The organism is Paraburkholderia phenazinium, assembly GCF_900142845.1.
Classification (GTDB): Bacteria; Pseudomonadota; Gammaproteobacteria; order Burkholderiales; family Burkholderiaceae; genus Paraburkholderia; species Paraburkholderia phenazinium_A.
In genome coordinates, this window is record NZ_FSRU01000002.1 from 970,067 (window position 1) to 1,200,752 (window position 230,686).

186 protein-coding genes and 1 pseudogene (2 of these 187 cut by a window edge) are annotated in these 230,686 nt (G+C 64.2%); 72 read left to right on the forward strand and 115 right to left on the reverse strand.

Annotated features, from left to right (window positions below; genetic code table 11):
* The 3 genes from BUS12_RS21505 to BUS12_RS21515 form a co-directional block, all read left to right on the forward strand.
* Positions 1 to 1,245, forward strand: the 3' portion of a protein-coding gene (locus tag BUS12_RS21505) for a TonB-dependent receptor (protein WP_074299129.1). It extends 1,065 nt beyond the left edge of the window; 1,245 of the gene's 2,310 nt are visible here — the last part of the coding sequence; its start codon lies beyond the left edge, outside the window; it ends in the stop codon at positions 1,243 to 1,245.
* Between the two features lie 70 nt (positions 1,246 to 1,315).
* Positions 1,316 to 1,975, forward strand: a complete 660-nt coding sequence (locus BUS12_RS21510) for an LLM class flavin-dependent oxidoreductase (protein ID WP_171991694.1) — start codon at positions 1,316 to 1,318, stop codon at positions 1,973 to 1,975.
* A complete protein-coding gene (locus BUS12_RS21515; protein ID WP_074299133.1) occupies positions 1,972 to 3,087 on the forward strand; it encodes an LLM class flavin-dependent oxidoreductase in 1,116 nt (371 codons plus the stop codon). The genes BUS12_RS21510 and BUS12_RS21515 overlap by 4 nt, the downstream gene beginning before the upstream one ends.
* A gap of 36 nt (positions 3,088 to 3,123) precedes the next feature.
* Here BUS12_RS21515 and BUS12_RS21520 read toward each other — a convergent pair whose 3' ends face one another.
* The 3 genes from BUS12_RS21520 to BUS12_RS21530 all read right to left on the reverse strand — a co-directional run bounded on the left by BUS12_RS21520 (position 3,124) and on the right by BUS12_RS21530 (position 6,453).
* On the reverse strand, positions 3,124 to 4,221 hold the full coding sequence (locus BUS12_RS21520) for a sigma-54 interaction domain-containing protein (protein ID WP_074299135.1): 1,098 nt from the start codon (positions 4,219 to 4,221) through the stop codon (positions 3,124 to 3,126).
* A 248-nt stretch (positions 4,222 to 4,469) separates the two neighbouring features.
* Complete coding sequence (locus BUS12_RS21525) at positions 4,470 to 5,738, reverse strand: ATP-binding protein (RefSeq protein WP_074299136.1); 1,269 nt, start codon at positions 5,736 to 5,738, stop codon at positions 4,470 to 4,472.
* Positions 5,722 to 6,453, reverse strand: coding sequence for a response regulator (locus tag BUS12_RS21530; protein WP_074299138.1), 732 nt, complete (start codon positions 6,451 to 6,453; stop codon positions 5,722 to 5,724). The genes BUS12_RS21525 and BUS12_RS21530 overlap by 17 nt, the downstream gene beginning before the upstream one ends.
* A 386-nt stretch (positions 6,454 to 6,839) precedes the next feature.
* Between BUS12_RS21530 and BUS12_RS21535 the strand changes: the two genes are divergently transcribed.
* Genes BUS12_RS21535 through BUS12_RS21545 form a run of 3 tightly spaced genes read left to right on the forward strand, consistent with a single transcriptional unit; the run spans position 6,840 to position 12,871 of the window.
* A complete protein-coding gene (locus BUS12_RS21535) occupies positions 6,840 to 8,387 on the forward strand; it encodes an efflux transporter outer membrane subunit (RefSeq protein ID WP_083640548.1) in 1,548 nt (515 codons plus the stop codon).
* Positions 8,384 to 9,601: an efflux RND transporter periplasmic adaptor subunit gene (locus tag BUS12_RS21540; protein ID WP_074299140.1), complete on the forward strand. Its 1,218-nt coding sequence runs from the start codon at positions 8,384 to 8,386 to the stop codon at positions 9,599 to 9,601. Before BUS12_RS21535 ends, BUS12_RS21540 begins: the two co-directional genes overlap by 4 nt.
* A 12-nt stretch (positions 9,602 to 9,613) precedes the next feature.
* Positions 9,614 to 12,871 carry an efflux RND transporter permease subunit gene (locus BUS12_RS21545; RefSeq protein WP_074299143.1) on the forward strand — a complete coding sequence of 1,086 codons (3,258 nt, stop codon included), beginning with the start codon at positions 9,614 to 9,616 and terminating at the stop codon, positions 12,869 to 12,871.
* A gap of 74 nt (positions 12,872 to 12,945) precedes the next feature.
* On the opposite strand, the gene BUS12_RS21550 is transcribed toward BUS12_RS21545, so the two are convergent.
* From BUS12_RS21550 to BUS12_RS21655, 22 genes are all read right to left on the reverse strand, one after another.
* Positions 12,946 to 13,188 carry a hypothetical protein gene (locus tag BUS12_RS21550; protein WP_074299146.1) on the reverse strand — a complete coding sequence of 81 codons (243 nt, stop codon included), beginning with the start codon at positions 13,186 to 13,188 and terminating at the stop codon, positions 12,946 to 12,948.
* A 2-nt stretch (positions 13,189 to 13,190) separates the two neighbouring features.
* A complete protein-coding gene (locus BUS12_RS21555; protein WP_074299148.1) occupies positions 13,191 to 14,417 on the reverse strand; it encodes an alkaline phosphatase family protein in 1,227 nt (408 codons plus the stop codon).
* Between the two features lie 51 nt (positions 14,418 to 14,468).
* Positions 14,469 to 14,954, reverse strand: coding sequence for a hypothetical protein (locus BUS12_RS21560; protein ID WP_143788421.1), 486 nt, complete (start codon positions 14,952 to 14,954; stop codon positions 14,469 to 14,471).
* 511 nt (positions 14,955 to 15,465) lie between these two features.
* Positions 15,466 to 16,719 carry an MFS transporter gene (locus tag BUS12_RS21565; protein WP_074299152.1) on the reverse strand — a complete coding sequence of 418 codons (1,254 nt, stop codon included), beginning with the start codon at positions 16,717 to 16,719 and terminating at the stop codon, positions 15,466 to 15,468.
* Between the two features lie 335 nt (positions 16,720 to 17,054).
* On the reverse strand, positions 17,055 to 17,780 hold the full coding sequence (locus BUS12_RS21570) for an alpha/beta fold hydrolase (protein ID WP_437123886.1): 726 nt from the start codon (positions 17,778 to 17,780) through the stop codon (positions 17,055 to 17,057).
* 242 nt (positions 17,781 to 18,022) lie between these two features.
* The gene (locus BUS12_RS21575; protein ID WP_074299154.1) at positions 18,023 to 18,376 is read right to left on the reverse strand and encodes a DUF4148 domain-containing protein; all 354 of its coding nucleotides are present in this window, start codon (positions 18,374 to 18,376) and stop codon (positions 18,023 to 18,025) included.
* 455 nt (positions 18,377 to 18,831) lie between these two features.
* Complete coding sequence (locus tag BUS12_RS21580; RefSeq protein WP_143788422.1) at positions 18,832 to 19,302, reverse strand: hypothetical protein; 471 nt, start codon at positions 19,300 to 19,302, stop codon at positions 18,832 to 18,834.
* 168 nt (positions 19,303 to 19,470) lie between these two features.
* On the reverse strand, positions 19,471 to 20,793 hold the full coding sequence (locus tag BUS12_RS21585) for an MFS transporter (protein ID WP_074299158.1): 1,323 nt from the start codon (positions 20,791 to 20,793) through the stop codon (positions 19,471 to 19,473).
* Between the two features lie 283 nt (positions 20,794 to 21,076).
* Positions 21,077 to 23,260 carry a catalase/peroxidase HPI gene (gene katG / locus BUS12_RS21590; RefSeq protein ID WP_074299159.1) on the reverse strand — a complete coding sequence of 728 codons (2,184 nt, stop codon included), beginning with the start codon at positions 23,258 to 23,260 and terminating at the stop codon, positions 21,077 to 21,079.
* Between the two features lie 255 nt (positions 23,261 to 23,515).
* On the reverse strand, positions 23,516 to 24,793 hold the full coding sequence (locus tag BUS12_RS21595) for a calcium-binding protein (protein ID WP_253190179.1): 1,278 nt from the start codon (positions 24,791 to 24,793) through the stop codon (positions 23,516 to 23,518).
* Positions 24,794 to 24,839: 46 nt separating this feature from the next.
* On the reverse strand, positions 24,840 to 26,018 hold the full coding sequence (locus tag BUS12_RS21600) for a glycosyltransferase (RefSeq protein ID WP_083640549.1): 1,179 nt from the start codon (positions 26,016 to 26,018) through the stop codon (positions 24,840 to 24,842).
* Positions 26,019 to 26,030: 12 nt separating this feature from the next.
* On the reverse strand, positions 26,031 to 27,320 hold the full coding sequence (locus tag BUS12_RS21605) for a glycosyltransferase family 4 protein (protein WP_083640550.1): 1,290 nt from the start codon (positions 27,318 to 27,320) through the stop codon (positions 26,031 to 26,033).
* The gene (locus BUS12_RS21610; RefSeq protein ID WP_253190180.1) at positions 27,317 to 28,657 is read right to left on the reverse strand and encodes a polysaccharide pyruvyl transferase family protein; all 1,341 of its coding nucleotides are present in this window, start codon (positions 28,655 to 28,657) and stop codon (positions 27,317 to 27,319) included. The genes BUS12_RS21605 and BUS12_RS21610 overlap by 4 nt, the downstream gene beginning before the upstream one ends.
* 54 nt (positions 28,658 to 28,711) lie before the next feature.
* On the reverse strand, positions 28,712 to 29,647 hold the full coding sequence (locus BUS12_RS21615) for a glycosyltransferase family 2 protein (protein ID WP_083640551.1): 936 nt from the start codon (positions 29,645 to 29,647) through the stop codon (positions 28,712 to 28,714).
* A gap of 78 nt (positions 29,648 to 29,725) precedes the next feature.
* Entirely contained in the window at positions 29,726 to 31,018 is a 1,293-nt protein-coding gene (locus tag BUS12_RS21620; RefSeq protein ID WP_074299165.1) for an oligosaccharide flippase family protein, read from the reverse strand.
* Entirely contained in the window at positions 31,006 to 32,961 is a 1,956-nt protein-coding gene (locus BUS12_RS21625) for an HAD family hydrolase (RefSeq protein ID WP_074299167.1), read from the reverse strand. Before BUS12_RS21625 ends, BUS12_RS21620 begins: the two co-directional genes overlap by 13 nt.
* Positions 32,958 to 34,376 (reverse strand): hypothetical protein, encoded by a 1,419-nt coding sequence (locus BUS12_RS21630; RefSeq protein ID WP_074299169.1) that lies wholly within the window; start codon positions 34,374 to 34,376, stop codon positions 32,958 to 32,960. Before BUS12_RS21630 ends, BUS12_RS21625 begins: the two co-directional genes overlap by 4 nt.
* Complete coding sequence (locus tag BUS12_RS21635) at positions 34,367 to 35,650, reverse strand: glycosyltransferase family 4 protein (protein ID WP_074299170.1); 1,284 nt, start codon at positions 35,648 to 35,650, stop codon at positions 34,367 to 34,369. The genes BUS12_RS21630 and BUS12_RS21635 overlap by 10 nt, the downstream gene beginning before the upstream one ends.
* On the reverse strand, positions 35,626 to 36,906 hold the full coding sequence (locus BUS12_RS21640) for a glycosyltransferase family 4 protein (RefSeq protein WP_083640553.1): 1,281 nt from the start codon (positions 36,904 to 36,906) through the stop codon (positions 35,626 to 35,628). Before BUS12_RS21640 ends, BUS12_RS21635 begins: the two co-directional genes overlap by 25 nt.
* A gap of 6 nt (positions 36,907 to 36,912) precedes the next feature.
* On the reverse strand, positions 36,913 to 39,129 hold the full coding sequence (locus BUS12_RS21645; protein WP_074299172.1) for a GNVR domain-containing protein: 2,217 nt from the start codon (positions 39,127 to 39,129) through the stop codon (positions 36,913 to 36,915).
* Positions 39,126 to 39,581 (reverse strand): arsenate reductase/protein-tyrosine-phosphatase family protein, encoded by a 456-nt coding sequence (locus BUS12_RS21650; RefSeq protein ID WP_253190181.1) that lies wholly within the window; start codon positions 39,579 to 39,581, stop codon positions 39,126 to 39,128. The genes BUS12_RS21645 and BUS12_RS21650 overlap by 4 nt, the downstream gene beginning before the upstream one ends.
* Positions 39,581 to 40,756: a polysaccharide biosynthesis/export family protein gene (locus BUS12_RS21655; RefSeq protein WP_253190182.1), complete on the reverse strand. Its 1,176-nt coding sequence runs from the start codon at positions 40,754 to 40,756 to the stop codon at positions 39,581 to 39,583. Before BUS12_RS21655 ends, BUS12_RS21650 begins: the two co-directional genes overlap by 1 nt.
* Positions 40,757 to 40,920: 164 nt before the next feature.
* Here BUS12_RS21655 and BUS12_RS21660 point away from each other — a divergent pair, with 164 nt between their 5' ends.
* Positions 40,921 to 41,307: a hypothetical protein gene (locus BUS12_RS21660; RefSeq protein WP_143788424.1), complete on the forward strand. Its 387-nt coding sequence runs from the start codon at positions 40,921 to 40,923 to the stop codon at positions 41,305 to 41,307.
* A 95-nt stretch (positions 41,308 to 41,402) separates the two neighbouring features.
* Here BUS12_RS21660 and BUS12_RS21665 read toward each other — a convergent pair whose 3' ends face one another.
* From BUS12_RS21665 to BUS12_RS21690, 6 genes are all read right to left on the reverse strand, one after another.
* Positions 41,403 to 42,482 carry a sugar transferase gene (locus BUS12_RS21665; protein ID WP_074299176.1) on the reverse strand — a complete coding sequence of 360 codons (1,080 nt, stop codon included), beginning with the start codon at positions 42,480 to 42,482 and terminating at the stop codon, positions 41,403 to 41,405.
* A 361-nt stretch (positions 42,483 to 42,843) separates the two neighbouring features.
* Positions 42,844 to 44,370, reverse strand: a complete 1,527-nt coding sequence (locus tag BUS12_RS21670) for a mannose-1-phosphate guanylyltransferase/mannose-6-phosphate isomerase (protein WP_074301627.1) — start codon at positions 44,368 to 44,370, stop codon at positions 42,844 to 42,846.
* Positions 44,371 to 44,755: 385 nt separating this feature from the next.
* Positions 44,756 to 45,481 (reverse strand): hypothetical protein, encoded by a 726-nt coding sequence (locus BUS12_RS21675; RefSeq protein WP_074299179.1) that lies wholly within the window; start codon positions 45,479 to 45,481, stop codon positions 44,756 to 44,758.
* A gap of 20 nt (positions 45,482 to 45,501) precedes the next feature.
* Positions 45,502 to 47,898 carry a YjbH domain-containing protein gene (locus BUS12_RS21680; protein WP_074299181.1) on the reverse strand — a complete coding sequence of 799 codons (2,397 nt, stop codon included), beginning with the start codon at positions 47,896 to 47,898 and terminating at the stop codon, positions 45,502 to 45,504.
* A gap of 292 nt (positions 47,899 to 48,190) precedes the next feature.
* A complete protein-coding gene (locus BUS12_RS21685; protein ID WP_171991695.1) occupies positions 48,191 to 48,961 on the reverse strand; it encodes an EAL domain-containing protein in 771 nt (256 codons plus the stop codon).
* A 293-nt stretch (positions 48,962 to 49,254) separates the two neighbouring features.
* A complete protein-coding gene (locus tag BUS12_RS21690; RefSeq protein WP_074299186.1) occupies positions 49,255 to 49,533 on the reverse strand; it encodes a transposase in 279 nt (92 codons plus the stop codon).
* 213 nt (positions 49,534 to 49,746) lie between these two features.
* Here BUS12_RS21690 and BUS12_RS21695 point away from each other — a divergent pair, with 213 nt between their 5' ends.
* Positions 49,747 to 50,064 (forward strand): hypothetical protein, encoded by a 318-nt coding sequence (locus tag BUS12_RS21695; protein WP_074299188.1) that lies wholly within the window; start codon positions 49,747 to 49,749, stop codon positions 50,062 to 50,064.
* A 98-nt stretch (positions 50,065 to 50,162) separates the two neighbouring features.
* On the opposite strand, the gene BUS12_RS21700 is transcribed toward BUS12_RS21695, so the two are convergent.
* From BUS12_RS21700 to BUS12_RS21710, 3 genes are all read right to left on the reverse strand, one after another.
* The gene (locus tag BUS12_RS21700; protein WP_074299189.1) at positions 50,163 to 51,197 is read right to left on the reverse strand and encodes an ABC transporter substrate-binding protein; all 1,035 of its coding nucleotides are present in this window, start codon (positions 51,195 to 51,197) and stop codon (positions 50,163 to 50,165) included.
* An 86-nt stretch (positions 51,198 to 51,283) separates the two neighbouring features.
* Positions 51,284 to 52,108, reverse strand: coding sequence for an ABC transporter ATP-binding protein (locus BUS12_RS21705; RefSeq protein WP_074299191.1), 825 nt, complete (start codon positions 52,106 to 52,108; stop codon positions 51,284 to 51,286).
* Complete coding sequence (locus BUS12_RS21710) at positions 52,102 to 53,100, reverse strand: ABC transporter permease (RefSeq protein WP_253190262.1); 999 nt, start codon at positions 53,098 to 53,100, stop codon at positions 52,102 to 52,104. Before BUS12_RS21710 ends, BUS12_RS21705 begins: the two co-directional genes overlap by 7 nt.
* A 319-nt stretch (positions 53,101 to 53,419) precedes the next feature.
* Between BUS12_RS21710 and BUS12_RS21715 the strand changes: the two genes are divergently transcribed.
* From BUS12_RS21715 to BUS12_RS38870, 8 genes are all read left to right on the forward strand, one after another.
* The gene (locus BUS12_RS21715; protein WP_074299193.1) at positions 53,420 to 54,190 is read left to right on the forward strand and encodes a GntR family transcriptional regulator; all 771 of its coding nucleotides are present in this window, start codon (positions 53,420 to 53,422) and stop codon (positions 54,188 to 54,190) included.
* Positions 54,187 to 55,926 carry a fumarate reductase/succinate dehydrogenase flavoprotein subunit gene (locus BUS12_RS21720; RefSeq protein WP_074299195.1) on the forward strand — a complete coding sequence of 580 codons (1,740 nt, stop codon included), beginning with the start codon at positions 54,187 to 54,189 and terminating at the stop codon, positions 55,924 to 55,926. The genes BUS12_RS21715 and BUS12_RS21720 overlap by 4 nt, the downstream gene beginning before the upstream one ends.
* 11 nt (positions 55,927 to 55,937) lie before the next feature.
* On the forward strand, positions 55,938 to 56,183 hold the full coding sequence (locus BUS12_RS21725) for a 4Fe-4S dicluster domain-containing protein (RefSeq protein WP_074299197.1): 246 nt from the start codon (positions 55,938 to 55,940) through the stop codon (positions 56,181 to 56,183).
* 146 nt (positions 56,184 to 56,329) lie between these two features.
* On the forward strand, positions 56,330 to 57,325 hold the full coding sequence (locus tag BUS12_RS21730) for a HEAT repeat domain-containing protein (RefSeq protein WP_074299199.1): 996 nt from the start codon (positions 56,330 to 56,332) through the stop codon (positions 57,323 to 57,325).
* Positions 57,322 to 57,606, forward strand: coding sequence for a gamma-butyrobetaine hydroxylase-like domain-containing protein (locus tag BUS12_RS21735; protein WP_074299201.1), 285 nt, complete (start codon positions 57,322 to 57,324; stop codon positions 57,604 to 57,606). Before BUS12_RS21730 ends, BUS12_RS21735 begins: the two co-directional genes overlap by 4 nt.
* Before the next feature lie 99 nt (positions 57,607 to 57,705).
* Positions 57,706 to 58,089 (forward strand): hypothetical protein, encoded by a 384-nt coding sequence (locus BUS12_RS21740; protein ID WP_253190183.1) that lies wholly within the window; start codon positions 57,706 to 57,708, stop codon positions 58,087 to 58,089.
* A 92-nt stretch (positions 58,090 to 58,181) separates the two neighbouring features.
* Positions 58,182 to 58,655, forward strand: coding sequence for a hypothetical protein (locus tag BUS12_RS38865; protein ID WP_074299205.1), 474 nt, complete (start codon positions 58,182 to 58,184; stop codon positions 58,653 to 58,655).
* Between the two features lie 146 nt (positions 58,656 to 58,801).
* Entirely contained in the window at positions 58,802 to 58,948 is a 147-nt protein-coding gene (locus tag BUS12_RS38870; protein ID WP_171991696.1) for a hypothetical protein, read from the forward strand.
* Positions 58,949 to 59,044: 96 nt separating this feature from the next.
* Here the strand turns inward: BUS12_RS38870 and BUS12_RS21750 are convergent, their stop codons facing one another.
* The 3 genes from BUS12_RS21750 to pgm all read right to left on the reverse strand — a co-directional run bounded on the left by BUS12_RS21750 (position 59,045) and on the right by pgm (position 69,904).
* A complete protein-coding gene (locus BUS12_RS21750; RefSeq protein ID WP_074299206.1) occupies positions 59,045 to 67,750 on the reverse strand; it encodes a glycoside hydrolase family 94 protein in 8,706 nt (2,901 codons plus the stop codon).
* Positions 67,751 to 67,841: 91 nt separating this feature from the next.
* Positions 67,842 to 68,012, reverse strand: coding sequence for a hypothetical protein (locus BUS12_RS38875; protein ID WP_171991697.1), 171 nt, complete (start codon positions 68,010 to 68,012; stop codon positions 67,842 to 67,844).
* 224 nt (positions 68,013 to 68,236) lie between these two features.
* A complete protein-coding gene (pgm, locus tag BUS12_RS21755; protein WP_074299208.1) occupies positions 68,237 to 69,904 on the reverse strand; it encodes a phosphoglucomutase (alpha-D-glucose-1,6-bisphosphate-dependent) in 1,668 nt (555 codons plus the stop codon).
* Positions 69,905 to 70,211: 307 nt separating this feature from the next.
* Between pgm and BUS12_RS21760 the strand changes: the two genes are divergently transcribed.
* From BUS12_RS21760 to BUS12_RS21775, 4 genes are all read left to right on the forward strand, one after another.
* Positions 70,212 to 71,192, forward strand: coding sequence for a LysR family transcriptional regulator (locus BUS12_RS21760; RefSeq protein ID WP_074299210.1), 981 nt, complete (start codon positions 70,212 to 70,214; stop codon positions 71,190 to 71,192).
* Positions 71,193 to 71,296: 104 nt separating this feature from the next.
* Positions 71,297 to 71,950, forward strand: a complete 654-nt coding sequence (locus BUS12_RS21765; RefSeq protein WP_074299212.1) for a DUF4286 family protein — start codon at positions 71,297 to 71,299, stop codon at positions 71,948 to 71,950.
* A 58-nt stretch (positions 71,951 to 72,008) separates the two neighbouring features.
* A complete protein-coding gene (locus BUS12_RS21770) occupies positions 72,009 to 73,316 on the forward strand; it encodes an MFS transporter (RefSeq protein WP_074299214.1) in 1,308 nt (435 codons plus the stop codon).
* 44 nt (positions 73,317 to 73,360) lie between these two features.
* Positions 73,361 to 74,518: a porin gene (locus BUS12_RS21775; protein ID WP_074299216.1), complete on the forward strand. Its 1,158-nt coding sequence runs from the start codon at positions 73,361 to 73,363 to the stop codon at positions 74,516 to 74,518.
* A 121-nt stretch (positions 74,519 to 74,639) separates the two neighbouring features.
* Here BUS12_RS21775 and BUS12_RS21780 read toward each other — a convergent pair whose 3' ends face one another.
* Positions 74,640 to 75,935: an MFS transporter gene (locus tag BUS12_RS21780; protein ID WP_074299218.1), complete on the reverse strand. Its 1,296-nt coding sequence runs from the start codon at positions 75,933 to 75,935 to the stop codon at positions 74,640 to 74,642.
* A 426-nt stretch (positions 75,936 to 76,361) separates the two neighbouring features.
* On the opposite strand from BUS12_RS21780, the gene BUS12_RS21785 reads away from it, so the two are divergent.
* The 4 genes from BUS12_RS21785 to BUS12_RS21795 all read left to right on the forward strand — a co-directional run bounded on the left by BUS12_RS21785 (position 76,362) and on the right by BUS12_RS21795 (position 79,576).
* Positions 76,362 to 76,616 carry a DUF4148 domain-containing protein gene (locus BUS12_RS21785; RefSeq protein WP_074299220.1) on the forward strand — a complete coding sequence of 85 codons (255 nt, stop codon included), beginning with the start codon at positions 76,362 to 76,364 and terminating at the stop codon, positions 76,614 to 76,616.
* A 91-nt stretch (positions 76,617 to 76,707) separates the two neighbouring features.
* On the forward strand, positions 76,708 to 76,866 hold the full coding sequence (locus BUS12_RS38880; RefSeq protein WP_171991698.1) for a hypothetical protein: 159 nt from the start codon (positions 76,708 to 76,710) through the stop codon (positions 76,864 to 76,866).
* Between the two features lie 167 nt (positions 76,867 to 77,033).
* On the forward strand, positions 77,034 to 78,071 hold the full coding sequence (locus BUS12_RS21790; protein ID WP_074299222.1) for a bifunctional nicotinamide-nucleotide adenylyltransferase/Nudix hydroxylase: 1,038 nt from the start codon (positions 77,034 to 77,036) through the stop codon (positions 78,069 to 78,071).
* A gap of 71 nt (positions 78,072 to 78,142) precedes the next feature.
* On the forward strand, positions 78,143 to 79,576 hold the full coding sequence (locus tag BUS12_RS21795; protein WP_074299224.1) for a nicotinate phosphoribosyltransferase: 1,434 nt from the start codon (positions 78,143 to 78,145) through the stop codon (positions 79,574 to 79,576).
* 92 nt (positions 79,577 to 79,668) lie between these two features.
* Here BUS12_RS21795 and BUS12_RS21800 read toward each other — a convergent pair whose 3' ends face one another.
* On the reverse strand, positions 79,669 to 81,600 hold the full coding sequence (locus BUS12_RS21800) for a S9 family peptidase (RefSeq protein WP_253190184.1): 1,932 nt from the start codon (positions 81,598 to 81,600) through the stop codon (positions 79,669 to 79,671).
* Positions 81,601 to 81,825: 225 nt separating this feature from the next.
* Between BUS12_RS21800 and BUS12_RS21805 the strand changes: the two genes are divergently transcribed.
* Together BUS12_RS21805 and BUS12_RS21810 are read left to right on the forward strand one after the other, a co-directional pair.
* Positions 81,826 to 83,052 (forward strand): hypothetical protein, encoded by a 1,227-nt coding sequence (locus tag BUS12_RS21805; RefSeq protein WP_074301630.1) that lies wholly within the window; start codon positions 81,826 to 81,828, stop codon positions 83,050 to 83,052.
* Between the two features lie 94 nt (positions 83,053 to 83,146).
* A complete protein-coding gene (locus BUS12_RS21810; RefSeq protein WP_083640557.1) occupies positions 83,147 to 85,081 on the forward strand; it encodes a tetratricopeptide repeat protein in 1,935 nt (644 codons plus the stop codon).
* Between the two features lie 91 nt (positions 85,082 to 85,172).
* Here the strand turns inward: BUS12_RS21810 and BUS12_RS21815 are convergent, their stop codons facing one another.
* From BUS12_RS21815 to nirB, 3 genes are all read right to left on the reverse strand, one after another.
* Positions 85,173 to 89,399: a bifunctional nitrate reductase/sulfite reductase flavoprotein subunit alpha gene (locus tag BUS12_RS21815; protein WP_074299227.1), complete on the reverse strand. Its 4,227-nt coding sequence runs from the start codon at positions 89,397 to 89,399 to the stop codon at positions 85,173 to 85,175.
* Positions 89,400 to 89,417: 18 nt separating this feature from the next.
* Positions 89,418 to 89,765: a nitrite reductase small subunit NirD gene (gene nirD / locus BUS12_RS21820; RefSeq protein WP_074299228.1), complete on the reverse strand. Its 348-nt coding sequence runs from the start codon at positions 89,763 to 89,765 to the stop codon at positions 89,418 to 89,420.
* Between the two features lie 70 nt (positions 89,766 to 89,835).
* Positions 89,836 to 92,379, reverse strand: a complete 2,544-nt coding sequence (gene nirB, locus BUS12_RS21825) for a nitrite reductase large subunit NirB (protein WP_074301631.1) — start codon at positions 92,377 to 92,379, stop codon at positions 89,836 to 89,838.
* A 641-nt stretch (positions 92,380 to 93,020) separates the two neighbouring features.
* On the opposite strand from nirB, the gene cobA reads away from it, so the two are divergent.
* Positions 93,021 to 93,812, forward strand: a complete 792-nt coding sequence (gene cobA, locus BUS12_RS21835; RefSeq protein ID WP_074299230.1) for a uroporphyrinogen-III C-methyltransferase — start codon at positions 93,021 to 93,023, stop codon at positions 93,810 to 93,812.
* A gap of 8 nt (positions 93,813 to 93,820) precedes the next feature.
* On the opposite strand, the gene BUS12_RS21840 is transcribed toward cobA, so the two are convergent.
* The 5 genes from BUS12_RS21840 to BUS12_RS21860 form a co-directional block, all read right to left on the reverse strand.
* On the reverse strand, positions 93,821 to 94,738 hold the full coding sequence (locus BUS12_RS21840; RefSeq protein ID WP_171991699.1) for an ABC transporter substrate-binding protein: 918 nt from the start codon (positions 94,736 to 94,738) through the stop codon (positions 93,821 to 93,823).
* Between the two features lie 50 nt (positions 94,739 to 94,788).
* A complete protein-coding gene (locus BUS12_RS21845) occupies positions 94,789 to 95,295 on the reverse strand; it encodes a flavin reductase family protein (RefSeq protein ID WP_143788427.1) in 507 nt (168 codons plus the stop codon).
* Positions 95,296 to 95,346: 51 nt separating this feature from the next.
* Positions 95,347 to 96,663, reverse strand: coding sequence for an LLM class flavin-dependent oxidoreductase (locus tag BUS12_RS21850; protein WP_074299232.1), 1,317 nt, complete (start codon positions 96,661 to 96,663; stop codon positions 95,347 to 95,349).
* Positions 96,664 to 96,715: 52 nt separating this feature from the next.
* The gene (locus BUS12_RS21855; protein WP_074301633.1) at positions 96,716 to 97,462 is read right to left on the reverse strand and encodes an amino acid ABC transporter ATP-binding protein; all 747 of its coding nucleotides are present in this window, start codon (positions 97,460 to 97,462) and stop codon (positions 96,716 to 96,718) included.
* A gap of 89 nt (positions 97,463 to 97,551) precedes the next feature.
* Positions 97,552 to 98,406: an amino acid ABC transporter permease gene (locus BUS12_RS21860; protein WP_253190185.1), complete on the reverse strand. Its 855-nt coding sequence runs from the start codon at positions 98,404 to 98,406 to the stop codon at positions 97,552 to 97,554.
* Positions 98,407 to 98,625: 219 nt separating this feature from the next.
* Here BUS12_RS21860 and BUS12_RS21865 point away from each other — a divergent pair, with 219 nt between their 5' ends.
* The gene (locus BUS12_RS21865; protein WP_074299234.1) at positions 98,626 to 99,534 is read left to right on the forward strand and encodes a LysR substrate-binding domain-containing protein; all 909 of its coding nucleotides are present in this window, start codon (positions 98,626 to 98,628) and stop codon (positions 99,532 to 99,534) included.
* A gap of 15 nt (positions 99,535 to 99,549) precedes the next feature.
* On the opposite strand, the gene BUS12_RS21870 is transcribed toward BUS12_RS21865, so the two are convergent.
* Both BUS12_RS21870 and BUS12_RS21875 read right to left on the reverse strand, forming a co-directional pair.
* Positions 99,550 to 100,950 (reverse strand): MFS transporter, encoded by a 1,401-nt coding sequence (locus BUS12_RS21870; protein ID WP_074299235.1) that lies wholly within the window; start codon positions 100,948 to 100,950, stop codon positions 99,550 to 99,552.
* 22 nt (positions 100,951 to 100,972) lie between these two features.
* Positions 100,973 to 101,698 (reverse strand): type IV pili methyl-accepting chemotaxis transducer N-terminal domain-containing protein, encoded by a 726-nt coding sequence (locus BUS12_RS21875; protein ID WP_074299236.1) that lies wholly within the window; start codon positions 101,696 to 101,698, stop codon positions 100,973 to 100,975.
* 625 nt (positions 101,699 to 102,323) lie between these two features.
* On the opposite strand from BUS12_RS21875, the gene BUS12_RS21880 reads away from it, so the two are divergent.
* From BUS12_RS21880 to BUS12_RS21910, 7 genes are all read left to right on the forward strand, one after another.
* Positions 102,324 to 103,796 carry an MDR family MFS transporter gene (locus tag BUS12_RS21880; RefSeq protein WP_074299237.1) on the forward strand — a complete coding sequence of 491 codons (1,473 nt, stop codon included), beginning with the start codon at positions 102,324 to 102,326 and terminating at the stop codon, positions 103,794 to 103,796.
* A gap of 470 nt (positions 103,797 to 104,266) precedes the next feature.
* A complete protein-coding gene (locus tag BUS12_RS21885; RefSeq protein WP_074299238.1) occupies positions 104,267 to 104,833 on the forward strand; it encodes an acyloxyacyl hydrolase in 567 nt (188 codons plus the stop codon).
* Between the two features lie 163 nt (positions 104,834 to 104,996).
* The gene (locus tag BUS12_RS21890; RefSeq protein ID WP_074299239.1) at positions 104,997 to 105,362 is read left to right on the forward strand and encodes a hypothetical protein; all 366 of its coding nucleotides are present in this window, start codon (positions 104,997 to 104,999) and stop codon (positions 105,360 to 105,362) included.
* Between the two features lie 174 nt (positions 105,363 to 105,536).
* Complete coding sequence (locus BUS12_RS21895) at positions 105,537 to 106,874, forward strand: TAXI family TRAP transporter solute-binding subunit (RefSeq protein ID WP_074299240.1); 1,338 nt, start codon at positions 105,537 to 105,539, stop codon at positions 106,872 to 106,874.
* A gap of 194 nt (positions 106,875 to 107,068) precedes the next feature.
* Positions 107,069 to 108,460 carry a cytochrome ubiquinol oxidase subunit I gene (locus BUS12_RS21900; protein WP_216352731.1) on the forward strand — a complete coding sequence of 464 codons (1,392 nt, stop codon included), beginning with the start codon at positions 107,069 to 107,071 and terminating at the stop codon, positions 108,458 to 108,460.
* 68 nt (positions 108,461 to 108,528) lie between these two features.
* Complete coding sequence (cydB, locus tag BUS12_RS21905) at positions 108,529 to 109,527, forward strand: cytochrome d ubiquinol oxidase subunit II (protein ID WP_074299241.1); 999 nt, start codon at positions 108,529 to 108,531, stop codon at positions 109,525 to 109,527.
* Between the two features lie 20 nt (positions 109,528 to 109,547).
* Positions 109,548 to 109,748 (forward strand): DUF2474 family protein, encoded by a 201-nt coding sequence (locus BUS12_RS21910; protein WP_074299243.1) that lies wholly within the window; start codon positions 109,548 to 109,550, stop codon positions 109,746 to 109,748.
* 37 nt (positions 109,749 to 109,785) lie between these two features.
* Here BUS12_RS21910 and BUS12_RS21915 read toward each other — a convergent pair whose 3' ends face one another.
* Genes BUS12_RS21915 through BUS12_RS21925 form a run of 3 tightly spaced genes read right to left on the reverse strand, consistent with a single transcriptional unit; the run spans position 109,786 to position 112,725 of the window.
* Entirely contained in the window at positions 109,786 to 111,141 is a 1,356-nt protein-coding gene (locus BUS12_RS21915) for a sensor histidine kinase (protein ID WP_074299245.1), read from the reverse strand.
* Between the two features lie 53 nt (positions 111,142 to 111,194).
* On the reverse strand, positions 111,195 to 111,896 hold the full coding sequence (locus BUS12_RS21920; RefSeq protein ID WP_074299248.1) for a response regulator transcription factor: 702 nt from the start codon (positions 111,894 to 111,896) through the stop codon (positions 111,195 to 111,197).
* Between the two features lie 10 nt (positions 111,897 to 111,906).
* Positions 111,907 to 112,725, reverse strand: a complete 819-nt coding sequence (locus BUS12_RS21925; RefSeq protein WP_074299250.1) for a MipA/OmpV family protein — start codon at positions 112,723 to 112,725, stop codon at positions 111,907 to 111,909.
* 196 nt (positions 112,726 to 112,921) lie between these two features.
* On the opposite strand from BUS12_RS21925, the gene BUS12_RS21930 reads away from it, so the two are divergent.
* From BUS12_RS21930 to BUS12_RS21970, 9 genes are all read left to right on the forward strand, one after another.
* Positions 112,922 to 113,266: a hypothetical protein gene (locus BUS12_RS21930; RefSeq protein WP_074299252.1), complete on the forward strand. Its 345-nt coding sequence runs from the start codon at positions 112,922 to 112,924 to the stop codon at positions 113,264 to 113,266.
* A 301-nt stretch (positions 113,267 to 113,567) separates the two neighbouring features.
* The gene (locus BUS12_RS21935; RefSeq protein WP_074299253.1) at positions 113,568 to 113,888 is read left to right on the forward strand and encodes a hypothetical protein; all 321 of its coding nucleotides are present in this window, start codon (positions 113,568 to 113,570) and stop codon (positions 113,886 to 113,888) included.
* Positions 113,889 to 114,111: 223 nt separating this feature from the next.
* A complete protein-coding gene (locus tag BUS12_RS21940; RefSeq protein ID WP_074301635.1) occupies positions 114,112 to 114,510 on the forward strand; it encodes a hypothetical protein in 399 nt (132 codons plus the stop codon).
* A 118-nt stretch (positions 114,511 to 114,628) separates the two neighbouring features.
* Positions 114,629 to 116,944: an outer membrane protein assembly factor BamA gene (gene bamA, locus BUS12_RS21945; RefSeq protein ID WP_083640561.1), complete on the forward strand. Its 2,316-nt coding sequence runs from the start codon at positions 114,629 to 114,631 to the stop codon at positions 116,942 to 116,944.
* Between the two features lie 229 nt (positions 116,945 to 117,173).
* Positions 117,174 to 117,896 (forward strand): response regulator, encoded by a 723-nt coding sequence (locus tag BUS12_RS21950; protein WP_074299255.1) that lies wholly within the window; start codon positions 117,174 to 117,176, stop codon positions 117,894 to 117,896.
* Positions 117,897 to 118,151: 255 nt separating this feature from the next.
* Positions 118,152 to 119,444: an efflux RND transporter periplasmic adaptor subunit gene (locus BUS12_RS21955; protein WP_074299257.1), complete on the forward strand. Its 1,293-nt coding sequence runs from the start codon at positions 118,152 to 118,154 to the stop codon at positions 119,442 to 119,444.
* Between the two features lie 18 nt (positions 119,445 to 119,462).
* Entirely contained in the window at positions 119,463 to 122,606 is a 3,144-nt protein-coding gene (locus BUS12_RS21960) for an efflux RND transporter permease subunit (protein ID WP_074299259.1), read from the forward strand.
* Positions 122,603 to 125,947, forward strand: coding sequence for an efflux RND transporter permease subunit (locus BUS12_RS21965; RefSeq protein WP_074299261.1), 3,345 nt, complete (start codon positions 122,603 to 122,605; stop codon positions 125,945 to 125,947). The genes BUS12_RS21960 and BUS12_RS21965 overlap by 4 nt, the downstream gene beginning before the upstream one ends.
* Positions 125,944 to 127,479 (forward strand): efflux transporter outer membrane subunit, encoded by a 1,536-nt coding sequence (locus BUS12_RS21970; RefSeq protein WP_074299264.1) that lies wholly within the window; start codon positions 125,944 to 125,946, stop codon positions 127,477 to 127,479. Before BUS12_RS21965 ends, BUS12_RS21970 begins: the two co-directional genes overlap by 4 nt.
* Before the next feature lie 53 nt (positions 127,480 to 127,532).
* Here BUS12_RS21970 and BUS12_RS21975 read toward each other — a convergent pair whose 3' ends face one another.
* Together BUS12_RS21975 and BUS12_RS21980 are read right to left on the reverse strand one after the other, a co-directional pair.
* Positions 127,533 to 128,684 carry a branched-chain amino acid ABC transporter substrate-binding protein gene (locus tag BUS12_RS21975; RefSeq protein ID WP_074299266.1) on the reverse strand — a complete coding sequence of 384 codons (1,152 nt, stop codon included), beginning with the start codon at positions 128,682 to 128,684 and terminating at the stop codon, positions 127,533 to 127,535.
* Between the two features lie 100 nt (positions 128,685 to 128,784).
* A complete protein-coding gene (locus BUS12_RS21980; protein WP_074299268.1) occupies positions 128,785 to 130,014 on the reverse strand; it encodes an NAD(P)/FAD-dependent oxidoreductase in 1,230 nt (409 codons plus the stop codon).
* 351 nt (positions 130,015 to 130,365) lie between these two features.
* Between BUS12_RS21980 and BUS12_RS21985 the strand changes: the two genes are divergently transcribed.
* On the forward strand, positions 130,366 to 131,769 hold the full coding sequence (locus tag BUS12_RS21985; protein WP_074299270.1) for an aminotransferase-like domain-containing protein: 1,404 nt from the start codon (positions 130,366 to 130,368) through the stop codon (positions 131,767 to 131,769).
* 225 nt (positions 131,770 to 131,994) lie between these two features.
* Here the strand turns inward: BUS12_RS21985 and BUS12_RS39675 are convergent, their stop codons facing one another.
* The 3 genes from BUS12_RS39675 to BUS12_RS22000 form a co-directional block, all read right to left on the reverse strand.
* On the reverse strand, positions 131,995 to 132,522 hold the full coding sequence (locus tag BUS12_RS39675) for a hypothetical protein (RefSeq protein ID WP_074299272.1): 528 nt from the start codon (positions 132,520 to 132,522) through the stop codon (positions 131,995 to 131,997).
* Positions 132,523 to 133,594: 1,072 nt separating this feature from the next.
* On the reverse strand, positions 133,595 to 134,668 hold the full coding sequence (locus BUS12_RS21995; RefSeq protein WP_074299274.1) for an alpha/beta hydrolase family protein: 1,074 nt from the start codon (positions 134,666 to 134,668) through the stop codon (positions 133,595 to 133,597).
* A gap of 195 nt (positions 134,669 to 134,863) precedes the next feature.
* On the reverse strand, positions 134,864 to 135,790 hold the full coding sequence (locus BUS12_RS22000) for a LysR substrate-binding domain-containing protein (protein WP_074301637.1): 927 nt from the start codon (positions 135,788 to 135,790) through the stop codon (positions 134,864 to 134,866).
* A gap of 117 nt (positions 135,791 to 135,907) precedes the next feature.
* Here BUS12_RS22000 and BUS12_RS22005 point away from each other — a divergent pair, with 117 nt between their 5' ends.
* The 3 genes from BUS12_RS22005 (at position 135,908) to BUS12_RS22015 (ending at position 139,662) form a co-directional block, all read left to right on the forward strand.
* Entirely contained in the window at positions 135,908 to 137,029 is a 1,122-nt protein-coding gene (locus BUS12_RS22005) for a tartrate dehydrogenase (protein WP_074299276.1), read from the forward strand.
* A 256-nt stretch (positions 137,030 to 137,285) separates the two neighbouring features.
* A complete protein-coding gene (locus BUS12_RS22010; protein WP_074299278.1) occupies positions 137,286 to 138,596 on the forward strand; it encodes an MFS transporter in 1,311 nt (436 codons plus the stop codon).
* 169 nt (positions 138,597 to 138,765) lie between these two features.
* On the forward strand, positions 138,766 to 139,662 hold the full coding sequence (locus tag BUS12_RS22015; protein ID WP_074301638.1) for a fructose bisphosphate aldolase: 897 nt from the start codon (positions 138,766 to 138,768) through the stop codon (positions 139,660 to 139,662).
* Here the strand turns inward: BUS12_RS22015 and BUS12_RS22020 are convergent.
* From BUS12_RS22020 to BUS12_RS22045, 6 genes are all read right to left on the reverse strand, one after another.
* Positions 139,652 to 140,695, reverse strand: a complete 1,044-nt coding sequence (locus BUS12_RS22020; protein WP_074299280.1) for a S1 family peptidase — start codon at positions 140,693 to 140,695, stop codon at positions 139,652 to 139,654. The genes BUS12_RS22015 and BUS12_RS22020 overlap by 11 nt on opposite strands.
* A gap of 321 nt (positions 140,696 to 141,016) precedes the next feature.
* The gene (locus tag BUS12_RS22025) at positions 141,017 to 142,384 is read right to left on the reverse strand and encodes a 2-hydroxycarboxylate transporter family protein (protein ID WP_074299282.1); all 1,368 of its coding nucleotides are present in this window, start codon (positions 142,382 to 142,384) and stop codon (positions 141,017 to 141,019) included.
* 44 nt (positions 142,385 to 142,428) lie between these two features.
* Positions 142,429 to 143,793: a short-chain fatty acid transporter gene (locus tag BUS12_RS22030; RefSeq protein ID WP_074299284.1), complete on the reverse strand. Its 1,365-nt coding sequence runs from the start codon at positions 143,791 to 143,793 to the stop codon at positions 142,429 to 142,431.
* A 141-nt stretch (positions 143,794 to 143,934) separates the two neighbouring features.
* Positions 143,935 to 144,726, reverse strand: coding sequence for an amidohydrolase family protein (locus BUS12_RS22035; RefSeq protein WP_253190265.1), 792 nt, complete (start codon positions 144,724 to 144,726; stop codon positions 143,935 to 143,937).
* 194 nt (positions 144,727 to 144,920) lie between these two features.
* Positions 144,921 to 146,126: a CaiB/BaiF CoA transferase family protein gene (locus tag BUS12_RS22040; RefSeq protein WP_074301640.1), complete on the reverse strand. Its 1,206-nt coding sequence runs from the start codon at positions 146,124 to 146,126 to the stop codon at positions 144,921 to 144,923.
* Between the two features lie 103 nt (positions 146,127 to 146,229).
* Positions 146,230 to 147,129, reverse strand: coding sequence for an HpcH/HpaI aldolase/citrate lyase family protein (locus tag BUS12_RS22045; RefSeq protein ID WP_074299286.1), 900 nt, complete (start codon positions 147,127 to 147,129; stop codon positions 146,230 to 146,232).
* A 103-nt stretch (positions 147,130 to 147,232) separates the two neighbouring features.
* Here BUS12_RS22045 and BUS12_RS22050 point away from each other — a divergent pair, with 103 nt between their 5' ends.
* A complete protein-coding gene (locus BUS12_RS22050; RefSeq protein ID WP_074299288.1) occupies positions 147,233 to 148,114 on the forward strand; it encodes a LysR family transcriptional regulator in 882 nt (293 codons plus the stop codon).
* Between the two features lie 80 nt (positions 148,115 to 148,194).
* Here the strand turns inward: BUS12_RS22050 and BUS12_RS22055 are convergent, their stop codons facing one another.
* From BUS12_RS22055 to BUS12_RS22065, 3 genes are all read right to left on the reverse strand, one after another.
* Positions 148,195 to 148,695 (reverse strand): P-loop nucleotide/nucleoside kinase family protein, encoded by a 501-nt coding sequence (locus tag BUS12_RS22055; RefSeq protein WP_074299290.1) that lies wholly within the window; start codon positions 148,693 to 148,695, stop codon positions 148,195 to 148,197.
* A gap of 90 nt (positions 148,696 to 148,785) precedes the next feature.
* On the reverse strand, positions 148,786 to 149,760 hold the full coding sequence (locus BUS12_RS22060) for a DnaJ C-terminal domain-containing protein (RefSeq protein WP_074299292.1): 975 nt from the start codon (positions 149,758 to 149,760) through the stop codon (positions 148,786 to 148,788).
* 70 nt (positions 149,761 to 149,830) lie between these two features.
* Complete coding sequence (locus BUS12_RS22065; RefSeq protein ID WP_253190186.1) at positions 149,831 to 150,829, reverse strand: zinc-binding dehydrogenase; 999 nt, start codon at positions 150,827 to 150,829, stop codon at positions 149,831 to 149,833.
* 125 nt (positions 150,830 to 150,954) lie between these two features.
* On the opposite strand from BUS12_RS22065, the gene BUS12_RS22070 reads away from it, so the two are divergent.
* Entirely contained in the window at positions 150,955 to 151,887 is a 933-nt protein-coding gene (locus tag BUS12_RS22070; RefSeq protein WP_074299296.1) for a LysR family transcriptional regulator, read from the forward strand.
* A gap of 20 nt (positions 151,888 to 151,907) precedes the next feature.
* Here the strand turns inward: BUS12_RS22070 and BUS12_RS22075 are convergent, their stop codons facing one another.
* Positions 151,908 to 152,588: an O-methyltransferase gene (locus BUS12_RS22075; RefSeq protein WP_074299298.1), complete on the reverse strand. Its 681-nt coding sequence runs from the start codon at positions 152,586 to 152,588 to the stop codon at positions 151,908 to 151,910.
* A 374-nt stretch (positions 152,589 to 152,962) separates the two neighbouring features.
* Between BUS12_RS22075 and BUS12_RS22080 the strand changes: the two genes are divergently transcribed.
* Positions 152,963 to 154,453: a S41 family peptidase gene (locus BUS12_RS22080; protein WP_074299300.1), complete on the forward strand. Its 1,491-nt coding sequence runs from the start codon at positions 152,963 to 152,965 to the stop codon at positions 154,451 to 154,453.
* 168 nt (positions 154,454 to 154,621) lie between these two features.
* Positions 154,622 to 155,368 (forward strand): glucose 1-dehydrogenase, encoded by a 747-nt coding sequence (locus tag BUS12_RS22085; RefSeq protein ID WP_074299302.1) that lies wholly within the window; start codon positions 154,622 to 154,624, stop codon positions 155,366 to 155,368.
* Between the two features lie 34 nt (positions 155,369 to 155,402).
* Here the strand turns inward: BUS12_RS22085 and BUS12_RS22090 are convergent, their stop codons facing one another.
* Positions 155,403 to 156,356, reverse strand: a complete 954-nt coding sequence (locus tag BUS12_RS22090) for an AraC family transcriptional regulator (protein WP_074299304.1) — start codon at positions 156,354 to 156,356, stop codon at positions 155,403 to 155,405.
* A 280-nt stretch (positions 156,357 to 156,636) separates the two neighbouring features.
* On the opposite strand from BUS12_RS22090, the gene BUS12_RS22095 reads away from it, so the two are divergent.
* From BUS12_RS22095 to BUS12_RS22130, 8 genes are all read left to right on the forward strand, one after another.
* A complete protein-coding gene (locus BUS12_RS22095; RefSeq protein WP_074301641.1) occupies positions 156,637 to 157,479 on the forward strand; it encodes an oxidoreductase in 843 nt (280 codons plus the stop codon).
* Positions 157,480 to 157,663: 184 nt separating this feature from the next.
* Positions 157,664 to 157,996 (forward strand): hypothetical protein, encoded by a 333-nt coding sequence (locus BUS12_RS22100; protein ID WP_074299306.1) that lies wholly within the window; start codon positions 157,664 to 157,666, stop codon positions 157,994 to 157,996.
* A 150-nt stretch (positions 157,997 to 158,146) separates the two neighbouring features.
* Positions 158,147 to 159,592, forward strand: coding sequence for an NAD-dependent succinate-semialdehyde dehydrogenase (locus BUS12_RS22105; protein ID WP_074299308.1), 1,446 nt, complete (start codon positions 158,147 to 158,149; stop codon positions 159,590 to 159,592).
* 619 nt (positions 159,593 to 160,211) lie between these two features.
* Positions 160,212 to 161,189 (forward strand): extracellular solute-binding protein, encoded by a 978-nt coding sequence (locus BUS12_RS22110; RefSeq protein WP_083640721.1) that lies wholly within the window; start codon positions 160,212 to 160,214, stop codon positions 161,187 to 161,189.
* Positions 161,186 to 163,048, forward strand: a complete 1,863-nt coding sequence (locus tag BUS12_RS22115) for a diguanylate cyclase domain-containing protein (protein ID WP_074299310.1) — start codon at positions 161,186 to 161,188, stop codon at positions 163,046 to 163,048. Before BUS12_RS22110 ends, BUS12_RS22115 begins: the two co-directional genes overlap by 4 nt.
* A 158-nt stretch (positions 163,049 to 163,206) precedes the next feature.
* Positions 163,207 to 163,659 carry a MarR family winged helix-turn-helix transcriptional regulator gene (locus BUS12_RS22120; protein WP_074299312.1) on the forward strand — a complete coding sequence of 151 codons (453 nt, stop codon included), beginning with the start codon at positions 163,207 to 163,209 and terminating at the stop codon, positions 163,657 to 163,659.
* 190 nt (positions 163,660 to 163,849) lie between these two features.
* A complete protein-coding gene (locus tag BUS12_RS22125; protein ID WP_074299314.1) occupies positions 163,850 to 164,413 on the forward strand; it encodes an isochorismatase family protein in 564 nt (187 codons plus the stop codon).
* A gap of 99 nt (positions 164,414 to 164,512) precedes the next feature.
* Positions 164,513 to 165,796, forward strand: a complete 1,284-nt coding sequence (locus BUS12_RS22130) for an MFS transporter (protein ID WP_074299316.1) — start codon at positions 164,513 to 164,515, stop codon at positions 165,794 to 165,796.
* A 21-nt stretch (positions 165,797 to 165,817) separates the two neighbouring features.
* Here the strand turns inward: BUS12_RS22130 and BUS12_RS22135 are convergent, their stop codons facing one another.
* Together BUS12_RS22135 and BUS12_RS22140 are read right to left on the reverse strand one after the other, a co-directional pair.
* Entirely contained in the window at positions 165,818 to 166,951 is a 1,134-nt protein-coding gene (locus BUS12_RS22135) for an acyltransferase family protein (protein ID WP_074299318.1), read from the reverse strand.
* Between the two features lie 202 nt (positions 166,952 to 167,153).
* Positions 167,154 to 168,059 carry a LysR family transcriptional regulator gene (locus tag BUS12_RS22140; RefSeq protein WP_074299320.1) on the reverse strand — a complete coding sequence of 302 codons (906 nt, stop codon included), beginning with the start codon at positions 168,057 to 168,059 and terminating at the stop codon, positions 167,154 to 167,156.
* A 463-nt stretch (positions 168,060 to 168,522) separates the two neighbouring features.
* Here BUS12_RS22140 and metG point away from each other — a divergent pair, with 463 nt between their 5' ends.
* Entirely contained in the window at positions 168,523 to 170,058 is a 1,536-nt protein-coding gene (gene metG, locus BUS12_RS22145; RefSeq protein WP_074299322.1) for a methionine--tRNA ligase, read from the forward strand.
* 138 nt (positions 170,059 to 170,196) lie between these two features.
* A complete protein-coding gene (locus BUS12_RS22150) occupies positions 170,197 to 170,532 on the forward strand; it encodes a thioredoxin family protein (protein WP_074299324.1) in 336 nt (111 codons plus the stop codon).
* A gap of 2 nt (positions 170,533 to 170,534) precedes the next feature.
* Here the strand turns inward: BUS12_RS22150 and BUS12_RS22155 are convergent, their stop codons facing one another.
* From BUS12_RS22155 to BUS12_RS39940, 10 genes and pseudogenes are all read right to left on the reverse strand, one after another.
* Positions 170,535 to 171,356 (reverse strand): formate/nitrite transporter family protein, encoded by an 822-nt coding sequence (locus BUS12_RS22155; protein WP_253190187.1) that lies wholly within the window; start codon positions 171,354 to 171,356, stop codon positions 170,535 to 170,537.
* Positions 171,357 to 171,656: 300 nt separating this feature from the next.
* Positions 171,657 to 172,238 (reverse strand): ATP phosphoribosyltransferase regulatory subunit, encoded by a 582-nt coding sequence (locus BUS12_RS22160; RefSeq protein ID WP_074299328.1) that lies wholly within the window; start codon positions 172,236 to 172,238, stop codon positions 171,657 to 171,659.
* A gap of 286 nt (positions 172,239 to 172,524) precedes the next feature.
* Complete coding sequence (locus BUS12_RS22165) at positions 172,525 to 173,547, reverse strand: VTT domain-containing protein (RefSeq protein ID WP_074301643.1); 1,023 nt, start codon at positions 173,545 to 173,547, stop codon at positions 172,525 to 172,527.
* 196 nt (positions 173,548 to 173,743) lie between these two features.
* Positions 173,744 to 175,564 (reverse strand): tetratricopeptide repeat protein, encoded by a 1,821-nt coding sequence (locus BUS12_RS22170; RefSeq protein ID WP_253190189.1) that lies wholly within the window; start codon positions 175,562 to 175,564, stop codon positions 173,744 to 173,746.
* Between the two features lie 25 nt (positions 175,565 to 175,589).
* Complete coding sequence (locus tag BUS12_RS22175) at positions 175,590 to 176,717, reverse strand: DUF2827 domain-containing protein (protein WP_074299331.1); 1,128 nt, start codon at positions 176,715 to 176,717, stop codon at positions 175,590 to 175,592.
* On the reverse strand, positions 176,714 to 177,151 hold the full coding sequence (locus tag BUS12_RS22180; protein ID WP_143788541.1) for a DUF4019 domain-containing protein: 438 nt from the start codon (positions 177,149 to 177,151) through the stop codon (positions 176,714 to 176,716). Before BUS12_RS22180 ends, BUS12_RS22175 begins: the two co-directional genes overlap by 4 nt.
* A gap of 190 nt (positions 177,152 to 177,341) precedes the next feature.
* Entirely contained in the window at positions 177,342 to 178,505 is a 1,164-nt protein-coding gene (locus BUS12_RS22185) for a DUF2827 domain-containing protein (protein ID WP_074299333.1), read from the reverse strand.
* Entirely contained in the window at positions 178,502 to 179,656 is a 1,155-nt protein-coding gene (locus tag BUS12_RS22190) for a DUF2827 domain-containing protein (protein WP_074299335.1), read from the reverse strand. The genes BUS12_RS22185 and BUS12_RS22190 overlap by 4 nt, the downstream gene beginning before the upstream one ends.
* Before the next feature lie 17 nt (positions 179,657 to 179,673).
* A complete protein-coding gene (locus tag BUS12_RS38315; protein ID WP_437123887.1) occupies positions 179,674 to 184,842 on the reverse strand; it encodes a YadA-like family protein in 5,169 nt (1,722 codons plus the stop codon).
* Between the two features lie 15 nt (positions 184,843 to 184,857).
* Positions 184,858 to 184,941: pseudogene (locus tag BUS12_RS39940) on the reverse strand (ESPR domain-containing protein); the annotation flags it as partial.
* A gap of 778 nt (positions 184,942 to 185,719) precedes the next feature.
* Between BUS12_RS39940 and BUS12_RS22260 the strand changes: the two are divergent.
* Positions 185,720 to 186,556 (forward strand): EAL domain-containing protein, encoded by an 837-nt coding sequence (locus BUS12_RS22260; RefSeq protein ID WP_074299337.1) that lies wholly within the window; start codon positions 185,720 to 185,722, stop codon positions 186,554 to 186,556.
* 48 nt (positions 186,557 to 186,604) lie between these two features.
* Here the strand turns inward: BUS12_RS22260 and BUS12_RS22265 are convergent, their stop codons facing one another.
* The 5 genes from BUS12_RS22265 to BUS12_RS38890 form a co-directional block, all read right to left on the reverse strand.
* Positions 186,605 to 187,915 (reverse strand): DUF3443 family protein, encoded by a 1,311-nt coding sequence (locus BUS12_RS22265; RefSeq protein WP_074299339.1) that lies wholly within the window; start codon positions 187,913 to 187,915, stop codon positions 186,605 to 186,607.
* A gap of 11 nt (positions 187,916 to 187,926) precedes the next feature.
* Positions 187,927 to 188,397, reverse strand: a complete 471-nt coding sequence (locus BUS12_RS22270; RefSeq protein ID WP_074299340.1) for a DUF2844 domain-containing protein — start codon at positions 188,395 to 188,397, stop codon at positions 187,927 to 187,929.
* A 207-nt stretch (positions 188,398 to 188,604) separates the two neighbouring features.
* Positions 188,605 to 188,922 (reverse strand): chaperone modulator CbpM, encoded by a 318-nt coding sequence (locus BUS12_RS22275; protein WP_074299342.1) that lies wholly within the window; start codon positions 188,920 to 188,922, stop codon positions 188,605 to 188,607.
* A 9-nt stretch (positions 188,923 to 188,931) separates the two neighbouring features.
* Positions 188,932 to 189,873 (reverse strand): DnaJ C-terminal domain-containing protein, encoded by a 942-nt coding sequence (locus BUS12_RS22280; protein WP_074299344.1) that lies wholly within the window; start codon positions 189,871 to 189,873, stop codon positions 188,932 to 188,934.
* 90 nt (positions 189,874 to 189,963) lie between these two features.
* Entirely contained in the window at positions 189,964 to 190,143 is a 180-nt protein-coding gene (locus BUS12_RS38890; RefSeq protein WP_074299345.1) for a hypothetical protein, read from the reverse strand.
* 44 nt (positions 190,144 to 190,187) lie between these two features.
* Between BUS12_RS38890 and BUS12_RS22290 the strand changes: the two genes are divergently transcribed.
* Positions 190,188 to 191,240, forward strand: coding sequence for a CHASE domain-containing protein (locus BUS12_RS22290; RefSeq protein ID WP_074299346.1), 1,053 nt, complete (start codon positions 190,188 to 190,190; stop codon positions 191,238 to 191,240).
* 98 nt (positions 191,241 to 191,338) lie between these two features.
* Here BUS12_RS22290 and BUS12_RS22295 read toward each other — a convergent pair whose 3' ends face one another.
* From BUS12_RS22295 to BUS12_RS22315, 5 genes are all read right to left on the reverse strand, one after another.
* On the reverse strand, positions 191,339 to 192,802 hold the full coding sequence (locus BUS12_RS22295; RefSeq protein ID WP_074299348.1) for an isoxanthopterin deaminase: 1,464 nt from the start codon (positions 192,800 to 192,802) through the stop codon (positions 191,339 to 191,341).
* A gap of 121 nt (positions 192,803 to 192,923) precedes the next feature.
* The gene (locus BUS12_RS22300) at positions 192,924 to 193,685 is read right to left on the reverse strand and encodes an ABC transporter permease (protein WP_074301646.1); all 762 of its coding nucleotides are present in this window, start codon (positions 193,683 to 193,685) and stop codon (positions 192,924 to 192,926) included.
* 86 nt (positions 193,686 to 193,771) lie between these two features.
* On the reverse strand, positions 193,772 to 194,635 hold the full coding sequence (locus BUS12_RS22305) for an ABC transporter ATP-binding protein (protein WP_083640569.1): 864 nt from the start codon (positions 194,633 to 194,635) through the stop codon (positions 193,772 to 193,774).
* 2 nt (positions 194,636 to 194,637) lie between these two features.
* A complete protein-coding gene (locus tag BUS12_RS22310) occupies positions 194,638 to 195,672 on the reverse strand; it encodes an aromatic ring-hydroxylating oxygenase subunit alpha (RefSeq protein ID WP_074299350.1) in 1,035 nt (344 codons plus the stop codon).
* A gap of 92 nt (positions 195,673 to 195,764) precedes the next feature.
* Entirely contained in the window at positions 195,765 to 196,787 is a 1,023-nt protein-coding gene (locus BUS12_RS22315; RefSeq protein ID WP_074299352.1) for an ABC transporter substrate-binding protein, read from the reverse strand.
* 591 nt (positions 196,788 to 197,378) lie between these two features.
* On the opposite strand from BUS12_RS22315, the gene BUS12_RS38895 reads away from it, so the two are divergent.
* A complete protein-coding gene (locus BUS12_RS38895; protein WP_171991702.1) occupies positions 197,379 to 197,549 on the forward strand; it encodes a hypothetical protein in 171 nt (56 codons plus the stop codon).
* Between the two features lie 113 nt (positions 197,550 to 197,662).
* Here BUS12_RS38895 and BUS12_RS22320 read toward each other — a convergent pair whose 3' ends face one another.
* The 4 genes from BUS12_RS22320 to BUS12_RS22335 all read right to left on the reverse strand — a co-directional run bounded on the left by BUS12_RS22320 (position 197,663) and on the right by BUS12_RS22335 (position 200,939).
* Positions 197,663 to 198,469 carry a DUF4410 domain-containing protein gene (locus tag BUS12_RS22320; RefSeq protein ID WP_074299355.1) on the reverse strand — a complete coding sequence of 269 codons (807 nt, stop codon included), beginning with the start codon at positions 198,467 to 198,469 and terminating at the stop codon, positions 197,663 to 197,665.
* Between the two features lie 104 nt (positions 198,470 to 198,573).
* A complete protein-coding gene (locus BUS12_RS22325; protein ID WP_074299357.1) occupies positions 198,574 to 199,302 on the reverse strand; it encodes an amino acid ABC transporter permease in 729 nt (242 codons plus the stop codon).
* A gap of 1 nt (position 199,303) precedes the next feature.
* The gene (locus tag BUS12_RS22330) at positions 199,304 to 200,029 is read right to left on the reverse strand and encodes an amino acid ABC transporter permease (protein ID WP_074299358.1); all 726 of its coding nucleotides are present in this window, start codon (positions 200,027 to 200,029) and stop codon (positions 199,304 to 199,306) included.
* 97 nt (positions 200,030 to 200,126) lie between these two features.
* On the reverse strand, positions 200,127 to 200,939 hold the full coding sequence (locus BUS12_RS22335; protein ID WP_074299360.1) for an ABC transporter substrate-binding protein: 813 nt from the start codon (positions 200,937 to 200,939) through the stop codon (positions 200,127 to 200,129).
* Between the two features lie 272 nt (positions 200,940 to 201,211).
* Between BUS12_RS22335 and BUS12_RS22340 the strand changes: the two genes are divergently transcribed.
* The 3 genes from BUS12_RS22340 to BUS12_RS22350 all read left to right on the forward strand — a co-directional run bounded on the left by BUS12_RS22340 (position 201,212) and on the right by BUS12_RS22350 (position 202,340).
* Positions 201,212 to 201,433 (forward strand): hypothetical protein, encoded by a 222-nt coding sequence (locus BUS12_RS22340; RefSeq protein WP_074299362.1) that lies wholly within the window; start codon positions 201,212 to 201,214, stop codon positions 201,431 to 201,433.
* Positions 201,434 to 201,660: 227 nt separating this feature from the next.
* Entirely contained in the window at positions 201,661 to 201,942 is a 282-nt protein-coding gene (locus tag BUS12_RS22345) for a hypothetical protein (RefSeq protein ID WP_074299364.1), read from the forward strand.
* A gap of 68 nt (positions 201,943 to 202,010) precedes the next feature.
* On the forward strand, positions 202,011 to 202,340 hold the full coding sequence (locus tag BUS12_RS22350; RefSeq protein WP_074299366.1) for a DUF4148 domain-containing protein: 330 nt from the start codon (positions 202,011 to 202,013) through the stop codon (positions 202,338 to 202,340).
* A 226-nt stretch (positions 202,341 to 202,566) separates the two neighbouring features.
* On the opposite strand, the gene BUS12_RS22355 is transcribed toward BUS12_RS22350, so the two are convergent.
* The 11 genes from BUS12_RS22355 to BUS12_RS22410 all read right to left on the reverse strand — a co-directional run bounded on the left by BUS12_RS22355 (position 202,567) and on the right by BUS12_RS22410 (position 218,683).
* Positions 202,567 to 204,288 (reverse strand): SpoVR family protein, encoded by a 1,722-nt coding sequence (locus BUS12_RS22355; RefSeq protein ID WP_074299368.1) that lies wholly within the window; start codon positions 204,286 to 204,288, stop codon positions 202,567 to 202,569.
* Positions 204,285 to 205,556: a YeaH/YhbH family protein gene (locus tag BUS12_RS22360; protein WP_074299370.1), complete on the reverse strand. Its 1,272-nt coding sequence runs from the start codon at positions 205,554 to 205,556 to the stop codon at positions 204,285 to 204,287. Before BUS12_RS22360 ends, BUS12_RS22355 begins: the two co-directional genes overlap by 4 nt.
* A gap of 179 nt (positions 205,557 to 205,735) precedes the next feature.
* The gene (locus BUS12_RS22365) at positions 205,736 to 207,658 is read right to left on the reverse strand and encodes a PrkA family serine protein kinase (protein WP_074299372.1); all 1,923 of its coding nucleotides are present in this window, start codon (positions 207,656 to 207,658) and stop codon (positions 205,736 to 205,738) included.
* 768 nt (positions 207,659 to 208,426) lie between these two features.
* Positions 208,427 to 209,188, reverse strand: coding sequence for a 2-keto-4-pentenoate hydratase (locus BUS12_RS22375; protein WP_074299374.1), 762 nt, complete (start codon positions 209,186 to 209,188; stop codon positions 208,427 to 208,429).
* A gap of 305 nt (positions 209,189 to 209,493) precedes the next feature.
* Complete coding sequence (locus BUS12_RS22380; RefSeq protein WP_074299376.1) at positions 209,494 to 211,308, reverse strand: methyl-accepting chemotaxis protein; 1,815 nt, start codon at positions 211,306 to 211,308, stop codon at positions 209,494 to 209,496.
* Positions 211,309 to 211,682: 374 nt separating this feature from the next.
* Positions 211,683 to 212,735, reverse strand: a complete 1,053-nt coding sequence (locus tag BUS12_RS22385; protein WP_074299378.1) for a LacI family DNA-binding transcriptional regulator — start codon at positions 212,733 to 212,735, stop codon at positions 211,683 to 211,685.
* 142 nt (positions 212,736 to 212,877) lie between these two features.
* The gene (locus BUS12_RS22390; RefSeq protein WP_074299380.1) at positions 212,878 to 213,936 is read right to left on the reverse strand and encodes an ABC transporter permease; all 1,059 of its coding nucleotides are present in this window, start codon (positions 213,934 to 213,936) and stop codon (positions 212,878 to 212,880) included.
* Complete coding sequence (locus tag BUS12_RS22395) at positions 213,933 to 215,528, reverse strand: sugar ABC transporter ATP-binding protein (protein ID WP_074299382.1); 1,596 nt, start codon at positions 215,526 to 215,528, stop codon at positions 213,933 to 213,935. The genes BUS12_RS22390 and BUS12_RS22395 overlap by 4 nt, the downstream gene beginning before the upstream one ends.
* 331 nt (positions 215,529 to 215,859) lie before the next feature.
* Positions 215,860 to 216,816: a sugar ABC transporter substrate-binding protein gene (locus BUS12_RS22400; RefSeq protein WP_074299384.1), complete on the reverse strand. Its 957-nt coding sequence runs from the start codon at positions 216,814 to 216,816 to the stop codon at positions 215,860 to 215,862.
* Positions 216,817 to 217,089: 273 nt separating this feature from the next.
* Positions 217,090 to 218,067: a magnesium/cobalt transporter CorA gene (corA, locus tag BUS12_RS22405; protein WP_074299385.1), complete on the reverse strand. Its 978-nt coding sequence runs from the start codon at positions 218,065 to 218,067 to the stop codon at positions 217,090 to 217,092.
* A gap of 175 nt (positions 218,068 to 218,242) precedes the next feature.
* Positions 218,243 to 218,683 carry a hypothetical protein gene (locus BUS12_RS22410; protein ID WP_074299387.1) on the reverse strand — a complete coding sequence of 147 codons (441 nt, stop codon included), beginning with the start codon at positions 218,681 to 218,683 and terminating at the stop codon, positions 218,243 to 218,245.
* A 269-nt stretch (positions 218,684 to 218,952) separates the two neighbouring features.
* On the opposite strand from BUS12_RS22410, the gene cydX reads away from it, so the two are divergent.
* Entirely contained in the window at positions 218,953 to 219,111 is a 159-nt protein-coding gene (gene cydX / locus BUS12_RS22415) for a cytochrome bd-I oxidase subunit CydX (protein WP_074299389.1), read from the forward strand.
* Entirely contained in the window at positions 219,108 to 219,689 is a 582-nt protein-coding gene (locus BUS12_RS22420; protein WP_074299391.1) for a P-loop nucleotide/nucleoside kinase family protein, read from the forward strand. The genes cydX and BUS12_RS22420 overlap by 4 nt, the downstream gene beginning before the upstream one ends.
* A 176-nt stretch (positions 219,690 to 219,865) precedes the next feature.
* Here the strand turns inward: BUS12_RS22420 and BUS12_RS22425 are convergent, their stop codons facing one another.
* The 3 genes from BUS12_RS22425 to BUS12_RS22435 form a co-directional block, all read right to left on the reverse strand.
* Positions 219,866 to 220,963: a saccharopine dehydrogenase family protein gene (locus BUS12_RS22425; protein WP_074299393.1), complete on the reverse strand. Its 1,098-nt coding sequence runs from the start codon at positions 220,961 to 220,963 to the stop codon at positions 219,866 to 219,868.
* Positions 220,964 to 221,220: 257 nt separating this feature from the next.
* Positions 221,221 to 221,685 carry an Lrp/AsnC family transcriptional regulator gene (locus tag BUS12_RS22430; protein WP_074299395.1) on the reverse strand — a complete coding sequence of 155 codons (465 nt, stop codon included), beginning with the start codon at positions 221,683 to 221,685 and terminating at the stop codon, positions 221,221 to 221,223.
* 51 nt (positions 221,686 to 221,736) lie between these two features.
* Positions 221,737 to 222,621 (reverse strand): LysR family transcriptional regulator, encoded by an 885-nt coding sequence (locus BUS12_RS22435; protein WP_074299397.1) that lies wholly within the window; start codon positions 222,619 to 222,621, stop codon positions 221,737 to 221,739.
* Positions 222,622 to 222,818: 197 nt separating this feature from the next.
* On the opposite strand from BUS12_RS22435, the gene BUS12_RS22440 reads away from it, so the two are divergent.
* Positions 222,819 to 223,277, forward strand: coding sequence for a Spy/CpxP family protein refolding chaperone (locus BUS12_RS22440; RefSeq protein WP_074299399.1), 459 nt, complete (start codon positions 222,819 to 222,821; stop codon positions 223,275 to 223,277).
* A gap of 136 nt (positions 223,278 to 223,413) precedes the next feature.
* Positions 223,414 to 223,851, forward strand: a complete 438-nt coding sequence (locus BUS12_RS22445; RefSeq protein WP_074299401.1) for a PGDYG domain-containing protein — start codon at positions 223,414 to 223,416, stop codon at positions 223,849 to 223,851.
* 68 nt (positions 223,852 to 223,919) lie between these two features.
* Here the strand turns inward: BUS12_RS22445 and BUS12_RS22450 are convergent, their stop codons facing one another.
* The 7 genes from BUS12_RS22450 to BUS12_RS22480 all read right to left on the reverse strand — a co-directional run.
* Positions 223,920 to 224,285: a DUF3022 domain-containing protein gene (locus BUS12_RS22450; RefSeq protein WP_074299403.1), complete on the reverse strand. Its 366-nt coding sequence runs from the start codon at positions 224,283 to 224,285 to the stop codon at positions 223,920 to 223,922.
* Between the two features lie 59 nt (positions 224,286 to 224,344).
* Positions 224,345 to 225,238, reverse strand: a complete 894-nt coding sequence (locus BUS12_RS22455) for a YhfC family intramembrane metalloprotease (RefSeq protein WP_074299405.1) — start codon at positions 225,236 to 225,238, stop codon at positions 224,345 to 224,347.
* Between the two features lie 60 nt (positions 225,239 to 225,298).
* Complete coding sequence (locus BUS12_RS22460) at positions 225,299 to 226,486, reverse strand: LacI family DNA-binding transcriptional regulator (protein ID WP_074299407.1); 1,188 nt, start codon at positions 226,484 to 226,486, stop codon at positions 225,299 to 225,301.
* 19 nt (positions 226,487 to 226,505) lie between these two features.
* On the reverse strand, positions 226,506 to 227,471 hold the full coding sequence (locus BUS12_RS22465) for a 2-hydroxyacid dehydrogenase (protein WP_074299409.1): 966 nt from the start codon (positions 227,469 to 227,471) through the stop codon (positions 226,506 to 226,508).
* Between the two features lie 4 nt (positions 227,472 to 227,475).
* Complete coding sequence (locus BUS12_RS22470) at positions 227,476 to 228,759, reverse strand: MFS transporter (protein ID WP_074299412.1); 1,284 nt, start codon at positions 228,757 to 228,759, stop codon at positions 227,476 to 227,478.
* 48 nt (positions 228,760 to 228,807) lie between these two features.
* Positions 228,808 to 229,836, reverse strand: a complete 1,029-nt coding sequence (locus tag BUS12_RS22475; protein WP_074299414.1) for a sugar kinase — start codon at positions 229,834 to 229,836, stop codon at positions 228,808 to 228,810.
* A 251-nt stretch (positions 229,837 to 230,087) separates the two neighbouring features.
* A protein-coding gene (locus tag BUS12_RS22480; RefSeq protein ID WP_074299417.1) for a sugar phosphate isomerase/epimerase family protein crosses the window boundary here: on the reverse strand, positions 230,088 to 230,686 show its 3' portion. The gene runs 172 nt beyond the window's last position; 599 of the gene's 771 nt are visible here — the last part of the coding sequence; its start codon lies off the right edge, out of view; its stop codon occupies positions 230,088 to 230,090.

The following is a 230,686-nucleotide window of genomic DNA, read 5'->3' on the forward strand; positions in this document are numbered from 1 at the left end:
TACAACTTCCTGCACCGCCGCGAATACGCCGACTGGGACGCTACAAGCTACAGCGCCTCGGACGAGTACTTCAACGACACGGTCAACGAATTTACCCAGGAATTCCGCGTGTCCTCCAACAATCCGCAATCTCGGCTGCACTGGGTAGCGGGAACGTTCTATTCTCACGACAGCCTCGACGAGAAGTTTTACTCGGACTTCACCGATCGCCTCGGCATCATGGCCTTGACCGCGTACGACCAGCAGGTCAACACACTCGGGGTCTACGGCCAGGCGACCTACGACATCACAAGCCGTCTGCACGGCATCTTCGGCTTGCGCCAGGAACACGAAACCCGCGACCTGACCAATTTCGAGTCCGGCTCGGTAACGGACTCGTCGTTCAGCCCGTTTTATAGCCCGAGCGCGCCGAACCAGTCGGTCACCTCGAACGGGACATCCGGCAAGATTGGCATCGAATACAACCTGCTGCCGAAGACCCTGCTTTACGCGACCATCAGCCGGGGCTACAAGTCCGGCGGCTTCACAGCGCACAACACGACGGATTCCGATGCGCTTGCGCCGTTCAAGCCGGAAACGCTGACCGCCTACGAGGCCGGCTTCAAAAGCGACCTGAACCGCAGCTTGCGCCTGAACACGTCGGTGTTCCACTATGATTACCGCGACCAGCAGGTGCTGTCGGCGGTGTACGACAGCAACTCGCAATCGCTGATCGGCACCTTCGTGAACGCACCCAAATCGGAGATCAACGGTTTCGAAAGCGAGCTCGAATGGGATCCGATTGCAGGACTCACGATCTCCCAATACGTAGGCTACAAGGAAGGTAAATACACTGCGCCGTTTGTCACGTACGATACGCAGGCATCGGCGGCGGCCGGTCATAATGTGTTTACCAATTACCAGGGAACGGCGCTGAGCTTTCCGCGCCTGAGCTACGGTGGTCAAGTGTCCTACAACTGGCGTACTGACGGGTACCGGTTCCGCGCGGAGACGAACTACAGCTTCCACGATACGTATTCGCAATTGCTGCTGCTCGGACCGGGTTACACCGTCGAGTCGTACTGGCTCGTCAATGCGAGCGTGTCCGTCACGCCACCGGGCGGACATTGGGACTTCACGTTCTGGGCGCGCAACCTGTTCAATCGTCAGTATGACTTGACGAAGAACTTCTTCCTGCCGGGCGATAGCGTGGCGGCGGTGGGTGAGCCGAGAACCATCGGCGTGCGTATTTCCTATAAGTTCTGACCCCGTGCTGGCGACGCATACTCCACCGCACCTCGTTCTGCGACTGGCTGCCACGAACGACGGCGCCACGTTGGCGCTATCCGACCGGATCGGGCTTGCGCGCGCCGCGCAAGCCGCGGGGGTCGACACGGTGCTGTTGCCCACCCAGCCGCAGGAGCCCGACCCGTGGATGCTGGCCGCGGCGCTCGCCGCCGAGATTCCCGATCTGCGCGTGATGGTTGGGCTGCGCGTAGGCTCGATGCTGCCCGTGGTGGCCGCCCATCTTGCGCAGAGTATGCAGTCGCTAAGCACGGGCCGCCTGATCCTGCAGATGGAACTCGATGAGCCCACCGATACCGGACGCGACTATCTGAACCATGCGCAGCGGCTCGAACGGTGTGTCGAGTTCCTGACTATCTTTCGGGCCTTACGCCAAGGCATGCCGCTGCAATATCGCGGCACCTTTTTCCAGGTCGAGAACGCGCAGCTTCCCGATCTGGCGGCGGCCATGCCTCCGGTCTACTGGTTGCCGCAGTCAGCGCACGAGTATGCGATAGCCGCCCGCCACTGCGATGGCCTGTTGTTTCGCTGCTTCCCGCCGGCCGCCGTTCGACATGACCTGGCCGATGCCTGGCGCCGCTTTGGCGCGGCCATGCCGAACCCGCGCGAATGCTTTTACGCTGTATCGGTCGAGGGTCCCGAGGCAAGTCCCGGGACGATGCCGAGCGGTGTCATCCGAGGTCAACCGTGACAGTCGAGTTCAACTGGTTTCTGCCCACCAACGGCGATGGCCCGCATCTCGCCAACAGCGGCCTGCCTCGTCCGGCCAACTTCATGCGGGACTATCGGCCGGCCACACCGGCCTACCTGCGGCGTGTCGCGCTGGCGGCCGAGGCGGCGGCGTTCGACGGCCTGCTGGTACCGACGGCTGCCGGCTTCGAGGATCCGTGGCTGGTCTCCGCGTTGCTGGCAGGGACAACCCAAAGGATCCGCTTCCTCGTGACGTTTCGTCCAGGGCTCGAGCAGCCGGTCCATGTGGCGCGCAAGGCGGCGACCCTGCAGCAGATGTGTCAGGGTCGTCTGCAACTGTTCGCCGTGACGGGATCGAGTGCTTACGAGCAACGTTCGGTCGGCGATTTTCTCGACCATGACGAGCGCTATCGCCGTACCGGCGAGTTCCTGCGCGTCATGAAGCGTTTGTGGCTCGGCCCGGGTCAGAGCTTTGCCGGACAACACTATACGTTGAGCCCGAATCACCCCGGCGTGCCGCTCGACACGCCGCCCTGGCTGCACGTCGGCGGCGCCTCGGCCCTGGCCGAGCAGGTCGCCTCGAGCCAGGCGGACTCTTACCTTTTATGGGGGGAGCCGCCGGACATGGTGCGCGAACGGATCAACCGGATCCGCGCACTAGCGGGCGTACTGGCGCGGCAGATTCGCTTTGGTCTGCGGGTTCACGTGATCGCGCGAGAGACCGAACGCGAAGCCTGGGCGCGCGCCGATCAACTGCTGGACGATATCTCCGAGCAGATGTTTGCCGATGCGCAGCGGCAACTCGCCTCCTACGAATCGGTGGGACAGCGGCGCCAGACCGAACTGAGTCACCGTGTCCTGTCGACGGAGCGGTCCATGCGGAGGCTGGAGGTCTATCCGAATCTTTGGGCTGGCGTGGGTCTGATCCGCGGCGGCGCGGCAACCGCGCTGGTGGGAAGTTACGATCAGGTCGCGGCCCGGCTTGACGAGTATCGCCGGCTTGGCATTCATACTTTCCTGCTGTCGTCGTATCCGAATCTCGAGGAGGCGAGCCGGGTTGGCGAGCATGTTTTGCCGCGGGCCCGGCAACTGGCCCGTGCGTCCCCCGCCTAGCGACAGGCAGCGCCACTTGAATCGGATCGCCGAAGACTATTCTTCGGCTTCGTCCAACGCGGATTCCGCGCGGCTTTCCTGCAGCAAACCATGTCGAACCAGCAAAGTGCGCACCGTATTACGGGTGACACCGAGGAGTTGGGCCGTTCGTACCTGACTGAAGCGGGAATAGGCATAAGCCTCGCACACCACCAGTTCTTCGATGTCGCGCAGCAGGTTCTCGCCAGGCGAACGGAACAGCCGAAGTACGCCGGCCTTGATTTCCGCTTGCGGCGGACCTTCACCGTGGCCGGCGGGCTTCGCATAGCCTGCCAGCGCTTCGGAGAACTGAAGATGCTCCGGACGGACCAGGTTACCGGTCGACACCAGCAAGGCCAAATGGATGACGTTTTCCAGTTCCCGGATATTGCCGGGCCACGGATACGCCTGCAGCGCCTGAACCGTCGCCTCGGACAACATGGGCTGCGGTCGCTTCAACTGGGTGCAATAGCGGGTGAGGAAGTATTCGGCGAGCAGCAGCAGGTCCTGCGGCCGCTCGCGCAACGGCGGCAGCCTCAACCGTACCAGGCTGATCCGGTAGAACAGGTCCATGCGGAAGTTGCCCGCCAGTACCGCGCGTTCGAGATCGACATTGGTTGCCGCGACCACACGAACATCGACAGGCCTGGCGCGGTTCGTCCCCACACGCGTCACTTCGCCCTCCTGCAGCACCCGCAACAGCTTGGCCTGCAGTTCCGGTGCGAGATCGCCTATTTCGTCGAGAAAGAGCGTGCCGCCGTTGGCCTCTTCGAAGTATCCGGTACGCCGGCTATGCGCCCCGGTAAACGCCCCCACCTCATGGCCGAACAGTTCGCTCTCCGCCAGTTGCGGATTGATGGCGCTGCAATTGATGGCGATGAACGCGCCGCTGCGGCCGCTGACATGATGAATGTGACGGGCCACCAGTTCCTTGCCCGTCCCGGTCTCGCCGAGAATCAGGACCGAAGCCGAACTGGGTCCCACCTGCTCGATGACGCGCAGAATTTCGACCGAGGCGGGATCGACGAAGACCAGGGCTTTGGCGCGGATGGAGATAGCGCTATTTTCGCTGTCCGGGAGCGATATCAGGCGAGGGGATTCGGGTGGACTGCCCATGATGGGAGGAGTTGAGTGGACGGGTAGTCGATATCGCGGACCGGAGCAGTGATGTTAATCAAACTGCATCTCCTTACGAAGAAAGAATTAATAACTTGCTTTCCCCTGAATCTGCGATAACCATTCCTGGCCCCGTGAATTACGGAGCGCCGCCCGGCACCAACCACCCCTTGGAAAACTTTCGACTATCGTCAACTTGCAACGCGCGTCAGGACGTCACGTTGCCGGATAAACGTAGGGATACCCGATCACCCCATCCGATCCGGAAAAACCAACGTCACCACCAACCCACCGTCCGCCGCATTGGCGACACCCAGCGTCCCGCCGTTGCGGCGTACCAGTCGTCGCACAATCGCGAGTCCCAGGCCGCAATGGGCGTCGCCGCCGCGAGCGGTGTCGAGACGCACGAACGGCTGCATGGCGTGGTCAAGCTGATCGTCGGGAATGCCGGGGCCGTGATCGCGCAGCGTCATCGTATAGAGGCCGTGCTGCACGACCGTGGTGATTTCGACAGGCGGCTCGCCATACGTCATGGCGTTTTCCAGCAGGTTGGCGAGAATGCGGTCGAGATCGACCAGCGGCAATCTGAACTGGCCGCCCGCGTGCAGATCGAGTTTCACCAGCGAGTCTTCTGCGTCCTCGTCACGGGGAACGCTGCCGTACTGACTCTGGCAAAAGGCATCGACAGACACAAGCGGCGAGCCGTCCGCACGGTCGCGCACGAAGTCGAGGAACTGCGTGACGATCCTGCCGAGCGATTCGACGTCGCCGAGAAAACCGATCCGTTCCGCGCCGTCCGGCAGCAGGTCTGCGCGCACCTGCATGCGCGTGAGCGGGGTGCGCAAATCGTGAGCGACGCCCGCCAGCATCATCGCCCTCTCCTGTTCGTATTCGCTGATTTCGCGAATCATCTCGTTGAAACGGGTGATGAGTTCCGCCACCTCGCGCGGGCCGCTCACTTTCACCACCGGCGTGCTGACGCCGATACGGAATTCGCGCGCCGCAGTGGCCAGCCTGCGCAGCGGCCGTTGCGCCTGCCATGCGCCGAGGAACGCCACCAGGATCGCCAGTGCAAGCATCAATCCCAACGCGGCATGCACGCGGCCTTTGGTCAGGGTGGCGTCCGGTATCCGCAGCCAGCGGGTGTCGCCGGCGTAACGGACCCAGACCGTGCCCGTATCCGCGGCCAGCACGACCTGACTGCCCGGCGGCAAATTCTTGCGCAGCGCGTTCTCGTAGAATCCGTGCGTGTCCCGCGGCGAAGGCGGCTCGTTACCGGGCGTCGCATCGTCCGCATCCAGATAGGTCGAGCCGAGCGTCGCCGCAATGTGCCGGGCCGCCTCGATACTGTCGCGCCGCGCCTCTTCGACCACCTGCACGCCGCGGGAGGCATGTTCAGCGTGTATCTCGTTGGCTTCGAAGCCGAGCACGACGAGCGACGCCATGTAGGCCAGCACCAGCAGGCTCGTCGTCATCAGCGCAGCGCGGCCGAAGATCGTGTTAAACGGGTTTTTCATCGTCGCTGTCGGTCGGCACGAACATATACCCCACGCCGCGTACCGTCTGGATCACGCAAGGTTGCGACGGATCCTCCTCCAGCAGTCTGCGCAGCCGCCACACCGAGAGGTCCATGCCGCGCTCGGTGATATCCACATCCGGGCCGTACAGCAAGTCGAGCAGCTTCGCGCGCGACAAGGTTTCCATCGGATGCGTGGCCAGCACTTCAAGCAGCGCGTAGTTCGTGCCGGTCAGCTTGATCCGCTTGTCGTCGCAGAACAGGGCCCGCGCCGCCGTATCCAGGCGGAACCTGCCGAAGCGGTACGTTGCGCGGCCGCTCGCAACCAGCGGCGCCCGGCTCGAATGGCGGCGCAGCACCGCCTTGATGCGCGCCAGCAATTCGAGCGGCGTAAACGGCTTGCCGAGATAGTCGTCGGCGCCGAACTCGAGACCGACCACCCGGTCCAGGTCTTCCGCGAGCGACGTCAGCATGATGACGGGAATCGCATCGCCCATCTCGCGCAATTGCCTGAGTGCGGTCAGTCCGTCGACGCCCGGCATCATCACATCCAGCACCACGATAGACGGCCGCTCCAGTGCCAGCCGGTTCGCCAGATTGGTGGCGTTATGCAGGACCGAAAACTCGATGCCGCGCTGCTGAAAGAACTTTCTGAGCAGGTCGCGCAGGCCGGCGTCGTCGTCTACCAGCAGAACCTGAATCGTTTCACCCTCCACGCACACGCTCCTTTCAGGCCTGTTTAACACCACGGCATGTCTTGCGACACACCGGCCGCCCATTCAATCACATGACCGGATCATAACTGGCCTCGCGAAAGCCGGCATTAGCGCGTTTTTCCGATTATTTCAAACTGAAATTTATCCAGCCGCGATTTCATTTAACGTGCTCGTGCGTTCGGTTCATCGGACAAGACGACCCGCTCACCCTGCCGTTGCGCTCGCCCGATGTCGAGCACGAAAGCCCTGCGGTGCTCATCCGTTTCCGGACGACATCGAAGTCTTGTATACGGCCAAACGGAGTTCACTTGAGCAACCTGTTTCCACCCGGTCGACTTGCGCGCTCTATTTCGAAGATAAGTAGTCCTATTCGCAAAGATCGCCTCTTGCGCCCGACCGTTTTATCGCCCGACACGCACCGCCGCAAGCCGGTGCGGTCATCAGGGCGCAGCCTGCGGCTCGGCTGCGCCCTCGTTGCCACGCTCTGCATCGCGGCCTGCGCCGTGGGTCCCGATTACCGCCGGCCCGCACTGGACCTTCCCGCCACCTTCAAGGAAGGAGCCGACTGGCAGCGCGCGCAGGCCGACCCGCAAGGTGCGATTTCGAGCACCTGGTGGCTCGACTATCGCGACGACACCCTGTCTCATCTGATCGAGCAGTCGCTCAAGGCGAATCAGTCGATCGCCGCCGCGGAAGCCGCCTACCGGCTCGCCAAGGCCACGGTCGACGCCAACACCGCGAGCCTCTTTCCGACCGTCGGCGCGGGCCTCTCCGGATCGCGCAGCGGCACCGGCGCCGGGGCCAGCACGACAGGCGCGGGCAGCGTGACCAACCTCGCCACCGCGGATCTCTCCGCGAGTTGGGAGCTCGACCTGTGGGGCGAAGTCCGGCGCGAGATCGAGTCGGCCAAAGCCAGCGCCGAGGCGAGCGACGCGCAGCTTGCCGGCGAACGCCTGTCGATCGCGGCGAGCGTCGCCTCCGACTACTTCGCGCTGCGCCAGGCCGATATCGACATCGATTCGCTCCAGCAGCAGCAACAGCTCGACGCCCGCATTCTGGAGATGACGCGGGCCGGTTTTCTGCAGGGCACTGCGTCGAACGACGACGTGCTCACGGCACAGGACACGCTGGAAGCCGTGATTGCCGACCTGCAAACCACCGAGACCTCGCGCGAGCAGGACGAGCATGCCATCGCCGTGCTGATCGGCACGCCGCCGGCCAGCTTCTCCCTGCCGCCGCAGCGCGACTATGCCTTCGCCACCCCCTCGGTGCCGCTCGGGTTTCCCTCCCAACTGCTCGAACGGCGCTACGACGTGGTCAACGCGGAACGCACGGCGGCGGCGGCCAACGCCAAGATCGGCGTCGCCAAGGCGGCCTTCTTCCCGACCCTGACGCTTTCCGCGGAAGGCGGCTTCGAGCACAACACGCTGGCGAACCTGTTCTCGCTGCCGAGCCGCTTCTGGACGCTCGGCCCGGATCTGGCCGCGACGATCTTCGATGGCGGCGCGCGCACGGCGGCGGTCCACGAGGCCGAAGCCACCTACGACGAAGAGGTTGCGACCTACCGCGCAACCGTGCTGACGGCGTTCCAGAACGTCGAGGACAGCCTGTCTTCGTACAACCATCTGCAGCAGCAGGAACAGGCGTTCGCCCACATCTACCAGCGCAACCGCCAGCTCTTCGCGAGCGAACAGGCCCAGTTGCAGGCCGGCACGGCCAGCGAGCAGAGCCTGCTCACCCAGCAGCTCACGCTGTTACAGGCCGAGCAGAACCTGAAGGACACGCAGGCTTCGCTCGCCGAAAGCAGCGTCACGCTGGTCAAGAATCTCGGCGGCGGCTGGCAGTGGGATGACGCAAAAGGCGCCGCGGTAAGCGCCAATACGTCCTCCCCACAGCAGCCGTTGGAACAAACATCAGGAGTCCTGTCGCAATGAAACATCACACGTTGTGCTTTGGCCTGTTCGCGCTGTCGGCACTCGCCGCGCTTTCCGCCTGCAGCGGTCACGGTCAGCCGCCGGCACCGCCGCCCGCCCAGGTCGGCGTCGTCACTGTCGAACCGCAAAGCATTGCGCTCACGCGCCCCCTGATCGGACGGCTCGCGCCCTACCTCAGCGCCAACGTCACCGCGCGCGTCTCCGGCGTCCTGCTCAGGCGGGTCTACACCGAAGGCAGCGAGGTCAAGCCCGGCCAGGTGCTGTTCGAAATCGACCCTGCCTACTATCAGGCCCAGCTCAACAACGACCTCGGCGTGCTCGGCGAAGACGAGGCTACCTGGTTGAACGACCGCGTCAACGCGGAGCGCTATCACAAGCTGTTGCCGGCCGGCTCCGTGTCGCAGCAGACCGTGGACAACGCCGACGCGACCGTGCGCACCGACGCAGCCAAGGTCAAGGCAGACCAGGCGCTGGTCGACAGCGCGCGGGTCAACCTCGGCTATACCAAAGTGACCTCGCCGATCGGCGGCGTCGCCAGCCAGCAGCAGGTGACCGTCGGCGCCGTGGTAGGCAGCAGCACGAGCGACGCCGGCTCCGGCGGCACCCTCCTCACGACCGTCAACCAGATCGATCCGCTCTACGTGAACTTCACCATCAGCGCGGCGGATCTGCTGACGTTGCGGGAAGCGAACCGCCGCGGCAATGTCGCGCTCGCCCAGCAGGATCAGACCACGGTGCAGATCGTCTTGCCGGATGGCACCCCGTACGATCAGTCAGGTGTACTGGATTTCTCCGACGTCACCGTCAACGCGACCACCGACGCCGTCAACCTGCGCGCGCGGGTGCCGAACGCCCAGCACATGTTGTTGCCCGGCATGTACGTGACGCTGAACGTCAACCTCGGCCAGCAGCACGATGTCTTCCTGGTGCCGCAAGAGGCGCTGCAACGCGACACGGTCGGCGCCTACGCAATGATCGTCGACGCCGGCGGCAAGGTGGCGCGCAAGGACGTCACCGCCACCGACAACGCCGGCACCGACTGGATCGTCACTAGCGGTCTCACGGCCGGCGAGCAGGTGATCGTCTCAGGCCTGCAAGGCGCACATGAGGGCGCCCAGGTCAAGGCAAGCCCGTGGCACGCCCCGGCAGCAGCCTCGCCGCAAGGCAGTTCTGCCCCTGCTGCAGGCGCGCAGAGCGCCGGCAACGCACAATAAGGAAGCCGCCCCATGCCCCGCTTTTTTATCGATCGCCCGGTTTTTGCCTGGGTGATCCCGATTCTGATCTGTATCCTCGGCGTGATTTCGATGCTCAATCTCGGCATCGATTCCTACCCGGACATCGCACCGCCTGAAGTCACCGTCACGGCAACCTACCCTGGCGCCAGCGCGGCGACCATGGAGTCGACCGTGACCCAGGTGATCGAGCAGCAGCTCACCGGCATCGACAACCTGCTGTACTTCAGCTCGGCGTCCAACTCCAACGGCACCGTCACCATCACGCTGAGCTTCGCGACCGGCACCAATCCGGATACGGCGGAAGTGCAGGTGCAGAACAAGGTCAGTCTGGCCCAGCCGCTGCTGCCGACCCAGGTCACCCAGCAGGGTGTCGTCGTCGCCAAGGCGAGTCCCGACATCCTGATGTTCGTGTCGCTGCAGTCGAACAATCCGGCCATCGACGCCTCGCGCCTGAGCGACATCATCGCTTCGCAGATCCAGCCGGTCATCGCGCGGGTCAATGGGGTGGGCAACACCTTCATGCTCGGCTCGGAATACGCCGTGCGGATCTGGCTGAATCCGGACAAGCTACAGGGCTACGGCCTGTCCACCACCCAGGTGCTCAACGCCGTCAGCGCGCAGAACGCGCAGTTCGCGACGGGTTCGCTCGGCGCCGATCCGGCCGTCAAGGGGCAAACGTTTACCGCGACCGTGTCCGGCGATACGCTGTTTTCCTCGCTCAAGCAGTTCCGCGACATCATCCTGCTGACCAATAGCAACGGCACCGTCGTCAGGCTGAGCGACGTTGCCCGCATCACCTTCGGCGCGCAAACCTACGGCTCGGCCTCGGTCTACAACGGCAAGGCCGCCGGCGGCATGGGCGTGTATCTGCTGCCCGGCGCCAACGCCCTCGCGGTCGCCAAGGCCGTGAAGGCCGAGATGGCTATTCTCGCCAAGGATCTGCCCGCCGGCGTCAAGTGGGATGTGCCTTACGACACGACGCCGTTCATTACCGCCTCGATCACCGACGTGGTCCGCACGCTGCTCGAGGCCATCGTGCTGGTCTTCGTGGTGATGCTGATTTTCCTGCAGAACCTGCGCGCCACGATCATTCCAACGCTCGTCATTCCCGTGGCGTTGCTGGGCACCTTTATCGGCCTCTCGCTGCTGCACTACACGCTCAATCAGCTCACGCTGTTCGGCATGGTGCTCGCCATCGGCATTGTGGTGGACGATGCGATCGTGGTGATCGAGAACGTCGAGCGCATCATGACGGAAGAGCGTCTCCCACCACGGGAGGCCACCCGCAAGGCAATGGGCCAGATTACCGGCGCGATCCTTGCGATCACCGTCGTGCTGGCTGCGGTGTTCGTGCCGTCGGCGTTGCAACCGGGCGCCACCGGCATCATCTATGCGCAGTTTGCCCTGACGATCGCCGTATCCATGATCGTTTCGGCTTTCCTTGCCATGTCGTTCACACCGGCACTGTGTGCGGCCATTCTCAGACCGACGCACGACGAGCATAAGAACGTAGTCTTCCGCTGGTTCGACAGCGGTCTCGAACGTATCAACCGGACCTACATTCGCCAGATCGGCGGTGCGGTGCGTCACGCGCCGCGCTGGATGATTGTCTTCGTGCTGCTGGCTATGCTGGCAGGTTTTCTGTACACGCGTCTGCCCACCAGCTTTGTCCCGGATGAGGACCAGGGTTTCATGCTCGCGCTCGTCAACCTGCCGACAGGCGCCACGATCCAGCGCACCGACCAGGCCATGGCCGAAGTCTCGGACAAGCTCAAGCATAGTCCCATCAGCAAAGACATTGCCGCCGTGTTCCAGATTGAAGGTTTCAGCTTCGTGGGCAATAGCGAAAACGTGGGCATGGCGTTCATCCAGTTGACCGACTGGGACAAGCGCCCGGAAACCGCGATGCAACTGATTCCGCAAGCCAACAGGATATTGCACGGGATTCCCGACGCGCAGGTCTTCGTCGTCAATCTCCCCACCATCCGCGGCCTGAGCCAGTTCGGCGGCATCGATATGTTCCTGCAGGCTCGCGCGGGCCAGTCGCGCGCGCAACTGGCGCAGGCTGAACATATTCTGCTGGGCAACGCCGCCAAAAACACGACGCTATACGGTATTCGTCCCAATTCGTTGCCCGATGCACCGCAACTGGAGATGTCCGTCGATCGCGTACACGCGCAGGCCATGGGGCTCTCGCTGACCGATGTCTACAACGCCATCCAGATGGAGCTGGCCCCGTACTATGTGAATCAGTTCACCTATGGGGGGCGTGTCAAGCGGGTGTATCTGCAGGCCGACGCGCCCTACCGGATGGGCGTGGATGCGTTCCAGCACATCTATACGCCGAGCGGAATCAGCAGCGCCTCGACCGGCGCGGCCAGCTCATACGCCGATACCACCAACACCAGCGGCTATCTGACCACCGTCAATCCCTCCGCGAGCAATACCTCGCTCAGTCCGTACAACATGGTCCCCCTGTCCAGCGTCGTGAAGACGCACTGGGATGTGGGTCCGGTCGCGTTGCCGCGCTATAACGGCTACTCCGCCATCGAGATCGTCGGCAACCCGGCGCCGGGCTATTCGACCGGCGAGGCCATGAAGACCCTGCAGCATATCGTCGACACCGCGCTGCCATCGGGTTTCGCCGCGGACTGGACAGGTCAGTCGTACCAGGAAATTCTGGCCGGCAATTCGGCGACGCTGCTGATGATCCTGTCGATCGTGGTGGTGTTCCTGTGTCTTGCCGCACTGTACGAGAGCTGGTCGATCCCGGTCGCCGTCCTGCTCGTGGTGCCCCTGGGCATGCTCGGCATGCTGGCGTTCTGCCTGATGCGCGGCATTCCTAACGACATTTACTTCAAGATCGGTCTCGTGACGGTGATCGGCCTTGCGGCGAAGAACGCGATCCTGATCGTGGAGTTCGCGGTGGAGGGACAGGCCAAGGGCATGACGCTCTACGACGCCGTGCTGAGCGCCGGCAAGCTGCGGCTGCGCCCGATCCTGATGACCTCGATGGCCTTCATTCTGGGTGTCTTCCCGCTGGTGATTTCGACCGGCGCAGGGGCTTCGTCGCGGCACGAAATCGGCACGGGCGTGATCGGCGGCATGCTGTTCGCGACCTTCCTCGGGCTGCTGCTGATCCCCGTGTTCTACGTGGTCGTGCGGCGCGTGCTCGGCGACAAGCTCGACGAGGTCTCGCACAAACTGCCGCATCACGGCGATGAAGGCGCCCACGACGCCGGCGCCTGATAGCCCTCCTGCTGGAGCACGTCGGCGAGCGGGCCGACGTGCTCCAGATCCTGCATCCCCATCCCGAACGACTGCTAGCGTCGCGCCCGTCTTTGCCGGTCACGCTCGGCCAGCAGTGGCGGCATCAGGTCCTCGATGTATTGCCGCGCTTCGCCGCGTGTCGTCACCCGCTGGAAACGCTGATGGGCCTGAGCGTGGCCATCCAGCTCGATATGGGCTTTTTTCAGCACGTGCAGGAAGGCCATCAGGCTGGTGCCGTCGCGCAAAGGCTCGTTGTCGCGGAGATGGCGGTTATCCGGTGGGATTTGTCGGGCCATGGTCAGAGGGTCTCCGGGCAGTCGACGCGGCAAGTCGTCGAAATCAGCGACAGCAGGTCCGTCGCATTGCGATCGCGTTCGGTCAGCGACGGGATGTCGAACAGGCGCTCGAGAGTCGCGAGCACGGAGCTATGGTCGTACACGGTATGGTCGATCACGCCTTGCCTGACCCACGGCGACACCACGATGGCCGGGACGCGCACGCCGTAGACATCGAACAGGAATCCATTCGCGTTCAGCGTCGCAGGCGCGTTGTCGTTCGGCCGCGCTGCTTCGCCGGGTTCGACGGAGTCGTAAAAGCCACCATGCTCGTCGTACAGGATCACGAGCAGGCTGCTCTGCCACAACGGCGAATTGCGGATCGCGTTGTAGACGCGAGCCACTAGCTGGTCGCCGGCCGCCAGACGGTCCATGGGATGCTGCGAGGTACCGCCCTCGTAGGTGCTCTGGACGATGTTCCCATAGGAAGGTTCGATGAAGGTGTAGCGGGCGGTGTAGCCGGCGTTGAGGTCGGCCCCGAAGTGCGACAGGCCGTCGACGTCGAAGAAACCAATGCCCTTGATAGACGCCACTTGCGGCACCCGTCCACACAGCAGGCCCGAGTCGTCCTGATAGAGACGGTAGTTGCCTTTGCCCAGTGCGTCGAAGATGGAACCGTTCGGGTAGGCGAAGCCACCCAAAGGCTCCCATGCCGCCATCTCCGCTGAGGTCGGCGAATGGTCCAGGCCGGCCGAGGACGCGCCGTGCAGGAAAAACCGGTTCGGCCAGGTCGGACCAGGCAGCGACGCACGCCAGCCGTCGCATAGCGCGAATTCAGTCGCCAACCGGTACATGGCAGGCGACTGCGCGGCGGTGTCGACGCCCTGCATGATCGCGCCCACGCTGGCCGCCGGCGGTGGCGCGCCTTCCGTGTGGCTCGTCGCGTAGTTCGAGGCGAAGCCGCCGTTCAGGACAGGCGGATACGCCGCGCCTTTGGTGAACGGCACGCCCGCGCCGCAAAGCTGTTCGAGTACGTCCGTGAACTCGTGTCCGGGGTCGGTGGGCATGGGGTCGGGCGCCCCGCCGCCGAACGCGTAGGTCGTGCCGTTATAGCTGTTGGTATTGCCGGAAGTCGCCGCGACGATACCCGGTATGCCCGACAGCGCAAACATATGATCGAACGACCGGTTCTCCAGCATCAGCACAAACACATGTTCAATGGGTGTTCCGCCCGGCGCGATTGCGTTCATGGAGTCTCGGATTGGTCAGAGTCGGTTGGTCGTATCGGTTGCTTCATCGCGTCATCCGCCTGCCGCTGCGGCGGCCTGAACGCCCGATGCGGGCATCACGCCAGGTACGAGGTTGACGGTCTGGGGCGAGGCACTGCTCACCGTCCCGTTGATGAAAATCTCCGCCTCGGCAAGCGCGCAATTCCCATGGAGCATTTGCACATTCAGCACTTCGCTTCCCACGTCGATGGCGGAGTCGTTGCCCGCATTCTTCAGGGCGGTGATATACGCGAGCATCGGTTGTGTGTACACCTTATCAAGTGCCGACTGCATGCTGCTGATCGACGCCTTGGCGTAGATATTGGCGTTGATGGCGGACTTGCTGCCGCTCACCACGGTCGCGCCGGCGGTCATGGCATGAATCGTCGTTATCGGGGTAAAGACCGTGCCTAGCGCGGTCAGGATGGTCGTCGCTATATCGCCCGAGGTATTCACCGTATTTTCGGTCAGTACCAGCTGATTGGCGAATTTCTGACACTTCATCATCGAATCGAGCACCACGCCTCGAATGAAATTCTTTCGGCAAGTACTCGCACCCGTATCCGTGCACACCTCCGCCGTCTGAAGGGCCGTCTGGTCTATCTTCAACGGCTCGGCGCTGACCAGATTCGAACTGGCCGCATTCAACCCGGACAGCAACGTTCCGCATCCGGACAGAAGCACGCACGCAACAACGGATATCCCCTTGTTTATCGTACTCATTGGCTAACCTCATCCTTATTGGCGAGTCGTTCTTAGATGCTTACGATTAGCAATACGATGGCGTTGATACGCTATTTTGCGAAGTCCCCGGCTCACACGCCGTTCAAAGTATGTGAGTTAGATCTTATAAAAGCACATGGCGCACGCTATTTCAAGAAGCAGTGGCGGCAAACCTGTTCACTCTCCGTGAGCAGGTTTGCCGCCGCATCAGTTGAATTAAGCAGTCCGAGACGATGCGGTGAGATTTCAGGGAGGGGGCATTGCCGGCACAGCGTGAAAACCGTCGGCGCAGCCTGTCGTTCGACGCTTAAAGCGCGACGCTGCTGCGGCCGACCACGCTCCGGTTGATATGGTTGTAGATCGCGCCGATCGCCATCAGCACACAGGTCCCGAGGAACACCGCGCGCATGCCGAAGTGTCCGCCAACAAAACCTCCCAGCAACGGGCCGAGCACCTGACCGGCGTACTGGGAGGAGGTGGAATAGCCGAGCATCTTCCCGGCGATGTGCTGCGGCACGCTGTGCCGGATGACACTGGCGACACACGGCAAGAGACCGCCCAGCGCCATGCCCATGAGAAATCTCAGCGCGACGAGTTGCCAGCCTGCCGTCACGAACGCTTGCGGAATCAGCAGCACGGCCGACGCCGCCAGACAGCCGACGATCACATTCCAATGACCGATCCGGTCGGCCAGCCGTCCGAGACGCGACGCCGAGAGGATGCTGCCGAGTGCCGCTGCGGACATGACGAGCCCCGCCACGAAGGTCACCTGGCGCACCTCGACAATCTGCGCGACGAACACGGTGATGATCGGTTCGATGGACATGTTCGCCACCATCAGCAGCGCGCCGGTGACGAGCATGGCGACGATCGGCCGTCGGTCCGGGATGGCTTGCCAATCGACGTGCTGCGCGTCGCGCTTCTTCACGACGCGGTGCGGATCTTCCTTGAGCAGGAACGCCGTGGCGAGAAACGCGATGAAAATGAATGCGCCGGCTGCGAAAAAAGTGGCCCGCACGCCGATGAGCGGCGGCAACGAACCGCCAATCAGAGGCCCCGCGAGATTGCCGGCCATGATCCCCGACGACAAAATGCCCAGCGCCCAACCGCAGCGCGCCTTCGGCGTCTGGGTGGCGACCAGCACGGTGGACCCCGACGCATAGCCGCCGAGCAGCCCCGCGAGCAGGCGCAATGCCACCAGTTGCCAGACGTTGTGCGCCATGCCGATCAGCGACATGGCGACGGCCATGCCAAGGCTGGCGCGAATCAGCATCAGCTTGCGGCCGTAACGGTCGCCGAGCTTGCCCCACAACGGCGCGGTGAACGCGGCGGAGAGAAAAGTCGCGCCGTACGCGACACCGGACCACTGCACGATCGCCGCGTGGCTCTTGACGCCCAGTTCTTCCACGTAGAGCGGCAGAAACGGCAGCAGCAAGGTCATCGCCACGATGGTGGTAAACGAGCCGAAGACGCAGACAAACAGGTTGCGCTTCCAATGAGTCGCGCCGTCTTGCGACGGCGGCGTGGAGGCTTGTGCGACGCTTTCTTGCGGGTTCGCCATGTTTCGATCCGGAGTAGACGGTGGCCGTGGATCAATGGACCTCTGGCGGCATTCACGGAGCGCGAGCCACTGCATGGTCCGGCGCAACGTTCGGTGTTGCCTCAGGTTGCTTCGGTTGTTTCCGTTGCGCTGGGACGGCCATGGGCGATGCTACGGGGTAGCACGCTCCGCATCCAGTCCAGCAGACATACTAGTATTAACGGTACTGGTCTGCTCAGGACTGCGTTCGAACCGCCCGCTCACTTCCGGCATGCCGATGCGTCGGCCCCCGGTTCCGGGCCGTCACACGAACGCGCCCTTCTCCACGGGCGCGCCCTTGACCACTCTTCGGCGTATTACTGTTGCGCGTGCTTCGCCGCGTCTTCGATCACTGCCGCCACTTCCTTCGGACGCGATTCGTAGACCGAGTGGCTCGCGCCGGCCAGCACCGTGGTGTGGCTATGCGCGCGCTGGTAGTAGAAGCGTTCGAGATCCGGGTTGATGATCTTGTCGTCCGCGGCCACGATGCCCCAGCTCGGCTTGGTGGTCCACGCCGCGACCGACATCGGTTGCGAGAAGACCTTCGCTGCCGTCAGGATCTGCGACTGCGCTTCGAACTGCGCTTGCTTGACCGGCAGATCGGCCGCGAAATCCTTCGGGAAGTCCGCCGGATTCAGATACGTGTAGCCGTCGTCGGTCTTCTTGATGGCGCCCGGCTGCTTCGAGGTGTAGCTCGGGTATTGCTTGCCCAGGTCCGACTCGTCTTCGCCGACAGCCGGCGCATGCGCCGCGACATACACCAGGCCGGCCACCTTCGGATCGACACCGGCTTCGGTGATGATCGAGCCGCCGTAGCTGTGCGCCACGAGAATGGCCGGGCCGTCCTGCAGGTCGATCACGCGTTTGGTGGCGGCGACGTCGTCGTCCAGCGAGGTCAGCGGTTCCTGCACCATGGTGACGTGGTAGCCGTCCTTGGTGAGGATGTCGTAGACCGGCTTCCAGCCCGCACCATCCACCCATGCGCCGTGTACCAGCACGATGTTTTTGATCGGGGCGGCAGCAGGCTGAGTGTCCTGCGCCATCGCACCAGTGGATGCGAACAGGCAAGCGGACAAGGAAAGAATCGATGCGGCGATAGGCGAGATCTTCACGGTGAAACTCCATCAAACGGGAAAGGGGGTGAAATTCAAAAAGTAGCTGGCTTGACCGGTAACCACACAGGATTGCGCGGCGCACTCGTCTATCAAGCCGTCTACCTCTGCAACAGGAACGATTGGGGGTCCCACACAAGACAACGCGTGGCGCAGACCCCCTCGTGCATCACTTAGCTACCGAAGAAGATGTTGCAGAAGCTGACCGGACCGACACAGCCGGCGCTGGTGCGCATCGCCGTATGCGATGCCGTGCCCGATGCCGAGCTACCGTTCGGGGCGACGCCGCCGACTGCCTGGCTGGTCAGTTGCGAATCGTCCTGCGCAGCGATCTTCGCTTCAGCGGCCTGGATGTCGGCCGGGTAGTTCAGGTCGTTAGCAGACGGGGTGTAGCCGGCCTGTTCGACACGAACCAGATCGGCACGCACTTCTGCACGCGTGAGAGGCGCATTCGACTGGGCGAAGCTGAGAACCGGAGCGCCAAGGGTGACAGCGGCGAGAGCGAGACCTGCGAGCATTTTCGACATGATTAAGATTCCTTAATAAAATTAAATCAACCTGACGGCGGAAACCGTCTTCTGGCTGGGGATAAACAGTCCGGTTCCGGCTTTTCACTGCGCGCCCCGTACTGCGTCTACATCAGGGCGAACACGAGGCCTTAGGGTTTATTCCAGGCTTTTTTCGAAACCGTCCAAAGTCTGGTGGTCACCTTGGGCAGCCCCTTGCTGGCTGGAGCCGGACCTCAATTTCTTGCGACAGACGAATATTCGCGCATCGGCGCCCTGCTCTCCAGCCGTTTGCGACGAGTCGGCGACAGGCGTCGCGAAATGCATGTGGGAAGGCGCGAAGCTCCGGGCGTGCCATGAAGACCGGCGGATGCGGATGGCGGAGCGTGAATTCGCAGTGGAAGACGGGCTTACCTATGACACCGATATAGGAACCATATCGGCGACGAGTGCGGCGAAGCACTTCGCCGCGGCGTTCAGTCGGACTTCACCATGACGAGCGCAAACAGATGCGAATAGCCCCAGGCGCGATCGCCGACATAACCCAGCACCTGGAGCGTCGCGCCGCCACGCATGGCACTGCCGAGCGCTTCGTCGATCCTGTACTGGTAGAGCGACGCGGTTTTCGCTTGCGCGTCGTAGTCGTACGGCCAGCGGGCGATCTCCTTGAGAACGGACGCGTCGCCCATCGCCTTGTACGGCAGCAGCACCGCCGAACTATTGAGCGTAATCACAGAGCCGAGCGCCGGCAGTCCGTATTCGCGCAGAAGCTTGCCCGTAGGGTCCACCTTGTAGCGAACCGAGTTGACCGTGACAAAGCCGGTGTCCTGCTGCAGGGCGATTTGACTGTCGGGAATGTAGAGGTAGCCGATGTTGCCGGCGCACCCGACCAGCCAGCATCGCTCCGCGTGAGCGGAGACCGGCAGGAAAAGGATGAGGACGCTCATCAGGACCAGGCGCGGCCAGTTGGGCAAAACGGATCTCCAGTGGAAAGGGGCAAGCAGAAGCATAAACGACGCGGAGGTCGTTGAGTGAATGCCGATGCCCGCTCGCGTTTGCCCGTGCCTGTGTCCGCCTTTGCCCGCTTTGCCCGCCTTTGCCTGTACTCGCCTGTGTCAGCCAGCCGGCGCCGCGGCATCCTCGCGGATCGGTTGACGGGCCATGAACCAGTAGAACAGCGCCGCGCATCCGGCGATGATGCCGCCCGAGATAAAGGCGAGCGCATAGGAACCCGTGCGGTCGACGATAAAGCCCGCCACGACGGGCGAAAATGCGCCGCCGAAATAGCCGCCGAAATTTTGTATCGCACTCACCGACGCCACCATCGACGACGGCGCGATATCCGCCGCCAGCGCCCACGCCGAGCCGACCACGGCGGCAATGAAGGCGAGGCCCACGGTGAACAGCACGAGCGTCACGCTGAGCGCCTGAGTGAACGGCAGCGCGATCGCGCACACCGCCGCGCCGGCCGCGCAGCACGCAATCAACAACCGCTTGGCGTCGATCGGCGAGGCAAGCTGGCGATCGACCATCTTCTTCGCCAGATAACCGACCGCGATTTCGCCGATCGCGCCGCCAGCCCAGGGAATGCCCGCCACCACGCCAAGCTGCGTGAACGAGATGTGAAAACGGTCGAGCAGATACAGCGGCAAGAACACGAGGAAGATATTCCACAGCCAGATCGTGCAGAAGTAGCCGAGAATCATGCCCCACACGCTGCGCCGGGTGAACAGCGAGCGCCAGCGCAGCGTCGAGGTGGTCAGCGAACGTTCGTGACCGCCGCCGCCCGCTTCGATATAGGCGAACTCTTCCTTCGAGAGGCGTTTGCTGTCCACCGGGTTGCGATACAGCAGCAGGAACAGCAAGGCAAACGCGATGCCGACCGCGCCCGTCACATGAAACAGCGAACGCCAGCCGAACGCGATCATCAGCGCGACGAGCATGGCGGGCGCGAGCGCCGGCCCCCACTTCGACGACGAATCCCATACGCCCGTCGCAAAGCCGCGTTCCTTGGCAGGGAACCATGCGGCGGTGATTTTCGCCGAGGTCGGCCAGCACGGCGCCTCGCCCACCGCGAGCAGGGCGCGCATCACCAGCAAGGCGGAGATCGAACCGACCACGCCGGTCAGCCACGTGGCGACGCTCCACCAGATCATGCCGAGCGCGTAGGCCCGCCTGGCGCCGAAACGGTCGATCACCCAGCCCGCCGGCAATTGCATCACGGCATAGGTCCACGCGAACACGCTGCCGAGCAGCCCGATCTGCGTGCGCGTCAGGCCGAGTTCGTGAATCATGCCGGGCGCGGCGATCGACAGGCTGGCGCGGTCCATGTAGTTGATGATGCCGCCCACCAGCAGCCAGAGCAGGACATGCCAGCGGTAATTGAAGCGGGCGGGCTGCGCCGCCGCAGCCGATGCGGCAAAGGTGTCTTTGTCCAACGTGTGTCTCCGTCCAGATGGCCTGTGGCGGCCATTCATCGGTGTCGTGGGTGTCGTGCATGCGGTTGCGTTGCGCGACACGCTGCTCTTCTGCAGGCACTGAACGACAAGTGTACGGATGGGGACGGCGCGGCTCCAATGTCGAAACCGCATGAGCCGATAGCGTTTGCGTTATCGGCTCATGCGGTCAGCAAAAACGCGCGAACGAAAAACGGCCGGTCTCACGACCGGCCGTTCGTCCGTTCTGCTGCAACCTCAAACCTTCAAGGTCCAGCGTCTGCGCTCAGGCAAGATCGAAGCGATCGAGATTCATCACCTTGACCCAGGCCGCGACGAAGTCATGCACAAACTTTTCCTGTGCATCCGCGCTGCCATAGACCTCGGCGAGCGCCCGCAGTTGCGAGTGCGAGCCGAAGATCAGATCGACACGCGTGCCGGTCCACTTCACTTTGCCGGTCGCGCGATCATGGCCTTCGAACACGTCCTTGGCCTCCGACACCGGCTTCCACTCCGTGCTCATGTCGAGCAGGTTGATGAAGAAGTCGTTGGTCAGCGCTTGCGGACGTTGAGTCAACACACCGTGCTGGCTCTGCCCATAGTTGGTATTGAGCACGCGCAGGCCGCCCACCAGCGCGGTCAGTTCCGGCCCGGTCAGCGTCAACAGTTGCGCCTTGTCCACCAGCAAGGCCTCGGCCGGCACGGCGAGCGGTCCCTTGAGGTAGTTGCGGAAGCCATCGGCGATCGGTTCGAGTACGGCGAAAGCGTCCACATCGGTTTGCGCCTGCGACGCATCCATGCGGCCCGGTGCGAACGGCACCGTGACGTTATGACCGGCGTTTTTCGCGGCCTGCTCGACACCCGCGCTGCCCGCCAGCACGATCAGATCGGCAAGCGAAATCTTCTTGCCGCCGGACTGCGCACCGTTGAATTCGCGCTGAATCCGTTCGAGCGTTTCCAGCACCGTCGCCAGTTGAGCCGGCTGGTTGACCTCCCAGTCCTTCTGCGGCGCGAGGCGAATGCGCGCACCGTCTGCGCCGCCACGCTTGTCCGAGCCACGGAAGGTGGAAGCCGACGCCCACGCCGTCGACACCAGTTGCGAGACCGACAGCCCCGACGCCAGAATCTTCGCCTTGAGCGCGGCAACGTCCTGCGCATCGACCAGCGCATGATCGACCGCGGGAATCGGGTCTTGCCAGATCAGTTCTTCGGCCGGCACTTCCGGGCCGAGATAGCGGGCGCGCGGACCCATGTCGCGGTGCGTCAATTTGAACCACGCCCGCGCAAACGCATCGGCGAACTGCTCCGGATGCTCGTAGAAGCGCCTTGAAATTTTCTCGTAAGCGGGATCGAAGCGTAGCGAGAGATCCGTTGTCAGCATGGAGGGCGCATGGCGCTTCGAGGCGTCGTGCGCATCCGGGATCGCCCCGGCCCCTGCCTCGCCCTTCGGCTTCCATTGATGCGCGCCGGCCGGGCTCTTCGTCAGCTCCCATTCGTAGCCGAACAGGTTCTTGAAGAACTCGCCGCCCCACTGCGTCGGCGTGCTGGTCCACGTGACTTCCAGGCCGCTGGAGATGGCGTCGCCGCCCGAGCCCGTGCCGAAGCTGCTCTTCCAGCCGAGGCCCTGCTGCTCGATGGGCGCCGCTTCCGGTTCCGGTCCCACGTGGGTCGCAGGACCGGCGCCATGGGTCTTGCCGAAGGTGTGACCACCCGCGATCAGCGCGACCGTCTCTTCGTCGTTCATGGCCATGCGCGCAAAGGTCTCGCGAATGTCCACGGCGGCGGCGAGCGGATCCGGGTTGCCGTTCGGGCCTTCCGGGTTGACGTAGATCAGGCCCATCTGCACGGCAGCGAGCGGGTTTTCGAGGTCGCGCACGCCTGAGTAGCGTTTGTCGCCGCCCAGCCACGTGGTTTCGGTGCCCCAGTAGACGTCTTCTTCCGGCTCCCAGACGTCCGGGCGGCCGCCGGCGAATCCAAAGGTCTTGAAGCCCATCGATTCCAGCGCGACGTTGCCGGTGAGAATGATCAGATCGGCCCACGAGATCTTGCGGCCGTACTTCTGCTTGACCGGCCAGATCAGCCGGCGGGCCTTGTCGAGGCTGACGTTGTCGGGCCAGCTATTGAGCGGCGCGAAACGCTGCTGGCCGGCACCGGCGCCGCCGCGGCCGTCGCCGGTGCGATACGTGCCGGCGCTGTGCCATGCCATACGGATAAAAAACGGCCCGTAGTGACCGAAGTCCGCCGGCCACCAGGGCTGCGAGTCGGTCATCACCGCCAGCAGGTCCTTCTTCACGGCGGCGAGGTCGAGACTGTTGAACTCTTCGGTGTAGTTAAAGCCCTCGCCCATCGGATCCGACAGCGACGAGTGCTGATGCAGGAGTTTCAGATTCAGTTGTTTAGGCCACCAGTCCCGGTTCGACGTACCGTCGCCGGAGGTGTGGTTGAACGGACATTTCGCTTCGGTCGACATGTGCTTCCTCCTGTGATCGTGAGCGCTCAGCTACCCGGCTGCGCCTCGACTTCGTGCAATGGGCTTCAATGGTAGTGTCTGGGAAGTTAAGGCGGAAATAGGTTTATTTGATGGCAAGGCAATAGAAAAACTAAAGCCGGCGTCGTTCGTGGGGCTCCGGTGGTTCCGGTTGTGCCGGTTGGCGACGCGAGGTGACAGCATATACCAACGGTCTTGCCGCTGTCTGACCGTGGGCAATGCGTAAAAGATCCGCAGCTAGTTCGGGAAGGTCACTTCCAGCAAGACGGGGTGATCGGGAACGTCAACCCGGAGCTGTTTCACGTTGCGCTCCGTTTGACAGGGCGCCGTGCCGCGCGTCGGGTCGTAGAGGTCCACGCGCGCAGCCATGCCGCCCAGATCGACACGAACCGGTGCGGACATCGAGAGCGCCGGTTTCCCGCTGGCCCGATCCCAAAACGGCACTTCGTTCCACAAGGCGAGGATGGATGTTCCGTCGGCCTTGCGCAGGTACACACTTCTGCCGGAGGGCGGCAGATCCGAAACGGTATAACGCCTGCCCTCCTCGTCCATCTGGTTCGAGGCGGTATCGCCGTTTGCCTTCAATATCGCCATGAGATTGTGCAGCGCGATTGCAGCCGGTTTCGCCCGGTTGTCGAACGTGAACAGACCGTAGTGCATACCCGCGTCGACCTGGCGCGGGTCCGCCTTTTCATCCAGAAGTTCGTAGAGGTAGGTTCTGGACACACCCGAGATGGCCGCGTCGAACAGGCCGTTCAGGATGCCCTTTGCCTGGCTATCCTCATCAACGCCAATCTGGTACCAGCCACTTTGCGGCAAGGTGAAATAGCCGAACTCGGTGATGACCAACGGCAGAGCAAATCCCTGAATGGCCCGGGTGCCCTTTTTTATCCATGAGTCGGCGTTGGCGGTGTAGCCGGGCTGCGCTCCGTTCTGCGGATACACATGCACATTGGCGTAGTCGGCCGAGCCGGTTCGGGTCGTGACCGACGCGAGGTCGTATCCGGTCAGGTCGTAGACGGCAACGCCGCTCAAGGCGGCATCGCCATGCACAAAGGCATAGATTGCCTTCTGCGCCGCCAGACCTGCCGCGTCTCCTTTAAGACCGTCATAGGCGATCGGCCAGTTATCGATTTCGTTATATCCCTCCACTGCGTCGACGCTGCCGGGCGACGCCGTCGCGACGGCCTTGATCTGCGCGAGCGAGCGGGCCGTCTCCTCCCGGACGATAAAATCGAACCGGATACCGGCGCTAGCCAGGTCGGCATACGCAGACAGGGGCGCCGCGCCTCCAGGCGCCGCATCCCGAACATGGCGCACGCCGAGCCAGACCAGATCGTCCTTCACGTTCTTCACATTGGCGTAGGCACCGTCCGTGTAATGGATGTGGGTGTTGACCGCAATGCCCTCTACGAATCTGTCCACACTCATGGTCTGATCCGCGGCTGCGGCCGATCCGCAAGCCATCGCGGCGACGCTCGACACGACACACGCAACCCGTGCAAGCTGATTCAACTCGACACCTCCGCGCCGTCAGCATCCGCTCGCTGTCTCGTCCGCATCACGCCGCTACGTTCAGTGCGAGCGGGTCGAGAGGAGGCGTCCTCAGGGCCTCGGCGAGGCGAGCCAATTGTCGCTCGGGACTGCTGGCCTCCCAGCCGGCCTTTGCGACCTCGGCGAGATGCGCCGGGTCCTCATAAAACCGGCGCATGGCAAGCGCTGCAGCACCCACATCGGGGTTCGCCCACGTCACCTCTCCGTAGACGCCACCTTCGTCGCGCATGGTGGCGAGCTCGTAGGGAATCAGGACGCTGTTCTCTTCGCTCATGAAATCGAGGTTGCCCGACCAGGCGGTAGCGAGCGTCGCCAGTCCGAACAGGCGGGCTTCCAGAAGCGGCAACCCAAACCCCTCGGCGCGGTGCAGCGAAACATACACGTGGGCGCCCGAAAACAACCGGTCGACGTCGGTTCGCGTCATCGTCTCCTGGATGACCCGGATCCGCGCGTCACCCTCCACTTCAGCGAGAAGCGCGTTCACTTCTTCGGACGACGGGTTGGCCTGAAGCTTGATCACAAGAGACACGTCGTCTTCAGTCGGGAAGGCATCAAGAAACGCAGCGACAACGGCTCGCGGATTTTTACGCGCAAGACTTGAGCGCGCATCGGCCATGGTCAGGAAGGTCAAAGGCTCTTCACCCTTGCGCCATCGCCGTGGGCTACGGTTCTTCAACAACACATGAGGCACGACACGAATCGGACAGGCATACAGCTTGGCCAGGCTCTGCGCCGAAAACCGGCTCGGCGTCCAGATCTCGTCCCAAAGGTCTTCGTATTTCGGCCAGTTCTCAGGCGGTTCAGCAAGTTCCCACGCGAAATAACCAATCAGCTTCCCGCTGCGCAGGAGGCGCCGCAGCGGCCACGCGAGCAGCAGGAACTGCGGTGCCGCACAATGGAACACGAACAGGCCGCCTTTCTTGCAGAAGATTCTTTTGAACGGATTTCGCATCGCCAACGTGACGTCGGGCTGCTCCACCTCGTATCCGAGTGTCTCCAGCGCCAGACCGTTGTAGAGGGCCCCGTTCGTCAGGCCATTCTTCAAGCCGTACCGGCAGACGATCTTGATGGATCCGGGCGACCGCTCATTCGACCGGTCGCCTTGTTCGCGGCGCATGGCTCGATAGGCGACTGTCGTGAACACCGCCAGGTACAAGCTTTTAGCCAGCCTGAAGATCCGCTCCATCGCGTGCTTCCCCTAAAGGGATTGAACGGGTTCACCGCTCACCCCAGCATCCATCGATTCACCCAGTTCCCTGCTGGGGTGACCACAGTCTGCAAAGACCGCGATCAGCCGCGTGGCCCACGCATCCGGCGAAAGCCCCACATGGCGCGTCGCGCTGTGCCCGGCCAGGCTCATCGCCCGCGTCGCATCGTCGTCCCGGGCGATACGGGCAATCGCGCCGGCAAACGCTATTTCGTCGGTCGGGTCGCATACCTCCCCCGCCCCGCTGCCGACGATATCCTCCGCCAGCAGCGCCGATCGGGAAGCGATCACCGGCAGGCCGCTCCACATCGCTTCCGCCGCCACCAGCCCGTATGGCTCGGGGTAGCGCGACGGCATCAACAGCGCCCGCGCGGACCGCACGCGCCGCGCGACCTCCTCCGGCGCGAGCCTGCCGCAGAACGTGACCTCCGGATAAGCGGCCCGCAGCGCCGGCATCATCGGGCCGTCGCCGATCACCACGAGCCGCGCGCGGGCCCGCCGCGCGGCGGCCGCGGCAAGGTCAGGACCCTTCTCGGGGGCGAGACGTCCGACGAAGACGAATTCGCCGTTGTGTTCCGCGGCGATACGCGTATCGCTCCAGGGTGTGACCGGATTCGGCACGGTCTGCAGGCAGGCTGCGGGAATGCCGCCGCGCTCGAGCGGTTCGCGCATCGCGGCATGCACCATCAGCACCCGCGGGCCGGCCGGATCGAAGCGCAGCGTCTGCGCTTGCACGGCCTGCCGCGCCATCCGCCACAGCTTGTGGACGTAATGCCGCTTGTCGCAATGCCGTGTCATGCACGAGACGCCAAGTGGCACACGCGTGCATACCGTGCCCGCCCGATAGTCGGCAAAGGCCCCGTTCGGGCAGACGAGGAAAAAATCGTGGGCGGTGATCACCGTCCGCTCGCGCACGCGGCTTAGCGCCGCGAACAGCGAAGGCGACAGGATCTGGCTCCAGCCATGCACGTGGTAGACGGTGCCGGGTGTGTCGTGTCGATCCATCCAGCCGTTTAGCATCCTCACGGTGCCCGTGTTGTACACCCCCTCACGCAGTGCGGCCGCTCCAGCCTGCAACAACCGCGCTCGCCCGAGCCCGGCAGTCGCAATGCCATGCGCCTCGAACTCGGGATTGGCGGCATCGTCACCGGCGATATACGTGACTTCGATGCCACGTTCCCGCATCAGACGCGCCTCGAGTAAGGCAAGCGCCGTCGCGCCGCCGTGCGCGATCGACGCGTCGTTGACGATCACGAGCCGCTCCGGCGGCGTCGCAGTCATGCGCGCACCTCCAGCGCGACCTGCGCGATCCGGTCCGTGCATCGCGCCGGCGCTACGGCCGTGGTGAGCGCGCTAGCCAGATCGGCGACATGCGCGCGCGCTTCGGCGAGCACGGTGCGATGCATGCTCGCATCGACGCCCTCGCCGAGCTGCTGGACGGCCAGAGCGACGACGGAATCGATCGGGTCGGCGCCCACCCGGCACAGACAATGCCGTCGCCCAACCTGGGTCAGAAACGTCTCGAGCTTGACGTCCCACGCGAAGCCGATCTGCGGGATGCCATACGAAAACGCCGCGATGTTCGCGTGCAGCCGGTGAGCCATCAGCAGATCGAACGACGAGATCAGTCGCGCGAGATCCGCCGGCGTTGCGGCGCGCGGCGCGAACGTGACCTGCTCCCGCCCTGCCGCCGCGGCAAGCGCGGGACGCAGTTCGGCGAGAAACGCTTCGTCCTCCGGACTGCCGTTCGCGAATACGACGAAGCGCCAGCCGCGCGCGCTGCCCGCCCGCACGAGCGCGCTGTACCACGCCGCCTGCGCGGCGGCGGAGACATGCGTGTTGCCGCCGTGGTACTTGAGGGCGATCGGATGCGTGATGCCGAGGCCAATGTACGTGCCCGTCCTATCGGGCGCGCGACTGCGCGCGACATGCCGCGACACCAGTTGACCGGGATCGTGCACGATCTGCGCCGGCGGGATCCCGGCGGGACTCAGCCGCTGCCGCCAGATCTCGGCCGAGCGCGGTTCGCGCACCGACGCATGGAACAGCGCCGGTCCGCCGAATGCACGTCGAAACAAGGCTTCTCCACGCAGCGTCCAGTTGTCGGATGCACCGACGCCAAATACCGCCGCCGGCAGCCCCAGACTGCGTACCTCCGCCATCACCGCATCGAGCTTGAGCGGAAAGTTGAGATCCGCGTCGCTTAGCAGGTTGCCCCCGCCGACGATCACCGCATCGACGCCGCGCAGCGCAGCGCGCCAGTGCGGGCGCAGATGCATGTGCAGTTTGGAGCCGAGCACGGATTGCGCGATCGCGTGACGCACGACACGCGGGCTGTGGTGCATCAGCGTCAGCACCGACTTGCGCGAGCGCGTACCCGGGTCATATTCCGTGCGGCCGGCAAGATCGATCACGCGAATCGCCAGCGCCGGCAACACGCTGGCCAGCTCCGCTTCGAGACATTCCGACAGAAGACCGTCACCGAGATTCGGACTGTATTTGACGTTGATGAGTGCGACGCTCGGCGCGTGCCGCTCGCGCGCCCGTGACGGCCAGTTGGGCACGCGCATTGTGTCGGGGACGAGCGGCGGCATGGCGCGGTGGTCCGTCGAATTCATCGTGTCCCCGTGGGATTCGCAGTCAGGTTAGCGGGTGTCATACGCGGGCGTGGCTCACAGCCGTGCCGCGCGTTCTGGTGTGCGGCGTCCACGCAGCACGTCGCCGAACGCGATCAGATTGCCGGCGAGCCGGCCGCGTCTGTCGATATACGTCTCCGGGGAGATCGACTTCGAGACGTTGGCGGCCACATTGCGCAGGATCTGCACGCACGCTTCGCCGCGCGACATCGTGCCTTTGCGCATCATGTAGACGGGATTCATCACTTGCGAATAGCCGAGACGGCGGCCCGGCACACGCGCGCGCTTCACGCCGAGATGGACACCGAGCGCGCTGCCCAGCTTCACGAGCCGGCCTCTCGCCTGCGCGACGCGCGCACCGAAGTCCCGATCCTCGAGCCAGCCGTACAGCACGAGCCGCTCGTCGAAGCGCAACCCCTCGACCGCCGACGCGCGAAACGCCATGTTGCAGCCGTAGGGACTGTAGCCGTCGTGGATCCAGCCGTGACGTCCCGGCTGCGCCGTGGCGAGCTCACGCCGCGCGTCGTCGACCGTAAGGCCGGGGCCGAGAATGCCGTCAGCGACGACATGGCCTGTGACACACGCGATCGCAGCATCGGCCTGGAAGGCATTGGCCGCCTCGCGCAGCCAGTCCGGGTGCGCAACGAAATCGTCATCGAAGAATGCGACGTAGTCGGTCTCTGCCGGCATCCGATCAAGAATCGCGTTGCGCTGACGCGTCAGGCCCGGTTTGACGTACACGATGCGCAGGTCGTCGGCCTCTTGCAGCGTGCCGATATCGTCGGGACTCGTGCAGGCAACGATGATCGACGTGGGCTGCAGTGTCTGCGCGCGCAGACACGCGACGATCGTCGCCACTTCAGCGGGCCGGCCGCGGGTGGCGATGCCTGCGCAGATGTGCGGCGCTTCGTTCGAGCCCGGGCGCCCGAAAGCGCCGTGAGTCGTATTGAAGATGGAATTGTCGTGATTCATGCTGGTTCCAGTCTAGGAAGAAAAACCGGCTTGGCCCTGCCCGACGCGCGATCCCCTACGGCATTCGCTCGCATGGGTTCAGCCCTCACCGAATTCATGAACAGGCACGCCCACCGGCTCGACACTGAACAGCTCGCTCAGCAGGTTCGAACGATGCATGCCCGCCACCAATACCGTCAGCATCGTCAGTTCGCCGACCAGTCGGGCTGTCGCCATTCCCATTGCCCCCCAATGGGTCGCAAGCGGCACAGCGACGGCAATGTTCACGACTGCACTGACAACGCCGGCACGCGCAAGCAGCCGTTCGAGCTTGCGCGGAATGAGGAAGTACATGCCCAGCACTTGCGTGCAGACGCTGACCGGGAACACAAAGACCATGAGCTTGAGTACCCCTGCCGTCTGCTGGAAACCGTGCCCGAACACCAGCGGTATAAACCAGTCGGCAAACGTCAGCGTCAGCAGGGTTGCGCACACGGCCCCGGCAAAAAACCAGGCGAATATCTGACGCGTAAGTCTGTTCGCCCGCGAAGGATCGGTCACGACCAGATGCGTCACGCGCGGTACGAGGATTTGAGCGGCCGGCGCCATCAGGCTTAGTCCGGCGGCGATCAGGCGCTCTGCCACGCCGAATGCACTTACCTCGGATTCGCGCGCCAGCATCGATAGAATATATGTGGACGCGCCAATCAGAAGCACAGACGTTCCGCCATATATAAAGATTGTTGTGGATTTCCGGATTAAATTTATCGCATCTTTAAGTCTGGAAAACAGATGCGAAAATTCCTTTCGCACTAGCCAGTAAGCAATGATCAACTGAGTGGCACACGAGATCAGCAACAAGGGGAATACATATGCCAGATCCGATGGTCGGTGCACAAAACCGAAAATTAACGCCAGCGAGGTTGAAAAGCCGGCCACCTCGATGAGTACACTTGTCCTTGCTCGACCAGTGCTCGTGAAGTACCAGCCCAGATTGAATGCTGCGAGCAGTCCCAGGAAAACCACCACACAGCCGACAGCCGGCCGATGCAGGAAAACAAGCGAGAAATGAATCGCGATTAGGCCCACAATCAAACCGGGCAAGCTGAGCACCAGCCTCGCGGTCAGATGATCGCTCAATATGGACGCACGCGTACGCGCATCTCGCGCCTGGACCGCATCGCGAGCGCCCACCGTCGAAAATCCGAAGTTGACAAACAGCCAAATCGAATTTGACAGGGACATCCCCGCGAGGACCACACCATAGCCTCCGGCCCCGAGTACTCTTCCATAGTACGGCAGCAGCAGTAACGGATATAAGTAGCGAAATGCGTACGCGACATATACCGCCATCAACTCTGCCCGCGGAAAGATTGACTTTACTTGATCCATGGTCGCACCGAGTAGCCGAGCTTGATTGCAAATTGCACAAATTGCCCACCCTGCGGAAACGCCTTTACAGCGGCGCCGCTCGGCCAAAGCGATCTGCGTACGGCTACAAGCCGCGCGCCCGGGCGGCCTTGTTCGCAGTCTGGATGGGTAATCGACAACGTTGCTTCACGGCCAAAGTCGATCGACCGGTTTCGCATTCCGAGCCTATTCACGGTGTCGATGTCCGGAAACATGACGACCTGCTCCAGCAAGCGGGCCGAGAGCTGGAATTGCGACACGCTTGAAGCTGAACTGTTCTCGGTCGAGATATTGCGGATATACGCTTTAACCTCCGCAAATTGCTCATGCGGCATCGCTTCGACACGGTTTCGCCATCCCTCCGTCTCCAGATTCGACACAATGCTTCCGCCATCGCCTCGACTGAATCGGCGCACACTCTGCAGATCCGGTTCAACGATGCTTTCGACCAGATGCCAGAATGCGAGAATGGATGAGATTGAGTCACCCGGTCTGTAGCCGTTTCGCTCCGTCAAGAGTCCGGTCACACGGGAAAAATGCTGACGGCCAAGGCCTTTGTAGTCGCTACGCGCTAACAGCACGCAATGAGCGTCGCTCGCCAGACCGCTTTGCTCAAGCAGCTTGTAGGTGCTTCCGTATAGTCCGGTATCGCACAGCACGACGCTCTTTCCGTCGGCGAGCGTGCGCCACATTTCTCTAAACAGCGCAGCCTGTTCGGAAATCGAATCCCAGAGGTCCGGCTCGGCACCGTTGCGCAGCGCATGAATAAGCTCCCTCAGGCTGGTGTAGTGTCCGCTGGGTGCCTGATCCGTTGCGCTCAAGGCTTGGGCAACCGCTTTCACAGCACGGCTTCCGAATTCGTATTCCAGTTCTGCGACAACATCTTCACCGCCAAATACCAACGCATCGCGCGCAGCGATCAGCCGCGAGACCATCAAGGGCGCAAGAGTAATGTTTTCGCTAACCGGAAACTGGCTTGCGAACTCCCGGTACAAGCGCTCCAGCCCAAGCCCTCCACGCGCGCAGAACAGTGCAACGATCGGCCCCTCAACCAACGCGGCATGTTTTAGATAAACATGTAGTCTTCGGCAATATTCCGCAAAAATCGGACCGAGCACCTGGCTTCCCAGCGCGGTACCGGCCTTAAGCTGGGCCGGTACATTGCGACGAACGCGTTGGCTACGAGACGCGTGCCAACCCGAAAACGCGCGCGCAATCGCCGCGTCCGCTCGCCGGATGACCACGTGCGCAGTCTGGCGGGGACGGTGCACTGCTGTCAGCCCACAACGGCGAGGCATGGTGCAATCGGCAAGCAGATCGTCGCCCAGATGAACAATCCTGGCCGCTGGAACGCCTGCTGCACTTGCTACCGAAGCGAAGATCGTTCCGTCACGCTTGGTTAGCTGCATGTCGGCACTGGTATGGATGTCGTCCAGATGAGGAATGTCAGGACACACATCCGATATGAGTCGGCTCAATTCATGTTGACCCAGTGTCGTATCGCTGACGACACGAACCGGTATGCCACGCTCGACGACCTGCCTGAGCGTGCGAATCAGCGAGCGGTTCGGAAAGAGCGACGCGCGTTCGACGGCCATTTCACAGGCAATCCAATCCGGCACGAAGACCTCATCAATGCCGATGTGTTGCAACAGCGTCGCGGCGATGTCCGTGAGGCGCACCTCTCCCCGTGCAGCGACATCACGAGCGCGAAACGCAAGCCGTTCCACCTCCCGCCGGCGCTTCGCCACGTCACGGGGATCAATATGGCTTGTCACGTCGCCGAGTCGGCTACAAAACAAACGCGCAATCCTCAGCAGGCGCCGATCGAGTGACAGTGGCTTTCGAAGCAGCAACGTGTCGAATGCGTCAATCGACAGGAGCAGGCATTCTCTTTTCTCAAGAAGGGAGAGTAATCGGTTCACCGGAATACCCCTCCAGACGGTCGGACCGTGCTCCGCAATTGCCGATCGGGTCGTACTACGCTCGTGCTCAACAAACTGAAGGTCGCGGCGGAAAACATATAAAAACAAGGCCCCAAATCAAATACGGTCCCCGAAATTGCCGAGCCGATTAACGCAGCCATCATCGCCTGAGCGGTGGCATGTCCCACGATCCGGTTCTCCATCACTAACGCCCGCATGCGCGGCTGCCGGATCGATCGCCAGACGAATGCTCCGAACAACACGAAACCAGGCATGCCCAGGTTGCCAATCGTCACGGCGATGAAGCTCGAGGCCCGCGCGCTGCCGAGTCCCGCGCCTAGTCCGAAGGTGTCGACAAAGTTCACCAGCGACTGCATGTTCCACGCGCTCCGCTCGACGCCCGAATCGCTGTCCATCTTGTTCGTCAGGGTATGGTCGACGACATCGGCTACCGTGGCGACGATGGGCGAATCGATCGCAACCAGCACGCCGGCGGCGAGCACCACCAGAACGCACCCTATCGCGATCACCTGGAGTTTTCTTGCCCGACTCGCGCGCGTGATGGCCCCGGTACGGCTCGACATAAACGCGATCAGATACATGGCGAGGCCAACGTACCCGGTACTCGACGTCGACAGCAGGATGAAGCCGGCCGTCAGCAAGGAGAGCAATCCGCACAGCGTGCGGCGGTACCCGAGCAGCCAGAGATTGGCGGTGAACGCAAACAACGGCAACGAAAATCCGGCGAACGCGGACGACTCGGAGAAGGTGCCGCTGATCCGTCGCACACTGCCAATCGAGGCATCGTCGATGATCGAGTACTGCGCCGTCTTGATCGCATCCAGCAGATCCACGCCCGCCGCTCCGCCGAGCAGGTCGACGGCCCCTGCCGCGACGTTCAGCACCGACAGAAACAGAAACGCATCGGCGATCGTGTGGCTCGCGCCGCGGCGGCGCATCGTCATCGATACGGCGATGTACAGGAAACACTCTCCCACCAGATAAACGGCTTGGCTGAGATTGCCGGATACCGGACCGAGCGGCTGCAACGCGAGTTGCGCGGTACTGGTATCGGTACGATCGATGGCGTAAACGAAGGTCGAATCCGATAGAACACGCGGGAACACCACCGCAGATACGCACCCGTAGCCGACCAGCAGCAGCAGCCAGAATCCAGGCGAGCCGATGCTGATGCTGGCCCAGATGGCGCGTGAATCCTCGCGCAGCAGGGTTCGCAGAATGAAAAACAGCATGAACAGGCTCGCCGGTAACACGCCGATACCACCGAACGCCACCGCCTCCGTCGCGCCGAACAGCGTGCTTGCCACCATCACGTAGACAGCCCACTGATACGGCAGCAGGAGCGCCAGCACCCCGAGCCCGATCACGATGCCGCCCGCCAGGCTCAGATCCATGACGTCTCGCTCCGCTCGGCGATGCCCGCAGCAGCAGTGCTACCCGCCGCCGCTCGCGATACCGCTTTCGACATGCGCTGCCCAACTGCCTGCGCGACGATCTCCAGCAGTTCGTCGCGAAAGCGTTCGGCGGTGAAGCGCATGGCGTTCGCCCGGCAGGCGAGCGGATCGAATGCGCCCATCGCCTCGAAACGCTCTACCGCCTCGATGACGTCCGGGACCGACTGCCGCGCGAAGAACAGGCCGGTGCGGGTGAGCACGTCGTCGGACGCGATCACCGTCTCGAGCGAGCCGCCACGACCGTACGCGATAACCGGCGTCCCGCATGCCTGCGCCTCGACCGGTGCAATGCCGAAGTCCTCTTCGGCGGCGAACACGAAGGCCTTGGCACGCCGCATGAAATCGATGAGTTCGCGATCCGACTGATAGCCGAGCAGCGTGACGTTAGGCGTCGCGGCGGCCTTCGCCCGCGCGAAGTCCGGTCCGTCGCCAATCACGACGAGCCTGCGCTCCGGCATGTTCGCGAACGCCTCGACAATCAACGGCACGCGCTTGTACGGCACCATCCGCGACGCCGTCAGGTAGAAATCTTCCTTCTGCGTGCACAGCGCGAAACTCTCGATATCGACGGGCGGATAAACGACGCTGGCATCGCAGCCGTACGCTTTACGGATGCGTCGCGCGATGAAGCTGGAATTCGCAATGAACGCATCGACCCCGTGCGCGGTGCGCTGGTCCCAGATCCGGATGTAATGCAAGATCAGACGCGCTATCGCGCCTTTGACGCCCGACGTCAACCTGGATTCGCTCAGGTAGCGGTGCTGCAGATCCCACGCGTAACGGATCGGCGAATGCACGTAGCTAATATGCACCTGGTCGGGTCCGGTGAGGATGCCTTTGGCGACCGCGTGGCTCGACGAAATCACCAGATCGTAGCCGGACATGTCGAGTTGCTCGATCGCGAGCGGCATCAAAGGCAGGTAGCTACGGTAGGCGGTTCGCGCGCGCGGCAGCCGCTGGATGAACGAGGTCGTCGCGCGCTTGCCGAGCAGCTTGACGCGCTCTTCGTCCGGCAGGAAATCGACCACCGCGAAGAGGTCGGCGTCCGGCCATATCTGCAGGATCTGCGCGAGCACCTTCTCGGAGCCGGCGTAGGTGGTCAGCCATTCGTGCACCACGGCTACGCGGCCAAAGTCATGGCGACGATTGCCGGGTGACGGCGAGGCGGTGCGCGAACGCACCGGGTGTTCTAGATCGACGGGCGTGCGGTCCATGGAGAGATCTCGTGCAGGAGTTGTTCGGCGGTCGCCAACCACGTCAATTGCCCGGCCCGCGCGAGGCCACGTTCCCGCAGACTCGCGCGCAGCGTGCCATTGCCGGTCACGCGGCCGATCGCGCTGGCCAGCCCCGCCGGGTCGTCGGGAGAAATGTAGATCGCGGCGTCGCCGCATGCCTCGCGCACGGACGGCAAGTCCGCTGCAATCACGGGACAGCCGAGCGTCATGGCCTCCACCGGCGGCAGGCCGAAGCCCTCGTAGCGTGACGGATGCACGAAGCACACGGCATGGCGAAACAGCGCCTTGAGCTCGCCGTCCGAGACGAAGCCGATATGCCTGATGCTGGCCGGCAACGGTGTGGCGTTCGACGCGTACACGGCCGGGTCGGTGCCGCCCGCAACCACGACGTCGAACTTCGCGTCCGGCATCAGGCGCAGCGCCTCGACCACGAGGCCAAAGTTCTTGTGGCGCGTCAGGCTGCTCACAGCGAGTACGAACGGTCGCTGTCCAAGACCATGCTTGCGCAGGACACCGGCGTCCTCGTCGGGTCGCAGCATGTGTTCGCCGCTCTCCGACACGACGCCGATCTTCTCGGCGGGTATGCGGTAAATGTCGCGCAATTCGCGGCTCGAAAACTGCGAGACCGTCACGATGCGCCGGCAGGACCAGCCGATCATGGGCGCCATCAGGCGGTACCACGTGCGAAACGTCCGGCTGTAGCTGTCCGGCACGCGCATCGGCGCCGCGTCGTGCAGCACGACCACCTGGTGGCGCAGAAACAGCGGCGCCGTGTTGCACAGGTTCAGCAGCAAGGCGCCCTGCGCCGCGCGCGGCAAGTGCAACTGCTCCCAGAGCTGACCCTGAGCGCCGGGCACCACCCGCATGCCGATGTGCGCGAACGGCTTCGACACCGGCCTCTCGCTTTCCGGCAACAGGATCTCGACAGCCAGTGCGGACGCGGCCGGATGTCGAACGCCCAGCAACACGTCGAGACTGCGTACCACTTCGAACGCGAAGCGGTCGACGCCCGTGGCCGGCCGCAACAGGAAGCGTCCGTTGATGGCAATTCGCGTCGCCGCCGGCGGCGTCCTCAACGCGTCTTTGCGGGCTGCCCACCACGCCGGTCCCTCCCACGCGCGGCGCGCGGAGACGCGGCGAGCCGCACCGTCCTCCGGCGCGAGCGCGGAAGCGATCGCCTCCGGCAGATTGCGTTCGTGATTGAGCGGGCCATTCACGGTCGTCGACGTTTTCATGACGTCTCAGTCCTGCGCGTAGGGTTCGTAGTTGTAGCTCGAGTACCGATATCGCCCGTAGCCGTAACCATACCGTCCCGGTCGCAGCCGCAGACCGTTGAAGATGACGCCGCGAATCTCCACCCCGATCTGCGAAAGCCGGCGCGCGGACTCGCGGATTTCGCCGATACCCGTCACGCCTTGTCGTGCCACGAGGAACATCGTGCCTGCCAGACGCGCCAGTTCGGTGGTCTCGGCAACCGGCAGGATCGGTGGGGCATCGCACAGCACAACTTCGTAGCCTGCCGCCAGACGCGTGAACAACACATGCAGATTGGCGTGCGACAGCACCTCGCTCGGATTCGGCACATAGCTGCCCCGCGAGATGAAATCGACCCCTGGCAATACATTCGTCTGCACCACCTCGTCGGCGCGATGCGTGCCAAGGACGAGCTCCGACAAACCCGGTCCGCGTTCGACGCCGATGTGGCGATGCAGGAACCCCTTGCGCAGGTCGGCATCCACCAGCAGCACCCGCTTGCCCGAAGCGCCGACCACGGCCGCCAGATTGAGCGAGATGAACGACTTGCCGATGCCGGGTGTCGGTCCGGTAATTAGCACGAGGCGGTTGCGCGCTTCGTGCATCGTGAATTCGAGCGCGGTGCGGAAGCTGCGCAGGCTTTCAATAGCCGGATCGGCATTCGCCGAGCCGGCGAGCACCAGACCTTTTGCGGGCGACGCCCGGCGCGTGCGCGTCAGCAGTTCCTCGTGGCGGCTGTGCGGCACGGTTGCGTAGACGGACAGGCCGGTCAGCCGCTCGATCTCGTGCGGATCGTCGATGGCGTCGAAAAGCTTGCGGCGCGTCAGCGCAACACTCACGCCAATGAAGAGCCCCATGAGCAGCGCGCCCGCAATGACGAGCGGCCGTTTCGGTCTGATCGGATCCTCCGGCACCGCGGCCGTGTCGACCAGCCGCACATTGCCGACCTTGCCCGCCTTGACGAGCCGCAACTGCTCCTGCGTATTGAGCAGGCTCGTGTACAGGTCCGTGTTGACCTGCACATCGCGCTGCAGGCGCAACACGTCCTGCTCCAGAGGCGGCAAGGCGCGCGTCTCGCCGGCAATCCGCTCGATTTCCGCTTGAGCCGTCTGCAGTTGGGAGTCGACCGCGAGTACCGCCGGATGCTCCGAGGTATAGCGCGCCAGCAGATCCTCGCGCTTCTGCTCGAGATCCGCGCGCCGGGATTGCGCCTCCACCGAACGCTGCAGCAAGGATGTCGCCTCCTCACTCAGGTCGACCGTGCCGTGGCTTGCGCGATACGTGTTGAAACGGCTCTCCGATGTCTCCAGTTGCGTCTTCAGTTCCGGCAGTTGCGCTTCGAGGAAGTGGATGGAATGCTCCGCCTCCGCCGACTTGCGCTGCACGTTCTGCCGCACATACTCCGCGCCGATCGCGTTGAGGATGTCGCTTGTCCGTCGGGGATCCGTACCGTCGAGCGTCGCACCGATCACATCGGATTGCTTGCCCTTTTCCGCAATCGTCAGGTCCTCTTGCAGTTTCTCGATCGTCGCGAGGCGCGACGACCTGCGCAGCTCGAAGGTGGCGCCTGGGTTGCCCTGGATGTCTTCCACCAGTAATTGAAGCGGGCCGGACGACGTCGTGGCACGCAAGGTTTGCCCGACTTCGCCGCGCAGCCTGATATCGTCGTAGACGAGCTCGTAGTCGCGCCCCGTACCCTTCTTCAGGATGAATTTGCGGCCGTAGAGATTCGACGGCACATCGAACACCGGCACGTCGATATGCTCCCGGCCCCATACGAACCCACCGGGCAACGGCGTCGACAAACCGTCCGAATGATTCCCTACCCAGCGCCCGATCAGCGGAACGTAACGCGGCGACGCGTGAATGAACAGCGCGAGGTTATCCACGGCCCGGCTGACCACCGTGCGCGAGCGAAGCACTTCAATTTCAGCGGACGCAGCAGTCTTGACATCGAACATGGATCCCGCGTCGCCGAACAGGTTCTTCGTCGAACTCGGATTTTCCTCGACCTGGATCAGGATGTCGGCCCGGTACACCGGTTCCGCGAGCACGGCGTACGCAACGCCGATCAGCAGCACGCATCCCGTCACCACGGCAATCAGCTTGCGGCTGTCGTACAGCGCGTCCAGATATTTGCCGAGATGTTCCGGCGGCCGCTCGTCGGCGTCCACGTAATCGATCGGTCCATTGAACTGGTTCATGCGCAGACTCCTAACTTCGCTTCGGCATCGATACGGGACAGATGCCATGACCAGCGCTCGACCCCTTCGCTGATGCTGCGGTGCGTGACCCGATAGGCCTCGGCCCCCTTCCTGTACGGATCGCCGATGTCGGACTCCTTGAGCAGACGGAACACCCGCCCGCGCGCCGCGGGATGGCGGTGCTCGATCACCCGCTTTTGACGCTCGCTCATCACGAGCACCGGCCAGGACGCTTCGATCATCCACGAGAAAAGCGGCTGCGAGCGGTGCTCGCCGAGATGGAGTCCTTCGGACTCCAGTAACTCGACTACGCGAGGGTCCGCACGCATGCCGTGTACGGCGTCGATCCCCGCGGACAGCACCCGTGCCTCGGGAAGCGCCTGCTTGAACAGCGCCTCGGCCATCGGGCTGCGGCACACGTTCGCAGTACAAATCACCAGAATGGTATTCATCAGTAAGCTATGCTCCGGCCGGTAGCCAGGGTCTGGGCGCTCGGCAAGAACATGCCGACCACCCGGCTCCAGCGAACAAGGGATGAGGCGTCGACGAACACCACATCGTTCGCCTGTAATTCGAAGTTATTCGCCAGCGCCATGGCCGCCGGCGAGGTGGCATCCAGATGAAACACGGTTGGCTTGCCCGCTTTCGGGCTGCGCACGACGTACACCTGGCTCGCATCGCCCGAGTAGGGGCTGATGCCGCCGGCGTCGCCCAGCGCCTCGTTGAGCGTGAGGCGGCCGTTGTTCAACGTGAGCGTCGAGGTATGCCCCACTTCGCCGAGTACGAATACCTTGCTGTCGTTCTGGGAGAAGACCCGCACCAGATCGCCGTCGCGCAGGATGATGTTGTCGGGATTGATGCCCTGCTCGATCATGCTCGCGAGGTTGACCACGACCGTCTTGTCGCCGCGCGTCACGGCCACGACGGAGCGATCGCCTTGCGGCGTGAAGCCGCCCGCACGGTTGATCGCCTCGGGCAAGCTCATGGGGAGGTCGTTCATGACCTGCAATCCCGGGACCCGAATCTCGCCGTCCAGGTAGATGCGCTTGCTGCGGTAGGCCTGAATGCGCAGCGTCACTTGCGGATTGCGGATGTATCGTCCGAGCTGCTTCGCCAGCAGGTCGCGCGCCTCCATTTCCGTCAGGCCGCTGAGTTTGAGCGCGCCGACATACGCGAATTGCACAAAGCCGCTCGAATCGATCGTGTAGCCCGACACCACCGCGTTGGAGCCGGATGTGTCGATCCCCGTGGGCGTGCTGACCGTAGGCATATTGAGTTCCGGGTGGTCCCAGACGATGATGCTCAGCACGTCACCGGGGCCAAGGGCATACGGACCCGGCTTGGCAAACAGGTCCTGCACATCCTTCGGAATGCCTGGCACCGCCGCGGCCTGTTCGTCCGCAATCAGGTTGCTGTTGATTTCCACCATCGCGCCGGCTGGCGGTGCGTCGCTCGCGGCCGTCGTATCGGCGCTCGCACCGGTGGTGGCGGAGGTTCTGCCGGACGTGCCGTGAGCCAGCGCCGCCGCGGCCTGCCCATCGCCGCCCGCTGCCCTGAAGGTCATGCCGGGCGCGAACGTGCAGCCGGACAACAGCGCGGCGAGTAGCACGAAAGCTGAAAATCGCATCTTTCGCAATTCGGATTGTTTACGTAACATCGCTTCTGGCCCATTAGTATCAGTGGCGGGACATCAACAGGCACTGCCGACCCCGCCTTTTTAAACGCTCTTCCGGTCACCACACTTCCGTTGGCTTGCCGGCCGCTCCGTACTCCAAACTTCTTCGCCTCGACATGAGAAGACTTGCTCGCCTCACCGCCGTCCTGGCTTCGTTCACGGCTTTCACTGCCACTGCACAATCCCCGCAATCCGGCGCCGCTCATCCGGACGCGGCCAGTCATACCGAGGCACGCTCCCAGATCGAAGCCATGACGCCACATCCCGCTTCAGGCGCGGATCACGCCGCTGCCGCTTCGGGCGTCGCCGCCAAACCACGCGATCCGTATGCGGTCAGTTCAGGTAAGCCACTCACCAACCGCCAGAAGCTCGCCCGCTTCCGCAACACACACACCGACAGCACCGCAGCAAAGAACAGCGACGATCCCTACCAATACAACGGGTGGGACAGCAAGGCGATCTACACCAGCCCTGCCTCGCCCGATTCGACCACCGCTCACTAACCGCTCACTAACCGGTCGATCGGCAGCGCCGCTTGCCGGTCGAACCGTTAGCGCCCGAATGGACGCGGGTATCGGCTCACACCGGCGTCAATGGTTCAGTAAGCCCCTTCACGCCGCATCACGACGCCAACCGTCTTCACCAGAATCGCCACATCCTGCGAGAGCGACCAGCGCTGCACATACGACACGTCGAGCGACACACGCTTTGCGTAGTCCACATCGTTGCGTCCGCTCACCTGCCATAAACCCGTGATGCCCGGCTTCGCCATCAGGTAATAGCGAACGTCGTGGCCGTAGCGCTCCAGTTCCTGCTCCACGACTGGACGCGGGCCGACGAGGCTCATTTCGCCGCGCAGGACGTTCCAGAGCTGCGGCAGTTCGTCGAGACTCGTGCGCCGCAAAAAGCGGCCGATCGCGGTCACGCGGATGTCGTTTCTCAGCTTGAAGTCTTGCGCCCACTCGGCGCGGGCCTCCGGGTCGTTGGCGAGCAATTCCTTCAGGACGACGTCCGCATTCACCACCATCGTTCTGAATTTCAAACAGCGGAATTTGCGCCCGTGCCGACCGATGCGCTCATGCCCGAAGGTGATCGGACCGCCGTCGCGCCGCACCTGCAAGGCAACGACCGCAAACAGCGGCGACAACGCCAGCAGCAGCGACACGGCGCAGAGCACGTCGAAACCGCGCTTCACCGCGCGTCGAACCGAACCCGCGGCGGTCGAATCGTCGGCGAGCGATGCGGTGTGCGCGCCGATGCCCTGCAACGCGGCACGGTGCGCGCGCTTGCCGATACGCCAGAACAAGGTAAGTACCGCGAGGGCGAGCGTGCGGGCGATCAGCAGGCCGAGTCCGCTGGTAATGGTCCAGTAAAGGAACCACAGGCGCGAGACGAGATGCGCACGATGCAGGACATACAGCAGCACGAAACCGCAGGCCTGAACCAGCAGCCACGCGAGAATCGTCCGGCTCATCATGTTCAGAAGCGACTGCGTGCGCGGCGGCCGATAGGTACCGCAGGCGGGAAATACCGATAAGGCCAGCGCGACGGCGAACGCCACGAGCGAGCCGTCGAAGCCCAGCAGCCTCCCAGTGTTTGCATCGTTGAGATGAAGCGCCCCCAAGGCGCCCAACACAATAAGCACGCCGTCCAGTACGCGTGTGATGATCCCCGACATTTTTTCTACCCCCGGTCCGCAACTCAATCCGATTGACTACTCAATGAGTAGTCCTTATCTGGTCATGCATTGTTTTGATCAGTCGTTTTATTCTTCAGCTATGCGGCCGCTGCTTTAACGATCAAGCGTCGCCAGCGCGGCGTTTTCATTGTCTTCAAAGCCCATCTGAGCGTGCCGTTCCGCACGGTTGCGCGTTACGTAACACGCATGACGCGTCACGTTCCACCGCATCGTCCACTACGCCTGGAAGAACCACTGGGAACACCCTCTGGCGTGGGCTTCAGCGCTATCTTGCGTGTTGCTGCAACGGTGTGCCGCCAGGTCCACCGCACTATTAAGCAAAGAACAAGCCAGCGGGATGCTATGAACGGCCGTAGTGATCTTCGAAACGTTGGATGTCGTCTTCGCCCAGATAGGAACCCGACTGAATTTCGATCAGCTCGAGCGACAGCTTCCCCGGGTTGACCAGTCGATGCCTGACGCCAAGCGGGATGTAGGTGGATTCGTTCTCGCTCAACAGGAACGTCTCTTCACCGCGCGTGACGAGCGCTGTCCCGCGCACGACGATCCAGTGTTCCGCGCGGTGATGATGCATTTGCAGGGACAGCGAGGCGCCTGGACGAACGACGATCCGTTTGACCTGATAGCGCTCGCCGTTATCCACCGACTCATACGTGCCCCACGGCCGATGGACCTTGCGATGCGTGTCGGCCTCCGGACATTGCTTCGCCTTCAGTTGCGCAACGAGACCCTTGACGTGCTGCACGGCGTCTCTCGCCACCACCAGCACAGCGTCCGCGGTTTCGACCACCACCAGATCGCGCGTCCCCACACAGGCCACGAGCCGCCCTTCGGCATGAACGAACGTCGATGCCGCGCGCTCCATCACCACCTGACCACGGGTCCCGTTGCCGGCTGCGTCTTTGGGCAGCGCATTCGCCACCGCATCCCACGAGCCGACATCGGACCAGCCGGCATCGAGCGGAATCACAACGGTGGGCACATCGTTCTTCAGATTGCCGATCTTTTCCATGACGGCGTAGTCAATCGAATCGGCCGGCGAGGCGGCGAAGGCAAGCGGGTCGAGCCGGCAAAACTCGCCATCCATGGTCAGGCCTTCGACTGCCTGCGTGCACGCAGCGAAGATGGCAGGCTGGAGTTCACCGATCGCAGCGAGCCAGGTGGTTGCCCGGACAACATAGATGCCGCTGTTCCACCAATGCGTGCCGCTCGCCACATAGCGTTGCGCCAGTTCGATGCCCGGCTTTTCGACAAAGCCGCCGAGCCTGAAACCACCGAACGCGCTCATGGGCTCGCCGATCTTCAGGTAGCCGTAAGCGGTCTCGGCATGCGTCGGCACTACGCCCAGCGTCGCGATGCTGCCTTGCGCCGCATAGTGGGTCGCCGCGCTTAGCGCACGACGAAACGCGGCTGCGTCGCCCACGGCGTGATCGGCCGGCATCACCACCATGATCGAATCGCGCCCCTCGTGCCTGAGCATGAGCGCTGCTGCCGTCAGCGCCGCAGCGGTATCGCGGCGCGCCGGTTCAAGGACGATTTGCGCCGCCACGCCCACATCGCGCAACTGATGGGCGGTGATGAAACGCTGCGCTTCTCCGCATACCACCAGCATGCGCTTCGCAGCCGGAAAACCGGTGTCGAGCCCCTCGATGTGGGAGACCGTTTGTTGCAGAAGGGACTCGGTCTTTAGCAGTCCGATTAACTGCTTCGGGTACTGTTCACGGGACAACGGCCACAGGCGGGTACCCGATCCGCCGGCAAGGATCACGGCACAGACGTCGGTGTCGAGTTCAGTGGATGCGGGCTGTCCATCGTCTACCGCCGGAGCGTATGCCGTCGCTTCGGCGCTACTCCATGGCGCATCCATGACGTCGCCGTCAATCACGCTTTGGTCTTTGAGATCCATGATCACGCTTCCCCGTGTTTATAGTGCTTCCCGTCTGCGCAACGTCATTGCACATCCCGTGCCAATCGGGCCCTCGACGCGGAGCTTTTTCGCGGCGCAACAAAAAAGCCTTTCCAAACAAGTATTTCCGCTTTTCCAGGGACCTCTCGGCACGCGCAAATGACTGCGGGTCAAGCCTCGGGAAGCCAGGATGTTACGTAGCGTGGCCTATGGTGTTACGCACAATAGGAACACCGAAAACACGCTCGCCGCAGGCGCCGCACATCGCGTACAGGCGAGTGAACGCCTGGCCGCGGCACGACGCCCGCCATTCCCCTAAAGACCGGCCCGCGTTGCCCGAATGAGGCTAGGTGCCGCTCGTCCCGCCGGTACCGCCAGTCGCGGCCCCTGTTCCGCTGGATCCGCTGCTCGATGGATTGCCCACTGCAGCCCCCGCGGCAATGGCAGCGTTAACCAGCGCCGTCGACGGCTGACCATTGCTGCCGATCGCCCCTGCTGCCAGCAGCGCGTCCAGATCCGCATCCGCGCCAGGCTGTCCTGGCGTAAACGAAGTCGTCAGAAACGCGTTCGTCGAAAGCGTCACGCCGTACATGCTCTGCAGCAGCTTCGCGACACCGTTCTCGGCGTTGGCGATCAGCGTGCTGTTGGTCACCGCGTTCTGGTACGTCGCGTTCGTGGCAATGCCGGCGATCAGGCCGTCCACCGTGGTGCCCAGTTCGCCGGCCAGATAGCTCAACAGCAACTGCGTCAGCGGCGTCACATTGAACGTTCCCGAACCGGAGGCAAACGAATTGATGGTGATCGAGCCGTTCGTGGCAGTGATCGAACACGGGCCGTCAAACTTGAACGAGGCCGTATACGCGCCGTTGGCATTGGCCGTGGTGCTGCCCGAGCCGTTCTTGCAAGTCAGCTGGATGGACGCATTGGCCAGTGCGGCGCCGACCGCCGCGGTGCCGCTAACGGTACCCGTCGCCAACCCGCCACCGCCGCCACACGCCATCAGCGCACTGGTTGCGAGCGCAACGGATCCCAGCTGCAAGCTGCGCAGCGAGGCTGTATTAAGAAGCTTCATCGATTTTCTCCTGGAGGACGTCACTGACAATTGACAGGCGGATGTGCCTGTCCCTCGCTTACACCTTGTGAACGGGTATCGCAGGCAGCCGGCTCGCGCGCCGCGGATATCGTCGGATCGAGCGTCTGCGCATGGGGTTGTGGCTGTGGCAGCGGCGCTTCATCGTCAGGCCGCGCGTAACGCACATAGGCGTCGCGCATCCTGTAGAGCTGCGTGGCGAAGTACTCCGCGCTAAAGCGGCCCTCGTTCAGGACATTTTCTTGCGTGCTATACGGGAAATCGACGTTCTCCGCCGCGACGGTATTCAGATAGTTCCGCGAATTGACACGCGTGCGGAAGTCGAGCGCAAACTGCCCCGTTCCATCCAGCTGGGTGATGCCCGGCTTCATGCCCTGGCGCGGCGTAAGCGGGAAGCTGATGGCCGCGCCGACGAAGCTGCCTTCGCCGCTATGCTCGGCCGACACGCTCACCGACACGTCGTCGAACCAGCGCGTCAGCGTGATCAACGGTCCCTTGTCGCCGTCGACATACCGCGCGACGCCCGCCTCGACCCACATATTCCAGGCAGGCTGAACCCACCGGTACGTCAGCACCGCATTCTTCTCGTTCGGCAACGCCTCGTGGCCCGGCTCCTGATGCAGATAGGCGAGCTGCAAGCGCACCAGGTCAGGCCGTCCGGGGACGAAGACGGTGGTCTCGTTCTCGATGCCGAGGTAGTCGTAATCGAATTTCCCCACCGCCGCGACGTTGAACACTTGCGGCATGATCCAGAAGCTCTGGGCCAGCGCTGCGCTCGACAAGCCGCCGCGCAGGCGGTATTCGCTAAAGACGCGGCCGTCGTCCATGTTCTTCGTGTTGTAGACCGGTGCGATATAACTGCCGTACAGTTCCGCGCCGCGCCAAAGCGGTACGAAGCCTTCGATGGCTGCGCCGAGCGAAAAGTCGAAATTGCCGTACTCGGTGCCGTACAGGTAGCTTGTCACCGGCTTGATCTGGATGCGCGAGAGGCCATGGCTTCGCTCATCGCCGTACCAGGCGATCGAATCGGCGTCGTAGGTGGGACGTAAGTGCATCGTCAACGATCCGCCGGCAAGGCCGGAGGCACCACCCGCCATGAATTGCGCGTACGCTTCGCGATCGACGCTGACTTCCGCAATCGGCAGGTCCGCCTTCTTGATCACCGCGCGAATCCGCTCGATGCCGTGCGGCGCGTTGACGCTTGCGACGCCCAGCACAATGCCGAGCGCGTCCGCTTCGTTCTGGTTATAGCGGTGGTTTTCGTATTCGACGATCAGATCGCGCCCGCTGACGCCGACCCGAACACGCTCGAGTCCAGCACCCACCAGTTGGTGCGCAATGCTCTCCAGCGCGGACGTATCCAGCGCTTGCGGTACGGCCGGCGCAGCCGCGCCCGGCACCGCGGGCGGCGCCTCGCTGACCACCACCGAGGCGTAAGACTGCAGCGCGGGCACATAGGTAATCGCTGCGCCTGCGAGGCCCTTGCCGTCGGCAACGTCGACGGCGTCCGTGCTCGTCATGTAGACCGGCGGCAGGTTGCGCAGCGCGATGGCGTGCACGTCGCTCCCATCGCTTGCAGTCGCCGCCGCACCGCTTGAATTGTCCTTGCACAGCGGGTCCGCACAACGCTGCGGACTGAACCGCTTGCCCAACGGAATCTGCACGCCAATCGAAACGGACGCACGCGGCGACACGCCGTCCGTCTTCCGCACCGATCCCATCAAGGTACCCACGAAGCTCGCGTCGGCGAGCCAACTGATTGCCGGGGACTGGTAGCGAACGCCCGCATAAGGCGTCTTCGCATCGTCTTCGGCCAGCAGCGACAGCCCCGTATTCCAGAGGGCCAACTGCGCGCCGCCAAACACCCCGTCCAGGCGATCGCCTTGCCCGTACCCCACCGTCAGTGTGGCCGGCCCGAATGCCTGCGATACCACGCCGTACTTCGAACGAAAGAAATGCGACTGCCCGCCCACGTCCGTCACGCCGAAGGCAATATCCGGCTGGTACTGGAAAAACTGCGGCACCTCGACTTTGACGTCGGCCATCAGGTGACGAAAGATGAAGTGATCGGCGCCGGTAAACGGCGCCGGCACATTGCCCGGGTAATTCGCGAGGCCGCCCGACACCTCCACATAGGGAAACAGGCCAAACGCCCCCCAGTAGATCTGCGAGCCCGTTGCCTCTTTCCCATAGCGGGGATCGAGGTAGTCGTTGTACTGCACTTCCCCGACACCGGACGGCAACGTGAAGCCGTACGGAATGACCAGACCGCCAGCCTGACCGAGTGCGTTGAGGGCCGGGTCCACTGCGTGTGCCGAGGCGGAGAAGACTAAGGCCACGCCTAGCGCAATCGCCCCGGGTGATAACTGTGGTTGTTGTGCAGGCAGTTTTCTGAGCATTTTTCTAATGTCGAGTGCGTCGTGGCACGTTGCCGTAGGACAATCGTTCGTAGTCCTTCTTTTTATAACCCATGGTGCAGCGCGCCATTTTCAAAGCAGCAAGTGTGCCAGGCACCTCGCTTCTGCACAAAGCGAGTTCCGCGCTTCAAAAGGCCTTTTAAAACGACGCACGCCACCCACACACGTCTACCGTGTGGCCGAACCACGCCTGATCACGCGAAAATTGCACTGCCCCGTTACGTAACGCCGTCCGTAACAGATAGAGACGGGAACGACTCTCGACGCGGTGGCGTCACCCCAGTAAGCCACCTAACGTCCGCACCGCCCGCGAATAGAAACTCCCCTGCGCCAGCACCCCGTGCCACTGCCGCAGCCACTGCGCCTGCTCCCCGGTCTCGACTCCGCTCACCACCACCCTCACATCCAATGCCTCAAACAACGCCAGCAAGCCTTCGACAACCTTGCACGAACGCGGATCGCCGGGTACGGCCGCCAACAGTTCGCGCGCCAGCTTGACCGTGTCGATATGAAGCGTCCCCAGGCCGGCGAGCGAGGCCTGTCCCGCGCCGAACTCGCCATACGACATCCCCACGCCCAGATCCCTGAGACCCTCGGTGAGCGAGCGAACCGACAGCACGCGCGCCGCATCCTCGCTTTCAGGTAGCTCCAGCTCGAGCAGATTCGGTGCAACGCCATAAGACTGCGCGATCTCCCGGACGTCCCGCGCGAAACCCTCGGACATCGCCACAGAGGGACACACGCCGATCGACACAGGGCACGGCTCCAGTCCTTGCCCAAGGCACACACTCAACTCGTGACACGCGCGCTCAACCACGAAGACACTCATGTGATACGCCACCTCGGACTGCTCGAGTTGCGGCATAAAAACGCCGGGCAGCAACAGCCCATACTGCGGATGCATCCAGCGCACCTGCGCTTCGGCCCGCGACAAGCGTCCCGTGCCGACCTGATAGACACCCTGGAACATCACATGAAACTCGCCTGCGTGCAGCCCTTGAGAGATGCGATCGCCCAGACCGTCGCCTATGTGTCCATCGGTCATCTGACTCTTCTGCTCACCTAAGACTGCGATTGCAAAGACGCCATTGCGCTGACGCTCCGGCTGGTTCCAGATCTGATTAGCCTGCATGGGTCTGCCTTCTCACAATGCCAAACAGACGTCTGAAAGCGAATTGCGTGCCAGTGTGTCGGGCGGCCGGATCACAGGGTTCGTCGATCGCCCAAAGCCTTTTCCGAACAGGGGCTTAGCGTTCTCGCAGGGGCATGACCGGGGACGGGTCGAGCGCGTCGAAGGACGCGCCAGAGGGCGCTGTTACGTCGCGCACGTTACGTGCGTTACGCTCGCCCGTCGCCGCACTGGCGGGTGCCGAGAAGCTCGATCGCCCGCTCTAGTGCGCCCGAACGGCGCCACGCGATGTAGCGGGCGTAGCAGGTCTGCTGCGGCGGGAAACTGGCGGGAAGACGGTGCCATTTTTCGCCGCTCTGCTGGATCCAGAGAATGGCATCGAGAATCTCGCGCGGCGCGCGGCGAGGTCTCCCACGCGGTGACTGAGGCTCGCGAAACAGATGCTCGACGTGCATCCATGCGTCATCGGACAAGGGAATTTTGATCACGGGATTCGGCGAATGAAATAGATGGTGCAGACTCAATGCGCCCCTATAAATATCGCACCCGGATTTCTAAAGCCAGCGAAATAGAAAGTTGAAAAGACCCGCGGGACGCGAGCTGTCCCGATCGCGGCGCGGACGGCCGGCGCAAACCCGATAGTCACGGATTCCGCTCGCAATGGGAATACACTTGGGATACGACAAGCAAGGAGCAGCATCATGGTCGACGCTACCCCCCAGAACACGTTTCGTGGACTCCCCTTGACGCCTGAGCAGGACGCCGAAGTCAGGCACTATATCAAGCAGAAAAAACAGCATGGCGCGCCGTGGGACACACCGGAGTTATCAGCCATGCTAAGAGACATGCTGGAGCCGCCGGGTAACGACGAAGAGGAATCGGGTTCCGTCGCCGACGAAACGGAAGCGGCCACCGAACGCGCGGCCGCTTCGATCGACGAAGCCATGGAACCCATTGAGGCGAGCGAAGAACGAACCGCCGCAATGGAAGCCGAAGCGATGAAAGGCCCCAGACGCTAACTGTTACGCAGTACCCACGCCGGGCGGTGCGGGCCCATGACTGCACGGGCGGTGACGGCCGAACCGGTCGCCGCCCGCCTGCCGCAGCCCAAACCCGCCTAAACCAGCACGTCCGCAAACACCCGGTTCGCGAAGTGGGTCGAATCCGTGCTGTTGTTCAACACGCCCACGGTTTTCAGATCATCCGCATAGAGCGCGATTTCCTTCTTGAACGCATCGCCCACCGGATGATGGTGATCCGTGTGGCTCTTCAGCATCGCCGTCAGTTGCGCGACATCCGCCTGCGGCGCGTGCTCGGCAAAAATCGCCGCCGCATCGGCCGGATGATTGGCGGTCCACTCGGTGGCGTCGAGCAAGGCCTGGGTCAGGGCCTGCGCCGTCGCGCGATCCTTGCGCACCAGCGTCCCTCGTACGCCGAGCACGCAGCACACGCGGTTCTGGTATTCGCCGCACAGGTTGTTCGATACCTCTACCAGGTGATCCGATTCGCGGATGCTCCAGATGATCGGGTCGCCATCCGCAATCGCCTGCACCTCGCCCTTCTTCAGCGCTTCGCCGAGCAGGTTCGCCGGATACTGACGCCATTGCACCTGGCTGTCCGGATCGATACCCAGCTTCTTGAGCGTGATCGCAAAGAAGTTCTTGGTGGGGCTGGCCATATCGCTGACGCCGATCGTGTGTCCCTTGAGACCCGGCAAGTCGACGATCCCCGACGTGCGCGTGGCGAGCAGGCGCATGCAGCCGCCGTGGATGCCCGCGGTCAGCTTCACGTCGAAGCCCTGCTCCAGCGGCTTGATCCAGCGCAGCGCCATGCCGACGCCCGCGTCCGACTTGCCGGTCGCGATGGCTTCGAGCAACTGGTCGGTCGAGCCGGCGAAGTTGATCAACTCCACCTCCAGGCCGCGCTGCTTGAAAAAGCCCTGCTTGACCGCCACCGGTACCGGCGCGGTACAGATCGCGCCCGCATTCCACGAAAGCTTGAGCGGCGTGAGCGGGCCGTCCGCGAAGGCGAGCGAGCTGGACAGGCCAAGCGATGCGCCGCCCAGCGCCGCCGCGCCCGCGCTCCAGGCGGTCTTGCGCAACCAGGCGCGGCGCGACAGGCTGGCGGGAGAAGTGTCGTCGAAGGATGTCATGGTGTGCGGTTTCCTCAAGTCGTTATTGGTTTTGTACTGCGTGGTCAGGCAGCCCGGATGGCGGCAGTCGAATCAAGCGTTAGGCGTCAAGCCTCGAGCCCGAGTTGCGCGAGCACCTCGCGGCGCAACGCGACCAGCTTCGGATCGTCCCGATGCCGTGGATACGGCGCGTCGTTATGCACCTCGGCGACGATCCGCGCAGGACGCTCGCTGAACACAATCACGCGATTCGCGAGAAACAGGGCCTCCTCCACGTCGTGCGTGACGAGCAGGACCGAAAACCGCGCGTCTTGCCACAGGCGCACGAGTTCGCCCTGCATGCGGATGCGCGTGAGCGAATCCAGCTTGCCGAACGGTTCGTCCAGCACCAGCAAGGCGGGATCGTTGACGAGCGCGCGCGCCAGCGCAACGCGCTGCGCCATGCCGCCGGACAACTGATGCGGGAAGGCGTCGGCAAACTCGCTCAGGCCCACCAGTTGCAGGGCGGCGTCGATACGTCGAGTGGTGCTGTCGGGTTCCGCCCTCGTCCACCAGTGACGCTTATGACGCTGCGCCTGCGGGCCGAGCCCAACGTTGGCGCGCACCGTGCGCCATGGAAACAGCGTCGGGTCCTGGAACACCACCACGCGCGACGGGTCAGGCCCAGCGATCGCGGCGCCGTCTGCTTGCACGCTGCCCTGTACGGGCGCATCGAGGCCCGCGACGAGTCGCAGCAAGGTCGACTTGCCGCAGCCGCTCGGTCCCAGCAGGGCGACGAACTCGCCCGGCTCGACCGTGAAATCGACGTCCTGCAGCACCGGCAACGCCGCGCCCTGAAAGCTGAATTGATGACTGACGTTACGCACGTCGATGCGCGCGCCGCCTCGTGGCGTAGACGCCGAGGCGGCGCTCACTGCAGGTACGACTACCATTTGAGCAATCCTTTCTGCCACGCGAGCAAGCGGTCACGGAAGCGGAACAGCAGCGTAATCAGGCCCGAGCACATCAATGCCATGACCAGCAGCGCCGCATACATGTTCGAATACGCGGCCCAACCCTGGGCCCATTGCAGATACCAGCCGAGCCCCGCCTTCACGCCCATCATCTCCGCCACGATCAGGACCGAGAACGACACGCCGAGTCCCATGAACAGGCCCACAAACACCGACGGCAGCGCAGCCGGTATCGCGACTCGCAGGATCAGGAAGCTCGGCCGTGCGCCGAGCGTGCGGGCGATGTCGTAGTAGGCGGCATTCACGCCGGCAACGCCGGACCACGTCAGCACCGCCACCGGGAATGCCGTCGCCAGCGCGATCAGGAACACGCTCGCGCTGAAGCTGGAGGGAAAGAAAAAGAATGCGAGCGGCAACCATGCGGTAGGCGGCAGCGGCCCAAGCAGCCGCAGCACCGGATGCAGCCAGTAACTGACCGCGCGCGACCAGCCGATGCTCACGCCGATCACGAAGCCCGTCACGGCGCCCAGAATGTAGCCATACGCCAGCAGGCCCAGCGAATGCACGACGCTCGAGCCGAGACGCGGAAAGTCCTCGACGTATACGGCGATCAGCGCCTGGGGTGGCGCGAAGAACGGCCGCGGCAACCATTCGAGCTTGGCAGTCAGCGCCTCCCACACCGTCACGCCGAGCGCCAGCGCGAGCAGCCACGGCATCGCGCCGAGCCAGCGGTCGATGCGCGACGGCGTGGCCGTGTCGCTCGTGCGCTGCTTGCGCCAGCCGGCAATGCCGAGCAACGCGGCAAGCGCCGCCAGCGCGAGCTTGAGTGCGACGAGCTCGTTCGTATACGGCCAGTCGTCGAGATTGGGCCACCACTGCGTGAGCGCCGCGCCGCCCAGCCATGCCGACGCGGCAAGGCCGGCGATCACAACCCGTCGCGACACGGGACGCCGCGGCGTGGATCGGCCCACTCGCGCACTGCTCGAGGGGATCGTTTCAGATTGGGTAGACACGGTGGTAGCTCGCTCCGTCAGGCCGGCACACGTCCTCGCGGACAGATTCAACGCAGAGCGTAACGGTCCGAAACAAGCTTGAGAATTATTCGATTTGTATATGGTTATTCGAATCCGACATTTATGGTTTGCATGTTCGCTCGGGCGTCCATTCAAGCGCTATCGCAGACATTCCGCGCTTATCAGCAAAACCATCAATAGATATCGCAAATGCTTCGTTTGACGCCACCGGGCCGCTGACTACACTGCGTTTCCATCTTGTCATAACAAGTTGCTCATGCCCCAAACCAATCTCGTGCCGCTCTCAACGCAGCCGCTGTACGCGCAGATCAAGGACACGCTGCGCGGCCGGATTCTCGACGGCACCTACGCGCCGCACAGCCAGATGCCCTCGGAACACGAACTGTGCGCCCTGTTCGGCGTGAGCCGCATCACCGTGCGTCAGGCGCTCGGCGATCTCCAGAAAGAGGGGCTGCTGTTCAAGCTGCACGGCAAGGGCACCTTCGTCTCCAAACCGAAGGCCTTTCAGAACGTCACCTCGCTGCAGGGTTTCGGCGAAGCCATGTCGTCGATGGGCTACGAAATCGTCAACCAGTTGCGCAGTTTCCGGATCGTCGAGGCGAGCCGCCATGTCGCCGCCAAACTCAACTTGCCTGAAGGCGCGCCGGTGGCCGAAATCCATCGGGTGCGGCTGCTCAATCGCGAGGCCGTTTCGCTCGAAATCACCTGGCTGCCCGAAGTGTTCGGCAAACGCCTCGGCAATGCGGACCTCGCCACGCGCGACATCTTTCTGATCCTGGAGAACGACTGCGGCGTGTCGCTCGGCCATGCCGACGTCGCCATCGACGCCATTCTCGCCGACGACGAGATCGCAGCGGCCCTGCCGGTGCAGGAAGGCAGCCCGGTGCTGCGCATCGAGCGTCTCACGCACGATACGGCGGGCGCCCCCATCGATTACGAATATCTCTACTTCCGCGGCGACGCGTTCCAATACCGGCTGCGCACCGATCGTCGCAAGCCGCGCCGCAACGCGAGGAAAGCATCATGAATACGCATGTTCTGGAATACGACATTGTGGTGGTGGGCGGCGGCACGGCCGGACCGATGGCGGCCATCAAGGCGAAGGAACGCAATCCCGAGCTGAAGGTACTGGTGCTGGAAAAGGCCAACGTCAAGCGCAGCGGCGCGATTTCGATGGGCATGGATGGACTGAACAACGCGGTGATTCCGGGCCATGCGACGCCCGAACAGTACACGCGCGAAATCACCATCGCCAACGACGGCATCGTCGATCAGGAAGCCGTCTACGCCTACGCGAAGCACAGCTTCACGACGATCGAGCAGCTCGACCGCTGGGGCGTGAAGTTCGAGAAGGACGGCACCGGCGACTATGCGGTCAAGAAAGTGCATCACATGGGCTCTTACGTGCTGCCGATGCCCGAGGGTCACGACATCAAGAAGGTGCTGTACCGCCAGTTGAAGCGCGCGCGCATTGCGCTGACCAACCGCATTGTCGCCACGCGCCTGTTGACGGATGCGCAAGGGCGCGTCTGCGGCGTGCTCGGTTTCGACTGCCGCACGGCGGATTTCTACGTGGTGCGCGCCAAAGCGGTGATTCTCTGCTGTGGCGCGGCGGGACGCCTCGGCCTGCCCTCGTCGGGCTATCTGATGGGCACCTACGAAAACCCCACCAATGCCGGCGACGGCTACGCCATGGCCTATCACGCGGGCGCCGCGCTCGCGAACCTCGAGTGCTTCCAGATCAACCCGCTGATCAAGGACTACAACGGACCCGCCTGCGCCTACGTCACCGGACCGCTGGGCGGTTTTACGGCCAACGGCAAAGGCGAACGCTTCATCGAATGCGATTACTGGAGCGGTCAGATGATGTGGGAGTTCTATCAGGAACTGCAAAGCGGCAATGGCCCGGTGTTCCTGAAGCTCGACCATCTCGCCGAGGAAACGATCCAGACCATCGAGCAGATCCTGCACACCAACGAACGGCCGAGCCGCGGCCGCTTTCATGCGGGGCGCGGCACCGATTACCGTCAGCAGATGGTAGAAATGCATATCTCGGAGATCGGCTTTTGCAGCGGGCACAGCGCCTCCGGCGTCTATGTCAACGCGCGCGCCGAAACCACGGTGCCGGGACTGTACGCAGCGGGCGACATGGCGGCGGTACCGCATAACTACATGCTGGGCGCCTTCACCTATGGCTGGTTCGCCGGCCAGAATGCCGCGGACTATGTGGCCGGTCGCGAGCATGCGCCGGTGGACGAACAGCAGGTGGCCGCCGAACGTGCGCGCGTCTATGCGCCGCTCGAACGCGAGCATGGACACGCGCCTTCGCAGGTCGAATACAAGCTGCGGCGCATGGTGAACGACTATCTGCAGCCGCCCAAGGTGACGCGCAAGATGGAGATCGGCCTGCAACGCTTTGCAGAGATCGCCGAGGACATCGACTCGATCCGCGCGCTCAATCCGCATGAGCTGATGCGCGCGGCCGAAGTGCGCGCGATCCGCGATTGCGCGGAAATGGCGGCACGCGCCTCGCTGTTTCGCACCGAAAGCCGCTGGGGGCTGTATCACCATCGCGTCGACTATCCGCAGCGCGACGACGCGCAGTGGTTCTGCCACACGCATCTGCGCAAGGACGAGCATGGCCGCATGACGAGCGAGAAGCGCGCCGTCGAGCCTTATGTCGTGCCGCTTGCCGATGATGAACGCAGCGCTTACCAGAAACTCCGCATCCGCGAGTCCGCCGCGCTCGCCGCCACGACCTGACAGAGACCGCCATGTCCTATACCCCGCACGACATTCTTCAGCGCAGCAGCGCCCCGGTGACGATCGACGAAGACCTTTGCATCGCCGACAAGGGCTGCACGGTTTGCGTCGACGTCTGCCCGCTCGACCTGCTCGCCATCGATCTGAGCAAGGGCAAAGCCTATATGCAGTTCGACGAATGCTGGTACTGCATGCCCTGCGAGCGCGATTGCCCAACCGGCGCAGTCAAGGTGGAGATTCCTTACCTGCTGCGCTAGGCCAGGCGCGTTGTCATGCGGCGGCTTGCGTGCTTGCGTGCTTGCCTCGGAATCCTAATCGAACCCCGGCATGGCGAGCGCACCGCCGACGGGCTTATATATAGCCCCGACGCCCAGATCAACTCCTCTGTCCGATTCCCTAACTCATGACCGTGCCGTCCATCACCGCTCTTCACCTCGACGCACTTGACCCGGAGAGTGCCGCGCTACTCGCGCGTCTTGCCGATGACGACGCCGCCGTGCGCCGCATCGCGCTACTCGACATCGCGGATCTCGAAGACATCGAACTGGTCCCCGCGCTGGTTAGCGCCTTGCGTAACGATCCCGCACCGGAAGTGCGGCTCGAAGCAGCGCGCGTGTTGGCGTCGTGGGAACAGGAAGAAACTGTCGAAGCCCTGTGCAGTGCGTTGCTCGATACGGACGAAGCAGTGCGTGCCGCCGCTGCGCAAAGTCTCACCGAATTGAAGGATCCTGCATCGGGCGTAGTACTAAGAGGCTGGGTCGAACACCCCGAGCCATTCGTGCGGGCCGCGGCCCTGCGAGGGCTGCGTGAACTGCGCTTTGGCGCGGCCTTCGACCCGGCTCTGCACGCGCTCGCGGATGTCACCTCCGCCGTCCGGCTGGAAGCAGTCGGCGTGCTCGGCTGGTTGAAGGACTCAAACGCCTTGACGCCGCTCGCCGCTCTCGCCACCCACGATGCCGACACGGACGTGCGCCGCGCCGCCGTCGGCGCACTGGGCTTTGCGCCCGCCACGGATGCCGTGGTCACCGCCGCGCTACTCGACGCATTGCGCGACACCGCCTGGCAGGTCCGCGAAGAAGCTGCCACGACACTTGGCAAGCTGCGCGCATCCACCGCTCGCGATCCGCTGATCGCAGCGCTCGGCGACGACTACTGGCAGGTCCGCCTGCGTGCGGTGCGCGCGCTCGGCCAGACCGGCGACGTCAGCGCCGCGCCTGCGGTCGCCGCCCTGCTCACGCACACGGTCAGCAACCTGCGCAAGGAAGCCGCGCTGGCGCTCGGCGAACTGCGCGATCCGCAGACGCTGCCCGCGCTGCGCGAGGCCCTGCAGGATCGCGACCCCGATGTGCGCAAGGCCGTCCGGATCGCCTTGCAGCAGATCGAAGGCGCAGCCGCATGAACGCGCCGCAGCAGATCGCCACGGACGCCGTCGCGCGTACGCTGACGCTGCAATGGTCCGATGGCCGACAGCAGCAGATCGCGCATGCTCAGTTGCGGCGCGCCTGTGCGTGTGCCGAATGCCGCCGCGTCCGGCTCGACGGCGGCACGGTGCAGGCGTCGCCCGACCTGACCCTGACGGACGTGCAGCCGATGGGTTATGGCGTGCAGCTCGTCTTCAGCGACGGCCACGCGCGCGGCATCTATCCGTGGCGCTATCTTGCGGAGCTTGCCGGGACGTAAGCGGCATCGGGCAAGGGTTTTGCAGGCGTTCGAAGCGAACAGTCGCCAACGGCCCCGTTTAGTGTTACTTTCAAGCAAGCGTCACCGCCTTGCGTGGGCTTGATTGCTCCCCCGCGGCCCAACCCACCCTGGAGCACCCTGATGAGCAAGAAACCGTACGCTGAAGATGCCGGCGACTCGAATGAAACAACCGAAGCCACCCTGCTGGCCTTGACCACGCAAATTGGCCTGTTCGTCGTCGCGAGAACGCTCGACAGCCGCTGTGCAGCGAAACTCATCAAACGCCTGAAAAAAGAAGCGGAAGCGGTTTCGGAAAGCGGCAATGCGACGAAACCCGAGCGCAAAGCCCTGGAGAAAGCGTTCGAAACGGTCGACGCCGCCCTGCGCGACCACGATGCGGGATTGCTGGTCACCGCCAACGCCGCGCTGCGCGCGACCGACGACAGCGCCAAGGAATCGAAGGCTCAACGCAGCACCCAGTAGAGCGCGCGATTGCGAATGCCTCCGGCCGCGAACGGTGCAGGTGCGCTCCGCTCACTCATCAGCAATGATCAGACAAGCGCACAGGAGCATCCATGAACACCAAGCACAGCAAAAAGGAACATCTGGAAGCGGCCGCATCGCATCACGAGCAGGCGGGACGATTGCACCGCGAAGCGTCGCGGCATTTCGAGGACGGTAAAGACTTCGCCCACGCCGCCCATCAGGCGATGCTGGCGCACGGTCACACCTTGCATGCCATCGACCGCGCCAACGAGGCGCTCAAACATCACGCGGGCGCACCGCTTGCCGTGCCGACAGCGGACGGCCCTGCCGACAGCCACGCCGGCGCCGCCCAGCATCACGCCATCGCAGCCGAGTTGCATGAGCAGGCCGCCCGGCATCTGCGTAACGCCGTCAAGCACTTCGATGAAGACCGCGGTGCGGTCGCTCACGACACCCAACTGGCGCTCTCGCTTGCGTTACGCGGCCTGTTTCACGGCAACGAGGCCGCGAAGCAGCATGTCGCGGCGTTACGCGATAAAGATCCTGCGAAGAACACCACGTAACCTCAGGCTACGGCACCGGTAAACGGCCTGCTTGCCGGTACGCAACCGTACCGACTTCCCGCGGCGCTGCGAGCACCCTTTGGAAGAGCGGCTCTGGTCACTTCAAGCCCGAGCGCGTCTCTTCTGCAAAAGAAAGGGGAACTCACATGAAAGACCATCCACGGGTATGGATCCTGATCGCGCTGTCGCTGATCGTCAGCCTGAGCGCGTGCATTCTGGTCCCGGTCGGCGACGGCGATCATCATGGCGGCGATTATCACGGCGACTATCACGCCGATCATGGCCAGTACTGATCACGAGCATCCACCTCGCACCTCGCGCCAGGTTTTGGAGCGAGCGACGCCAGACGGAATGGGCGTCGCTCGCTCCCTCGCTCATGCCATGAAACGCTAGCCGCCCGGCTGCCCGAGCGTCACCGTGACGCTGTGATGCGCGCCGTCGTCCACCAGTTGCACCGAGTGCTCCCCAGCATCAAGCGCTCTACCGTCCACGATCATCTCGCTCACACCCCGACCTGCTCCATGCGGATTGTTCACGACGATGTCGTAGCGTGAAGCCCCATGGCGGAATACGGCGCTAAAGCCGGGCCAGGCACGCGGCACACAGGGGTCGATCGACAGTGCATTGCCGTGCTTGCGCATGCCGAGCACACCTTCGATTCCGGCGCGATACATCCATCCCGCCGAACCCGTATACCAGGTCCACCCGCCGCGTCCGACGTGCGGCGCGACCGAGTACACGTCGGCAGCGACCACATAAGGTTCGACCTTGTAGCGGTTCGCCCCGCTGCGCGTGCGGCTGCGATTGACCGGATTGAGCATCGCAAACAGTTCGGCGGCGCGATCGCCATCGCCCATTTGCGCCAGCGCCAGCACCGACCACATGGCGGCATGCGTGTACTGGCCGCCATTCTCGCGAATGCCCGGCGGATAACCCTTGATGTACCCCGGATCGAGCGGCGAGCGATCGAACGGCGGCGTGAACAGCAACGCGAGGCCGTCGTCGCGGCGAATCAGCCGGGTATCGAGCGCAGCCATCGCCTGTGCGGCCCGTGCAGTATTCGCCACGCCCGACAACACGCTCCACGACTGGGCAATCGCGTCGATTTTGCATTCCTCGCTCAAGGCGGATCCGAGCGGCGTGCCGTCGTCGAAATAGGCGCGCCGGTACCATTCGCCGTCCCATCCCGCCGTTTCGAGTGCTGTGCGCAGCGCCTCGGCACGCAGCAGCCAGCGTTCGGCCCTCGCGCCGTCGCCACGCGCTCGCGCGAGCGGCGCCCATGCCGCCAGCGTGGCGCACAGCAACCAGCCGAGCCAGACGCTCTCGCCACGGCCCGCCTCGCCCACCCGGTTCATGCCGTCGTTCCAGTCGCCCGTGCCCATCAACGGCAGGCCGCGCTCGCCGAATAGCGCAAGGCTTTGCTCAAGCGCACGCACGCCATGCTCGAAGAGCGACGCGCTGCTCTCTGAAACGGCCGGCACGAAGTAGGCATCATGCTCGCCGTCGCTCAGCGGACGGCCGTCGAGAAACGGCACGTCGACGTCCAGAATCGCCGCGTCGCCGCTCGCATCCACATAGTGCGCCACCGTATAGGCCAGCCACGCGCGGTCGTCGGAAATGTGGGTGCGCACGCCCGCGCCGCCTTGCGGCAGCCACCAGTGCTGCACGTCGCCCTCCGGAAACTGCCGGGCGGCCGCCCGCAACAGATGCTCGCGTGTCAGTTCGGGACGCGCCACGACGAGCGCCATGCCGTCCTGCAACTGATCGCGGAACCCGTACGCGCCGCTGGCCTGATAAAAGCCCGCACGCGCCCAGATCCGGCACACGAGCGTCTGGTACAACAACCAGCGGTTGAGCATCAGGTCCATGGTCCGATCGGGCGTCACGACCTGGACCGCGCCGAGCGTGTCGTCCCAGAACGCCGTCACCGCCGCGAGTACCGCGTCGAGGTCGGCGTCGCGATAGCGCTCGACCAACTGCCGGGCGGCCTCGGTCGAGGCCGCTTCGCCCAGCACGAACACCACTTCGGCGATGCCGCCCGGTTCCAGTTCGAGCGTGGTCTGCAAGGCCGCGCACGGATCGAGTCCCGCTCCGACCTTGCCTGACAATGGCGCGTCGTCATCGGCGGCGGCCAGTCCGGCGGGATAGTGCAAGCTGCCGTTACGGCCGATGAACTCGCACCGGTCCGCGCTCCAGGTGGTCTGCTTGCCGCCCAGGTCCGCAAAGGCCACGCGCCCTCGATACGCTTCGGCCCAGCCGTTGCGGACGAACATGGCCCGCGTCTGCACGTCGATTTCGCTGATGGTGTAAGGCGCTGCCGTACTGCGCGACGCCCCCAGCGCCCATTCGACGTACGCCGTCACCGAAAGCCGGCGCGTGCGTCCGGACAGATTGCGCAGCGTCAGACGCGAAATCTTCAGCGGGTCGTCGAGCGGCACGAATTGCAGCAGGTCGAGCGCGATGTCTTCCGCGGTGTGCGTGAAGCGGCTGTACCCCTGGCCGTGACGCGCGATGTAGGGCGCGGCACCCGGAGCGTTGTCGCGCACAGGGTTGGCCTGCGGTCCCCACAGCGCGCCCGTATCGTCGTCGCGCACGTAAAACGCCTCGGCTGGTGGATCGCCGACCGGATCGTTCGACCATGGTGTCAATTGATGCTCGCGGCTGTTCGACGCCCACGTGTAGCCGCTGCCCTCGGCCGACACCAGGAAGCCGCAAACCGGATTGGCGATCACGTTGACCCACGGCATCGGCGTGCATTGGCCGGCCGCGAGAATGGTGACGTATTCGCGGCCGTCGTCCGCAAAGCCGCCCAGACCGTTGAAGCACTCCAGCCCAGCACCGGGCGCTGCGGTTTTCACGGCAGCGGGCAGCGGCAGCGCGCTCAGCAAACGCCGCGCGCGCGGCTGGCCAGGCGGCGGCGTGCTGACGAGGCGCCGCAACTGATCCAGCAGGCGCCCGTTGCGCGCGGCCAGCACGGCACGCGCTGCAACCGGAAACAGCGCCCGCGCGTCGGCGGACATGAGGTCGGCGCGCAGCACAAAAATGCTGCCGCGCGCGGCGCCGCCCGCCTGCTGGGACGGTTGCGCCTCGCCGGAACGCACGAGCGTTTCGAGCGCAGCCTGCAAATCCTGCACATACGACGCGGCGCGTTCGTTGATGATGACGAGATCCACCGCCAGCCGCTTCATATGCCAGTACTCGTGCGCATGCACCAGTTGCCGCACCAGCGCCATGTGTTCGATATCGTCGATGCGCACCAGCAGGATCGGCAGATCGCCCGACACACCATGCGCCCAGAGCGGCGCGGCGCCCACGCCGCCCGCTGCCGCCACCGCGGCGACACCCCGCTGCAGCGCGAGCGAACCCGGCCGCAACGACGGGTCGCTGTACAGCATGTGACTGGCCATGCGCTGGAACAGTCCTGCCTCATCGGCACTCACACCGTTGTGGCGCAACTGCACCTGCGCCTGGGTCCATGCGAGCATCGCCGCGCGCGCAAACGAAGCGCCGTCGCGATGCTTGTCCACCAGATCCAGCAGTTGTGCGCGCGAATCGGCGACGATGGTCCAGAAGGCCACTCGTGCCGTCGCGCCCGGTTCGATACGCAACCGCTGGCGCATCGCGAAAGCCGCGTCGAGCACGACCCCTGCCGAGTTGCCGAGCGCGCGCTCATCCGCGAGACCTAGCGGCGAACGCACGCTACGGCCACGGCCGATAAACCGCGCGCGGTCCGTTTCCACTTCGAGCGCGCCGACGGTCTTGCCCTCGATCACCGCCAGATGCGCAGCCCACACCTCGGGTTCGTCCGGCGCGCGGCGGCGCCGGGTCGCGAGGATCACCCCGCTCTGTGCCAGATACTCCGTCTCGACGAAGAGTTTGGAGAAAGCCGGATGCGCCTGATCGGCGGCGGGCGGCGCCAGCACGATCTCCGCATAGGAGGTGAACTCGATCACCCGAGCCCGTGGCCCCGAATTGGCCACCGAGACCCGTCGCACTTCGGCATCGTCTTCGGCGGACACCACCACGTCGAGCAAGGTGGTCAGCGTGCCGTCGCGCCGCACGAACTCGGCGCGATCCTCGGTGAAGATCACCTCGTAGCTGTCGGGCACCACGCCCGTCGGTTGCCACGCGGCTGACCAGAACTCGCCGCTTTCGACGTCGCGCAGATACAGGTAGCTGCCCCAGTCGTCGCAGGTCGCATCCTCGCGCCAGCGGGTTACCGCCAGATCGCCACGGCGGCTGTAACCGGAGCCGGCCGAGGTGATCATCACCGCGTAACGGCCGTTGCAGAGCAGATGGGTGGCAGGCGACGGCTCGCTGGCCGAGGTCAGGCGCCGCGCCGCCGCCGGCTCGACGCCGCGCAGCGGTCCGGTCGTGCGGTTCTCGTCGACCCGCAGATGGGCGACCGCCACCCTGCCCGGCATGCGCTCCTGCAACAACAGTTCGGTGGCCTGAATGGCCGGCTCGGCATGGAAGAATTCGCGGATGCAACCGCCCAGCAGCGCGTTGGCGATCGAGACAATCGTCATGCCCTGATGATGCGCCATGAACGCTCGCACCACCGCCACCGTCTGCCCCTCGGGCACCCGGGAGGGCGTGTAATCGAGCGCCTCGTAAAAGCCGAAACGTCCGCAGGCGCCTGCCGCGCAGAGACGCTTCAGGTTATCGGTGGCTGCAGCGGGATCCACCATCGCGGCCAATGCGGTCGCATAGGGGGCAATCACCGCATCGTGACCAAGGCCGCGCTTCAGGCCGAGATCGGGAATGCCGAAGCTCGAGTATTGATAGGTAAACTCAAGATCGCGTGCGTTATAGGCCGACTCCGAGATGCCCCACGGCAAGCCGAGCGCGCGACCGTAACCCATCTGCCTGTGCACCACGAGCCTGTTGGTTCGCGCAATCAGGCTGCTGGCCGGCGCACGCATCACCAGCGACGGCATCAGGTATTCGAACATCGAACCGGACCACGAAATCAGCGCGGCGCCGCCAGGCACCGGCGTCGCAATACGGCCGAGGCGGAACCAGTGACGCGCGGGGATATCGCCCTTGGCGATCGCTACGAAGCTGGCGAGCCTTGCCTCCGAGGCCAGCAGGTCGTAGCTGCTCGGATCGAGCCGGCCATCGGCGACCGCGTAGCCAATCGAAAGCAGATTGCGCACGGGGTCCAGCAGAAAGCCGAATTCCATCGCATTGGCCATCGTCAACGCCGTATCGGCCAGGACCGTCAGCCGCTCGCGCAAGCTCGCAGGATGGTTCGCAGCGTTCGCGTCCTGTCCGCATTGTTCCTTGCTGTGGCTGTGGATTGCCTGCTCCAGCGCGTCGACCCAGAACCGCACGTCGTCGGCGGAAGGGTTCTGATCCGGGCGGACTTCATCGACGAGTGCACGCGCAATATCAGCCACCGTGGCGGCAAGCAGCGTGATGGCCGGCCATGCCGGTGTAACGACGACGCCTTGCGCGCCGAAACCGCCTGCCGCCGGCGCGACTGCTGCTGCCGCAATCACATGCGGTTCGTCGGCAGGCACATCGACAAGCGCGGCCCGCAGTGCCGCCACAGCCTGATCGAACTCGTCGTGCAACGCGAGGCGCGTGCGATCGACGTGACCCTGGCTCTCGCGCAGCGCGTCGCACAACAAACCCAGGTTGTCGCGGATGCCCGCCAACGCCACGTTGCAACGGCTTTGCGCGGACTGTGCCGCCCATGCGCGGCAGGCGTTACCCAGCGCAATCAGATGACCGGCGAGATTGCCGCTATCGACGGACGACACGTACTTCGGCTCCAGCGGCCGCAAATCCTGGGTGTCGTACCAGTTATAGAAATGGCCGCGAAAGCGTGCGAGGCGCTGCATCGCGGCGAGCGTCGTCTCCAGCCGCGCCACGCTGTCCAGCGTGCTGGCCCAGCCGAATTCGCGCGCGCTGACGGTGGCGAGCAGATAGAGCCCGAGGTTGGTCGGCGAGGTCCGATGCGCGACGACCGGGCGCGGATCCTCCTGGAAATTGTCCGGCGGCAGCATCTGGTCGGCAGGCGTGACGAAGGTCTCGAAGAAGCGCCACGTGCGACGGGCATGGTGTCGCAGTTGCTGGGCGTTCTCAGGGCTGACGACCAGATCGCCGGCCGCCCGCGGTGCGCGACTCGACCAGTAAGCGAGCGCGGGCGAGGCGAGCCAGCCGGCCACGAACGGCACCCCAAGCCACGCGCCGTGATGGCCGAAGCGCCACGCCACCACCGCGCTGGTTGCCGCGCCGAGCAGCGCAAGCGCCACGCCGGCGCGCATGCGCACGAAAGTCGCAGCCAGCGTCAGCCGTTCGCGGGCACCGGCTTCGGCGGCCGTCGTCCATTCGAGCAGATGGCGGTGACTGACCACCACACGAAACAGCGTGCAGGCGATCGCATCGCTCATCGACCAGGTTTCTTCGGCGAGAAAGGCAATCGACATGCCGCATTTGCCGAGCGCGAGCCACAGGTCGTCCAGCCAGACGCGCAAGCGGCTGCTCAAGGTCATCTTCACGTGAGGGCGCTGCCAGCGCGGGATCAGCGCGCTGAGGGTCGGCAGCAGCACCGGCAGCACGATCGTCGCCATCACGAAGATCGTCCACAGCAGCGCGACCGAAAACGGCAAGGTCCAGCCCACCAGCAACGCGACGAATGCAGCGGGCGCAGTGAGCGTGCGACGCAGGTTGTCCAGCATTTTCCAGCGGGCGGTGGCATGCAGCGTCAGGTCGGCGCGCCGGTGCAGCGTCATGAGCCACGGCAGCAATTGCCAGTCGCCGCGCGCCCAGCGATGCTGGCGCGCCGTGGAAACGTCGTAACGGGCTGGAAACGCTTCGACCACTTCGATGTCCGAAGCAAGTCCGGCCCGCGCAAAAATCCCTTCGAAGAGATCGTGGCTCAACAGGGTGTTGTCGGGCACCCGGCCCGCCAACGCGGTCTCGAAGGCATCCACGTCGTAGATGCCCTTGCCGGCGTACGAGCCCTCGTCGAAGAGATCCTGATAGACGTCCGATACCGCGGCCACATACGGATCGATGCCGCTCGGGCTCGACGAGATACGCTGAAACAGCGAGCCCTCCGCGCCCACCGGCAACGACGGCGTCACGCGCGGTTGCAACACCCCATAGCCCTCGACGATCCGCTGGCTCACCGGATCGAACACCGCGCGATTGAGCGGATGCGCCATCTTGCCGATCAGACGGCGCACGGTGTCGCGCGGCAGGCGGGTGTCGGCGTCGAGCGTGATGACGTAGCGCACCTGCGACGGCACCGCGAGCGGCACACCGTCGCTGGCCACGAACGAGGTATCCAGCGCACCGCGCAGCAAGCGGTTCAACTCGTGCAGTTTGCCGCGCTTGCGCTCCCAGCCCATCCACTGCGCCTCTTCGTCGTTCCACGTGCGGCGCCGGTGCAGCAGGAGGAAGCGCTCGCCGTCCGCTGCGCCCGGGTAGAGACGGTTCAGCCGGGCAATGCCCTGGGTCGCGGCCTCCAGCAGACCGCTGTCGCCCTCGGTTTGAGCCGTGGGGGAATCCGTCCAGTCGGATAGCAGCACGTAGTAAAGCTCGCCTCCGGGGCTCGCCAGATGATGAATCTCCAGCCGCTCGATCTGCGCGGCCAGCGCGGCCGTCGTGGTCAGCATCGTGGGCACGGCGACCACCGTGCGCAAGGTGGAGGGAATCCCGTTGCGCAGTGCGAGACCCGGCAGCACGATGGCGCCGACATCCCGCATCACACCGCGATTGACCACCGCCACCGCCAGGTCCAGCGCGGGCAGCACGCCTGCGAGGCCCAGCCAGATCAACCACCGTGTGTGAGGCGCGAGACCGCTCGCGAGGACCAGCACGCCTGCCAGCAGCAGCGCCGCCAGCAACACGATGCGGCCGACGTATCCGCCCAGGCCGGCGCGGCGCGTAATCCGATGCAGCCACTCGGCAGCCGGCGGACGATAGCCGAGCGCCGCCTCAAGTGCCGGGCGGCCGCCCGCCAGCAGGTGATAGCCGGGGTCGCCTGCGCGCCGCTGCCCGGCTCCGGCGGCGGAGACCGCGCGGCGCGCGATCTCCGTCTCGCTCACCGACGAACCGCGCGCCAGGGCTTCGATCGCCCCGCGATACAGATTGCGCGTGGAGAAGTCCATCTCGACGAAACCGCTGTGCGTGCGCAGGATCTCGTCGACGGGGCTGATCCGTTCGAACAGTTCGGTCCAGTCGACGTCGGAGATCAGCCGCATGCTGGTGATCACGTTGCGCACGGTCAAGCTCGCGGCGCCCTGCTGCTGATGCACCGCCGCGACGATGCGGTCCGCCGTGGTGTCCTGGGCGGCGAGCCGCTCGTGCAGCCAATTGACCGCCGGCGTGACATCCGGGTCCTGGTCGTGCAGCCGCTGCAGCAGTTGCACCGCGAACGTGTCGCGCAAGGCGGAACGCCCATAGCGCGCAACCAGCGCAGCCACCGCCTCGGGCGTATGCTCGCCGACGCCGAGCAGGCGGTCGGCCATTGCGTCGGCGTCCAGACGCGCGGTTCTGCCGGCGGTGATCTGATCCGCGAGACGGCGCAGATTTTCGATCAGCACAATGCGCAGCGTGATCGCCACCGCCCAGAGTTCGCCGATCGTCAGCGGCTGCACGGTCTGATAGTCGCGTACGAAGCGGCACAGCAGGTCGGGATCGAAGCGGCTATCCGTATGTGCGACGAACGCCCAGGCCAAACCGAACACGCGCGGATAACCGGCGAACGGACCGCTGCTGAGTTTGGGTAGCTGACGGTAGTAGCTGCGCGGCAGGTCGTCGCGAATCTGCCGAACCTGCTCTTCGACCAGATAGTAGTTGTCGAGCAGCCATTCGGCCGCCGGCGTGATCGCTTCATCGTGAGCGGCCGCGGCGACGGTTGCCTGGTACGCCAGCAACAGGTGCTGTGCGTTGTCTTTCAGACGCGTCGCAAGCGCGGGGCGGGCCGAGGCGCGTTTCGAGACAAGCTGGGCTCGGGCAAGGCTGTGCGCATGCTGCGCCAGTCGTTCCTCGCCAAAAAGTTCCTCGCGGACCGGCTCGGTGCTGTTCCATGGCGAAGGCGAGTTGCCTCCGCGCAGAACACGCGAGAATAAAATCATTGAAATACCTTCCTGCCAGGGACAGCGTGATCGTCGACGCTCGCCAGATGGCTGCGCCGAGGCCAGCGGAAAGCGTCCCTTTTACAGCTCTTTACTTCGCGGCCTTCGCTACGCGCGGGGCCGGCTGATAGCGCCACTTGCTCGCCGCCGGATCGATACGTGCGGCGTCCTGCTGGCGTTGCTCGGCCCGTGCGGCATCGGCGAGGCCGAATTCGGCGCGCCTATCGCGGGTGGGGTTATTGGCATCGGGTAGGAATGGCATAAAACCTTCTGTTTTCTGTGATCATGTGGACCAGACGGTTCGCTCAGTCGGCATCGGAACGCTCAGGATTGCCAGGCGCCGACGCGCAGCCGCAGCGCAACGTCATCCGCATAGGATGACCTGCGCTCCGGCGCGAGTCTGTACGGTGCAGGACTTTTCGGGTTGAAAGCGCCGCCGGAAGAAGGCGTGGCGCTGTGCGACGTCCAGATGCGGCGGGCTTTGGGCTAAGCGCCGCCGGGCGTTGTCCCCTGTTGCGCCAGCGTGCTGTCCACCATCGCCTGGGCCTCCTCAACGATGCGGGTCAGGTGGTCCTCGCCGAGAAAACTCTCCGCATAGATCTTGTAGATGTCCTCGGTCCCCGACGGGCGCGCGGCGAACCAGCCGCTCTTCGTGATCACCTTGATGCCGCCGATGGCCGCCCCATTGCCCGGCGCGCGGTCGAGCACCTGCTCGATCTTCTCGCCGGCCAGTTCGGTGTGCGGAAACTGCGCGGGCGACAGCTTGCCCAGTTGCGCCCGCTGCGCCGCCGTGGCGGCGGCCTGCACGCGGCGCTCGGCCGGCTCGCCGAGGCGCTGGGTCAGGTCGCGATAGATTTCGGCGGGGTCGCGGCCGATACGTGTGGTGATCTCCGCCGACAGCAAGGCCGGCACGATGCCATCCTTGTCGGTGGTCCACGCCGTGCCGTCGAGGCGCAGACAGCTCGCTCCCGCGCTCTCCTCGCCGCCGAAGCCCAATGACCCGTCGACGAGGCCGTCGACGAACCACTTGAAGCCGACCGGCACCTCGTAAAGCGTGCGGCCCAGCTTGCCGGCCACCCGATCGATCATCTGGCTGCTGACAATGGTCTTGCCCACCGCCGCGTGAGCGGACCAGTTCGGCCGATGCGCGAACAGATAATCGACCAGCACGCTGAGGTAATGATTGGGCGGCAACAGGCCCGCCGCGCGCGTGACGATGCCGTGGCGGTCGTGATCGGTATCGCAGGCGAAGGCCACGTCGAAGTGATCCCTCTGCGCGAGCAGCGGCTGCATCGCATAAGGCGAGGACGGGTCCATGCGGATCCGCCCGTCCCAATCGAGGCTCATGAAGCGGAAGGTGGGATCGACCTCATCGTTAATGACGCTCAGGTTCAGCCCGTAGCGCTCCGCAATAGGCCCCCAGTAGTGCACGCCCGCGCCGCCGAGCGGATCGACACCGAGGCGGATCGGCGCACCGCGTATCACGTCCATGTCGATCACGTTGGCGAGGTCGTCGACATACGCGTTGAGGTAGTCGTGCCGATGCGTGCTCGACGAGGCCAGCGCGCGCGCCAGCGAAACGCGCAGCAGGCCGTCGAGCCCGCTCTCGAGCAAGGCATTGGCAGACTTCTCGATCCAGCCGGTGACGCTGCCGTCGGCGGGCCCGCCGTTGGGTGGGTTGTACTTGAAGCCGCCGCTTTCGGGCGGGTTGTGCGACGGCGTCACCACGATGCCGTCGGCGAGGCCGGTGGTGCGGCCGCGGTTATACACGAGGATCGCGCGCGACACCGCCGGCGTGGGCGTGTACTCGCCGTCCGCCGCGATCATCACATCGACGCCGTTGGCGGCCAGCACTTCGAGTGCGCTGGCGTTGGCGGGTTCCGAGAGCGCGTGCGTGTCGATGCCGAGAAAGAGCGGCCCATCGATACCCTGCTGCTTTCGATAGTGACAAATGGCCTGGGTGATGGCGAGCACATGCCATTCGTTGAAGCTGCGCTCGAACGGCGAGCCACGGTGCCCCGAGGTGCCGAAAGCGACCCGTTCCGCGGCAATCGCCGGGTCCGGCGTGTCCGAGTAGTACGCCGAAATGAGGCGGGGGACATTGACCAGCATGCGGTGCGACGGGAGCTTGCCGGCGAGAGGACTGATGTTCATGGATGTCCCTCCAGTTGTGCTTCGCAAAACGTTTAAACGCGTGGAGACCGCTGCGGACAAAGCGGGCGGCGATCGTTCGGCGATCGTTCATTTCACCGCTTGTCTGAGCGCCCGGAGCGTCTGGATTACGCCAGCATACTCCCGTCTTCAGGCAGCCAGCGTCTGCCGTGAATCGCTTCGCCCGCAATGTGCCTTCATGGGCGGGCGCCCTCGCCGCTCGCCCCGCTTCATTTTTGCTCCCCGCCCGGAAACCTCTACCATAAGCGCCTTCTGCGCCGCTTAACGTTGCTCGAACGGGCCTCTCATCATGAACATCCGCTTCCTCGAAACCTTCGTCTGGCTCGCCAAGCTGCAAAATTTCCGCCTCACTGCCGAACAGTTGCATACCACGCAAGCCGCTGTCTCGAGCCGGATCGCGTCGCTCGAAGAGAGCTTCGGCATCCGGCTGTTCGAGCGCAACTCGCGTTCGGCAACGCTCACACCGGCCGGCCGCAAGATGCTCGCGTACGCGGAGCGTATCGTGCGCCTCGGTGAAGAGATGCGCCGCGAAGTCGACGATGCGGATGCGGACTCGGGCCTGATTCGCATTGGCGTGATCGAGTCGATCGTGCATAGCTGGTTTCCCGCGCTGATGGCGCTCGTGCGGGAACGCTATCCGCGGCTCGAAATCGAGGTGACGGGCGACACCACCATCCACCTCGCGCATCTGCTGCGCACCGACGCCGTCGAGCTGATCCTGCAGACCGACATACTGAGCGGCCCCGATTTCACCAACCTGCCGCTCGCCGAGTTTCCGGTGCGCTGGGTAGCGAGTCCCACGCTCGGTCTGGCCGGCAGGAAACTCGATCTGGCGCAGCTCGCGGAATTCCCGATCGTCAGTTTCTCGCGTCACTCCGGTCCGCACGCGACGCTCGAACAATTGTTAAGCACGGCTGTCGAACGGCCCGCCCGAATCAACTGCATCACCTCGGTCGCGGCGATGATCCGGCTCGTCGCCGACGGCTTCGGCGTGGCCGCGCTGCCGCCGGCGGTCGTGCAGCGCGAACTGCGCGAAGGGGTGCTCGAGGTACTCGACGTCAGCTCGGAATTTCCCGCCATGCCGCTCGTTGCCGTACACCGCGCGCAAAGCCATCCGCTCGCCGCGCGCATCGCGGAACTGGCCCGCCAGGCCGCCGGCGAATTCGATCGCACGCTGGCAAGCGAACCGCCGCGCCGCCCGGCGCGCGTCACGCGGACCGCCACGCCTGCCCGCAGCGGCAAGCAACCGGCCGCGAAACGCGGCTCATAAGAAAACCTTTTCACTGGGAATTTATTTTCTTGTTGGACCGCAATGGCTGACGGTCGCGACACTGTGCCCTGACGAATCTCTTTCACTTTCGCAGGGACCGACTGATGAGCATGACCCCGCCGCGCGGCCAGCTTTGCATCTGGACTGACACCGACCCCACTCCGGCTCTGGAAGCCGATTTCAACGCCTGGTACGACCGCGAACACATGCAGGAGCGTGTCGCGATTCCCGGGTTTCGCTACGCGCGCCGGTTCAAGTCCAATGACGGCGGCCCGCGCCGCTATCTCGCGCTGTACGTGACCGACACCCTCGAAGTGTTCCGCAGCGCCGCTTACCGGCAGGCGTTCACGGTGCAGACGCAGTGGTCGCTGGACAACTTCGCGCGCATGGTGGACACGCAGCGGCGCGTCGGCGAACTCACGCTCGAGACCGGCGACGGCGAAGGCGCTCACCTTGCGCTCGTCGTGCTGCCGCCTGAGCGCGTCGACGCCGCGTCGTTGCGGCCGCAGCTCGAAACGGGCGTGACCATTCCCGGCATTCACGGGGCGCGGCTCTTCTGCACGACGCCCGCACTTTCGGTTCCGCTCAACACGTCACCGGATCCCGCCACCGCACTGCCCGCCGCCGACGCGCTGATCCTCGTCGAGGGCAGCAACGCGGCCGCCACGCGCGCGCTCGCCGAAGAGCTGGCCGCTGAGGCAGGCGTGTCGCGTAGCGACGTGCGCACCTTCGATCTGCTCTGGCGCATCGCTGCCTGACGCAGCCGGCGCACCCGCGCATCCGACCGGCTTCCTTCCGCCTACGCACGAGGTTTCCATGAACACGCTTGCCCAGCACTCCCCGCTCGATCACCCGCAACCACGACGTGGCCGGCTCGCGGCCGCCAGCATGGTCGGCACCTCGCTCGAATGGTACGACTTCACCGTCTACAACACGCTCGCCGCGCTGGTGTTCAACCGCTTGTTCTTCCCCTCGGTCGATCCGCTCGCGGGGACCATTCTCGCGCTGTCCACTTACGCCGTCGGCTATGTGTCGCGGCCGCTCGGCGGCTTCGTGTTCGGCAACCTCGGCGACCGGATCGGCCGGCGCGCGGTGCTGATGCTCACCCTGCTCCTGATGGGCGTGACCACCGCGTTGATGGGCGTGCTGCCCACCTACGCGTCGGCGGGTATCGCAAGCCCACTGCTGCTGGTCGCGCTGCGTTTCGTGCAAGGCATTGCACTGGGCGGCGAATGGGCCGGCGCGGTGCTGCTCTCCGTCGAACACGGCGATCAGAAGCGGCGCGGCTTCAATGCCTCGTGGACCCAGGTGGGGCCCTCGCTCGGCACGTTGCTCGGCACCGGCTTTATCGCGTTGATCACGCTCGCGCTATCGTCCGACGACTTTCTCGCCTGGGGATGGCGCGTGCCGTTCATCGCCAGCGTGCTGCTGGTCGGCTTCGGCTTGTGGGTCCGGCGAGGCGTCGAAGAAACGCCGCAGTTCGAACAATTGAGCCAGGCCCACGCAACGGCCAAGGTGCCGGTTGCCGAAGTGCTGACGCAACACTGGCGCCGCCTGCTGGTAGCCGGCGGCTCGCGGATCGGCTCGGACGTGCTGTATGCGCTGCTCGTGGTCTTCACGCTCACCTATGTGACGACCGTGCTGCACCTGTCCCGCACGACGGCGCTCACCGCGGTGCTCATCGGCACCGCCTGCAATGCGGCCACTGTGCCGTTGTTCGGCGCGCTATCGGATCGCTTCGGCCGGCGGCCCGTCTATCTGGCCGGCACACTCGCGGCGATCGTCTGGGCCTTTACCTTCTTTGTGCTGCTCGACAGCGCCCAGCCGTTGCTGATCGTGCTCGCGGTGGTGGTTGGCCTCGTGATTCATGCCGCCATGTATGGACCCCAGGCCGCTTTCGTCACCGAACAGTTTCCGACCCGCGTGCGCTATGCCGGCTCGTCGCTCGCCTATACGCTGGCGGGCATCCTCGGCGGCGGCTTCGCGCCGCTCATCATCGTGAGTCTCTACAAGTACTGGGGCAATACGGTCGCGGTGTCGCTGTATGTCTCGATCGCCCTGGTGGTCACCGGCATTTCGCTCATCGTCGCGCGTGAAACAGCGCGGCGGCCGCTCGAAGGCTGAGCGGCCTTTACACCCACTCGCTCAACTCTCCCTCTCTTATTACAATGAAAAAACTCATCGCCTCGTTCGCGGTGGTGCCGGCCCTGTCCGCCGGCGTCGCCCATGCCCAAAGCAGCGTAACGTTGTACGGCGTGATCGACACCGCGCTGGTGTACGCCAACAACAGCGGCGGCAAAAGCCTCTATGAAATGAACAGCAGCAATGTACTGGGCAATCGCTGGGGGCTGCGCGGCAGCGAAGATCTTGGCTCGGGCCTCAAGGCGGTATTCCTGCTGGAAAATGGCTTCGCTTCGAACACGGGGCGCTTTCAGCAAGGCGGCGATGAATTCGGCCGCCAGGCCTATGTCGGGCTGTCGTCCGACCGCGCGGGTACCGTGACGCTGGGTCGCCAGTACGACGCCGTTGTCGATTATGTGTTGCCGTATATCGCCGGCGCGCAATGGGCCACTTACCTGGGCGGCCATCCGGGCGATCTGGACAACACCAACAACGACTACCGTTCGAACAACTCGATCAAGTACACCAGCCCGAACTACTCAGGTTTCCGGTTTGGCGGCCTGTACAGTTTCGGCGGCGTGGCGGGGCAATTCAGCGAAAACCAGATCTGGTCGCTGGGTGCGGGTTATGTGCGCGGCCCCTTGAGCCTGGGTGCGGCCTACGTGAACATCAAGAATCCTAACTTCTCGTACTTCGGCAATAACTCGACGTCCAGTTCGACGGGCAACAACATGACCGGCAGCCTTGTTTACTCGGGCTACGCGTCGGCGGGATCGGAGCAGATCTTCTCCGCGGGCGGCAACTACACGCTGGGCGCGGCCACGGTCGGCCTCGTCTATAGCAACACGCAGTTCAGGCAACTGGGCGCCGACGCCAGCCTGAACCCGGAAGGCTATAGCGGCTCGGAGAAATTCCATAACGCCGAGGTGAACTTCAAGTATCAGTTGAACCCGTTCGTCCTGCTTGGTGCGTCCTATGACTACACCAAGGGCTACGGCGTCAACAGCGTCACGTATCAGCAGGGCGATCTTGGCGCAACCTACATTCTTTCGAAGCGCACCCAGCTTTACGTCGTGGAGATCTATCAGCGCGCATCGGGAACCGACTCGTCCGGCAAGGCAGCCGTGGCCAATATCAACGGCTTGAGCGCGTCGTCGACGCCTAACCAGCTCGCGACCCTGGTGGGGATCACTCATCGCTTCTGAAGCGTTCTGAAGCGACAAGGCGTGCAAGGCGTGCGATAGAGCGAAGGCCTCGCTTCGCTCTATCGGGCCGCGAGTCGCGGCGTGATGCGCATGGGCGGAGCGGCGAACGTTTCTCCGCCTGCTACGCCCGCGCCGCGCGTACCAACTGCGCGTTCGCGCGACGCTCGGCCAACGCCGGGCGCACCAGACTCCAGATCAACGCGGCGCCAATCAGATCGCCCAAACCGAGCGCAACAAAGAACGGCGCATAACCGATCGTCGCCACCAGCGCGCCCATCACGAGCGTGAAGCCCAGGTTGCCGATCCCCGCGGAGAGCGCCGCGAAGCCCGTGACCGTGGCCACTTCATGACGCGGGAACAGGTCGGCCGACATCGAAATCACCGTCACGGACAGCGTCTGGTGCGCAAAGCCGCCGAGGCACAGCAGGAAGATCGCCATACCCGGCGACTTCACATAGCCGACGCCGGCCATCGCCGTCATCAGCAACGCCGCGCCCGTGACGACGACCCGCTTGCCATTGACAATCGACAGGTTGAAGCGCCTGTTCAGCAGGAACGATACCGAACCGCCCATCAGGCAGCCGATATCCGCCGCGACGAACGGCAACCACGCCGTCATCGCAATCGCCTTCAGATCGAAACCGCGCGCCTGATGCAGATACAGCGGCATCCAGAACACCAGCGTGCCCCACACCGGATCGGCGAAGAAACGCGGCAGCGCGATGCCCCAGAAGTTGCGCGAGCCGAAGATCTCGCGCAGGTTCGGCTTCGAACCGTCCTCGGCGAGACCGAGCGCCTTGCCGTCGACGATATGCGCGGCTTCCCGTTCGCTCAGCGCAGGGTGTGCACTGGGGTGACGATAGAAGGCGATCCACAACACCGCCCATACGAAGCCGATACCACCGGCGATCACGAACGCGGTCTGCCAGTTGTAGCGCAGGATCGACCATGCGATCAGCGGCGGCGCGGCGATGGCGCCGACCGACGTGCCGATATTGAACACGCCCGCCGCAATCGCGCGTTCGCGCAGCGGAAACCAGAACGCCGCGAGACGCATGCCGGCCGGAATGAACGAGGCCTCGACGAGTCCGAGCATGCCGCGCAGCACGAACAGGCCCACCCAGCCGGTGGCGAAGCCGTGCGCCATGCAGATCGCCGACCATGCGAGACCGCACAGCAGGAAGCCGAAGCGCAGGCCGATGCGGTCCATCAGGTAGCCCGTGAGCGGACCGCCCAACGGATACATGACCAGAAACGCGCCGGTGATCCAGCCGTATTGCGCGGTGGAGATGTGCAGGCTCTGCATGACCGTCGGCGCGGCGACGCTCAACGAACTGCGCGCCAGATAGTTCATGACCGTGCCGAGCGACAGCAACGCGATCATCCACCAGCGCAGCCCTCTTACCTTGATTCCCATGATGATGTCTCTCTCCGATCCGGATGTTGTTCCAGCCGCTCCGTATAAGCCGATACCGCTGCCGCCTCGGCAGACATCGTATGTCTTGAAGATCGCTGGATCAAGAAAGAGATCACGGGTGTTTACCCGCGGAGAGGCCACAACCACTGTCATACCGAAGATTCCCAGGTTTGTCGCACCTGCGCGATTCCGAATCACCTTGCATAAGACCCGCCATGTTGTACGACAACTAGTAACATCTACCGTGTCAATCCACGCCCGGCGGCTTCGGCCCTGCCCCCGTCGCACGCCTCGATCCGCTTTAAATATCTCTTCACTTTCATGAACCCGTTGCGATAGGCCTCGCGTCATATCCTGCATCTCAGCGGACAACTCACGGCACTGCGCCGGTTGTCTCTCAGGCCTCACTCGCACGGAGATGAATCGATGAAACGCATGACCCTTGCCGCCCTTGCCGGAATCCTGGTAACCAGCGCGGCCTTTGCCCAGACCCAACCCGGCAGCAACGACGCCACGACCAACGCGCAGCAGCAGCCGCAGCAGCAACAAGGCCAATGGGTACCCCCGGATGGTCAACCCATTGCGGGCAAGACGCGCGCCGAGGTGTACCAGGACCTGGTGCACGCCGAACAGGACGGCCAGCTCGCGTACCTGAACAGCACCTTGTACGCGCATCACTGAGTTGATTTAACCCTTCGTGCGATCGCGCGCCGCCCTGCTTTCAAGCGGCGCGCCGCTTCGCTCTCCCGTCTCTGTCGAACTACCGAACATCATGAAACTGCGGACTTTCTACTTGCGCATCGTGAAACTCGCCGTATGCGTCGCCGCGGGTGCGACGCTGTGCGGGTGCGCCTCATTGCATGGCACCCCTAACGGTCCTGGCGACTGCGTCGGTCCGCCGGATTACTGCACGCCGTTCTTCGGCTCGTAGGCGAGCGTCGATGCGCGACGCGTCGCGGGCCCGGATGCGTCGCGCATGACTGCCGCCTTTTTGCAGCCCATACTTCAAAAACGTTTGACGACGAAATAGATTCGGACGTAGCATTTCGTCATGGCCAAGGGACAGACCCAGCGCCGCCAATCTCTTGAGGGATTCTCATGAGCACGTTGTCCAGGCGCTTCGATGCGCTCATTTTCATTGGTCGTTTTCAGCCCCTGCATCGCGGTCACCTGGAACTGCTGCGGCGCGCGTTGAGTCTCGCGACCGAAGTCTGCATTCTGATTGGCTCAACCGACCGGCCTCGCACCGTCAAAGACCCGTTCTCGTTCGACGAACGGCGTCAGATGATCAGCTCGGTGCTGGCGGACGACGAGCGCGAGCGCGTTGCCATCGCCCCCCTGCAGGACTCCACGTATAACGACAGCGACTGGGTTCGCTGGGTCCAGGGCGCGGTCGCAGCGGAACTCGGCGACACGGCCGGCAAAAAGATCGGCCTGATCGGCCATGCGAAAGACAGCTCGTCGTATTACCTGCGCATGTTCCCGCAGTGGGAGCTGGTCGAGGTGGACGCCAACGAAGACATTTCCGCCACCGAGATCCGCGACCAGTTCTTTGCCGAACGCAGCAACAGCTTCGTGTCGTGGGCCGTGCCCGCGCCGGTGTTCGACTGGCTCGAGCAGTTCCGCACACGGCCCGAATTCCTGCAACTGAAATCCGAAGCGGAGTTCATTGCGGGCTACAAGAAAGCCTGGGCGGCCGCCCCCTACCCGGTCACCTTCGTCACGGTCGACGCGCTCGTCGTGCATTCCGGCCACATTCTGCTGGTGCGCCGCCGCAGCGAACCGGGGCGTGGCCTGTGGGCCTTGCCCGGCGGCTTCGTCGAGCAGGACGAGCGGCTCGAAGCGGCCTGCCTGCGCGAGTTGCGCGAGGAAACCGGCCTCAAGCTGCCCGAGCCGGTCATGCGCGGCTCGCTGAAAGACCGCCAGGTGTTCGACCACCCGCAGCGTTCGGCGCGCGGCCGCACCATCACGCATGCCTTCCTGTTTCATTTCCCGGTTGGCGACCTGCCCCGCGTGAAAGGCAGCGACGACGCCGACAAGGCGCGCTGGGTGCCCCTGAACGTATTCGCGCAGATGCGCACGGTGATGTTCGAAGACCACTTCGATATCGCCTACCACTTCCTCGGCAAACTTTGATTCAGCGTTGATTCGTCCCACCCGCCGGGATAGACCCGGCGGCATCTCCACGGCATAGAGGAGCTCTAGCCATGCAAGCCACCCCGCGCAGTTTCGCCGCCATCCTGTCCAATCCGATCCTCAACACGGACTCGTACAAGGCCTCGCACTACCTGCAATATCCGCCGCAAGCGTCCGCGATGTTTTCGTACATCGAATCGCGCGGCGGCCGCTATGAACGCACGCTGTTCTTCGGCCTGCAGATGCTGCTCAAGGAATATCTGTGCCGCCCGATTACCGGCGCGATGATCGACGAGGCCAAGGCCTTCTTCGCCGCGCACGGCGAGCCGTTCAACGAGGCCGGCTGGCGCTACATCGTGAATCAGTACGACGGCTACCTGCCGGTGCGGATTCGCGCCGTGGCGGAAGGCTCGGTGGTGCCGGCGCATAACGTGCTCGTCACCGTGGAGTGTGAGGATCCCGAAGTATTCTGGCTCGCCTCGTATCTCGAGACCATGTTGCTGCGCATCTGGTACCCCGTCACCGTGGCGACCCAAAGCTGGCACCTGCGCCAGACCCTCCGTCACTATCTGCAGAAGACCAGCGACGACCTGACGCAACTGCCGTTCAAGCTGCACGACTTCGGCGCACGCGGCGTGTCGAGCGCGGAGTCGGCGGCAATCGGCGGGGCGGCGCACCTGGTCAGCTTCATGGGTTCGGATACGGTGCTCGGCGTGGTGGCGGCCAACCAGTTCTATAACGAGCCGATGGCGGCTTTCTCGGTGCCGGCCGCCGAGCACAGCACGATCACGGCCTGGGGCCGCGACGGCGAAGCGGATGCCTATCGCAACATGCTGCGGCAGTTCGGCAAGGAAGGCGCGATCGTCTCGGTGGTCTCCGATTCCTACGACCTGTTCGCGGCCCTCGACGTGTGGGGCACGCAACTGAAGCAGGCGGTGATCGACTCGGGCGCCATGCTCGTGATCCGGCCGGATTCGGGCGACCCGCTCACCATCGTGCTGCAAACGCTGCGCGCGCTGGACGAATCGTTCGGCTCGACGGTCAACAGCAAGGGGCGTCGCGTGCTCAATTACGTGCGCGTGATTCAGGGCGACGGCGTCAACGCCGAATCGATCGAAGCGATTCTCGCCGCGCTCGACGACGCCGGCTATGCCGCCGACAATCTCGTGTTCGGCATGGGCGGCGCCCTGCTGCAACAGGTCAATCGCGACACGCAGCGCTTCGCCATGAAGTGCTCGGCCATCCGGATTGGCGCGACGTGGCAAGGCGTGTGCAAGGACCCGGTGACGGACGCCGGCAAGCGCTCGAAGAAAGGACGCCTCACCTTGCTGCGCAACCGCCGCACCGGCGAATACCGCACCGTCGAGTTGCCGCTGGCGTGGGACGATCATCGCGTCGAAGGCGAATGGGACGAGGCGCTCACCACGGTTTTCGAATCGGGCAAGCTGCGGGTCGACGACAGCTTCGCGACGATCCGGCTGCGCGCCCATGCGGACGAAGTCTGACCAACCGGGAGCGGCAACGCAGCTTGCGGCGCTCACCACCTCGCTAAAGTGAGCGCCGCGCGACAAGCTGAGGGTAACGGCACGCAGACGCCCTAGTCTGCGCGCCGCGCCGGCAACTGCAATAGCTGCGCGCCCTCCAGGATCTCGGCGGTCGAGCCGTTCCATTCGGCTTCGCGCATCGGCTCGGCCCGGCCGCCCAGATGCCGTTCGAGAAACGCCTCGGTGATCGCATTGAACGAGATGTTGTTCTCCGGCCGCGCGAAACCATGCCCTTCGTCCGGGAACAGAACGTAGGTCACGGGGATGCCGTTGGCCTTCATCGCGTCCGCCATCTGATCGCTCTCCGCACGCTTCACGCGCGGATCGTTGGCGCCTTGACCGATCAGGAGCGGCCGACGGATACGGTCGGCGCGATGCACGGGCGAGCGCTCGCGCAGCAGCGCAAGACCCGCTTCGGTCGACGGATCGCCGATAGCGCGAATCAGCTGGGTACGGAACGACTCCCAGTAAGGTGGAATGCTCGCCAGCAGCGTCTCCAGATTCGACGGTCCGACGATCGCCACCCCGCAGGCATAGGCCTCGGGGTTGCGCGTCATGCCGGCGAGCACCGCGTAGCCACCGTAACTCCCGCCCATGATCGCCACCCGCGATGGGTCCGCGATGCCCTTGTCGACGGCCCAGGCCACGGCATCGAGCAGGTCGTCGTCCATGCGGCGGCCCCATTCGCCGTCGCCGGCATTGACGAAGGTTTTGCCGAAGCCCATCGAGCCGCGAAAATTGACGCTCAGCACGCTATAACCGCGGTTTGCCAGCCATTGATGCTCGGCATCGAAGCCAAAGCCGTCGCGTCCCCACGGGCCGCCATGCACCAGCAACACGAGTGGTCCCGGCTGGTTCGCGCCTGCCGGCCGCGTGAGATAGGAGATCAGCTCGAGGCCGTCCCGCGACGGAATCACGACGGGCTGCATGGGCACGAGCGGCGCACCGGCCAGTTCGGGGCGATGCTCGAACAAGGTGCGCAGCGTCTGCTGCTCGCGGTCGTACAGATAGGTTGTCGCCGGCCGGAGATCCGAGGCGGCGTTGATGACCCACAGCCGCTGGTCCTCGGTCCTTCCGCCGATGGACCAGTCGCCCAGTTGCTTGCCGTTGAGGAAATCGAGGTCGCGCTGGATATCGGTTGTGAGCGCAACATACTCCGGACGCTCCACGTAGACCGAGTAAGCCACCGGTTCGAGCGTGTCGGGATCCAGAATGAAACCGAACAGATCGACGCGCGGGTGAGCGGCCACCACCCCGGTCGCGCCGCTGGCAAGATCGATGCGGGTCAGCGCCGCGGTGTCGCGGCCGCGGCTATCGAACATGAATAGCGCCGTGCCGTCCGCGTTCAGGTGGCGTGGCCCAGATGTCCACGCCTCTTCCGGCGCGAAATGTGTCCATGGCGTCCATGCGCCTTCCGCATTGCGCCGGTGCACCTCCAGAGTGCCGTCGCTTGCCGTGCGTGTCGCGAAGTGCGTCCGGTAGTGGCGGTCGGTGATAAAGCCCGAGAAATCCGTATTCTGTTCGACGAGGATGAGTTCGCCGGTTGCGAGGTCCAGCGTGTGCAGATCGAAATACTTCGGGTCGCGCTGATTCATCGCCACCAGAATGCGGTCGCGCACGATTTTGCTCACGCGCTCGACGTGCACCGTCACGCCTTTGAACGGCGTCAGATTGCGTGCGGTCCCGGCTTCCACATCGACCACGTAGAGGTGGAAGTCTTCATTGCCGTCCACGTCCTGCTGATAGAAGAGCTGGCCTTCATAGGTCCAGCCGTGCATGCGGATGCCGCGCTTCGTATCGTTCGTGACCACCCGGGCACGCGTCGGGTCGTCGACCGGCGCGACCCAGATATTCAGGACGCCGTTAAGGGGCGCAAGCCATGAGAGAAAGCGGCCGTCCGGACTGATATGCACGGAAGTGCGCTCCGGATTGCCGAACAGATGCGCGCGGGGAATGAGCGGAATATTCGCAGCGGTCGATGTCACTGGGTACCCTCCATGCGAAATGCGAATCGTGTGGGACTGCCTGAAGCAGAATAGCCCGAATTGCCCGTTGAGCAAACTGCCGGAGGGGACGTGAGTGCAGCCAGGCGAATGCGCGCGATGCCGAATGCATGGGCCGGCGGCGGCGAATTCAGCAGCGGCGTTAACAAAAGCGAAAAAAACCGTTACGCTCTCGCGTCGCTCGATACTTACGTCATAGACAGACCCATGAACCCACTGCGCGCGCTCCGTCGTGTCACGCTGCTCTCCCTGTGCCTGCCGTGCGTCTTCACCACGGGGACCGCGCTCGCGGCCGGTTGTCCTGCGGCGGATGCTGCGGCAGGCGCCGCACTGAGCGCCCAGCAAAAGGTGCAGCACGACTCGAAATTCACGCCGGTCGGCGAAGAAGGCGACACGGACGTGCCCGTCGCCGTGCAGCGCTCGCTGCACAGCTTCAAGCAGGCGCTCGCCGAGGCAGTGGATGCGCGCATGGCCTGCGCCGCGCAAAGCGTCGATATCGCGGCGCTCAATCGCGATCTGTCGGCTTCTCTACAGGTCAAAGCCGTCACGCCCACTGAACTGACCAGGGGACCGGCCTACGGCAGCGGACTGAACCTCAACGCAAGGCTCACCAGTGCAAGCTCGGCGGCGCCGCTCGTACTGGTGCGCGCCGGCGTCAGCATCGAATGCGGGAACGACAACGTATTGCTCGGTTATCGCTGGGACGGGGTGCACTGGAAGCGCGTGCTGCGCTGGCAAGCCGACGACTATAAAAGCATCGCCGACGCCTATGGCGATCCCTTCGGCGTCGTGCCGCTGCACGATGGCCAGGTGGCCGTCGTGCACGGTACGCCGTGGTGCTCGTCGCGCTGGAGCCGCTTCGATCTCGACGTGATCGCGCCCGGCGAAGGCGCTTCCGCCCAGCGCGGCGTCTTTCACATGGAGCACGGCTACTTCAGCGACGCGGAGATCAGCTTCAATCCGACTGCCGAGGGCTTCGAGATGCGCGCGCAGGTCGCTTCGCTCGATGGCGATCTGATGCAGCGCCTCGGCATTTTCCGTTTTCGTGTCGACGGCGACCAGGTGACGCGCGTGCAGCCCGCCGCCAACAACGGCAGGGACTTCGTCGACGAATGGCTGACGATCGACGAAGCGCAGGCCCGTCAATGGAGCGATCCGGCCACTGCGGCACAGGCGTTGGCTGAGCGCACGCGCTTTAATGCCACCGCAAAACAGGCGCAGCTCGGCATGAGCTACGGCGCCGTGCGCGCCTGCAGTGACCACGCCGCGCGCTACCAGGTGGACGTGCAGTTGAATACCGACACGCCCGCTAAAGCCGCGCCTCACTTCGCCTTGATCCAGCAGGCCCGCAACGGCTTCACACTGGTGGGCTTTAACACCGCCGCGGATCCGCAGTGTCGCGGCGCGGATCTGATGAGCAGCAAGGGTAAGTGAAGATAGCCAGGGGCGTTGCGGCTGCGCCCTGAAAAACCGGGAGCGTCGCCTCAAGCGCCGTATACTTGCGGGTGTGACTTCCAAACCGACAAGCATGACACCCTCCCAGGCTGACATCACCGCGCAAGCGCAACACATGGCGCTGCAAGCGGCCACGCTGTTTCAAGGCGGACAGGTCGCGCAGGCACACGAGGTCTGTCTGGCGGCCGTGCAGCTCGCGCCGCACGCCTGCGAGGTGCTGCTATTGCTGGCGTTTATCGCGCTACACGCCAGGCAGCCACAGGAATCGATCGACTGGGCCAACCGTGCCATCGCAGAGAACAGCGAACTCGCGGATGCGTATTTTCTGCGTGGCGAGGCGCAGCAAACGGCCCAGCAACACGCAGCGGCCACGGCGAGCTACGACGAGGTACTCAAGCGCAAGCCGAACCATGCGGACGCCTTGAACAACCGCGGCAATGCCTACCATGCGCTGCTCCAGCATGCGCGCGCACTGCAGGACTACGACACAGCCATCGCACTGAACCCGGCCAAAGCCTCGTTTCATAACAACCGGGGCCTCGCGATCAAGGCGCTCGGCGATCATTCGCTTGCGATGGGCTGCTTTCAGCGGGCGATTGCGCTCCAGCCGGACTACGCGCTTGCCCACTTCAACCTGGGACTGTCGCTGTTTGCACTGCGCCGCTATCGGGATGCTGCCGCGAGCCATGACGAAGCGATCCGCCTCATGCCGGGTCATGGCCCGTTTCACTGGGGCCGTGCGGACGCATTGCGCGCAGGCGGCACGTACGAAGCCTCACTGGTGTCGTACGACACGGCACTTTCCCTTGAACCCAACAACACGTACATCTACAACAATCGTGGCTTGTTGCTGCATTTCTGGGGCAGGCACCACGAAGCGCTAGCGGATTTCGCTACGGCGATACGCCTCGATCCCAGCCACGCGGACGCCCATTGCAATCGCGGCATGGCGCTGGAAGCGTTGGGGCAATATACGGATGCACTCGGCCACTACGACGCGGCCATCGCGCTCTCGCCGAACCACGCGGCCGCGCATTTCAATCATGCGCTCTGCGATCTCACACTGGGGCGCTTCCGCGAAGGGTGGCCGGAACATGAATGGCGCTGGCAGACGGAACAACTCAAGTCGTCCGAACTGATTTCGGATAAACCGCTATGGCTGGGGCAACAATCGCTGCGCGGCAAACGGATGCTCGTGCATGCCGAACAGGGCCTCGGCGACAGCCTGCAGTTTTGCCGCTATCTGCCGATGGTCGCCGAACTCGGCGCCACGCTGATCGTGCAGGTTCAGGCACCGCTCGTGCCGCTGATCAGGACAATGCCCGGCGTCGCCCAGGTGGTCGCGCAAGGCGAGGTGTTGCCCGAGTTCGATCTTCATTGCCCGTTTATCAGCCTGCCGCTCGCGTTCGGGACCACGCTGGATACAGTGCCGTTCGTGCCGCGCTACGTGGCGCCCTCTGCGCAGAAGACGCTAGCGTGGCAACGGCGTCTGGGCGTGAGGCAAGCGCTTCGCATCGGTCTGGTGTGGGCCGGCGGCCCGCACAGTTCGCGTGCGGTTCAGCGCCCCGTCGATGCACGCCGGTCGATTCATCTGTCGAAGTTCGCCGGTCTGAACCTGCCCGGTGCGGCGTTTTTCAGCTTGCAGAAAGGCGAGCCGGCCGTTTCGCAGTTACGGGAACTGGAGGCAGCAGGCTGGCGTGGGCCCGCCATCCTGGACCCTACCGCTGAACTAAACGACTTCGAGGACACGGCCGCGTTAGTCGATCAGTTGGACCTGGTGATCTCGGTCGATACCTCCGTCGCGCATCTGGCAGGCGCGCTCGGCAAGCCGGTATGGCTGCTGAACCGCTTCGACACCTGCTGGCGCTGGATGACGGAGCGGGACGACAGTCCCTGGTACCCCAGCATGAGGATCTTTCGCCAACCGGCGGCGGGCGATTGGGAGAGCGTGATTGCGCAGGTCCGTGTGGAGTTGCAGCGTCTGTTAGACGGAGAGCCCGGACGCTAGCCACGCAAGCACGCATGGCTAGCATGGCATGGCGTGGCTCTGCACGGCGTCATGTCATGCCACGCAGCCGGCACAGCGCAAGCCGCACGCTTCAATAAACATCGCGCACATAGCGCTTCTCCCGCGCCAGCCCGTTGACATATTCGAGCGCTTTCTCGTCGCTCATGCCGCCGTGGCCGGCCACCACCGCCTTCAAGGCCGCATCTACGTCTTTCGCCATCCGGCTGGCGTCGCCGCACACATAGAGATGCGCGCCGGACTCGAGCCACGCCCACAACTCCGCACCGTGTTCGCGCATCCGGTCCTGCACGTAGATCTTCTCGCTCTGGTCGCGCGAGAAGGCCAGGTCGAGCCGGTTCAGCAGGCCCTTCGCTCGCATCGTGTCCAGCTCGTCGCCGTAATAGAAGTCCGTCGCGGCATGCTGCTCGCCGAAGAACAGCCAGTTGCGGCCCGTGTCGCCGCGTGCCAGCCGTTCATGCAGGAAGCCGCGGAACGGCGCCACACCGGTGCCCGGTCCCACCATGATCATCGGCGTATCGCCGTCGTGCGGTGGACGAAAATGTGCGGACTTTTGCACGTACACCGGGACGCTGACATCGCCTGCGCGATCCGCAAGGAAGGTCGACGACACGCCTTTGCGCTGGCGCCGGCCATTGCTGTAGCGAACCGCGGACACGGTCAGATGGACTTCGCCCGGATGAGCCTTCGGACTCGACGCAATCGAATAGAGGCGCGGCTGCAGGCGCTTAAGCACGCCGAGCAACTCCGGCGCCGTCAGCGTCACGGGAAACTCGTGCAGCACGTCGGCCAACTGTTGGCCCCACAACCATTTCTTCAGATCCGCCTTGCGGTCTTCGGCGAGCAAGGCGCCGAGTGCGCCGCTCGAATCGCGAGAGGCGATGAACGTCAGCGCTTCGTGACTGGGACGGGCAATTTCGTAGTGCTTGCCGAGTGCGTCGGCGAGGCGCATCTCCCCGGCGCCGCTGACATGGACCGCCGTATCCGCCGCGAGCCCGCTCAGGCCGATCAGCTCGTCGACGAGTTCCGGGCAGTTGCTCGGCCACACGCCCAGTGCATCGCCGACTTCGTACTCAAGGCCCGAGTCGCCGGTCGACAATGAAAAGTACCGCGTGTCCTTCGACGCGCCCTGCTTGTTAAGCCGCAAATTCGTCACGAGCCGCGAGGCCGCGGGATGCGCCTTGGTAGCCAGCGCGCCGGGCAGGACCGACGGGATCATGCCGTCTGCCGGCACGTCGTGAAGCGCGGCGTCTTCCTCCTTGATACGCGCGACGATCCGTTCGAGCCACGCGTCGGCAGCAGGTTGAAACTCCGTGTCGCAATCGACACGCGGCAGCAGACGCACCGCACCCAGCTCCGCAAGACGCGTATCGAGCGCCACGCCGTGTCCGCAAAACGCGTCGTAGTTGCGGTCGCCGAACGCCAGCACCGCGTAGCGCAGATTATCGAGGCGCGGCGTGTGCTCGGCCTTCAGTGCGCTCCAGAAACTCGCGCCGTTGTCGGGCGGATCGCCGTCGCCGAACGTGCTCGACATCAATAGCACATATTGCGCCTTGGCCAGTGCGGCGACGTCGTAATCCGCCATACAGGTGGTGCGAATCTCAAAGCCCGACTCCATCAACTGCGTCGCATACCGTTCCGTCAGCGATTCGATGTTGCCGGTTTGCGAGGCCCACAGCAGCAGCACCTTCGGCCGCGTCCGCGCAATCCGCACGGCGGATGAAGACAGGGCTGCGTCGGACGCGAGGAGTGGCGCGCCGCCCGGCGACGGTGTACCCGCATCGGCACGGCTGTAGAGACCCGCGAGCATCCCGTCGAACCAGAGCCGCGCCGACACCGGCAGCGGCGCGCTGGCCGGCAGCACCGGCACGCCGTCCGCGAGTCCGCCTGGGCTTGCACGCAAGCCGCCGATAAAGCCGGCGACGTAGGCACGTTGAGCGTCGTCGAGCCGGGGCGCCGGCATGTCCGGCAAACCGAGCAGGTTGACGAGGGCGTCGATTCGGGACATGTCCCTTTCCTTCGGAGAACTGACATCGTCCGCGAGCGCTGGCGCTGCGGTTTCGATGGCGGAGTGGATGTGGTCTGAGTCGCTGGAATCGTCCGCGTCGGCGGCCGGTTCAGGTGCGACCCTTGTCAGCGCCACTGAGCAGAACTTGAGTTCCGGCTGCTGCGAGATCGGGTCGACCGCGTCGTGGGTCACCGCGTTGATGCAGAGGTCGTCGCCGAACACGTCGTTCCAGTGCATCGGCGCGAAGCACGAACCGGCGCGCACGCGCTCGGTCACCACAGCGGGCAGCACCGCGCGGCCGCGCCGCGAACGCACTTCGACGCGGTCTTTCGCCGCGATGCCGAGCGCCGCTGCATCCTCCGGGTGAATCTCGATGAACGGCCTGGCGTTCAGTTTGTTCAGCATCGGGATCTTGCCGGTCTTGGTCATCGTGTGCCATTGATGCTGCAAGCGGCCCGTGTTCAGTACGATCGGATATTCCGGCACCGGCATTTCGGCCGGCTCCGTATGCGGCCGCGCGAAGAACACGGCCCTGCCGCTGGCGGTCGGAAAAACCAGCGCCGGTCGGCTGCCGTCTGGCCGTTCCTTCAACGTCTGACTGATACCGTCGTTCAGATAACGCAGCGGATTGCGGTCGCGCATTGCAACCGGAGCGCCTGGCACCACCGACGCCCCCGGCGCGCACGGCCATTGCAGCGGCGTTTCCCGCAGCCGGGCGTAGCTCGCGCCGCGCAGGTCGTAACCGGTCTTCGGATTCGAAGCACGCGTGATCTCCGCGAAGACTTCCTCGGCCGACGCATACGTGAACGCCTCCGCGAAGCCCATTTCGCACGCCACCCGCGCGATGATCTGCCAGTCGGGCAGCGCCGCGCCCGGCGGGTCGATGGCCTTTTGCATGAGCGTCAGGTTGCGCTCGGAGTTGATCATCACGCCTTCCGCTTCGGCCCACAGCGCGCCCGGTAGAAGCACGTCGGCATAGCGGTTGGTTTCGGTGTCGAGAAAGGCGTCTTGCGCGATCACCAGTTCCGCCGTCTGCAGTCCGGCAATCACGTTCTGCCGGTTGGCGACGCTCGCCACCGGATTGGTGCAGATGATCCAGCATGCCTTGATCTCGCCGGTCGCCATGCGCGAGAACATATCGATCGTGCCCTGCCCGACCGCCGTTCTGAGCGTGCCCGGCGCCACTTGCCACAGCGCCTCGACGAAGACCCGGTCCTCTTCCACCAGCACCGAACGCTGACCCGGCAGGCCCGGTCCCATGTAGCCCATTTCACGGCCGCCCATCGCGTTCGGCTGGCCCGTCAGCGAAAACGGCCCGCTGCCCGGACGGCAGAGCTTGCCCGTCGCAAGATGCAGGTTGCAGATGGCGTTGGTGTTCCAGGTGCCGTGCGTGCTCTGGTTCAGACCCATGGTCCAGCAGCTCATCCACTCCGGCGCGGTGCCGATCCATTGCGCGGCGGTACGGATATCCGCCTCGGGGATGCCGGTAATGGCCGCCACCTTCTCCGGCGTGTAGTCGGCGAGGAAGGCCGGCATGTCGTCCCAGCCTTCCGTGAAGGCGGCGATAAAATCCGGGTTCGTCTGACCGTTCTCGTGCAGCAGATGCAGCAGACCGTTCAGGAGTGCCAGGTCGGTGCCCGGCTTGATCTGCAGGAACAGGCTCGCCTTGTCCGCCGTCGTATTGCGGCGCGGATCCACCACGATCAGTCTGGCACCCGCCTTGACGCGCTCCATCATGCGCAGATACAGGATCGGGTGACAGTCGGCCATGTTGGCGCCGATCACGAAGAACAGATCGGCCTGGTCGAAGTCCTGGTACGAGCCCGGCGGACCGTCGGCGCCCAGCGAGAGCTTGTAGCCGCTGCCGGCGCTCGCCATGCACAGGCGCGAGTTCGATTCGATGTTGTTGGTGCCGACAAAGCCCTTGGCGAGCTTGTTCACGAGGTACTGCGCCTCGATCGACATCTGCCCCGACACATAGAACGACAGCGCGTCGGGGCCATGCGTGTCGAGCAGCGTACGCAGGCGCCGGCCGGTATCGGCGATCACCTGATCGAGCGGCAGCGGGATCGGATCGCTCTTGCGGTCGCCGCGTTGAAAAGCGTTTTCCAGACGTCCCGACTTGCGCAGCGCGACGTGGGCCGACGAGCCCTTGGTGCAGAGCCGGCCGAAGTTGGCGGGGTGTTCCTTGTCGCCGGTAATCTTCACGACGTGGCCGTCCTCGACCTGCAGGACCATTCCGCAGCCGACGCCGCAGTAAGGGCACACCGTCTTGACGCTAGCGCGGCTCATCACGTGCTCGACCTGTGTTTATACCGCGACCCAGACCTGGCCGTCTTTGACCTGCGCGGCAAACGCGCTAACGGAATGCTCAGGCGCTTCAAGACACTCGCCGGTGCGCAGGTCGAAGTGCTGCTTGTAGATCGGCGAGGCCACTACGATGCGCTCGCCGAGGTTGCCGATCAAACCGCGCGACAGCACGGCGGCCTGCGAGCAGGGGTCGTAATTGTCGATGGCATACACGCCACCCTCGCCTTGCGCGACATTGAACACCGCCACCTGCTTACCCTCGACGAGCGCGCACACACCGGTGTTGGGCACGATGTCGTCGAGCGCGCAGACTGGCACCCAGTTAAGCGGATTCAGGTCGTGACTCATGATGGATTTCCCGGCGTGATTGAGTGAACGGACAAATGAGTGAACGGCAAAGGCTTTAACAAAGGCGGCCTCAAACCGTCTCGACGATCACCGGAATCGGGAACGCCTTGGCAGCCTCGCGTTCGGCCGGCGTCGCGGGACGAATCTGGCCGCGCTCCTCGACGAAGGTCACGGTCTCGTCGACCTTTTCGCTGTTGACGAAGTGGCGGAAGCGCTTGCGGGTCTCGGGGTCGGTCACGGCCTTCTTCCACTCGCACTCGTAGGTGTCGACCACGTTGCGCATTTCCGCTTCCAGCTCCGCGGCGAGTCCCAGCTTGTCGTGCACGACTACGTCGATCAGGTAGTCGAGCCCGCCCTCGAGGTTGTCGCGCCACACGCTGGTGCGCTGCAGACGGTCGGCCGTACGCACATAGAACATCAGGAAGCGGTCGATGTAGCGCACCAGCGTCTCACGGTCCAGATCCGCCGCGAGCAGTTCGGCGTGACGCGGCTTCATGCCGCCGTTGCCGCACACGTAGAGATTCCAGCCCTTTTCGGTGGCGATGATGCCAACATCCTTGCCTTGCGCTTCCGCGCATTCGCGGGTGCAGCCCGAGACGCCGAACTTGATCTTGTGCGGCGAGCGCAGGCCTTTGTAGCGGTTTTCGAGGCCGACGGCGAGCCCGACCGAGTCGCCCACGCCGTAGCGGCACCATGTCGAGCCCACACACGACTTCACGGTGCGCAGCGCCTTGCCGTAGGCGTGGCCCGATTCGAAACCGGCCGCGATCAGTTCTTCCCAGACCAGCGGCAACTGGTCGACGCGTGCGCCGAACAGATCGACCCGCTGGCCGCCGGTGATCTTCGTGTAGAGGCCGTACTTCTTCGCCACCTGGCCGACGGCGATGAGCCCTTCCGGCGTCACCTCGCCGCCGGGCATGCGCGGCACCACCGAATAGGTGCCGTCGCGCTGGATGTTGGCGAGGTAGTAATCGTTCGAGTCCTGCAGGCCGGCGTGTTCCTTCTTCAGGACGAACTCGTTCCAGCACGAAGCAAGAATGCTGGCGACGGTGGGCTTGCAGATATCGCAGCCGAGACCCTGTCCATGTTTTTCGAGCAGCGCGCCAAAGGTCTTGATGCCTTCCACGCGCACAATGTGATGCAGTTCCTGGCGCGAGTACGGGAAGTGTTCGCAGACGTGATTGTTGACGTCCATGCCCTGCTTCTTCATCTCGGCCTTCATCACCTGGGTGACGAGCGGCACGCAGCCGCCGCACGAGGTGCCGGCGCAGGTGGCCGTCTTCAGCGCGCCGATGCTGGTCGCGCCCGCGCACACCGCGGCGCAGATGTCGCCCTTGGAGACGTTATTGCACGAGCAGATCTGCGCGGCCTCCGGCAGCGCGTCGACGCCGAGACCCGGTTTGGCCTTGCCGTCGCTGGACGGCAGGATCAGGAATTCCGGCGCGTCGGGCAGCTCGATGCGGTTCAGCATCATCTGCAGCAGCGTGCCGTATTCCGCGGCGTCGCCCACCATCACCGCGCCGAGCAACTGCTTGCCGCACTCTGAGACCACCAGCTTCTTGTAGACCTGCTTGCGCTCGTCGCTGAACTGGTACGAGCGGCTGCCTGGCGTCTTGCCGTGCGCGTCGCCAATGCTCGCCACGTCCACGCCCATCAGCTTGAGCTTGGTGCTCATGTCGGCGCCGGCAAAATCCGCCTCGTCGCCGAGCAATTGCTTCGCCGTGATGCGCGCCATCTCGTAGCCCGGCGCGACGAGTCCATACACCATGCCGTTCCACGCCGCGCATTCGCCGATCGCGTAGATGTCGGGGTCGCTCGTGCGGCAGGTGCCGTCAATCGCAATGCCGCCGCGCGGGCCCAGTTCGAGTCCGCAGGCACGCGCGATCTCGTCGCGCGGCCGGATGCCCGCGGAAAACACGATCATGTCGGTGTCGAGATGCGTGCCGTCGGCGAACTTCATGCGGTGCGTGCCCGCTTCGCCGTCGACGATTTCGAGCGTCTGCTTCGCCGTATGCACCTGCACGCCCAGTTCTTCGATCTTGCTGCGCAGGACCCGCCCGCCGCCTTCATCGACCTGCACCGCCATCAGGCGCGGCGCAAACTCGACCACGTGCGCCGCCAGTCCCATGTCGTGCAGCGCCTTCGCGCATTCGAGCCCGAGCAGTCCGCCGCCCACCACCACGCCGGTTTTTGCGCGCGCGCCGCAGGCCTGCATCGCTTCGAGGTCTTCGATGGTGCGGTAGACGAAGCAGTCCTGACGATCGTTGCCTGCGATCGGCGGCACGAACGGCGACGAGCCGGTGGCCAGCACCAGCTTGTCGTACGACAGCGTCTCGCCGGTCGAGATGCGCACCGTGCGCGCCGCGCGGTCGACCGACAGCGCCTTCGCATTGAGCTTGAGCAGCACGTTCTCGCGCTCGAAGAAGCCGGGCTTGACGAGCGACAGGTCCTCCGCGGACTTACCGGAAAAGAATTCGGACAGATGCACGCGGTCGTAAGCGGGACGCGGCTCTTCGCACAACACGGTGATGTGCAGCGCCGACTTCGCCTCGTCCACCAGACATTCGAGGAGCTTGTGACCCACCATGCCGTGGCCGATCACCACCACGTTCATGACAGGGGCTTCATCCTTGCCCAACCCGGTTTCCAGCTCGATTCGCGACATGATTTTCGTCCGGCAAATAAAAAGGCGTCCCGCGGATTCAATCGTCGAAGCGACTGAATTCGGGGGACGCCGTTGTCCAAAAGCCCGTGATCTATGGAGTGACTTTTGCTGCATGCTGGCCGGACCATCGTTGATCCGCCGGGCAAACTTACGCAAAGGCCATGCCATGCGCGAGAATGCCGTGCTGCGACCGCAGCGGCGGGCGTCCCGGCTTGTCGCGGTGCATGGCCGCGCGCTGCCTGACGACGCATTTTGATGCGGCCCGGCACAACGCTGGTGCGGTGCAGCACTTCATCCGTGCAGGGTGTTGGGGCGCATGCGACGCGCTGCGCCAGCCAGAGGTACGCGGTAATCATCTGGCCTGGATATTGCCTTTGATAGAATGCGCGACAACGATGTCGACGCAACGAATCGCGCGACCCGAGGGCTGCAAGGCCCACGCGTCGCACTCATCAGACAGGCTCAGGACAACGGCGTCCCCTCGTTTAACATGACGAGCGGACGCCGTTTGCATTTGGCGAAGCGCGAGCCCTGACATTGCAGCCGCGACTGCAACAGCGGCAACGCGGAACAAGGACATCAACATCATCATGGCAACCGGCAAGGTCACCTTACTCAGCGCGGGCCCGGGCGAGCTCGATCTGCTCACCCTGCGCGCCGCGCGGCTGCTGGCAAGCGCGGACGTCCTGCTGCTCGACGATCTCGTCAACCCCGAGATCGTGACGCTGGCGCCGCAGGCGCGCGTCATCCGGGTCGGCAAGCGCGGCGGCTGCAAGTCGACCCCGCAGGCATTCATCCAGCGGCTGACCCTGCGCTACGCACGCGCCGGACGGCACGTGGTGCGGGTGAAAGGCGGCGAGGCCCTGCTGTTCGGCCGCGCCGGCGAAGAGTTGAGCGAGTTGCGGCGTGCGCAGATTCCGTTCGAGATCGTCAACGGTATTTCATCGGGGTTTGCAGCGGCGGCGGGACTGGGCATTTCGCTCACGCATCGCGATCACTGCCAGGGCGTGACGTTCGTCACGGCGCATCTGCACGACGGCAGCGAACCGAACTGGGCCGCGCTTGCCGCTACCGGGACGACGCTTGCCGTCTATATGGGCATGAGCCGCATCGACAGTATCTGCGCAGCGTTGCTCGCGGCGCTGCCCGACGGCACGCCGGCTGCGGTGGTGCAATCCGCCGGCACGTCCGACGAGCGCCGCGTGCTGGCGACGCTCGCGACGATTGGCGCCGCTGCGCGTGAAGCGGGCCTCGGCAGCCCTGCGGTGATTCTGATTGGCGATGCGATCGGCGAGGCTGCGCTCAGCGTTGAACAGGCTTCGCCTGCGCCTGTGCCCGCTGCGGCGCCTGCCGGGTCCGATGACGAGCGCCGTTACGCGTAACGTCCACGCTACAACTGCGCACCGTTGATCGGAAACAGCGGCTTGGCGTCTTTCGGCGACAACCCCCATTTCTTGAGCAGCATGTCGTAGACGCCATCCCTGCGCAACTTCAGCAGCGCCTGCTGCACGGCAGTGGCCAACTGCCTGCCTTTTTCGTCCACACCGAAACCGATACCGTACGGCGCCACCGGATTGAAATAGACGATCTTGTACTTCGAGGGGAATTTGTTCGCGTTGTAGGCGCCAACCGGCGAATCGACCCACGCCACTTCGCTCGCTCCCGTGGAAAGCGACAGGAGCGCCATGTTCGAGTCGGGATACGTGGCCACGACAAGCGGCTTCTTCCCCGCCTTGGCGCAGCGCTCGCTGATGCCGGCACTTTCCTGCATCGAGGCTGAGCCGCGCGGCAGCGCGACCTGCAAGCCGCACAGATCGTCGAGGGACTTCATCGACAGTGGCCTTGCCGGTGAGACGACAATCGTCTCGCCCATGTTCAGGTAATCGACAAAGGTCACGACCGGGTGCCGCGAAGTGAAATCGGCCAGGGAGAGCAGTACGTCGAAACGATTGGCACTGAGGCCTGGAATCAGCGCATCGAACGAAGACTGGGTGAGCCGCAGCTTCAGGTTCAGCACATCGGCGGCGGCGGCCAGCAGGTCCGGCGTGAAGCCGGCGATATCGCCGTCATCGTCGACGAACTTGATGGGCGCGACGTCGGGATTGACGCCGGCCGTGAGCGTCCCTCGATCGCGGTAAAACTTCGGCACCATCGCCGCGAGCGCGGCGTCTGCCTGGATAGGTGGGAGTTTCGGTGCGTCTTCCGCTCGCGCGGCCTGAGCGAAGAAGAGCGCCGCGATGAAGCATGCCCCCACAGGGACGACTGTTCGGGACCTCGCGATCCTGCCGAACAAAGGATGATGACTCATGCTTGTCAAACCTCGATGATGAAACATGGCGGAACCTGCTGGCAAGCGGACTAGGTCGCCCTGAGCGTGCTTTGGGCATAGTCGCGGTGATGCCACAGGAGGCAGCCTGTGGCGACATCCTCGTTGACGGTGGCGTCGGCAATCTGCCCCACCATGATGCTGTGCGTAAAGCCGTTATGCACCGCCACCAGGCTGCATTCGAATACGACCACGGCGTCGATCAAGGTGGGCACCCCCGTCCTGCCCTCCTCCCACTGGTCGGCTTCGAAACGCTCCGCGCCGCGCGACGAAGTAAAGCGCTTCGCCACAGGCATCTGATCCGCCGAGAGCAAATTCACCGCGAATTTTTTCGTGCGCAGGATAACGTCGTGCGCGGACGCCGTCTTGTTGACGCAGACCAGCATGGTGGCGGGATCGACGGACAAGCTGCACACCGAGGTTGCAATCAGCCCCCACGGCAAGCCGGCCTCGCGCGTCGTGATAGCAGTGATGCCGCTGGCAAAGCAGGTCATGGCGTGGCGGAACGCGTCGGGGTTCACATGGGTGGTAATGGGCATGGCTCTTACTCGAAGTTGATCAATGTCCTGCGTGCCGTGTCGGCGCCCGGCTCAATCGCCAAACCGTAACGGCTGGAGTCCAAGATTGCCGCGCAAGGTGCTCGACGCGTACTCGGTGCGAAACAGGCCGCGTTTGCGCAGTTCCGGAAGAATGAGTGCGACAAAATCGTCCAGACCGCCCGGCAAGATTGCGGGGCAGAGATTGAAGCCGTCCGCCGCGCCTTCCTTGAACCACGTCTCCATGTCGTCGACGATATCCGCTGCGGTGCCGATGAGTTGCCGCCCCCCCGAGGCTCTCAGCTTGTAGAGCTGCCGGATCGTCAGATGATCGCGCCGGGCCATGTCGAGCAGGCCTTCGCCGATACTGCTGACCGGCCCTGTGGCCACCTCCGGCACCGGCCCGTCCAGGTCGTAGCCCGACAGGTCGCCGAGCGTGCTGTAGAGCACCGCCAGACCGCTCAACGGATCGATCAGCTCCTGCAACTGGTCGAACTTGTCCTGGGCTTCCTGTCTCGTTCTGCCCACATAGGTGGTGAGTCCGGGCATGATCAGGAGTTGATCAGCGGTTCTTCCATATTTTTCCAGCCTACCCTTTAGGTCTGCGTAATATTTCTGAGCCGACAAGATATCGAAGGAGGCGCTGTACACCACGTCCGCGCTTTTCGCGGCGATCTCACGCCCGGCTTCAGCCGCCCCCGCCTGCACGATGACCGGACGCCCTTGCGGCGTGCGAGCGGAATTCAGCGGCCCTCGCACGCTGAAATGCTTGCCTTTGTGATGCGGCACGTGAAGCCTGGATTCCTCGTAGAAGATCCCCGTCTCCTTGTTGCGGATGAAGGCGTCGTCTTCCCAGCTATCCCATAGTTTCTTCACCACATCGACGAATTCGTCGGCACGCTCGTAGCGCTCTTCGTAACCGAGGTGTTCGTCGCGGCTGAAATTCCACGCTTCCTGCTGCGACCACGAGGTGACGACGTTCCAGCCGGCCCGGCCGCCGCTGATATGGTCGAGCGACGCGTACTTGCGGGCAATATGAAACGGCTCGTTATAGGTGGTGGATGCCGTCGCCACCAGGCCGATGCGCGACGTGCACGCGCCGATGGCCGCGAGCAGTGTGAGCGGTTCGAGTTCGGCGTTCTTCGAGTCGCGGGCCAGCGAACCCTTGGGCGTATCGGAAGCGCGAACGCCGATGCCGTCGGCGAAGAAGATCATATCGAGCTTTGCGGCTTCGGCCTTGCGGGCGCTGTCGAGAAAGTACTGGAAATCGATCGCCCCGTCCGCCGGCACCTCCGGGTGCCGCCACGCCGCCATGTGATAGCCCAGATAACGCATCGAGAGGCCGATTCTCATCATTCCATCCTTGTCCATCACATCTCCTGGTCGATCAGATTATTGAAAACAAACCATCCTGCAGACGGCATCAATCGCGAAGGTTCGAGATGAAGCGCCTGCTGCGCTCCGTGCCGCCGCCGTTGAAAATATGGGCGGGCGAGCCTTGATCGACGATGCGTCCGCCATCCATGAACACCACACGATTCGATACCTTGCGGGCAAATTCCATTTCGTGCGTCACGACGATCATAGTGGTGCCGGACATCGCCAGTTCCTTCATGACGTCGAGCACTTCGTTGACGAGTTCGGGATCGAGCGCGCTGGTCGGCTCGTCGAACAGCATGACTTCGGGTTCCATCGCAAGCGCCCGCGCAATCGCCACACGCTGCTTCTGGCCGCCCGAAAGCTGCGCGGGATAGTGATCGATCTTGTCGGCAAGGCCGACGCGCGCCAGCAGATAGCGGCCGCGCTCGACGACGTCCTTGCGCGCCGCGCCGCCGACGATGCGCGGTCCGGCGAGCACGTTGTCGAGCGCCGAATAATGCGGAAACAGGTGGAAGCCCTGAAAAACCATGCCGAAATAGCGGCGCTGGCGGTCGAGCTCCTTCTTGGGCAAACGGATGCGGCGAGCGCCGCGCATCTCGGTTCCGAGTACTTCGCCCTTAAAGGACACCGTGCCCGAATCGATCAGCTCGAGCATGTTGATGCAGCGTAGCAGCGTGCTCTTGCCGGACCCCGACGGTCCGATGATCGCCACGACGTCGCCCTTGTTCAGCGAGAAATCGATGGCGTGCAGCGCGGTGAAGGTCCCGAACGTTTTGGTGGCGGCGCGCATCTGCAGCAGCGGCGCGCGGCCCACGTCGCCTGGATGACCTGGATGGTCCGGATGATCCGGATGGCCGGCAACGCTGGCGATGTCCATGACTAGACTCCCTTGCCGAAGCGGCGTTCGAGAAGACTCTGCCCGCACATGGCGAGGCTCGTGAGAAACAGATACCAGAGGCAGGCGACGGTCAGGAGCGGGATGGTTTCGAAATTGCTCGAGTAGATGAGTTGCACCGTCGTCAGCAGTTCGACATAGCCGATCACCGAGGCAAGCGACGTATTCTTGAACATGGTGATAAGTTCGTTGGCGAGCGGCGGAATGATCACGCGCACCGCTTGCGGCATGACGACGTGCCACATCATGCGCAGGTCGCTCATCCCCATCGCCTTGCAGGCTTCGCGCTGGCCTTTGTCGACGGCGCCCAGGCCGCCGCGAAAAATCTCCGCACTATGTCCGCCCAGATACAACGCCAGACCGAGCGTCGCGGCGCTGAAACGCGAGATGAGGTGGTTCGTGTCGATGTCGAACAGGTTCGCATGCAGGAACGGCAGCGGCAGGTACAGGCGTGGAATCAGCGCCGAGAGGAAGAACAGGAACAGCAGCATGGCGAGCGCCGGCGTGGCCCGGATGATCCAGATATAGACGTAGGCCGCGCCGCGCAGCACCGGGTTGTCCGCCATCCGGCAGGCCGCCACCACCACGCCGAGCGCGAGGCCGAGCACGCTCGCGAGGGCGGTCAGGATCAGCGTGTTCGCCAGCCCCGCCAGCACGCGCCTGTTGAAGAAGTAATGGGCGACGACGTCCCACTGCCAGCGCGGATTGTCGATGACCCACTCGTAGAACAGAACCAGCGCAATGCCGAACAGGCCATACCAGAGCCAGTCGGATTGCTTCGGCCGAGCGTGGATGCGTAGATCGACGGGGGGCTCGCCTTGCTTGTCGATGCAAGCCATGGGCGGCTCCTGTAGATAGACGGTTTCTTCATGCATGCGTTGATACGCCCTGGTAATGAAATAAGCGCAAACCCTCATCCGAACATAAAAAGCTATGGACTGGTCTTGCCGGCTGAGGCCCTTGTAAATCAGGCATGCCCGAACAATAGGAAGTCAAAATGCGGATGGAAAATTCTTTTTTTTGCGAATACGATAATATTTTGTTATAGGGTCGACGCCGTGAAAATTCGCCAGCTCGAGGCGTTCCGCGCCGTGATGCTTTGCCAGACCGTGACGCGCGCCAGCGAGATGCTGCATATTTCCCAACCGGCAACCACGCGCCTGCTGGCGGATCTCGAGGAGTCCATCGGCTTTGCGCTGTTCGAACGTGTGAAGGGCCGGCTCTATCCGACGGTGGAGGCGCAAGCGCTCTATGAGGAAGTGCAGCGCTCGCTGGCCGGAGTCGACCGGATCGCGCGGGCGGCGGATGAAATCAGGGACCTGCGTCGTGGCACCTTGCAGATCGCGGCGGCACCGGCGATTGCGTTATCGTTCCTGCCGCACGCGATTGCCGACTATCTGAAAACGCGGCCCGAAGCCCACGTCTCGCTCGCCGTGCATTCGTCCCGTACGGTGGTGGATATGGTGATCGGCCAGCGCTGCGACGTCGGCTTCGCCATCCTGTCGATGAGCCGTCCGAGCGCGCACGGCGAGCGGCTGATTTCCACGCGGATGGTGTGCGCGTTGCCGGCGGGACACCGGCTATGCGCGCTCGAAACGATCCGGCCGGCGGATCTGGCCGGCGAGCGTTTCGTCGGCCATCCGCGCAGCGTCGAATCGCGCATCCAGATCGATGCGTTGTTTGCCGCGCATGGGGTCGAGCTGAAACGGCAGATGGAGACCCAGGTGTCTCACGCGATCTGCGCGTTCGTCGAGGCGGGGGCCGGCGTCTCGGTGGTGGATGCGCTGAGTGCCTGGGGCTATCGCGGCACAGGCGTCGTCTTCAAGCCCTTTGAACCCAGCATCACCACCGACTTTGCGTTACTGACGCCGTCGCAACGGCCGGCCCCGTTGTTGCTGAAGTCGTTCGCCGCGCATGTGCGGGCGTTCGCTCTGGCGCAACTCGGCCCCAGTGTCGTTGCCGAGTAGCAGCAGAGCCCCACCTCACACTCCACTATCCGCCGTCACACCGGCCGCTGAAATCGGGCTCGCAACAACGACACTCTCGCCCGGCAGCGCCCATTTGAGCCAGCGCGCACGATGCAGCGCGACGAGCGCAAACGCGAGCGCCGACAGCACGCCGAACGTCGCGAAGCCCATCTGATAACTGCCGGTGCTTTCCTTGGCCATGCCCATGATCACCGGCAGATAGAAGCCGCCGATGCCGCCGGCCGCGCCGATGATCCCCGACATCAGACCGGTCTTGCCCTTCCAGCGCTGCGGCACGAGTTGGAAGGTGGCGCCGTTGCCGAGTCCGAAGCATAGATAAGTGGCGATTAGCAGCGCGATGCCGGCCGGCAGCGGCGGCATCCACGCGGCGAACGCGAAGTCGCACAGCGAGATGCCGGCAAGCAGCAGCACCAGCGCCCGCACGCCCGAGATACGATCGGCGATCAGGCCGCCGACCGGACGCACCAGCGCGCCGGTGAACGCGAGCAGCGACATGAACAGCCCCGCTTCGAGCTTGGGCAACTGATACAGCGACACCAGCAGGGTCGTCACATACGACGACATGCCGACGAAACCGCCGAACGTGATGCTGTAGACCAGCATCACGACCCACGTATCGCTCTCCGCCAGCACGCTGCGGTAGTGCTTCGGCAACACCGCGATGGCGAGCAGCGCACCCAGCACGGGCAAGAGCAGCACGCCCGTTTTGCCGCCGCCGAAGACACCCGCATGCACGGCCAGCACCAGCACGATCAAGCCGACGAGCGTGATGCAGAAGCTGCGCAAGGCGCGCGGCGCGCTGCCCGATTTGGGCCCGAGGTCCTTCGCCCAGAAAAACAGTGCGACCGCCGCGAGCGCCAGCAACGGCAGCGCCGCTCCTGCAGCCTTGGCCCAGCCGAACTGGTCGGCGAGACTCGGAAACAGGAAACCGTCCAGCACCGCGCCAATGTTGCCGGCGGCGGCGAGACCCAGCACGAGCCCTTGCACCTTCGGCGGATAGTTGCTGCCGGCCATCGGCAGGGCCACGGCAAAACTCGCGCCGCCTACGCCGAGGAACACGCCCAGCACCAGCAGCATCACATAGGACGGCGGCGTCGGCGATAACAGCAGGACAACTGACGGTATAGCCGAGAGAGCCACGCCAAGCAAAGCAATGCGGCGGCCGTCGTAGGCCTGGTACAGATTGCCGAGCGTCACCCGCAGAATGGCCGCGCCCAGCACCGGGACCGCGACGAGGAAGCCCAGTTCGGCGGGCGACATCGCGATGTCCTTGTGGATGAACGGCGCCAGCGGGCCGAACATCACCCATACGGTAAAGCCGGTATCGAAGTACAGAAAGCAGGCTAGCAAGGCGCGCCAGTTGCCGCTTGCCAGCGATTTGAATAGATGTTTCATGGTCTCTCTCGCAGGGTGAAGGCTATTGAAGGGCGCGGTCGGCACGGGCATGCCAACCTTGAGACGGCACGGCGCGGCGCGCTGAGGTCCCGCTCGCGCCGCTCGTATCGACGACGCTTTGAATCAGCTCGTCCATCTCTTTGATGATGTCGGCGAGCACGGTCGTGATCACCGCGAATTCGCGGCCGAATTTCCCCGCGCGCGCGGCCGAGATGCGCGCATTGAGCGCGACGATATTGGCCTGCATCGAAATGTTGCCAAGCCGCTCGGCGATATCCACCTGGCGTTTGGTGGCGGCGGCTTCGACGCCGCGCATCTCGTGCTGATAGGCGAGCGTGATTTCCTGCAGCAATTCGAGCAGCGGAGTCGCCTGGGCCACCAGTGCATCGACCTGGGGCTGCCGGTCGTCACCGCCCGCGGCAATGCTCAAGGCGGCGCGTTCAGCCTGCGCGACGAACTGCCGGATGCGCTCGTCGGCCCGGCCTTTGCCGAAGTAGACCTCGCGCAGCGCCTCGGAAAACACGCCGGGCAAGCGCTCGTTGCCGTGCACGAGCTCGGCATGCGCTTGCGCGAAACTGGCGAGGCAGCTCTTCAGCACCGCCAGCGCGGCGGCGTCGCCCAGCGCGGCGAGCAAGGCATGCAGCACGATGCGTTGCGAGAGCATGCGCTGCCGGCCCGACAGGTTGATAAGCTCGCCGATGACCGGTCCAGAGACGGCGTCGAGGCTTGAATTGGTCTGCTGTTTCATCGTGAACGTGGCTAGCCCTGCAGCGTGGATCCATTCGCCGCGCGGCCCCTTGCGGGAATCGCGGTGAGACGTGGTGCGCGAACGAAGCGCAAAAAAAAAGCGTCCCGAGTGCCCAGCACGCGCGCCGATTGCTCGGTGCACTTCTGGATACCCGGGACGCCGTTGTCCCTGCGGGCCGCCTCAAACGGGCGACCCCTCAAGTGTCAATACGATGAGGCCGCCGTTGACCTCGGTGCGTTGCAATGCAATAGACATGCCATGCGACCGCGGGCGGTTGCGCCGGCAACGATATAAGCGCGTCGACGCGGCGCCCGGACGTTGAGGCAAAGCGCCGCCGCACAAGGCCGGACGCTTTACCGGAGAGTGCTTTCGGAAAGAACTTTGAGCCGGCAAAAGCAGCGTTTCCGCAACGCCGTCGGCGCGCGCGGCACCGGACCAGCGAGCGCCTTCGCGGCGCGGGATGAATTGAGTTGGTGCAAGGTCGTGGTGCGTCGCACCATCATATGGCACCGCGCGGATGCCCAACCTGGCATGTCACCGGGCAAGCAACTCCTGCGACGACGCGGTAACATCCGTACTCGCGCTTAAGCAAACACTGCGTAGCGTCCCAGTCCATAAAGACGGCATGTCACAGCACCCCAAGACAGTTCGACCCCTCGTCATCGCGTCGGTCATGGCATCCATGGCGATGGTCGCGATCGAAGCCACCATCGTCTCCACTGCGATGCCGCAGATCGTCACGCAACTCGGCGGCCTGCATCTCTACAGTTGGGTTTTCTCCTCCTTCCTGCTCGCGCAGACGGCGATGACCGTGGTGTTCGGCAAGCTCGCGGACCTGTATGGCCGCAAGCCCGTCGTCCTGATCGGCATTGCCATCTTTCTGGTGGGTTCGGTGCTGGCCGGCTTCGCCTGGTCGATGCCGGCCATGATCGTGTTCCGGCTGATCCAGGGAATCGGCGCCGGCGCCATCCAGCCGGTCACGCTGACCATCGTCGGCGACCTGTACCCGGCCCGCGAACGCGGCAAGATCCAGGGCTATCTCGCGAGCGTGTGGGCCATCGCGGCCGTGGTCGGCCCCATGGCGGGCGGCCTGCTGATCCGCGACCTGTCGTGGGCGTGGATCTTCTGGATCAACGTTCCCATCGGCCTCGCTTCCGCCGCGGGCTTCATCGCATTCCTGCACGAGCACGAGAAGCACGAGCGCCCGTCTATCGATATCGCCGGCGCGACCCTCTTCACGGTGTCGATCGGCGCGCTCATGATGGGGCTCACCGACGCCGGCACCTCCAGCAATGCGCTCGTCGCCTTCGAGTTCGCGCTGTTCGTCGCCTGCGGCGTCCTGTTCGTGTTGCAGGAACGCCGTGCCGCCGATCCGATGATTTCGTTTGCGCTGTGGGGCCATCGGCCCATCGCCGCGTGCAACGTCGCCACCGTGCTGTCGGGCATGGCGCTGATGGGCCTGACCAGTTTTCTGCCCATGTATGTGCAGGGCGTGCTGGGCCGCTCGCCGGTGGTGGCCGGTCTCGCGTTGACGATGATGATGGTCGGCTGGCCGAGCGGCGCGACGCTCGCGGCCCGCTCCTTCCATCTGCTCGGGCTGCGGCGCACGCTGATCGGCGGCAGTCTGTTCCTGCCGATCGGCGCTGTGTGCTTCGCCATCCTCGCGCCGGACAGCAGCCCGGTGCTGGCCGGTGTCGGCTCGCTGGTGATGGGCTTCGGCATGGGGATCGTCAGCGTCAGCTCGCTGATCCTGATTCAGGAGATCGTCAAGCCGTCCGAGCGCGGCAGCGCTACCGCGTCCAATCTGTTCTCGCGCAATCTGGGCAGCACGCTGGGCGCGGCCATGTTCGGCGCGGTGCTGAACTACGGGCTGGCTCACTCGTCCGCCGTCGGCGCGGTGACCGCGGACCAGCTCCGGCAGATTCTCGACGCGGCGCCGGGCAATACCGCGAGCGGCGCAGCCGTGCGGTTCGCCCTGCATCAATCGCTGCACCTGACCTTTGCATCGATCCTGGTGATCTCGTTCCTGTCGGTCGTCTCGGTGATGATCGTCCCGGCCATCAAGCTAAGCCAGGCGCGGGCGGCCTCGGCAAACTGAAGCGTCGTCGTGAATGGCAATCCGCATCGGCACCTTCACTGCACGATCTTCGCAGGTCGGATAGACTGCAAATACAGAACGACACCATAAGGGCAATACGAGGCCTGAAGATGCGCGAGGCGATTCACGCCACCGCATCTCGCGCCAGCCATTGCCCCGCATTGAATTCAATTCTCTGACAAATATGCGAATGGAACCTCGAGACAGCTCCATCCCGATCGTTGCGGAATATCCCACACTCATTTGCCTTCAGGCCGATATTCCGCGCCCCCGTATCGCGTTTGAATGCCGTTCGTCATTCAAACGCCCAATCCATTCCATGTGTGTCCCGCTGCACAGCTAATGCGAGCGAAGGCCCGTAGCGTGGTAACGCGTGCAATGGTTGCAACGCAACGATGTATGGCGCTTGCATGTGTGTCTTAAGAAAAAAGCTTCTGCAATAACAAGTCACTCAAGTGGTCGGAAATCCCATGCGATCGAATAACAGGTTCCTGAAAAGAAAGTTTATCCGCGCCCTCGCGCTTTGCGCGCTAACAGCCGGCTCTGCCGCGGCTCATGCCGACCAGTTTGGTGTACAGATTGCCGGCGGCGTCGCCGATCATGATATAAAAAAGGCCGATATCGGCTTGGTCTGGGATCCAGGTTTAAGCTGGTGGGAAATCGGCGGGTATCACTTTACGGTGGTCGGAGAGGCGCACGTTGCCTACTGGGACATTCGCGAAAGCGACGCGGCCCATCCGGACATCTGGGAATTCGGCCTGACGCCGATGTTCCGCTTCATCAAGAGTGCGGGCTGGTTCCGTCCGTATATCGAAGGCGGCGTGGGCGTACGCCTCCTCTCGCATGTGCGGGAGACGGACGACCGCACCTTCTCGTCGGCGTTCCAGTTTGCCGACGTGATCGGCGTCGGCGCCCAGTTCGGCGCGCGTCAGCAGTATCAGGCCGGGTTCCGCTTCCAGCATCTGTCGAACGCCGGTCTGGAACATCCCAACCCCGGCGCCAACTTCAGCGAAGTCTATCTGCAATACAACTTCTGATCGCCGCGGCCGCACGCCCCGCTGCGGCGCCGGCACGCCGGCTTGCCCCTGCAAGCACAAGGTGTTCCTGATTCCGCTCAGCGCGTGCTATCGTTGTGTTGCAGCAAAGGACGGTTCACGCACCGTCGGGAACCGAACGCAACTCATCGTAGCGAGTGTCGCCATGAGTGATGTACGCCTCCATCTGAGCCCACGCGATCGCGTGGAACTGCTGTGCTGGCTCACCTGCGGGAGCCTCGGCGCCTATTACCTCAATGAGACCTGGCCGGAACCGGCCTTTCACGTGCAGGCGGCTCACAAGTGGCTTGACCGGCACTTACGGGAAGCTGACTGGCTGAGCGTGGCCAAACTCTCCGCCCTCGCGCTGGAGATTGCGGGGCGGCACGCGCGCTTTGTCGAAGCGGAGTGGGCGCGCGACGCCGTCGAAGAAATTCTCGATACCGACGACCTCAATTTCCAGGCGCGCCTCGTCACCCAGGTGCTGGCCGACTGCCAGTACGCGCTGTCGGACAAGCGTATTGCGGACTGAGCGCAAAGAGAGACGTTGTCGGCAAAACGGCCGCGCCAGGGTTTTCACGTAGCCGGCTATGGATCGCCTGTGTCTTTTTTAAGCCATCCTGAATAATAATCTCGGGCCGGTCAATCGTGACACGCCCCGCCCGGCCGGCTGCAAGACATGCGCCGCCCTCCGAACCGAGCTCACATGAGACATCATCGCCCGCGTCCTCCGACCTTCCCCGGCGAGCATTCCCATGCCGATCTGCGCGATCTGACCTTGACGTTCGCGCCGATTGCGATCTTCGTGGTGGTCGTCATCACGCTGGTGGTGTGGCTGGTGGATCCGGCGCCGCCGCATACGATCACGATGAGCGCCGGCCCGCACGACAGCTCGTTCCTGCTCGCCGCCGACGAATACAAAAAGATCCTCGCCCGCAACGGCGTGACGCTCAAGGTGCTGGAATCGGACGGCTCGCTGCAAAACCTGCAGCGCCTGCTGGACCCCAAACAGCATGTGGATATCGCGCTGGTGCAAGGCGGCGTCGCGGATGGCCTGGCCGCGTCTTCCCTGATGTCGCTCGGCAGCGTGTTCTATGACCCCATCGTGGTGTTCTATCGCGGCACCGGCATCACGCGCCTCGCGCAACTCGAAGGCAAGCGGATCGCGATAGGTCGCGAAGGCAGCGGCACCCGCGAGCTGGCGCTCAAGCTGCTGGGAGCGAACGGCATCGCCCCGGGCGGCGACACGCCGCTCCTGCCCGACGACGGACTGCAGGCCGCAACCAAGCTGGTCTCGGGCGAGGTCGATGCCGCCATCCTGAACGGCGATTCGGCCACCCGCGCCTTGATGCTGCGGCTGTTGCGCGTGCCCGGCATCTCGGTGATGGACTTCGAGGAAGCCAGCGCCTATACGCGCCTCTTTCCCTATCTGGATGAGATCGACCTGCCGCCCGGCGTGCTCGACCTGCGCCACCGGATCCCCGCCGACACGGTCCACCTGATCAGCCCGACCGTCGAAATCGTCGCGCGCACCAACCTGCACCCCGCCATCTCCGATCTGCTGATCGAAGCCGCCCAGGAGATTCACGGCATGCCCGGACTCCTGCAACACGCGGGACAATTCCCCAGTCCGGTCGCGCGCGAATACCCGATCAGCGAAGATGCGCAGCGCTACTACAAGACCGGCAAGAGCTTTCTCTACCGCAATTTGCCGTTCTGGCTGGCAAGCGTCGGCGACCGCACGCTGGTCCTGCTGCTGCCGGTCGCAGTGCTGCTGTTTCCAGCCTTGCGTCTGATTCCCGCGCTGTATCGCTGGCGCGTGAGGTCGCGCATCTATCGCTATTACGGCTCGCTGATTGCGATTGAACGGGAAGCCTTGAAGGCGCCCTCAGAGGCGCAACGCGAGGCGCTGTTCCGTGAACTGGATCAGATCGAAGAGTCGCTCGACAGCCTGCGCATGCCGCTCGCCTACGCCGACACGTTTTACGTATTGCGCGAGCACGTCGGCTTCGTGCGCGCCCGCCTCGCCCAGGGCAATCCATAAGCGCCGGCGTCACGGGCCTTCTCACCGCTCACGACAGCAAGCAGTAAGCAGTGAGCAGTGAGCAGTGAGCAGTGAGCAGTGAGCAGTGAGCGAACGCAGGTTAAGGGCAGCGCGGCGAAAAAACGTGTATGTTGCCTAGGTGCAACGGGGATCGCTCCGCCAACCCGACCCGCCCTCGTCTTCCGGAGACCGCAATGATCAACCTCAGCGCGCTGGATCTTTCGCGACTGCAGTTTGCTTTCACGGTGTCGTTTCACATCATTTTCCCTGCGATGAGCATTGGCCTCGCCAGCTTCATCGCGGTACTCGAAGCGGCCTGGCTGAAGACCGGCAAACTGCACTACAAGGAACTGTGCCTGTTCTGGTCGAAAGTCTTCGCGATCGGCTTCGGCATGGGCGTGGTGTCGGGCGTCGTGATGGCCTATCAGTTCGGCACCAACTGGGCGGGCTTTGCGAAATTCGCCGGTCCCATCACCGGTCCGCTGCTCACTTACGAGGTGATGACCGCGTTTTTTCTGGAAGCCGGCTTCCTCGGCATCATGCTGTTCGGCTGGGATCGTGTGGGGCGTCGCGCGCACTTCGGCGCCACCCTGCTGGTGGCCATCGGCACGCTGATCTCGACCTTCTGGATTCTCGCCTCGAATAGCTGGATGCAGACGCCCCAGGGCTTCGCGGTCGAGAACGGCCACGTAGTCCCGCTCGACTGGTTCAAGATCGTCTTCAACCCCTCGTTTCCGTACCGGCTCGCGCATATGGCGATTGCCGCCTTTATCGTCGGCGCGCTGCTCGTCTCGGCCGCCGGCGCCTGGCACCTGCTGCGCGGCCGGCGCGATCCGGCGGTCAAGACCATGTTTTCGATGGCGCTGTGGCTGCTGCTGGTGCTCGCGCCGGTCCAGGCGCTGGTGGGCGATCAGCACGGCCTGAACACGCGCAAGTACCAGCCCGCGAAGATCGCCGCCATCGAGGGCCTGTGGGAGACGGAACACGGCGGCACCGCGCTCAATCTGATCGGCTTTCCCGACATGCAGGCTGAAGAGACGCGCTACGCGATCCAGATTCCGCATCTGGGCAGCCTCATCCTGACGCATTCGTGGGACGGCGAAATTCGCGGCCTGAAGGAGTTTCCCAAGGAAGACCGGCCGGATTCGTCGGTTATCTTCTGGACCTTCCGCCTCATGGCCGGCCTCGGCATGCTGATGATCCTGCTGGCCGTGATCGGTCTGATCCTGCGGCGCGGCGGCCGCCTCTACGAAAGCCGCCTGTTCCAGTACTGCATGCTGGCGATGGGTCCGGCCGGCTTCATCACGCTGCTGGCCGGCTGGGTCACGACCGAAATGGGCCGCCAACCGTGGGTGGTGTACGGCGTGTTGCGCACGGCGCAAGCGGTGTCGCCGGTGACCCAGCAGGACGTCAGCGTGTCGCTGATGATCTTCGTGATCGTCTACTTCCTGGTGTTCTGCACGGGCATCTACTACATCCTCAAACTGCTGCGCATCGGACCGCCGTACGACGATGCGGCGCCACGCCCAACGCCGGGCGCCGATGCGAACAGCAGCGGCCGCCGGCCGCTCGCCGCGGTCGAGTAACGCGGGCGGATACAAGAGGCGGCAAGCGGCGGCAAGCAGGACTCCACTCACCTGAACCGGAGCACAGCATGGACGTGACGACTATCTGGGCCGCGATCATCGCACTCGGGCTCTTCATGTATGTGGCACTCGACGGCTTCGATCTCGGCATCGGCCTGATCTTTCCGTTCTTTCCGGACGACGTCGAACGCGACCTGATGATCGGCACCATTGCGCCGGTGTGGGACGGCAACGAAACCTGGCTGGTGCTGGGCGGTGCCGCCCTGTTCGCGGCGTTTCCGGACGTGTATTCGATCGTGCTCTCGGCGCTGTATCTGCCGATCGTCACCATGCTCGTCTGCCTGATCTTTCGCGGCGTCTCCTTCGAGATCCGCGAGAAAGCGACCCGCACGAAGAACCTCTGGAACCTCGCGTTCATTGCCGGATCGGCCGGCGCGTCGTTCTTTCAGGGCGTGATTCTGGGCGCTTACCTGCAGGGCATTCCGGTCGCGAACGGCGTGTTCGCCGGACCGTCGTTCTTCTGGCTCACGCCCTTCAGCCTGCTGACCGGCTTTGGCTTGATGGCCACCTATGCGCTGCTGGGCGCCTGCTGGCTGATCATGAAAACGCAAGGCGACCTGCAGCGCCGCCTGCACGAGGTGGTGCGGCCGCTGACGATCGTGCTGCTCGCCTTCATGGTGGTGGTCTCGATCTGGACGCCGCTCACCGACGCGAAAATCGCCCAGCGCTGGTTCGATTCGGGCCTGCTGCACCGCTTGCTGCCGGTGCCGTTTCTGGTCGCGATCACCGCGCTGTTCATGTTCCGCGCGTTGCGGCGCCATCACGACAACACGCCGTTTCTGCTGGCGCTGCTGCTGATCCTGCTCGGCTATCTCGGCCTGCTCGTCAGCATCTGGCCGTATGCGATCCCCAACGTCATGACGCTCCAGGAAGCGGCTGCGCCGCGCTCGAGCCAGCTCTTCACGCTGGTGGGCGCGGTCGTCATTCTGCCGGTGATCCTCGTGTACACGACGCTTGGATATCACGTGTTCCGCGGCAAGTCCGCACCCGGTGCGAAGTATCACTAAGTATGTCGAGGTGCGTTGCCATGCGACTCTCCTGGCGCTCGACGCCACACACGTCAAACACGGCGGCGACGCAGCAGCCGCAAGCGGAGGCGGCGGCGCAGCCTGCTCACGGCCGGCTCAAGCGTGTGCTCTGGTTCGTCGCGCTGTGGTGCGCGGGCGTCGCGGGCGCGATGCTGCTTGCACTGCCGTTCCGTCTGCTGATGCAGGCCGCCATGCACTAGGCGGCGGCGCGCTTCGCCTGCGCTGGAACTGCGACGCCTAGGTCCAGACGATAAAGCGCGTCCCCGAAGCCAGACTGCTGACCGTCAGCCGCCATTCGTGGGCCACGGCGATTTCCTTGCAGATGGCGAGTCCGAGGCCGGCGCCATCGTGCCTTGCACCGGGCGCGCGCCAGAACCGCTTGAACAGGTAGGGCAGATGTTCCTCGCGGATGCCGGGCCCCTGGTCGATCACTTCGATCGACACAGCGCCGATGACGAGCCGCACCACGCTGTTCGGCGCGGACACGTTGAGCGCGTTTTCGACGATATTCTTCAGCAGGATGAACAGCGCGCTCCGGTCGGCCCACAGCGTAGCGGGGGCGTCGGCGGTGTCGAGTTCGAGCTTGACCTGCTTCGCCGTGGCCTTGCGCTCGAGATACGCCAGCACGTCGCGCGCCACCTCGGCGGTGCTGATTTCGGCAAAGGTGAAATTCTGCGCTTCGCTGACTTCGGCCAGATGCAACAACTGCCGGACCTGGCGCGCCATCAGGTCGATCTCGCGCAGCAGCAGTTCCTTGTCCGCGATTTCGGGCTGCAATTCGATCTGGCCGCGCACCAGCGTCAGCGGCGTCTGCAGTTCGTGCGCCGCCGAGGCGAGAAACTGCTGCTGCACGGTGAAGCCGTTTTCCAGTCTGCCGAGCGCCGCGTTGAAGGCGTGGATCAACGGCTTGATCTCGCTCGGCACGCCTTGCAGGGACAGCCGCGTCTTCAGGTTGCGCGGCGTGATCAGCGCGGCCGCGCTCGACGCCTCCCTGAGAGGCTTCAGGAGCCGATGCACGGTGACCGTCAAGGTGAGCCCGAAAATGATGGCCGCAATGAAGGTAATGGTCCTGACCGTGGCCGGAATCTGCTTCACCTTCGAGCCGATCATCGCATCGACGAGGCGCGCGCTGGTCGCGGTCTGGGCATAAAAGAGCGACGATCCATGCTGGACCGGCAGCGTCATGATGTCGAACGGCCTGCCGGCAATCGCGACCCGCTTGCTGGTCTCGACGATCGCGGCAGGGTCGCCTTGAATCCAGGGTCTCCCGTCCTGCGCGCCGGTCGAGGCGAGCAACACGTGACCCGTTGCATCGAGGACACGGTAGCGGATCTCCGTGGGCGCCGCGGCGAAAATCCAGGCCAGCCTCTCGGGCAAATTGACGGACACAGGCCGGCCGGCGCCGTCAAAACCGACGCCGCTCGCGACCTGCAGCGCCTGTTCCTTCTGTTCGTGGCGCCCGAGCATCTGCTCCGGGAAGTGATTGAACGAGTAGGTCACGACCATAGCGAGCGCGCTCAGCGTGAGCGCCAGCGCGACGATGCTGGTCACCCACAGGCGCGCGGACAGGCTTCGGATCCAGTGATTCAGCATGGCGAATGAGCGTGACAAAGAGGCATGGCAAACGAGCGTGGCAAACGAGCGGCTCAGGACGGCGGCGCGCCGCCCGACCCGGCGCCCGCCTGCAGCGCGAAACCCGCGCCACGGAGGTTGGCCAGACGGATCGTGGTGCCCAGCGCCGTCAACTTCTTGCGCAGCCGATGCACGGTGACTTCCAGCGCGTTGGGCGTCACCGCTTCGCCGAGGCCCCACGCGGCATGCTCGAGGGTCGCATGGCGCACGGTCTGACCGGCCGCCTTCACGAGGCACAGCATGATCTGCAGTTCGGCCTGCGCGAGCGGCACCGAGCGGCTGGCACACCGCATGGCGTGCTGCTGCGGGTCGACGGTGAGGTCGGCGAATGCCGCCACCAGCGCAGTCAGCGCCGCCGGCCGCCGCATCAGCGTGCGCACGCGCGCCACCAGTTCGCTCATGGCGAACGGCTTGGTGACGTAGTCGTCGGCGCCGCTCTCGAGACCGTCCACCCGGTCGTGCAGCGCGTCGCGCGCGGTCAGCATCAGACAGGGCGTCATCTGGCCCGTGGCGCGCAAGCTGCGCAGAAACGCGAGGCCGTCGCCGTCCGGCAAGCCGCGATCGACGATCAGCACGGCGTACTCGGCCCGGCTCACGCCGTAGCGGGCCTCGGAGACGGTGTGGAACAGATCGGCTTCGATGCCCGCGCCCGCGAGCGCCTGCCGCACCATCTCCGCGAGGCGTTCGTGGTCTTCGACAATGGCAACTCGCGACATGGCGCTGCGCTCAATTGAATTGATAAATGTAGCCGAGCCGGGCTGCAGGAAGGTAGCTGCGTCCGACGATCGGACTGTCGGTGACGCCGCTCGTGAAATGCGACACGCCAACGTCCAGCACCACCTTCTGACGGCGCGTGATGCTGTAGTTGACCCGCGTGCCGACCGACGTGTCGTAGGCCGCGCGTCCCGTGTACTCGGGACGCCCTGCCCGCGCCTCCGACGCCTGCACGCCGTAATAGTAATCGACGTAGTCGCTGCTCAGCCATTCCACACTGGCATACGGTTCGATGGAATAGCGGCCGAGATCGAACGATTTGCTGAAATCGAGCTTGGCGCGTTCGCCGCGGTTGCCGCCCAGCAGATAGTCGGCGGAGAGCGTACCGAAGGCGCTTTTCCAGGCGAGCGCCGGGCCGTACCAGAACGTGCCGTTGCGGTTCTGCATGCCGTTCAGGATCGGCGCGTCGTCGTTCCGGTAGCCGTCGCCGACGGCGTAATCGCCGCGCAAGGCGACGCTCACGTTGTCCCACTTGCCGATCTTCAGGTCGATGGTCGTGCCGAGCGCGTGGATCCATTTATTGTCGAACGAGATCAGCGGAATCGGCGTGAATTTCGTATCGCCGCTCTTGTACGGCGACGCCGCCACGCCGGCGCCTACCCCGAGGCCCCAGTGCGTCACGTTGGTGGCGTTGCTGAGGACGGTGAAGCCGGAATCGTCCGCGCTGGCCTGCGCGTCGGCGCCGCCGTCGGCCCATGCGCTCGCCGTATGCAGCAGGACGGACGCCGCCGCCAGCAGCACAGGATACGCGCGACAAAAAGTTCTTTTCACAGTCGTTCCTAAAGTGATGGGATGAGACGGTCTCGACTTTAGGGGCGGCTGACTTACCGCTTACTTACTGCTTATTTACCGCGCTCGTCGCAGCGGCCGGCAGAAATCGCCGGACAGCGAACGCGCCAGTAAGTGCCGGGTAAGCCACGCGCATGCAACATGCACGGCTTGTCCCTCTCACGGCAAGGTCTTGCCCATGAAACCTCGTATTGCGACCGCGCTGCGTGCCCATTTCGTGCTGTTCTCGGTGTCGGCAGGGGTCGCAGGCGTCGTTTGTCTTGGCCTCATCCTGCTGCTCGGCATCGGCGACGTCGACACGCCGGCATCGACCTACCTGGGTGGCATGCTGCTCGTCGCGGTCCTGATCATGCTGGTGTTGCGCCGGCGCGCACGTCACGCGTTCGATGCCGCGGAACGGGCGCGCAAGGTTCAGTTGCACGAACGACACGGCCTCGAGGAAGCATCGATTGCCGACGACTGCGCGCAACCGTGGCTCGTGCAGTTGCATCTCGAACTGCACGGCCATCATTGCCGGAATTGATGGCGCGCCCTTGCAGTTCGCCTTCACCGTTCGTCCCCACCGCGAGGCACGCCTGCCACGCGCAAACGGTTTTGCCGCGCCGCCGCCGCGCTCGCACCGCGTTGCAAGCGGCTTACGCTTATTACCATCCGTTGCGGCCGGCCGGCGACCTTGCACCTCAACAGCAGGCGCCACGCGCGACATCGGTCGAGGCGCGCGAATACGGAAAATTTCAGCGGTTAATCTTGTTGCACTTACGTAACTCAAGACGGAAAACATAGGACTACAGTAAAGCCGTCTTCCCCCTCATCTGGAGGTCACCATGAAAAGCAAACTGTTAGTTAGCCTCGGACTCGGGGCACTCATCCTCGGGGCGTCGCAAATGGCCAACGCGGGCGTCTCGATCGGACTCAACCTCGCGGTGCCGCCGGTCTACGTCGCACCTGCCCCTGTCTACGTCGCACCCGCGCCGGTTTACGCGCCGCCGCCTCCGCCGCCCGCGGTCGCCTATCAACCGGTGCCGGTGGCCGCGTATCAACCGGTGGTCGCGACTTCCTTCGTGATCGGCTGGCACGGCGGTCAGTACTGGGACGGACGCCGCTGGTGGTCCCGTCATGACTGGTACGCCCATCGCCACTGGTAGAGCCACCGAAAGCCGCTGAAAGCCGCCGGCCGGCACGACCCGAGCCGGCCCGACCCGCCCGCGATCGTCGCGCAGTGTTACGCGCGCGTTCGCGGGCGAGCCGTTTCCCGTAGCGCTTCCGCTATCTCCCTCCGCTGAAAGGAAGAATCGGTAATCCGTAGGTAACCACGAGCGGCACCCGCTCACCTAGACTCGCTCTCCAATGTTGTTCGGGAGCGCACTCATGTCACAGCCGGTTGCCCTGGCGATTCATTCCCTGCATTCCTTCGAGCTGACCGGCGACGGTCAGTACCTGATGCTCAAAGGCAATCAGCCCGACAGCATCGCGTTGCACTACACGGTCATGCATGAGCTGCTGGCGGCCATCTCGAACGCGATTGGCTGGTCGGAGCGGGTTCGCCAGAAGAAGGACGACGTGAAGTTCGCCATGCCGTGCGAAGCGTGGGCCGTCGGCAAGGACAAAGGCGAGGCGAGCCACCTTCTGCTGACGTTTCGCTTGCCGGGCGGCGCTGAACTGTCGTTCCGGATGCATCGCGCCGACGCGCGCCATATGACCGAGGTGCTCTCGCTGGTGACGGGTCTCGCCAAGGTCAACGAAGCGCCCGGCGTACGCCTGCAATAGCGCCGCCGTGCTCCCCGACGACCCGAAAACAAGCTGTCCAAAACTGCCGTCGCACATCAGACATCCGCGAAAGATGCGTCTGCGATCCTCCTATTGTGTGTCTCTCCTGTCAGCCTGTATGAACTTTGAAACACTATCGGCCCGCTGCGCCCGTGCGCTGACATTGGTCGGCCTGAGCGTCTCCTCGGTCTCGGCCTTCGCCACCACGCCGTTCGTGGTGCGGGACATCCGGCTCGAAGGCTTGCAACGCGTCGAACCGAACACCGTTTTCTCGTACCTGCCCATCAAGCAGGGCGACACCTTCACCGACGACAAGGCTTCCGACGCCATCCGCGCGCTCTATGCGACCGGCTTCTTCAACGACGTCAAGATCTCGAACGAAGGCGACGTCGTCATCGTGCAGGTGCAGGAACGCCCGGCGATCGGCACGATCGACTTCGCAGGCCTCCACGAATTCGACAAGGACAACCTGACCAAGGCGCTGAACTCGGTAGGGCTCTCGCTCGGCCGTTATTACGACAAGTCGCTGGTCGACCGCGCCCAGCAGGAGCTGAAGCGTCAGTACCTGACGCACGGCTACTACGCCGCCGAAGTCACGACCACGATCACGCCGATCGACCGTGACCGCGTCGGCCTGCTGTTCTCGGTGATCGAAGGACCGAGCGCGAAGATCCGCCAGGTCAACCTGATCGGCAACAAGGTGTTCAGCGACAGCACGCTGCACGACGAAATGCAGTTGTCCACGCCGAACTGGTTCTCGTGGTACACGAAGAACGACCTGTACTCGAAAGACAAGCTGACCACCGACCTCGAGAGCCTGCGTTCGTACTATCTGGATCGCGGCTACCTCGAGTTCAACATCGATTCCACCCAGGTCTCGCTATCGCCGGACAAGAAGGACATGTACCTCACGCTCACGATTCACGAGGGCGAGCCGTACACGATTTCAGGCATCCACCTGTCGGGCAACCTGCTGGATCGCGAAGCCGAGCTGCAGAAGCTGGTCAAGATCAAGCCGGGCGACCGCTTCTCGGCCGCCAAACTGAAGGCGGCCACCAAGGCGATGGTCGACAAGCTCGGCGAGTACGGCTACGCATTCGCCACGGTGAACGCGCAGCCGCAGATCGACCAGCAGCATCACACGGTCGACCTGACGCTGCAGGTGGATCCGAGCCGCCGGGTGTATGTGCGGACCATCAACATCGTCGGCAATACCCGCACGCGCGACGAAGTGATCCGCCGCGAAATGCGCCAGCTCGAAAGCTCGTGGTTCGACTCGAGCCGCCTCGCGCTGTCGAAAGACCGCATCAACCGGCTTGGCTACTTCACCGATGTCCAGGTCACCACCGTGCCGGTGGAAGGCACCGCCGACGAAGTCGACATCGACGTGAAGGTCACGGAAAAGCCGACCGGCTCCCTCACGCTGGGTCTCGGCTACGGTTCCGGCGAAGGCCCGATCATTTCGGCGGGCATCTCGCAGGACAACGTGTTCGGCTCGGGCACGAGCCTCGCGCTCAACGTCAACACGGCAACCACGTTCCGCACGCTGACCGTGACCCAGGTGGACCCGTACTTCACGGTGGACGGCATCAAGCGCATTACGGACGTCTACTACAAGACCAGCGAGCCGCTCTATTACTCGAACGTGACCGATACGAGCTTCCGCATCATCACGCTCGGCGCAGACCTCAAGTTCGGCGTGCCGTTCTCGGAGTCGGACATGGTCTACTTCGGCACGGGCATCGAGCAGGACCGGCTCGACGTCGATGCGACCACGCCGCAAAGCTATATCGACTACGTGAACGACTTCGGCCGCGTGTCGAACAACATTCCGCTGACGATAGGCTGGTCGCGCGACAATCGCGACAGCGCGCTGGTGCCGAGCCGCGGTTACTTCACCCAGTTCAACGCCGAGTACGGCACGCCGATCGCCACTACGACGTACTACAAGGCCGATCTCCAGGCGCAGTATTACTACTCGTTTTCGAAAGGCTTCGTGCTGGGCCTGAACTTCCAGGGCGGCTACGGCAACGGCCTCGAAGGACAGCCGTATCCGATCTTCAAGAACTACTACGCCGGCGGTATCGGTTCGGTGCGCGGCTACGAGCCGAGTTCGCTGGGTCCGCGCGACGCGACCACCGGCGACCCGATCGGCGGCTCGAAGATGGTGGTCGGCAACGTCGAACTGACGTTCCCGCTGCCGGGCACCGGCTACGACCGCACGCTGCGCGTCTTCACCTTCGTCGACGGCGGCAACGTCTGGGGTTCGGAAGGCAGCAGCACGGGCGCCAACGGCTTGCGCTACAGCTATGGCGCCGGTCTCGAATGGATTTCGCCCATCGGCCCGCTCAAGCTCGACTTCGGTCTGCCGATCGTCCGGCACGCCGGCGACCAGTATCAGAAGTTCCAGTTCCAGATCGGCACCGCATTCTGACGCGGCTGCCAGCTTCGCGACAGGCCGCGCCTCTTCGATGCGCGGCCTTTTGCATTTCTAACTAATCGCTTTCGTCGCATTACGTTTAACCGACATGATGCCACTGTATCTTTCGGAGCGGACCGAACCGTTACCGTAGATTACGCAGCGCCCTCGTAGTAACTCCTCGCAATCTCTTCAACGCTCGCGATGTGCGGCGACGCCGCCCCGGCACATTAAACTCCCACGCATGGCTATCCAAATTCTGGTTGTCGACGACGACGCCGATCTGCGCGACCTGCTGCGCAACTATCTGGGCGGTGCGGGCTTCGAAGTCTCCGTGCTGCACGATGCCGCCGCGCTGGAGCGCCGGCTCGAACGCGAACGTCCCGATCTGATCGTGCTCGACCTGATGATGTCGGACATCGATGGCCTGACCGCGCTGCGCAAATTGCGCGCCACCGGCGACGACCTGCCGGTTATCATCCTCACCGCCAAAGCCGACGACGTGGACCGGATCATCGGTCTCGAGCTGGGCGCGGACGACTTCCTTGCCAAGCCCTTCAATCCGCGCGAGTTGCTGGCCCGCATCCAGGCGGTGCTGCGGCGCCGCACGTCGCCGTCGGCGGCCGCGCCGGAACATCGCGAACCGTTCAGCTTCGGCGGCTTCATGCTCGACTTCCAGTCGCGCACGCTAAGCCAGCGCGGCCGGCCGATCATGCTGCCGGACAGCGTGTTCGCCTTGCTGCGCATCTTTGTGGACCATCCGCTGCATGCGCTTAACCGGGAGCGTCTGCTCGAATTGCTGCACGGTCCGCAATACGACGGCACCGACCGCGGCATCGACGTCCAGGTGTGGCGCCTGCGCCGCATCCTCGAAGCCGATCCGTCCGCGCCGCGCTTCATCCAGACCGTGCGCGGCCGCGGCTATATGTTCGTCCCGGCGGGCACCGCGCAGGAGGAGTCGTCATGACGCCGCCGCAACATCGCACGCAACGCTGCGACTCCGTCAAACCTTTGTCAAAGAGCGGCTCGATGGTGACAACGGACAGTAAACGTGGCACTTTGCGCAGTTGCGACAAATCCTGCTTTCCTGCTCCGGCCCGCTACCCCGAAGCGGGCACATGAACCGGTCCGCACAGGCAGTGTCAGTAGTTCTTGCCGGTCCGGCCAGGTTGGGCCGGACCAAACCAATCTTCAATAGCAATAAAAGTTTTCGGAGAAGAATATGAGCGAAGCCGTGTCCACGAAGCCGAAGCGCTCGCGCCTCAGGCTCGTCCTGATCGCGGTCATCGTGCTGGTGCTGATTGCAGTCGTGGTCCTGCACGTGCTGCACCAGAAGAAGCCGGTGCGCGGCGCGCCGCCGCAAGTGGTGACCACGGCCGCCGCGACACTCGGCTCGATGCCGGAAACGCTGAGCGAACTCGGCACGGTAACGCCGACCGCGACCGTCACGGTATTGCCGCAACTGAGCGGCTATCTGACCGCCGTCGGGTATCACGAAGGCCAGGACGTGCAGAAAGGCCAGTTCCTCGCCCAGATCGATCCGCGCCAGTATGAGATCGACAAGCAGCAGGCCCAGGCCACGCTCGCCAAGGACCAGGCCTCGCTCGCCCAGGCCCGCTCCGACCTCGCGCGCTATACGCAGTTGAACGAGCACAAGTCGATCGCCGAGCAGACCTTCGTCGACCAGCAGTTTCTCGTCCAGCAGGACGAGGCCGCGGTCAAGTCGGACCTCGCCAACATTGCGCAGTTCGACCTCGATCTGACCTATTGCCGGATCACCGCGCCGGTGTCCGGGCGCGTCGGCCTGCGTCTGGTCGACCCGGGCAACTACGTGACGGCGTCGTCCTCGCCGGGCATCGTGGTGATCACCACAATGAAGCCGACCACGGTGCAGTTCACCGTGCCGCAGGACTCGCTCGCCAAGGTGCTGCAGCGCATGGGCACCGGCGCCGACCTGGCGGTCACGGCCTACAGCAGCGACAACTCGAAGGAGATCGCCACCGGCACGCTGTACGCGGTGAGCAACCAGATGGCGACGGCCACCGGCACGGTGACCTTGCGCGCCACCTTCGCCAACGACGACGAGGCGCTGTTCCCGAACGAGTTCGTCAACGTCAAGCTGCTGGTCGACACGCTGCAGAACGCCGTGCTGGTCCCAACGCCGGCGGTGCAGACCGGCGCGCCGGGCGACTATGTGTACCTCGTGAACCCGGCCAACAGTACCGTCTCCGTGCATAAGGTCACGCTGGGACCGAGCGACGGCAAGAACACCGTGATTGCGTCGGGCCTGTCCGCCGGCGACGTCGTGGTGACGGACGGCACCGACCGCCTGAGCGACGGCGCGCCGATCAAGGCAGCGGCTGCACGGCCGGCCTCGGGTGCTTCCGGCGCCGAGGCAGGATCGGCGGCGCAAGCGGGGGCCGCGAGCGGCGCCCATGCCCATCACAAGCGGCCCCAGGGCGGCGCATCAGGGGCGTCCGGGGCCTCTGCCGATTCAGCCGACGCAGCTTCGTAGAAGCGGACCCATTCGCCGATGAATATCTCCCGTCTGTTTATTCTTAGACCCGTAGCGACGCTGCTGCTGATGGTCGCCCTCGTGCTCGTGGGCCTCGTCGCGGTACGCGTGCTGCCGGTCTCCTCGCTACCGAACGTCGACTATCCGACCATCCAGGTGCAGACCTTCTATCCGGGCGCGAGCCCGGATGTGATGGCCACCACGGTGACTGCCCCGCTCGAGGTGCAACTGGGCGAGATCCCCGGCTTGCAGCAGATGACGTCCTATAGTTCGGACGGCGCCTCGGTCATCACGCTGCAGTTCGACCTCTCGCTGAACCTCGACGTCGCCGAACAGAACGTCCAGCAGGCCATCAACGCGGCCAACAGCTACCTGCCGAGCGGCCTGCCCGCGCCGCCGACCTACGCCAAGGTCAACCCCGCCGACCAGCCGATCCTGACGCTCGCGGTGACCTCCACCTCGATGTCGCTCACGCAGCTCGAGGACGCCGCCAACAACCGCCTCGGCACCAAGATTTCGGAAGTGTCGGGCGTGGGTGTCGTGACGACGAGCGGCGGTAACGTGCCCGCCATTCGCGTCGAAGCCGATCCGCAAAAACTCGCCGCCTACGGCCTGAATATCGACGATCTGCGCACCCTGCTCAGCTACGTCAACGTGAGCCAGCCGAAGGGCAACTTCGACGGGCCGGACCTCGACTACACGATCAACGGCAACGACCAGATCTCCGATCCGAAAGACTATATGGATACGGTGGTCGCCTACCAGAACGGCGCGCCGGTGTTCATGCGCGACGTCGCGAAGGTGACCTCGGCCGCCCAGGACGTCGAGCGCGGCGCCTGGTACAACGGCACGCCCGCCATCGTGCTGAACGTGCAGCGCCAGCCGGGCGCGAACGTGATCGCCACCGTCAACCAGATCATGAAGCAGTTGCCGCAGCTCGAATCGACGCTGCCGGCCGGCATGAAGGTCACGGTGGTGTCGGACAGCACCGGCGTGATCCGCTCGTCGGTCTCCGACGCGGCGCTCGAACTGGTGCTCGCCATCGTGCTGGTGGTGGCGGTGATCTTCGTGTTCCTGCGCAACGTGCCGGCCACGATCATCCCGAGCGTGTCGGTGCCGGTTTCGCTGATCGGTACGCTGGCCGTGATGTACCAGCTGAACTACTCGATCGACAACCTCTCGCTGATGGCGCTGATCATCGCCACCGGCTTCGTGGTGGACGACTCGATCGTGATGATCGAGAACATCGTGCGCTATCTCGAGGAGGGCAAAACGCCGCTCGAGGCCGCGCTCGAAGGCGCCGGGCAGATCGGCTTCACGATTCTCTCGCTGACCATCTCGCTGATCGCCGTGCTGATTCCGCTGCTCTTCATGGGCGGCGTGATCGGGCGTCTGTTCAGCGAATTCGCGGTGACGCTCGCGGTCACCATCGTGCTGTCGGCGGTGGTTTCGCTGACGGTGGTGCCGATGCTGTGCGCGCGCCTCTTGCGCGCCCAGGCCGAGCGCCATCCGAGCCGCTTCGAGCGGATCAGCGAAGGGCTCTTCGACAAGACGCTCGCCGCCTACGAAAAGGGCCTGCGCTGGGTACTCGATCACCAGTTGCTCACGCTCGTGGTGTTCGTCCTTACCCTCGTGCTGACCGGCTTCCTGTACATCGTGATCCCGAAGGGCCTGTTCCCGGTGCAGGACGTCGGCGTGATCGAAGGCATCAGCGTGGCCGACAACTCGGTGTCCTACAAGGCGATGGTGACGCGCCAGCGGGCGCTCGCCGATCAGCTCCTGAAAGATCCCGATGTGGTCTCCCTCACCTCCTATGTGGGGATCGACGGCACCAACTCCACGCTCAACAACGGCCGCTTCCTGATCAATCTGCGCGATCACGACAAGCGTTCGGATACCGCGCAGGAGATTGCGCGGCGCCTGCAGACGGAAGTCGCCAATGTGCCCGGCATCAAGCTGTATATGCAGCCGGAGCAGGATCTGACGCTCGACACCACGGTCTCGCCGAACCAGTACAGTTTCGTGCTGCGCGGACCGAGCCAGCAGGCCTTCCAGAAGTACGTGCCTGAACTGATCGCGCGCCTGCAGAAGATTCCGTCGCTCGCCGATGTGCAAAGCGATATGAATACCGACGGCATGAGCGTGAACGTCGAAGTGAACCGGCAACTGGCCGCGCGTTTCGGCATCACCCCGGCGACCATCGACAACGCCCTCTACGACGCGCTGGGTCAACGGATCGTCTCGACCATCTTCCAGCAGTCGGACCAGTACCGCGTGATTCTCGTCGCCAAGCCGGAGTCGCTGCCTAACGTAGGCTCGCTCGGCAATCTGTATCTGCCTAGCCAGACCAGCAGCACCGGCCAGGTGCCGCTGTCGGCGATCGCCAAGATCCAGATCGTCAAGTCGCCGCTCGTGATCAGCCATCTGGCGCAGTTCCCGTCCGTCACCATCTCGTTCAACCTCGCGAAGGATGCGTCGCTGAGCACGGCGGTGAAGCAGATTCACGAGGCCGAAGCCGCGGTCAATCTGCCGCCGTCCATCACCTCGTCGCTGCAGGGCGCGGCCCAGGCGTTCCAGGACTCGCTCTCGAGCGAGGTGTACCTGCTGATCGCCGCCCTGGTGGCCGTGTATATCGTGCTGGGCGTGCTGTACGAGAGCTTCATCCATCCGGTGACGATTCTCTCCACACTGCCCTCGGCGGGGATCGGCGCGCTGCTGGCGCTGATGATCGCCGGCAGCGACCTCGACGTGATCGGCATCATCGGTATCGTGCTGCTGATCGGTATCGTCAAGAAGAACGCCATCATGATGGTGGACTTCGCGCTCGATGCCGAGCGCAATCACCACAAGCCGGCGCGCGAGGCGATTTTTGAGGCGTCGCTGCTGCGCTTCCGGCCGATCCTGATGACGACGCTCGCCGCCATGCTCGGCGCCCTGCCGATGCTGGTCGGCACCGGCACGGGTTCCGAACTGCGCCGTCCGCTGGGTCTTGCGATCATCGGCGGTCTCGCCCTGAGCCAGGTCCTCACGCTCTTCACCACGCCGGTCATCTATCTGTTCTTCGACCGCATGGCCGAGCGCACGCGGCGCTGGCGCAACCGCAACAAGCCGCAGGATCCGTCTGAAGGTACGCCTGCCGGTACGGCGGAGGACACGCCTTGAACATCTCGGCGTTATTCATCCGGCGCCCGGTCGCGACGACGCTGCTGGCCGTCGCGATCCTGATCTCGGGGGCGCTCGCCTACTTCCGGCTGCCGGTCGCGCCATTGCCGAACATCGCCTTCCCGGTGATCGTGGTGCAGGCCAACATGGCCGGCGCGAGCCCGGACATCATGGCCTCGACCGTCGCCGAGCCGCTCGAACGGCGTCTCGGCACGATTGCCGACGTCGAAGAGCTGACTTCGATCAGCTATGTCGGCTCGTCGATGATCGTGGTCGAGTTTGGGCTGAACCGCGACATCAACGGCGCGGCGCGCGACGTCGAAGCGGCCATCCAGGCGGCACGCGCCGACCTGCCGACCACCTTGCGCAGCAATCCGACCTATCGCCAGTACAACCCGGCGGATTCGCCGATCATGGTGCTGGCGCTGACCTCGAACACGCTCACCAAGGCGCAGCTCTACGACTCCGCGGATTCGGTGATCCAGCAGCAGCTCTCGCAGGTCAACGGCGTGGGTCAGATCACGCTGGGCGGCGGTGCGTTGCCTTCGGTGCGGGTCGAGTTGCAGCCGGGCAAGCTGAATAGCTACGGCATCGGCCTCGAAGACGTGCGCGCGGCGATCGCCGCGGCGAATGCCGATAGCGCGAAGGGTCACCTCGACCAGGGCGACCAGCGCTACGTAGTGTTGTCCAACGACCAGATCACCAAGGCGGCGCCCTACCGCGACCTTGTGGTGGCGTACCGCAACGGCTCGCCAGTGCTGCTGCGCGACGTCGCCCAGGTCCGGGACTCCAACGAAAACATCCGCAACGCCGGGCTCTACAACGGCAAGTCGGCGGTGCTGGTGATCGTCTATCCGATGCCCGGCAGCAATGTCGTCAATACCGTCGCGCAGATCCGCAACGTGCTGCCGGCGATCGAGGCGACGCTGCCGCACAGCGTCCATGTGCAGGTCGCGGTGGACCGTTCGGAATCGGTGCGCTCCTCGGTGGCCGACACCGAACGCACGCTGTTCATCGCCGTGCTGCTCGTCGTGGGCGTGGTGTTCGTCTTCCTGCAGTCGCCGCGCGCCACGCTGGTGCCGGCGGTGGCGCTGCCGCTGTCGATCGTCGGCACCTTCGGGCCGATGTACCTGCTCGGCTACAGCATCGACAACCTGTCGCTGATGGCGCTCACCATCGGCACCGGCTTCGTGGTGGACGATGCGGTGGTGGTGCTGGAAAACATCACGCGCCACCTCGAAATGGGCCTGAGTCCGAAGGAAGCCGCGCTCAAAGGCAGCGGCGAAGTGGGCTTCACCGTGATCTCGATGAGCCTCTCGCTGATCGCGGTGTTCCTGCCGATCCTGCTGATGCCGGGCATCGTCGGCCTGCTGTTCCATGAGTTCGCGGTGACGCTGTCCGTCGCCATCCTGATCTCGCTCGTGATCTCGCTGACAGTCACGCCGGCGATGTGCGCCTATGTGCTGAGCCGCGACCGCGCCGGCCACTCGCAGGCGCGCTGGGCGGTGTGGGTCGAGGCGCAATTCGAGCGCTTCAAGAACGCCTACTCGCGTTCGCTCACGGCGGCGCTCGACCACGCGCTGCTGGTGATCCTGCTGCTGATCGGCCTGCTCGTCGCCAACGTGTTCCTGCTCAAGCTGCTGCCCGGCACCTTCTTCCCCGAGCAGGACACCGGCATTCTGATCGGCCAGATCATCGCCGACCAGAGCATCTCGTTCACGGCGATGGAAAAGAAGCTGGCCCAGTTGCAGGAGATCGTGCAGAAGGACCCGGCGGTGCAGTCGGTGGCGGGCTTTACCGGCGGCCGTGCGCTGAACACCGCTAACGTGTTCGTCGAACTCAAGCCGCTGGCGCAGCGCCATGCGTCCGCCACCGACGTGGTCAACCGTCTGCGGCCCAAGCTGAACGCGGTCTCGGGCGCGCGGCTCTTCATGCAGGCGCAGCAGGATCTGCGGATCGGCGGACGGCAATCGGCCGCCGAATACCAGTACACGCTGACGAGCGAAGACTCCGCGGCGCTGTTCGCCTGGACGCCCAAGCTCGTGACCGCGCTCGGCAAGATGCGCGGCGAGGTGCTCGACGTGAACTCGGACCTGCAGCAAAACGGCCTGCAGACCTACCTCACGTTCAACCGCTCCACGGCGGCGCGCTACGGCTTTGCGCCGAACCAGATCGACAACGTGCTGTACGACGCGTTCGGCCAGCGCACCGTGTCCACCATCTACAACCCGCTCAATCAGTACTTCGTGGTGATGGAGGTGGCGCCGGAGTACTGGCAATATCCGCAGACGCTCAGCCAGATTTACCTGAGCACGGCGGCGGGCAATGCGACCGGCACCGCGCAGACCCAAATGCCGGGCGGCACCGTGTCCGGCGTGGTAGCGGCGAGCGCGGTCAGCACTGCCTCGAGTTCGTCGAGCACCAACTCGCTGAACTCGAATGCGGAGGCCAACGCGACCACCAACAGCATCTCGAACAGCAAGGGCGGCAGTTCGAGCGGCAGCGCGGACAGCACCTCGGCCGAAACGATGGTGCCGTTACCCACGATGTCGAGCTACGTGAACAACCATACCTCGACTCAGGTGAACCACCAGAGCGGACTGGTGGCCGCGACGATCTCGTTCAACCTGCCGCCCAACGGCTCGCTGAGCACGGCCCAGGCGGCGATCGATACCGCCTCCCGCGAGATCGGCATGCCGGCCAGCATCCATGGTGCGTTTGCGGGTGCGGCGCAGGCCTATGCGCAGTCGACGGGCACCATCCCGTTGCTGATCATCGCGGCGCTCGGGGTGGTGTATATCGTGCTCGGCGTGCTCTATGAGAGTTCGATCCACCCGCTCACGATCCTCTCGACGCTGCCCTCGGCCGGCATCGGCGCCACCCTTGCCTTGCTGATCTTCGGCACGCCGTTCTCGGTGATCGCGCTGATCGGCATCATTCTTCTGATCGGTATCGTGAAGAAGAACGGCATCATGATGGTGGACGTGGCGATCCAGTTGCAGCGCAACGAAGGGCTGCCGGCCAAGGAAGCGATTCATGGCGCCGCCGTCGTGCGTCTGCGGCCGATCATGATGACCACCTTCGCCGCCGTACTCGGCGCGGTGCCGCTCGCGATCGGCATCGGCCAGGGCGCGTCGCTGCGCCAGCCGCTCGGTATCACGGTGATGGGCGGCCTGATCCTGAGCCAGGTGTTTACGCTGTACACGACGCCGGTGATTTACCTGTACCTGGACCGCTTGCGCTCCAGGCTCGTCAGGTGGTCCTCGGGACTGCCATGGAACCGCCAGGCCGAACAAATGGGGCCGCCGCGGCAATCGGGGCAAACGGATACGAAGGCATGATGATGAAGATTGACTGCAAACCGCTGGCCAAACCGCTGGCCGCTTCCATCGCGCTGCTGCTGAGTGGCTGTATGGTCGGCCCGGACTATCACCGGCCGCAGGTCAGCGTACCGGCGACCTACCGCGAGCTGCCGGGCTGGACCCAGGCCGAGCCGGCCGCCGCCGGACCCAAGGGCGCATGGTGGACCGGCTTCAACGATCCGCTGATCGACCAGCTCGAACCGCTGGTCGAGGTCTCCAACCAGACCGTGCGCCAGGACTACGCGAACTATCAGGAAGCGCTGGCCGAAGTGAAAGTGGCGCGTGCCGGGCTGTTCCCGACGGTTGGCGTGACCGGCTCGGCCACCCGCGCGCGCGGCGCCACCAGCTCGACAACCTCGACGGCGAGCCGGGCTTACACGACCAACTCGGGCTCGCTCGAAGGCAATGTGAGCTGGGCGCCGGATCTGTGGGGTTCGGTGCGCCGCACGATCGAAGAGAATTCCGCCACCGCCCAGGCGAGCGAAGCGACGCTGGCGAACGCCACGCTCTCCGAGCAGGTGACGCTCGCGACCACGATCATCCAGTTGCGCACCAGCGACGCCAATATCGCGCTGCTGCAGGACACCGTCAAAGCGTATCAGCACTTTCTGGACGTGGTCTCGAATCAGGACAAGTACGGCACCATCGCGCCGTCCGACCTGATCACCGCGCGTACCCAGCTCGAAACCGCGCAGTCCAGCCTGATCGCGCTCGGCGTGGCGCGCGCGCAGTACGCGCATGCGATTGCCGTGCTGGTGGGCAAGAACCCCGAAGACCTGGACATTCCGTTCAACCCCACGATGCCCAGCTTGCCGTCGGTTCCGGTCGGCGTGCCGTCCACGCTGCTGCAGCGCCGCCCCGATATCGCCACGGCCGAGCGCCAGATGGCGTCGGAGAATGCGGCGATCGGCGTAGCGGTGGCCGCGTATTACCCGACGGTGTCGCTCTCGGCGCTGGACGGCTTCACGCAGTCGCCGCTGGGCGGCCTGCTGCATATCGCCAACTACGTATGGTCGCTAGGCGGCAGCGCCACGGAAACGATCTTCGACGGCGGCGAGCGCAGCGGCGAAGTGGCGGCGGCCAAAGCCGCCTACGACGCGGCGGTCGCGAACTACCGCGGCACCGTGCTGACCGCGTTCGAAGATGTCGAAAACGATCTGTCCGGCTTGCGCATCCTGAGCCAGCAGGCCGATGCACTGGATGCCGCGGTGCGCGACGCGACCCGCGGCACCGAAATCGCCTTCAACGAATACCAGGCCGGCACCGTGGACTACACCACGGTGGCGACCGCCCAGGCCACTCAGTTGAGCAATCAGCAAACCGCGTTGAGCGTGCAGGAATCGCGGCTCGCCGATGCGGCTTCGCTGATCGGCGATCTGGGCGGCGGCTGGTCGGACGGCGCATTGCACGATCCGCGCAACCCGCGCGATTCGGATAAGGCGACGGCTCAGGCGGCGTCCGCAGCGGTCGGGGCTTCGGCGCCGGCCGCGCGGACCGGTAGTGCCGACTAGGCAGTGTGGGCTAGCCGCGCGGCCGGCGGAGCTTGGGGCGCTCGGGGCGCTTGCTAGGCGCCGCTGCCGCCGACCGTCCTGATGCTCTTCCACTGCCCCTGCTCGACCTGGAACAGCGTGTACGGCGGCTTGATCAGGTCGCCATAGGGGTCGAAGGTAATCTTGCCTGTCACGCCGGTAAGCGTGACCTTCGCAAGACTGTCGACGATCTTCGCGCGGTCGAGCGAATCGGCGCTGTGAATCGCCTTGATCAGCGCGAGCGCGGCGTCATAGGCAAACGGCGCATACAGTTCGACATCCTGATTGAAGCGCGCCTTGTAGCGCTTGCCGAAGTCCAGCGCGGCGGGCAGCTTGTCGAGGGCCGGTCCCGGCTCCAGATCCTGCGTACCGTCGCCCGCCGCGCCGGCGATCTGCAGGAACGCGTTGCTCTTCAAGGCGCCCGCGCCGAACAGTTGCGCGTTCATGCCCAGCGAGCGCATCTGCTTGACCAGCATCGCGCCCTGCTCGTCCAGTCCGCCAAAGAAAATCAGATCGACGTTCTTGCTCTTCAGGGTGGTCAGGATGGAGCGGAAATCGACGGCCTTGTCGTTGGTGAACTCGCGATCGACCACGTTGCCGTTCGCTTCCTTGACGCCTTTTTCGAAGGCGTTGGCGAGGCCCTCGCCAAACGCCGTGCGATCGTCGATGATGGCGATGCGCTTCGCCTTCATCTGCTCCACCACGAAGTGACCCGCCACCACGCCGCCGATGCCGTCGTGGCCCATCGTACGAAACACGTTCTTGAAACCCTGTTTGGTCAGATCCGGATTGGTCGAGCCCGGCGTGATCATCGCGACGTCAGCCTGGTGGTAGACCGCGGAGGCCGGAATGCTGCAGCCTGAGTTGTAGTGGCCAATCACGCCGACCACGCCGTCGTCGACCAGTTTCTGCGCAACTTGCACCGCGACGTGCGGGTCCGCCTGATCGTCCTGCACGTCGAGCACGAAGGTGACAGGCTTGCCGCCGACCGTCGGATGCCTGGCGTTCTCTTCGTCGAGCGCCAGTTGCGCGCCGTACTGCAAATCCTTGCCGACGCGGGCCACCGGGCCGGTCAACGGTCCGACAAAACCGATCTTGACGACTTCCGGATCGGCGGCCCACGACGGCGCCACCTGCGTGCCCAGCGCGCAGACGGCCAAACTCAACAGCCAATAGCGGCGATTCATGATGCGCTCCTTGCGAGATATGACGTCGCGCGTGATGTCGGTGAACCGGTTCGATGCGCGACGCCTCGATACCGTCCTCTGGTGCTTGCCCTAAAACGTTTTAGAACCGCGTCGCCGCATACGGCGCGAGCTCGAGCGGCGGCGCGCGTCCCGCGACGAGGTCGGCCACGATCCGTCCGCTGATGCCCGCCAGCGTGAGTCCAAGATGCTGATGGCCGAATGCATAGATCACGCGGGCGCCGGCGCTCGAGCGGCCCAGCACCGGCACGCCGTCCGGCAGGCTCGGACGAAAGCCGAGCCAGTGGTTGTCGGGCGTCGCGAGCGTGGGCAATGCGCGTTTCGACGCGAACGTCAGCAGGTCGAGCAGCGCACGATTGCGCGTCTCGTTGAAACCGCCCAGTTCGACCGTGCCGGCGACGCGCAGGCCATCGCTCATCGGCGTCATGTAAAAGCCGCGCTCGGCCCAGCCGACCGGCCGCGAAATCAGTTGCTGCGCGCCCGGATAGCGCACGTGATAACCGCGCTCGGTATCGAGCGGCACGGCATCGCCGCATTGCCGGGCGAACTGCGCGGAGCGCGCGCCGGTGGCAATCACGGCATGGCTGAAGCGTCTCGCGACGCCGTCGACCGTCAGCGTGGCGCCGTCCGCGGACGGCTGTACCGCGCTGACGCTTGAGCGCTCCAGCTTCAACCCTTGTGCCGCGAGCCGTTCATACAGCGCCTGCAAGAAGCCCTGCGGATCGGAAAAATGCCAACTGTCCTTGAACAGCACGCCGCGCTCGAAAATCGGCGCGAGCGACGGTTCGAGCGCGCGAATATCGTTGCCGGCCAGCACATCGAAAGCGACACCTAGCTTCGACCGCAGACCGAGCGCGGCCTGCGCGGCGTCGAACGAAGCTGCGTTCGAGTACAGATAGAGGCACTCGCGCGGCCGTACGAAACGCGCCAGTTCCGGCTGTGCCAACAGCGGCGCATAACCGTCCTGGGCACGACCCAGCAAAGCAGCCAGCGCAGCCGCGCTCGCCTCGTAACGGCGCGGCAGCGAGCTGATCAGGAAACGCGTGAGCCACGGCGCAAGCTGCGGCAGATATCCCCAGCGCAACCGAAACGGACTCTGGTTCGAGAGCAGAAAGCGCGGTAAATCGCGGAACACCGAAGGGTTGTTCACCGGAATGCATGCGTAATGCGCAAAGGTCCCGGCGTTGCCGAACGACGCCCCCTGCCCGACACCCGACGGATCGAACAGCACGACGCGATGACCGTCGCGCATCAGCGCCGCGGCGCTCGCAAGACCGATGAAGCCCGCGCCCACGATAGCGATCTCCGGCATCACGGATGCCCCGTCTGCGGCGTGCCATGTGGCTCGAGGGACGGCGGAAAGCGCATGAAAAACTCCGGCTGACAGATTCCAGGAGATCGTCCAGCGGCGTCCCGATACGTCCGCCACCAGACAAACCATGACACCTAGAATCACACAATATTTTTTTGTGTGCAATTAAAACGTGCATTGTGTGGTCCTGGCATTTTCCCTGGATGGTTTGAGGCAGGTGCGTGCGGTGTAGCCGCCGGGCCATGTGGCGGCGTGCTGGAAGACGTTACAGCAGGGCAGACGTGGTATAGAATCGCCCAAACTCCGCACAATCGCGGACAAAGCTGGTTTTGTATGGAGACATTCGTTCTTATGGCTTCTGGCAAACACGCAGGCCGCGCCGCCAACGGCGCGCCGGCCCAGGCGAAGCGCTCGACGTATGTCGAGGTGTCCAGTTCGATCGAGAATGAGATCCGCAGCGGCGTGTATCCGCCGGGAAGCCGCCTGCCGCCCCAGCGGCAACTCGCTACCGAGCTGGGCATCAATGTGTCGACGGTTTCGCGTGCGTACAAGGAGTTGCAACTGCGCGGGCTGGTGATCGGCAGCAAGCGGCGCGGTTCGCTGGTGACGGGCGGCGCGATGCCGAGCGTCGAACCCGCCCACGCCACGAGCAATGCGCTGATCGATCTGACCGTGAACCGGCCCGCCACCGGCGAATTTCTGACCTGTCTCGCGCGCACGCTGGCGGACTTGCCGCACGATCCGCGCTACGCGCAATTGCAGGAATACCAGCCGCCGCAAGGACCGGCCTGGGCGCGCGCCGCCGGCGCCCGCTGGATGGCCGCGCCGGGTTTCGAGCCATCCATCGATCATGTGGTGGTCACGAGCGGCGCGCAGCACGGCCTGTATGCCGTGCTGAACAGCCTGATCGGCACGGACGGCGTGATCCTTGCCGATCAACTCACCTACTACGGACTGAAAGCGCTCGCGCCGGTGTTCCAGTTTGAAATCGTTGGCATTCCTAGCGACCGCGACGGCTTGCTGACCGACGAAGTTGAGCGTGCCTGCCGGCGCATGCCGGTGAAGGCGATCTTCACGGTGCCGAATCTGCAGAACCCGACCGTCACGACCATGAGTCTCGAACGCCGGATGGCGCTCGTCGATATTGCGCGCCGGCATGGCGTCGCGATTATCGAAGACGATGTCTACGGGCCGCTCGTGTCGCAGCGCCTGCCGACCCTCGCGAGCCTGTGTCCGGAGCTGACGTTCCACATTGCCGCGACCTCGAAGATTCTCGCACCCGGCCTGCGGCTGGGCTATCTGCTGAGTCCGCCGGACAGCTCGGCCTTGTGTGCGGAGGCGGTTCGCACGACCGCGTGGATGCCGGCGCCGATGTCGATGCTGATCGCTTCCATCTGGATCGAAGACGGCACCGCGCGCCATATCATGGATGCGCAGCTCGCCGAGATTCGCGCACGCCAGGACCTCGCGCGTGAACTGCTGCCGCAGGAATGGCTGCAGACCGACCCGGCCTGCATGTTCGTGTGGCTGAAGTTGCCGCCGCCATGGCGCGCCGACGATTTCGCCGCCAACGCGAAGGCGCGCGGCGTGGTGGTGATGCCGTCGTCGGCGTTTGCCGTGGACCGCTCCGAAATCGAACACGGCGTGCGCATCAACCTCGCGTGCGCGACGAGCCGCGATCAACTGGTCAGCGCGTTACGGTTGTTGACGGGCACGCTCAAGGACCGTCCGAGAGCGCTGTTCGGGACGATCTGATCGATCTGGGACGCGCGATGTGAGCGTCCGTCTTAAACTCGCGGACTGTATTGAGCCGGCTCCGATGGGAATGAGGAATACCCGGGCGTGTCCAGCGTAAATTCTGCGGTTTGATCCGCGCTGGATTGGGCCTTCGTTAGATTCACTTCGGATAGCTAACGTGTATGGAATGAAGCATCTTCGCGACAACGTAACGCGAAGATGCTTCTGCTTTGCCCGGGCGCTCTAGAGCCCGTTTGATGACTTAGTGGCCGCCATGGCCGCCACCGCAACCGCCGCCGGAGCCACCGGAGCCGGAGCCGGAGCCGGAGCCGCCTGAGCCGTGGCCACCGCCGCCGTTACCATGGCCGCCGGTGCCGTGGCCGCCTTCTCCATGGCCGCTGTCGCCGTGACCGCTTTCGCCGTGACCGCTGTCACCGTGGCCGCCGTCACCATGTCCGCCGTCGCCATGTCCGCCGTCGCCGTGACCGCCGTCACCATGTCCGCCGTCACCATGTCCGCCGTCACCATGTCCGCCGTCGCCGTGACCGCCGTCGCCATGTCCGCCGTCGCCGGCACAGCCACTGCCCGAACCACCACTGCCGGACCCACCACTGCCCGAACCACCACTGCCGGACCCACCACTGCCAGAACCACCACTGCCAGAACCACCACTGCCAGAACCACCACTGCCAGAACCACCACTGCCAGAACCACCGCTGCCAGAACCACCGCTGCCGGACCCGCCACCCGCAGCCCCACTACCCGAACCATGACTTCCCGACCCGCCAGTGCCGGAACCACCACTTCCTTTGCCACCGTTGCCCGCACTGCCGGACCCCGTATCGCCGGCTCCGCCACTCCCTGACCCCTGGCTTCCCGCGGCCGCGCCGTTGGTGCCGCCCGGCGCGGTGCTGGCGCCGAATGCACTCTGCGGACCAACTGTCCCACCGAACCCCTCCGCATCCTGCCCACTGCCGATCAAGGCCTGTGGACCACCCAAGTCCTTTCGGCAACCCAGCGTCGCGGTTTCAGGACAATCTTGCGTGGGATTCTGCGCCAGCAGCAGACGCAAGGAACTTACCTCTCCTTTCCCCATTGGCGCAGTGTGCATCGTCTCCTGATTCGACTGGGCACAAGCCATTCCCGCATATAAGGTCACGGCGGTTGCAATCGCCACCCTGCACATTCCGATTGCGTTTGATGCATTCTTATAGCTTTTCATAACGTACTCCTAATCACTCATTCACAGTCATGTTTTAATAGGTCGTTCGAAGTCCCCCTATCTACAGAATCCGGATCTTCGCGACCGTGTACGGCAGAACCATGTACTGCCCAAGCCGGCCTCGAAAGCCGGTCGTCGAACAGACTGGGATATGACGGAATGGGATCCGTGCGCGCAGCACGTGCAACTCTACGACCTGACACAAATGGGATTCACCCCGTCTGACACCGACGCAAATCCACAGTAGTTGACCCGCTATAGGCTCACTGTTCGGCACCACACGCATGATCTGGATGCGAATAGGTTTACCCGTAAAAACAAGGCCAAAATCGTTAACTACCGATAAATTTACCGACATAAATACAGATCGGAATTTTTAATCAATCAATATGGATTCCAAATTAATCGATCGATAATAAGGGTCGGCTGAAACGACGAATGCATGAACAGGAGCGCTTGCCAATATGACCCGAACACCGGGACAGCAGAGGCATTCGTATGAAGGACGATCGTTGGAAACTGCAGCGCCGCGCGTCGATCAGCGCGCGGCGAATCAGGCGGAAGAAACGGTACAACCCGACGGTGCATCACGTCGGGCCAAAAACATCATCTGCAATGTTGCTACGCCCCCGCAGCGCCCACATGCGTATCGATCCATCGCAGGATCCAGTCCGCGACGTCGAGGTTATTGCGGTCCTGCATCATCATGTGCGTGTTGCCGTGAATCCCTTCGTCCGGCAATAGCACGAGTTGCGCGCGCCCACCGGCATGGTCCACGGCGTCGACGAAAGCGCGGCACGCTTTGAGCCGCGGCGCCCAACGCGGCGACAGATCGACGTAGTCGCCGAACAGCACGAGAATCGGCAGCCTGGTGTAGGGCGTGAGATCGCCTGTCGCGGACGGACACTCCCCCGGCTCGATGGACACGATGCCGGCAATGCCCTGCGTGCTGATCGCCGCGGTCTGGAACGGATAGATGCCCGCTTGCGAATGACTGATCAGCACCGTATGGCCGAGGCGGATCGCAAGTTGCGAGAGCGCCGGAACGGTTGGATTGGGTGTGCCCAGCGACGGACTCCAGTCGGGCACCATCTGTTGCCAGAGGCTTGCCTGCGCATCGACTGGAAACTGCTCGCCGGGAAAGGTCTGCGGATATTGCGGTCCGAAACGGAAAATGGTCCACGCCGATTCATGCGACGCCGCAAAGACAGTCGGCAACTGCGAGATGGGCGCCTTACCGCTGCGCACCGCATTGATCGCGCTGATGTCGGTCGCCGAACGGCCGCGGTCGGACTGATCGATCACGTAGGTCGGATAGCCTTTGCGGACGAAGTATTCCTCCCAACCCATGCGCCCATCCGGCGTCGTCTCCCATGTCATGCCCGTCAGGCAGCAGCCATGGACGAGCGTGAGCGACAACGGCTTCGCGCCCGTGGGGATCTGGTAATGCACATACATCTGGTCGACGGTCACGGTGCCCGACGCAGCGTAGTTCGGCAACGTCGAGAGCGTATCGGAATGCACGTCGTGTCCGCCGATGAAGAAGCTCCCCTGCTTTGCGATCGACATGGGGCCGGACAGCGCAGCGGCGCGATCGGGTGGGGACGCTGCGCAAGCGGCGAGCCCGATAGCGAATGCGGCGGCAAAGAGGATGGTGCCAAACCGTTTTGCCGTATGTTCTCTCGTACGTACCATGCAACTATCTCCTCGTTAGCAGTGGGTATCTCGACGATCGGGGCGGTCATGCGCCCACGCCATGACGCGGTGCGAAGTATACGGTACGGCTGACAGTGGCGTTGCCCGCTACTTCATCGGCGTAGCAGCCGTTTGATGCGTAACCTTGAGTGCATGATCGCGACGCGGGGAAGCGGCCGGGCGCACCCCCATCGCCTACGCGAATCCCCCCACCCCACCGCCAAGATCGAGCGCAATGAAATCGACGAACGCACGAATCCGGTTAGACATCTGGTGCCGCTGCGAATAGACCGCGAAGATATCGGCGTTCGGCGTCTCGTGATCGGGCAGCACCCGCACCAGTGAACCTTCGGCCAGGTACGGCTTGATGTCCCACTCGGCCCGCATCAGGATGCCGTGCCCTTCGAGCGCCCACTTCACGGCGATCTCGCCATCGTTGGTCGTCAGACTGCCGTTGATCCGCACGGCCTCCGTCTTGCGCGCCGCGCCCCGCCCCGACGTCAGGCGCCAGACACCATACGCCTCATCGCCCTGCCGGATGCCGATGCAGTTATGCCGGGTCAGGTCATGCGCCGTGACGGGCAAGCCGCGCGACGCGAGATACGCGGGCGCCGCACACAGCACCCGGCGATTCGCGGCAAGACGACGGGCGACCACCCGCGTGTCCGGCGGTTCGCCGAACCGGATGCAGACGTCGAACGCGTCGTCGGTCAGCGGCGGCGGCGTCACCGACAACTGCAGTTGCACCGACACCTGCGGATACTTCCCGACAAACCGCGAAATCGCCGGCGCGACATGGCTGCGACCGAAACCCAGCGTTGCGTTGACGCGCAACAAGCCTTTGGGGCTTTGCTTCGCGCTGCCAAGCAAGCCGGCCAGCTCGTCGATCTCATCGAGAATCCGCCGCGCGTGCTCCAGATACAACTCGCCCTCCGGCGTGAGCGTCATGCGCCGCGTCGTCCGGTTGACGAGCGCCACGCCGGCGCGCCGCTCCATCTGCGTCAGATGCTTGCTGATGGCCGCCGCCGTCAGCCCCAGTTCGCGCGCGGCGGCGCTCAGGCTGCCGGACGCCGCGAGCGTCGAAAAGAAGCTTAAGTCAGACGGTAGGACCGCTTCGCGCATGGCCTTCACTTGTGAATTGAAGTTAAGGATGCTTTGAGTTTAGCACCGGTTTTTGCGTCCGGCGCGCGGTAGAGTTCATTCGCATCGACACCCCCTAAAACCCAGAAGGACGGAGACATGAAGACCTATCGCATCGCAACCATTCCCGGCGACGGCATCGGCAAGGAGGTCGTACCGGCTGGCGCGCAAGTGTTGCAGGCCCTCGCGAACACCACGAAGTCGTTCGCCTTCGAGTTCGAAAACTTCGACTGGGGCGGCGACTACTACCGCCAACACGGCGTGATGATGCCCGCGGACGGTCTCGACGCGCTCCGTAACAAGGACGCCATCCTGTTCGGCTCCGCAGGCGACCCGGACATTCCGGATCACATCACGCTGTGGGGCTTGCGCCTGAAGATCTGCCAGGGCCTCGATCAATATGCCAACGTACGACCGACCCGCATCCTGCCGGGCATCGATGGGCCGCTCAAGCGCTGCCGGCCGGAAGACCTGAACTGGGTGATCGTCCGCGAAAACTCCGAGGGCGAATACTCGGGCGTAGGTGGCCGCGTCCACCAGGGGCATCCGATCGAAACGGCCACCGACGTGTCGATCCTGACGCGCGCCGGCGTCGAGCGGATCATGCGTTTCGCCTTCCGCCTCGCGCAATCCCGTCCGCGCAAGTTGCTGACCGTGATCACCAAGAGCAACGCGCAACGTCATGCGATGGTGATGTGGGACGAGATCGCCGTCGAAATCGCCAAGGAATTCCCGGACGTCACATGGGACAAGGAACTGGTGGACGCGGCGACTGCACGCATGGTCAATCGCCCCGCGACGCTCGACACGATCGTCGCCACCAATCTGCACGCGGACATTCTCAGCGATCTGGCCGCCGCACTCGCCGGCAGCCTCGGCATTGCGCCGACCGGCAACATCGATCCCGAGCGCCGCTATCCGTCCATGTTCGAGCCGATCCACGGCTCGGCGTTCGACATCATGGGCAAGGGCCTCGCCAATCCGGTCGGCACGTTCTGGTCGGTCGTGATGCTGCTCGAGCACCTCGGCGAATTCGACGCGGCGAAGCGCGTCATGCAAGCGGTCGAAGCGGTGACGGCGGACACCTCGCTTCACACGCGCGATCTGGGCGGCACGGCCACCACGGCGCAAGTCACGGCCGCGGTCTGCGCGCTGCTCGAGAAAGCAGCCGCGCCCCACGCCAACGCAGCACAGCCAGTCCCGCTGGGGGACGCCGCCTAAGCCCGCGAGGCCGTCCGCACACGGTCAGACCCCGCACCGTGCGCCCACCGCGTCGCACGGTGCGCACGGTGGACGCGCTCGAAGAAGCGCGCGGACCGACCGTCCCGCACCCACCGACACGACAAGCCAGCCGCCGCGCCACGCGGCCGCGTGAACTCGTCCGTCAGCAGCACCTATCGGGCAGCAGGCAAGCGGACTGCGCCTACGCGCATCCCGCCTGTCATAGCGCACTGCTCACGCCTCCATGGAGGAGACAATGATTGCCGATCTCGAAGCCCGGGTTTCCCGCAAGCTCATGCTGCGGATCATTCCGTTTGTCATGCTGCTGTATTTCGTCAGTTTCCTGGACCGCGTCAACGTGGGATTCGCCGCGATGACGATGAACAAGGCCATCGGCCTGTCGCCGACGGCGTTCGGCCTCGGCGGCGGCCTGTTCTTCATCGGCTACTTCCTGTTCGAGGTGCCGTCGAATCTGATTCTTCATCGCGTCGGCGCACGCCTGTGGATCGCACGGGTCATGGTGACGTGGGGCATCGTCTCGGCGGCCTCCGCTTTCGTGGTCGGGCCAACCAGCTTCTACGCGCTGCGCTTCGTGCTCGGTGTCGCGGAGGCCGGCTTCTTCCCCGGCATCATCCTGTACCTGAGCCTGTGGTTCCCGGTCCGTCAGCGCGCCGTGGCGGCGGCCTGGTTCATGGCGGCGGCGCCCATCTCGACGGCAATCGGCTCGCCCCTCTCCGGCGCGATCATGAAACTCCCGCCGCTCGCAGGCCTCGCCGACTGGCAAATGCTGTACATCCTTGAAGCCATACCGGCCATCCTGCTTGGCTTCGTGGTCCTGAAGTACATGACGGACTCACCGTCGAAGGCGCACTGGCTGCAGGCCGAGGAACGCGCGTGGTTGATGGCGAAGCTGAAGACCGAAGCCGACGCCCGGGCGTCGCACGCGGGTCATACGGCCGGCGCGCTCGGCGCCTTGCGCGACCCACGGGTGCTGGCGCTCGCGCTGATTTACTTCGGCACCTCGGCGGGTCTGTACACGCTCGGCCTGTGGGCTCCACTGATCATCCGTCAATACGGTTTCGGCTCGTTTGAGACGGGCCTCATCGCCGGCATTCCGGGTGTGCTCGCCGTGATCGCGATGGTCCTGTGGGCCAGGCACTCGGACCGCACAGAGGAACGCACGTGGCACGTGGTGCTGCCGTGTGTGCTGGCGTGCCTGGGTTTCGTGCTGGTCGGCGGGGCCAGCACGGCCTTGATGGTGATTCTCGCGCTGGTCGTGGTGAATATTGGCATCAGCGCCGCGAAAGCACCGTTATGGGCCATGCCCAGCGTGTTTCTGTCCGGCGCGGGCGCGGCGGCGGGCATTGCCATGATCAACTCGGTCGGCAATCTCGGCGGCTTCGTCGGCCCGTTCGTGATCGGCTGGCTGAAGAACCTCACCGGCAGTTATTCGGCCGGGCTGTATGTGGTCGCCGCCACCCTGGCGGTATCCGCCATCGTCACCCTGATGCTGAGCCGGCAGACAAGGCCTGGCACCGCGCCGGCCGGCGAGCGGCACGGTCATTGAACGTTCTGAATTGTCACGGATCGAAGCGATCATCAATAGACGCCGTCGCACCCCAATTCGCCCGCGGCTTTCGTCGCAGTACACTTGGCGTATTGAACGATTGAACGCATTGGGCCCAGACCAGACAGGCTTTGGTCCGGCATACGGTTTTCGAACGAGGGAGATGTCCGTGGCAAATGACAAGATGCTGGCACAAGTAAGTGAAAAACCGGGCTTTTTTGCGGCCCTGGACCAGAGCGGCGGCTCGACGCCTGGCGCCCTGAAGCTCTACGGCATCCCGGAAGACGCCTACAACGGCGACGCCGAGATGTTCAAACTGATCCATGAGATGCGCGTGCGCATCATCACTGCGCCCGCCTTCACCGGCGACAAGGTGATCGGCGCCATTCTGTTCGAAGCCACCATGGACGGCCAGGCCGAGGGCAAGCCGGTGCCGTCCTTCCTGTGGGAAGACCGCGGCGTGGTGCCCTTCCTGAAGATCGACAAGGGACTGGAAAACGAAGCCGACGGCGTGCAGTTGATGAAGCCGATACCCGGCCTCGACGACCTGCTCGCGCGGGCGGTCAAGCTGGGCATCTTCGGCACCAAGATGCGCTCGGTCATCAAGCTGAATTCGCCGGAAGGTATTGCGGCCATCGCGAAGCAACAATTCGCGCTGGGTGCGCAGATCGGCGCACATGGCCTCGTGCCGATCCTCGAACCCGAGGTGTCGATCAAGAGTCCGGACAAGGCCGGCGCTGAGGCCACCTTGCGCGCCGAGCTGCTCAAAGGACTCGACGCCCTGCCGGACAGCAGCCGCGTGATGCTCAAGCTGACCATCCCCGATGTGGCGGATTTTTATCGTCCGCTGATCGATCATCCGCGCGTCGTACGCGTCGTGGCGCTTTCAGGCGGCTACACGCGCACCGATGCCTGCCGGCGGCTCGCTGCCAATCACGGCATGATCGCCAGCTTCTCGCGGGCCTTGATCAACGATCTCAAGGTATCGATGAGCGACAGCGAGTTCGACGCGACGCTGGCCGAGGGCATCGACGAGATTTATCAGGCCTCGGTCGTTAAGGTCTGACGTTGCTAACGGGCAGCGAGGCGTCCTCGCTGCCCGTGATGCCTCGATCCAGCACCGCAGCAAGCTTCAGACCGCTGGCGGCGAGCTTCGCCGTCACATGAACGCGCGGGGTATAACCGTATTCGAAGGCATTACGCGGACCGTCTCCGGTCGCACGCGAAAACATCCCCACCACCTGGCCGTCCGCATCGAACACCGGCGAACCGCTGTTGCCCATCGAGCCGTCGAGGTCCGTCGTAAAGTAATCGGTCTCTTCGACGGCCGTGACCTTGCCGCTGGAGACCCGCAGCGAACCGTCAGCGTCCGTATAGTTCAGCTCGCTCAGCTTCTGCTCGTGGCGTGCGCTACGCAGCGGAAAGCCGGCCATCCATACCGGGGCGCCCGGCGTCATGATCCGGTCGCTGAGTTCCAGCCACGCCTGAGGCGCAGGCTCGATACGAAGCAAGGCGGTGTCCTCGCGTAACTCGGCGCTATGCGGGCCCGTCTTGCGCACCGCGCGCGCCGTGGGCGGGTTCGATACCAGCCAGACACCTTGTGCGTCCCGCCACTCCCACTCGCCATTCGCGCCGCGGTTCGCGATCTGTGCCCGCAGTGTTTTGCAGGGCGTTTCGACACCCTCCACACCGTCCTCTCGCTGATGGTTCGCCACCTCGGAGGTCACCAGGTGGTAGTTCGTCAGCACATAGCCATCGCGCGAAATCGCGAAGCCGCTGCCCCCGCCGTCCAGCTCGATGCGGGCCGGCCACACCGCATTGCGTCGCACCAGTTGCGCGAATTCGTAGCGCACCATGCCCATGGCGAAGACCGGATCGTCGATCTTTTTCATATCCTCTGCGGTAAAGAAGCGATACCAGCATTCCGAGCCGTCGGGCAAGGCTTCGTTGCGAGCAAGCGCCTGGGCCTCCTCGCTGCTGGAGGCGATGTCGATGACCAGAATCGTTCTGGGGAGGATGCGCACCATCGATGCGATCAGCCGCTCTTTATCGATGCCTGGAATTGTGAGTGCCGACGGGTCGAACATGCCTTCAGACATACATCCCTCATGACTTGAGTGGTTCGGGGCTGGACAATCGCTGCGAGCGAGCCGGAAATTATTCCGCAGACAAAACGTACTTAAATACGCCGGCAATCGCAAGGTGCAGAGCGAAACTTCGATTGAATGTTCGATAGCGGCGTCAGGCCAGCCTTGCCTTGCCTTGCGCGGCGACCGGAACGGCACTTCACCCGGCATATCCAGAACGAGGCGGCCGAACGCCTGCACCGCCAGGGTTTTATCGCCCTTGCCCCACAGCAGCCGGAATTCGGCCTCCGGCAAGGGCGGCAAGCCATTCGACAACGCAAAACCCGCCCGCCTTCACCGCAGAAACGCAAACGCCGCCAGCGCCGTCATCACCGTGATGGCGCCGCCGATGCGGGTCGCGATCTGTGCAAACGGCATCAGTTCCATCCGGTTGGCGGCGGTCAGGATCGCGACGTCGCCTGTGCCCCCGAGGCCGCTATGCGTCGCATTGACGATCGCCGCTTCCACCGGATACATGCCCACCAGCCTGCCGACGAAAAAACCCGTCACGACGAGTGACAGCACTGTCGACACCGCCGTGACGATATTCACCCAGTGAAAGGCGGTGACGATTTCGCCCCAGGGCGTCATCGCGACGCTGATGGCGAACATCAGCGGATAGGTGACGGCGCTCGAAAAGAACCCGTACATGAAGCGCGCACCGCCCTGAACGCGCGGCGACACCACCTGGAACAACTGGGCGGCGACCACCAGCACGAGCATCACCACCGGTGCGGGCCAGTCGAACCATTGATGCGCCAGCACGCCGAGCAGATATAACGCGATCGCCGTTGCTCCGGCTGCGGCAACCGAACTGACGTCGAACTCGAACGACGGCGGCGCCGGTTGCACGGCCTCGTCGTCCGCTTCCGCCACGGTCAGCCGCCCGTGGCCGGTCCACTTTGGCCGGCGGCCGCCGAGATAGCTCAGCAGGCCCGCACAGCAGATCGCGGCGATATTGCCAAGCATCACCGCCGACAACACCTGAGCGAACAGCGGCCCTTGCGCGACGCCCATGATCTGGGCATAGCCCGCCGAGAGCGGCAGCGCACCCTCGCCGACGCCGCCCGCCATGATCGGCACCACGACGAAAAAGAGCGCGTGCTTGAAGCCGAGTCCCAGCGCGCCGCCCACAGCCGTGCCGACCAGCGCCGCCACCACCGAGCCGCTCGCCACCGGAATGAAGATGCGCACGAAGCCTTTGATCAGCGTCTGCCGATCCATGCTGAGCACACTGCCGACGATGATCGCCGCGATGAACAGGTAGAGGAAGTTCGAGCGGTTCGTAAAGTCCGTCACTGCCTTCACGATGGGCAGCGGCATCAGCTTGTAGTACACCAGCATCGACGGAATGAAGGCCGCGAAGATCGAGGTTGCGCCGATGTGGCGAATCCACGGAATGCGCTTCGCCAGTTCCGCGCAGGTAAAGCCGCCGACCGCGACGAGTGCGATGCCGGTCGGCAGGTCCGAGGCCAGTTTGCCCTTGAGGGTCATCGCGCCGAGCACGGCAATCAGCAGCAGATACACCGGCACGGGCAACGCCCCGACACGCCGGTCGAAAATCGCCCACCAGCGGTCCCTGAAGGTGTGCGCCGGCAATGGCGCTGCCTGGGTGCCGCCGCCTGGCGTGGATACGGTGCTGTGATGCGCGGCTGATTTCATCTGCCTGGGTCTCCTCATCTCTCTATATGGATCAATCGTGCGCGTCAGACCAGCAGCAACAACGCTGCGCCGTACACGATGGCGCCGACTACGAACGTCATCACCGTAAAGCCCAGCACGCGCTGCACGCCGATCCCCGCCATCGCCACCACCGGCGCCGCCCAGAACGGCTGCATCATGTTCGACACCTGCTCGCCCATCGCGACGGCCATCGTCGTGGCCGGCACCGGCGCGTGCAAGGCCAGCGCCGCCGGCACCACGAACGGACCCTGCACGGCCCAGTGCCCGCCGCCGCTCGGGATAAAGAACGTGACGATCAGCGAACACACATAGCTCCAGAACGGCAGCGTGTGGGCATTCGAAATCGCAATGAAGAAGTGCGAGATCACATCGGGCAGTCCGGTCGCATCCATCATGCCCATGATGCCGCCGTACAGCGGGTACTGCAGCATCATCGAACCGGTCTGCTTTGCGGCGTTCTTGACGGCATCCGCATAGGCCAGCGGATAGCCGTGCAGGATCACGCCCGCAATGAACATGACGAAGATCACCGCGTTGACGCCCGAGAAGGCCAGGTGCTGCGTATAGGCCAGCACGAAAAACGCCACGCCGGCCACGCCGATAAACGCGCTGCCCAACCACGAATACTCGATCCAGCGCGCAAAGCTCAGCTTGCCCTGCGGCTTTTCACGCACGGGCGCGTCGGGGTGCTTTTCCGTATCCAGCACGACCGCATCCGCATCGTTCGGCTTGAGCAGCGCGAACACGAACGGCATTGCGACCAGCATCACCAGGGTCGGCACCAGATTGAAACGCGTGAACACCGTCGCGCTGAACGGCAGCACCTGGCCGGTCAGCTTCTGCACAACGTTCATGGAACTGCCGGGCGTCGATTGTGCGAGTGCAATCGAACTCGAAATGCCGCTTGCCCACACCACCCATCCCGAGAAACCGGCCGCGACGATCCAGGCGAAATCGACGCGCATACGCTTGGCCACTTCGCGCGCGAGCAAGGCGCTCACCACGAGGCCGAGTCCCCAGTTGCAAAACGATGCGACGGCCACCAGCACGAAGGTCAAGGTGGCGGCCTGCGCCGGCGTGCGCGCGAGCGACACCAGCGCCTTGAAGACGCGCTGCACGGGCGGCGCGTGAGCGAAGGCGTGGCCGGTGACGAGCACCAGCGTGATCTGAAACGCGAAGGTCAGGATATCGAAGAATCCCTTGTACCAGCCGCCGACCAGCCGCCCCACCGACGCATGCGGCGCGAACACCGCCGAGATCGCGGCCACCAGGACCGTGATCAGGATCGCGAGGACGAACGGGTCGGGAATGGTCCGCTCGAACAGGCGGATCGTCGCTTCGGTAAAGCTCGGTCTGCGTACCGGCGTGGCCGCGGTGTTGGGTTTCATGTAGTCCGGTCTCCTGAGATTCGTTGTGGCCCACGCGTTCGCTGCGCGTGAGGGTTGCAATGGGTTTTTGTGTGTCCGTTTTTTTGGCTTGTGACGCGTGGCTGGTTATTCGTGACCCATGCCGGCGCCGCAGCCGTTCGCTCAGGCCTCGAAGCCGTACAGTTGCGCCGCGTTGTCGACCAGGATACGGCGCCGCACGACGTCGTCATCGGTCCAGTCCGCCAGCAGATCGAACAGGTCCGCGTCGTCGGGCTTGCGCGTTTCCGTGGTGTGCGGCCAGTCGCTGCCCCATACGACCCGCTCCGGCAACGCGGCGATCCATGCGCGGGCCGTCGGTGTCACATCCGCATAGCCGCCTTCGAGACCGACCGCCGAATCCAGATACGGGCCCGACAGCTTGACCCACACCCGGCCGTTGTCGGCCAGCTCGCGTACCACGTTGAAGGCGGGGTCGGTGCTGGCGGCGGGCAACGGCAGCCGCGCCAGATGATCGAAGACGATCGACGACGGCAGGCGCGCCAGCATGGCTCGATGCTCGACGATCTGCGCCGCTGTCCAGTGCAGTTGAACATGCCAGCCCAGTTCGGCGACGCGGCGCGCGAGCGGCTCGACCATCGCGAAGCTGACCACGGCGTGCTCCGGGGTGTACAACGTGAAGCGAATGCCGCGGATGCCGCCTGCGTGCAGCGCGGCGAGTTCGGTGTCGGTGACGTCGGGCCGCAGGACGGCGACACCGCGCGCATGCCCGGCGCCGAGTTGCCGGATCGCATCGAGCGTCACGCGATTGTCGGTCACGTAAGTGCGCGGCGTGACGATCACCGTGCGCTGGGTGCCGAGACGCGTCTGAACCGCACGATAGTCGTCGACCGTGGCGCCTTCGACGAAGCCCGCGCCATCGCCGGCAGCGAGAAAGCGCCGGTCGTAGATATGCATGTGCGCATTGCACGCGCCCGCGGGCGCGGCGATGCGTGGGCGCTTGCCGTCAGCCGCGTGCGCACGGGTCGAACCGTTCACGCCGTCCACACCGTCCACTTTGTTGGCCTCGTCTCGAGTGTCCATCGATCGTCTCCGTTTTTTCTCTATGCCGGCTACTTCGTCCGTCGGCTTATAGCGTCAACACGCCACCGTCACAGCACCGCGCGCTGCGCACGCAACGCCTCGATCTGCGCGTCCGTCAGGCCCGCATCCTTCAGGACCGCATCGGAATGCTGGCCGAACCCCGGCGCCGCGGCCGGCACAGGCGCAGGCGTCGCGCCGAAGCGGATCGGCTGCCTGAAGCCGCGATAGCGGCCCACCCCAGGATACTCGAAGGTACTCACCATGTCCTCGGCGAGCACTTGCGCGTCGTCGAACATGTCTTCGACGCTGCGCGCGGCCGCGCACGGCACCGCATCGCCGAAATGCGCTTCCCATTCGAACGCCGTCCGTGCCTGCAGCGCCGCGTGGAGTTGCGGAATGATCTCATCGCAATGCAGCGCGCGTTTGCGCACGCTGTCATAGCGCTCGTTCTGCGCGAGCGCATCCAGTCCGGTCTTCTCGCACAGCGCCTGCCAGAAATGCGGCGTGTTGGCCGAGATGTAGAGATAACCTGCGCGCGTCGGATGAATGCCGGTGATGCCGCCCGAGCGCATGTCGCGGCCAATCTCTTTCGGCTCGCCGTCGGCCCAGATCATCCGCGCGGACTGCATGGTCAGCGCGCTGCGCAGCAACGACACGCCGACATACTGGCCGGCCCCCGTGCGCTCGCGCTCGAACAGCGCCGACGACACCCCCGCCGCCACCAGCGCCGCCGCATAATAATCGACCACCGAGCCGTACAGTATCTCCGGCGGCCCGCCGTGTTTGCCCTGCATTGCGCACATGCCGGTCATGGTTTGCAGCACCTGGTCGTAGCCGGCTTTGTCCTTGTTGGGCCCCGTGTCGCCGTAGCCGGTCACCGCGCAATAGATCAGGCGCGGATTGACTTCGCGCAGTTGCTCGTAGGCGATGCCGAGCCGGGCCGGCACGCTCGGACGGAAGTTGTGCACCAGCACGTCCGCCTGTTCGACGAGGCGCAGCAGCACCGCGAGCGCTTCGGGTTGCTTCAGGTCGAGCGCGAGGCCGCGCTTGCCGCGGTTGATGCCGAGAAACGCGCGGCTTTCGGCTTCGAGCGTCGACGGATATTTGCGCAGGTTATCGCCCGAGGGCGGTTCGATCTTGATGACGTCGGCGCCCTGGTCGCCGAGTAGCGTGCATCCATAGGGGCCGGCGATGTAGGCGCTCAGATCGAGCACGCGTACGCCTGCGAGCGGGCCGGTTGCGTCGGAGCGCGCTGACTGCGGCGAGCGTTCCATGAGAGTCTCCGTATTGATCCAGTGTGTGGCGTGTGAACTGTGGGGTGATGTGCGAATGAAGCCCGGAATGAAGTGCGAAACGAAGTGCGAAACGAAGCGCGCTTCAGCGTCCGGCATCGAGCGCGGCATGCTGGGCGCTGGTGAGCAGTCCCATTTGCCGCGCCTGGCCCACCAGCACCCGGGCCCGCTCGACAAACGGCGGGTCGATCATCCTGCCGTCGACCACATAGGCCCCCACGCCCTTCTCGTCGGCGTCACGCGCGGCTTCGACGACGCGCACCGCGTGCGCGATCTCGTCGTCCGACGGACGAAACACTTCGTTGGCCAGCGCGACCTGGCTCGGATGAATGCAGCTCTTGCCGAGAAAACCCATGGCGCGCGCCATTTCTGCTTCCTCGCGAAAACCGGCTTCGTCCTTGATATTGGCGAACGCGGAGTCGTAGGCGAACACACCCGCTTCCCCTGCCGCGATCCGCAGCGCGAACATCGCCTGACGGATTGCCGAGAGATCGCGCCGCGCCATGCCGAGCGGTTCGAACAGATCGCCGAGGCCGAGTTGCAGGCCGGCTACCCGCGGATGCGCCCCGGCCAGTTCCGCGGCATGGCGGAAGGCTTTGGGCGATTCGATATTGAGCAGCAGCCGGATCGGCGTGGTCACGCCGTTGGCCTGCTCGGCGCGCTCGAGGGCCGCGGCGGCGACGCGGACATCGTCCACGCTCGAGGGCTTCGGCAGATTGATGAGGTCGAGACCGGGGCGCACAACCGCGTTGAGATCGGCCGCGAAATGCGGCGTATCGAGCGCGTTGACGCGAACGATCAGCACCTTGCCGGTATCGGCCACGGCGTCGGACAGCAGCAGCTCACGCAAAGCGAGCCGCGCCTGCGGCTTGCGTTCAGCGGCAACCGCATCTTCGAGATCGAACGACAACGCGTCCGCCGCGCTCGCGAGCGCCTTGGCGAACAGCTCCGGCCGCGACGCCGGCACGAACAGCTTGCTTCTCATGTCTCCAAATCCCGGTTCTGATTACCTGAAACCAGTCTACGTGCGAGTGAGATTTAGATAAACTATTCGCACCTATCTTCAAACCATAGCAAATCTATCTTTTATGGACATCGAATTCCTCGCCAATCTGCTGCTGGTGGTCGACAGCGGCTCGATGGCCGAAGCGGCCCGCCGCGTCGGCGTGACGGCGGCGGCCGTCGCGCAGCAGGTCCAGGCGCTAGAACGGGAATTGGGCGTACCGCTGCTGGTGCGGGCGGGACGCACGGTCATTCCGACTGAAGCGGGGCATCGCGTGATCGAGCGGGCGCGCGGTCTGGTTCGCGAGTTTTCCGACCTCAAGGCGTTTGCGCTGAAGGGGGAAGCGGCCGGCGAATTGCGTATCGGCACCATCACCACGGCTTTGCTGAGCCTGATGCCGGATGTACTCGCGCGCTTTGCCGCGGTGTTTTCGCAGGTAAAGGTTCTGATTCGCGCCGGCACCTCGATGGAACTCTACGAAACGCTGCTGCGCGGCGAGCTCGATGTCGCGGTTTGCCTGCACCCGGCGTTCACGTTGCCGAAGGCCTACGACTGGCATCTGCTGCGGGAAGAGCCGCTGGTAGTGCTGGCGCCTGCCCGCTTCGCCGCAGACGATCCCCATGAACTGCTGCGGCGCGAGCCGTTCATCCGCTACGACCGCTCGCTCGGCGGCGGCAAACAGGCGGATGCTTACCTGCGGGCGGCACGCATCGCCCCGCGCGAATTGTTCGAGCTGAATTCGCTGATGGCGATCGCCATGATGGTCGATCGCGGTCTCGGTGTGTCGCTGGTGCCCGATATCGTCTCGCCGCTGACCGCGGGGCTTGAGGTCGCGAAGCTGACGTTGCCCGTCAAAACGGAGCCGCGCCGCTTCGGGGTGGTGTGGCATCGCGGATCGCCGCGCGCGCATCTGATCAGGGGACTGCTTCAATGCGCCGACGAGGCGCTGGTTCAAAGCGATCGCTAAGGTACCGGTATGATTCAGGTGTGCCCGAGAGAAACGAATCCTTACGTACGCCAAAGCATTCGACCGAGCCGACGCGAGGATCAGACCGACAACCCGCGGACAATCGTTTCAACGGCCTGCTCGACCGACACCTTGGCGGTGTCCACGACGAGATGCTGCGATTCCCACGGATCATATTGACGTTCAAGCACGCTCTGCCATGTCGGCAGCGTGTGGCCAGGGATATCGGCCCCCCGCCCTTCTACTCGCTGACGATGCGCCGTTGCATCGGAACAGATCAACTCAATCTCGACGATCCGCACGCCTGCCTCGCGCGCCACGTTTCGCCAGGCGCTGCGCGTGATCTGCAACGCGTTGACCGAGTCCGCGACGACAGTCAGCCCAAGACGGAGATTGTCGGCCGCAACGGCATACGCCGCCAGATAACCGGCAGGTCCGATATCGGCCCCGCTGCTCCCTGACGCGAGAAAGGCCTGCTCCAGCGTATCGACGCGCAAATACATCGCAGCGAGCCGGCGAGCAAGCGCTCGCGCGACCGTAGTCTTGCCGGTGCCCGGCAGTCCTGCGAAAGCAATCAACATGTTCGATGCCCGATCAGGATGGTTAGCCTCGCGGCCGTGATGCGGTGTGTGTTTAGTCACGACTTGCCTGCACCTGCAGCACGCCGACGGCTAACTCTCCTGCACGGCGCGCCGCTGCGCATCCGCAAACATCGCGCGCAGCCGCTCCCGCTCGTCGCCGCTCAAATGCGACACCGCAACCGGCATCGCCAGCACCAGTTGCAGCGTCAGGTCGCCCCGCAAGCCGTTGCGGTCCGTGAGCCCATGGCGGGACAAACGGATCGTGCTGCCCGGGTGCGCATTCGGCGGAATCGACACTTGCTGCGCACGGCCCAGGATCTGCGCTTCGAAGCTGCCGCCAAGCGTCGCCGTGACGAAATCGACCTGAATCTCACAGGCGAGATTCAGCCCGTTGCGACGAAACCCCGCGCCGCACACAATCGCGACCGAGAAGATCGCGTCGCCGAACGGACCGCCATTCGCCCCGGGATGGCCGCCGCCTTCGACGACCAGACGCTGACCGTCCCACGCCCCCGCCGGAACCATGACGGTCTCCGACTTGCGGTAGGTCGCGATACCCGAGCCGAGACAGATCGGGCACCCGTCGCCGGCCAGCGGACGCCCCGTTCCCGCACACGCACTGCAGCGCGCGCCCGACAGCGACTGGCCGCTGCCGTAACAGCGCGTGCACTCCGTGGCGCGTTCCTGACATTGACGGCATGGCCCGTTCACCGCGTAGCTCACTTCGACCGCGCCGCCGTGAATGGCCGCTTCGAGCGGCACAAACAGTTCGACGAGACAGTTCGCACCGCGCATGCGCGGCCCGCTGCGTTGCTCGCGCGAGCGCGCCTCGTGCTCGCGCTCGTCGCGCGACGCCGCCGGCTCGAAGACCGGTGGCTTGCGCTTGCCGGTCAGGATCTCGAACGCCTCCTGGATGCGCTTGAACGCCGGCTCGACGCTGGTCTCGCGCCCCTTGTTGCGGTCCGGGTGGTACTTCGCCCTCAGCCGCCGGTAGGCGCGTTTGACGTCGGCGGCTGAGGCCGTGCCCGGCAGTTCCAGGCGCCTGTAGTATTCCTCGAGGCTCACGCGTTTTCCCGTGTTCTTTCTGATATCGCAAGTCTATCAAGAAGGAAGCGTCGGGATGATGGCGCCGCACTCAGGCGACGAGGACGGCCTTGGTCCCGTCAGGCGGCCCGTAAGCCATGGCCGCTTCGATCTGCTCGTAACCGAACGTCTTGCCGATGCGCGTCGTAAACATCGGATCGTCGATCACGCCTTCCAGTGCTCTTAGCGCGGCCACTAGCTGCGCCGGCTCCTTCACCGTCCTGGTTTCGAAATTGCTGAAGCGCCTCATCGTCAGGTTCTTCATCATGAAGAGCACGGACGGGATGGAGATCGGCGTGCTTCCCGCCAGAAAGCCGTAGATATAGACGGTCGAGTTCATCGGCAGGCTGGGGGCGATCTTCCCCAGCAGCTCGCCGCCCACGCCCTCGAATACCGCCGTCGTCCCCAGTTCGGCGGCCAACGCGCCGAGCGTGTCGGTGAAACCCTCGTCTGTCACGAGCACATGTTCTACGCCCAAAGCGCAGAGCGCCTCGCGCGCCGCCTCGTTGCGCACGAGGAAAATCGCCGGTACGTTGCGTTGGCGCGCGAGTGCGGCGAGAGCATGTCCCGTCGCCGAATTTCCGGCCGTGACGATCACTCCTTTATGGCCGGCTTCAGCGATCTCTTCGAGAAAGGCATAGGCCGTCATCACGTTGACGAGCGAGCCGCAATAGTCCCTCGCATCCACCTGCTCCGGCAGAATCAGGCAACTCGTGTAGGGCACATGCGCCCGCTCGCACCACAGCCCAACACTCTCGGGACTTCTGGCAAGCGAGCGGTAAATCGCCACCTGTCTGCCCGCATAGTCCGCGGGGACACCCGCCCCCACCGCGACCACCCGGCCCGCTCCCGACGCGCCCCACACGTCGTACTGACCGAGCGCCAGCGGGTTGCCCGCCGCCCTCGGCATTCTCAGGAACGTCCTGTCGCCATGGTTGATCGCCGAGGCCGCCATGTCGACCAGCACATGGCCCGGCGCTGGCTCGTGCGGGGTCGGGATGTCGCGAACTTCCAGCTCGCGCTCAGGCGTCACACAAATCGCTTTCATCATTCAGCTCCTTCGGTTTCGGTATCGGTGATTGCGCAGCCCGTACGATAGGCAACTTCATCCATTGCCGAAACGTCGCTTCAGGACATACCATCCATTCCACTCTGGAATTGATGCTGCGAGCCTCTATGGACCGGTTGGATGCGATTCGCCTGTTTGTGCGCCTTGTCGAATGCGGCAGTTTCTCTGCCGTGGGACGCGAGGCGGGGATTGGACAGCCTGCCGTCAGCAAGCAGATCGTGGCGCTGGAGCGGCACCTGGGCGCGCAGCTCGTGTTGCGTACCTCGCGCCAGGTCGTGATCACGGAAACGGGGCAAACCTTCTACGAGTCGGCCAAGCAACTGGTGGACGACTTCGACGCACTGGAGTCTTCCGTAGGCGAGCGGCAGCAGTCGCCACGCGGCGTGATCCGCATCAATACCGCGCCGGCGCACGGTCGGCTTTGGGTGACGCCGCTGCTCCCCGAATTCTTGCGACGCTATCCCGATGTCGCGGTCGAATTGTCGGTCTCGGAGCGGCAGGTCGACATGGTGGGAGAAGGTGTCGATCTCGCGATCCGTCATGGGCGACTGGTGGACTCCTCGCTCACCGCGCGCAAATTGTCCGAGACCGATTTCATCCTGGCGGCAAGCCCTGGCTATCTGGCGGCGCGTGGTGTGCCGACCCGTCTTGCCGAGCTGGACCGGCACGCCTGCATCGTCTTTGCGAAAGGCCGTGAGCGCCGCCCCTGGTCGTTCAAGGTCGGGCAGGAGACGGTCTCTTACGTGCCGCACGGTTCGGTGTTGACCGGCGACGCCGAACATATTCGCGCGGCGGTGCTGTGCGGCCTGGGCGTTGCTCAGGCGCCGTTCTGGCTGCTGGCCAATGAGATCCGTTCCGGCGAGGTGCAGGTCCTGATGCCGGAACTGCAACCCGAGCGGTTACCGGTCCATCTCGTCTATCCGGCGGGCCGGCGAATACCGATGCGGGTGCGGGTGTTCATCGACTATCTGGTCGAGGCGTTCGAGCGTCCTGAAGCGCCGCCGTTGCGGGCGAAGAAAATCAGGCACGTTGCGTCCTGACCGCCCCACCTCGGCTCGACTCAAAACACCTTGACGGACAGCAACGTACCGCCTTTGATCGGCACGTTCATCGACACGAAGCCGTTGGCCGGATCGCGGACAAAGTCGACATAGTCGGACTCGCCGTTGTCGTTCATCAGAAAGCCGCCTATGCGGATCTGCGGCGCCACGACCTCGATGACCTGGCGCGCGAGCGACGGTCCCGATCCTGACGGCCAGCCGTCGATCAACGCGAAATCAACCGGGCCGCCAAGATCCTTGAGCGTCTCGCGGCCATCGCCTTCGCGAATCTCGGCGTAGTACGCGAGGCCGGCTTCGGCAAGGTGACGTCTGGCGGTGACGACCTTCGAATGAACCAGTTCCGAACCGATCACCGTGCCGCCGCCGTTGTCGCGCAGCGCCGCCGCGAAATAGAGCGTCGAGAGTCCGACCGAGGTCGCGAACTCCACCACCCGGGTCGCGCGTATCGCACGGCACAGCAGATAGATCAGATCGCCCTGGGCGGGGAAGATGGAAAATCCGTAGTCCGCATAATCTTCAGGATCGCAGCTCGGATTCGCACGTGGACCGCCGTCGTCGGGATAGCGTTGCGACGCCCACACCCGATCGATCACCTCGTTGACCTGGGCATCCTGAAGCGGACTGGGGCCGTTGGCATTGCGGGTCTCTCGGAGAAACTTCTCGATCTCGTCGATATTCATGATTGAGCCTTCTGGTGAAGAGGGAAATGAATCTCGGGTCCAACAACCGGGAGCGTGCTGCACCCTGAGAACGAAGACGTTCCACGCGCGAAAATATTGTGGGCAAAGGCGACATGCGATAATGCGAGCTCTCTCAGGTTCTGGCACGGCCCTCGGAATAGCCAGAATCTTTAGCCGACCGCGTTAACCGGTCGGCTTTTTTTCGAGTGTTTGTCTAGTGCAGTTGTCCGGCGGGTCTTCGGTTCCATCTTCGCCACCCGGCGTGATCTTTATCGGCGGGCCCGATCGACACGCGCCCCCAACATGCCCCACGATTGCGAAACGAAAATAGCTGCGGTACTGTGGAGAACTGTCACGCACACCGGATCGTCATCATGCGGAAATTGCCCTGTCTCCTCGCCTTGAGCATGACGTTCGGCACCGCCGCCATCCTGCCCGGGTTCGCGTCCGCCGCCCAGCCGCCCTCCGCTCCGTTGCCGCTCGACCAGTTGAGACTCTTTGCCGAAGTGTTCGGCCAGATCAAGCAGGAATACGTCGACCCCGTCGACGACGACAAGCTGCTGACCGCCGCGATCAAAGGCATGGTGTCGAGCCTCGATCCGCATTCGGCGTATCTGGACAAAACAGACTTTCGCGATCTGCAGGAACAGATCACCGGCCGCTTCGCCGGCATCGGTATCGAAACCAGCGCGGAAGACGGTCTCATCAAGGTCATCGCGCCGATCGACGACACGCCCGCGTTTCGCGCCGGCATCCGTCCCGGCGACCTGATCACGAGCATCGACGACAAACCGGTCAACGGCATGACGCCCGATCAGGCGTCGGCGCTGATGCGCGGCAATCCGGGCACCAAGGTCACGCTCACCCTCTATCGCAAGCGCGAAGACCGGACCTTCCCGCTGACCGTCACGCGCGCCGTCATCAAACTGCAGAGCGTGAAAACGGCCATGCCGGCGCCCGGCTACGCTTACGTGCGCATTACGAGTTTTCAGGAGCACACGACGCCCGACCTGGCGGCGCGGCTCAACACCATCGCGCATCAGGAGCCGAATCTGAAGGGCCTGATTCTCGACTTGCGCAATAACGGCGGCGGCCTCGTGGAAAGCGCGGTCGGCGTGGCGGGCGCTTTTCTGCCGCGCGATTCGATCGTCGTCACCACCAACGGCCAGGTCGAGTATTCGAAGCGCGCCTATCGCGACACCTACGCGTACTACCGGCTGTCGTCCTTTAACAGCGATCCGCTGCTCAACGAGCCGGCCATCTTCAAGACCGTGCCGATGATCGTGCTGACCAACGCCTATACGGCCTCGGCATCGGAAATCGTGGCGGGCGCGCTGCAGGACGCGCATCGCGCGGTGATCCTCGGCAAGACCACCTTCGGCAAGGGCTCGGTGCAGACCTCGGTGCCGTTGACCTCGAACACGGCCTTGCGCCTGACGACCGCGTACTACTACACCCCGAGCGGCCGTTCCATCCAGGACATCGGCATCCGTCCGGACGTTCCGGTCGACCAGTACGCCGACGGCGACCCCGACGACGCGCTCGTAACGCGCGAAGCCGATTATCCGAATCACCTCGCGAACATCCAGGATCCGAACGAGAAGAAAGAACTCCAGGCGCGCCAGCAGGACCGCGTCGAACAATTGCGGCTGCTCGAAGAACGCAGCGACAAGGAGACGCCGGAACAGCGTCAGAAGGATCGCGACCGCGCGCCGGTGGAATTCGGTTCAAGCGACGACTTCATGCTGCAGCAGGCGCTGAACAAGCTGCAAGGCAAGCCGGTGCTGGAATCGAAAGCGCTGCTCGAGCGGCGTCTCGCGCAAAGCGACGCGTCGGCATCGCAGACGGAGCCGGTTGAGCCCTGAGGCTCGTCACACCACGTCATTGTTCGCCAGTTCCGTCCAATGAATTCGCCGCGAGCGCAATGATCTCTCGCGGCCGATCGACTACAGTCCTTTCAGCCCTACTCTCCTTGCACCTGCGGGAAACCTCTCGCCGATGCTCCGATGTACTCCCCCTGAAAGGATTCAGTCATGAGCAAGCTCACCGGCAAAGTCGCCGTCGTCACCGGCGCATCGAAAGGGATTGGCGCAGCCATCGCTAAAGCGCTCGCCGCGGAAGGCGCGTCGGTTGTCGTCAACTACGCCTCCAGCCAGGCAGGCGCCGACGCAGTCGTCGCCACCATTACCCAGGCCGGCGGCAAGGCGGTCGCGGTACGCGGCGACGTCTCGCAGGCCACCGATGCACAAGGCATCATCGATGCCGCCATCGAAACCTATGGACGCCTCGACGTGCTCGTCAACAACTCGGGCGTCTACGAGTTCGCGCCGATTGAAGGCATCACCGAAGCGCATTTCCACAAGCAGTTCAACGTCAACGTGCTCGGGCTGCTGCTCACCACCCAGGCCGCCGCGAAGCACCTCGGCGAAGGCGCCAGCGTCATCAACATCGGCTCGGTCGTCAGCCGCGTCACCCCGGCGGCCAGCGCCGTGTACACGGGCACCAAGGGCGCGGTGGATGCGATCACCGGCGTGCTGGCGCGCGAACTCGGGCCGCGCAAGATTCGCGTCAACAGCATCAATCCCGGCATGGTGGAAACCGAAGGCGCGACGAGCGCGGGCTTTATCGGGTCCGATATGGAAACCGCGCTCGTGACTCAGACGCCGCTCGGACGCGTCGGTCAACCCGAAGACATCGCGAAGGTCGCGGTGTTCCTCGCCTCGGACGACGCCGGCTGGCTGACGGGCGAGCAACTGCTGGCGGGCGGCGGCTTGCGTTAAGCGCACCACGCGGCAGCCATCTACGTTTCGTCGCTCAATGCGACGAGACGTAGATGGAACCGGGCGCAGCCTCGGGAAGCGCGAAACTCTGCTTCATCCGGTCGGCTTCTTCGACGGGGCTGCGCCCGAACAGGCGTTTGAATTCGCGGCTGAACTGCGAGGCGCTCTCATAGCCCACCTGCACGCACGCGACGGCCGCCGTCACATCGTTTCTGACCATCAGCAGACGCGCCTGGTGCAACCTTGTCGACTTTAGATATTGCATCGGCGAAGTGTTGGTCACCGCCCTGAAATGCGCGTGGAACGACGGCACGCTCATGCTCGCCTCCATCGCCAGTTGTTCGACGCTGAGCGCTTCGCTGAAGCACTGGTGGATCTTGCGCAGCGCTTTCGAAATCTTGCCGAATTGCCCCTGACGCGTCAGCGCGGCCCGCATCGACGCCCCCTGCTCCCCGGTCAGGACGCGAAAGTAGATTTCGCGCACCAGCGCCGGGCCGAGCATCTCCGCCTCCAGCGGCACACTCATCGCTTCGAGAAAGCGCAGTACCGACACACCGAGTCTGGCGTCGAGCGGGGTCGACATCATGCCCTTCGGACGACCGGCGGGCACGCTATCGTGCCGTTCGTCGAGTTGCAGCATCAGGTCGGCGGCGAGGTTGAAATCGAGCCGGAAATAGATGGCCAGCATCGGCTCGGCCTCGCTGGCGTCCGTCTCCATCGAAAACGGGACGGGCACCGCAACGGCCAGATAGTGCTGCGCGTCATACAGATAGACCTCGTCGCCGAGGAACCCGCGCTTGCGGCCCTGACACACGATCACGATGCCCGGATCGTACAGCACCGGCGTGCGCGCGAGCGGCCGGTTCGAGCGTAGAAAACGCACGTCGGGCAACGCCGTCAGGTTGTATCCCTCAACCGGGGTCAGCGCGTCGAGCAACGCCACCATGCGTCGCTGCGTGCGTGTCCAGTCGTCGTCTGCGAGAGTCATGCGGGCCCTTTTGCGCGTTTTTGCGCGTTCCTGCCAGCCTGCAATGTGCCATTTGCACCGATAGAAATCTACCGGCTCATAGGATCAGGCAAGCAAGACAGAAGAACCGGCATTCGCTTCGGCCGGCGCGGCTCCTAAGATGCAAAGCGAGTTCCGGTTGGGCAACGCCTTTGCCGGCGGCATGCGTATGCCTTGCCTGCCTGTGCACCGTGCCGCGCTGCGGCACCCCGAGCCGGACTCGCCACCGATGATGATCGACAAGCGAAAGGACGACCCCACCATGAGCCACACTCCCCGTAAAACCTTCCTGATTACCGGCGTCAGCTCCGGTTTTGGCCGCGCTTTCGCAGAGGCCGCCTTGAACGACGGCCATCGCGTCGTCGGCACGGTGCGCGGCGACGCCGCACGGCAAGCCTTCGAAGCGCTGGCCCCCGGTCGCGCGCATGGCATCGTGCTCGAGCTGACCGAGTTCGATGCGATCGCCCCGGCAATCGATAGGATCACTGATCAAGTCGGCCAGATCGACGTACTCGTCAATAACGCGGGCTATGGCTACGAAGGCACGCTCGAAGAGTCGCCGCTCGCCGATCTGCGCCACCAGTTCGACGTCAACGTCTTCGCCGCCGTCGCGACGATCAAGGCGGTGCTGCCCGCCATGCGCACGCGCCGCGCGGGACACATCGTCAACGTCACGTCGATGGGCGGCTTCATCACCATGCCGGGCATCGCCTACTACTGCGGCAGCAAGTTCGCGCTCGAAGGCATTTCCGAGTCGCTCGCCAAAGAAGTGGCCGGTTTCGGCATCAAGGTCACGGCGCTTGCGCCGGGCTCCTTCCGGACCGACTGGGCCGGCCGCTCGATGGTCCGCGCGGGCCGCAGCATCCCCGACTACGATGCGCTGTTCAGCCCGATCCGCGCGGCGCGCGAGGCGAAGAGCGGCAAGCAGTCCGGCGACCCGGTCAAAGCCGCGCAGGCGCTGCTGAAGCTCGTCGAAGCCGAGGACCCACCCGTGCACCTCCTGCTCGGCAACGATGCGCTCAACCTGGTCCGGGAAAAACTGGCCGCGCTGGGTGACGAAATCACGTCCTGGGAGGCCGTGTCGCGCTCCACCGACTTCGACTGACGCAAACCGGTTGCGCCAGGCTGGCCGGTCGGCGAACCGGCGGCTCCGGCGCGCACGTCTGCCGGTCTGACAACCGGTTCGGCCCGCTTATCGGTAAACTAGGGGGTTTGGTTCGATGCTTCCGCGCGAGGCGACACGCTCGCCCGCCGCAGAAACGTCGTTCCGCTCACCACAGGATTTCGGAATGAAGCGAGTCGTCGTATCCGCCGCGCTGGCGGTTTGCCTGGCGCAGCCGGCCATGGAAGCCATGGCGCAGACCGTCAGCGATCAATGTTTTGCGCTCGGCGATATTGCCGGGCAGGTCGCGTCGTGGCGCACGCACAAGAAGACGAAAGCGCAGGCGCTCGACCAGGCGGCCAAGTACTACAAGGACAACGCCGACCGCCAGGCCATCAACGCCATCATCGACCGGATTTACAGCCAGCAAGGCCCGGGCATGACACCCGACCAGGCCAGCATGATCGCGACCGCCGACTGCGCCAACCACCAGAACACCGCCCCGTCGCCCGCGCAATGATCGCCTCGCCTCATCCCGGCGGCGGCCCGCGGCTGCCCCCGCAGCCTGTGCCGCCGGCCACAATCGGCTAAGATTGAACAATCCGCAGCCCATCTCCGGCCGCCGGCACACTGTCGCGGCCACTCGCCCTACCCATCAGAGGAACCCAGCATGGCTACATCGAGCTATACCGATACCCGACTCCTGATCAATAACGAGTGGTGCGACGCCGCCAGCGGCAAAACCCTCGAGGTCATCAACCCCGCCACCGGCAAGCCGATCGGCAAGGTTGCCCACGCCGGCATCGCCGATCTGGACCGCGCACTCGCCGCCGCGCAAAAGGGCTTCGAAGCCTGGCGCAAGATCCCCGCCAACGAGCGCGCCACCGTCATGCGCAAGGCCGCCGCCCTGGTGCGCGAACGCGCCTCGGACATCGCGCGCCTGATGACCCAGGAGCAAGGCAAGCCGTTCGCCGAAGCCCGCGTTGAAATGCTGTCGGCCGCCGACATCATCGAATGGTTCGCCGACGAAGGCCGTCGCATTTACGGCCGCGTAGTGCCGTCGCGCAATCTGGCCGCCCAGTCGCTGGTGCTGAAGGAACCGATCGGCCCGGTCGCCGCCTTCACGCCGTGGAATTTCCCGGTCAACCAGGTGGTGCGCAAACTGAGCGCGGCCCTGACGAGCGGCTGCTCGTTCCTCGTCAAGGCGCCGGAAGAAACCCCGGCATCGCCCGCTGCCCTGCTGCAGGCGTTTGTCGAAGCCGGCGTGCCGCCCGGCACGGTGGGTCTCGTGTTCGGCGACCCCGCTGAGATCTCGAGCTACCTGATTCCGCATCCGGTCATCCGCAAGGTCACCTTCACCGGTTCGACGCCGGTCGGCAAGCAACTGGCCGCCCTCGCGGGCCTGCACATGAAGCGCGCCACCATGGAACTGGGCGGCCACGCCCCGGTGATCGTCGCGGCGGACGCGGATGTCGCGCTGGCCGTCAAGGCCGCCGGCGGCGCCAAGTTCCGCAACGCGGGCCAGGTCTGCATTTCGCCGACGCGCTTTCTGGTCCACAACAGCATCCGCGAAGAGTTCTCGCAGGCGCTCGTCAAGCACGCTGAGAGCCTCAAGCTCGGTGACGGCCTTGCCGAAGGCACCACGCTCGGGCCGCTCGCCAACGCGCGCCGCCTCACGGCCATGGCCAAGGTGCTCGACAACGCCCGCGCCACCGGCGCGACGGTCGCCACCGGCGGCGAGCGTGTCGGCACGGAAGGCAACTTCTTTGCGCCGACAGTGCTGACCAACGTGTCGCTCGAAGCCGACGTGTTCAACAACGAACCGTTCGGCCCGATCGCGGCGATTCGCGGCTTCGACTCGCTCGAAGACGCGATTGCCGAGGCTAACCGCCTGCCGTACGGTCTCGCCGGCTACGCCTTCACGAAGTCGTTCGCCAACGTGCATCTGCTCTCGCAGCAGCTTGAAGTCGGCATGCTGTGGATCAATCAACCGGCCACGCCGACACCGGAAATGCCGTTCGGCGGCGTCAAGGATTCGGGCTATGGTTCCGAAGGCGGCCCTGAAGCCGTGGAAGCGTATCTGGTGACGAAGGCTGTGACGGTGATGTCGTCCTGATGGGTTAGCGGACCTAACGGTCGGCAACGGCCCGCAGATCCAGTTAGCGTCATCCGCCAGGAAGTGCAGGCGGCCCCTCGCGGGGCCGCTTTTTTTTTGTCTTCGCGCTGTGACCTCAGCTAGTCCACCGACATCCGCGCGATGCTTGCCGTGAAGTTACTTTCTGAAACATCCACGACGCCTTCACGACTAAAGATATCGTCACAGGGGCCGATATGCAGACGAGAGGCGCGCTCGCCGAAGTTCCGCGAAACGATGTCGGACCGGATTCGGATTGCGAGTATGAGCGGAGCGCGCAACGACCTTCGCAAAAAGCGAACAGCAGATCAGTGTGATCTCAGCCGGGCCTGGTTCGACATTGTCAAATGCAGGGCGAAGCGAGCGACGTCGCGATGCAAATGCTCGAATTCGGGTGCATGATGCTGGGCGGCACTGATCCCGTGTACACGCTTGCCAAAGGACCGATGACATGCACTGGGGCCCCCGATTTTTCTCGCGGCGAACGCCCCGATCCGTTAGGACACCGGCGAATTCGCCGCGCATCACCTGGCGCGCATATCGCGTCTTGTTGCAGCTCCCGCTGCTGGTATGCGGCTGCCTGTTCGCGACCGCCCCGGCGATGGCCGAGGATACCGTCCTGCGCGTGCTGGCGTGGCCCGGCTACGCCGATCCCGATGTCGTGAAGGCTTTCGAGGCGCGCTTTCATGCCAGGGTGGAAGTCACGCTGGTCGATTCCGATGAAGCGCTATGGGACAACCTGCATGCCGGCCACACGCCTCCGTTCGACGTGCTCGCCGCCAACACGGCCGAAATCCAGCGCTACACGCAAGAGCACATGCTGGCCCCGCTCGACCTCGCGCAGATTCCGAATACGCGACGCCAATTACCGCGTTTCCAGGCGCTCTCGTCAATCGACGGCCTGACCGCAGGCGGCAAGGTCTACGCGATTCCGTTCACCTACTCGTCGATGGGTTTGATCTACGACCGCAAGCAGATCGCGGTGGCGCCGACCTCGATGACCGAGCTATGGAATCCGCGCTATCGCGGCAAGGTACTCGACTTCAACAGCGCGCAGCACAATTTCTCGTTCGCGGCGCTTGCGCTCGGCTATCCCGATCCGTTCCAGCTCAGTCCCGCGCAAACCCGCGCGATCGCCCTCAAGCTGGTCGATCTGCGGCGCAACCTGCTCACCTACTACACCTTGCCCGAGGAGGCGACGGCGTTCTTTGTCCATCACAAGGCCGCGCTGATGTTCGGCAACTACGGCACCCAGCAGCTCGCGCAGTTGCGTCGGGCGGGCGCGGATGTGGGCTACGTGATCCCGAACGAAGGTGCGCTCGCCTGGCTCGACTGCTGGGCCATGACGAGTGCGACCGCGCATCGTCCGCTCGCGCTCGCGTGGATCAACTACATGCTCGAACCGGAGGTCAGCGCGCTGCTGATCCAGCGCCAGGGCCTCGCCAATACGTTGACGCCCTCGCCCGAGAGCAACGTCAACGCGCATCTGGTCTGGATCCGTCCCGTGGCCGACGTGCAGCGTCGCGAAACCCTGTGGAGCAAGATCGTTTCGGGCGACCTGCCGGAGACCTTCAAATGATGCGCCCCGGTCTGACCTTCAAGCTGTCGCTGCTGCTCGCCTGCATCGGTGTGATCGCCTCGGGCGCAACGGGGTTCTACGCGTACCACGCCAACCGCACGATGCTCGTGAACGAAGCCGAGCAGAATCTGCTGACGTCCACCGAGTTGCTCGGCCAGCGCTTTTCGGTGGCGATCCAGGACGTGGCCGCCGATGCCGAGGTGCTCGCCACCTTGCCGTCGGCCGCGCGGGTCGCCCAATCCGACGACGGCTCGGGCACCAATGCCTCCCGCGAGCGCCTGGCGAAGGTCTTCGGCAGCTTCATGGCGAATCACCCCGAGTATCTGCAGATCCGCCTGATCACACGTCAGCACTACGGACTCGAGTTGATCCGTTTCGACCGCAATGCCCAGAGCGCGGTACGGGTCGAGACAAGGGCGCTGCAGGAAAAAGGTCAGTTTGCCTACGTGTTCGACACGCTCGCGCTGCCGCCGCGCGGCATCTATATCTCGCCGATCACGGTCAATCACGAGCACGGCGCGCATTCCGCCGAGGGCAAGCCGACACTGCGTCTCGGCACGCCCGTGATAGCCGCCGACGGCAGCGTAGTCGGCGTGGTAGTGCTCGACGTGGACCTCGCGAGCCTGCTCAGGGTGTTGCAGGTCGACTTGCCGCGCGACTACCAGGTGTATCTCGCGAACGAATGGGGCGATTTCCTGATCCACCCGGATGCGGCGCAGACCTTCGGTTTCGACCGGGGGCGGCGCATCCTGATGCAGGATAGTTTTCCGGCAACCGTGCCGCTCTTCGACCAGTCGAAAAGCAATGTGCTGATGAACGGTCTGGTGCGGCCGCAGCAGGCCGCGGGGCATGTGCTGGCGTTCATCCGCAAGCCGTTCGGCGTGGCGGACGGCAACCGTTTCGTCGTGCTCGGTCTCGCCAAGCCGCTCTCGGACGTGCTGGCCGGCGCCACGCTGCTCGGCGACCGGATTGTGCGCATGGTGCTGGTGTCGAGCGTGCTTGCGTTCCTGCTGGCCATCCTGTTCGCGCGGGCGCTGACCCAGCCGTTGCACATGCTCGCGCATGCGGCCACCCATTTCTTCGCAGACCATACGATGGGTGCCCTGCCGCTCAGGCGTACTGACGAAATCGGCGTGCTGGCGCGTGGCTTCGACCGGATGCGCCGGGAAATCCGCTCGCAACTCGACGTCCTGCATCACAGGCAACACGAGCTGGTTCATCTCGCCAGTCACGATGCCTTGACCGGCCTGCCCAACCGGATGATGTTCGCCGACCGGCTGGAGGCCGCGATTCACGAGGCCGCGGCGGCGGGCGAACGGCTCGCGGTGCTGTTCGTCGACCTCGACCGCTTCAAGCAGATCAACGACCAGTACGGCCACGCCGTCGGCGACCGCGTGCTGGCCACCGTGGCGCGTCGTCTGCAAGCGGTGCTGGCCGAGGGCGAGTCCGAGGGCGATATGGTGGCGCGGCTCGGCGGCGACGAATTCATCGTGCTGGTCAAGGGCGCCCGCTCGACCGATGCGGCGCCGGGAATTGCCGTCAGCATCATCCGTGCCCTGAACGACACGCTGCTGATCGATGGGCAGCCGATGCTGGTCGGCGCGAGTATCGGCATCAGCCACTACCCGGCCGACGGCACCTCGGCCGAAGCGCTGCTGCTCAATGCCGATGCCGCCATGTATGCCGCCAAATCGGGCGAGCACGTTTCGTGGCTGCACTACCAGGACGTGCTCGATGCACGCAGACGCACGGCGCGCTCGCCAGGCGCCGATGAGCGCGACAGCCCAACGGACAGCGACGACGACTCCGACCGCCTCGAGCCGGGGTCGGGCGTGGGCAACCCGGACACGGTGCAGTGAGCGGGGCGTAGCCCCTCGCGAGGTGCCGGTGCAAGGCCGGCGCAGGCTTCATGCTTGACTCGCGCCCAACTATGAAGGTAACCTTAACAGGTGGCCTTCCTAATTTCCGCCTGGCCGATTGCGCTCCCCCATTCCCCGTTCTCCTGGACCAACCAGACATGAGCGATTCCCCTGCTGACCCCGAAGCCGCCCGCGCACTGGCGCTGGCCGGCGAGTTGCGCGTCGTCATCGGCCAGTTGAAGCGGCAACTGCGCGAGCAGTCGAACTTCGGCGATCTGAGCTGGACGCAGGTGCGCGTCCTCTCCCGTCTCGATCGCGAGGGGCCCGCCACCGTCACCGCGCTGGCCCGGGCCGAAGGCATGCGCCCCCAGTCGATGGGCGAAACGGTTACCGCCCTGAAGGCGGCCGGTTTCGTGAGCGGCGCGCCCGATCCGGCCGACGGGCGGCAAACCGTTCTCTCGCTCACGCCGTCCTGTGCGGAGGCGATCCGCAGCGGCCGGGCCGCGCGCGAAGACTGGCTGTTCCGCGCCATTCGCGCGAAACTCGCGCCGCCCGAGCAGGCGCAACTGGCGGGCGCCGTCGAACTGCTCAAACGGCTCGTCGAGACTTGAGCCTGTTGTTTGCTGGTGGCCTCGCCGCGGCGGCAGGTCCGTTGTCCCACGGCGCGACGGTGGTCAAGCTACCCAGCCGCGAGTGGCGGAGAACCCCCTGCGGGTCCATGCGAACCGCATCCGTCCATCCTCTAACCTCCGGCCGCCCCATTTCGGAGCGGCCTCAGCCTCACCCCTCAAGGAGTCCATCATGGCAGTCACCACGCTCGACCCGAAGACCGCACTGATCGTCATCGATCTGCAAAACGGCATCCTCGCGCTTCCCACCGCGCACCCGACCGATGAAATCGTCAAGCAAAGCATCGTGCTGCTCGACGCGTTCCGCGCCCGCAAGCTGCCGGTCGTGCTCGTCAACGTGGCCGGCGGCGCGCCGGGCCGCACGGAACAGGCGCGTCACAGCGGCGCGTTCCCCGCAGGCTGGACCGACCTCGTCCCCCAACTGAACCAGCAGCCCGAAGACCACCTGGTGACCAAGCACACGTGGGGCGCATTCGTCGGCACCGGCCTCGAACAGCACCTCAAGGGTCTCGGCGTCACGCAGGTGGTGATCGTCGGCGTGGCGACCTCGATCGGCGTCGAATCGACCGCGCGCCAGGCGTACGAACTGGGCTTTAACGTCACGCTCGCCACCGATGCGATGACCGACCTCAACGCCGACACCCACCACAACGCGGTCACGCGGATTTTCCCGCGGCTCGGCGAAACCGGCACCGTCGGCGAAATCGTCGCGCTGCTCGGCAAGACCGGCGCGTGAGCGGCCCGGCCACGCAGCAAACGCACGCACGCCTGGGCCCGAGTTCGGCTTCGGCTTCAACCTCGGCTTCAGGTTCACGCAAGCTTCAAGGATAGTCCGGTGAAAGGCACCTTCCGCTCGCTGAGCGGCTTCAACTACCGGGTCTGGGCAGGCGGCGCACTCGTCTCGAACGTGGGCAGCTGGATGCAGCGGACGGCGCAGGACTGGCTCGTCCTCACCGAGCTGACCCACAAGAACGCGACCGCCGTCGGCATCGTGATGGCGCTGCAGTTCGGGCCCATGCTGCTTCTGCTGCCGCTGACCGGTTATGCGGCCGACCATCTCGACCGCCGCAAGCTCCTGTTCGTGACCCAGGCGGCGATGGGAGGCCTCGCCCTTGGGCTCGGCCTGCTCACCGTCACCGGGCTCGTGAAGTTGTGGGAGGTGTACCTGTTTGCGTTTCTGCTTGGCTGCGTCACCGCATTCGACTCGCCGGCACGGCAGACCTTCGTCGCCGAACTGGTCGGCGAGGAGGATCTGTCGAACGCGGTGGCGCTGAATTCCACCTCGTTCACCGCCGGGCGCATGATCGGCCCGGCCGTGGCCGGCGTGCTGATCGCGTCGGTCGGCACCGGCTGGGTGTTCCTCATCAACGCGGCTTCGTTTGCGGCGGTGCTCGGCTCGCTGAAGATTCTGCGCGTCCACGAACTGCACCATAAACTCAAGGCGCATCGCGCACGCGGGGGCTTTGTCGACGGCTTCCGTTATGTGTGGAAACGGCCCGATCTGAAGGCGCTGTTGCTGATGCTGTTTTTGATCGGCACCTTCGGGCTCAACTTCCCGATCTTTATCTCCACCATGTCGGTCACGGCGTTTCATGCCGGTGCAGGTCAATACGGACTCCTGACCTCGACGATGGCGATCGGATCGGTCACGGGCGCGCTGCTGGCTGCGCGGCGGGCAAAGCCCCGTTTGTCGCTGTTGCTGGTGAGCGCCGCCCTGTTCGGATTCGGCTGCACGCTCGCCGCATGCATGCCCACCTACGGACTGTTCGGACTCACGCTGGTCGTCATCGGCGTATGCACGCAGACCTTCACGACGTCGACCAATAGCCTCGTCCAGCTATCCACCGAGCCGGCCATGCGCGGCCGGGTGATTGCGATTCTGCTGGCTATCGCGTTAGGCGGCACGCCCTTGGGCGCGCCGATTGTCGGCTGGGTCGCCGATCATTTCGGACCGCGCTGGGCGCTCGGCGTCGGCGCCGCTTCCGGCTTCGCCGCGGCGCTGGTCGGTCTTCACTATCTGAAGAAGTATCGCAATCTGCAGGTGCGTTTTACCGGCTGGCGCGTTCATGCGAGCGTCGATGGGCTGGAACCGGCGGGCGCTGTGCCGCCCAATGCGTAAGCTGCTGCGGCGCGCTTCGCCCTAACTCTTATACAACCCCGCGCGACGCCCCGTCGTATTCACCACGCGCTGGGTCCACTCCGCCTTGCGTCGCAGAATCGGCGCTTCGATGAAGCGCCACGACAGTTTCGCCAACCACAACGAGACGCCAAACGAAATCGCGATTCCCGCGAACCGTACCCAGGTGGGCTCGGCCGCGCCGTGAAACAGCGCCTTCACGCGGTTGAGCCGGGCCGGGTCCGGCACGAAGTTGTGATACAGATAAAAACCGTAGCTGATGCGGCCCAACGACGCCAGCCAGCCCGTCTCCAGCACGCCCACAAGCGCCGTGCTACCGCTGCACGCAACCGCACAGACCAGAGCCGCAATGCCCATGCCGTACAGCGTGCAAACGAGCGTATAGACGGCGGGATTCGCGACCGCCGACCAGTTCGGCTCGGTGACGCACAACGCCGTTACGCCGAATAACACCGCAATGAAGCCCGACTGCCGCGACAGCAGCGCACGCAGCGTCGAGCCTTCCACGCGCAACCACGCCCCGCCGATGCCGCCGAGCGCCAGCATCCAGAAGTTCGTCAACGGATGGGTGTAGACGACGATTTCCGGCGTACCCGCAAAACGCATCAACAGCATCGACGCCAACCCGGTCACGAACACCGCACAGCACACCAGCAGATGCCAGCGAACCGGTACCAGCAGGAGCAGCGGCGCAAAGAACAGATAGAACTGCTCCTCGATCGAAAGGCTCCACAGGTGCGACCACGGGCCAGGCCAGTAACGCAACACTTCGCCGATCCAGATATTCGACAGGTAAGCGAAATGAAATGGCAAGCCGCTTTTCAGCTGCGGCGCGGCGTGCCCGAACATCATCAGCACGGCCATCACGATCAGCAGCAGGTAGTAGATCGGAAAAATGCGCAACGTCCGCCGAAACAGAAAGCGCTTCAGCTCGGTAAAAAAGTCGCTCGCGTCGCGCTCGATCGTGCGGCGTTGCGCGCTCAGGATGCCGGTGATCAGAAAGCCGCTGAGCGCGAAGAAAATCCATACGCCGAGGTGCCCTGTCTCGTCGCGGCCGCTCAGCACGCGATGCTGTAGAAACACCATCAGTACGGCGATAGCGCGTAGTCCGTCGAAACCGCGAATCCTGTTGTCCATGAATGCCGTCGTCCGGATCGGTGTACGCCAGTCGAACCGGAGGGGACACACTCAGGCCGGCGCACTCAGGCCATCATAGGACGCCATGGAAGAGAAAAAAACCGCGCAGGCGCCACGCGACAATTTAAAAAAATGCCGCTTTGGCGTGCGAAATACTTTGTTGTAAAAAAATAATTCCGGCATATCTCGCGCAGTGCGTGGCTCAAAGACCGAGATCCGGATGCTGAGTCGCGAGCTGCGTGATCCATTCCGTGAATGCGCGCACGCGCGAACTCATGCGCCGGTGCGGATAGAGAATCGACAGCGGCGTAGACGGGATGGCGTACGAGGTCAGTATTTCCTGCAACTCGCCGCGCTCGATCATATCCGCGACCATGAAGCGCGAGGGCTGGATGATGCCGTAGCCCAGTGCGCCCGCCGTGATGTAGACGGTGCCGTCGTTCACCGCGAGCGCACCGTCCAGCGTCACCTTGACCACTTCGCCATTCACCTGGTATTCGAAGGGGAACACTTTGCCGCTGCGCGCGGACACGTAATTGACCGCGCGATGCCCCTGGAGCTCTTCGAGCGTGGTCGGCGTGCCGTGTGCGGCGAGATACGCGGGCGACGCACACGTTGTGATGCGCGAATTGCCGATGCGCCGTGCAACAAGGCTCGACTCTTCCAGAAAGCCCATACGGATCACGCAATCGACGCCGTCCTGGATCAGGTCGATATTGCGGTCCGCGAGGCCGAGACGCACCTCGATCTCTGGGTACTGCTGATAAAAATCGCCGAGCGCCGGCAGCAACAGCGCCTTCGCCAGCGTGCCGGAGGTGTCGACGCGGATGGTGCCCGCGGGACTCTGCCGCTTGTTCGACAACGACGACTCCGCGTCCGAGATCTCCCCAAGGATGCCGACGCAACGTTCGTAGTACAGCGCACCGTCTTCAGTGACGCTGACCTGGCGTGTGGTGCGGTTCAACAGGCGCACGCCGACATGCTGCTCGAGCGCCTGAATCAGGTTGCTCACCGAGCCGCGCGGCAAATCCAGCAGTTCTGCGGCCTTCGAAAAGCTGTTGGTCTCGACCACGCGGGTGAAGACTTCCATTGCCTGGAGGCGGTCCATACAGGGTAATCCTCGTCAATCGCTGTTGAAGGGTTGGGTGGGCGCGGCTCGCCCGTGCGGCGTGGCGCGCCGCGCGGCCCACGGTGCATCGTAGGCGCCGGTGCCGTCATTATGTCCGAGCGACGGCCGGATGTGTGCCTCCTGGGTGTGCCGGATGCCGCCCCACGCGCGCTACCGCCCGCCTCGCGCCTGGCCTTCAGTTGGCCTGCACCCGGGTCTGCATGCGGCCGCCTCGCGGCGCTAGACAGTGAGCGGATTTGCTGGCACGATTAAAAACTTGCGGCTTGGGCCGCTGGTTCACCACTCGATAGTGTTCGACGATTTCTCGATGAAAATTCAAGCTATTCAAGCCCCCGCTCGTTCGATGCGTATGTTCCTGGCAGGTTCTCCCCCCAGGCGCTGAGGGCTTTTTTGCTTCTAAAAAGGGACGCCGCTGGCGTCCCTTTTCTTTTTTGGAGCGGCAATGACGTACCGATACATCACCACGCCGATTTACTACGTGAACGACCGGCCCCATATGGGCCATGCCTACGCCAGCGTCCACGCGGACATCATGGCCCGCTACCTGCGGGCGGCCGGCCATCAGGTGATGCTGCTCACCGGCGCCGACGAGCACGGCGAGAAAATCGCCAAGGCCGCCAAAGAGGCCAACGAAGCGCCTGGCGCGTTCGCCGAACGGCATGCGAAGTCGTTCGAAGAAGCGTGGCGGCGTCTCGCGGTCGAGCCGGACCGGTTTGTTCGCACCACGGCGCCGGACCACGCGCGGGTCGTGTCCGAGTGCCTGACGCGCCTGTTCGACGCCGGCGAGATTTATCTCGCGGAATACGAAGGGCTCTACTCGGTCGGCCAGGAGCGTTATGTCACGGAGAAGGAGCTGGTCGACGGCAAGCTGCCCGAGGACAAGGAGCCGCCCGTCGTGCGGCGCGAGCCTAATTACTTCTTCCGCATGGAGGCGCACCGGGACTGGATGCGCCAGTTGCTGCTCGATACCCCCGATCTGATCCAGCCCGCGCAGTACCGCAACGAGGTCCTCAAGCTGCTGGAAGAACCGATAGGCGACCTGAGCATCTCGCGGCCGGTGGAGCGCCTCGAGTGGGGCATCCCGATTCCCTGGGACACGCGGCACGTTACGTACGTCTGGTTCGACGCCCTGCTGAGCTACGTGTCGCCGCTCGGCTATCCCGATCAGCCGGCCTTCGCGCACTTCTGGCCTTCGGTGCGGCATGTGATCGGCAAGGATATCTTGCGCACGCATACCCTCTTCTGGCTGAGCATGACGCATGCGCTAGGCATCGCGCCGTATCGGCGCCTGCATGTGTCGGGACATCTGCTGGGCGCCGATGGACGCAAGATGAGCAAGTCGCTCGGCAACGGCGTCGATCCGCTGGCCGCGGCGCACACCTATGGTGTCGATGCGCTGCGTTATACGCTGATCCGCGAGGTCAGCTTCGGCTTCGACGGCATCATCAGTCACGCCGTGATCGAACAGCGCCTGAATCGCGATCTGGCCGACGATCTGGGCAACCTGGCGTCGCGCAGCCTGTCGATGGTCGTGAAGTATCGCGGCGGGGTCGTCCCCGCGCCCAAGGTTTATGAAGCGGCGGAACAGGCGCTGATCGTACGATCGCGCGAATTGCCGGCCGTGGTTCTTGCTCTCGTCGAGGAGATGAAACTCGGCCGCGCGGCCGAGCAGGTGATGGAGTTCGTGAAGCAGCTCAACGTCTATGTGGCGAGCAGCGCGCCGTGGACGCTGGCCAAAGACCCGCATGCCGCCGGGCGGCTGGATACCGTGCTTTATACCTTGCTGGAAGCGCTTTACAGCGTCTCCAACCTGCTCTGCCCCGTGATGCCGGGCAAGATGACAGAGCTGCAGGCGTGGCTCGGCGTGTCAGCCGGGCCGGGTTGGGATCGGCCTTGGGGTGAAGGCGTCAAGCCTGGGGGCATCGTCAGGGAAGGCATCCTGTTTCCCAAGCTGGCGGGCGAGACCGGTATTGAGTGAAGGCCTGGCCGGTTCGCGGCAGCGTTCGCGCAATGCTGCGCGTGCAGTTTTCCGATACATTGAAGCCGTCCCGCTGCGCGCAGCACGGCCTCAAGTCCGGTAAATTACGCTGCCAGCCTCATCCACTTCGGAGCAAAAATGACGACTCACGCCGCCGCTTCCACCGCCTATTCCACCACCGCGCCGACGCGTGCCGAAGTCGACGCGCTTGCGGGCGCAACGGTCCTCGAATTCGGCACCGACTGGTGCGGTTACTGCAAGGCGGCCCAGCCGGTGATCGGCCAGGCGTTCGACGCTTATCCGCAGGTACCGCGCCTGAAGATCGAGGACGGACCCGGCCGGCGGCTAGGACGCTCGTTCAAGGTCAAGCTGTGGCCCACGCTGATCTTCCTGCGCGACGGCGTGGAAATCGCCCGGGTGGTGCGGCCTACCGAGATCCAGGAAGTGGCGGACGGACTAAAAGCGTTAGGCTGAGATCAGTTGCTACGGGCGCCGCCGGCGGTCGCAGGCAGACGCGACTTCGACGGATGGCCGATGCCGCCTTCCTGCATCCAGTAGCCCAGACCCATGAAGATGGCGCCGCCGGCAAGATTGCCGAGCGTGACGAATATTTCGTTGTGCACAGCACCGGCAAGCGTGACCGTCTCCGGGTGTTCGCCGATCAGCGCCAGCGCAAACACGAACATGTTGGCGACGCTGTGTTCGAAGCCGCTTGCCACGAACGCGAACACCGGCCAGAAGATCAGGCCCAGTTTGGCGCCGTCGTTATTGGTGCGCGCCGCCATCCAGATCGCGAGGCACACGAGCCAGTTGCACAGCAGTCCTTTCGAAAACAGCGCGAGGCCCGGCGCGGACATCTTCGCCGTGACGGCCTTGAAGAAGACCTCGGAACCGTCGGTCAGCAGCACACCGCCGCCGGCCGCATGCAGAATCGCCGCGAGCACCACGGCGCCGATCAGGTTGCCGATCCAGCACACCACCCATACCAGCACCATGCCGCCCACACCCGTCTCGCCACGCAACACGGCGAACGGCATGTACATGGCAGTACCGGTGAACAGATCCGAGCCGGCGAACACGACGATAGTCAGCGCGCAGGCGAACACCGCACCCATGATCAGGTGCACGTAGGCCGGATCGACATGCGAGCCGACCGAAAACATCAGGATGTCGCCAAAGCCGATATAGGCTCCAGCCATAGCTGCGCCAATCAGAAAGGCGAGCGGCGAGCGCACGATAGACTCTGCCTTATGCGCGCCGGTCTTGGCGAATTTGTCGATACTCTCTGCGTACATCATGGCTCCACGAGTTGGTCTCCCCTCTTCATCGCTGGGGGTGCGTCAATCTGGCGCATATGATAGGGCGAGAGAACGCGTTGTTCATCAACAAAACCCCTTGAAACGGCCTGTTTCGCGGTTTCTTCAAACTGTGCTCCCGCGGCGCGGCGAATTCTGTATCCCTTTTCACCGGACTGCACTAAGACGGGGCGCTTGAGCGCGCCACGGTGTTGTCCGTGGTCGCGGTCACGATGAGCTTGCCGTGTGTTTCTTCGGCAGCGCACCCGGTTAAACAGGCATGAACCGGGTATTAGCGGGCCATCAGCCCGTGAGCCGATCCTGCAGCCCCATCGCCAGCAGCAACCGCTCTGCGCCGAGACCAAAGCCCGCGCCCTCGCGATACGCGCCGCCGCCTGCTACCTGCTGTTGCGCGCCGAGTTCGGTGCAGCGAATCTCGAAGCCCTGTCCGTTGAGGTAGTAGCTGAGGCCGCGCTTCGCGGCGGGGTCGAGCGCATAACGCAGCCCGAGCGAATCGAGAAAGCCCGCGGCAAGTTCACGGCTGGCAAGCAGCGCGCGTTCGGGGTCCGGACACAGGTACTCGAAGCCGAGTTGCACGAACTCGCGGTACCGGCCGGCTTGTGGACGTTCATACCGGTAGCAGCGTGCGACGTAAAACAGCATGCGTTCGCGGCGCCCTTCGAGCAGTTCCTGGCAGCGCTCCTGAAACAGCGCCGTGACCTCGGGAATCAGGCAACAGGGCCGGCCCTTCTTGTCCGGAAAGGCCCACATCTGCCCGATGATTTCGCTGCCGCCGGCCTTTTCGATGAAGGTGTCCTGCGACCACAGCGCAGGGACGATGGCTTCTTCCGCGCCGGCATCAATGAAGGTAGCTCCGGAAACGATTCTCCAACGCGCGGGCTTGCGCCGCTTCCTTGCCGACGATAAAACGTGTGCCGCGAATCATGGTCATGCTTGCACTCCAGGGGTGGTGAAATAAAAAAAGGCGCCCTTTAGGCGCCCTGGTCGTTTTGCATGAAGCAGGAACTCAGTGTGTTCCTGGCTTCAGTGCGATGAGACGTAACGAACCACGGCGCAACGGACTGCTGCCGTGATGATGATGCGACCGGTTCGGGACGTTACGTGGATTCATGTCGTGCATAGTGACATAGGTAGCGCGGTTTGTGAACGGCTACTTCGAGAAGCGGGCCCGTACCGTGTATTCGTTATCCAGCACCGCATCGAAATCGCCTTCCTCGTCGTGCTGCGCATGGAAATCCGCTGATAGCGGCTCGACAGGATAGCCGCGCCGCTCCCATGCGTCGAGGCCACCCTTGAGCGCCTGCACGTGATGAATATTCTTGCCGTGAAGCTGGGCCACGATCCGTTTGGCGGTCGCTTCGTTGGGGCAGACGCAGTACACGACGATCGGGCGCTGCAGCAGTTGCGGATCCAGTTGCTCGGGCGACTCCAGGTCGAGCGCCCGCGCCCCCGGAATCCGATACGCTTCCTTCGCGCGCACTTCCGGCGGCCGCGCATCGAAGATGAGCGGCGGCGCATCCGACTTCATCAGTTCGTCGAGTTGCTCGGGGCTAATGCGGATCTTCGCGAGCCAGCGGCGAAACTGCACGCGCCGCACCCAGCGATAAGCAACGAACAGCACCGCCAGCACGGCGAACAGATCGAAGATCGTGCCGCCGTTGTGCCGCACCAGCAGCATGGCTTGCGCGATCCAGTCGTGCAGCGCGGCGCCGCCCAGCAGCCAGGCGCCGGCCCATAGCGACGCGCCCAGCAGGTCCCACGCGAGGAAAATGCGCGGATCGATGCTGGTGGTGCCGAGCAAGGGCGCGGCAATCAGGCCGAGCCCGGGGACGAATTTGGACACCGCGAGAATCGGCGCGCCATGGCGTTCGAACAGATTGCGCGTGGTCCGCACCGTGGCATCGAACGACAAGGAGAAGCGCACCAGCGAATTCAACATGCGCCGGCCGCGCAGACGACCGGTAGTGAACCAGAGCGTGTCGGCGAGCAAGGTTGCGCAGACCGCGGCGATGAACACGCTGGAGTACGAGACCTGGCCCACCGCGGCCATGGTGCCCGCGAGCACCAGCATCGGCGCAGCCGGCACGGGTGCGCCGAGCTGCGTGATCAGCACGCTCATGAAAACCGCCCACGCACACAGCGCTGGCGGAATAGCTGTCGGGAAATGCCACACCATACCGCTCCTGTGGAATACCATCGCCGCTGGCTTGACTCCGGTCTGTCCCGGCGACCTGCATGGGATTCGTGGAGCAGGCGCGACCGTGCATTCGACGCGCCGCACAGGGTCAAGCCGGCCACGAATGGCGCTGGACAATCCCGCGCGTGCTGTCGATTACCGGATTCTAAACAAAAACGCCGTTTGGCATGGCTCAAGCGGGCAGGCTTCGCGCAGCGAGCGCGAGCAGATCCGCCCTCACCTGCTGCAAGACCGTGGACCAGTCGCGATAGTGCTGTTGCCGGTAGAGCGTCAACGATGGATACCACGGGCTGTCGCGCCGCTCGCGCATCCAGATCCAGTGCGGATTGACGTCCAGCAGCAGCCAGGTCCGCACGCCCAGCGCACCCGACAGATGCGCGACCGACGTGCAGACCGTAATCACTAGATCCAGATTGCGGATCAGCGCTGCGGACTCGTCGAACGAGTCTAGCGAAGCGGTGTGGTCGATCACAGGCAAGCCGTGCGCGGCCATCGCCTTCAGGTCCTCGGTGCCGTCGATCTGCAGGCTGTAGAAAGCGGCTCCGGGAATCGCACGCAATGCTTGCGCATACAACGAAGGCTCCACCGCGCGCAGCGGATTGCGCTGATGCGTGCGACTGCCGCTCCACACTATCCCCACCTTGAGCGCGCCGCCCTGCGACGACGCCGCGAGCCGTGTCTGCCAGCGCGCGGCTCGCGCAGGGTCGGCTTCGAGGTAGCGCGGCGGCGCAGGCAACGTCTCGAGCGTCACACCTAGCGCCAGCGGCAAGCTGCCGATCGCCAGATCGAAATCGAATCGAGGTAATTCAGGCGCATCGTGCGGCACGACGGGGATCGCAAGCGCTGCCAGGCTGCGTTCAAACAGCGGCAAGAGTTTCCGGAAGCAGCAGACGATCAGCGTACCGCCGGCTCGCTGGACCGTGGCGGCGATCGCCGGGATAAAGCGCATGAACTGGATCGCGTCGCCGCATCCCTGTTCGCCCCAGATGAGCAGCGTCTTGCCGCGCAGATCCTGGCCCTGCCACTGCGTGTCGGGACTCAGATAGACGGCGCTCTCCAGCTCGGGTGAGCCCGCCCATCTCGCCTCGTGATTCACGAAGCCGTTGGCATAGTCGCCGTGCAATAACTGCAGCATCGCCACGGCCCATTTCACTTTGGGTTCGCTGGGCGCCGCCTGTGCGGCCCTGACGATGGCCGCCATCGCGTCATCCCAGCGTTGCAGTTCCTTGAGGGCATTGCTGCGTGCCTGCTGGCCGACGAAGTAGTCCGGCGCCAGTGCGCAGGCGCGCTCTGCCGCGATCAGCGCATGTTCCGGTTCGTGCAGTCGCAGCCAGGCATTGCTTTGATTGGCCCACGCGAGGTAATTGTCCGCATCCCGTTGCACCGCCTGCTTCGCGAAGCCAAGCGCGAGGCGATCGTCCTTTAACTGATAGTGCAGCGCCGAGAGATTGCTATGCAGCATCGACAGACCGGGATCGAGCGCGAGCGCGCGGTGGTACGCCTCCAGCGCCGCGGTCCACGAACGGCTTTTGTGGTGCGCGAGTCCCAGCAGAAACCACGTCCGTGACGAGTCCGGTTGTGTGGCACACCAGGCCGTGGCGACCTCGATTGCGCGCGGAAGAAGGTTGAGTTGCAGCAGCAGTTCGATCCACGCGTCGAGCCAGACTGTGGCATCTGGTGCGGCCCGGAAGGCGCGCTCGTACCACTCGTGCGCCTGTTGTAGCTGGCCTTCGCGATAGGCGAGGCGAGCCATCTCGACCAGCGTCGGCGCGAATTCAGGGGCGATTACCAGAGACCGTTCAAGCGCGGCGCGCGCTTCGTCGTAACGGCCTCGCAGCCTCAGCAAGTGCGCGCAGGCGGTCAGGGCACCCGCGTCGGGTGGCTGCAAGGTCATCCAGGCGTCGATCTCGCGCGCCGCGCTTACCAGGTCGCCTTGTTCGAGGCGCCGTTGAATACGCAGGAACGGAGTGGATGGCGCGCGCATTGTGGTCATCGATCCTGGCGGCTCTGCTCGCCGCCTAGCAAACCGGCCGCGCCAGCAGATCGTCGAGCAGCGCGGCATACGTCGCCACCAGTTGCCGGTTATCCGGCAGATAGCGGGCGATCAGGTTGCGCTGTTCCTGACGGTACCAGGATGCGTGAGCGTCGTGCGTTTCCAGCGCTTCAAGCACGCGCCGCGCGCCTTCGTCCGCATCGTTGCCCTGGTAGTAATAGCCCAGATCGCTGCAGAGCGACGCATTGTGGATCAACGGATAACCCTGCCAGCAAACTTCGAGGTAGAAGTAATTCAGCGGATTCTCGAGCTGGTGCGAGATGACGATATCGGTGTTTTCAGCGAGAAATACCGGCGTTTCATGCCGGCCGAGGAAAACCGCCTTGTGATCGCGGACGATATCGAGCTGGTTCATCAAGGCGATGAAGTCAACGCTCTCTTTTGCGATCTGCTCGGCGTTCGTGACCTGCAGCAGCGCAATCCGCTCGGGACGCCGGCGGTAGGCCAGCTCGGCAATCAACGCCGGATACAGGCAGAACTTCACCACGTTGAGATTGGGCTCCATCACGCTCAGGCGCCGCGCGCCTTCGTGCGCCCTGTATTCGCCTGCGTTCGGCAAACCCTTGACGCGCTCGTCCAGAAACATCGGACTCCAGACAAACGGCACCACGCGACCGGGTCTACGGCGCAATACCTCGAAATACGATTGGCTGATAGGGGCGACCTGCGGAATGATCCAGATATCGTCGTAACGCTGATTGACGAACAGCGCCTCGCCCCACATCGGCTTGCGGAACAGCACCGCCTCCATGGCGTGGACATACTCGAAGCCGCAGCAGTACGACACGAGCCGAACGTTACGCTGCTTCAGATACGCCGTCTGCGCAGCGTCGATCTGGCCGCCGAGTTCGATCAGCACATCGAGGTCGTCTTTGGCGGCATCGAACGACAGCGTCGGATAGCGATCCCTGTCCCACGGCAGCGCATCCGTGACGGCCACAGCCGTGGTGTTCACGAGGACGACCCGTGCCACCTGCGGACAATGCCGCAACGCCTCCGCCAGAAAGGCGGCGTTCTGCTTGATGCCGTTATTCCAGAGCGTTTCCGCTTCGTGGTGCAGCCCGATCGTGATTCCGACGCGCAGTCCGTTCATGGCTTGGCGATTTGTGTCTGTGTGGCTGCCGCGTCCTGGGTGGAGCGCGCCGCGTAGCCGGTTAAATGCCAATGGCCGTCCTCGCCCAGCCGGAAGCTCACCAGCTCGAACAGGGTCCGGCCGCTTGTCACGGTGGTGGCGTAATCGACGTTCGCATACAGGCCGTCCGGCACACCTTTGGCGCCGTTGTACTGGATGCGCGTGACCGAAGCCCAGCCGCGGCGCGACACGCTGCCCACCGACTGGCGCGCCTGCTGCATCTGGCTCGCGAACTTGTCCGCCGACACGCTCGCCTTGACGAACGGCGCCGCATCTTGCCAGAGCGCGGCGAAGCGGTCCGTGTCGAGTTGCTGCAAGACCTGGCCCGCGTCGTTCAGCAGTTCGTCGGCCGAGGTGCCCTGCTCCGCGGCGGCCAGGTTCGTGCAGCCCACCATGACGCAGGCGGCCGCTAGCGTTCGCAACGCTAACGGGTGGATCAGTTGAACCAGCCGGCTAAACGAAAGACGTGGTTTCATGATGCAGTGGAAGGCCTGGACGTTGAACATCGGCGCGGCATGCCGGCTCGGCATCGCCACACGAAAGGAGCAGGCACGCGCTGGCATGCCTGTGCGTGCCTGTATGTACCTAGGCGGGCGCATAGAGCGCAGCAAGCGCATCGCTATAGATCCGCACGTTGTCCTCATTCTCAGGATCGAGTCCGCGCAGGAACGCGTTGGCGGTGCGACGGTAGGCATCGAGATGCGTGTCGTGCCCGGCGAACGCCCGCTGCAGGGCACGCCCGCCCTCCTCGCAATCGAAATCGTGATAGCGATATCCGCACTCGCCGATCAGATGCGAGTTGTGGATCAGCGGGTAACCGCCGTACAGCGCTTCGTAGTACACATAGTTCTGCGCGTTTTCCCAATGATGGCTGACGACCGCGTCGACATCCCCAGCCACCACCCGGCAAAACGGAAAGCGTCCCTCGAACGAGGTCAGGCCGTGCTTCACGATGTCCAGACTGCGCGCGAAGCCGTTGAAGCTCACGTGTTCCTTCAGGTGGAAGGTGTTGTACGCCCACACGTGTTCGAGCAGGTCGGGATTGGCGCGATGCGCCGCCTCGCAGGACAGCAACGGCACGAAGCTCGTCTTCACCATGCAGATATTGGGTTCGAAGATGCCCGCGCGCCAGCGCCGCCGCCCCGGCCGGTAGCCGAAGCTGAGTCCTTCCGGCAAACGTGCCGCTTCGCGCTCGAGCACCAGCGGGCTCCACAGATGCGGCATCACGCGCACCGGACAGCGGAACGTACTCGCGTAATACGGCACACAGGTAGGCTCATACTCGGCCAGCGTCCAGACCTCGTGATACGGGGCGGCCGTGATCAGCAGGCCATGCGACTGATCGAAGATCATGCGCTCGATGTCGATCACGTAATCGTTGCCCACCCGCATCGAGACGATCTTGCCGCCGCGCTCGCGGAACGCCACCACCCATTCGCGGTCGAGTTGCGCGCTCATCTCGATCATCACGTCGAGCGTCGTGGCCGCCGCTTCCATGTCGATGAGCGGGACCGGCGAATCGGCCAGAAAATTGCGCGCATCCTCCGGGCGCCCATCGCCGCCGCCCGCTACCAGATAGGTGGCTTCGACGAGCGGCGAGCGCATTAGCAGCATCACCAGGAAAATGCAGTTCTGGTAAATGCCGTTCTCCCATACCGATTGCTCGCCCTTGCGCACGTAGATCGAGACACCCACGCGCAGCTTGCGCGGCTGGCCCGACGGGTATGGCGGGGTTCGTTCAAGGTTCATGGGCGGCTCGCGGTGTTGGCGAAGTGCGCGTCGCGGCACAGATGCAGGAGCCGGGCCGCATAAGCGTCGAGATTGCGCTGACTGAACGGATCCACCACAGCGAACACGCGTTGCGAGCGGGTCCGGTAATCGTCGAGGCCGCTCGCATGATCCACCGCTGCGCGCTGCAATTGCGCCGCGCCTTCACGCGCGTCGAAGCCGTGATAGTAGTAGCCGGCTTCCTTGAGCCACGGCGAGTTGTGGATCAGCGGATAGTCGCCGTAAAGCGCATCGAGGTAGCTGTAGTTCTGTTCGTTCTGCCATTGATGCGAAACGATGGCGTCGGCATGCTGCACCATGAAACCGACGATATCGTGCCGGCCGTGAAAGGTGGCCTTATGCTGGCGCACCAGGTCCAGCGCATTGGCGAAGTACAGCATGGTGGGGTGATCTTTGAGGTGCAAGGTGTTGAGCACGTGCATTGCGTGCACCGAGCCGGCGTCGGCCCGGTAGGCTTCGTCGCAGACCAGCATCGGAATGCTCGAGGTCTTCACGACCGAAATGTTCGGCTCGAAAATCGCCACGCGCAGGCCACGGCGGGCGCTGTCGGCCGGCGTCTCATGCACCGCGAAACCGTAGCGCATGCCGAGCGCCTCGACCTCCTGGATGCGCTGCTGGATAAACTGAGGATGCCAGATGAACGGCGCCTCGTGCACGTCGCAGCGGTGCAGCAGGCGCATCATCGGCGCGAAGGCGGCGTCTTTCGGCAGGTACCACACCTCGTCGCAGCGGTCGGGCCGCGGTGCATGCGTGGGCTTCGTGAAGATCGCCGGTTCGGCGAGGCCGACATACGGCTGGCCGCAGCAATAGAACACCACCTTTTTGCCGCGCGCGCGCATGAGGTCGAGCCATTCGATATCGAGCGCACCGCCCATTTCGACGATCACGTCCACCTCGTCGCTGGCCTCGTGCGCCCGCATCAGCCGCAGGTTGCGCGAGGCCAGATCGACCTGGGCGGGCATCACGCCCTGGTCGCCGACGTCGATCAGCAGCACCGACTCCACAAACGGCAGACGTTGAAACAGCTCCGCCAGAAAGACGACGTTCTGCCCCAGGCCGTTCTGCCAGATGTTCTGACCGGTATGGGTGATGACGGAGATGCCAATGCGCATATCGACCCCAGACTGCGTTACCAGGAATACCCGACACCGGCGTTGACCAGCACGTGAGCCCCATCCGTGGCGCTGGCCCCTACCTTGACGATGGTGTTTTGCGTGACCCGCGCACTGGCGCCGATGGCGATTGCGCTGTATCCCGCGTAGTTGCCCACCCCAGCGGCGATCTGGAACGTCTTGCCCTGTTCCACCTGGGGCAAGCCGGCCAGCGCACCGGCCATGGCCACGCCCGAATACGCCGCGCGGGCCACGTCGTTGATATTCTGCTGAACACCCTGCAGTTGCGCAACGTTTACCGCATCGGTCGGGTTGACGCCGGGCGCCACGTTGGTGATGGTCCGCTCATTGCCGGGCGAGCCCACCGACACCGAGTTCGCCTCGCTCGCCACCGAGCCCGCGCCGATCGCCACCGAGTTCGGTGCGGACGCAACCGCATTGGCGCCCACCGCGGACGAACTGGAGCCGGTTGCCTGCGCGCCCGACCCCACTGCTACGGTGTTGCTCGAACTCGCGGTCGAATTGCCGCCCACCGCTACCGATTCCGTGCCCGTAGCGCTTGCGGCGTTACCGGTCGAATTCACTGCGACGTACTTCGAGTTCGACGCGCCGGTGTTGGTCGTCGTGGTTTGCGAGAGCTGCGTGAGCTGGCTGCCGAGCGTCCCCATCTGCGTTTCGAGCGCAAACAACTGGCTGCCGTTGATCGCATCCGTGCTGGTCGCCGTGATTGCGCCTGCCGCGATATTGGTCAGCGCGACCGCCGAGGTGGCGCCGACGCCGCCGAGCGTCACGCTGGTGTGCGAGGCGTTGTCGTACAGCACCGCGTCGCTGGCCACCGAGGCCACCGCCTGCAACTGGCTCACGTTGACGGCGTCGGTCGGCGCGGTGCCGGCCGCGACACCGGTGAGCTGGCGTGCGCCCGCCGTGCCGGTAAAGTCGACGCTGGTGCCGCCGGTGTTGGCCCCCACCGTGATCGCGCCGTTGCCCGGCGCGCCGCCCACCTGCTGCACGAGGCCGACGGTGCCGTTGGCGATGCCCGTCGACAACGCGGTCACGCTGCTGGTGGCCGTCGTGAGGCCGGTGGACAGGGAGGCGACGTTGCTGTTGGTCGTGGTCAGGCCTGTCGACAGCGAAGCGACGTTGCTGTTCGTCGTGTTCAAACCGGTCGACAGCGAGGCGACGTTGCTGTTCGTTGTGTTCAGCCCCGTCGACAGCGAGGTCACGTTACTGTTGGTCGTGTTCAGCCCCGTGGACAGCGACGCGACGTTGCTGTTCGTCGTGGTGAGACCGGTCGACAGTGACGCTACTCCGCTCTGCGCCGTGCTCACGCCGGTCGAAAGCGAACTGATGCTCGTCGACGTTGTGGTGGACAGCGAGGTCAGTTGTCCGAAGTTGACGGCGTCGGTCGGGTTCACCCCGTTGGCGACGTTGGTCAGCGTCACCGGGGTGGTCGAACCGGCTCCGCCCAGCGTGACCTTCGTATGGCTCGCGTCGTCGTACTGGACCGAGTTGGCTACCCCCGTCGACAGCGAGGCCACATTGCTGTTGGTGGTGGAGAGGCCTGTCGACAGCGAGTTGATACCTGTCGAGGTTGACGTCGAGAGACTCGCTACCGAGCTGTTAGTTGTACTGAGACCCGTCGACAGCGAGTTCACGCCTGTGGACAGCGAGCCGATGCCCGTCGAGGTTGAGGTGGAGAGGCTGGCTACCGTGCTGTTCGTCGTGCTCACGCCGGTGGACAGGGAGTTCAGCCCGGTCGAGGTCGAGGTGGACAGGCTCGCGACCGTGCTGTTGGTCGTGCTGACGCCGGTGGACAAGGAACTCAGACCCGTCGAGGTTGAGGTCGAGAGCGAGGCGACGCTGCTGTTGGTCGTGCTCAGACCTGTGGACAGCGAGGTCACACCGCTTTGCGCCGTGCTGATGCCCGTCGAGGTCGACGTAGAAAGCGAAGCTACGCTGCTGTTCGTGGTGCTCAGGCCAGTGGACAGTGAGGTCACGCCGCTTTGGGCTGTACTGATACCCGTCGAGGTCGAGGTCGAGAGCGAGGCTACGCCGCTGTTGGTCGTGCTCAGGCCCGTGGACAGCGAGGTCACACCGCTTTGCGCTGTGCTGATGCCCGTCGAGGTCGAAGTCGACAGCGAAGCTACGCTGCTGTTCGTGGTGCTCAGCCCCGTGGACAGCGAGGTCACGCCGCTTTGAGCTGTGCTGATACCCGTCGAGGTCGAAGTCGACAGCGAAGCGAGGCCGCTGTTGGTCGTGCTCAGACCTGTGGACAGTGAGGTCACGCCGCTTTGCGCCGTGCTGATACCTGTCGAGGTCGACGTCGACAGCGAAGTCACATTGCTGTTCGTCGTGCTCAGACCCGTCGAGAGCGACGCAACGCCGCTTTGCGCCGTGCTCACTCCGGTCGACAAGGAACTGATGCTCGTCGATGTCGTGGTGGACAGCGACGCAACGCTGCTTTGGGCCGTGCTGATGCCGGTCGAGGTTGAGGTCGACAGCGAAGCTACGCTGCTGTTCGTCGTGCTCAGCCCCGTGGACAGCGACGTCACGCCGCTTTGCGCCGTGCTGATGCCAGTCGAGGTCGAAGTCGACAGCGAGGTCACATTGCTGTTGGTCGTGCTGAGTCCCGACGACAGCGAGGCGACGTTGCTGTTCGTGGTGCTCAAGCCCGTCGAGAGCGACGTCACGCCGCTTTGAGCGGTGCTGATGCCGGTCGACGTAGACGTCGACAACGAAGCCAGGCCGCTGTTGGTCGTGCTCAAGCCGGTCGAGAGAGACCCCACACCGCTTTGCGCCGTACTGATACCCGTCGACGTCGAAGTCGACAACGAAGCCACGCTGCTGTTCGTTGTGCTCAAGCCCGTGGACAACGAAGCCACACCACTCTGCGCCGTACTGATCCCCGTCGACGTAGACGTCGAAAGCGAACTCAACCCCGTCGACAACGAACTCACCGAATTGCCCACGGAATTGACCTGGCTCGCCACGGCGTACAACTCGCTGCCGTTGACCGCATCCGTGCTGGTGGCCGTGATCCGCCCTGCAGCGACGTTCGTGATTTGCCTCTCGGCGCCCACGGCGCCCACGCTCACGACGCTGCTCGGGGTAGCGCCTGCGAAGCCGCTGAGGGTCGTCGAACCGACCGTCGCGCTGCTGGTCGGATTCGCGCTCGCCGTCACCGAACCATTGCCCAGCGCGACATCGCCGGCGTTGTTGGCGACGGCGTTCGGGCCGATCGCGACGCTGTTCGCTCCCAGCGCCCGCGAATCCGCCAGCGTCGAGTTGGCGTGGAAGTACTTGATACCCTGGCTGTCGATGTTGTTCAGCGCCGCGCCCACGTTATTGACCGTGCTGGTCGTGCCGTTCGCGTTATACGTCGTGTAAGACGGCGCGCTGATTGCGCCGGTCGACGCGTTGTACGTCGATCCGCCGCCCAACGCCGAGGCCGTGCTGGTGCCCAGTGCGTTGACATTGGTTTGAACCGTACTGACGCCGGTCGACAGGCTGGCGATGCCGCTGTTCGCCGTCGCGAGGCCCGTCGAGGTCGAGGTCGACAGCGAAGTGAGGCTGCTGTTGGTCGTGCCGAGGCCGGTCGACAGCGAGCTGATGCTGCTGGTCGTCGTGCTCAGGCCCGTGGACAACGATGCCACATTGCTGTTGGTCGTGTTCAACCCGGTCGACAGCGAACCTACACCGCTTTGCGCCGTGCTGATGCCGGTCGACGCGGAGGTGGACAATGCGCTCACCGTGCTGTTGGTCGTATTCAACCCGGTCGACAGACTGGCGTCACGGCTCACCGCCGTGCTCAATCCGGTCGACGTCGAAGTCGACAATGCCGTCACATTGCTATTGGTCGTATTCAACCCGGTCGACAACGAGTTCACGCCGCTCTGCGCGGTACTGATCCCGGTGGACGTCGAAGTCGACAGCGACGCCACGCTGCTCGTCACCGTGCTCAATCCCGTCGACGTCGAAGTCGACAGACTGGCGATGTTGCTCGCCGTGGTGCTCATGCCGGTGCTCAACTGCGATACCGTGACGGCGTCCTGCGGCGCCGAACCGTCAGCGACGTTGGTGATCCGCCGCAATGCGGTCGGGCTGCCCACCGACACTTCCGAAAGTGGCGCCGCGCTGCCCGTCAGGTAGCCGGTACCCGTCGGCGCAGCCGCACCCGTCACGCTGCCGGCGCCAAGCGCCACGCTATTGGCATAGCTGGCGCTGCTGCCAGCACCGAGGGCGAGCGAGTTGTTGCCCGCAGCAATCGAGTTATAGCCAATCGCGCCGGACGAAACCGCGCTTGCCGTGGCGCCATCGCCGATCGCGCTTGAATTGTTGGCGCTTGCCGTGGCATACGTGCCGATCGCCGTGGCCCCGGTTCCCGTCGCGGTCGAAGTCGTGCCGATCGCCGTCGCGCTCGCGCCGGTAGCCGACGCGTACGTGCCGAGTGCGGTGGCGGCCACGCCTGAAGCAGTCGCCGCATCGCCGAAAGCTGAGGCCTCCGAAGCGTTGGCGATCGTGCCGTTGCCGCCCACGGCGGCGGAGAAAGTCGCCGTCGCGCTGGCGCCGTTACCGACCGCTACCGCCTGCTGCGCCGCGTTCGAGTTGTAGCCAAGCGCGGTCGCCTGGGTCGCCGAAGCAATCGCGCTCTGCCCCAATGCGATCGAGGAAGCGCCGGCCGCCGTCGCGGACTGGCCCAATGCCACGGCGCCCGTCGACGAAACCGTCGCGGCATAGCCGATCGCCACGCCCGAAGTCGCCGCGCTCTGCGCCACCGAAAAGCGGCCGATCGCAACCGAGTTGGCCGCCAGCGCGGCCGAGCCGCCGGTGCCGCTGCTGTTGCCGCCGCCGATGGCGACCGAGCTGCTGCCGGACGCCGTCGTGTCGTTACCGACCGCGGTCGAACCCAGGCTGGTCGCCTTGGCCCCCGAGCCCATCGCAATCGCGCTCGCGCCTGTTGCCGTCGTCGCCTGCCCGAAGGCCTGCGAATAATTGCCCGAGGCGCTCGCATTGGCGCCGATCGCAATCGACGTCGTCCCGGAGGCCGTCGTGGTGCTGCCGCTCGAGCCGCCGATGGCGATCGCCTGCGCGCCCGTCGCGGTGCCGTTCCCCACGGCGTACTGCGCCTCGGCCACATTCACCCCCGCGCTCGCGGCCAGCACGACCACGGCAATGGCCTTCGCCACGGAAGATTTGTTCGGTTTGCCGCGCGCAGATGAAATTTCCGATGCGGCGACCCACGCACCCAGTGCCTCATTCCAAATGGTTCTGTACGACTTGTTCATGATTGACAAAGCCCTCTCAGGTAACGCGCGACACCAACCGACCTTCTGGCATTAGCAGACGAAATTATCTGGCCTTTAAAAACCGAACCCCGACGCGCAAAAATGGGATAGGCCGGATTCTATGGGTTTCGCTTTTCAAAGAATGACAAGCAATGCAAATTAACCCGACAGGGTTTGTCAGGAATTGTCAAATCGAGGCAGAAACGGCGAATTCCGGGATAATAAAGATTAAGCCAATGCAGAATAAAGCCGATTTTCGTGGGTTATAGCGCATCGGCAGCGGCATGAAATTGATCGCCTGGAACCCCACCGCAGCAAGGCTGAGGACAGAACGCTGCGGCGGATGAGTCAATCCCGGAAATTGCGATACCTGAATATGTCGCCGTGCTGTCGAACGGAATACTGTTTTATACGGTTGTTTTATTTACAGTCATTTTATAATCATCAAATTAATCTGACAAAACGCGTAACGTGCGCTTCCGCACATCGCCGACCACCCAAAACCGTTACAACAGCAAATATTCAAGAGACGTCAAATTTTCTTTAAACATGTAAAATTCCCTCCACGACACGCTCAATGCGCCCCATATAAATCGCTCGATCTGACAGTATTTAGAGATTCAGGCTTTCAAGCTGTCTATTCTTGACAGTCTCCCGCAACGCACCGCTCTATCCTTAAACCCGTAAAAGCGCCGCGTCGTCCTCGCGACCGGCCAGACCCGCAGACCGCCGAGTGTGAAGTCGGAGGCTTATCGCTCACATCGAAAAGGAAGGCGCCGTGAATCGCATCGGAAATGCCGCATTAAAACTGACGAACTCGGGCGCCATGCGCGAAGCGGCGGCGTCGGCGAGCCGCGACGAAACGCTTGCGCAGCGGATTCGCAAAGGCTTGAAGGCGGGCGAATTCGGCGTCGCCTTCCAGCCGGTCGTCCACGCGCAAACCCTCAAGCTGCTCAACGTCGAATGCCTGCTGCGCTGGCAGCATCCCGAGTACGGTCTGCTGCTGCCCGAGTGCTTCGTGTCCGCCTTCGACGATCGGGAAACCGCGCGCGAGGTCACGGCGTTCATGCTGGAATCGGTCTGCCTGCAACTCGGCGAGATGCGGCGAGCCGGCCAGAGCTTGCCCGCCGCGGCGATCAATATCCAGCCGTCGCAGTTGCTCGACGAAGCGCTCGTCGCCACCATTCGCGACACGACGCGCCGTCACGGCGTCGACCCGTTACTGCTCGAACTCGAACTGGTCGCAGCAGAAGATGCGTCGACGCTATTGTCGACGCAGGAGTTCACGCGCTCGCTGCGCCAGCTCGGCGTGCGGCTCGCGCTCAACGACTTCGGGTCGGGTTATTCGCCGCTGGCGATGCTAGGCGTGGCCCAGATCGATACCGTCAAGCTGGCGCGCGGCTTCATGGCTCGCGTGCCGGGGTCGGCGCGCGATTGTGTGGTGATCACAGGGCTGCTCGATCTGCTCGACAAGCTGGATATGCGGGTCGTCGTGGAGGGCGTAGAAAGCGAGGCGCAGCTAACCTGGCTCAGGCAACGCCCGGAGGTCTACGTACAGGGTTATCACGTGGCGCGGCCGCAAGCGAAGCTCGCGAACGCGCTGGCAATGCGTTGAGCGATGCGCGCCGCCTGCGTGGCGCGCACACCCCACCCTGCGCTCCCGTCAGCTCGACGTGAACGCGACGTACGGGCCAGCGCCGCCGCCCGACGACGCCGCACCCGAGATGCCGTAGTACACGTGACGCCCGTAGAAGAACGGCATGCCCATATCGAAGATGCCGGTCATGTAGGATGCCATATCGTTGAACGCATAGTTACCCGAAGCAAACAGCGTGTTCGCATTGGCCACGTTGAAATCGATGGTCACCGTCGCCAGATTGTTGATGGCAATCGAGACGGAACGTGCCAGCGTCGTGCTGGGCACGTAGTACTTGAGGCCGTTCGCCACGATGGTCGAGTCCGCGAAAAACAGCGCGCTCGAACCCGAGTCGAAGTAGGAGTTGCCGCTATACGTGACGCCGTTGTACGTCGCGTCGAAGTCGCCGCTCGAACTGGTCTGCAGCACGGTCGCGCCGCTCCCCGCGAGCGCGTTGTTGGCCTGCGTATCGATACCGAAGACCAGTGTGCCGAGCGCCGACGACGCCCCCGTCGAGGCGACCGGCTGCATCTCCAGCACCACGCCGTTGTTGTCGGTCGCGAAGTACTGGACCGGATTGCCCACCTGTGCAGCGAGCGCCTGATTGGTGACGCTGCAGGTCGAGCCGCTGCAGGCATAGTAAAAACCTGCCGGGCTATTGCTCACGCATTGGCTGCCGCAGTCCTGCGGCGCCACGCCCACCCCGAGAATGCCGTTCGCCCCCAGGTCGCTCGGGGTGTCGAGGGCCGGCTGCACCTGGCAGTCGCCCGGCGCGGACGCCGTGAGCGCTGTGTCGGCCATCACCTGGATCGGCACGTTCTGCCCCACTTCGTCCGCCATCCTGATGTCGGCGTTGCGCACGGTGCCCCACGCGTAGCCGCTGCCGAAGATGGCGCATTCGGCAATCGTGGCGCCGCCCGGTGTCTGCGTTTGCGCCGTCAACGCGTTGAGTGTGGACGCCGGAATCGCCGAAGCAAACAGGCGCAAGCCGAACGATTCGGTGTCGACCAGCACATTGTCGATGGTCGTGCAGTGCGAGCTTGCCTGGCTGCCCGCCGCACACACGGTCACGCTGGTCAACGGAGAATTGGCGCGGTTGAACTGGGTGGCGGCGACCACCACCGGCACCGTATTGGCCGCCGTGCTCGAAGTCGGGCTCGCGGTGGGGTTAGCCGAACTGAGCGTGTTGGTCGTCACAGGCGTGTTGCTGGTAGACGTAGACGTGTTGGTCGAATTGCCCGTCGGCGAGGCCGACGAAGAACCGCCGCCACCGCCTCCGCACGCGGCAAAAACGGTAATGAGCGCCGCGACGAACGCCCAGGCCATGGTTCGGGTCATGTTGATCCTGTTCATTGCAAGTCGTCGGGGCTGGTGCCCTGCGGGAGCGAGGCCGGCAAATACGCCCGGCCGGCGAAATTGCCCATATGGCCGCCCGTCTGAACGATCAAGCCGGGCTGCTGCACGTTAGCGGGCCCGTGGCCGCCGCCCTGAGCCGCGTGCAAGGCACTCACGCCCTGCAGATAGGCGGGAAAGTAACTGCCGAGCAAGGTGTTGAGCGGCGCCATCTGCGGGCCGCGCCAGACCACCGCGAACACCGTTCCGCTCTGCGCAAGGTATTCGCGCACCACGGTGCCGCCATTCAGCGTGGTTTCGTTGACGACGTACGGCACCTCGGCCGAACTGACGTGCTGGACCAGTCTCGTCGCCCGGCCCGCCGTGCTCGCCGGCCAGGTCGGCGCAGCGCCGAGTTCGGCGTGCGCGGGTATGCCGGCGACAAGCGCCGTCATGGCGGCTGCCGCGCAGAGCATGCTGGTTCTCATTGATTCTCCCCGTATGATTCGTCGCGTGACGAAGCGTGAAGCGACCTTCACCTCATCACACAGGACGGATTATTGGGGGGACGGGCGGATTTCGATCCGCAGAAAAGAGCGGGAGAAAGGGCCTATTTGCAGGTTTGCCCGATCACCCGCTGCGGCTTGCCTGGAGCGGCTGAGCGGGACAATTGTTAAATCCGGACGGCGCCTGATTCAAGTGCTCCGTGCGCGCCTCGGATGGGCGCGCAGCGCATCGATCTCGTCCAGCAGATCGAGCACCAGGGCAATGCCCGGCGGATTGATCTCGAGATCGTGCGCGAGGCGTCGCGCCGTGCGCACGCGGCGCAGCGATGCGCCGCTAAAACGCCACTCCTGCGGTTCCTCCCCGCGCGGCGTAAAGGCGCCTTCGGCAACCCACAATGTCACCTCGTCTTGCGACGCGCCGCTTGCCTGGCACAACTCGACAAGCGTGAACTCCATCTCTTCATTGACAATCTGGCCTTCCAGATAAGTCGTCACGGACTCTTTCATGATGAGCGATCACCCATAAAAATGCGCACGTGGGTCGAAGTTGAACGCTTGCCGCATCACGTCATATGCAGCGGCAGCGCGCTCGGTATCGGCCGGCGGCAAGACGATGGTCAGGATTACATACAGATCGCCGGGAGTCGTTCCCGGAATGCCTTTGCCCTTGAGGCGCAAGCGCCGGCCGCCTTGCGAACCCTTGGGCACCGTCATTTCGACGGAACCGTCGGGTGTGGGCACCTTGATCTGGGCGCCGAGCGCGGCTTCCCAGGGGGCAACCGGCAAGTCGAGCGAGACATCGCGGCCGTCCACGCGAAAACGCGGATGTTCGCGAAACGCGATCTCCAGATACAGGTCGCCGGGCGGCGCGTCGCCCGTCGCGGGACCGCCCTGGCCGTTGAGCCGCAGGTGCTGGCCCGCGCGGATGCCCTTGGGGATGGCGACGTCCAGCGTGCGCGATTGCAGCGTCACGTGCCCCTGCGCGTCGAGTACCGGCATCTGCAGCGAAATGGAGCGCTGCGCGCCGCGGTAGGCCTCTTCCAGATCGATCAGCACCTTGGCGTGGTGATCCTGGCCGGCCATCGCGGCCGCCGCCTGCCGTTGCTGGGCTGCGCGCGCATGGCCGAACATGGCTTCAAAGAAATCGTCGAGATTGGCCTCGCCCGCCGCTTCGTGGCCCGCGCCCCTGAACTCGAAACCCTCGTCCCAGTTCGGCGGCGGCTGGAATTCCTGGCCGTTCTGCCACTCGCTGCCCATCCGGTCGTAGGCCGCCCGCTTCTCCGGGTCTTTCAGCACCTCGTACGCTTCGCCCACTTCCTTGAAACGCTCCTCGCCGTCCGCTTCCTTGGTGACGTCGGGGTGATACTTGCGGGCGAGCTTGCGATAGGCGCGCTTGATGTCGTCCTCGGTTGCGCTGCGCTCCAACCCGAGGGTCGCGTAATAGTCCTTGTATTTCATGTGAAAGACAGCCCCATAAAAGGTGAGGACGGCATGGCGTTCAGATCCGGCTGCCTTATTACTCTATACGACTCCGCCGCAAACGTGCCGTCAGCGTGTCGTGCCTGGTGTTGAACCGGACTGGCACGATCCGTGCGACCCATGCACAATCACGCCGGTGTGCCCCGCTGCGGTCCGCGCGATCACCGCGGTCAGCGGCGCTTCGACGGCGCACGCGCCTCCCATCCGCATCGCGCCCGGCAGTTCGGGCGGGTGCATGTCTTCGAACAAGCAAGCTGCGTACGACCGGAAACGGCGATACGCCAGGCCACGACATGTCGACCCTGCGTATGCGTATCATCACGTTGATCCGGCAACCCGCCTTTGCCGCCGCCGGCACTTTTGTCGTCATTCTCGCGACGGCGCTCGGCACGTGGTGGCTGGTGCGCGAACAGTCGTTGCAAACCGCGCGCAGCCAGTTCGAGCAGCGCACGGCCCATATCACCAGCGATCTGCAACAGGAACTCGCGACTTGCGAGTATGTGCTGCGCAGCGCCAGCGGCGTGTTCGTAGTGTCGCCCACGGTGACGCCGGAGGCCTGGCGCCAGTACGTGACACGGCTCGATATGGACGACACGCTGTCCATCGTGCGGGCGCTCGGCTATGCCGAACTCGGACCCGGTGCGACGGCGCCCGGCGGCGCAGCCATCGCCACCGGGCAGCAAGCGCAGCCGTTCGCCCCCGTCACGCTGATGACGCCGGTGCGGGCCGGCGCGCCGGCCGCCGGCTACGATCTGGGCCGCGACCCCACGCGCCGTGCGGCCCTGATGCGTGCCCTCGACACCGGTGAACTGACACTCGATGCCCGCGCCGCGCAGGCGAGCACCATGCAGCAGCTCGCTCACCCGCATTTCGAGCTGTATCTGCCGGTGTATGGCGGCCCGTCTGACAGTCCGTCTCGCAGCCCATCAGGCGGCCCGTCCCCCGCGGACTCCACCACGCCCGCGTCCGCCACGCTCGACGACGCGCCAACCCGGGTCGCCGGCGTGCTGGTGGCCGTGGTGGACCCGCGGCGTCTGTTCGAGCGCGGCATGGCCCATCAATGGGGTGTCGACCTGCAGGTCTTCGCGGGCGCCCCTTCTACGTCGCTCTATACCTCGGAGGCGGCCAGCGATGCGGCCTTCGACTCGTCCCCCGTCGTGCGCAGGGCCGAGACGCTGCGCTTCGGCGGCGAACCGCTCACGCTGGTGTACACGACCAGCGAGCGGTACATGGCCGCCGGCAACGACTATGCCGCGATGACCGTGCTGCTCGCCGGACTCGTCAGCGCCACGCTGCTGGCGGGCGTCGCGTGGCTGCTCGCGCGAACCCAGGGGCGCTCCCCGTGAGGGCTGTCACCTGCGTATCCGCTCAAGCCCGAACGAAGCGCGTTTGACGGGTCTGAGCGTCACCCCGCGTTTGCCTGAAGCGAAGCGGCTCGGGCGCCTCAGCCGTCAACCTCGGCAAGCAAGGCCTTCACCGCTGCCCGCGCCTCGCGGCCCAGTTCGGCGAGATCCACGCCGTCGATCCGATCGTCGCTGACGACACGCCGTCCCGCCGAGAACAGCGCCGCCAGCTTCGGCCTGCCGCCCGAGGCCACCGGACCGATGGCCGGATCGTGCAGCCCGAAGTAACGCGGATCGTCGAGCCGGTAGATCGCGAGGTCGGCGGAATAGCCCGGCGCGAGGCGCCCCACTTCGGCCAGCCCCAGCACCTGCGCTCCGCCTGCCGTGCCCCAGTGAATCACGTCGGCCACGCTCGCCGCATGCGCGCCGCCTTCGAAGCTGCCGCCGCGAAAGCGCGGCGTCGCCGCCATGCCGAGCCGCGCCCGTTGTGCGAGCCAGGTCATGTGCACTTCGGAGATCATGTCGGCGGCTTCGTTGGAGGCCGCGCCGTCGACGCCGATCGAGATGGGCACGCCCGCCTCCGCCATCTCGCGCACCGGGCAGATGCCGCTTCCCAGACGTCCATTGCTTTGCGGGCAATGCGCGACACCGGTGCCGGTTTCGGCGAGCAGCGCGATTTCGTCGGCGTCGACCTTCACGAGATGTGCGTACCAGACATCGTCGCCGAGCCAGTCGTGCTCGCCGCAGAACGCCACCGGCGAGCGGCGGTACAACTCGTGCGCGCTGTCCTGATAGCCGACCGTCTCCGACAAATGACTGTGCAGGCGCAATCCCAAACGCCGCGCGACCGCCGCGGTTTCGCGCATCTGCGCCGGCGAGATCGAATACAGCACGGTGGTGGGCGCCATCACCACGCGCCGCATCGCACGCGGCCCGGCATCGTGATAGGCGGCAGCGAGACGTTCGATATCGGCTACGAAAGCCTCCAGCGTTTCCGGGCGTAACGCGGTGGGCAAATCGGCTTCGAGCTGGCGCGTTTGGGTCGCGCCGCCGCGCAGCAGCACGAAACGCAGACCAAGTTTGTCGGCCTCTTCGAACAGGATCGCCGAACTGTCGAACGGCATGTTCGGGTAGTAGACGTAGTTGTGATCCGCGACCGTCGCGCAGCCCGAGCGCGCGAGCTCGATCAGCCCAATGCGCGCGGCGAGGCGAAAGCGCTGCTCGTCGAATAGCGCGCGAAAGCGATACGGTGTCGCCGCGAGCCACGGCGTCAACGACGCGTCGAGACCCGCCGTATCGCCTTTGAGCAGCGACTGGAACAGGTGATGATGGGTGTTGACCCACGCCGGATAGATCACGCAGTCGGTGGCGTCGACGATCGTTTCGCCGGGACGCGGGCTCAGGGCGCCAATCGCCTCGATGGTGTCGCCGGCAAGACGGATATCGGGGCCACTGACGCGTGCGGGGTCGTCCGCATCGCCGCGGCCGCCCGTCATGATGGCGGCTGCGTTGCGGATCAGAACGGTAGTGCGGTTTGCGTGGGTCTCGTGTGTCTGGATCGGCATGGACATATGCTTGAGATTGCGCTTGAGTTGACTTGAGTTGGGTTGAGTCACGGAAAACGAGGGCGGCTACCCGATGGCGTTCCGGTGCCGCCGCCCCGCTACGAAGACCACAGCCGGCCAATCACAACTGGCTGTCATGCCAGCCGCGCAAGCCGATGCGCGACACCCACACGGTGATGCCGAACAGCACGACACCGGTGACGGTAATCAACAGCAAGGCCGCAAAGAGCCGCGGAATGTTCAACTGGAAACCCGCCTGCAGGATCTGATAGGCAAGGCCCGCGCCGCTGCCGCCGGTGCCCGCGACAAACTCCGCCACCACCGCGCCGATCAGCGAGAGCCCGCTGGAAATCCGCAAGCCGCCGAAAAAATACGGCAGCGCGCTGGGAATCCGCAGTCGCACGAGGGTCTGCCAACGCGTCGCATGATTGATCCGGAACAGGTTGATGAGCCCCGGATTCACGCTGCGCAAACCGAGCGCCGTGTTCGAGATGATCGGAAACAGCGCCACCAGTGTGGCGCACAGCACCAGCGCAGCCGTCATGTCCTTCACCCAGATGATGATCAGCGGTGCAATGGCGACAACCGGCGTCACCTGCAACAGGATCGCATAGGGAAACAGGCTGGCCTCGATCAACGGACTCTGCACGAACAGCAAGGCAATGATCACACCCAGCACCGTGGCCAGCGCGAACGCCAGCAGCGTGATCTTCAACGTTTCCAGCAGGCTGCCGAATAACAACGGGGCGTCCTGAATCAACTGCCCTAGAATCGCACTGGGCGCCGGCACAAGGTACGACGGCACCTTGAACAGCACGCACCAGCCCTGCCAGATCGCAAGAAAGACAACGCCGACCAGCCATGGAGCCATGGCTTTCGCCATGCCCGGCCGTTGCAGCAGCGGCGTGCGCTGGGTATCGCGCAGGGTTTTGGCGCGCCGCGTGGAATGAGCCCGAAGCACGTCGCCTGTCATGATTGCACCTCCGCGTCTTCGTTCATATGGGATGCCCGATGCGCGTCGACGATCAGATCGGATAACGTTTTGCAATCCTGTATAAACGGCGTGGATACGCGATAGGCGTCGTCGCGCTCGAGCGGCCCGTCGATCGGCACCTCGGCGATGATCCGCCCCGGCCGCGCCTGCATCACCACCACCCGGCTCGACAGATACACCGCTTCGTAGATGCTGTGCGTGACGAACACCACCGTCATGCCGCGCCGCTGCCATAAGGCGCGCAAATCGCTGTCGAGTCGGTTGCGGGTGAACTCGTCGAGCGCGCCGAACGGTTCGTCGAGCAGCAGCAGGTCGGGTTCGGTGACGAGCGCGCGGGCCAGCGACGCGCGCATCTGCATGCCGCCGGACAACTCGCGCGGCAACACCCTGGCGAACTTTGCCAGCCCCACGCCGGCAAGCGCCTCGGCAACCCGCGCATCGGCCTCGCCGCGCGGCACGCGAGCGAGATCGAGCGGCAGGCGCACGTTGTCGGCCACCGTCGCCCATGGCATCAGCGTGGCTTCCTGAAACACCATCGACATGCGCCGGCCCGGCGACCCCACCGTTTCGAACGGTTGACCCCACCAGCGCACATGACCATGGGTGGGTGTCTCGATGCCGGCGAGCATCTTCAGCAAGGTACTCTTGCCGCACCCCGACGGCCCGAGCAAGGAAACGAACTCGCCGGGCGCAATCGCAAGGCGTACGTCTTCGAGTGCGATCGTGCCGTTCGGATAGCGCTTGTCGACGCGCTGCACCGACAGCAACGGCGGGTTGTCGCGGCTCGGCGCGGCGGCCAGCGTGTCGGGCTGCGCAGAAACCTGAGTGGTACTGTCCATGCTCAAACCTCCGTTTCGATGCGAAATACCTCGCTTTCGCCGTGATCCGCGAGCAGCTTCAGCAGCATGCGCCGCATCAGCAGGCCCGGCTGGTCCGATTCCATGTGGCACTCCTGCTGGCGCCGTACATCGATGCAGGCGTCGTAGTCGGTCGCTTCGAGAATGTCGCGGTCTTCGTCGGTGATCGGACGGTCCCAGTCGATCAGCTCCTGAGTCGAACACGCCTCCTCGGTGTCGTTGCGATAGAGCCATTGCGACAGCATCAGCGTGCGATCGTCGATGGGCGTCGCGCAGTTGTAGATGATGTGATGCACGCCGCTCGCCGGATACACGCAGCCGAAGCGGCGCGCGAACGGCATAAACCAGCGGTTGGTGAGATGCCGCTCGGTCACCTCCTCGGTCGTGCCGGTCACGCGGTAGCTGGCAGGCGGGTTGCGCACCGGCACATGGGTTTCGGCCTCGAAGCCCCAGTCGTTGGGACGGAATTCGTACTTCGACGGCTTCGGGTTATCGAACAGGCCAAAGTTCGATTTGTGCACGAAGCTGAAATGCGAGTTGTCGAACGAGTTTTCCATCATCCGCAGCGGGCTGGTCTGCCAGCGTTCGTAGAACTGAAGAATGCGGCGATAACCCGTTGCGTCTTCCTCGGGAAACGTCGGGATGGGCTGCAAGGGCTCGTCGAGCGCGACCCAGGCGTAGCCGTAGCGCTCCTCGCAACGATAGGCCTGTACCACCGCCCGCGAGGGAATCGCGCTGCCGCCGTTCTGCGGAATCTTCACGCATTGGCCGGAGCAGTCGTAGGTCCAGCCGTGATAGCCGCAAGCGATGTTACCGTCGCCGTCGACAAAGCCCTTGGACAGCCTGGCAGTGCGATGGCAGCAGCGATCGCGCAAGGCGTGCGGTTTGCCGCCCGCGCCCTTCCATAGGACGATCGGCTCGCCGAGCAGCGTGAACGGCTGCGGACCGGCATCGAGTTGCGCCATCGGCATAATGGCGTACCAGAAGCGGCGCAAGACCTTTTGACGGGTGACCAGCATCGTGAATCTCCTTCAATCAACATGTCTGTATCAGCCGGCGCGACGAAGCGCGCCGACGCGGGAAAGCGTGACGGCAAGTGCCGGTGCGTTCGTTACGGCATCACCTTGGCGTCCTGGATGTATTGCAGCGTGTAGGCGCTGTGGTAGTCGGTGGCGGGCTTGAGCAGCTTTGCGCCGACCATGTAATCGAAGGTCTTCTTCCAGCGTGCGTCGGTCATGGCGCCGATGCCGAGCGTGGCTGCATCGCCGCCCGTGACGAGCTTCAGCTTCTTCAGTTGCGCGACGCCGTAGGCGAGTTGCGCATCGCTCATCTGCGGGTTGTCTTTCTTGATCAGCGCATTGCCGGGAGCGGGATCGTTGAGATAGCTCTTCCACCCTTCCATCGACGCCTTCACGAAGCGCGCCACCACATCCGGCTTGTCCTTCAGCGTGTCGCGCATCGTGACGATTGTCGTGTTGTACGGCGGATAACCGTCGTCGGCGAACAGGAAGAAGTGCGCGTTCGCATGGGCCTGCTCAGCCTGATAGGTCTCCGATGACGGATAGGCCTGCATCGCCACGTTCGGATCGGCGAAGAACGGTTGCAGGTTGAAGGTGTAGGGTCGCGACTGCGCGTCGGTGTAGCCGTATCTGGCCTTCAGCCACGGCCACCAGCTCGTGCGGCCCGAACCGGCAACCAGAATCGTCTTGCCCTTGAGTCCGGCAAGACTGGTCACGTCGGCATGCGTGAGCATGCCCTGCGGGTCGTACTGGAACGAGGCGGCCACGGTCGTCACCGGAATGCCGGCCTCGACGCCCGAGAGCACCTGGAAGTCGTAGCCGAGCATGAAGTCGGCCTGGCCGCCGGCGAGCAACTGCATGCCGTTGACTTGCGGGCCGCCCATCTTGATCGTGACGTCGAGACCGTACTTCTTGTAGACGCCGGTCGCCACCGCCTGATAGAAGCCCCCGTGTTCGGCCTGTGCGTACCAGTTGGTCAGCAAGGTCACGTGATCTTCAGCGTGGGCGAGCGATGCGGCAAACAGACTGCCGGCGAGCGTGAACGCGGATGCGGCACGCGCGAGCAACGAAGGGGCTGATGCGGCGAAGCGGGAAAGAAAGCGCAAAACACGCATGACGAAGCTCCGTGTGAGAACACACAAGGTGTGAGGGATGGATATGGGTGGATTTGAAACTGAGGATGGCGAAGCAATGGGAGTCGTGCGATGCGGGCACGAACGCGCAGCGCGTGGCGAGATTGCCGATGCGCCGAGGTTAATCGCTCGTGTGAAAAGCTGGGGCAACTGCATCGCACGCTCCTTGTCGGCGGGACCGGACGGTCCCGTTCAAACGCCGACTCGAGGTCGACGTGGGCGCACGATGCGCCCCAAGAGCAATGCCCCACGTTGCCGGCACAGATATGCCGGTCGCTAGCCGCTTCTACTCTGAAGGCGTTCTAAGCGAACTGCGTGCCAGGTGGGGGGAAGCCAGGTGGATTGGGGGGAAGCGGGGTTTGGGTGCGGATGTTGTGCGGCTGGCGCGCCCCGCTATGCGGTACGTGTGCACGTTGGCGAGGCGTGGTGGCACCGTGGGGGTGCAAACGTAGGGCGCTTCAATAGGCTTCGCGTTCTACCGGCACGACGTGGTTCCACGCGCCGAGATCGGCAATCCCGCCAGCGGGACCGCCGGTTGCTACACCTTCCTTAGATCCACTCAAGGAGCCCGTCATGAGCAAACCCCAACCCACCACGCCGCCGGATTTCGAGCATCCGCAGCCTGTGACGCACAGCGACAACGAGAAGAGCAAACTGCCCGAGCGCCACGATGAAACACGCAAACAGTCGCCAGCCGACCGGCCCGGCAAGAAGCCGGGTGAAGGCGAGCCATCAGTCAGTTGAGGTCGTTAAATGCAGCGGCCCCTCGGGACATGACTCGTCCGGGAGGGCTGGAGACTCGTGCGTGGCGTCGCATGCGCAGGCGTGCGGCGCGAAGCCGCGCGAGTCACCGCCATTCAACCCGCCGAACGCCCCGCCTGCGGCGCCCCACCCGTTTCGGCAGCCGGACTTGCAGCAGGACTCGCCGCAGCCTTCGGACCATTAATCAGGCTTTCGATCTGCATGGCGACCAGTTTTGCCATCCGGGTTGCATCGGCGTCCACCGTCGTGCCCGTCATTCCCAGCGCCCCGACCGCCGTGCCCACTGCCTGCGAATTGATGCCCATGGTCGCGACCTTGCCGGGCGCCCTGCCGCTATTCGAATCCAGGTCGATAGCCAGTACGACGGTTGAGTGCCCCGCTACCATCGACGACACCGCGACATGCGTCTTGATGTCGCTTGCACCGCTGCCGAAGCCGATCAACTTCCGTTTGGTCTTGTTGCCTTCGTCGATTGCCGTGAACTCGCCGTCCACCACCAGCCGCGCTCCGCCGCCTTCAGCCGCGGCCACGGCGGCCGAAGCGGCACTTGCCGACGCAACGTGGTCTTTCTCGAGCTGTTCGGCGAGCGCCTTGGAGAAAACGCTTCGAACATGCTTAGCCAGCACGTCGGGCGTCGAATCTTCGTCGGTTCCATGGCGCATCAACCGGTCCCGGTGCAAGCGGCCGGCGATGGAGTTATCCAGCGTGACGGCATCGATGCGAACCGCGAAATCGTGAGTCACGACCCGCTCGGGCTTCGGCACGACCTGCGCCGCGCCATCGTGTTCGACGACTTCGACCGTCGCGCCACCCGTCAGGAAATTGCCGACGCTGCTCTGCGCGTGCGCACCCTGAATCTGTATCGCCGTCACAAGGAGAGCCACGATGACTTTCGGTTTCATTTTTGTTCCTGTTTCGCTGCTGTGACGCTCATATTCGCGACTCAGCCCGTCAAGGACCATCGATTTGCGACGAAGCGGCAGGAGGTGTCGTGAAGTGACGCCGATCAGTCGCGAGAGGGAACGGCCGGTGCGACAGGAGCCACGCTAGCCCGTGCGTCGCGTCCGCTGCGCGTCAACCAATACGTCGCGCCCCGGTCGAGCGCCGTGCATAACACCAGGTAGATGAAACCCACGAACAGGAAGATCTGCACCGGATACACCATCAGGCGGTTATTCACCTGGGTGGCGACGAACGACAGTTCTCCGACGCCCACGATATACGCCAGCGAGGTGTCTTTCACCAGCGAGACCCACTGGTTGACGAACGACGGCGTCATGATGCGGATCGCCTGCGGCAGCAGCACGTAGCGCAAGGCCTGCATGCGCGTGAGCCCAAGCGACAGCCCGGCCTGCCATTGCCCCTCGCCGACCGCCAGAATGCCCGCGTGCACCGAATGCGCGAGATACGCACCGCCGATCAGCGACAGCGCACACACCACCGCCGCGAGCCCCGGCACGTTGACGTGGAACAGCACCGGCAACAGGAAGAAGGTCCAGAAAATCAGCATCAGCACCGGGATGGCCCGGAAAAAACCGATCACGAGCAGGAGCGGCACGCGCGCGATACGGCCGGCCATGGCCAACGCGATGCCGCCGGCCATGCCCAGCACGGCCGAGGCGAGCGCCGACGTCACCGCGAGCACCAGTGTCAAGGCTGCCCCGCCTGGCGGCCCGTCGGGAAACGCACCGACCAGCAGATACGGCAAGTTATTCAATAACAGCGACCATTGCATATCAGCGCCTCGCGAACGACAGGTCACGGCGATGCGCGACAACCAGAGACACCGCTTCGATCACCGCCACGGCCGCGATATACAGCAGCGTCGCCACCCCAAACGCCGCGAAGGTCTGGAAGGTTTCGGTCTCCACCTGACGGGCCGCGTACGACAGTTCGGCGAGGCCGATTGCCATGGTCAGCGACGAGTTCTTGACGAGGTTCATGTATTGCCCAAAGAGCGGCGGCAGCGAGATACGCACCGCCTGCGGCAAGACGACGTAGCGGAACGCCTGCAACGGCGTGAGTCCGAGCGCGGCGGCCGCGTGGTGCTGGCCCTCCCGCACGCCGCGCAGTCCCGCCTGAAACTCCTCGGCGATAAACGCCGCCGTATAGCACGTGAGCCCGATCCAGCCGGCCACGAACTCGAACGACGGCCAACGCACGGCCCACCCCATCGCATGGACCGTGTGCGCCGTATTCAGCCATTGCATGACGGCATCCGGCAGCAAGGTCGCCACGCCGAAATACCAGAACAGCAGTTGCACCAGCAAAGGCGTATTGCGAAACGCGACCACATACGCGCCCGCGGCGTGCCGCGCCGCGCGATAGCGCGCATGGCGCGCCAGCGCCAGCACGAAGCCCAGCGCCGTCGCCGCGACGGCCGCGGACAACGCGAGGCCGAGCGTCACGCCGAAGCCTTGCCATAACCACATCAGATATTTTGGAGCGAGCCACGCCTGCATCGTCTGTCCTGCCGGATTTCATCGAGCTTTAAAACACCGATGGGCACGCCGTGGCGTGCCCATCTACTTTCTTGACGCGAGCGAACGCGCCTCGGGTTCAGGTCTTGTCGCCGATCTTGAAGATGCGCACGAGCGGCGTCTTCGTCTGCGGACCGAACCAGCGGTTATAGATCTTGCCCGCCGAGCCGTCTGCTTCGAGGCCCTTCAAGGTCTCGTTGACGAAGGCCGTCAGGCGCACTTCGCCCTTCGGGATGCCGACGCCCATGTAGTCGTTCGTGATCGTGAACGGCGGAATCTCGTAGTTCTGCTTGTCCGGCACGTTGGCAAGCAGGCCGACCAGTTTCGGACCGTCCTGGGTGATCGCCTGCACATTGCCGGCGCGCAAGGCCGCAAAGGCGAACGGCGTGTCGTCATACGCCACGACCGTGGCCTGCGGGAATTTCTCGCGCACCGCGATCTCGTTGGTGGTGCCCTTGTCCGCGCCGATGCGCAGGCTGTTGATCTGGTCCGGCGACTTCAGCACGCCCTTCTTGGCGAGAAACTGCTGACCCGACGAAAAATAAGGAATACTAAAATCGACCTGCTTGGCGCGTTCATCCGTGATGGTGAAGTTGGCAAGCACCAGATCGACCTTGCCCGACGTGAGGAATGGAATCCGGTTGGCCGGATTGGTCGGCTGCAGCTCGAGCTTCACACCGAGCTTGTCGGCCAGCGCCTTCGCATAGTCGACATCCAGTCCGACGATGTGGTTCGTGGCGGGATCGACGTAGCCGAACGGCGGGTTGCTGTCGAACGTGGCGACGCGCAGGACGCCGGCTTTCTTGATGTCGTCGAGACGATCGGCGTGGGCGACGCCCGACACCGTGACCATCAACCCCAGGAGCCATGCGGCGAGAGTGCTGGATTTCATTTTTATAGAGACCTTCTTGTGTGTGGCGGCCGTGTATTGCAACCCTGTGTTGCAACCCCGGCAAGGTTGCTAAAGCAGCGGCATCGCTGCAACGATGCACGAACGCTACCTTAGCAGCCGCAGCCAGCCCCGCAGAACCAACAAATATTCCTGTAGAAAGCGCGATTTCAGCTAAGCGTCAGGATGATTTGCAAACGCGTATTTGTCGTTTGTCGGCCCACGCGGGGCTGACTAGCATCGAGGCTCGACATCCGATCAGAAGGAAACTTGCCATGTCCGAGCGTGCCTCTTTCAAGCCGCGTGTCATCGAACCGGTGGCCGACAACCAGCCCGAGGGCCTCGGCCTCGCGGTCGAGTTATGGCTGGCGCATCCCGTCGACGGCATAGCCGGCCGCGCCGTCCAGATTCACCTGCGCGGCGACGCGCGAATGGCCCAGGCCGAAGCGTTGCGCGACCTGCTGCATCAACTGGGGACGGACATCGTCGTCGCATAGCGGGCGAGCCCTTTTTCGCCGCCACCACGCCTGGCCGCCCGCCGCTCAGCCTTATCCGACGGGGCTGACGGGATTGGCGGCCAATTCGAAACAGTCATTTCATCCTATCGATACAAATATTCAATAGTAGGGGTATACACTGCCTCCATCGACGTTGCAGACACACCGCTCAGGCCGCTGTCGCGACGCCTTCCTGAACCGAAGTCGAAACGTATATGGAGTCCATCATGAAGACCAAGATTCTTGCTGCCCTGCTGGTTGCCGCTTCTGCCACCCTCGCCGCCCCGGCATTTGCCAGCGGCTACGGCCCGGCTCCGTTCTACCGTCCTGCTGTCGGCGCCCCTGCCTCGCAACAAGGCCAAAGCGCACAAACGGTTGCGGCAGAACGCGCCAACGCGGATGCCAACGCCAATACCAACAGCGCGTACGGTGGCGTAAGCGAACAAGCTTCGCAATCCGGCGTGCGTGAACCGGTTACGGGCCCGCGCTCGGTGTTCTTCGGCCATTGATTCGGCCTCACCGGCTTTAGAAGTTTGCTTCAGGCAGTCGACAAAATAATTTTCGGAGGTCAATCATCATGAAGTCCCTTATTCAAGCTGTTGCTATCGCCGCTGTGCTCGCTACCCCGGTGGTGTCGTTCGCCCAGTCGAACCAACCCGTGACCCGCGCCCAGGTGCGTGCGGAACTGGTGCAACTCGAAAAGGCCGGCTACTCGCCCGCCCGTGGCCGCGATCCGTATTACCCGTCGGATATCCAGGCTGCCGAAGCCCGTGTCGCTGCGCAAAACGGTACCGCGCAAGCGGAGACGACCGGCTACGGTCCGGGCACGAGCGGCACGTCGCAGTCGGGTCAGCGCGCTGAAACGACGCTCAGCACGTACTCGCCGCCGGTCTACGTCGCGCATTGATCGACGGGTTGTTCAGGACAGAGCCGCTCAGCCGGCTCGCGAGCCGCACAAACGAAACAGGCCCGCGCTAGCCGTACGCGCGGGCCTGTTTGCCAATACCGAAATCCTCCGTCGCCAGATTTCTGGTGACTTTGCCCAGCTCCCTGACTGGGCGTTTTTTTGCCCCTCTCCGCTTAGCCTCTGCGAGCGACGGCGCCCGCTTACTGCGCTGACGTCGGCGTACGGCTCAAACCCTCACCGCAGGCGGTACATACCTGCACTCATAGCGCTTCCTGACCGTACCGTTTTCGTCGACGCTTTCCAGATACACGTCGAACTGCCACAGCCGCGCCATATGCTTGAGCACCTCGTCGCTGTCTCCCGACAGATGACGGTTGTCGCTCATGAAGTGCCGCAGCGTCAGGCTCCGGTCGCCGCGCGTGTTCACCGACCAGACCTGGATGTTCGGCTCGCGATGATGCATGTCGTACTGCCGTGACAAGGCCTGGCGCACGTACTGATAGCCGCTGTCGTCGTGGATCGCGGAGACTTCCAGCGCATCGCGCATGTCATCGTCCAGCACCGAGAAGAGCCGCATTTCACGGATCAGGTGCGGTGACAGATACTGCGCCACAAAGCTTTCGTCCTTGAAATTGCGCATTGCGTAATGCAGCGCCGGCAACCACGGGCTACCGGCCAGTTCCGGGAACCACTTGCGATCCTCCTCAGTCGGGTTTTCGCAGATGCGGCGAATGTCGCTCATCATCGAAAAGCCCAGCGCGTACGGATTGATCCCGCTGTAATACGGCTTGGTGACCGGCGGCTGATACACCACGTTGCTGTGCGAATGGAGAAACTCCATCATGAAGCCGTCTTCCAGCTTGCCCTGGTTGTACAGCGTGTTGAGCAGCGTGTAGTGCCAGAACGTCGCCCAGCCTTCGTTCATCACCTGGGTCTGGCGCTGCGGATAAAAATACTGGCCGATCTTGCGCACGATGCGAATGACTTCACGCTCCCACGGCTCCAGCAACGGCGCATTCTTCTCGGCGAAATACAGCAGGTTTTCCTGCGGCTCGGGCGGATAGCGGTCGTCGGTTTCCTCGGGTTCCGGCGTGTGTTTGTTCGGCAGCGTGCGCCACAGCTCGTTCACCTGCGACTGCAGATACGCTTCCCGCTCGCGCCGCGCCGCCGACTCCTTCTGCAGCGACAGCTTTTGCGGCCGTTTGTAGCGGTCCACGCCGTAATTCTGCAGCGCATGGCAGGAGTCCAGCAGTTCCTCGACCCGGTCCAGGCCAAAGCGCTCCTCGCACTCCGCAATGTAGTTCTTGGCGTAGACGAGGTAATCGATGATCGCGTGCGCATCCGTCCACAGCTTGAACAGATAGTTGCCCTTGAAGAACGAGTTATGGCCGTAGGCCGCGTGCGCGATGACGAGGGCCTGCATCGTCATCGTGTTCTCTTCCATCAGATACGCGATGCAGGGGTTCGAATTGATGACGATTTCGTACGCCAGCCCCATCTGGCCGCGACGGTAGCTTTTCTCGGTAGACAGGAAGTGTTTGCCGAACGACCAGTGCCGGTAGTTGACCGGCATGCCGACGGACGCGTACGCATCCATCATCTGTTCAGCGCTGATGAGTTCGAGCTGGATCGGGTAGACGTCGAGCTCATATTGCTCTGCAACATGGGCAATGTGGGTGTCGTATTCCTCGATCAGTTCGAAGGTCCAGTCGGACGGGCACGGCAAAGGCCGTCTATCGGCTACGTTCATACGGACTTCCCTTTGCCCCTCAGTGGGCGTTCCGGTGTGTCCCCGTGCTGCAGCAGCGCCATCGAGACCTGCTCCCGCATCGACGGCGCCTGGATCGGCCGCCGCGGCTTCGGCATGCCCGATCGCTTGCTTCGGCACGCCTTTTTTGCGCTCCGGCTGATAGCCGCGCGCCTCATTGTGCAGATGTTTGGTGCTCATGATGACGCCACCTGCTTTTCAAACAACTCCCGGAACACAGGGTAGATGTCGGCGGCCGTTTCGACCTTCTTCATCGCCATGTGCGGCTGTGACAGCGCAAGCTGCGCATATTCGAGCCACAGGTTCTGTTCTTCGGGCGTTACCTGAATATACGCAAAATAGCGCACCTTCTCGAGAATGTCATCCGAAAGGATCTTGCGGCACTTCGGCGAATCGTCGGTCCAGTTGTCGCCGTCCGAGGCCTGGGCGCCGTAAATGTTCCATTCAGTCGGCGAATACCGCTCCTCCTGGACCTTCTTCATCAGCTCCAGCGCGCTCGACACCACCGTGCCGCCGCTTTCGGTGGAATGGAAAAAGGTGTCTTCGTCGACCTCCTCGGCACGCGTGTGATGGCGAATGAACACCACCTCGATGCGCTCGTAATTGCGCTTGAGGAACAGGTACAACAGGATGAAGAAGCGCTTGGCGAGATCCTTGCGCTGCTCGTCCATCGAACCCGAGACGTCCATCAGGCAAAACATCACGGCCTGACTGGACGGTGTCGGCTGCTTGACGCGGTTCACGTAACGCAGATCGAACGGATCGATGAAGGGAATGCGCCAGATGCGCCCGCGCAGATGATGGATTTCCTCTTCGAGCGTCTTGATGTCGTCGCGGCGATCGTCGGGGTCCGCCTTCATCTCTTCGAGCTGCCGTTCGAGCTCATGCAACTCGTTGACGAGCGGCGCGCCGAGCGCAATGCGCCGGCCGAGCGCGCTGCGCAGCGAACGGACCACGTCGATGTTATTAGGTGTGCCTTCCGCCGCCCAGCCCGCACGAATGCTTTTCCAGGTGGGCACGGCCAGCAGATGGGTTTTGACCAGACGCGGCAATTCGAGGTCGTCGAAGAAGTACTGCATGAACTCTTCGCGACTCAGCTCGAATACGAAGTCGTCCTGACCTTCGCCTTCGTTGCTGGCCTGGTTGCCGCCGCCTCCGCCACCCCCGCCCTGAGGACGCGGAATCTTGTCGCCGCGGATGTAGTCGGCGTTGCCGGGATGCACCATCTCACGCTTGCCGCCGGGGCCATGGCGGAACGACGGTTCCGCAATGTCCTTGCGCGGAATGGTGATGCTCTGGGTATCCTGAATGTCCTTGATGCTGCGATCGCGCACCGCTTCCGAGACGGCACGACGGATATAGCCTTTGACACGACGCAAAAAGCGTTCGCGGTTTGCAATACTTTTGTTCTTGCCAGCTAGCCTGCGGTCGATGATTTGATGAAGCACATCCGGTCTCCCATGTCGACGGGAGTGAGCGCTTCAACGCTGACTCCCATCCCATGCAGCACTCATTCGGGTGCGCGAGACGCACGCTGCAACTGCAACGCTATGTCCATGCAACTTGCGCCTCGCAAGGTGCCCGCGCATTCCTGCGCGGGCGGCACGCTCCTCGTCTCATGAGGCAATCACGATGACTTGCGCACGCGCAGATACCAGTCGCACAACAGCCGCACCTGCTTGGGCGTGTAGCCTTTCGCGACCATCCGGTTGACGAAGTCTTCGTGCTTGCGCTGCTCCTCCGCCGATCCTTTGGCATTGAACGAAATCACCGGCAAAAGTTCTTCCGTGTTCGAGAACATCTTCTTTTCGATCACGACGCGCAGCTTCTCGTAGCTGATCCACGCCGGGTTCTTGCCTGCGTTTGCCGCTCGCGCGCGCAGAACGAAGTTGACGATCTCGTTGCGGAAGTCCTTTGGATTGCTGATGCCAGCGGGCTTCTCGATCTTCTCCAGTTCCGCATTCAGCGACGCGCGGTCGAAACTCTCGCCGGTGTCGTGGTCGCGGAACTCCTGGTCCTGGATCCAGAAGTCGGCATACGTGACGTAACGATCGAAGATGTTTTGTCCGTACTCCGAATAGGATTCCAGATAGGCAGTCTGAATCTCCTTGCCGATGAATTCCGCGTAGCGCGACGCAAGCACGTCCTTGATGAAGGACAGGTACTTCTGCTCGGTTTCCGGTGGGAACTGCTCGCGTTCGATCTGCTGTTCGAGCACGTACATCAGATGCACCGGGTTCGCCGCGACCTCGGTTGAATCGAAGTTGAACACGCGCGAAAGGATCTTGAACGCGAAGCGGGTCGACACGCCGGTCATGCCTTCATCGACGCCGGCGAAGTCGCGGTACTCCTGATACGACTTGGCCTTCGGATCGGTGTCCTTGAGATTTTCCCCGTCATACACCTGCATCTTCGAGAAGAGACTCGAATTCTCCGGCTCCTGCAAACGCGTCAACACCGACATCTGCGCCATCATCTTCAGCGTGCCGGGCGCACACACCGCATTGGCCAGCGAAGAATTGCGCAGCAGCTTCTCGTAGATCTTGATCTCTTCGCCGTAACGCAGGCAATACGGGACCTTTACAACGAAAATCCGGTCGAGCAGTGCCTCATTGTTGCGGTTATTGCGGAATGCCTTCCACTCCGACTCGTTCGAGTGAGCCAGAATCACGCCGTCGAACGGGATCGCACCGAAGCCTTCCGTGCCTTTGAAGTTGCCTTCCTGTGTGGCAGTCAGCAGCGGGTGCAAGACCTTGATCGGCGCCTTGAACATTTCGACGAATTCGAGCAGGCCCTGGTTCGCGAGGCACAGGCCACCGGAGTAGCTGTACGCGTCGGCGTCGTCCTGGGCGTATTGCTCGAGCTTGCGGATATCCACCTTACCCACCAGCGACGAAATGTCCTGATTGTTTTCGTCACCGGGTTCCGTCTTGGCAATACCGATTTGCCGCAGGATGGACGGATAGCGGCGCACCACGCGAAACTTGCGGATGTCGCCGTTGTACTCGTGCAGCCGTTTGACGGCCCACGGGCTGAGGATGCTCTTCAGATAGCGGCGTGGAATGCCATACTGCTCTTCAAGGATCGGACCGTCTTCGTCGTAGTCGAACAGACCGAGCGGCGACTCGTTCACGGGCGAGCCCTTGATCGCATAGAACGGCACGCGTTCCATGAGTTGCTTCAGACGTTCGGCGATCGACGATTTGCCGCCGCCAACCGGGCCAAGCAAATACAGGATCTGCTTCTTTTCTTCGAGCCCCTGGGCCGAGTGCCGGAAGTACGCGACCACCTGCTCGATCACGTCTTCCATTCCGTAGAACTCACGGAATGCGGGGTATACCTTGATGACCTTGTTCGCGAAGATACGCGAGGTGCGCGGATCGTTGCGAGTGTCGATCTGTTCGGGTTCTCCGATTGCCGTCAACATGCGTTCGCCAGCTGTAGCGTACGCGGCGGGATTGTCTTTGCAGAGCGCGAGATACTCCTCGAGCGAGAGCTCATCTTCTCGCGTTTTCTCGAAGCGGGTCGCGAAACTGCTGTAGATATCCATGCTACCTCCTCGCCAAAGTCTAGACCGATGTCGTGCGCGGCGCGCTAATCGGAAACGACATCGCTCGAATTCATCCTAAACCCTTTTAAATTTTTTTTCACGGACTACGTGATGAAAATCGTGCCGTGTTGCCCTCCCTACAATCCTCACTTGGAAACACAGATTCGGTCACCTACAATCTTCGACCGGATTGCCCAGGATTGCAGCCATCCCTACTGCTATCTTGCATGAAACGTCTCGTGTCCCGGCAGCGGCGCAAAGCCGCGCTGTCATTGCAACGTTGCTCGCACAGATTCAAACGCGTCGACTGCGCAAGCCTCGTTGTCTGCCCTATTCTCTGCCGCCGAATTACTTCGCGCTACACCTGCATGTCGTTCGTTGTACCTGCGCTTTTTTCCTCAACGCGCAGCGCAAGGTTTTCGTGCACACGTTTCGCGCTGTGTTACATGTTGGGCAGCCTGGCTTGTGCACAGCACCCGATTGGTTCGTCCATGCAGCGCACGTTTCGTTCACCCTCCATTGCACGCAAACGTACGGTGTCCGACCATGACGCGCGATATCCACAACGCGCTCATGGTCGGCTACTTTCATAACGGGATGTCGGCGGCTCGCGCGCCGGCTTGCATAGGTGTATACGGCTAGGGAGAGGGCTTGGATGCGCCGCCGGCGACAAGGTGGGCGGGCGCGCATCGCTTGAGGTGCCGGCACGGTCTGCCGGCATGCTTGATGAATGGACGACGCGACCGGGCTGGCGCCCGGCCCCGTGCATCAGGTCAACTCGATCTCGACTTCGCCCAGCCCGTCGATATGGCCATGCACGATGCCCGCCCGGTCGACCCGGTGCGCGCCCACATAGGAACCGGTGGTAATGGTCCATTCCGGTTCGATCGTAATGCCCATGGCGGCGCAATGGTTGACGAACCACACCAGCAGTTCGCGCGGATCGCCGACCGGATTGCCGGATGCTTCCGGCACCAGCGACGTGCCGTCGAATGTCAATTCCAGTTCTGGCGAGACGAAATCGAACGTGCGCGCGAATCCCGAGTAGGCCACCGGATGTCCGGCGATCAGCGCGCCGTTGTTCTGCGCGTCGGCCAGTTGCGCGAGCGGGGCGATATTGGGCCACTCGCTGAAGCGGCTATCGACGATCTCGATGGCCGGCAGCACCACGCCGACCCGCGCGAGCACCTCGTCGCGCGCATAGGCCTCGCCGCGCGGCTCGATCGCCTCGCTGAAGCGGAACGCAATCTCCAGTTCCAGCAGGACGCGGAAAAACCCGCCGTGGGCGATGCGCGCGGGCGACCCGAACACCTGCGAAGCCGGAATAGGCGCCCCCGAGGCCGCCCCACCCGGCGCCTTCGCGCCGATTTTCCACGCGCCGGTCGACTGGCCGAGCCCGGCGATGACCGCCTGCTGGATCGCGTAGGCGGTGGCGGCGTCGGGCGGCAGGCTGTCGGGCGGCGGGGCGTCGATCAGGCGGTGCTGCCTGCGCGCGTCAACGAGGCGTTGCGCGAGGTCGTGTGGCGTCATGTCGGTCCTTTCTGGCTGGCGCATTGAATGGTGCGGGATGGCATGAGCGGAGCCGGGCGCTGCCGCACGGCGCAGCGTTCCAGGCAGGCGAAGCGCGGCGCAACCTGCCGCGCCGGATCCAGTCACCCGCCGAGGCTACCCGGAGACAAGCGTAGTCGCGCCCGTCAATGTACCGGATCGCGAGTCGTACCGGGTCGCTTACTACGCTGACAATGAAAAAAGACCACGGTTGCGTATGCAACCGTGGTCTTCGCCGGTCAGTCTCAAGTTGCCCGTTACGCCGGGTTCGCTCAAGCAAACGCCGCTCAGAACGTTTCCCAGTCGTTGTCGCCGCCGGCCGCAGCGGGCGCCGGGGCTTTGCCCGGCGAGGGGCCTTTGGCCGGCGCCGGTGCACTAGCGGTGCCGGCCGCACCTGACGCGCTTGCAGCAGAAGCGGCTGTCGGCGTCACAGCCGGCGCTGCCGCCGCTACCCGAGCCCGCGGCGCCGCAGCCGCAGCCGCAGCCGCAGCCGCCTTACGCACTGCAGGCTTCGCAGCCGGGCGATGCGCGATCGGAGCGGCGGGCGCCTTGAACGCCCCCTCTTCGAGCTGGAACACCGCCACGGCGGTGCGCAGCTTGCCGGCCTGATCTTCGAGCGATTGCGCCGCCGCAGCCGCCTCTTCCACCAGCGCCGCGTTCTGCTGCGTCACTTCGTCCATCTGCGTGACGGCGCGCGCCACCTGTTCGATGCCGCTGCTCTGCTCCTCGGAGGCCGCGGCGATTTCGCCCATGATGTCCGTGACGCGCTGCACCGCGCCGATGATCTCGGTCATCGTGCGGCCCGCCTGGTCGACCAGCGCCGAGCCGGATTGCACCCGCTCCACCGAGGTGTCGATCAGCTCCTTGATTTCCTTCGCCGCAGCCGACGAGCGTTGCGCAAGGCTGCGCACCTCACCGGCCACCACCGCGAAGCCGCGGCCCTCTTCGCCGGCGCGGGCCGCTTCGACCGCCGCATTGAGCGCCAGAATGTTGGTCTGAAAGGCAATGCCTTCAATAATCGAAATAATGTCGGCGATCTTCGCGGAACTCTGGTTGATGTCGCCCATCGTGCCGACCACCTGGCTCACCACCGCGCTGCCCTTGTTGGCAATCTCCGAGGCGTTGGCCGCCAGCGAACTCGCCTGGCGGGCGTTGTCGGCATTCTGCTTCACGGTGCCGGTCAGTTCATCCATGCTCGACGCGGTTTCCTGCAGCGCCGAGGCCTGCTCTTCCGTGCGCGAGGACAGATCGATGTTGCCCGCGGCGATCTGGCGCGTCGCCGTGGCAATCGATTCGCTGCCGCCGCGCACCGAACGCACGGTCTCGGTCAGGCTGCGCTGCATCTTGGCGATGCCTTCGAGCAGTTGGCCCATTTCGTCGCGCGAGGTCACGATCACCGGGCGGCGCAGGTCGCCGGCGGCGATCGCGTCGAAATGCTCGAGCGCCTCGCCAAGCGGCCGGCCGATCGAGCGGCTGAGCGTCAGATACGAAAACAGCGCCGCCACCAGCCCGACGATCACCGCGACAATGCTGATCAGGCGAAACGTCTCGAAGTTGCTCTGGGCAACGTCAAAGCCTGCCTGCGCCTGGGTGAACTGGGACTTGCGCAGGGCGTCGTCGGCGGCCGACAGATCGTTGTATTTGACTTGCAGGTCCTTCGCGGCGGCGACGACCTTCGACTGGTCGGACCCGGCCACGATTGCGGCAAACCCGTCCAACGACTGATGCAGCGTGTCGCGTTTGGCCGATACATCCTGGGCGAGGTGGTCTTCCTCCGCGCCGCGCGGCAGATCGGAATATTTCTTCCACCAGGCGTCCGAGATGGTGCGCATGGCGCGCGCCCGCTCGACCGTCGCCGCCACTTCCGGGGTCCCGAACAGGAACGCCGCACGATCGAGCGCGAGACGCTCGCGCGCCGCGTAGAGCTCGGCGTTGCCGATATCGACGGCGCTCGGCATCTCGTTGCTGAACGTCTCGTGATGGGCGTCGTTCGAGCGGCTCATGCCCGTCAGACCGAGAATCCCGATGGCCAGCAGCAACGCGGCGAGAAAAGCCATCGTCAGACCGATTCGTGCCTTGATGGTGATGCCCTTGTTCAACATGCTTATTCCTGTGACGTATCCAGTGGAGGGTGAGCGTGGCGCGAAGTGCTACCTCGATCTGTCCGGCGCTTTAAAGAATCGGCGCTCTAACAGGCGTTTACGGCACTGAGATCCCATACTTAAAGTTTTTATATGGTCTGAGGAATATGGCGGGGAAAGTTTGTATGAATTACAACAAGGCCGGCGGGGGCGAATGAGGAGGCGTGGGGAAGCTTCCTGGGGAGGCTTGCGGGGATGGCGCGTCGGGTTCAACGCGCCCCCGGATGGAGGGTCAGGCGGCCGGGCAAGGCTGCGCGGCCGCGTAAGAGCTGACTTTGCGCCGGCGCTTCTGCCGCAAACCGCCAGCCGGGCCGCGGCAACCCGTGCTCACACCTTTACACCGCTATGCCGTGGCGGCCCGCCCCGGCCCCGGCGCCCGCCCATGCCGCCGTCGATTCGCGCACGATCAGCCGCGGCGCGACCACCCGCCGGCGCGCCGGTGCGCCGGCCGTGCCGGCGGCGGTGCCGGTGATCCGCTCGATCAGGGTCTGAGCCGCCATCTCGCCGAGCGCGCGTACCGACTGCCCGACCGTCGAGAGGGCCGGATAGGTGAAACGCCCCAGTTCGATATCGTCGAAACCGATCACCGAGCAGTCGCGCGGCACGTTGATGCCGCGCTCCGCAGCGGCGCGCAAGGCGCCGATGCCCATCATGTCGTTGCCGGCGAAGATCGCCGACGGCATCACCGTCTCGAACAACTGGCTCGCCGCGCGATAGCCGCCGGTGCCCGAAAAATCGCTTTCGACAATCCCGCCCGGCGCAATTTCGATGCCGCGCTCCGCCATCGCGCGGATAAAGCCGTGCACCCGCATCGCGCTGACGGCCGTGGCAACCGGCCCGGTAATGCAACCGATCTTCACGTGGCCGAGTTCGAGCAGATGGCGCGTAGCCAGGTAAGCGCCCTTTTCATGGTCGATCTGCACCAGATCCGCCGAGAGTCCCTCGATATTGCGGTCGACCACCACCAGCGGCTCGCGCGCGTCGGCCAGCGCCTGGGCGAGCACGGCGTCGTCGCCGGCCGAGGCCACGATCAGTCCGTCGATGCGCTTTTCCTGCAGCACCCGCAAATAGTTACGCTGCTTGGCGGGATCGTCGTCGGAATTGCAGAAGAACACGCAGTAACCGTTGCGCGCGCAACCGTCCTCGATACCGCGCGCCAGCTCCGCGAAATACGGGTTCGTGCTGTTGGGCACCACCAGTCCGATCGTCGCGGTCGCGCGCGCCTTCAGCGACCGGGCGACCGCCGACGGCACATAGTGGAGTTGACGGATCGCATGTTCGACTTTTGCGCGCACATCGGCCGACACTGGCCGCGAGTTGTTCACGACGTGTGAAACCGTCGTGAACGACACGCCTGCCACGGCCGCTACATCCTTGATGGTCGCCATAACCTGTTGCTCTCCTGCCTGTTTTTCCCGTCAGCGGGTGCGACCTGCACCGTACCGGGCGTTTGCATCAATGACAGATCCAACCTGCTCTATCCACGCACTGCCTTCCCCGCTTGCCTGCTGCCACGCCGGCACACCCCGCCTAGACCCGCTTGCGGCGGCTGCGATAGGTATCCAGCACCACCGCCACCACGATCACCGCGCCGGTGATGATGCGTTTGGTGGGTTCGTTCGCGCCGATCTGCGCGAGCCCCGCCGCCAGCACCGAGATGATCAACACCCCGAAGAAGGTGCTGATCACCGAACCCCGCCCACCCATCAGACTCGTACCGCCGATTACGACCGCCGCGATCACCTGCAGTTCGATGCCGTCGCCCGCATTCGGGTCGGCGGCTTCGAGCCGCGAAATCTGGAACAGCGCCGCGAGCCCGGCGAGCGCCCCCATCAGCGCAAACACGATCACCTTGTACGGGCGCGGATTGACGCCCGCGAGCCGCACCGCTTCCTCGTTCGTGCCGATCCCCACAAGGTAACGGCCGAACACCGTGCGCGTGAGCACCAGATGCGCGACCACCATCACCGCCACCGCGATCAGGAAGGCCGGCGAAATGCCGAAGGCAATCGGGTTCGACAGCACGTCGAAGGCGTCGCCGATATAGGCGGTGCGCGAGTTCGTCATCTGGTACGCAAGGCCGCGCGCCGCTTCCAGCACGCCGAGCGAAACGATGAACGACGGAATCCGCCAACCCACCGTGATCCCGCCGGTCACCGTGCCGGTCAGCGCGGCCGCTGCCATTCCGAGGACGGCTGCCGGCAGCGGCGCCCAGTGCCACTTCAGGGCCGCCACGCTGACCACCGACGCGCCCAGCGCCAGCACCGAGCCGACCGACAGGTCGATCCCGGCGATGATCAGCACGAAGGTCATGCCCACCGCCATCACGACCAGGTCGGGAATCTGGTTGGCGATCGTGCTGAACGTGTCGTAGGTCAGAAAGTGCGAGCTGAGCAGCGAAAACAGCACGATCATCGCCAGCAGCGCACCTGCCAGACCGAGGTAGTTCGAAAATCCAAGGCGCGTGCCCGCCGGCTTGCCGCTCGCGAGCGGCGCGGACGGATCGGCCACCGGCGCTGCGCCCGCCGCGCCCGGGTTGACCTGGGCGCTGCCCTGATTGCCGCCCGGCGGGACCGGTTGCTTCGTCATGACAGACTCCCTGCTTCGTTGGTGTCGACGGCGTGCAGCAGCGTCTCGCGGGCGCGGTAGCCGGCAAAGGCCGCGGCCAGCAAGGCGTCCTGCGTCCAGCCGGCGCGTTCGAACAGGCCCGTCATGCGCCCGGCCGACATCACGCCGATGCGGTCGCAGATCAGCATCAGCTCGCGCAGGTCGCTCGACACCACGACCAGCGCGCGGCCCTCGCGAGCCAGCGCGCCCATCAAGCCATAGATATCGAACTTCGCGCCGACGTCGATGCCGCGCGTCGGTTCGTCGAATAACAGCACGCGGCAATCGCGCGCGAGCCAGCGGCCGATCACGACCTTCTGCTGGTTGCCGCCCGACAGCTCGCCGACAATCTGCCCCGGCCCCGAACTGCGGATCCGCATGGCTTCGATCTGCTTTTGCGCCAGCGCGTTTTCGCGCTTCGCGTCGACCACGCCATGACGCGCCACGCTGCCGATATTGCCGAGCGAAACATTGGCCGCGATCGGTTGCGGCAGCAACAATCCTTCGCCCTTGCGGTCCTCGGTGATGAGCGCGATGCCGAGGCGCACGGCGTCGGTCGGCGAGGCGATCTGCACCGGCGTCGGTGCGGCGCCCGGCGTGGCCGCCAGCGACACCGTGCCGCTGTCTTTCGGGTCGGCGCCGAAGATGAGCCGCATCAGCTCGGTGCGGCCCGCGCCGATCAGACCGCTCACGCCGAAGATCTCGCCCGCGCGCACTTCGAAGGACACGTCGTTCACCACCGTGCCGCGCGTAAGGCCTTCGACCTTCAGAAGCGGCGCGCCGATGTTGCGCACGCCCAGGTCGATCCGCTCGCCCAGCTCGCGCCCCACCATCAGCGTGACGATCTGGTCGCTGGTCAGCGCGTTCATGGCCTCGACCTTGACCAGCCGGCCGTCGCGCAGCACGGCGACCCGCTCGGCCACCCTCGCCAGCTCCTCGAGCCGGTGCGAGATATAGACCAGCGCCACGCCGCGCGACTTGAGCCGCTCGATCTGCTCGAACAGCAGATCGACTTCGCGGGCGGTCAGCATCGCGGTCGGCTCGTCGAGGATCAGCACGCGGCAGTCGCCGATCAGGTTGCGGGCGATCTCGACCATCTGCTGATGGCCGATGCCCAGCTCGCCGACCAGCGTGTCCGGGTCGATCGCTTCGAGCCCGACCTGCGCCATCGCAGCGCGCGCGTCTTCGCGCAGGCGGCGCCGGTCGATCCAGCCGAAACGCAGCGCGCCGGCCTGCGGCAGGCGGTTCAAAAACAGGTTTTCGGCCACCGACAAGGTGGGCAGCAGATTCAGTTCCTGCATCACCATGCGCACGCCGAGCGCCTCGGCTTCGGTGCGACTGGCCGGCGCATACGGCGCATCGGCCAGACGCATGGTGCCGGCGCTCGGCGCCACGAGCCCGCCGACGATCTTCGACAAGGTGCTCTTGCCTGCGCCGTTTTCGCCCGTCAGCGCCAACGCCTCGCCGGCAAAGAGCGAAAGTGCAACGTCGGCGAGCACGGGTTCGGCATAGGTCTTGCCAATCCCCGTCACGGACAATACGGCGGGCAGTGCGTCGTGAGCGGTCGATTCCATCGCGATCCTGGTTCCGGGGCGGCCTCGCATGAGCTTCAGACGGACGACCGCCGGCTGGAGCCCGTGTCGGGCGACCACGTGTCATGCCGGCTCAAGGCAGGTCATGCGCTGGGCTTCCAGCGCACCCCGTCCCGCCGCGTCCGCCGACATGACGCTTATCTCTGGAATAACGGCGGCAGCGCGGCTTTCTTGAGCGTTTATTGAATTGACGCAAGCCGGTGGTCCGAACAGGCCGTCCGGGCGGCCCGGGCGTCCCGTCCAACCCGCAAGGCGCGAGCGCGCCGGACTGCTGCACGAGCGCGCTCCGTGCCTGTCTTAAGCTGAGCTCAGCTTATTTCGTGACCAGATCGACCGGCGTTTCCACCACGCCGGACAATTCGGATTGCTTCTTGTGCTCGCTCAAGGCCTTGAGCGCCGTATCGATGCCGAACACGGCCTGCTTGGCCGCGTACTGATCGGCGGTGGCGAGCACGCGGCCGTCCTTCAGCATCGGCTTGATGGCGTCGATGTCGTCATAGCCGACCACGTAGACCTTGCCCTGCTTGCCGGCCGCGCGCACGGCCGAGACTGCGCCGATAGCCATGTTGTCGTTGCCGCACAGCAGCGCCTTCAGGTTCGGGTATTCGTTGAGCATCGCCGAAGCGACCGCGTTGCCCTTGTCGATTTCCCACTCGCCCGACTGCACCGAGTCGATCTTCGCGCCGACCTGCTGCATGGCCGCCTTGAAGCCGGCGGTGCGTTGCTGCGCGTTGGTGGTGGTCGACACGCCTTCGACGATGGCGACTTCGTCGCCTGCCTTCAGCTTCTTCGCCAGGTAGTCGCCAACCTTCTGCGCGCCCTTGGCGTTGTTGGGGCCGACGAACGGCACGTTCAGGTCCTTCGACTTGAGCACGTCCGGATCGAGCTGGTTGTCGATGTTCACCACGATGATGCCGGCATCGACCGCTTTCTTGACCACCGGCACCAGCGCCTTCGAATCGGCCGGCGCCAGCACGATCACATCGACCTTCGAGACGATCATCTGCTCGACGATCTGGATCTGGGCCGCCGTGTCCGTCTCGTTCTTGATGCCGTTGGTGATCAGGTCGAACTCGTTGGCGTTGTGTTTCTGATAGTCCTTCGCGCCGTTTTCCATGGTAAGGAAGAACTCATTGGCGAGCGACTTCATGACGAGCGCCACTTTCGGCTTCTTCGCAGCCTGCGCGTAAGCCGACGAAAAAGGCAGCGCGGCAGAAGCAGTCAAAGCAACAGCGGCCGCCAGGACGCGGCGGCGAATGCGGTGGTCCATGCACATCTCCAGGTTTATGGGCTCGGTATGAGCCGTGTTTTTAACTTCGCGCAAACGTTTGCGAGGCCCATTCTCAAGGCAGCCAGTTGTCAGTGTCAACGAGTTGCACTGTTGCACTGCACAGGCGGCTGGTCCGTTGCGTGCCGTCGCTGCTGGTTTGCCGCCGCCTGCAAGCTTTGCTGGCGGCGGGCCGTTAATGCTGGACCGATATTGCGCAGGATGCAAGCGGAACACCGGGCGGGCTTGAGGTTATGCGTGGGGATGGGTAGTGAATTAGAGCCAGCCCGCCTTGCGGAAGCGCCACCACAGGAACAGGTCGACCGTAAACATCACGGCGAGGCAGGCCGGATAGCCGTACTTGTAGTGCAGTTCGGGGATGGTCTGAAAGTTCATGCCGTAGATGCCGGCAATCATCGTCGGCACGGCGAACAGGGCGGCGAAGGAACCGAGGCGTTTGGTCACCTCGCTCTCGGCCAGCGAGATCATGCCGAGGTCGACCTGGATCGCCGTGACGATCATTTCCCGGCGGCCGTCGATGGTCCGCACGATGCGTTCGAGATGGTCGTAGATGTCGCGAAAGTAGGCTTCCATCCCTGAGCACACCTGCGGAACGCGGCCGCCGCCCAGCTTGCTGATCGCTTCCTGCAACGGCGCGACGTGATGCTGCAGGCTCACGAGCCGGCGCTTGAGCGAATACAGGTCCTCGATGATCGCGCGCGACGCGCGCAGGTCGTTCTTGACGAAGATCCGGTCTTCGACCTCCTCGATTTCGGCGCCGAGCGCCTCGAGAATCGGGAAATAGCGATCGACGATATCGTCCGCGAGCGCATACAGCACAAAGCCCGCGCCTTCCTTGAGCAGCTTCGGCTCGCGCTCGCAGCGCGCGCGCACGTCGCTAAAGCCGAAGCGGGTGCGGTGACGCACGGAGAGCACGTAGTTCGCGCCGACGAAGACGTCGACCTCGCCGATCAGCAGTTCGTGATCGTCGTCCATCTCGACCGTGTGCATGACCGCGAACAGCGACTCGCCGTACTCCTCGATCTTCGGGCGCTGATGGCCCAGCAGCGCGTCTTCGACAGCCAGCTCGTGCAGGCCGAACTCTTCCGTCATCACGGCGAGTTCTTCCGGACTCGCGTCCTTGAGCGCGACCCAGACGAAGCACTCGGGCCGCGCAACGTATTCGCTGATGTCTTCGATCGGGATGTCGGCGAGTTTGCGGCCATCCTGGTAGGCCGCGCAATTGATCAGCATGATGTGGATTACCTTGAAGACAGCGCGGATTGGCGCGCCGTCGCGGTGGTGCCTGACCGCGACAGCGTGCCTGCGCGTTTGAACACATGACAGCCGCCATGTTAGCGGCTTTGTGTGTCACGGATGTCCGCGAATTGTCACTGCGGCGGAACGCAGCCGCGTGCAACGGGAAAGTTTATTGTGCTACCCGGTGCAGCTCGATGCGGTGATCGGCGTTGAAGCTGGCCGATGCGCGGTTCGTGTAGCGGGTGTCGGCCGTCACCACGAAGCGCATTTCCACAATCGGATCGAACTGCGTCGAGACCGCGATGCGGTGCGCGCCGGGACTCAGGTAGAAGACGACGTGCTCGCCGTTCAACAGGTCGGTGACCTGCTCGCCGTCCACGTACACGAGCGCATCGCGAAAGCGGACGACCAGGTCGCGCGAGCGTTCGCGCCGCACGTCCACGGCGACGAGCCCGTCGCCCGGCTGGGTGTAGCCCGCCTTGACGATGCGCTCCGCCGGCACCGGCTTGAACGCCACTGGCTCCGCCGGTTCCGAGGCGCAGGCGGCAAGGCAGGCGAGCACCACGGCCAGCACTGCGGCTCTCCAGGTGACCAGCAGATGCTTCGGCATGGTGCGTCTCCCCTTTTTATGGATGTGGCGTGCGATGGAGCCAGTGTTTTGCCATCATAGCAACGCGCCGCCAATCCGCCAGCCTGGCCGAATGGCCTACCCCTCACTTGCGCGCGACCTGCAACTTGTTCATGATCGTGACATAGGCGCGGCACGCCGCTCGCCGGCCACGCAGACTCACGCACACATCGCACCACCGCTGCCTGGCTTCACCCACGAGCCGATGCACGCTGCATCGAGTATCCCCGACTTCGATCAAGGAGACTGCAATGTGGTATTTCAGCTGGATTCTCGGTATCGGCGTGGCGCTCGGCTTTGGGATCATCAACGTGATGTGGCTCGAAGCGAGCGGCACGTTCAGCCGTGACGCGGCGCCGAACGACCCGGCTGCCAGCCCGGTTGTCGCGAGCGGAGACAAGCATTTGTGACGTACCTGGTTTTCATCTGCGGACATGCAGGCACGGGCAAGACCACCCTCGCCAGACGGCTGATCGCCCCGTTGATGACGGCAGCCGGCAGCGCGTTCTGCCTGCTCGACAAAGACACGCTATACGGCGGCTACAGCGCCGCCGCGATGGGACTGCTGACCAACGATCCCAACGACCGCGACAGCCCCCTCTTCCTTCAGCATCTGCGCGACCCGGAGTACCGCGGCCTGATCGATACCGCGCGGGACAACCTCGCACTCGGCATCGGGGCGCTGGTCGTCGCGCCGCTCTCGCGTGAAGTGCGCGAGCGCAAACTGTTCGATCGGGCGTGGCTGGGTGTGGGTGACGATGTCGAGATTCGCGTGGTCTGGGTGAGCACGTTGGAAGAGACGGCGCGTCAACGGATCCTCGAACGAGGCGATCCGAACGATGCCTACAAGCTCGCTCATTGGGACGAATACCGGCAACGCCGTTTCGTGCCGAGTGCCGAAAGCAGCGTGGGCCTGTTGAAGTTCGACAATACCGCGCCGGATACGCAGGACTACGATGCGCTGCTGGCGCGGATCGTCGGTGCGTAGCAGCGTTGTGGACCGGCCGCCACCGGCACCGCCGGCTTAGGCGCACAACCGCAACTACAAAAACAGAACGCCCCCGATAAACGGGGGCGCCCTGACAGCCCTCTACGGGGCCGTTCCTTCCTGCCTCCTGCCGACTACTCCCTCACGGCCCTCGGACAGACTCGTGAGCGCACGGCTCAAACCGTCGCCATCGCGTCGAGCGACTGCCCTTCATACAACTGACCGAAGCGGTTCGCGAGGAAATCGCGCAGCGACACCTGCTCCTGACGCACGAACCCGCGCTGCGGCAACTTCTTCTCGCGGAACAGATCCAGCACGGCGCACATGGCGCCTGCCGTGGTGATCTGGATTGCGCTCATCGGCACACCGCAGACCGTCTTCGCGAAGATCTTGCGCGTGAATACTTCCTCCACCAGTTGACCGTCGCGCATCCCCGTCACGGTGATGAAGACCAGCACGACGTCCTGCGCGGTCGACGGCACCGAACGGCGCATGATCGCCTTGAGGTTGTCGCGGTCGGTCGCGAGGCGCAGGTCCTCCAGCAGGAACTTCATCAGTTCGCGATGGCCCGGATAGCGAACCGATTTGTAGTCGAGCGTTTCGACGCGGCCTGCCAGGGTCTCGCACAACGTGCCGAGGCCGCCGGAGGTGTTGAAGGCTTCATATTCGGTGCCGTCGAGCGAGAAGTGCTCGAGCCCTTCGAGCGGCTGCACCCATTGCGTACGGCTGTCGCGGATTGCTTCGCACGGCTGGCAGTATTCGTTGATCAGGCCGTCGACGCTCCACGTCAGGTTGTACTTCAGCGCATTGGTCGGGAATTCCGGCAGCGCGCCGACGCGCATCTTGACATCGCGGATTTCCGTGAAGCGGTTCGCCAGTTCATGCGCGGCGATGCCGATAAAGCCCGGCGCCAGACCGCATTGCGGCATGAACGCGTGATCGGATTCGTCGGCGATCGCGCGGATGGCGGTGGTGGCGCGCACGTCTTCGGTCAGGTCGAAGTAATGAACCCCGGCGCCCTTGGCCGCGGTCGCAACGTTCACCGCCAGGTAGTACGGCAGCGCATTGACCAGCGCGTCGAAACCTTGGACGGCGGCGCGCAGCGCGGCGGCGTCGGCGGAGTCCACGCGGCGGGTCGGGATGCCTTGCTCGGCGAGCTTGTCGAGCGCCGCCTGATCGCGGTCGAACGCGACGACTTCGTAGTCCCCGGTTTCGCGCAGCATATGAGCGATGGTGTGACCGATCAAACCTGCGCCAACGATGGCAACTTTCATATGCTTCTCCTTGTTCTGTGTATGTCTGCAGCTTCGGAAGTGCGCGGCGCCTGGCGCTGCGCATTGCTGAGGGCTGAACCCTTGCGACACAGTTTAGGGAGAAGCAAAAACAGTTTATAGGCGCAAAGTGCTGCGCTATGACCAGCTATTTCGACGATATGACGAGGCGAGACGTCAAATTGACGAAAATGCATAAAAGCGGTGTAAACGTCGGGGTGAAAGTGAGCGGCAATAGCGACTTCTGCCCGCCTCTCCAATCACCCCCCAATCATCCCCCGATCGATCTTGCGCGCCAGAATGATCGACGTCGTGGTTCTCTCGACGCCCTCCAGCGTGCCGATCTGATCGAGCAGGTCATTGAGCCTGTCCGGCGAATCCGCGCGCAGCCATGCGACGTAATCGAACTCGCCGCTCACCGCGCACAGCAACTGCACCTCGGGCATCTTGCCGAGGCGCTTCTGCACATCCGGTCCATGCTTCGGCGCAATGATGATGCCCACATAAGCATAGATGCTCGCATCGAGCACATCCTGGCCAAGCCGCACGCTGTAGCCGGCAATGACGTTGGTGCGTTCGAGCCGCGCAATGCGCGCGATCACCGTCGTGCGCGCCACGCCGAGTTGGCGCGCAAGGTCGGCCACGCTTTCGCGCGCATTGGCCTGCAGCAGCGCAACGAGGTTGCGGTCGAGGTCGTCGAGTTGATCGAGGCGCGGTGGTCTCATCGAAGGCGATCTTTTTTCAAAAGGTTGAACAGCGTGCAGCGGATTATCCCATCACGCCCCAAACCGTTCGATCACGAAGTCAATGAAGCTCGTCAGCTTCGGCGTGGCGCGGCGGTCGCGCGGGTAGATCAGATGCACGGGCGCGCCCGGCGGCAGATAGTCCTCGAGCACCGACACCAGCTCGCCGCGGGCAATCTCTTTCGCGAGCAACGCCTCCGGCTGCAACACCAGACCGAAGCCGCGCAACGCCGCCACCTTGAGCGCCTGCCCGTTGTTCGCGCGAAACCGGCCGGCCCGTAACGGACTCTCGCCTTGCGCGTCGCCGTTCAGGCGCCATACGCCCTCGCGGCCCCAATGCAGAAAACCGAGGCACTCGTGCTGCGCCAGATCGGCCGGCGTGCGCGGCGTGCCGGCTCGCGCCAGATACTCGGGGGACGCACACGCCCGCATCCGGTAAGGTTTCAGCGGCCGCGCGACAAAGCTTGAATCCGCCAGCCTGCCGATCCGCACGGCCGCATCGAAACTCTCTTCGACGAGATCGATCACCCGGTTCGACAGATCGAGTTCGAGACTCACGTCCGGCCATGCGTTCAGGTAGTCGGTCATCGCCGGCGCGAACACTTCGACGCCATAGGTCAGCGGCACCGTTACTTTCAGCACGCCGCGTGGCGCCGCGGTCATCGCCTCCGCAAGCGACTCGGCCTCCTTCACATCAAGCAGAATGCGCCGACACTGCTCGTAGTACTGACGACCAATCTCCGTCAGGCTTTGACGGCGCGTCGTCCGCGTCAGCAGCCGGGTGGCGAGCCGAGTCTCCAGCGAGCGAATATGTTTACCAACCATTGCCGACGAAATATCGAAGCGCTCCGCTGCGGCCGTCAGGCTGCCTGCCTCGACCACGGCCACGAAGATCTCCATGCTGACCAGTTTGTCCACCCGCGTTTCCTGTTCGTTTCGGTTGTAAGCGTTTGTCGCAACGTAGACGCATTGTAGGGATATCGTGATACTAATAGCGAGCTTGGCAAAGCGGGCATTCGGACCGGCCGACAGGCAAGACGCCATCTGCATGACCCGCGCCTCGACCACGCGCTATTTGCGCTGTATCCGAATACGAACGAACATCAGGAGTTTCGATGAAAAAAGCACTGGTAATCCTGGCTTCCACGCTCGCCATGAGCGGCGCCTTCGCACAGACCGCCGCACCGGCCTCGGCGCCTGCCGCAGCGTCCGCAGCAGCGGGCAAGCACGAACGCAACGTCGAAGACCGCATTGCCTATCTGCACTCGCAGCTCAAGATCACCCCGGCGCAGGAACCGCAGTGGAACGCTTTCGCAGACGTCATGCGCAGCAACGGCGAGACCATGGGCGCACTGTTCAAACAGCGTCAGGATGCGGGCGCCCAGTCGGCACTCGACGACATGAAGCAATACGCAACCATCGCCCAGGCGCATGCCGACGGCATGAAGAAGCTGGTCGATGCGTTCGAGCCGCTCTACAGCAGCCTCTCGCCGGACCAGAAGAAGCTGGCCGATCAGACCTTCCATCAAGGACCGCATAACGGCGGCAAGAAGCACGGTAAGGCGCCGCAGTAAGACAGTGAAGCGGTGAGTTCCCCTGCGAGATCCGGACGCTTCCGGTAAGCTCCCTCCAACGCCTGCCCTCACCGGCAGGCGTTGTGCTTTATGCTTCTGGCATTATTCGGCTCTTACCTTATCGGCACCCCGCTTCATGATCGAACTCAAGAACCTCGACCTGCGTTCCGACGCGGCCGCTCAACGTGTCGTCAAGGATGAAACCGTGCTGGTCGAATTCGCCGCCGGCGCTGGCGAACTGATGAGCCTCGAAGGCCCGAATCGCTATGCGCCGCGCGATGCGCTGGTGACAGGCTCGACCGGCGACCGCTGGGTGGTGTCGCGCGATCGCTTCGATGCGAAGTACGTCCCCGCCGAAGCCGCGCTCATCCACGGCGAACCGGGCCCCTACCGGAACCGTCCGGCGGTCGTGCTGGCGCGGCAGATGAACGAGCCGTTCTCGCTGGCGCGCTCCGCGGCCGGCGGCGACGTGCTGCGAGGCACGGCCGGCGACTGGGTCATGCAATACGCGCCGGGCGACTATGGCGTCGTGCAGGCGGCGCGCTTTGCCAAGGTGTATCGAACGGTGGAATGAGGTTGCGCGGGTGCGCAAGTCAACAGCGCCCCAGGGCGGCAAGCCGCCGCCCCGGCTTTGCCGCGAATTCACGCAAACTGTTCGTCGAGTTCGATTGTGACTTCGCGCGGCACCGCCTCGCCGTTCGCGTACTGCTCTTCCAGCGAGCCGATGGTCGCTTCGACATAGGCGCGCAACACCGCAAAGCTGCGCCCGCGATGCCGCGCCGGCATTGCCCGGTAACGCGCCAGCACCGCGGGCGTCATCACCACCGTCACCGTAATGCGGCGTGCCGCCGCGCCGAAGCGCATCGCCACCCAGTGCACCGCCAGGGTCGGCGTGCCATCCTCGGCCGCACGCTGGATGAATTGCGTCTGCTCGGGAAACAGGTCGCTGATGACTCGCGCCAGCTCTTCGAAGTCGGGGCTCGCGCAGTCGTATTGGTAGGCTTCCATTTTGATGGACCGAAAGTTGAAAATCGCCAGAGGGTTTGTGCTGCGTGCTCAGGTCCGCTTCAGGCCCGGGTGGGAGTCCGGGCCTGGGCCGCTTGCGCCTCGCGGCGGAACATCCTGACCAGCACGCCGGCCACGATCAGCGCCAGCAGCGCATACAGGCCGTCCACCGCGTAGAGCGGCACGAGCTTGGCCTGAAACAGCGCGGCGGGTCCTTCGACGAGCGCATGCGCCACGATCGCCAACGGCAGAATCCCGCGCCAGCCGGCTCGTATGCCGCGCCACATCAGCACTGACAAGCCGATCTGCAGCACCAGCGACGCCACCCGCTCCAGCACGAAAATACCCGCCATCTGCGGCGACAAGGTGGCGAGAATCAGGTGGATACGCATCATCGAGTCGACCGGGACGTTGTCCAGATAGCTATCGAGCTGGCCGCGGTTTTCCACCACGGCAAACACGATCCACTGTATCTCAACCAGCACGCCGACAATCCACGCCTCGGCGCCGCCATGGCCGATGCCGTAGCCGAGCGCGGTGCTGTCGCCGGTCGAGGTGGGGGGCGCTTTGCGGACTATCCTGCTCGCCGTCTTGCCGGCCACCATGCCGGGCGGCGTGGCACTCGTAGGACTCGCCGTCGCCCGTCGCCACATCAGGCGCATCGCGACGAAACGCCCCACCTCCTGGCAAATGCCGGCGATCAACGCACCGTAGATGACGAAGTTCAGCGGATGCGACAGCCACGCGGCGGTGGTCTCGTTCTGATGCAGCACGAAGCCGTTCACCGCGCGTTCGATCACCATGGCGCACAGCGCAAACACGGCGATGCCCGCGATCGTATCGCGGCCGTTCAGGCCTAAGGGACGGCGCAGGCGCCGGAACAGCACAATCGGTAAAAGGGCGACGAACAGCGTCGCGAGGGCGAGACAGGTAAGCGTGAGGGGTGCAACGACCATGGGTTTCCTTGCGATGACCGGCGCGCACCCGCTGCGCGCCGCAGCCCGAATGATCGCAGATCAGCGCGAAGTTGACGCGCGCACGATCAATTCGCCGGGCAGCAGGCAGTCGCGAGCAGCCGACTCCACCCCGTCGATACGCTCGTGGAGAAACTCCACCGCGCGGTAGCCGATCTGATAGGTCGGCTGACGGATCGTCGTGATGCCGGCGAATTCGGCCCATTCGGGGTCGTCGACGGAGAGGAGCGCGATGCGCTCCTGCCAGCGTGCGCCATGACGTGCATTCAGATGCCGGGCGAGACAGAGCGCGACCGGGGCATTGGCCGCGAACAGCGCGACGCGCCGCGTGCCGGCGCCAGCGGCCGCTTGTGCGGTATCGGCGCGAAGGCTCGGATTCGCGTCGGACCGGGTACCGTGTGCGAGATCGACGCTCACACCAGGCGTCACGTCCGGAGCCGCGCCCGCTGCGAGGTGAAGCGTCACACCGGGCGACACCTCGAAAGCCGCATCCACCGCGTGGTCCAGTTCGGCGAGCGTCTGTTCGAGCGCCGCCGCATCGCCCAGTTCCAGCACCACCGTGTGGCCGCGAGCGCGCGCCTGGCCGCCGATCGCCGCGCGAAACGCCGCTTCGCGCAAGCGCCGCGAACTGACCCGCTCGAACGGCTGCACGACGAACCAGATATCGTCGAAACCGCGCTCGAGCAGATGATGCGTGGCCAGTTCGACCGCCGCCGTATTGTCGAGCCCGACCATATCGGCGACCAGTCCGTCCACCATCCGGTCCACCAGCACCGCCGGAATGCCGCCCTCGCCCACCGGCCGCAAGGTTTCTTCGCGCACGCCAAGCGCATTGACGATCACGCCTTCCACCCGGTAGGTGGTCAGCAGTTGCAGATAGCGGCGCTCCATCTCCACTTCGTTGGCCGCATGGCAGATCAGCGGCATGTAGCCGAGCGCCTGACAGGCCGCTTCGACGCCCTGCAGCACTTCGACCGAATACGGGTTGGTCAGGTCCGCGACCAGCATGCCGATCAGCCGGTTGCGGCCGCGCTTCAGACCGCGCGCCATCTGATTGGGCTGATAGTCGAGCCGCTCGATTGCCGCCTCGATGCGTGCGCGCAGTTCCGGCGACAACACGCTCAACTCGCCGTTCAGATAGCGCGAAATGCTGGTCTTGCCGGTGCCGGCTTCGCGCGCCACGTCGGTGATGGTGGCGCGGCGCGGGGCGACGTTGTGCGGGTTGGTCACGGCGGGCTCACTTTCACTTTTACTTGCGCAGGACGTCGCGGTTCACGACGTTGCGCGTCAGCGTTCCGTCGAGCGCGGCCACCAGGTTCTCGGCTGCATTCAACGCCATCGCATGGCGCGTCTCGTGGGTCGCCGAGCCGATGTGCGGCAGCGCCACCACGTTGGGCAACGACAGCAGCGGCGAGTCGACCGGCAGCGGTTCGGTTTCGAACACGTCGAGACCGGCCGCGTGGATCGTGCCGTTCCGCAACGCTTCGATCAGCGCCGCTTCGTCGACCGTCGCGCCGCGCGAGGCGTTGATCAGGATCGCGCTCTTCTTCATCGCACGCAGTTCGGCCGCGCCGATCAGATGCTGCGTCTCGGGCGTGAGCGGCACCTGCAGGCAGACGAAATCGGCGCTCGCCAGCAACTCGGCGAGCTCGACGCGGCGCGCACCGTAGGTGTGTTCCGCTTGCGGGTTCGGGCTACGGTTGGTGTAGAGCACCTGCATGTTGAAACCGAGTGCGGCACGCCGCGCCACCGCGCCGCCAATCCGCCCCAGCCCGACGATGCCGAGCGTCTTGCCCTGCACCTCGACGCCGAATTGCGCCGGACCGACGCTGCCCTGCCATTGTCCGGCCTTCACCCAATCGGCCAGTTCGACCACCCGCCGCGCCGTGGCGAGAATCAGCGAGAACACCGTGTCCGCCGTCGATTCGGTCAGCACGTCCGGCGTATGCGCAAGCACGATGCCGCGCTGCGTGAGATCGGGCACGTCGAAATTGTCGAAGCCCACCGAGATGGTGGACAACGCCTTGAGCTTCGTCGCGCCGTCGAGCATGGCGGGCGTGATCTTCACGCTGGCGCCGATCGCGCCGTCCGCGTCCCTGAGCGCCGCGACGAACGCGTCATGTTGCGCGGCATCGGCCTGTACGACCTCGACGTGCTTGTGCAGATACGCGAGCACATCGTCGGGCAACGGCTTGTAGGCGACAATCTTTTTCATCAGCTTATTTTCCTTGCAATGGAGTAGCGACGAGCCTGGCCGAGGCCGACGGTTGCGGCTTCACGGCCAGCGTCAGAATCACCGCGGCGACCAGCGCCGCGCTCATGAAACCATACGATGCAGCGGGCGAGCCGGTTGCGCCGTTCAGATAGCCGACCACATACGAGCCGACGAACGAGCCCAGCGCGCCCATGCCGTTGATCAGGGCCATCGCACCGCCGGCGACGTTCTTCGGCAGCAGTTCCGGCACGATCGCGAAGAACGGTCCGTAGGGCGCGTACATCGCCGCGCCGGCGACCACCAGCAGCGCATACGAGATCCAGAAATGCGTCGGGCCGATTGCATAGGAGGCGGCAAACGCCACCGCGCCGATCAGTAGAAACGGCCAGACAAAGACCTTGCGACGATTCAGTTTATCCGATGCCCACGACGCCGCCAGCATCGCGAGCGTCGCGGCGAGATACGGCAGCGCCGAGAGCCAGCCGGTTTCCACCATGCCGAGCGTCGAACTGTTCTTCAGGATGGACGGCAGCCACAGCACGAATCCGTACACGCCGATGCTCCAGCAGAAATACTGCGCGCAGAGTTTGATCACCGCTGCCGAACGGAAAGCTTCGCCATAGTTGCGCACCGGTTTGATGGTGGCCTGTTCGGCGCGCAGCGTCTCGGCGAGGTCGTCCTTTTGCTGCTGCGTGAGCCACGACACCTGAGCCGGCTTGTCCTGCACGATGAACCACCAGCAGACGGCCCAGAGGATGGCGGGCGCGCCTTCGGCGATGAACATGTGGCGCCAGCCGAACGAATGCACCAGATAGCCCGACACCACCGACATCCACAGGACCGTCACCGGGTTGCCGAGAATCAGGAAGGTATTGGCGCGCGAGCGCTCGCGTTTGGTGAACCAGTTGCTGATAAAGACGAGCATGGCCGGCATCACGGCCGCTTCGACCACGCCGAGCAGGAAGCGGATCACCATCAGCGACGGAATATTGCTGACGATGCCCGTCAGCGATGCGCAGCCGCCCCACAGGATCAGGCTCCAGAACACCAGCTTCTTGACGCTGCGGCGTTCCGCGTAGATCGCGCCGGGAATCTGGAAGAAGAAATAACCGAGAAAGAACAGCGCGCCGATCAGCGACGCGAGCCCCTTGCTGATGCCGAGATCCTGATTGATCCCGGCCGCGGCCGCGAAGCCGAAGTTCGCGCGGTCGAGGTACGCGAGGCTGTAGGTGATGAATACGATCGGCATGATCGTCCACCAGCGGCGAATCGCAAGCGATGAGGTCATGGTTGTCTCCTCCAGTCCCATTCCAGTCTCAAGCAAGAGGGTGGCTATCTACGCCAGCTTCTCCGGCATCTTTCGATGAACCCCTGCTACGCCGGACGCGCAAGCGTCGGCGTGTTCCAATGCATCGAGTTCGGCGCGGGTCGGCAGGCCTTCGGAGTCGCCGATCACCTGGATCGCCAGCGCGCCGATACGATTGCCGCGCGCCACCGCTTCCGGCAAGGTCCGCCCTTCGAGCAGCGCACTGACGACGCCGACCGCAAAACCATCGCCGGCCCCCACCGTGTCGACCACCTTCGCGACCGGCTGCGCGGCGACCACGCCCGCGTCGTCCGCCGTACGGAAATACGCACCACGGGCGCCGAGCTTGACGATCACGCCACGCGCGCCGCGCTCCAGATAGAAGCGCGCGATATCTTCAGGCTTCGTATAGCCGGTGAGAATCTCGCCTTCGCCGATGCCCGGCAGCACCCAGTCCGCCAGTTCGGCCAGCGCGTTCAGACCTTCGACCATCGCCGCCCGCGAAGGCCAGAGCGTCGGGCGCAGGTTCGGATCGAACGAGATCGTTTTGCCCGCTGCCCGCATTTCGCGCGCCAGCAGGAAAGCCAGTTCGCGCGCCAGCAGGAAAGCCAGTTCGCGCGACGAGGCGGAAATCGCCGGCGCAACGCCGGTCAGATGCAGATGCCGCGCCGGCAGCACGTAGGACGACGCGTAGTCGTCCGGCGACAGATGGCTCGCCGCCGAGCCTTTGCGGAAGTACTCGACCGCCGGGTCGCTGCCGTCGTCGTTTTTCGACTTGAGCTGAAAACCGGTGGGATAGCGCTCGTCGGTAACGACGCGCTGCTGGTCGATCCCTTCGCGGTTCAGTGTTTCGCGCACGAACTGGCCGAACGAATCGTTGCCGACCCGGCTCATCCAGCCCACCTTGAAGCCGAGCCGCGCGAGGCCGATCGCCACATTCAGATCGGCGCCGGCGACGCGCTTCGTGAACTGCCCGACGCCGGCGAGCGGTCCTGTTTCGGCGGCGACGAACATCGCCATGGCCTCGCCGTAGGTGATGACATCGAGTGTCGGATTCATCTGCTCTCCTGATCAAGCGGGTTCATGATGCTGCCGGTTCGTCCGGCTCGCGTTTGGTTGGCGTCTGGTTGGCGTCTGGTTGGCGTCTGGTTGGCGTCTGGTTGGCGTCTGGTTGGCGTCTGGTTGGCGTCTGGTTGGCGTCTGGTTGGCGTCTGGTTGGCGTCTGGTTGGCGTCTGGTTGGCGTCTGGTTGGCGTTCGGTTCGCGTTTGGTCGCGGACGGCTTGGTTATCCGGCGCTCGTCGACGAGTCGCTAGGCGGCGGCCAGCCATGCCACGTAGTGCGCGGCGTCCGCGGCAACGCGACTCGGGTCGAACGGGAATTCGATGCCGCGCGGCACGTCACGCGGCAGCAATTGCAGCACGTCGGCGCACAGCGGATCGTCAGCCGCCGGGGCCGCCGCAAAGCGCCGCGCGCCCTCGCCCACCACCGCCTTGCAGTGGATGTATTCGACATGCGCGGCAAGCTGCCGGGCGGCATCGCGTGGCGCAACGCCTGGCCACTGCCAGTTGCCGATATCGAAGGTCATGCCGAGCGCATCCGCGTAGCCCTCGCGTTCCAAAGCCTCAAACAGGCCCGCGAACTGCGCGATCAGGCCGCCTTCGCGCAACTGCCCGTTTTCGATCACCAGACGCGCGGTGGATCCACGCACGCAGGCGGCGATTGTTGCGCCGTTGGCGTGGGCATCGCTGCCAAACCCGCCCAGTTGCAGCTTGACGAAACGCGCGCCGAGCGCTGCTGCTTCATCAAGTGCGAGCCGCAGCGCGGCTTCATCGAGTTCGCCAACTGCCGTGTAGAGGGTTGCGGGCGTCGAGTAAACCGACCACATGCCGTGCGCAGCGATCGCTTCGC

Excerpts from the sequence above, each read along its gene's own strand:
- BUS12_RS22055 (WP_074299290.1), bottom strand. The coding sequence starts at position 148,695 with ATGTTGATTGCTTTCGCAGGACTGCCGGGCACCGGCAAGACTACGGTC.
- nirD (WP_074299228.1), bottom strand. The coding sequence starts at position 89,765 with ATGAGTCACGACCTGAATCCGCTTAACTGGGTGCCAGTCTGCGCGCTC.
- BUS12_RS21940 (WP_074301635.1), top strand. The coding sequence starts at position 114,112 with ATGTCACAGCCGGTTGCCCTGGCGATTCATTCCCTGCATTCCTTCGAG.
- BUS12_RS21810 (WP_083640557.1), top strand. The coding sequence starts at position 83,147 with ATGACACCCTCCCAGGCTGACATCACCGCGCAAGCGCAACACATGGCG.
- BUS12_RS22425 (WP_074299393.1), bottom strand. The coding sequence starts at position 220,963 with ATGAAAGTTGCCATCGTTGGCGCAGGTTTGATCGGTCACACCATCGCT.
- BUS12_RS21565 (WP_074299152.1), bottom strand. The coding sequence starts at position 16,719 with ATGGCGAACCCGCAAGAAAGCGTCGCACAAGCCTCCACGCCGCCGTCG.
- BUS12_RS22355 (WP_074299368.1), bottom strand. The coding sequence starts at position 204,288 with ATGAGCACCAAACATCTGCACAATGAGGCGCGCGGCTATCAGCCGGAG.
- BUS12_RS22380 (WP_074299376.1), bottom strand. The coding sequence starts at position 211,308 with ATGTTGAACAAGGGCATCACCATCAAGGCACGAATCGGTCTGACGATG.
- BUS12_RS22085 (WP_074299302.1), top strand. The coding sequence starts at position 154,622 with ATGAGCAAGCTCACCGGCAAAGTCGCCGTCGTCACCGGCGCATCGAAA.
- BUS12_RS22300 (WP_074301646.1), bottom strand. The coding sequence starts at position 193,685 with ATGGCGAAAGCCATGGCTCCATGGCTGGTCGGCGTTGTCTTTCTTGCG.
- BUS12_RS38865 (WP_074299205.1), top strand. The coding sequence starts at position 58,182 with ATGAACACCAAGCACAGCAAAAAGGAACATCTGGAAGCGGCCGCATCG.
- BUS12_RS22265 (WP_074299339.1), bottom strand. The coding sequence starts at position 187,915 with ATGACCCGAACCATGGCCTGGGCGTTCGTCGCGGCGCTCATTACCGTT.
- BUS12_RS22350 (WP_074299366.1), top strand. The coding sequence starts at position 202,011 with ATGAAGTCCCTTATTCAAGCTGTTGCTATCGCCGCTGTGCTCGCTACC.
- BUS12_RS21700 (WP_074299189.1), bottom strand. The coding sequence starts at position 51,197 with ATGACATCCTTCGACGACACTTCTCCCGCCAGCCTGTCGCGCCGCGCC.
- BUS12_RS21975 (WP_074299266.1), bottom strand. The coding sequence starts at position 128,684 with ATGAATCGCCGCTATTGGCTGTTGAGTTTGGCCGTCTGCGCGCTGGGC.
- BUS12_RS21550 (WP_074299146.1), bottom strand. The coding sequence starts at position 13,188 with ATGGCCCGACAAATCCCACCGGATAACCGCCATCTCCGCGACAACGAG.
- BUS12_RS22470 (WP_074299412.1), bottom strand. The coding sequence starts at position 228,759 with ATGACCTCATCGCTTGCGATTCGCCGCTGGTGGACGATCATGCCGATC.
- BUS12_RS22110 (WP_083640721.1), top strand. The coding sequence starts at position 160,212 with ATGGCCGAGGATACCGTCCTGCGCGTGCTGGCGTGGCCCGGCTACGCC.
- BUS12_RS39675 (WP_074299272.1), bottom strand. The coding sequence starts at position 132,522 with ATGGTTCGGGTAGTGGGGCTGCGGGTGGCGGGTCCGGCAGCGGTGGTT.
- BUS12_RS21805 (WP_074301630.1), top strand. The coding sequence starts at position 81,826 with ATGAACCCACTGCGCGCGCTCCGTCGTGTCACGCTGCTCTCCCTGTGC.
- BUS12_RS21610 (WP_253190180.1), bottom strand. The coding sequence starts at position 28,657 with ATGAATTCGACGGACCACCGCGCCATGCCGCCGCTCGTCCCCGACACA.
- BUS12_RS22125 (WP_074299314.1), top strand. The coding sequence starts at position 163,850 with ATGGCAGTCACCACGCTCGACCCGAAGACCGCACTGATCGTCATCGAT.
- BUS12_RS22295 (WP_074299348.1), bottom strand. The coding sequence starts at position 192,802 with ATGCCGATCCAGACACACGAGACCCACGCAAACCGCACTACCGTTCTG.
- BUS12_RS22445 (WP_074299401.1), top strand. The coding sequence starts at position 223,414 with ATGATCGAACTCAAGAACCTCGACCTGCGTTCCGACGCGGCCGCTCAA.
- BUS12_RS21665 (WP_074299176.1), bottom strand. The coding sequence starts at position 42,482 with ATGTCGGGGATCATCACACGCGTACTGGACGGCGTGCTTATTGTGTTG.
- BUS12_RS22140 (WP_074299320.1), bottom strand. The coding sequence starts at position 168,059 with ATGGACCGCCTCCAGGCAATGGAAGTCTTCACCCGCGTGGTCGAGACC.
- BUS12_RS22270 (WP_074299340.1), bottom strand. The coding sequence starts at position 188,397 with ATGAGAACCAGCATGCTCTGCGCGGCAGCCGCCATGACGGCGCTTGTC.
- BUS12_RS21980 (WP_074299268.1), bottom strand. The coding sequence starts at position 130,014 with ATGCCGGAGATCGCTATCGTGGGCGCGGGCTTCATCGGTCTTGCGAGC.
- BUS12_RS21790 (WP_074299222.1), top strand. The coding sequence starts at position 77,034 with ATGAGCACGTTGTCCAGGCGCTTCGATGCGCTCATTTTCATTGGTCGT.
- BUS12_RS21630 (WP_074299169.1), bottom strand. The coding sequence starts at position 34,376 with ATGGATCTGAGCCTGGCGGGCGGCATCGTGATCGGGCTCGGGGTGCTG.
- BUS12_RS22305 (WP_083640569.1), bottom strand. The coding sequence starts at position 194,635 with ATGGACAGTACCACTCAGGTTTCTGCGCAGCCCGACACGCTGGCCGCC.
- BUS12_RS21970 (WP_074299264.1), top strand. The coding sequence starts at position 125,944 with ATGATGATGAAGATTGACTGCAAACCGCTGGCCAAACCGCTGGCCGCT.
- BUS12_RS21680 (WP_074299181.1), bottom strand. The coding sequence starts at position 47,898 with ATGCTCAGAAAACTGCCTGCACAACAACCACAGTTATCACCCGGGGCG.
- BUS12_RS21570 (WP_437123886.1), bottom strand. The coding sequence starts at position 17,780 with ATGGCGCAGGACACTCAGCCTGCTGCCGCCCCGATCAAAAACATCGTG.
- BUS12_RS21540 (WP_074299140.1), top strand. The coding sequence starts at position 8,384 with ATGAAACATCACACGTTGTGCTTTGGCCTGTTCGCGCTGTCGGCACTC.
- nirB (WP_074301631.1), bottom strand. The coding sequence starts at position 92,379 with ATGAACGTGGTGGTGATCGGCCACGGCATGGTGGGTCACAAGCTCCTC.
- BUS12_RS21580 (WP_143788422.1), bottom strand. The coding sequence starts at position 19,302 with ATGAGCGTCCTCATCCTTTTCCTGCCGGTCTCCGCTCACGCGGAGCGA.
- BUS12_RS21705 (WP_074299191.1), bottom strand. The coding sequence starts at position 52,108 with ATGGTAGTCGTACCTGCAGTGAGCGCCGCCTCGGCGTCTACGCCACGA.
- BUS12_RS22340 (WP_074299362.1), top strand. The coding sequence starts at position 201,212 with ATGTCCGAGCGTGCCTCTTTCAAGCCGCGTGTCATCGAACCGGTGGCC.
- BUS12_RS21955 (WP_074299257.1), top strand. The coding sequence starts at position 118,152 with ATGAGCGAAGCCGTGTCCACGAAGCCGAAGCGCTCGCGCCTCAGGCTC.
- BUS12_RS21875 (WP_074299236.1), bottom strand. The coding sequence starts at position 101,698 with ATGAAACAGCAGACCAATTCAAGCCTCGACGCCGTCTCTGGACCGGTC.
- BUS12_RS21935 (WP_074299253.1), top strand. The coding sequence starts at position 113,568 with ATGAAAAGCAAACTGTTAGTTAGCCTCGGACTCGGGGCACTCATCCTC.
- BUS12_RS21670 (WP_074301627.1), bottom strand. The coding sequence starts at position 44,370 with ATGGATGCGCCATGGAGTAGCGCCGAAGCGACGGCATACGCTCCGGCG.
- BUS12_RS22090 (WP_074299304.1), bottom strand. The coding sequence starts at position 156,356 with ATGACTCTCGCAGACGACGACTGGACACGCACGCAGCGACGCATGGTG.
- BUS12_RS22315 (WP_074299352.1), bottom strand. The coding sequence starts at position 196,787 with ATGCGTGTTTTGCGCTTTCTTTCCCGCTTCGCCGCATCAGCCCCTTCG.
- BUS12_RS21520 (WP_074299135.1), bottom strand. The coding sequence starts at position 4,221 with ATGGGCAGTCCACCCGAATCCCCTCGCCTGATATCGCTCCCGGACAGC.
- BUS12_RS21715 (WP_074299193.1), top strand. The coding sequence starts at position 53,420 with ATGCCCCAAACCAATCTCGTGCCGCTCTCAACGCAGCCGCTGTACGCG.
- BUS12_RS22320 (WP_074299355.1), bottom strand. The coding sequence starts at position 198,469 with ATGAAACCGAAAGTCATCGTGGCTCTCCTTGTGACGGCGATACAGATT.
- BUS12_RS22430 (WP_074299395.1), bottom strand. The coding sequence starts at position 221,685 with ATGAGACCACCGCGCCTCGATCAACTCGACGACCTCGACCGCAACCTC.
- BUS12_RS22065 (WP_253190186.1), bottom strand. The coding sequence starts at position 150,829 with ATGATGAAAGCGATTTGTGTGACGCCTGAGCGCGAGCTGGAAGTTCGC.
- BUS12_RS22120 (WP_074299312.1), top strand. The coding sequence starts at position 163,207 with ATGAGCGATTCCCCTGCTGACCCCGAAGCCGCCCGCGCACTGGCGCTG.
- BUS12_RS21785 (WP_074299220.1), top strand. The coding sequence starts at position 76,362 with ATGAAACGCATGACCCTTGCCGCCCTTGCCGGAATCCTGGTAACCAGC.
- BUS12_RS22025 (WP_074299282.1), bottom strand. The coding sequence starts at position 142,384 with ATGAAATCAGCCGCGCATCACAGCACCGTATCCACGCCAGGCGGCGGC.
- BUS12_RS21545 (WP_074299143.1), top strand. The coding sequence starts at position 9,614 with ATGCCCCGCTTTTTTATCGATCGCCCGGTTTTTGCCTGGGTGATCCCG.
- BUS12_RS21675 (WP_074299179.1), bottom strand. The coding sequence starts at position 45,481 with ATGAAGCTTCTTAATACAGCCTCGCTGCGCAGCTTGCAGCTGGGATCC.
- BUS12_RS22365 (WP_074299372.1), bottom strand. The coding sequence starts at position 207,658 with ATGGATATCTACAGCAGTTTCGCGACCCGCTTCGAGAAAACGCGAGAA.
- BUS12_RS22395 (WP_074299382.1), bottom strand. The coding sequence starts at position 215,528 with ATGGAATCGACCGCTCACGACGCACTGCCCGCCGTATTGTCCGTGACG.
- BUS12_RS22275 (WP_074299342.1), bottom strand. The coding sequence starts at position 188,922 with ATGAAAGAGTCCGTGACGACTTATCTGGAAGGCCAGATTGTCAATGAA.
- BUS12_RS21730 (WP_074299199.1), top strand. The coding sequence starts at position 56,330 with ATGACCGTGCCGTCCATCACCGCTCTTCACCTCGACGCACTTGACCCG.
- BUS12_RS21765 (WP_074299212.1), top strand. The coding sequence starts at position 71,297 with ATGAGCATGACCCCGCCGCGCGGCCAGCTTTGCATCTGGACTGACACC.
- corA (WP_074299385.1), bottom strand. The coding sequence starts at position 218,067 with ATGCTGATCAATTGCGCGGCCTACCAGGATGGCCGCAAACTCGCCGAC.
- BUS12_RS21770 (WP_074299214.1), top strand. The coding sequence starts at position 72,009 with ATGAACACGCTTGCCCAGCACTCCCCGCTCGATCACCCGCAACCACGA.
- BUS12_RS38895 (WP_171991702.1), top strand. The coding sequence starts at position 197,379 with ATGAGCAAACCCCAACCCACCACGCCGCCGGATTTCGAGCATCCGCAG.
- BUS12_RS22465 (WP_074299409.1), bottom strand. The coding sequence starts at position 227,471 with ATGAAAAAGATTGTCGCCTACAAGCCGTTGCCCGACGATGTGCTCGCG.
- BUS12_RS22310 (WP_074299350.1), bottom strand. The coding sequence starts at position 195,672 with ATGCTGGTCACCCGTCAAAAGGTCTTGCGCCGCTTCTGGTACGCCATT.
- BUS12_RS22345 (WP_074299364.1), top strand. The coding sequence starts at position 201,661 with ATGAAGACCAAGATTCTTGCTGCCCTGCTGGTTGCCGCTTCTGCCACC.
- BUS12_RS22325 (WP_074299357.1), bottom strand. The coding sequence starts at position 199,302 with ATGCAATGGTCGCTGTTATTGAATAACTTGCCGTATCTGCTGGTCGGT.
- BUS12_RS21845 (WP_143788427.1), bottom strand. The coding sequence starts at position 95,295 with ATGCCCATTACCACCCATGTGAACCCCGACGCGTTCCGCCACGCCATG.
- BUS12_RS22005 (WP_074299276.1), top strand. The coding sequence starts at position 135,908 with ATGAAGACCTATCGCATCGCAACCATTCCCGGCGACGGCATCGGCAAG.
- BUS12_RS22450 (WP_074299403.1), bottom strand. The coding sequence starts at position 224,285 with ATGGAAGCCTACCAATACGACTGCGCGAGCCCCGACTTCGAAGAGCTG.
- cobA (WP_074299230.1), top strand. The coding sequence starts at position 93,021 with ATGGCAACCGGCAAGGTCACCTTACTCAGCGCGGGCCCGGGCGAGCTC.
- BUS12_RS21525 (WP_074299136.1), bottom strand. The coding sequence starts at position 5,738 with ATGAAAAACCCGTTTAACACGATCTTCGGCCGCGCTGCGCTGATGACG.
- BUS12_RS22020 (WP_074299280.1), bottom strand. The coding sequence starts at position 140,695 with ATGTCTGAAGGCATGTTCGACCCGTCGGCACTCACAATTCCAGGCATC.
- BUS12_RS22180 (WP_143788541.1), bottom strand. The coding sequence starts at position 177,151 with ATGGTGGGCTGCACGAACCTGGCCGCCGCGGAGCAGGGCACCTCGGCC.
- BUS12_RS21775 (WP_074299216.1), top strand. The coding sequence starts at position 73,361 with ATGAAAAAACTCATCGCCTCGTTCGCGGTGGTGCCGGCCCTGTCCGCC.
- BUS12_RS22000 (WP_074301637.1), bottom strand. The coding sequence starts at position 135,790 with ATGCGCGAAGCGGTCCTACCGTCTGACTTAAGCTTCTTTTCGACGCTC.
- BUS12_RS22105 (WP_074299308.1), top strand. The coding sequence starts at position 158,147 with ATGGCTACATCGAGCTATACCGATACCCGACTCCTGATCAATAACGAG.
- BUS12_RS21850 (WP_074299232.1), bottom strand. The coding sequence starts at position 96,663 with ATGGACAAGGATGGAATGATGAGAATCGGCCTCTCGATGCGTTATCTG.
- pgm (WP_074299208.1), bottom strand. The coding sequence starts at position 69,904 with ATGAACATCAGTCCTCTCGCCGGCAAGCTCCCGTCGCACCGCATGCTG.
- BUS12_RS22070 (WP_074299296.1), top strand. The coding sequence starts at position 150,955 with ATGGACCGGTTGGATGCGATTCGCCTGTTTGTGCGCCTTGTCGAATGC.
- BUS12_RS21960 (WP_074299259.1), top strand. The coding sequence starts at position 119,463 with ATGAATATCTCCCGTCTGTTTATTCTTAGACCCGTAGCGACGCTGCTG.
- BUS12_RS22385 (WP_074299378.1), bottom strand. The coding sequence starts at position 212,735 with ATGGCGACCATCAAGGATGTAGCGGCCGTGGCAGGCGTGTCGTTCACG.
- BUS12_RS22045 (WP_074299286.1), bottom strand. The coding sequence starts at position 147,129 with ATGAGAAGCAAGCTGTTCGTGCCGGCGTCGCGGCCGGAGCTGTTCGCC.
- BUS12_RS22010 (WP_074299278.1), top strand. The coding sequence starts at position 137,286 with ATGATTGCCGATCTCGAAGCCCGGGTTTCCCGCAAGCTCATGCTGCGG.
- BUS12_RS21615 (WP_083640551.1), bottom strand. The coding sequence starts at position 29,647 with ATGAATCACGACAATTCCATCTTCAATACGACTCACGGCGCTTTCGGG.
- BUS12_RS22040 (WP_074301640.1), bottom strand. The coding sequence starts at position 146,126 with ATGGAACGCTCGCCGCAGTCAGCGCGCTCCGACGCAACCGGCCCGCTC.
- BUS12_RS38880 (WP_171991698.1), top strand. The coding sequence starts at position 76,708 with ATGAAACTGCGGACTTTCTACTTGCGCATCGTGAAACTCGCCGTATGC.
- cydB (WP_074299241.1), top strand. The coding sequence starts at position 108,529 with ATGGACGTGACGACTATCTGGGCCGCGATCATCGCACTCGGGCTCTTC.
- BUS12_RS22390 (WP_074299380.1), bottom strand. The coding sequence starts at position 213,936 with ATGACGAAGCAACCGGTCCCGCCGGGCGGCAATCAGGGCAGCGCCCAG.
- BUS12_RS21575 (WP_074299154.1), bottom strand. The coding sequence starts at position 18,376 with ATGTCGAAAATGCTCGCAGGTCTCGCTCTCGCCGCTGTCACCCTTGGC.
- BUS12_RS21760 (WP_074299210.1), top strand. The coding sequence starts at position 70,212 with ATGAACATCCGCTTCCTCGAAACCTTCGTCTGGCTCGCCAAGCTGCAA.
- BUS12_RS22185 (WP_074299333.1), bottom strand. The coding sequence starts at position 178,505 with ATGAACCTTGAACGAACCCCGCCATACCCGTCGGGCCAGCCGCGCAAG.
- BUS12_RS21620 (WP_074299165.1), bottom strand. The coding sequence starts at position 31,018 with ATGGATCAAGTAAAGTCAATCTTTCCGCGGGCAGAGTTGATGGCGGTA.
- BUS12_RS22050 (WP_074299288.1), top strand. The coding sequence starts at position 147,233 with ATGGACATCGAATTCCTCGCCAATCTGCTGCTGGTGGTCGACAGCGGC.
- BUS12_RS21605 (WP_083640550.1), bottom strand. The coding sequence starts at position 27,320 with ATGACTGCGACGCCGCCGGAGCGGCTCGTGATCGTCAACGACGCGTCG.
- BUS12_RS22410 (WP_074299387.1), bottom strand. The coding sequence starts at position 218,683 with ATGCCGAAGCATCTGCTGGTCACCTGGAGAGCCGCAGTGCTGGCCGTG.
- BUS12_RS21720 (WP_074299195.1), top strand. The coding sequence starts at position 54,187 with ATGAATACGCATGTTCTGGAATACGACATTGTGGTGGTGGGCGGCGGC.
- BUS12_RS21735 (WP_074299201.1), top strand. The coding sequence starts at position 57,322 with ATGAACGCGCCGCAGCAGATCGCCACGGACGCCGTCGCGCGTACGCTG.
- BUS12_RS21750 (WP_074299206.1), bottom strand. The coding sequence starts at position 67,750 with ATGATTTTATTCTCGCGTGTTCTGCGCGGAGGCAACTCGCCTTCGCCA.
- BUS12_RS22035 (WP_253190265.1), bottom strand. The coding sequence starts at position 144,726 with ATGCATATCTACGACCGGCGCTTTCTCGCTGCCGGCGATGGCGCGGGC.
- bamA (WP_083640561.1), top strand. The coding sequence starts at position 114,629 with ATGAACTTTGAAACACTATCGGCCCGCTGCGCCCGTGCGCTGACATTG.
- BUS12_RS21795 (WP_074299224.1), top strand. The coding sequence starts at position 78,143 with ATGCAAGCCACCCCGCGCAGTTTCGCCGCCATCCTGTCCAATCCGATC.
- BUS12_RS22455 (WP_074299405.1), bottom strand. The coding sequence starts at position 225,238 with ATGGTCGTTGCACCCCTCACGCTTACCTGTCTCGCCCTCGCGACGCTG.
- BUS12_RS21880 (WP_074299237.1), top strand. The coding sequence starts at position 102,324 with ATGTCACAGCACCCCAAGACAGTTCGACCCCTCGTCATCGCGTCGGTC.
- BUS12_RS22175 (WP_074299331.1), bottom strand. The coding sequence starts at position 176,717 with ATGAACGGACTGCGCGTCGGAATCACGATCGGGCTGCACCACGAAGCG.
- BUS12_RS21815 (WP_074299227.1), bottom strand. The coding sequence starts at position 89,399 with ATGAGCCGCGCTAGCGTCAAGACGGTGTGCCCTTACTGCGGCGTCGGC.
- BUS12_RS22290 (WP_074299346.1), top strand. The coding sequence starts at position 190,188 with ATGTCGACCCTGCGTATGCGTATCATCACGTTGATCCGGCAACCCGCC.
- BUS12_RS21885 (WP_074299238.1), top strand. The coding sequence starts at position 104,267 with ATGCGATCGAATAACAGGTTCCTGAAAAGAAAGTTTATCCGCGCCCTC.
- BUS12_RS21930 (WP_074299252.1), top strand. The coding sequence starts at position 112,922 with ATGAAACCTCGTATTGCGACCGCGCTGCGTGCCCATTTCGTGCTGTTC.
- BUS12_RS22190 (WP_074299335.1), bottom strand. The coding sequence starts at position 179,656 with ATGCGCATTGGCATCTCCGTCATCACCCATACCGGTCAGAACATCTGG.
- BUS12_RS21855 (WP_074301633.1), bottom strand. The coding sequence starts at position 97,462 with ATGCGCGCCGCCACCAAAACGTTCGGGACCTTCACCGCGCTGCACGCC.
- BUS12_RS22115 (WP_074299310.1), top strand. The coding sequence starts at position 161,186 with ATGATGCGCCCCGGTCTGACCTTCAAGCTGTCGCTGCTGCTCGCCTGC.
- BUS12_RS22280 (WP_074299344.1), bottom strand. The coding sequence starts at position 189,873 with ATGAAATACAAGGACTATTACGCGACCCTCGGGTTGGAGCGCAGCGCA.
- BUS12_RS21900 (WP_216352731.1), top strand. The coding sequence starts at position 107,069 with ATGATCAACCTCAGCGCGCTGGATCTTTCGCGACTGCAGTTTGCTTTC.
- BUS12_RS22170 (WP_253190189.1), bottom strand. The coding sequence starts at position 175,564 with ATGACCACAATGCGCGCGCCATCCACTCCGTTCCTGCGTATTCAACGG.
- BUS12_RS22135 (WP_074299318.1), bottom strand. The coding sequence starts at position 166,951 with ATGGACAACAGGATTCGCGGTTTCGACGGACTACGCGCTATCGCCGTA.
- BUS12_RS21645 (WP_074299172.1), bottom strand. The coding sequence starts at position 39,129 with ATGAACCAGTTCAATGGACCGATCGATTACGTGGACGCCGACGAGCGG.
- BUS12_RS22330 (WP_074299358.1), bottom strand. The coding sequence starts at position 200,029 with ATGCAGGCGTGGCTCGCTCCAAAATATCTGATGTGGTTATGGCAAGGC.
- BUS12_RS21920 (WP_074299248.1), bottom strand. The coding sequence starts at position 111,896 with ATGTCGCGAGTTGCCATTGTCGAAGACCACGAACGCCTCGCGGAGATG.
- BUS12_RS21780 (WP_074299218.1), bottom strand. The coding sequence starts at position 75,935 with ATGGGAATCAAGGTAAGAGGGCTGCGCTGGTGGATGATCGCGTTGCTG.
- metG (WP_074299322.1), top strand. The coding sequence starts at position 168,523 with ATGACGTACCGATACATCACCACGCCGATTTACTACGTGAACGACCGG.
- BUS12_RS21870 (WP_074299235.1), bottom strand. The coding sequence starts at position 100,950 with ATGAAACATCTATTCAAATCGCTGGCAAGCGGCAACTGGCGCGCCTTG.
- cydX (WP_074299389.1), top strand. The coding sequence starts at position 218,953 with ATGTGGTATTTCAGCTGGATTCTCGGTATCGGCGTGGCGCTCGGCTTT.
- BUS12_RS21995 (WP_074299274.1), bottom strand. The coding sequence starts at position 134,668 with ATGGTACGTACGAGAGAACATACGGCAAAACGGTTTGGCACCATCCTC.
- BUS12_RS21860 (WP_253190185.1), bottom strand. The coding sequence starts at position 98,406 with ATGGCTTGCATCGACAAGCAAGGCGAGCCCCCCGTCGATCTACGCATC.
- BUS12_RS22075 (WP_074299298.1), bottom strand. The coding sequence starts at position 152,588 with ATGAATATCGACGAGATCGAGAAGTTTCTCCGAGAGACCCGCAATGCC.
- BUS12_RS22150 (WP_074299324.1), top strand. The coding sequence starts at position 170,197 with ATGACGACTCACGCCGCCGCTTCCACCGCCTATTCCACCACCGCGCCG.
- BUS12_RS38870 (WP_171991696.1), top strand. The coding sequence starts at position 58,802 with ATGAAAGACCATCCACGGGTATGGATCCTGATCGCGCTGTCGCTGATC.
- BUS12_RS38875 (WP_171991697.1), bottom strand. The coding sequence starts at position 68,012 with ATGCCATTCCTACCCGATGCCAATAACCCCACCCGCGATAGGCGCGCC.
- BUS12_RS22375 (WP_074299374.1), bottom strand. The coding sequence starts at position 209,188 with ATGACGCCACACGACCTCGCGCAACGCCTCGTTGACGCGCGCAGGCAG.
- BUS12_RS21635 (WP_074299170.1), bottom strand. The coding sequence starts at position 35,650 with ATGGACCGCACGCCCGTCGATCTAGAACACCCGGTGCGTTCGCGCACC.
- BUS12_RS22080 (WP_074299300.1), top strand. The coding sequence starts at position 152,963 with ATGCGGAAATTGCCCTGTCTCCTCGCCTTGAGCATGACGTTCGGCACC.
- BUS12_RS22335 (WP_074299360.1), bottom strand. The coding sequence starts at position 200,939 with ATGAAATCCAGCACTCTCGCCGCATGGCTCCTGGGGTTGATGGTCACG.
- katG (WP_074299159.1), bottom strand. The coding sequence starts at position 23,260 with ATGTCGACCGAAGCGAAATGTCCGTTCAACCACACCTCCGGCGACGGT.
- BUS12_RS22440 (WP_074299399.1), top strand. The coding sequence starts at position 222,819 with ATGAAAAAAGCACTGGTAATCCTGGCTTCCACGCTCGCCATGAGCGGC.
- BUS12_RS21985 (WP_074299270.1), top strand. The coding sequence starts at position 130,366 with ATGGCTTCTGGCAAACACGCAGGCCGCGCCGCCAACGGCGCGCCGGCC.
- BUS12_RS21890 (WP_074299239.1), top strand. The coding sequence starts at position 104,997 with ATGAGTGATGTACGCCTCCATCTGAGCCCACGCGATCGCGTGGAACTG.
- BUS12_RS22100 (WP_074299306.1), top strand. The coding sequence starts at position 157,664 with ATGAAGCGAGTCGTCGTATCCGCCGCGCTGGCGGTTTGCCTGGCGCAG.
- BUS12_RS22155 (WP_253190187.1), bottom strand. The coding sequence starts at position 171,356 with ATGATGTACGCAGAGAGTATCGACAAATTCGCCAAGACCGGCGCGCAT.
- BUS12_RS21650 (WP_253190181.1), bottom strand. The coding sequence starts at position 39,581 with ATGAATACCATTCTGGTGATTTGTACTGCGAACGTGTGCCGCAGCCCG.
- BUS12_RS21660 (WP_143788424.1), top strand. The coding sequence starts at position 40,921 with ATGAGAAGACTTGCTCGCCTCACCGCCGTCCTGGCTTCGTTCACGGCT.
- BUS12_RS21655 (WP_253190182.1), bottom strand. The coding sequence starts at position 40,756 with ATGCGATTTTCAGCTTTCGTGCTACTCGCCGCGCTGTTGTCCGGCTGC.
- BUS12_RS21640 (WP_083640553.1), bottom strand. The coding sequence starts at position 36,906 with ATGAAAACGTCGACGACCGTGAATGGCCCGCTCAATCACGAACGCAAT.
- BUS12_RS22400 (WP_074299384.1), bottom strand. The coding sequence starts at position 216,816 with ATGGACCACCGCATTCGCCGCCGCGTCCTGGCGGCCGCTGTTGCTTTG.
- BUS12_RS22030 (WP_074299284.1), bottom strand. The coding sequence starts at position 143,793 with ATGAAACCCAACACCGCGGCCACGCCGGTACGCAGACCGAGCTTTACC.
- BUS12_RS21695 (WP_074299188.1), top strand. The coding sequence starts at position 49,747 with ATGGTCGACGCTACCCCCCAGAACACGTTTCGTGGACTCCCCTTGACG.
- BUS12_RS22095 (WP_074301641.1), top strand. The coding sequence starts at position 156,637 with ATGAGCCACACTCCCCGTAAAACCTTCCTGATTACCGGCGTCAGCTCC.
- BUS12_RS22475 (WP_074299414.1), bottom strand. The coding sequence starts at position 229,836 with ATGAATCCGACACTCGATGTCATCACCTACGGCGAGGCCATGGCGATG.
- BUS12_RS21910 (WP_074299243.1), top strand. The coding sequence starts at position 109,548 with ATGCGACTCTCCTGGCGCTCGACGCCACACACGTCAAACACGGCGGCG.
- BUS12_RS21725 (WP_074299197.1), top strand. The coding sequence starts at position 55,938 with ATGTCCTATACCCCGCACGACATTCTTCAGCGCAGCAGCGCCCCGGTG.
- BUS12_RS21950 (WP_074299255.1), top strand. The coding sequence starts at position 117,174 with ATGGCTATCCAAATTCTGGTTGTCGACGACGACGCCGATCTGCGCGAC.
- BUS12_RS21555 (WP_074299148.1), bottom strand. The coding sequence starts at position 14,417 with ATGAACGCAATCGCGCCGGGCGGAACACCCATTGAACATGTGTTTGTG.
- BUS12_RS21840 (WP_171991699.1), bottom strand. The coding sequence starts at position 94,738 with ATGAGTCATCATCCTTTGTTCGGCAGGATCGCGAGGTCCCGAACAGTC.
- BUS12_RS21915 (WP_074299245.1), bottom strand. The coding sequence starts at position 111,141 with ATGCTGAATCACTGGATCCGAAGCCTGTCCGCGCGCCTGTGGGTGACC.
- BUS12_RS21685 (WP_171991695.1), bottom strand. The coding sequence starts at position 48,961 with ATGACCGATGGACACATAGGCGACGGTCTGGGCGATCGCATCTCTCAA.
- BUS12_RS21895 (WP_074299240.1), top strand. The coding sequence starts at position 105,537 with ATGAGACATCATCGCCCGCGTCCTCCGACCTTCCCCGGCGAGCATTCC.
- BUS12_RS21600 (WP_083640549.1), bottom strand. The coding sequence starts at position 26,018 with ATGGAGCGGATCTTCAGGCTGGCTAAAAGCTTGTACCTGGCGGTGTTC.